The 227,847-nt window shown below is 55.7% G+C and carries 211 protein-coding genes, 12 tRNA genes and 24 pseudogenes (1 of these 247 only partly in view); 118 read left to right on the top strand and 129 right to left on the bottom strand.

Annotated elements, in window-relative coordinates; all coding sequences use genetic code 11:
* Positions 1 to 31: 31 nt before the first annotated feature.
* Positions 32 to 448 carry a transcriptional regulator gene (locus tag ACODNH_RS00890; protein WP_434530232.1) on the bottom strand — a complete coding sequence of 139 codons (417 nt, stop codon included), beginning with the start codon at positions 446 to 448 and terminating at the stop codon, positions 32 to 34.
* Between the two features lie 25 nt (positions 449 to 473).
* Positions 474 to 792, bottom strand: a pseudogene (locus ACODNH_RS00895) (toxin-antitoxin system TumE family protein).
* An 830-nt stretch (positions 793 to 1,622) separates the two neighbouring features.
* Between ACODNH_RS00895 and ACODNH_RS00900 the strand changes: the two are divergent.
* Positions 1,623 to 2,888: pseudogene (locus ACODNH_RS00900) on the top strand (orc1/cdc6 family replication initiation protein).
* A 381-nt stretch (positions 2,889 to 3,269) separates the two neighbouring features.
* On the opposite strand, the gene ACODNH_RS00905 reads toward ACODNH_RS00900, so the two are convergent.
* On the bottom strand, positions 3,270 to 4,544 hold the full coding sequence (locus ACODNH_RS00905) for an RNA-guided endonuclease TnpB family protein (protein ID WP_434530108.1): 1,275 nt from the start codon (positions 4,542 to 4,544) through the stop codon (positions 3,270 to 3,272).
* 225 nt (positions 4,545 to 4,769) lie between these two features.
* On the opposite strand from ACODNH_RS00905, the gene ACODNH_RS00910 reads away from it, so the two are divergent.
* From ACODNH_RS00910 to ACODNH_RS00925, 4 genes and pseudogenes are all read left to right on the top strand, one after another.
* Entirely contained in the window at positions 4,770 to 6,005 is a 1,236-nt protein-coding gene (locus ACODNH_RS00910) for a hypothetical protein (RefSeq protein WP_434530109.1), read from the top strand.
* A gap of 32 nt (positions 6,006 to 6,037) precedes the next feature.
* Positions 6,038 to 6,658: a hypothetical protein gene (locus ACODNH_RS00915; RefSeq protein ID WP_434530233.1), complete on the top strand. Its 621-nt coding sequence runs from the start codon at positions 6,038 to 6,040 to the stop codon at positions 6,656 to 6,658.
* Between the two features lie 658 nt (positions 6,659 to 7,316).
* Complete coding sequence (locus ACODNH_RS00920; RefSeq protein ID WP_434530110.1) at positions 7,317 to 7,562, top strand: DUF7344 domain-containing protein; 246 nt, start codon at positions 7,317 to 7,319, stop codon at positions 7,560 to 7,562.
* Between the two features lie 236 nt (positions 7,563 to 7,798).
* Positions 7,799 to 8,757: pseudogene (locus ACODNH_RS00925) on the top strand (DUF955 domain-containing protein).
* Positions 8,758 to 8,987: 230 nt separating this feature from the next.
* Here ACODNH_RS00925 and ACODNH_RS00930 read toward each other — a convergent pair.
* The 3 genes from ACODNH_RS00930 to ACODNH_RS00940 form a co-directional block, all read right to left on the bottom strand.
* Entirely contained in the window at positions 8,988 to 9,518 is a 531-nt protein-coding gene (locus ACODNH_RS00930) for a DUF4188 domain-containing protein (RefSeq protein ID WP_434530111.1), read from the bottom strand.
* Between the two features lie 175 nt (positions 9,519 to 9,693).
* Complete coding sequence (locus ACODNH_RS00935; RefSeq protein ID WP_434530112.1) at positions 9,694 to 10,062, bottom strand: hypothetical protein; 369 nt, start codon at positions 10,060 to 10,062, stop codon at positions 9,694 to 9,696.
* 170 nt (positions 10,063 to 10,232) lie between these two features.
* The gene (locus ACODNH_RS00940) at positions 10,233 to 11,216 is read right to left on the bottom strand and encodes a formate/nitrite transporter family protein (RefSeq protein ID WP_434530113.1); all 984 of its coding nucleotides are present in this window, start codon (positions 11,214 to 11,216) and stop codon (positions 10,233 to 10,235) included.
* Between the two features lie 431 nt (positions 11,217 to 11,647).
* On the opposite strand from ACODNH_RS00940, the gene ACODNH_RS00945 reads away from it, so the two are divergent.
* Together ACODNH_RS00945 and ACODNH_RS00950 are read left to right on the top strand one after the other, a co-directional pair.
* Positions 11,648 to 12,319 carry a helix-turn-helix domain-containing protein gene (locus ACODNH_RS00945; protein WP_434530114.1) on the top strand — a complete coding sequence of 224 codons (672 nt, stop codon included), beginning with the start codon at positions 11,648 to 11,650 and terminating at the stop codon, positions 12,317 to 12,319.
* Between the two features lie 8 nt (positions 12,320 to 12,327).
* The gene (locus tag ACODNH_RS00950) at positions 12,328 to 12,687 is read left to right on the top strand and encodes a HalOD1 output domain-containing protein (protein ID WP_434530115.1); all 360 of its coding nucleotides are present in this window, start codon (positions 12,328 to 12,330) and stop codon (positions 12,685 to 12,687) included.
* 413 nt (positions 12,688 to 13,100) lie between these two features.
* Here the strand turns inward: ACODNH_RS00950 and ACODNH_RS00955 are convergent, their stop codons facing one another.
* Positions 13,101 to 14,375: an IS4 family transposase gene (locus ACODNH_RS00955; RefSeq protein ID WP_434530116.1), complete on the bottom strand. Its 1,275-nt coding sequence runs from the start codon at positions 14,373 to 14,375 to the stop codon at positions 13,101 to 13,103.
* 729 nt (positions 14,376 to 15,104) lie between these two features.
* Here ACODNH_RS00955 and ACODNH_RS00960 point away from each other — a divergent pair.
* The 5 genes and pseudogenes from ACODNH_RS00960 to ACODNH_RS00980 all read left to right on the top strand — a co-directional run bounded on the left by ACODNH_RS00960 (position 15,105) and on the right by ACODNH_RS00980 (position 18,469).
* Complete coding sequence (locus ACODNH_RS00960) at positions 15,105 to 15,935, top strand: type IV toxin-antitoxin system AbiEi family antitoxin domain-containing protein (RefSeq protein ID WP_434530117.1); 831 nt, start codon at positions 15,105 to 15,107, stop codon at positions 15,933 to 15,935.
* Between the two features lie 150 nt (positions 15,936 to 16,085).
* Entirely contained in the window at positions 16,086 to 16,874 is a 789-nt protein-coding gene (locus ACODNH_RS00965; protein ID WP_434530118.1) for a hypothetical protein, read from the top strand.
* A gap of 338 nt (positions 16,875 to 17,212) precedes the next feature.
* Positions 17,213 to 17,521: a transposase gene (locus ACODNH_RS00970; RefSeq protein ID WP_434530119.1), complete on the top strand. Its 309-nt coding sequence runs from the start codon at positions 17,213 to 17,215 to the stop codon at positions 17,519 to 17,521.
* Positions 17,522 to 17,667: 146 nt separating this feature from the next.
* Positions 17,668 to 18,093 (top strand): annotated as a pseudogene (locus ACODNH_RS00975) (transposase); the annotation flags it as partial.
* A gap of 4 nt (positions 18,094 to 18,097) precedes the next feature.
* The gene (locus tag ACODNH_RS00980; protein ID WP_434530234.1) at positions 18,098 to 18,469 is read left to right on the top strand and encodes a zinc ribbon domain-containing protein; all 372 of its coding nucleotides are present in this window, start codon (positions 18,098 to 18,100) and stop codon (positions 18,467 to 18,469) included.
* Here the strand turns inward: ACODNH_RS00980 and ACODNH_RS00985 are convergent.
* Together ACODNH_RS00985 and ACODNH_RS00990 are read right to left on the bottom strand one after the other, a co-directional pair.
* Positions 18,403 to 19,119 carry a helix-turn-helix domain-containing protein gene (locus tag ACODNH_RS00985; protein ID WP_434530120.1) on the bottom strand — a complete coding sequence of 239 codons (717 nt, stop codon included), beginning with the start codon at positions 19,117 to 19,119 and terminating at the stop codon, positions 18,403 to 18,405. The genes ACODNH_RS00980 and ACODNH_RS00985 overlap by 67 nt on opposite strands.
* 182 nt (positions 19,120 to 19,301) lie before the next feature.
* Complete coding sequence (locus ACODNH_RS00990; RefSeq protein WP_310916908.1) at positions 19,302 to 19,598, bottom strand: hypothetical protein; 297 nt, start codon at positions 19,596 to 19,598, stop codon at positions 19,302 to 19,304.
* A gap of 163 nt (positions 19,599 to 19,761) precedes the next feature.
* On the opposite strand from ACODNH_RS00990, the gene ACODNH_RS00995 reads away from it, so the two are divergent.
* A complete protein-coding gene (locus ACODNH_RS00995) occupies positions 19,762 to 20,337 on the top strand; it encodes a hypothetical protein (protein ID WP_434530121.1) in 576 nt (191 codons plus the stop codon).
* A 75-nt stretch (positions 20,338 to 20,412) separates the two neighbouring features.
* Here the strand turns inward: ACODNH_RS00995 and ACODNH_RS01000 are convergent, their stop codons facing one another.
* On the bottom strand, positions 20,413 to 21,033 hold the full coding sequence (locus tag ACODNH_RS01000) for a DUF7509 family protein (RefSeq protein WP_434530122.1): 621 nt from the start codon (positions 21,031 to 21,033) through the stop codon (positions 20,413 to 20,415).
* 97 nt (positions 21,034 to 21,130) lie between these two features.
* On the opposite strand from ACODNH_RS01000, the gene ACODNH_RS01005 reads away from it, so the two are divergent.
* Positions 21,131 to 21,541 (top strand): ArsR/SmtB family transcription factor, encoded by a 411-nt coding sequence (locus ACODNH_RS01005; protein WP_248898442.1) that lies wholly within the window; start codon positions 21,131 to 21,133, stop codon positions 21,539 to 21,541.
* 822 nt (positions 21,542 to 22,363) lie between these two features.
* Here ACODNH_RS01005 and ACODNH_RS01010 read toward each other — a convergent pair.
* Positions 22,364 to 23,620, bottom strand: coding sequence for a Cdc6/Cdc18 family protein (locus ACODNH_RS01010; protein WP_434530123.1), 1,257 nt, complete (start codon positions 23,618 to 23,620; stop codon positions 22,364 to 22,366).
* A gap of 803 nt (positions 23,621 to 24,423) precedes the next feature.
* Here ACODNH_RS01010 and ACODNH_RS01015 point away from each other — a divergent pair.
* A complete protein-coding gene (locus tag ACODNH_RS01015; protein WP_434530124.1) occupies positions 24,424 to 24,762 on the top strand; it encodes a DUF6788 family protein in 339 nt (112 codons plus the stop codon).
* Between the two features lie 230 nt (positions 24,763 to 24,992).
* Complete coding sequence (locus ACODNH_RS01020) at positions 24,993 to 25,328, top strand: transcriptional regulator (protein ID WP_434530125.1); 336 nt, start codon at positions 24,993 to 24,995, stop codon at positions 25,326 to 25,328.
* Between the two features lie 220 nt (positions 25,329 to 25,548).
* Here the strand turns inward: ACODNH_RS01020 and ACODNH_RS01025 are convergent, their stop codons facing one another.
* Positions 25,549 to 26,022: an ArsR family transcriptional regulator gene (locus ACODNH_RS01025; protein WP_434530126.1), complete on the bottom strand. Its 474-nt coding sequence runs from the start codon at positions 26,020 to 26,022 to the stop codon at positions 25,549 to 25,551.
* A 163-nt stretch (positions 26,023 to 26,185) separates the two neighbouring features.
* Between ACODNH_RS01025 and ACODNH_RS01030 the strand changes: the two genes are divergently transcribed.
* From ACODNH_RS01030 to ACODNH_RS01045, 4 genes and pseudogenes are all read left to right on the top strand, one after another.
* Complete coding sequence (locus ACODNH_RS01030) at positions 26,186 to 27,592, top strand: ATP-binding protein (RefSeq protein WP_434530127.1); 1,407 nt, start codon at positions 26,186 to 26,188, stop codon at positions 27,590 to 27,592.
* A gap of 233 nt (positions 27,593 to 27,825) precedes the next feature.
* Positions 27,826 to 28,170 (top strand): helix-turn-helix domain-containing protein, encoded by a 345-nt coding sequence (locus ACODNH_RS01035; protein WP_434530128.1) that lies wholly within the window; start codon positions 27,826 to 27,828, stop codon positions 28,168 to 28,170.
* A gap of 141 nt (positions 28,171 to 28,311) precedes the next feature.
* Positions 28,312 to 29,179 (top strand): annotated as a pseudogene (locus tag ACODNH_RS01040) (ParA family protein).
* Entirely contained in the window at positions 29,172 to 29,444 is a 273-nt protein-coding gene (locus ACODNH_RS01045; RefSeq protein WP_434530129.1) for a hypothetical protein, read from the top strand. The pseudogene ACODNH_RS01040 and the gene ACODNH_RS01045 overlap by 8 nt, the downstream one beginning before the upstream one ends.
* 186 nt (positions 29,445 to 29,630) lie before the next feature.
* Here the strand turns inward: ACODNH_RS01045 and ACODNH_RS01050 are convergent.
* The 17 genes and pseudogenes from ACODNH_RS01050 to ACODNH_RS01130 all read right to left on the bottom strand — a co-directional run bounded on the left by ACODNH_RS01050 (position 29,631) and on the right by ACODNH_RS01130 (position 35,641).
* A pseudogene (locus ACODNH_RS01050) lies at positions 29,631 to 30,581 on the bottom strand (MarR family transcriptional regulator).
* Positions 30,582 to 30,742: 161 nt separating this feature from the next.
* Positions 30,743 to 31,036, bottom strand: coding sequence for a hypothetical protein (locus ACODNH_RS01055; protein WP_434530130.1), 294 nt, complete (start codon positions 31,034 to 31,036; stop codon positions 30,743 to 30,745).
* Between the two features lie 162 nt (positions 31,037 to 31,198).
* Positions 31,199 to 32,728: a TROVE domain-containing protein gene (locus ACODNH_RS01060; RefSeq protein WP_434530131.1), complete on the bottom strand. Its 1,530-nt coding sequence runs from the start codon at positions 32,726 to 32,728 to the stop codon at positions 31,199 to 31,201.
* 113 nt (positions 32,729 to 32,841) lie between these two features.
* Positions 32,842 to 32,916: transfer RNA gene (locus ACODNH_RS01065), tRNA-Arg, on the bottom strand.
* Between the two features lie 425 nt (positions 32,917 to 33,341).
* A tRNA-Glu gene (locus tag ACODNH_RS01070) sits at positions 33,342 to 33,417 on the bottom strand.
* A gap of 47 nt (positions 33,418 to 33,464) precedes the next feature.
* On the bottom strand, positions 33,465 to 33,869 hold the full coding sequence (locus ACODNH_RS01075; RefSeq protein WP_434530132.1) for a hypothetical protein: 405 nt from the start codon (positions 33,867 to 33,869) through the stop codon (positions 33,465 to 33,467).
* 12 nt (positions 33,870 to 33,881) lie between these two features.
* Positions 33,882 to 33,952, bottom strand: a tRNA-Met gene (locus ACODNH_RS01080).
* A gap of 103 nt (positions 33,953 to 34,055) precedes the next feature.
* A tRNA-Glu gene (locus ACODNH_RS01085) sits at positions 34,056 to 34,128 on the bottom strand.
* Positions 34,129 to 34,161: 33 nt separating this feature from the next.
* Positions 34,162 to 34,286 (bottom strand) — tRNA-Thr (locus ACODNH_RS01090).
* 80 nt (positions 34,287 to 34,366) lie between these two features.
* A tRNA-Leu gene (locus ACODNH_RS01095) sits at positions 34,367 to 34,449 on the bottom strand.
* A gap of 42 nt (positions 34,450 to 34,491) precedes the next feature.
* Positions 34,492 to 34,573 (bottom strand) — tRNA-Leu (locus ACODNH_RS01100).
* 47 nt (positions 34,574 to 34,620) lie between these two features.
* Positions 34,621 to 34,706 (bottom strand) — tRNA-Ser (locus tag ACODNH_RS01105).
* 226 nt (positions 34,707 to 34,932) lie between these two features.
* On the bottom strand, positions 34,933 to 35,073 hold the full coding sequence (locus tag ACODNH_RS01110; RefSeq protein ID WP_434530133.1) for a hypothetical protein: 141 nt from the start codon (positions 35,071 to 35,073) through the stop codon (positions 34,933 to 34,935).
* Positions 35,074 to 35,075: 2 nt separating this feature from the next.
* Positions 35,076 to 35,162 (bottom strand) — tRNA-Ser (locus tag ACODNH_RS01115).
* A 4-nt stretch (positions 35,163 to 35,166) separates the two neighbouring features.
* Positions 35,167 to 35,239: transfer RNA gene (locus tag ACODNH_RS01120), tRNA-Pro, on the bottom strand.
* A gap of 249 nt (positions 35,240 to 35,488) precedes the next feature.
* Positions 35,489 to 35,562, bottom strand: a tRNA-Asp gene (locus ACODNH_RS01125).
* Between the two features lie 3 nt (positions 35,563 to 35,565).
* Positions 35,566 to 35,641: transfer RNA gene (locus tag ACODNH_RS01130), tRNA-Gln, on the bottom strand.
* A 914-nt stretch (positions 35,642 to 36,555) separates the two neighbouring features.
* On the opposite strand from ACODNH_RS01130, the gene ACODNH_RS01135 reads away from it, so the two are divergent.
* The 4 genes from ACODNH_RS01135 to ACODNH_RS01150 all read left to right on the top strand — a co-directional run bounded on the left by ACODNH_RS01135 (position 36,556) and on the right by ACODNH_RS01150 (position 39,863).
* On the top strand, positions 36,556 to 36,987 hold the full coding sequence (locus ACODNH_RS01135) for a hypothetical protein (protein WP_434530134.1): 432 nt from the start codon (positions 36,556 to 36,558) through the stop codon (positions 36,985 to 36,987).
* 597 nt (positions 36,988 to 37,584) lie between these two features.
* Positions 37,585 to 38,166: a DUF7342 family protein gene (locus ACODNH_RS01140; RefSeq protein WP_434530135.1), complete on the top strand. Its 582-nt coding sequence runs from the start codon at positions 37,585 to 37,587 to the stop codon at positions 38,164 to 38,166.
* A 3-nt stretch (positions 38,167 to 38,169) separates the two neighbouring features.
* The gene (locus tag ACODNH_RS01145) at positions 38,170 to 38,628 is read left to right on the top strand and encodes a hypothetical protein (protein ID WP_434530136.1); all 459 of its coding nucleotides are present in this window, start codon (positions 38,170 to 38,172) and stop codon (positions 38,626 to 38,628) included.
* Positions 38,625 to 39,863 carry a phage integrase SAM-like domain-containing protein gene (locus tag ACODNH_RS01150; RefSeq protein WP_434530137.1) on the top strand — a complete coding sequence of 413 codons (1,239 nt, stop codon included), beginning with the start codon at positions 38,625 to 38,627 and terminating at the stop codon, positions 39,861 to 39,863. The genes ACODNH_RS01145 and ACODNH_RS01150 overlap by 4 nt, the downstream gene beginning before the upstream one ends.
* 267 nt (positions 39,864 to 40,130) lie before the next feature.
* On the opposite strand, the gene ACODNH_RS01155 is transcribed toward ACODNH_RS01150, so the two are convergent.
* The 3 genes from ACODNH_RS01155 to ACODNH_RS01165 form a co-directional block, all read right to left on the bottom strand.
* On the bottom strand, positions 40,131 to 40,937 hold the full coding sequence (locus tag ACODNH_RS01155) for a CPBP family intramembrane glutamic endopeptidase (protein WP_434530138.1): 807 nt from the start codon (positions 40,935 to 40,937) through the stop codon (positions 40,131 to 40,133).
* Between the two features lie 72 nt (positions 40,938 to 41,009).
* On the bottom strand, positions 41,010 to 41,822 hold the full coding sequence (locus tag ACODNH_RS01160; RefSeq protein WP_434530139.1) for a hypothetical protein: 813 nt from the start codon (positions 41,820 to 41,822) through the stop codon (positions 41,010 to 41,012).
* Positions 41,823 to 41,972: 150 nt separating this feature from the next.
* The gene (locus tag ACODNH_RS01165) at positions 41,973 to 42,869 is read right to left on the bottom strand and encodes a CPBP family intramembrane glutamic endopeptidase (RefSeq protein WP_434530140.1); all 897 of its coding nucleotides are present in this window, start codon (positions 42,867 to 42,869) and stop codon (positions 41,973 to 41,975) included.
* A gap of 94 nt (positions 42,870 to 42,963) precedes the next feature.
* Here ACODNH_RS01165 and ACODNH_RS01170 point away from each other — a divergent pair, with 94 nt between their 5' ends.
* Positions 42,964 to 43,392: a universal stress protein gene (locus tag ACODNH_RS01170; protein ID WP_336022680.1), complete on the top strand. Its 429-nt coding sequence runs from the start codon at positions 42,964 to 42,966 to the stop codon at positions 43,390 to 43,392.
* Between the two features lie 93 nt (positions 43,393 to 43,485).
* The gene (locus ACODNH_RS01175) at positions 43,486 to 45,666 is read left to right on the top strand and encodes a heavy metal translocating P-type ATPase (RefSeq protein WP_434530224.1); all 2,181 of its coding nucleotides are present in this window, start codon (positions 43,486 to 43,488) and stop codon (positions 45,664 to 45,666) included.
* Positions 45,667 to 45,681: 15 nt separating this feature from the next.
* Here ACODNH_RS01175 and ACODNH_RS01180 read toward each other — a convergent pair.
* The 3 genes and pseudogenes from ACODNH_RS01180 to ACODNH_RS01190 all read right to left on the bottom strand — a co-directional run bounded on the left by ACODNH_RS01180 (position 45,682) and on the right by ACODNH_RS01190 (position 48,506).
* Positions 45,682 to 46,337: pseudogene (locus tag ACODNH_RS01180) on the bottom strand (hypothetical protein).
* A 29-nt stretch (positions 46,338 to 46,366) separates the two neighbouring features.
* Positions 46,367 to 48,286, bottom strand: a complete 1,920-nt coding sequence (locus ACODNH_RS01185) for a heavy metal translocating P-type ATPase (RefSeq protein WP_434530141.1) — start codon at positions 48,284 to 48,286, stop codon at positions 46,367 to 46,369.
* 4 nt (positions 48,287 to 48,290) lie between these two features.
* A complete protein-coding gene (locus ACODNH_RS01190) occupies positions 48,291 to 48,506 on the bottom strand; it encodes a heavy-metal-associated domain-containing protein (RefSeq protein WP_434530142.1) in 216 nt (71 codons plus the stop codon).
* Between the two features lie 182 nt (positions 48,507 to 48,688).
* Between ACODNH_RS01190 and ACODNH_RS01195 the strand changes: the two genes are divergently transcribed.
* Positions 48,689 to 49,213 carry an ArsR/SmtB family transcription factor gene (locus ACODNH_RS01195; protein WP_434530143.1) on the top strand — a complete coding sequence of 175 codons (525 nt, stop codon included), beginning with the start codon at positions 48,689 to 48,691 and terminating at the stop codon, positions 49,211 to 49,213.
* Between the two features lie 20 nt (positions 49,214 to 49,233).
* Here the strand turns inward: ACODNH_RS01195 and ACODNH_RS01200 are convergent, their stop codons facing one another.
* Together ACODNH_RS01200 and ACODNH_RS01205 are read right to left on the bottom strand one after the other, a co-directional pair.
* A complete protein-coding gene (locus ACODNH_RS01200) occupies positions 49,234 to 49,668 on the bottom strand; it encodes a hypothetical protein (RefSeq protein ID WP_434530144.1) in 435 nt (144 codons plus the stop codon).
* Positions 49,669 to 49,916: 248 nt separating this feature from the next.
* Positions 49,917 to 50,288 carry an SHOCT domain-containing protein gene (locus ACODNH_RS01205; RefSeq protein WP_434530145.1) on the bottom strand — a complete coding sequence of 124 codons (372 nt, stop codon included), beginning with the start codon at positions 50,286 to 50,288 and terminating at the stop codon, positions 49,917 to 49,919.
* Between the two features lie 182 nt (positions 50,289 to 50,470).
* On the opposite strand from ACODNH_RS01205, the gene ACODNH_RS01210 reads away from it, so the two are divergent.
* Complete coding sequence (locus ACODNH_RS01210) at positions 50,471 to 51,856, top strand: permease (RefSeq protein WP_434530146.1); 1,386 nt, start codon at positions 50,471 to 50,473, stop codon at positions 51,854 to 51,856.
* 156 nt (positions 51,857 to 52,012) lie between these two features.
* A complete protein-coding gene (locus ACODNH_RS01215) occupies positions 52,013 to 52,462 on the top strand; it encodes a universal stress protein (RefSeq protein ID WP_434530147.1) in 450 nt (149 codons plus the stop codon).
* A gap of 14 nt (positions 52,463 to 52,476) precedes the next feature.
* On the opposite strand, the gene ACODNH_RS01220 is transcribed toward ACODNH_RS01215, so the two are convergent.
* Together ACODNH_RS01220 and ACODNH_RS01225 are read right to left on the bottom strand one after the other, a co-directional pair.
* Positions 52,477 to 52,872, bottom strand: a complete 396-nt coding sequence (locus ACODNH_RS01220; protein WP_434530148.1) for an SHOCT domain-containing protein — start codon at positions 52,870 to 52,872, stop codon at positions 52,477 to 52,479.
* A 28-nt stretch (positions 52,873 to 52,900) separates the two neighbouring features.
* Entirely contained in the window at positions 52,901 to 53,461 is a 561-nt protein-coding gene (locus ACODNH_RS01225; RefSeq protein WP_058365957.1) for a DoxX family protein, read from the bottom strand.
* Positions 53,462 to 53,575: 114 nt separating this feature from the next.
* Here ACODNH_RS01225 and ACODNH_RS01230 point away from each other — a divergent pair, with 114 nt between their 5' ends.
* From ACODNH_RS01230 to ACODNH_RS01250, 5 genes are all read left to right on the top strand, one after another.
* Positions 53,576 to 53,926 (top strand): ArsR/SmtB family transcription factor, encoded by a 351-nt coding sequence (locus ACODNH_RS01230; protein ID WP_434530149.1) that lies wholly within the window; start codon positions 53,576 to 53,578, stop codon positions 53,924 to 53,926.
* Positions 53,927 to 53,929: 3 nt separating this feature from the next.
* Positions 53,930 to 54,205 (top strand): DUF7521 family protein, encoded by a 276-nt coding sequence (locus ACODNH_RS01235; RefSeq protein ID WP_004515576.1) that lies wholly within the window; start codon positions 53,930 to 53,932, stop codon positions 54,203 to 54,205.
* A gap of 137 nt (positions 54,206 to 54,342) precedes the next feature.
* A complete protein-coding gene (locus ACODNH_RS01240; RefSeq protein WP_006183484.1) occupies positions 54,343 to 54,738 on the top strand; it encodes a hypothetical protein in 396 nt (131 codons plus the stop codon).
* Between the two features lie 146 nt (positions 54,739 to 54,884).
* Positions 54,885 to 55,082 (top strand): heavy-metal-associated domain-containing protein, encoded by a 198-nt coding sequence (locus tag ACODNH_RS01245; RefSeq protein WP_006183483.1) that lies wholly within the window; start codon positions 54,885 to 54,887, stop codon positions 55,080 to 55,082.
* Between the two features lie 146 nt (positions 55,083 to 55,228).
* The gene (locus ACODNH_RS01250) at positions 55,229 to 57,502 is read left to right on the top strand and encodes a copper-translocating P-type ATPase (RefSeq protein WP_434530150.1); all 2,274 of its coding nucleotides are present in this window, start codon (positions 55,229 to 55,231) and stop codon (positions 57,500 to 57,502) included.
* Positions 57,503 to 57,601: 99 nt separating this feature from the next.
* On the opposite strand, the gene ACODNH_RS01255 is transcribed toward ACODNH_RS01250, so the two are convergent.
* The 4 genes from ACODNH_RS01255 to ACODNH_RS01270 all read right to left on the bottom strand — a co-directional run bounded on the left by ACODNH_RS01255 (position 57,602) and on the right by ACODNH_RS01270 (position 61,408).
* Entirely contained in the window at positions 57,602 to 59,467 is a 1,866-nt protein-coding gene (locus ACODNH_RS01255) for an MBL fold metallo-hydrolase (protein WP_434530151.1), read from the bottom strand.
* Complete coding sequence (locus ACODNH_RS01260; protein ID WP_434530152.1) at positions 59,464 to 59,970, bottom strand: hypothetical protein; 507 nt, start codon at positions 59,968 to 59,970, stop codon at positions 59,464 to 59,466. Before ACODNH_RS01260 ends, ACODNH_RS01255 begins: the two co-directional genes overlap by 4 nt.
* Positions 59,971 to 60,652: 682 nt before the next feature.
* Complete coding sequence (locus tag ACODNH_RS01265; protein ID WP_434530153.1) at positions 60,653 to 61,048, bottom strand: hypothetical protein; 396 nt, start codon at positions 61,046 to 61,048, stop codon at positions 60,653 to 60,655.
* 84 nt (positions 61,049 to 61,132) lie between these two features.
* A complete protein-coding gene (locus ACODNH_RS01270) occupies positions 61,133 to 61,408 on the bottom strand; it encodes a hypothetical protein (protein WP_434530154.1) in 276 nt (91 codons plus the stop codon).
* Positions 61,409 to 61,790: 382 nt separating this feature from the next.
* Here ACODNH_RS01270 and ACODNH_RS01275 point away from each other — a divergent pair, with 382 nt between their 5' ends.
* The 3 genes from ACODNH_RS01275 (at position 61,791) to ACODNH_RS01285 (ending at position 64,976) form a co-directional block, all read left to right on the top strand.
* Positions 61,791 to 62,123: a winged helix-turn-helix domain-containing protein gene (locus tag ACODNH_RS01275; RefSeq protein WP_434530155.1), complete on the top strand. Its 333-nt coding sequence runs from the start codon at positions 61,791 to 61,793 to the stop codon at positions 62,121 to 62,123.
* Between the two features lie 267 nt (positions 62,124 to 62,390).
* On the top strand, positions 62,391 to 63,635 hold the full coding sequence (locus ACODNH_RS01280) for an RNA-guided endonuclease InsQ/TnpB family protein (protein WP_434530156.1): 1,245 nt from the start codon (positions 62,391 to 62,393) through the stop codon (positions 63,633 to 63,635).
* Positions 63,636 to 64,028: 393 nt separating this feature from the next.
* The gene (locus tag ACODNH_RS01285) at positions 64,029 to 64,976 is read left to right on the top strand and encodes a phage NrS-1 polymerase family protein (RefSeq protein WP_434530157.1); all 948 of its coding nucleotides are present in this window, start codon (positions 64,029 to 64,031) and stop codon (positions 64,974 to 64,976) included.
* A 16-nt stretch (positions 64,977 to 64,992) separates the two neighbouring features.
* Here ACODNH_RS01285 and ACODNH_RS01290 read toward each other — a convergent pair whose 3' ends face one another.
* From ACODNH_RS01290 to ACODNH_RS01300, 3 genes are all read right to left on the bottom strand, one after another.
* The gene (locus ACODNH_RS01290) at positions 64,993 to 65,394 is read right to left on the bottom strand and encodes a hypothetical protein (RefSeq protein ID WP_434530158.1); all 402 of its coding nucleotides are present in this window, start codon (positions 65,392 to 65,394) and stop codon (positions 64,993 to 64,995) included.
* A gap of 414 nt (positions 65,395 to 65,808) precedes the next feature.
* Positions 65,809 to 66,777 (bottom strand): hypothetical protein, encoded by a 969-nt coding sequence (locus tag ACODNH_RS01295; protein WP_434530159.1) that lies wholly within the window; start codon positions 66,775 to 66,777, stop codon positions 65,809 to 65,811.
* Positions 66,778 to 66,925: 148 nt separating this feature from the next.
* Positions 66,926 to 67,240, bottom strand: a complete 315-nt coding sequence (locus ACODNH_RS01300) for a hypothetical protein (protein WP_434530160.1) — start codon at positions 67,238 to 67,240, stop codon at positions 66,926 to 66,928.
* A 775-nt stretch (positions 67,241 to 68,015) separates the two neighbouring features.
* On the opposite strand from ACODNH_RS01300, the gene ACODNH_RS01305 reads away from it, so the two are divergent.
* The 5 genes from ACODNH_RS01305 (at position 68,016) to ACODNH_RS01325 (ending at position 70,229) form a co-directional block, all read left to right on the top strand.
* Positions 68,016 to 68,405 carry a hypothetical protein gene (locus ACODNH_RS01305; protein ID WP_434530161.1) on the top strand — a complete coding sequence of 130 codons (390 nt, stop codon included), beginning with the start codon at positions 68,016 to 68,018 and terminating at the stop codon, positions 68,403 to 68,405.
* Between the two features lie 2 nt (positions 68,406 to 68,407).
* The gene (locus ACODNH_RS01310; RefSeq protein ID WP_434530162.1) at positions 68,408 to 68,740 is read left to right on the top strand and encodes a hypothetical protein; all 333 of its coding nucleotides are present in this window, start codon (positions 68,408 to 68,410) and stop codon (positions 68,738 to 68,740) included.
* 75 nt (positions 68,741 to 68,815) lie between these two features.
* Entirely contained in the window at positions 68,816 to 69,181 is a 366-nt protein-coding gene (locus ACODNH_RS01315) for a hypothetical protein (protein ID WP_275880631.1), read from the top strand.
* Complete coding sequence (locus tag ACODNH_RS01320) at positions 69,178 to 69,750, top strand: hypothetical protein (RefSeq protein ID WP_390278417.1); 573 nt, start codon at positions 69,178 to 69,180, stop codon at positions 69,748 to 69,750. The genes ACODNH_RS01315 and ACODNH_RS01320 overlap by 4 nt, the downstream gene beginning before the upstream one ends.
* Before the next feature lie 110 nt (positions 69,751 to 69,860).
* Positions 69,861 to 70,229: a hypothetical protein gene (locus ACODNH_RS01325; protein WP_159670963.1), complete on the top strand. Its 369-nt coding sequence runs from the start codon at positions 69,861 to 69,863 to the stop codon at positions 70,227 to 70,229.
* A gap of 108 nt (positions 70,230 to 70,337) precedes the next feature.
* On the opposite strand, the gene ACODNH_RS01330 is transcribed toward ACODNH_RS01325, so the two are convergent.
* Positions 70,338 to 70,898 (bottom strand): hypothetical protein, encoded by a 561-nt coding sequence (locus ACODNH_RS01330; RefSeq protein WP_434530163.1) that lies wholly within the window; start codon positions 70,896 to 70,898, stop codon positions 70,338 to 70,340.
* A 119-nt stretch (positions 70,899 to 71,017) separates the two neighbouring features.
* On the opposite strand from ACODNH_RS01330, the gene ACODNH_RS01335 reads away from it, so the two are divergent.
* A complete protein-coding gene (locus ACODNH_RS01335; protein WP_434530164.1) occupies positions 71,018 to 72,529 on the top strand; it encodes a transcription initiation factor IIB in 1,512 nt (503 codons plus the stop codon).
* A gap of 195 nt (positions 72,530 to 72,724) precedes the next feature.
* Positions 72,725 to 73,348: a hypothetical protein gene (locus ACODNH_RS01340; protein WP_434530165.1), complete on the top strand. Its 624-nt coding sequence runs from the start codon at positions 72,725 to 72,727 to the stop codon at positions 73,346 to 73,348.
* A 14-nt stretch (positions 73,349 to 73,362) separates the two neighbouring features.
* Here ACODNH_RS01340 and ACODNH_RS01345 read toward each other — a convergent pair whose 3' ends face one another.
* Positions 73,363 to 73,530 carry a DUF1931 domain-containing protein gene (locus tag ACODNH_RS01345; protein WP_222609064.1) on the bottom strand — a complete coding sequence of 56 codons (168 nt, stop codon included), beginning with the start codon at positions 73,528 to 73,530 and terminating at the stop codon, positions 73,363 to 73,365.
* A gap of 193 nt (positions 73,531 to 73,723) precedes the next feature.
* Positions 73,724 to 73,948, bottom strand: coding sequence for a hypothetical protein (locus ACODNH_RS01350; protein ID WP_225935442.1), 225 nt, complete (start codon positions 73,946 to 73,948; stop codon positions 73,724 to 73,726).
* Between the two features lie 195 nt (positions 73,949 to 74,143).
* Here ACODNH_RS01350 and ACODNH_RS01355 point away from each other — a divergent pair, with 195 nt between their 5' ends.
* From ACODNH_RS01355 to ACODNH_RS01390, 8 genes and pseudogenes are all read left to right on the top strand, one after another.
* On the top strand, positions 74,144 to 74,731 hold the full coding sequence (locus tag ACODNH_RS01355) for a TRAM domain-containing protein (protein WP_434530166.1): 588 nt from the start codon (positions 74,144 to 74,146) through the stop codon (positions 74,729 to 74,731).
* 68 nt (positions 74,732 to 74,799) lie between these two features.
* Positions 74,800 to 75,222, top strand: coding sequence for a MarR family transcriptional regulator (locus tag ACODNH_RS01360; RefSeq protein WP_434530167.1), 423 nt, complete (start codon positions 74,800 to 74,802; stop codon positions 75,220 to 75,222).
* A 22-nt stretch (positions 75,223 to 75,244) separates the two neighbouring features.
* On the top strand, positions 75,245 to 75,493 hold the full coding sequence (locus ACODNH_RS01365; protein WP_434530168.1) for a hypothetical protein: 249 nt from the start codon (positions 75,245 to 75,247) through the stop codon (positions 75,491 to 75,493).
* Positions 75,490 to 77,037 carry a type I restriction-modification system subunit M gene (locus ACODNH_RS01370; protein ID WP_222609061.1) on the top strand — a complete coding sequence of 516 codons (1,548 nt, stop codon included), beginning with the start codon at positions 75,490 to 75,492 and terminating at the stop codon, positions 77,035 to 77,037. The genes ACODNH_RS01365 and ACODNH_RS01370 overlap by 4 nt, the downstream gene beginning before the upstream one ends.
* Positions 77,030 to 78,415, top strand: coding sequence for a restriction endonuclease subunit S (locus tag ACODNH_RS01375; protein WP_434530169.1), 1,386 nt, complete (start codon positions 77,030 to 77,032; stop codon positions 78,413 to 78,415). Before ACODNH_RS01370 ends, ACODNH_RS01375 begins: the two co-directional genes overlap by 8 nt.
* A pseudogene (locus ACODNH_RS01380) lies at positions 78,408 to 80,444 on the top strand (type I restriction endonuclease subunit R); the annotation flags it as partial. The gene ACODNH_RS01375 and the pseudogene ACODNH_RS01380, both read left to right, overlap by 8 nt.
* A 499-nt stretch (positions 80,445 to 80,943) precedes the next feature.
* Complete coding sequence (locus ACODNH_RS01385; protein ID WP_434530225.1) at positions 80,944 to 81,444, top strand: type I restriction enzyme endonuclease domain-containing protein; 501 nt, start codon at positions 80,944 to 80,946, stop codon at positions 81,442 to 81,444.
* A gap of 86 nt (positions 81,445 to 81,530) precedes the next feature.
* Positions 81,531 to 82,103 (top strand): annotated as a pseudogene (locus ACODNH_RS01390) (M48 family metallopeptidase); the annotation flags it as partial.
* Positions 82,104 to 82,151: 48 nt separating this feature from the next.
* Here the strand turns inward: ACODNH_RS01390 and ACODNH_RS01395 are convergent.
* From ACODNH_RS01395 to ACODNH_RS01410, 4 genes are all read right to left on the bottom strand, one after another.
* Entirely contained in the window at positions 82,152 to 82,685 is a 534-nt protein-coding gene (locus ACODNH_RS01395) for a transcription factor (RefSeq protein WP_434530170.1), read from the bottom strand.
* Between the two features lie 188 nt (positions 82,686 to 82,873).
* On the bottom strand, positions 82,874 to 83,422 hold the full coding sequence (locus tag ACODNH_RS01400) for a TATA-box-binding protein (RefSeq protein ID WP_434530171.1): 549 nt from the start codon (positions 83,420 to 83,422) through the stop codon (positions 82,874 to 82,876).
* A 73-nt stretch (positions 83,423 to 83,495) separates the two neighbouring features.
* A complete protein-coding gene (locus ACODNH_RS01405) occupies positions 83,496 to 84,335 on the bottom strand; it encodes a hypothetical protein (protein WP_434530172.1) in 840 nt (279 codons plus the stop codon).
* Positions 84,336 to 84,629: 294 nt separating this feature from the next.
* Entirely contained in the window at positions 84,630 to 85,097 is a 468-nt protein-coding gene (locus tag ACODNH_RS01410) for a hypothetical protein (RefSeq protein ID WP_434530173.1), read from the bottom strand.
* Positions 85,098 to 85,227: 130 nt separating this feature from the next.
* On the opposite strand from ACODNH_RS01410, the gene ACODNH_RS01415 reads away from it, so the two are divergent.
* Positions 85,228 to 85,665: a hypothetical protein gene (locus tag ACODNH_RS01415; protein ID WP_434530174.1), complete on the top strand. Its 438-nt coding sequence runs from the start codon at positions 85,228 to 85,230 to the stop codon at positions 85,663 to 85,665.
* Positions 85,666 to 85,707: 42 nt separating this feature from the next.
* Here ACODNH_RS01415 and ACODNH_RS01420 read toward each other — a convergent pair whose 3' ends face one another.
* Positions 85,708 to 88,164 carry an AAA domain-containing protein gene (locus ACODNH_RS01420; protein ID WP_434530175.1) on the bottom strand — a complete coding sequence of 819 codons (2,457 nt, stop codon included), beginning with the start codon at positions 88,162 to 88,164 and terminating at the stop codon, positions 85,708 to 85,710.
* On the opposite strand from ACODNH_RS01420, the pseudogene ACODNH_RS01425 reads away from it, so the two are divergent.
* A pseudogene (locus ACODNH_RS01425) lies at positions 88,159 to 88,981 on the top strand (IS5 family transposase). The gene ACODNH_RS01420 and the pseudogene ACODNH_RS01425 overlap by 6 nt on opposite strands.
* A 1,472-nt stretch (positions 88,982 to 90,453) precedes the next feature.
* Here ACODNH_RS01425 and ACODNH_RS01430 read toward each other — a convergent pair.
* From ACODNH_RS01430 to ACODNH_RS01460, 7 genes are all read right to left on the bottom strand, one after another.
* A complete protein-coding gene (locus tag ACODNH_RS01430; RefSeq protein WP_434530176.1) occupies positions 90,454 to 92,274 on the bottom strand; it encodes an MBL fold metallo-hydrolase in 1,821 nt (606 codons plus the stop codon).
* A 73-nt stretch (positions 92,275 to 92,347) separates the two neighbouring features.
* Positions 92,348 to 95,245 (bottom strand): DEAD/DEAH box helicase, encoded by a 2,898-nt coding sequence (locus tag ACODNH_RS01435; protein ID WP_434530177.1) that lies wholly within the window; start codon positions 95,243 to 95,245, stop codon positions 92,348 to 92,350.
* A gap of 32 nt (positions 95,246 to 95,277) precedes the next feature.
* Complete coding sequence (locus ACODNH_RS01440) at positions 95,278 to 96,168, bottom strand: hypothetical protein (RefSeq protein WP_434530178.1); 891 nt, start codon at positions 96,166 to 96,168, stop codon at positions 95,278 to 95,280.
* Complete coding sequence (locus ACODNH_RS01445) at positions 96,158 to 97,051, bottom strand: hypothetical protein (protein ID WP_434530179.1); 894 nt, start codon at positions 97,049 to 97,051, stop codon at positions 96,158 to 96,160. Before ACODNH_RS01445 ends, ACODNH_RS01440 begins: the two co-directional genes overlap by 11 nt.
* Positions 97,052 to 97,061: 10 nt before the next feature.
* The gene (locus tag ACODNH_RS01450; RefSeq protein ID WP_434530180.1) at positions 97,062 to 98,207 is read right to left on the bottom strand and encodes a ribbon-helix-helix domain-containing protein; all 1,146 of its coding nucleotides are present in this window, start codon (positions 98,205 to 98,207) and stop codon (positions 97,062 to 97,064) included.
* 250 nt (positions 98,208 to 98,457) lie between these two features.
* Positions 98,458 to 99,987, bottom strand: coding sequence for a hypothetical protein (locus tag ACODNH_RS01455; protein WP_434530181.1), 1,530 nt, complete (start codon positions 99,985 to 99,987; stop codon positions 98,458 to 98,460).
* 461 nt (positions 99,988 to 100,448) lie between these two features.
* Entirely contained in the window at positions 100,449 to 101,723 is a 1,275-nt protein-coding gene (locus ACODNH_RS01460) for an IS4 family transposase (protein WP_434530116.1), read from the bottom strand.
* Between the two features lie 112 nt (positions 101,724 to 101,835).
* Here ACODNH_RS01460 and ACODNH_RS01465 point away from each other — a divergent pair, with 112 nt between their 5' ends.
* Positions 101,836 to 102,510: a potassium channel family protein gene (locus ACODNH_RS01465; protein ID WP_434530182.1), complete on the top strand. Its 675-nt coding sequence runs from the start codon at positions 101,836 to 101,838 to the stop codon at positions 102,508 to 102,510.
* Positions 102,511 to 102,662: 152 nt separating this feature from the next.
* On the opposite strand, the pseudogene ACODNH_RS01470 reads toward ACODNH_RS01465, so the two are convergent.
* Positions 102,663 to 103,295, bottom strand: a pseudogene (locus ACODNH_RS01470) (IS5 family transposase).
* Between the two features lie 152 nt (positions 103,296 to 103,447).
* On the opposite strand from ACODNH_RS01470, the gene ACODNH_RS01475 reads away from it, so the two are divergent.
* A complete protein-coding gene (locus tag ACODNH_RS01475) occupies positions 103,448 to 103,582 on the top strand; it encodes a hypothetical protein (RefSeq protein ID WP_434530183.1) in 135 nt (44 codons plus the stop codon).
* Between the two features lie 897 nt (positions 103,583 to 104,479).
* Positions 104,480 to 105,079 carry a nucleotidyltransferase family protein gene (locus tag ACODNH_RS01480; protein WP_434530184.1) on the top strand — a complete coding sequence of 200 codons (600 nt, stop codon included), beginning with the start codon at positions 104,480 to 104,482 and terminating at the stop codon, positions 105,077 to 105,079.
* 289 nt (positions 105,080 to 105,368) lie between these two features.
* Here ACODNH_RS01480 and ACODNH_RS01485 read toward each other — a convergent pair whose 3' ends face one another.
* The 6 genes from ACODNH_RS01485 to ACODNH_RS01510 all read right to left on the bottom strand — a co-directional run bounded on the left by ACODNH_RS01485 (position 105,369) and on the right by ACODNH_RS01510 (position 111,442).
* On the bottom strand, positions 105,369 to 106,949 hold the full coding sequence (locus ACODNH_RS01485; RefSeq protein ID WP_434530185.1) for a class I adenylate-forming enzyme family protein: 1,581 nt from the start codon (positions 106,947 to 106,949) through the stop codon (positions 105,369 to 105,371).
* Positions 106,950 to 107,080: 131 nt separating this feature from the next.
* Complete coding sequence (locus tag ACODNH_RS01490) at positions 107,081 to 108,667, bottom strand: AMP-binding protein (RefSeq protein WP_434530186.1); 1,587 nt, start codon at positions 108,665 to 108,667, stop codon at positions 107,081 to 107,083.
* A 63-nt stretch (positions 108,668 to 108,730) separates the two neighbouring features.
* Positions 108,731 to 109,144, bottom strand: a complete 414-nt coding sequence (locus ACODNH_RS01495) for a PaaI family thioesterase (protein WP_434530187.1) — start codon at positions 109,142 to 109,144, stop codon at positions 108,731 to 108,733.
* 6 nt (positions 109,145 to 109,150) lie between these two features.
* A complete protein-coding gene (locus ACODNH_RS01500) occupies positions 109,151 to 110,095 on the bottom strand; it encodes a DUF6282 family protein (protein WP_434530188.1) in 945 nt (314 codons plus the stop codon).
* A gap of 56 nt (positions 110,096 to 110,151) precedes the next feature.
* On the bottom strand, positions 110,152 to 110,715 hold the full coding sequence (locus ACODNH_RS01505; protein ID WP_434530189.1) for a benzoate/H(+) symporter BenE family transporter: 564 nt from the start codon (positions 110,713 to 110,715) through the stop codon (positions 110,152 to 110,154).
* On the bottom strand, positions 110,645 to 111,442 hold the full coding sequence (locus ACODNH_RS01510) for a benzoate/H(+) symporter BenE family transporter (protein WP_434530190.1): 798 nt from the start codon (positions 111,440 to 111,442) through the stop codon (positions 110,645 to 110,647). The genes ACODNH_RS01505 and ACODNH_RS01510 overlap by 71 nt, the downstream gene beginning before the upstream one ends.
* Before the next feature lie 215 nt (positions 111,443 to 111,657).
* Here ACODNH_RS01510 and rdfA point away from each other — a divergent pair, with 215 nt between their 5' ends.
* The 18 genes from rdfA (at position 111,658) to ACODNH_RS01600 (ending at position 125,775) form a co-directional block, all read left to right on the top strand.
* Positions 111,658 to 112,272, top strand: a complete 615-nt coding sequence (gene rdfA, locus ACODNH_RS01515; protein ID WP_434530191.1) for a rod-determining factor RdfA — start codon at positions 111,658 to 111,660, stop codon at positions 112,270 to 112,272.
* Positions 112,273 to 112,341: 69 nt separating this feature from the next.
* Positions 112,342 to 114,276 carry an archaea-specific SMC-related protein gene (locus ACODNH_RS01520; protein WP_434530192.1) on the top strand — a complete coding sequence of 645 codons (1,935 nt, stop codon included), beginning with the start codon at positions 112,342 to 112,344 and terminating at the stop codon, positions 114,274 to 114,276.
* Positions 114,277 to 114,424: 148 nt separating this feature from the next.
* Entirely contained in the window at positions 114,425 to 115,321 is an 897-nt protein-coding gene (locus ACODNH_RS01525) for an amidohydrolase family protein (RefSeq protein WP_434530193.1), read from the top strand.
* A 97-nt stretch (positions 115,322 to 115,418) separates the two neighbouring features.
* Positions 115,419 to 116,573, top strand: coding sequence for an XdhC family protein (locus tag ACODNH_RS01530; RefSeq protein ID WP_434530194.1), 1,155 nt, complete (start codon positions 115,419 to 115,421; stop codon positions 116,571 to 116,573).
* A 128-nt stretch (positions 116,574 to 116,701) separates the two neighbouring features.
* The gene (locus ACODNH_RS01535; RefSeq protein WP_434530195.1) at positions 116,702 to 117,589 is read left to right on the top strand and encodes an FAD binding domain-containing protein; all 888 of its coding nucleotides are present in this window, start codon (positions 116,702 to 116,704) and stop codon (positions 117,587 to 117,589) included.
* Positions 117,586 to 118,242 (top strand): (2Fe-2S)-binding protein, encoded by a 657-nt coding sequence (locus ACODNH_RS01540; protein ID WP_434530196.1) that lies wholly within the window; start codon positions 117,586 to 117,588, stop codon positions 118,240 to 118,242. Before ACODNH_RS01535 ends, ACODNH_RS01540 begins: the two co-directional genes overlap by 4 nt.
* The gene (locus ACODNH_RS01545; RefSeq protein WP_434530197.1) at positions 118,235 to 120,181 is read left to right on the top strand and encodes a xanthine dehydrogenase family protein molybdopterin-binding subunit; all 1,947 of its coding nucleotides are present in this window, start codon (positions 118,235 to 118,237) and stop codon (positions 120,179 to 120,181) included. The genes ACODNH_RS01540 and ACODNH_RS01545 overlap by 8 nt, the downstream gene beginning before the upstream one ends.
* Positions 120,112 to 120,684 (top strand): xanthine dehydrogenase family protein molybdopterin-binding subunit, encoded by a 573-nt coding sequence (locus ACODNH_RS01550; protein ID WP_434530226.1) that lies wholly within the window; start codon positions 120,112 to 120,114, stop codon positions 120,682 to 120,684. The genes ACODNH_RS01545 and ACODNH_RS01550 overlap by 70 nt, the downstream gene beginning before the upstream one ends.
* Before the next feature lie 472 nt (positions 120,685 to 121,156).
* Positions 121,157 to 121,465, top strand: a complete 309-nt coding sequence (locus tag ACODNH_RS01555) for a hypothetical protein (protein WP_434530198.1) — start codon at positions 121,157 to 121,159, stop codon at positions 121,463 to 121,465.
* Positions 121,462 to 121,686 (top strand): hypothetical protein, encoded by a 225-nt coding sequence (locus ACODNH_RS01560; RefSeq protein ID WP_434530199.1) that lies wholly within the window; start codon positions 121,462 to 121,464, stop codon positions 121,684 to 121,686. Before ACODNH_RS01555 ends, ACODNH_RS01560 begins: the two co-directional genes overlap by 4 nt.
* On the top strand, positions 121,679 to 121,897 hold the full coding sequence (locus ACODNH_RS01565) for a hypothetical protein (RefSeq protein WP_434530200.1): 219 nt from the start codon (positions 121,679 to 121,681) through the stop codon (positions 121,895 to 121,897). Before ACODNH_RS01560 ends, ACODNH_RS01565 begins: the two co-directional genes overlap by 8 nt.
* A 146-nt stretch (positions 121,898 to 122,043) precedes the next feature.
* Entirely contained in the window at positions 122,044 to 122,685 is a 642-nt protein-coding gene (locus tag ACODNH_RS01570; protein ID WP_434530201.1) for an SWIM zinc finger family protein, read from the top strand.
* Between the two features lie 54 nt (positions 122,686 to 122,739).
* Complete coding sequence (locus tag ACODNH_RS01575) at positions 122,740 to 123,105, top strand: TFIIB-type zinc ribbon-containing protein (protein WP_434530202.1); 366 nt, start codon at positions 122,740 to 122,742, stop codon at positions 123,103 to 123,105.
* Between the two features lies 1 nt (position 123,106).
* Positions 123,107 to 123,643 (top strand): hypothetical protein, encoded by a 537-nt coding sequence (locus tag ACODNH_RS01580; protein WP_434530203.1) that lies wholly within the window; start codon positions 123,107 to 123,109, stop codon positions 123,641 to 123,643.
* 61 nt (positions 123,644 to 123,704) lie between these two features.
* On the top strand, positions 123,705 to 124,133 hold the full coding sequence (locus tag ACODNH_RS01585) for a hypothetical protein (RefSeq protein ID WP_434530204.1): 429 nt from the start codon (positions 123,705 to 123,707) through the stop codon (positions 124,131 to 124,133).
* A 120-nt stretch (positions 124,134 to 124,253) separates the two neighbouring features.
* Positions 124,254 to 124,511, top strand: coding sequence for a winged helix-turn-helix transcriptional regulator (locus ACODNH_RS01590; RefSeq protein WP_434530205.1), 258 nt, complete (start codon positions 124,254 to 124,256; stop codon positions 124,509 to 124,511).
* Positions 124,512 to 124,642: 131 nt separating this feature from the next.
* The gene (locus tag ACODNH_RS01595; protein WP_434530206.1) at positions 124,643 to 124,885 is read left to right on the top strand and encodes a DUF7389 domain-containing protein; all 243 of its coding nucleotides are present in this window, start codon (positions 124,643 to 124,645) and stop codon (positions 124,883 to 124,885) included.
* 65 nt (positions 124,886 to 124,950) lie between these two features.
* Complete coding sequence (locus ACODNH_RS01600) at positions 124,951 to 125,775, top strand: hypothetical protein (RefSeq protein WP_434530207.1); 825 nt, start codon at positions 124,951 to 124,953, stop codon at positions 125,773 to 125,775.
* An 89-nt stretch (positions 125,776 to 125,864) separates the two neighbouring features.
* Here the strand turns inward: ACODNH_RS01600 and ACODNH_RS01605 are convergent, their stop codons facing one another.
* Positions 125,865 to 126,194, bottom strand: a complete 330-nt coding sequence (locus ACODNH_RS01605; protein WP_434530208.1) for a HalOD1 output domain-containing protein — start codon at positions 126,192 to 126,194, stop codon at positions 125,865 to 125,867.
* A 171-nt stretch (positions 126,195 to 126,365) separates the two neighbouring features.
* Here ACODNH_RS01605 and ACODNH_RS01610 point away from each other — a divergent pair, with 171 nt between their 5' ends.
* From ACODNH_RS01610 to ACODNH_RS01635, 6 genes are all read left to right on the top strand, one after another.
* The gene (locus ACODNH_RS01610) at positions 126,366 to 126,917 is read left to right on the top strand and encodes a hypothetical protein (protein WP_434530209.1); all 552 of its coding nucleotides are present in this window, start codon (positions 126,366 to 126,368) and stop codon (positions 126,915 to 126,917) included.
* A gap of 50 nt (positions 126,918 to 126,967) precedes the next feature.
* Complete coding sequence (locus ACODNH_RS01615; RefSeq protein WP_434530210.1) at positions 126,968 to 127,453, top strand: hypothetical protein; 486 nt, start codon at positions 126,968 to 126,970, stop codon at positions 127,451 to 127,453.
* Between the two features lie 68 nt (positions 127,454 to 127,521).
* On the top strand, positions 127,522 to 128,289 hold the full coding sequence (locus ACODNH_RS01620; RefSeq protein WP_434530211.1) for a hypothetical protein: 768 nt from the start codon (positions 127,522 to 127,524) through the stop codon (positions 128,287 to 128,289).
* A gap of 81 nt (positions 128,290 to 128,370) precedes the next feature.
* Positions 128,371 to 129,756: an IS66 family transposase gene (gene tnpC, locus ACODNH_RS01625; RefSeq protein ID WP_434530227.1), complete on the top strand. Its 1,386-nt coding sequence runs from the start codon at positions 128,371 to 128,373 to the stop codon at positions 129,754 to 129,756.
* Between the two features lie 126 nt (positions 129,757 to 129,882).
* Entirely contained in the window at positions 129,883 to 130,962 is a 1,080-nt protein-coding gene (locus ACODNH_RS01630) for a hypothetical protein (protein WP_434530212.1), read from the top strand.
* 72 nt (positions 130,963 to 131,034) lie between these two features.
* A complete protein-coding gene (locus tag ACODNH_RS01635; RefSeq protein WP_434530213.1) occupies positions 131,035 to 131,241 on the top strand; it encodes a hypothetical protein in 207 nt (68 codons plus the stop codon).
* Positions 131,242 to 131,462: 221 nt separating this feature from the next.
* Here ACODNH_RS01635 and ACODNH_RS01640 read toward each other — a convergent pair whose 3' ends face one another.
* The 5 genes from ACODNH_RS01640 to ACODNH_RS01660 all read right to left on the bottom strand — a co-directional run bounded on the left by ACODNH_RS01640 (position 131,463) and on the right by ACODNH_RS01660 (position 134,845).
* Complete coding sequence (locus ACODNH_RS01640) at positions 131,463 to 131,804, bottom strand: recombinase family protein (RefSeq protein WP_434530214.1); 342 nt, start codon at positions 131,802 to 131,804, stop codon at positions 131,463 to 131,465.
* Positions 131,805 to 131,869: 65 nt separating this feature from the next.
* Positions 131,870 to 132,439, bottom strand: coding sequence for a recombinase family protein (locus ACODNH_RS01645; RefSeq protein WP_434530215.1), 570 nt, complete (start codon positions 132,437 to 132,439; stop codon positions 131,870 to 131,872).
* Complete coding sequence (locus ACODNH_RS01650; protein WP_434530216.1) at positions 132,432 to 133,238, bottom strand: hypothetical protein; 807 nt, start codon at positions 133,236 to 133,238, stop codon at positions 132,432 to 132,434. Before ACODNH_RS01650 ends, ACODNH_RS01645 begins: the two co-directional genes overlap by 8 nt.
* A complete protein-coding gene (locus tag ACODNH_RS01655) occupies positions 133,235 to 134,011 on the bottom strand; it encodes a CRISPR-associated protein Cas4 (protein ID WP_434530217.1) in 777 nt (258 codons plus the stop codon). The genes ACODNH_RS01650 and ACODNH_RS01655 overlap by 4 nt, the downstream gene beginning before the upstream one ends.
* Positions 134,012 to 134,455: 444 nt before the next feature.
* On the bottom strand, positions 134,456 to 134,845 hold the full coding sequence (locus tag ACODNH_RS01660) for a DUF7344 domain-containing protein (protein WP_434530218.1): 390 nt from the start codon (positions 134,843 to 134,845) through the stop codon (positions 134,456 to 134,458).
* A 253-nt stretch (positions 134,846 to 135,098) separates the two neighbouring features.
* Between ACODNH_RS01660 and ACODNH_RS01665 the strand changes: the two genes are divergently transcribed.
* Positions 135,099 to 135,368, top strand: a complete 270-nt coding sequence (locus ACODNH_RS01665; protein ID WP_434530219.1) for a MarR family transcriptional regulator — start codon at positions 135,099 to 135,101, stop codon at positions 135,366 to 135,368.
* Positions 135,369 to 135,691: 323 nt separating this feature from the next.
* Positions 135,692 to 136,393 carry a hypothetical protein gene (locus tag ACODNH_RS01670; protein ID WP_434530220.1) on the top strand — a complete coding sequence of 234 codons (702 nt, stop codon included), beginning with the start codon at positions 135,692 to 135,694 and terminating at the stop codon, positions 136,391 to 136,393.
* Here ACODNH_RS01670 and ACODNH_RS01675 read toward each other — a convergent pair.
* The 6 genes and pseudogenes from ACODNH_RS01675 to ACODNH_RS01700 form a co-directional block, all read right to left on the bottom strand.
* Positions 136,368 to 136,916, bottom strand: a complete 549-nt coding sequence (locus ACODNH_RS01675; RefSeq protein ID WP_434530221.1) for a hypothetical protein — start codon at positions 136,914 to 136,916, stop codon at positions 136,368 to 136,370. The two genes, ACODNH_RS01670 and ACODNH_RS01675, sit on opposite strands and share 26 nt — an antisense overlap.
* Positions 136,840 to 137,559: a hypothetical protein gene (locus tag ACODNH_RS01680; RefSeq protein ID WP_434530222.1), complete on the bottom strand. Its 720-nt coding sequence runs from the start codon at positions 137,557 to 137,559 to the stop codon at positions 136,840 to 136,842. The genes ACODNH_RS01675 and ACODNH_RS01680 overlap by 77 nt, the downstream gene beginning before the upstream one ends.
* Positions 137,552 to 139,307: pseudogene (locus ACODNH_RS01685) on the bottom strand (DEAD/DEAH box helicase). Before ACODNH_RS01685 ends, ACODNH_RS01680 begins: the two are co-directional and overlap by 8 nt.
* A 140-nt stretch (positions 139,308 to 139,447) precedes the next feature.
* Positions 139,448 to 140,419, bottom strand: coding sequence for a restriction endonuclease (locus tag ACODNH_RS01690; protein ID WP_434530223.1), 972 nt, complete (start codon positions 140,417 to 140,419; stop codon positions 139,448 to 139,450).
* Between the two features lie 97 nt (positions 140,420 to 140,516).
* Positions 140,517 to 141,551: an AlbA family DNA-binding domain-containing protein gene (locus tag ACODNH_RS01695; protein WP_434530004.1), complete on the bottom strand. Its 1,035-nt coding sequence runs from the start codon at positions 141,549 to 141,551 to the stop codon at positions 140,517 to 140,519.
* Positions 141,552 to 141,614: 63 nt separating this feature from the next.
* Positions 141,615 to 144,270, bottom strand: a pseudogene (locus ACODNH_RS01700) (DUF1156 domain-containing protein).
* Between the two features lie 101 nt (positions 144,271 to 144,371).
* On the opposite strand from ACODNH_RS01700, the gene ACODNH_RS01705 reads away from it, so the two are divergent.
* Positions 144,372 to 144,887 carry a hypothetical protein gene (locus tag ACODNH_RS01705; RefSeq protein ID WP_434530005.1) on the top strand — a complete coding sequence of 172 codons (516 nt, stop codon included), beginning with the start codon at positions 144,372 to 144,374 and terminating at the stop codon, positions 144,885 to 144,887.
* A gap of 49 nt (positions 144,888 to 144,936) precedes the next feature.
* Here the strand turns inward: ACODNH_RS01705 and ACODNH_RS01710 are convergent, their stop codons facing one another.
* The 4 genes from ACODNH_RS01710 to ACODNH_RS01725 all read right to left on the bottom strand — a co-directional run bounded on the left by ACODNH_RS01710 (position 144,937) and on the right by ACODNH_RS01725 (position 147,970).
* A complete protein-coding gene (locus ACODNH_RS01710; protein ID WP_434530006.1) occupies positions 144,937 to 146,259 on the bottom strand; it encodes a hypothetical protein in 1,323 nt (440 codons plus the stop codon).
* 117 nt (positions 146,260 to 146,376) lie between these two features.
* Positions 146,377 to 147,039 carry a hypothetical protein gene (locus ACODNH_RS01715; RefSeq protein WP_434530007.1) on the bottom strand — a complete coding sequence of 221 codons (663 nt, stop codon included), beginning with the start codon at positions 147,037 to 147,039 and terminating at the stop codon, positions 146,377 to 146,379.
* Positions 147,040 to 147,333: a hypothetical protein gene (locus ACODNH_RS01720; protein WP_434530008.1), complete on the bottom strand. Its 294-nt coding sequence runs from the start codon at positions 147,331 to 147,333 to the stop codon at positions 147,040 to 147,042.
* Complete coding sequence (locus ACODNH_RS01725) at positions 147,296 to 147,970, bottom strand: hypothetical protein (RefSeq protein WP_434530009.1); 675 nt, start codon at positions 147,968 to 147,970, stop codon at positions 147,296 to 147,298. The genes ACODNH_RS01720 and ACODNH_RS01725 overlap by 38 nt, the downstream gene beginning before the upstream one ends.
* A 243-nt stretch (positions 147,971 to 148,213) precedes the next feature.
* On the opposite strand from ACODNH_RS01725, the gene ACODNH_RS01730 reads away from it, so the two are divergent.
* Both ACODNH_RS01730 and ACODNH_RS01735 read left to right on the top strand, forming a co-directional pair.
* Positions 148,214 to 151,483 carry a DUF499 domain-containing protein gene (locus ACODNH_RS01730; protein ID WP_434530010.1) on the top strand — a complete coding sequence of 1,090 codons (3,270 nt, stop codon included), beginning with the start codon at positions 148,214 to 148,216 and terminating at the stop codon, positions 151,481 to 151,483.
* Positions 151,484 to 151,485: 2 nt separating this feature from the next.
* Entirely contained in the window at positions 151,486 to 151,872 is a 387-nt protein-coding gene (locus ACODNH_RS01735) for a hypothetical protein (RefSeq protein WP_434530011.1), read from the top strand.
* A gap of 8 nt (positions 151,873 to 151,880) precedes the next feature.
* On the opposite strand, the gene ACODNH_RS01740 is transcribed toward ACODNH_RS01735, so the two are convergent.
* On the bottom strand, positions 151,881 to 154,901 hold the full coding sequence (locus tag ACODNH_RS01740) for a 5-methylcytosine restriction system specificity protein McrC (RefSeq protein ID WP_434530012.1): 3,021 nt from the start codon (positions 154,899 to 154,901) through the stop codon (positions 151,881 to 151,883).
* 370 nt (positions 154,902 to 155,271) lie between these two features.
* Here ACODNH_RS01740 and ACODNH_RS01745 point away from each other — a divergent pair, with 370 nt between their 5' ends.
* Positions 155,272 to 156,111, top strand: a complete 840-nt coding sequence (locus tag ACODNH_RS01745) for a hypothetical protein (RefSeq protein WP_434530013.1) — start codon at positions 155,272 to 155,274, stop codon at positions 156,109 to 156,111.
* An 847-nt stretch (positions 156,112 to 156,958) separates the two neighbouring features.
* On the opposite strand, the gene ACODNH_RS01750 is transcribed toward ACODNH_RS01745, so the two are convergent.
* The 5 genes from ACODNH_RS01750 to ACODNH_RS01770 form a co-directional block, all read right to left on the bottom strand.
* Positions 156,959 to 157,501 (bottom strand): hypothetical protein, encoded by a 543-nt coding sequence (locus tag ACODNH_RS01750; protein WP_434530014.1) that lies wholly within the window; start codon positions 157,499 to 157,501, stop codon positions 156,959 to 156,961.
* A 401-nt stretch (positions 157,502 to 157,902) separates the two neighbouring features.
* A complete protein-coding gene (locus ACODNH_RS01755; protein ID WP_434530015.1) occupies positions 157,903 to 158,451 on the bottom strand; it encodes a hypothetical protein in 549 nt (182 codons plus the stop codon).
* Positions 158,452 to 159,221: 770 nt separating this feature from the next.
* Entirely contained in the window at positions 159,222 to 160,547 is a 1,326-nt protein-coding gene (locus ACODNH_RS01760) for a Cdc6/Cdc18 family protein (RefSeq protein WP_434530016.1), read from the bottom strand.
* Between the two features lie 756 nt (positions 160,548 to 161,303).
* Positions 161,304 to 161,627, bottom strand: a complete 324-nt coding sequence (locus tag ACODNH_RS01765; RefSeq protein WP_434530017.1) for a hypothetical protein — start codon at positions 161,625 to 161,627, stop codon at positions 161,304 to 161,306.
* 122 nt (positions 161,628 to 161,749) lie between these two features.
* Positions 161,750 to 162,163 (bottom strand): PadR family transcriptional regulator, encoded by a 414-nt coding sequence (locus ACODNH_RS01770; protein WP_434530018.1) that lies wholly within the window; start codon positions 162,161 to 162,163, stop codon positions 161,750 to 161,752.
* Positions 162,164 to 162,291: 128 nt separating this feature from the next.
* On the opposite strand from ACODNH_RS01770, the gene ACODNH_RS01775 reads away from it, so the two are divergent.
* A complete protein-coding gene (locus ACODNH_RS01775) occupies positions 162,292 to 162,840 on the top strand; it encodes a hypothetical protein (protein WP_434530019.1) in 549 nt (182 codons plus the stop codon).
* Positions 162,841 to 162,921: 81 nt separating this feature from the next.
* Here ACODNH_RS01775 and ACODNH_RS01780 read toward each other — a convergent pair whose 3' ends face one another.
* From ACODNH_RS01780 to ACODNH_RS01810, 7 genes and pseudogenes are all read right to left on the bottom strand, one after another.
* Positions 162,922 to 163,899, bottom strand: coding sequence for an IS1595 family transposase (locus tag ACODNH_RS01780; protein WP_434530020.1), 978 nt, complete (start codon positions 163,897 to 163,899; stop codon positions 162,922 to 162,924).
* A gap of 451 nt (positions 163,900 to 164,350) precedes the next feature.
* Positions 164,351 to 164,770: a hypothetical protein gene (locus tag ACODNH_RS01785; RefSeq protein WP_434530021.1), complete on the bottom strand. Its 420-nt coding sequence runs from the start codon at positions 164,768 to 164,770 to the stop codon at positions 164,351 to 164,353.
* 488 nt (positions 164,771 to 165,258) lie between these two features.
* Positions 165,259 to 165,543, bottom strand: a complete 285-nt coding sequence (locus tag ACODNH_RS01790) for a type II toxin-antitoxin system RelE family toxin (protein WP_434530022.1) — start codon at positions 165,541 to 165,543, stop codon at positions 165,259 to 165,261.
* Positions 165,536 to 165,808: a ribbon-helix-helix domain-containing protein gene (locus ACODNH_RS01795; protein ID WP_434530023.1), complete on the bottom strand. Its 273-nt coding sequence runs from the start codon at positions 165,806 to 165,808 to the stop codon at positions 165,536 to 165,538. Before ACODNH_RS01795 ends, ACODNH_RS01790 begins: the two co-directional genes overlap by 8 nt.
* A 140-nt stretch (positions 165,809 to 165,948) precedes the next feature.
* Positions 165,949 to 166,092 (bottom strand): annotated as a pseudogene (locus ACODNH_RS01800) (TRAM domain-containing protein); the annotation flags it as partial.
* Positions 166,093 to 166,268: 176 nt separating this feature from the next.
* Positions 166,269 to 167,324, bottom strand: coding sequence for a TrmB family transcriptional regulator (locus ACODNH_RS01805; RefSeq protein WP_434530024.1), 1,056 nt, complete (start codon positions 167,322 to 167,324; stop codon positions 166,269 to 166,271).
* Positions 167,325 to 167,377: 53 nt separating this feature from the next.
* The gene (locus ACODNH_RS01810; RefSeq protein ID WP_434530025.1) at positions 167,378 to 169,363 is read right to left on the bottom strand and encodes a glycoside hydrolase family 15 protein; all 1,986 of its coding nucleotides are present in this window, start codon (positions 169,361 to 169,363) and stop codon (positions 167,378 to 167,380) included.
* Between the two features lie 97 nt (positions 169,364 to 169,460).
* On the opposite strand from ACODNH_RS01810, the pseudogene ACODNH_RS01815 reads away from it, so the two are divergent.
* The 5 genes and pseudogenes from ACODNH_RS01815 to ACODNH_RS01835 all read left to right on the top strand — a co-directional run.
* Positions 169,461 to 170,997 (top strand): annotated as a pseudogene (locus ACODNH_RS01815) (extracellular solute-binding protein).
* Positions 170,998 to 171,050: 53 nt separating this feature from the next.
* On the top strand, positions 171,051 to 172,031 hold the full coding sequence (locus tag ACODNH_RS01820; protein ID WP_434530026.1) for a carbohydrate ABC transporter permease: 981 nt from the start codon (positions 171,051 to 171,053) through the stop codon (positions 172,029 to 172,031).
* A gap of 1 nt (position 172,032) precedes the next feature.
* Positions 172,033 to 173,031: a carbohydrate ABC transporter permease gene (locus ACODNH_RS01825; protein WP_434530027.1), complete on the top strand. Its 999-nt coding sequence runs from the start codon at positions 172,033 to 172,035 to the stop codon at positions 173,029 to 173,031.
* Positions 173,032 to 173,033: 2 nt separating this feature from the next.
* Entirely contained in the window at positions 173,034 to 174,224 is a 1,191-nt protein-coding gene (locus ACODNH_RS01830) for an ABC transporter ATP-binding protein (protein ID WP_434530028.1), read from the top strand.
* A gap of 246 nt (positions 174,225 to 174,470) precedes the next feature.
* Positions 174,471 to 175,136: pseudogene (locus tag ACODNH_RS01835) on the top strand (Cdc6/Cdc18 family protein); the annotation flags it as partial.
* A 462-nt stretch (positions 175,137 to 175,598) separates the two neighbouring features.
* Here ACODNH_RS01835 and ACODNH_RS01840 read toward each other — a convergent pair.
* From ACODNH_RS01840 to ACODNH_RS01870, 7 genes are all read right to left on the bottom strand, one after another.
* Positions 175,599 to 175,808, bottom strand: coding sequence for a hypothetical protein (locus tag ACODNH_RS01840; RefSeq protein ID WP_434530029.1), 210 nt, complete (start codon positions 175,806 to 175,808; stop codon positions 175,599 to 175,601).
* 1,871 nt (positions 175,809 to 177,679) lie between these two features.
* Positions 177,680 to 179,233, bottom strand: a complete 1,554-nt coding sequence (locus tag ACODNH_RS01845; protein ID WP_434530030.1) for a primase-associated protein — start codon at positions 179,231 to 179,233, stop codon at positions 177,680 to 177,682.
* Entirely contained in the window at positions 179,230 to 179,826 is a 597-nt protein-coding gene (locus tag ACODNH_RS01850; protein ID WP_434530031.1) for a hypothetical protein, read from the bottom strand. The genes ACODNH_RS01845 and ACODNH_RS01850 overlap by 4 nt, the downstream gene beginning before the upstream one ends.
* A 547-nt stretch (positions 179,827 to 180,373) precedes the next feature.
* Entirely contained in the window at positions 180,374 to 180,718 is a 345-nt protein-coding gene (locus ACODNH_RS01855) for a hypothetical protein (protein WP_434530032.1), read from the bottom strand.
* Between the two features lie 464 nt (positions 180,719 to 181,182).
* Entirely contained in the window at positions 181,183 to 181,662 is a 480-nt protein-coding gene (locus ACODNH_RS01860; protein WP_434530033.1) for a winged helix-turn-helix domain-containing protein, read from the bottom strand.
* 106 nt (positions 181,663 to 181,768) lie between these two features.
* A complete protein-coding gene (locus tag ACODNH_RS01865) occupies positions 181,769 to 182,371 on the bottom strand; it encodes a DUF7509 family protein (RefSeq protein ID WP_434530034.1) in 603 nt (200 codons plus the stop codon).
* A gap of 323 nt (positions 182,372 to 182,694) precedes the next feature.
* The gene (locus ACODNH_RS01870) at positions 182,695 to 182,847 is read right to left on the bottom strand and encodes a hypothetical protein (protein ID WP_167467406.1); all 153 of its coding nucleotides are present in this window, start codon (positions 182,845 to 182,847) and stop codon (positions 182,695 to 182,697) included.
* A gap of 268 nt (positions 182,848 to 183,115) precedes the next feature.
* Between ACODNH_RS01870 and ACODNH_RS01875 the strand changes: the two genes are divergently transcribed.
* Positions 183,116 to 183,274, top strand: a complete 159-nt coding sequence (locus ACODNH_RS01875; RefSeq protein WP_434530035.1) for a hypothetical protein — start codon at positions 183,116 to 183,118, stop codon at positions 183,272 to 183,274.
* Between the two features lie 30 nt (positions 183,275 to 183,304).
* On the opposite strand, the gene ACODNH_RS01880 is transcribed toward ACODNH_RS01875, so the two are convergent.
* Genes ACODNH_RS01880 through ACODNH_RS01890 form a run of 3 tightly spaced genes read right to left on the bottom strand, consistent with a single transcriptional unit; the run spans position 183,305 to position 184,435 of the window.
* A complete protein-coding gene (locus ACODNH_RS01880) occupies positions 183,305 to 183,514 on the bottom strand; it encodes a hypothetical protein (RefSeq protein WP_434530036.1) in 210 nt (69 codons plus the stop codon).
* Between the two features lie 55 nt (positions 183,515 to 183,569).
* Positions 183,570 to 184,172 carry a hypothetical protein gene (locus tag ACODNH_RS01885; protein WP_434530037.1) on the bottom strand — a complete coding sequence of 201 codons (603 nt, stop codon included), beginning with the start codon at positions 184,170 to 184,172 and terminating at the stop codon, positions 183,570 to 183,572.
* Positions 184,169 to 184,435: a hypothetical protein gene (locus ACODNH_RS01890; RefSeq protein ID WP_434530038.1), complete on the bottom strand. Its 267-nt coding sequence runs from the start codon at positions 184,433 to 184,435 to the stop codon at positions 184,169 to 184,171. The genes ACODNH_RS01885 and ACODNH_RS01890 overlap by 4 nt, the downstream gene beginning before the upstream one ends.
* Before the next feature lie 234 nt (positions 184,436 to 184,669).
* On the opposite strand from ACODNH_RS01890, the pseudogene ACODNH_RS01895 reads away from it, so the two are divergent.
* Positions 184,670 to 185,664 (top strand): annotated as a pseudogene (locus ACODNH_RS01895) (hypothetical protein).
* Between the two features lie 409 nt (positions 185,665 to 186,073).
* On the opposite strand, the gene ACODNH_RS01900 reads toward ACODNH_RS01895, so the two are convergent.
* Both ACODNH_RS01900 and ACODNH_RS01905 read right to left on the bottom strand, forming a co-directional pair.
* On the bottom strand, positions 186,074 to 186,802 hold the full coding sequence (locus tag ACODNH_RS01900) for a rhomboid family intramembrane serine protease (RefSeq protein WP_434530039.1): 729 nt from the start codon (positions 186,800 to 186,802) through the stop codon (positions 186,074 to 186,076).
* Between the two features lie 294 nt (positions 186,803 to 187,096).
* A complete protein-coding gene (locus ACODNH_RS01905; protein WP_434530040.1) occupies positions 187,097 to 187,363 on the bottom strand; it encodes a hypothetical protein in 267 nt (88 codons plus the stop codon).
* Positions 187,364 to 187,511: 148 nt separating this feature from the next.
* On the opposite strand from ACODNH_RS01905, the gene ACODNH_RS01910 reads away from it, so the two are divergent.
* Positions 187,512 to 188,075, top strand: a complete 564-nt coding sequence (locus ACODNH_RS01910; protein WP_434530041.1) for a hypothetical protein — start codon at positions 187,512 to 187,514, stop codon at positions 188,073 to 188,075.
* An 894-nt stretch (positions 188,076 to 188,969) separates the two neighbouring features.
* Here ACODNH_RS01910 and ACODNH_RS01915 read toward each other — a convergent pair.
* Both ACODNH_RS01915 and ACODNH_RS01920 read right to left on the bottom strand, forming a co-directional pair.
* On the bottom strand, positions 188,970 to 191,168 hold the full coding sequence (locus ACODNH_RS01915; RefSeq protein WP_434530042.1) for a pentapeptide repeat-containing protein: 2,199 nt from the start codon (positions 191,166 to 191,168) through the stop codon (positions 188,970 to 188,972).
* A gap of 624 nt (positions 191,169 to 191,792) precedes the next feature.
* Positions 191,793 to 192,686 carry a DUF4352 domain-containing protein gene (locus tag ACODNH_RS01920; RefSeq protein WP_434530043.1) on the bottom strand — a complete coding sequence of 298 codons (894 nt, stop codon included), beginning with the start codon at positions 192,684 to 192,686 and terminating at the stop codon, positions 191,793 to 191,795.
* Between the two features lie 420 nt (positions 192,687 to 193,106).
* Here ACODNH_RS01920 and ACODNH_RS01925 point away from each other — a divergent pair, with 420 nt between their 5' ends.
* Both ACODNH_RS01925 and ACODNH_RS01930 read left to right on the top strand, forming a co-directional pair.
* Entirely contained in the window at positions 193,107 to 193,499 is a 393-nt protein-coding gene (locus ACODNH_RS01925; RefSeq protein WP_434530044.1) for a hypothetical protein, read from the top strand.
* A gap of 2 nt (positions 193,500 to 193,501) precedes the next feature.
* Positions 193,502 to 193,867 (top strand): TRAM domain-containing protein, encoded by a 366-nt coding sequence (locus tag ACODNH_RS01930; protein WP_434530045.1) that lies wholly within the window; start codon positions 193,502 to 193,504, stop codon positions 193,865 to 193,867.
* 453 nt (positions 193,868 to 194,320) lie between these two features.
* Here ACODNH_RS01930 and ACODNH_RS01935 read toward each other — a convergent pair whose 3' ends face one another.
* Positions 194,321 to 196,261, bottom strand: coding sequence for a hypothetical protein (locus tag ACODNH_RS01935; RefSeq protein ID WP_434530046.1), 1,941 nt, complete (start codon positions 196,259 to 196,261; stop codon positions 194,321 to 194,323).
* A 127-nt stretch (positions 196,262 to 196,388) separates the two neighbouring features.
* On the opposite strand from ACODNH_RS01935, the pseudogene ACODNH_RS01940 reads away from it, so the two are divergent.
* Positions 196,389 to 197,647 (top strand): annotated as a pseudogene (locus ACODNH_RS01940) (IS4 family transposase).
* Between the two features lie 1,419 nt (positions 197,648 to 199,066).
* Positions 199,067 to 199,894: an IS5 family transposase gene (locus ACODNH_RS01945; RefSeq protein WP_434530047.1), complete on the top strand. Its 828-nt coding sequence runs from the start codon at positions 199,067 to 199,069 to the stop codon at positions 199,892 to 199,894.
* An 83-nt stretch (positions 199,895 to 199,977) separates the two neighbouring features.
* On the opposite strand, the pseudogene ACODNH_RS01950 reads toward ACODNH_RS01945, so the two are convergent.
* Positions 199,978 to 200,271 (bottom strand): annotated as a pseudogene (locus ACODNH_RS01950) (helix-turn-helix transcriptional regulator); the annotation flags it as partial.
* 400 nt (positions 200,272 to 200,671) lie between these two features.
* Here ACODNH_RS01950 and ACODNH_RS01955 point away from each other — a divergent pair.
* The 3 genes from ACODNH_RS01955 (at position 200,672) to ACODNH_RS01965 (ending at position 201,827) form a co-directional block, all read left to right on the top strand.
* Entirely contained in the window at positions 200,672 to 200,932 is a 261-nt protein-coding gene (locus ACODNH_RS01955; protein ID WP_424330985.1) for an ArsR/SmtB family transcription factor, read from the top strand.
* A 350-nt stretch (positions 200,933 to 201,282) separates the two neighbouring features.
* The gene (locus ACODNH_RS01960; RefSeq protein ID WP_434530048.1) at positions 201,283 to 201,579 is read left to right on the top strand and encodes a hypothetical protein; all 297 of its coding nucleotides are present in this window, start codon (positions 201,283 to 201,285) and stop codon (positions 201,577 to 201,579) included.
* Positions 201,576 to 201,827, top strand: coding sequence for a hypothetical protein (locus tag ACODNH_RS01965; RefSeq protein ID WP_434530049.1), 252 nt, complete (start codon positions 201,576 to 201,578; stop codon positions 201,825 to 201,827). The genes ACODNH_RS01960 and ACODNH_RS01965 overlap by 4 nt, the downstream gene beginning before the upstream one ends.
* Positions 201,828 to 201,980: 153 nt before the next feature.
* Here the strand turns inward: ACODNH_RS01965 and ACODNH_RS01970 are convergent.
* The 4 genes and pseudogenes from ACODNH_RS01970 to ACODNH_RS01985 form a co-directional block, all read right to left on the bottom strand.
* Positions 201,981 to 203,256: pseudogene (locus ACODNH_RS01970) on the bottom strand (IS4 family transposase).
* A 192-nt stretch (positions 203,257 to 203,448) separates the two neighbouring features.
* On the bottom strand, positions 203,449 to 204,567 hold the full coding sequence (locus tag ACODNH_RS01975) for a hypothetical protein (protein WP_434530050.1): 1,119 nt from the start codon (positions 204,565 to 204,567) through the stop codon (positions 203,449 to 203,451).
* Positions 204,568 to 204,895: 328 nt separating this feature from the next.
* Positions 204,896 to 205,888 (bottom strand): transposase, encoded by a 993-nt coding sequence (locus ACODNH_RS01980; protein ID WP_434530051.1) that lies wholly within the window; start codon positions 205,886 to 205,888, stop codon positions 204,896 to 204,898.
* Entirely contained in the window at positions 205,863 to 206,405 is a 543-nt protein-coding gene (locus ACODNH_RS01985; RefSeq protein ID WP_434530052.1) for a hypothetical protein, read from the bottom strand. Before ACODNH_RS01985 ends, ACODNH_RS01980 begins: the two co-directional genes overlap by 26 nt.
* 516 nt (positions 206,406 to 206,921) lie before the next feature.
* Here ACODNH_RS01985 and ACODNH_RS01990 point away from each other — a divergent pair.
* From ACODNH_RS01990 to ACODNH_RS02010, 5 genes and pseudogenes are all read left to right on the top strand, one after another.
* Positions 206,922 to 207,218 (top strand): annotated as a pseudogene (locus tag ACODNH_RS01990) (hypothetical protein).
* Positions 207,215 to 207,467 (top strand): annotated as a pseudogene (locus tag ACODNH_RS01995) (hypothetical protein). Before ACODNH_RS01990 ends, ACODNH_RS01995 begins: the two co-directional pseudogenes overlap by 4 nt.
* Positions 207,468 to 207,787: 320 nt before the next feature.
* Positions 207,788 to 210,226 carry a PAS domain S-box protein gene (locus ACODNH_RS02000; RefSeq protein ID WP_434530053.1) on the top strand — a complete coding sequence of 813 codons (2,439 nt, stop codon included), beginning with the start codon at positions 207,788 to 207,790 and terminating at the stop codon, positions 210,224 to 210,226.
* A 27-nt stretch (positions 210,227 to 210,253) separates the two neighbouring features.
* On the top strand, positions 210,254 to 210,550 hold the full coding sequence (locus ACODNH_RS02005; RefSeq protein WP_434530054.1) for a hypothetical protein: 297 nt from the start codon (positions 210,254 to 210,256) through the stop codon (positions 210,548 to 210,550).
* Between the two features lie 14 nt (positions 210,551 to 210,564).
* A complete protein-coding gene (locus ACODNH_RS02010; RefSeq protein ID WP_434530055.1) occupies positions 210,565 to 210,813 on the top strand; it encodes a hypothetical protein in 249 nt (82 codons plus the stop codon).
* A gap of 128 nt (positions 210,814 to 210,941) precedes the next feature.
* Here the strand turns inward: ACODNH_RS02010 and ACODNH_RS02015 are convergent, their stop codons facing one another.
* The gene (locus ACODNH_RS02015; protein ID WP_434530056.1) at positions 210,942 to 212,981 is read right to left on the bottom strand and encodes a hypothetical protein; all 2,040 of its coding nucleotides are present in this window, start codon (positions 212,979 to 212,981) and stop codon (positions 210,942 to 210,944) included.
* Positions 212,982 to 213,227: 246 nt separating this feature from the next.
* On the opposite strand from ACODNH_RS02015, the gene ACODNH_RS02020 reads away from it, so the two are divergent.
* Both ACODNH_RS02020 and ACODNH_RS02025 read left to right on the top strand, forming a co-directional pair.
* Positions 213,228 to 213,479, top strand: a complete 252-nt coding sequence (locus ACODNH_RS02020; protein ID WP_434530057.1) for a hypothetical protein — start codon at positions 213,228 to 213,230, stop codon at positions 213,477 to 213,479.
* Between the two features lie 265 nt (positions 213,480 to 213,744).
* Entirely contained in the window at positions 213,745 to 214,425 is a 681-nt protein-coding gene (locus ACODNH_RS02025) for a hypothetical protein (RefSeq protein WP_434530058.1), read from the top strand.
* 339 nt (positions 214,426 to 214,764) lie between these two features.
* Here ACODNH_RS02025 and ACODNH_RS02030 read toward each other — a convergent pair whose 3' ends face one another.
* Positions 214,765 to 215,769, bottom strand: a complete 1,005-nt coding sequence (locus tag ACODNH_RS02030; RefSeq protein WP_434530059.1) for a hypothetical protein — start codon at positions 215,767 to 215,769, stop codon at positions 214,765 to 214,767.
* A 276-nt stretch (positions 215,770 to 216,045) separates the two neighbouring features.
* Here ACODNH_RS02030 and ACODNH_RS02035 point away from each other — a divergent pair, with 276 nt between their 5' ends.
* From ACODNH_RS02035 to ACODNH_RS02050, 4 genes and pseudogenes are all read left to right on the top strand, one after another.
* On the top strand, positions 216,046 to 216,687 hold the full coding sequence (locus ACODNH_RS02035) for a hypothetical protein (protein ID WP_434530060.1): 642 nt from the start codon (positions 216,046 to 216,048) through the stop codon (positions 216,685 to 216,687).
* A complete protein-coding gene (locus ACODNH_RS02040) occupies positions 216,684 to 217,049 on the top strand; it encodes a hypothetical protein (RefSeq protein ID WP_434530061.1) in 366 nt (121 codons plus the stop codon). The genes ACODNH_RS02035 and ACODNH_RS02040 overlap by 4 nt, the downstream gene beginning before the upstream one ends.
* Before the next feature lie 19 nt (positions 217,050 to 217,068).
* A complete protein-coding gene (locus ACODNH_RS02045) occupies positions 217,069 to 217,224 on the top strand; it encodes a helix-turn-helix transcriptional regulator (protein WP_434530062.1) in 156 nt (51 codons plus the stop codon).
* A gap of 333 nt (positions 217,225 to 217,557) precedes the next feature.
* A pseudogene (locus tag ACODNH_RS02050) lies at positions 217,558 to 217,842 on the top strand (radical SAM domain-containing protein); the annotation flags it as partial.
* A gap of 265 nt (positions 217,843 to 218,107) precedes the next feature.
* On the opposite strand, the gene ACODNH_RS02055 reads toward ACODNH_RS02050, so the two are convergent.
* From ACODNH_RS02055 to ACODNH_RS02065, 3 genes are all read right to left on the bottom strand, one after another.
* On the bottom strand, positions 218,108 to 218,248 hold the full coding sequence (locus tag ACODNH_RS02055; RefSeq protein ID WP_434530063.1) for a hypothetical protein: 141 nt from the start codon (positions 218,246 to 218,248) through the stop codon (positions 218,108 to 218,110).
* A 197-nt stretch (positions 218,249 to 218,445) separates the two neighbouring features.
* Positions 218,446 to 219,909: a PAS domain S-box protein gene (locus tag ACODNH_RS02060; protein WP_434530064.1), complete on the bottom strand. Its 1,464-nt coding sequence runs from the start codon at positions 219,907 to 219,909 to the stop codon at positions 218,446 to 218,448.
* Entirely contained in the window at positions 219,887 to 221,131 is a 1,245-nt protein-coding gene (locus ACODNH_RS02065; protein ID WP_434530065.1) for a response regulator, read from the bottom strand. Before ACODNH_RS02065 ends, ACODNH_RS02060 begins: the two co-directional genes overlap by 23 nt.
* Before the next feature lie 407 nt (positions 221,132 to 221,538).
* Here ACODNH_RS02065 and ACODNH_RS02070 point away from each other — a divergent pair, with 407 nt between their 5' ends.
* Positions 221,539 to 221,790, top strand: a complete 252-nt coding sequence (locus ACODNH_RS02070) for a hypothetical protein (protein WP_434530066.1) — start codon at positions 221,539 to 221,541, stop codon at positions 221,788 to 221,790.
* A gap of 182 nt (positions 221,791 to 221,972) precedes the next feature.
* Here ACODNH_RS02070 and ACODNH_RS02075 read toward each other — a convergent pair whose 3' ends face one another.
* The 7 genes from ACODNH_RS02075 to ACODNH_RS02105 all read right to left on the bottom strand — a co-directional run bounded on the left by ACODNH_RS02075 (position 221,973) and on the right by ACODNH_RS02105 (position 226,439).
* Positions 221,973 to 222,527, bottom strand: a complete 555-nt coding sequence (locus tag ACODNH_RS02075) for a DoxX family protein (RefSeq protein ID WP_434530067.1) — start codon at positions 222,525 to 222,527, stop codon at positions 221,973 to 221,975.
* A 127-nt stretch (positions 222,528 to 222,654) separates the two neighbouring features.
* Positions 222,655 to 223,065, bottom strand: coding sequence for a hypothetical protein (locus ACODNH_RS02080; protein WP_434530068.1), 411 nt, complete (start codon positions 223,063 to 223,065; stop codon positions 222,655 to 222,657).
* 182 nt (positions 223,066 to 223,247) lie between these two features.
* The gene (locus ACODNH_RS02085; protein ID WP_434530069.1) at positions 223,248 to 223,562 is read right to left on the bottom strand and encodes an ATP-binding protein; all 315 of its coding nucleotides are present in this window, start codon (positions 223,560 to 223,562) and stop codon (positions 223,248 to 223,250) included.
* A 79-nt stretch (positions 223,563 to 223,641) separates the two neighbouring features.
* Entirely contained in the window at positions 223,642 to 224,163 is a 522-nt protein-coding gene (locus ACODNH_RS02090) for a PAS domain-containing protein (RefSeq protein WP_434530070.1), read from the bottom strand.
* Positions 224,045 to 225,220: a GAF domain-containing protein gene (locus tag ACODNH_RS02095; RefSeq protein ID WP_434530071.1), complete on the bottom strand. Its 1,176-nt coding sequence runs from the start codon at positions 225,218 to 225,220 to the stop codon at positions 224,045 to 224,047. The genes ACODNH_RS02090 and ACODNH_RS02095 overlap by 119 nt, the downstream gene beginning before the upstream one ends.
* A 563-nt stretch (positions 225,221 to 225,783) precedes the next feature.
* Positions 225,784 to 225,981, bottom strand: a complete 198-nt coding sequence (locus ACODNH_RS02100; RefSeq protein WP_434530072.1) for a hypothetical protein — start codon at positions 225,979 to 225,981, stop codon at positions 225,784 to 225,786.
* A 278-nt stretch (positions 225,982 to 226,259) separates the two neighbouring features.
* Positions 226,260 to 226,439, bottom strand: a complete 180-nt coding sequence (locus tag ACODNH_RS02105) for a hypothetical protein (protein WP_434530073.1) — start codon at positions 226,437 to 226,439, stop codon at positions 226,260 to 226,262.
* A 350-nt stretch (positions 226,440 to 226,789) separates the two neighbouring features.
* Between ACODNH_RS02105 and ACODNH_RS02110 the strand changes: the two genes are divergently transcribed.
* The 3 genes and pseudogenes from ACODNH_RS02110 to ACODNH_RS02120 all read left to right on the top strand — a co-directional run.
* Entirely contained in the window at positions 226,790 to 226,993 is a 204-nt protein-coding gene (locus tag ACODNH_RS02110; RefSeq protein ID WP_434530074.1) for a hypothetical protein, read from the top strand.
* Positions 226,994 to 227,515: 522 nt separating this feature from the next.
* Complete coding sequence (locus ACODNH_RS02115) at positions 227,516 to 227,668, top strand: hypothetical protein (RefSeq protein WP_434530075.1); 153 nt, start codon at positions 227,516 to 227,518, stop codon at positions 227,666 to 227,668.
* Between the two features lie 102 nt (positions 227,669 to 227,770).
* A pseudogene (locus tag ACODNH_RS02120) lies at positions 227,771 to 227,847 on the top strand (hypothetical protein) (it continues 915 nt past the right edge of the window).

Genomic DNA, 227,847 nt, shown 5'->3' on the forward strand with positions numbered 1-227,847 from the left:
CTGCTGATACTATCAAAACCAGCGGTATGGATCACGCACTGGCTGAGACGTCATCGGTATCAAGGTCCTCAACGAGTGGGTAATCGATATGCATCTCGATACGGTCGAACGGAACAACAGGACGCATTGCCCCGCCAGGGCCACCTTCTTCGAGGTCAAGGATGCCGAGGACCTCCAGATGCTTGAGGTCGGCATGGACATCGGAAACATCGCGATCGACGAGTCGGGCAGCCTCGCGCATGCTCTGGGGGTCATGTTCCGCAATAGTCTGAATTAGATCCAAGCGCAACGGGGTGAGACTCTCGATGAGATCGTCGTAACTGCCGAACTGCAGCGTTACTGCTTCATCAGCGTCATCGAGTGTTCCCTCCTCGGCTGCTTGAACGAAGTCTATCGCGTCGTTTCGGAGCTGTTCACGGTTGCCAACAGTGATGTGGAGCGTGGTCATGGTCAGGTTGGATTTGATTTGGTGGTCAGTAGGGTCGGTTTGGGCCGCCATTGACGGCCTCCCAGTGTTCATCAGCAATCGCCCAGAACTCGACAAGCCGCTCTTCCATCCCGGGAAACTCTATATCGTCGGCGTCACCGACTGCGGTATGATGTTCGTGGCCTTTCGTGTCTTCGTGCGCATTATCGTACCGAACGAGCGTCAAGTCTTCTAGGGTAACCTGAATGGAGCGTGTACTTCCAGCCCGAGGGATAGGTCTCGGTTTCGTCAGTCCGACGAATAACGACGTTCTCGACGAGACCAGCTTCAACGTGTGTATACTGAAAGGTTAACTCGCTGCCCATCTACTAGGTGTTGGTTCTCTTCCCAACGCCGTAAAGGTGTTGGGTAATTAGCCAACACCGTAATTAGCTAAACTGATCTAGATTCTGGCTCGACCATCAGCTCCTCGAGTCGGGTATTTTCACTCAGAGATACGAAGAACTTGGTGCCCAGCGAATCTATGAGGAACTTGAATACTCCAGCAGTGATGTACAGGAGATTGTGAATCGTCTTGTAGGGAAGGGTGCTGTCGAAGAAACCAACGGCTGTATCGAGCGTCTTTCGACAACGATTTGACGATAAGAATACGAGAACCTCTCTTATCGTCAGGTCGGGATGTGGCAGCATCTCTTGACCCGAAGCGTAACAGATCGAGCGGCTTCTTGGAATGGACTGGTTCACTCGAGTGCTCATCGTCCAAAGATGGGTTTCGACTGGAATACGGTAGGAAGCATCGAGAAGAGAAAAGAGGGAGGCCTGCGTTGCCAGTATTGCCAATAATCTCCTTCTTTAAGACCCTCTCTCACTCCACCGTTGCCAGTAATGAAGCGAAAACTCGAGAGGGTAGGCGAGACGGTCCGCGTTTAAGCTAAGTTACTACCATATTCTCTTCTACAGCTAGTTGAATTTCCGCTATTGCGGATATGGTTTTTCACGTATTGTATTAAGAGTATCGGCGGACTAGAGAGGGGATCATTAGCCCCTCCAGTTGTTACGAAGGTTTACTGGCAACAGTGGAGGTGTGTGTTTTATAAGTGAAGGAGATACTGGCATAACTGGTCATCTAGTGGTGGGTTAATGGTGATACTGGAACCCATGGTTTTATAACAATTCTCCCTCAATGCGTCTGCTTATGGGTCGATTCAATCGCGAATCGTTCATCATCCAGGACAAAGATGTTCTCCGGGATGATTACCAGCCGAAGACGCTCGAAGAGCGGGACGAAGAACTCGACGAGTATGCGGCTGCTCTCCGTCCCGTCATTCAGGGCTGGCAACTCGAACAATGTCTTTCTCTATGGCGTTACCGGTGTTGGGAAGACTGCTGCGACTCACGATCTTGCTTGAGGAGCTGCAGAGAGTCTGCAGCGGACTACGACGACGTGGATCTCAACGTCATCGAGCTCAATTGTACCGGCTGTACCACTTCCTACCAAGTGGCGGTCAATCTCGTCAACGAAATACGCTCTCCTACCCACCCTCTCACGACCGTTTCATCTACGCGCGAGCCCATGAGTGAAACTGGGTATCAGCAAAAACGCATCTTCAACGAACTTTACACCGATCTTGAGTCGATTGGTGGGACTATTCTCGTAGTATTAGACGAGATCGATAACATTGGCTCAGACGACGACATTCTGTATGAACTTCCACGAGCACGCTCACAACTAGTATCTTGATGTGAAACTCGGCGTAGTCGGTATCTCTAATGACTTCAAATTCCGAGAGAATCTCTCTCCGAAGGTCAAGGATACTCTTTGTGAGGAGGAGATCCTGTTCCCGCCGTACGACGCGACTGAGTTACAGAATATTCTCCGACAGCGAGCCGATACCGCGCTCTATGATGATGTCCTCGAAACAGATGTCATTCCATTGTGCGCTGCGTTCTCTGCTCAGGACTCAGGATAGCTACCGGTCAGGCACTACGTTTGCTCCGGAAAGCTGCTGATATCGCCGAGAACGAGGCAATGGCTGGCGGCGCAGGCGAAAGATTACCGAAGAGCACGTTCGGGAGGCCGAGCATCAGATTCAGCGCCAGCAGGTCGTCGAAGGGATGCATTCGTTAACTCGACAGGGGCAATATGTATTGCTGACGGTCTGCCAGCTAGCAGCAAGGGGTGAAACCCCCGAACGGACGAAACTAATCTATGAACGGTATCAAGAAGGTGCTCCGTAATCACGGCAGTGAACCATTGAAACGGAGGCGGGTACATGACCATCTGTCGGATTTGAGCCTCCACGGCGTCTTACGAATCGTCGACTCCTCGAGTGGACGCGGGAATTACAATGAATACGAACTCGATGTGTCTCTGTCGTCGGCCCTCGATGCACTCGAAAGTGAGTTGGGAGAGATTGATGATATTCGTGAGACTGCGAAGCAGCATCAGGTTCTGGAGTGAGTTCAGGACCCACATCTCCACTATTGCCAGTACCCTCTCCACTTTTGCCAGTAACCGCCCCACCCCTGGTGCCAGTTTTACCAGTACCCTCTCCGCTATTGCCAGTAATATGGATATAACTGTTGTGTGATTGAATAGACGAACACCCTTGGTGCCAGTTATCCATGACAGGGCGATGTATGCCGTTTTATTGGCAATAGTGGAGTGTCTGACGGAATGTCAAATCCTCATCCTATAGGTGATTTCTTCGCACTGACTTCGATGTATCCACCCAAACGGGAACACTCGAAAGATGGGGTGTGTTCCAATAGGATGGAACAGTGTATACTGAGGTACACCCAGTGAACCGCCTCGGGGTCAAGCCCCGAGGCTTCCCGTGGATTAGTCGGACACTCCCACTCGACCATCAGCCTGATAGCCTCGGGCGGTCGGATGGGTCACGGTCGGGGCGTCCACGGCCCCCGATGCCTGCCGTCGCACCTTCCGCACAACGGGAAGGCTGTTGAGAGCAGGCACATTCCAATCAAGTTTCTTCATGCTTTTCACGGCGATGTTGACGCTTGCACCACGGTCACTGTGGTCTTGATGCCCACAGTCCTTGCACTTGAATCGCTTCTTGTTGCGGTTCGCTCGCTCCGTATGTCCACATACTGGACACCGCTGGCTCGTGTACTCGGGATTAATCCATCCGGTCGGAATGCCCTCGAACGACGCCTTGTATGACGTGTAGTATTGGAGGGCACGGAACGGGAGGTGGTGCAAGCGTCGATTCATCCGCGTGCCGTAGTCGATACTGTCGCGCATCTCTTTGAGGTCTTCAAAGACGATACACGGTTTCTCGAACTGCTGACTCCACTCCACGATGTGACGGCTCACCTTGTGGAGTCGGTCGCGGACGAATCGTTCCTCGCGCCCTTCCAGCACGTCGTGCATACACGACTTCCCCGCGTTCTGCACGCGCTTCCGCATCGTGAAGTAGCAGTGACGCTCGAACTTGATTTCGGGAAAGTCGATAACCAACGAGTCCTCGACGCCATTCTCGGAGAGGGCGGTCAGAGCCACGTTGTCCTCGTTCACGTCCACACCGACGACCGTCCGTGAGTCCTGCTTGTCTCGAACGGTCTGTTCGGTGTTAGTAACGGTGACGTGCAACTCGGCGTTTTCGTTGTGGAACAGGGCTTCCGCTGTCCCAATTTTCCACTCGTCGCTCGTGAGTGCGTTCTTGAGAATGTCGAGGTGAGCGTCGTCGCCCTCAACGACGCCTTTTACGTGCTTGTACGGCTTCGCGCTGATTCGAAACGCCACGTCGCCGTCGTCGGTGAGCGACAGGTTGTACCCCTCCTCGTAGTTCGCACGAAGCGGGTACGTTCCGTCCTTGGTGTGGCTCGGTTGGCCGAAGTCGTCGTATTCGAAGTAGTTCTCTATCGCACCGAGTGCCTTCGCAACGACACGCTGAGTAGTGTTCTTCACGAGGTCAGCGTCGTCGGCTACCCTGTCGGGAATGGCGTCCCAGTCCATGCCTTCTTTGGCGAGTCGGATGGTTTCGTTGTACGCCCACCGCGCTTCAAGTGTGGCGTCGTACAGCAAGCCCTCGTTGTCACTCTGGCTGTCGAGTTGGAAGTCCAGCGTCTTGACGAGAGCCTGTGTGTCGGTCATTCGCTCCAGTACCAGTGTAGTAGTGCGATTATCTTGAATGCCAGCCATCCACAGTGAAAGTGGAACACTCACCTGAGCTTACGGCCTTCACCCTCGGGGTCAAGCCCCGAGGCACTCGGCCTGCTCCGCCTGTAGAATATCTGTAGGAAGGCAGCCGCGGATCTGTCTCATATGCTATTTGGAATCCTCATTTTGTGCCCTCTCAGCGGGTGGAGAGGAATCCTGATGACCGACTCACCCCTCAGTGCGTTCAGTAGCGATAGTACCGACCTCACACCCAACGCCGAAAGCGTTGCTCGCTGTGCAACCATTATGCCCGCACCCGGCCGTCAGGGCGTCGAGTGGAGTGCTCCCGATAGTGACTGGGGTCTTACGACTCGTCGGCCGTACTCGAGTATCCACACGTCTGGTGGTCGAGCACACAAACAACAGACTCGCTGGGTTATCGACGGCGACGTCGGAGCCTATGTTGGGCAGTACGGCACCGACGAAGTACGCTCGATTCCGAACACCTACGGCGAATTCAGCAGTATCGAAACAGACGTAACGTTCGTCGATGGACTCGGGGCTCAATATGGCTCTGGCTTCGATGGCAGCGCAGTCGAGAAAGCACTGCGCGTGCTCACTGGCGGTGGCCGGTACTCTGCCTCGAAGTATTCACTCATTCCCTGTGGGCGACAGCCGTGGGTACTGACCGGGCCCGAAGGGACGCTGCTGTGTAGCTGTGCGCCGGTCGACCGACCTACTGAAGGACGACCCACGACCACGGTGGAGACCGACACCAGCACCGTGGAAATCGAGGAACAGAACCAGACTGTCCTCGACGGCGTCCATCAGTTCATCTGGCTCGTTGAGGACTCGCTAGGCGGCCAGATTACGAGTGTCGAGTACAAGCGGTCCCGCGGCGAGACACAGCACGTCTTCGTCGACGACGAGACCGACGAGCAGTGGGCGATCAGTGCGGAGGACCTCGCACAGCTGGCATCTTTAACGACCGATTCGTCGAGTATCCAGGGCAGCGTCGGGCGGGGCATCCAGCCACCCCGTGGAGATGAGACGATCATCGCCGAGTGGGATGGGCCCGAGCATCCCGTCGGAGATCTAGAGGACGGGGACGTCATCGCTGGCTACGAGTTCCACTGGGAGACACCCGCCGGCGCTCTCGAAGACGTCGCGACGGTGCGGACCTATCGACTCACACAGTCGTACGGGACGTGGAATGTCGAGTATCGTACCGACCGCATCGCGACGGTCGTGCGCCTGAGTAGGGGCGTCGGTTCTTCATTTTGCGTGTGTCGATTTTGTGCTTCCCTGGTGGGTGAGGGAAGTCATAATGAGTACCGATCAGCAGCAGCCAGCCGACGAACAGGAGCCAGCAACCGAGACGCCCGATACACCGGAGGGAAGCACAGATACCGAGGCAGACGACGCGTCTGCGCCCTTCACTGGGACAGCCCCTGACGCAGTTTGACCTTGCGGCCGATGTCACGGTCCTGGAATCCATCTTCGAGGTGGCCGCCAGCCTCGTCGAGCAATGTCGGATAGCTGTCTCGGCGGATGGGCTTGCGATGCGGGCCATCGACGCTGAGTGTGTTTCGTTGCTCGAACTGCGAGTGGATGCAGCGTCGTTCGACAGCTTCGACGTTACAGAGGGCGTCCTCGGCGTAAACGTTCAGCACGTCGCCGACGCGTTGTCAGTCGGTGATGCAGGTGATGTTGGGCGACTCATTCTGGATGCTACTACGAGCGAACTCGAAATCGACGTTGATGGAATCACTCGGACGACCGAACTCGTTCCGGCCGCGTCTATCAGAACGCCGCCGAGTCTCCCCGAGATAGAGTCGCCGGCGACGTGCCATATCTCGCGGTCGGATCTCTCGTTTGCGCTATCTGCCGCTAGTGCACTTTCGGAGCGAGTCGAAATTGACATCGATGCTGATGATGGGGAACTGCGATTCTGTGCCGACGACGATATCGATAGCATGGCGTACCGCCGTAAATCCCAGGAACTGGTCGCGTTCGAGCCTGCTGACGCACTGGCACGGTTCGAGACGAGCCGGCTTCGTACCATTGACCGTGCCCTCCCGGTGAGGCTCCTCGTAAACTGGAGGTAGGCCAGCACAATCCCGTGCGTCTCAGCGTGCCATTCCCCGACGCTGAAGGCGTCTGTCAGTTCATGATCGCACCAAAGCTGCCGACCTGACGGCGTTCTTGATCGAAAAGCTCCGGACATAGTGGTGTGTCTCTAACCAACATTTGGGTAAGAAATTCGCAGACTGTTGGTTAGTCAGGTTTCTGCCCCTCTGGCGGAGTGAGGGGGAGACCTCTCGTGACACCATGGACGAGACCATTCCAGATTACGAGCAATTCGAGCGCCGCCAGCTAGTGCACCGACCGCGACACAGGACCGAATCCACTGTGTATCGACGAGTCGCTCGCACACGATCTTGTCGAAAACCTCCGTGCCGAGGGAGTTGTTGAGGTCGTCCCAGTGGAGCAACTACTCGCTCACTCGCCGTCGGGAGAAGTTTTCGAGTCGAATCAAGCGCTCGCGTACTTCCACGCGGGCTGGGAGGCTGCAAGCGAGTAGCCTCATTGCATTTCTCTCCAGAAGACATGCCGACTCAGTATGTTAGCTAAACGAAATGTTTATATTTGTTGCGATTAATCATAACAGCCTGATGGGTGAGAGTGTCTCATGGGGTGTGCTGGGAGCATCGAATATGGACAAAGTCCTCGATATATTTGCCAAGCGCCAGCGGCGCTTGATTCTTGTTCGCCCTCCAAGAGGGGACGAAGAAGCACGAGTCTGATTTCGTGTTTCGCGGTGCAAACAGCGCGGATGATCCGCAACTCCAGCTCATCCATACCCATCTCCCAAAGCTGGCTGAGGCGGGCTATATCGAGTGGCACCGCGAGACCGGCGAGGTCTCGAAAGGACCTCGGTACGATGAAATCGAGCCACTCCTCGATCTAATCGAAAATCACGCAGACGAACTCCCGCCTAACTGGCCCTGACCCGTTTTCAAGATGAACCGTGCAGCGGTTGGGTCCTGTCCTACAGAGGCTTCTGATTCTTCATGGAACAGCGCGACTTAGATAGTCCCTCAATTAGTGGGCGTCCACACTGAGCGGCCGCCTTTCATCAACAGCGCCGCAGTCTCTCCCCGCTTCAACAGCACTACAGCGTGGATTTTCTGCCCCCCATAGGAGGTGCGGGGGCGCACCCGAGCAGTGCGTCCCGATACAGACTCATGGCAACGATGCAAACTGACCTTTCCGACGCAGAGACGTCTAGTCAGCAAACCACGCACTCCTTCGACGATTCAGACACCCGGGCCGACGACATGCGTGGCCAACTCGATGCGTGGGTCGAGGACCTCGCCGAGCTGACCGATGAGGCACAGACAAGCGAGCAGTTCCAGCAGTGGCTCGAAGTCCAGAGCAAGTTCGACCATTACTCGGCCCGGAACACGCTACTCATCCAGTTACAGTGTCCTAATGCAACCAAGGTCGCCGGCTACAATACCTGGCAAACGGAGTTCGACCGGCATGTCCAGCAGGGCGAGGACGCAATCTGGATCTGGGCACCCATCATTACCAACAAATGTCCCCAGTGTGGGAACTCGCCGTCGTATCACACAAACACAGAGTGTGAGTACGACGAGACAGAGCCCGACGAGTGGTCCCGAGGACTGGTCGGGTTCCGGCCGACCAGCGTGTTCGATATCTCTCAGACCGAGGGGGAGCCGTTGCCTGAGCTCGAAACCGAAGCGTATGGTGATGCAGACGACCTCGTCGAGGACCTGTTGGCTGTGACCGACGCCATTGGTGTAGATGCAACTATCGTCGCTCCCGACGAGTGGGAGCACGGATCGCACGCGGGGTGTGTGAACGGCGGAGTCCGACGACGACGAATCCGGTCGTGGAGGTGATTGACCGCGAGAATAGGGCTGACCTTGCGAGTACGCTCATTCACGAGTTCGCCCATGCAACCATGCACTTCGAGCGCGAGCCTGGTGAGGAGAAATCCCGCTTGGAGGTTGAGGCTGAAGCAGTGGCCTACATCGTCAGTCGACACTTTGGCTTGGATCCGGACAACTCGGCGTTCTACCTAGCCGCGTGGGATGAAGATGCGCCGGCGACGGTTCGAGACCGGTTAGATCGGATTTCGAGTACGGCGGCTGATCTTATCGACACTATTGAGGATTAGGCTACAGGAACTATCTCTCGCTGGTCGCTGCAAATATCTATCGTTGCGACTTTTCTGGTGCCACACCTTGTTTCGAATGAAAGCGCACCTCCACTGTTCCGTGTTTTTCCAGCGGAAGCAGTGGTGTGTTTCTACGGAGGGCGTTAGCTGTTTGTGAAAGTGTCAGACAGAACTCTACACGGCATTGATTCCAGCTTATGAAGTGTGAATTGGATGCTCAGTAGACCTGCTTATTGACCACTGCGACGGTGACTCTCCTCTGTCGTTTCGGTCGCGTCCGGAGGCGTTTCCGTTTTCGAGAGGCCGAGTCGTCGGTGGTGTTCTTCCATCGGTACGAGGGTGCCGTGTTCGCCGAGGCCGGTTGGCGGCACGTTGCGGTAGAATGTCTCGAAACTGCCGTCTTTGACGACGTAGAGTTCGGCCCAGAACCCGAGCTCGCCGTTATTTCCGATCTCCTCATTGTACCACTTCCATGCCGGGATATGAGGCCCATCCGGATCGCGTGCGAACCGTCTGATGTCTTCGAGCGACCGCCAGTACTGAATCGCTGCACCACTCCGTAGTCCCATGTACGCTGGCAGGTAGCCGAGGAATCCGCTATCCGGGTCGGCCTCTAATCGCTTGAACATCCGTCCGGCTTCGAGGCCAGCGTGGAGATATTTCGGTAACGCCCGAAGCTTATTGAGTCGCATCCCGTTGATGTAGATAACGCACTCACCGTCAATCTCCGCTGCCATCCGCTCCGGAATAATCGCGTCCATTTGATTCTATACGCTGCTTCCAGATATCCAGTTGCCGGTGATGGGTGATTCCCGTCCGGTACAGCTGGCTCCTGTAGTGAGTAAATCGAGGGAATGAAGAGCGGGCATGGGAACCATTCTATGATACCCCCAGTACTGAATCCTACTTGTGCCAAGGGAGAGTACCACTTCGTTCTTACAGGCACTCTTGACAGCCGTTGATAAACGATCTAAGCTTTGATCCAACACTCGGTTCAACGCTCAATAAAATACTGTGGCAGTTTTCGTGAGGAAATTGAAAGACGAACGCTTTCTCGTGATAGTGGACAAGCGATCGCCTATCACCGATCGGCAAGCTGTCTGTACTCTGTTCGGTTGGTTCGGGAACGGCTCTGAATGAATCTACGATTGCATGGTACTCTTCGGCAGTATATTCGCCTTTGAGGTCATCCCGGAGATAGATCACTTCACAGTCAGCCTCGTATACGATGGCGATGGTCCGTAGCGCCTCACCCACATTGCTGTAGGCGTATTCCTCTAATCGAGCAGTCGTCTCCTGAGGCATAGGCGTCATCGTGTGAGAGCCTACTTAGACCTGGGGGCTGGGATAGAGAAATCCGGCTCTGTTGAAATTTCCAACAGGTGACAAGTTCTAGCCCGGCTGTGGTCAATACAGAGGGCATATTCAGCACCACCCCACAAAATGGGGAGTTGCAGGTTGTCTACAGTACAACGTCACCTAGTTGTGTCGGATTCCTCTTCGGGTTCACTACCGTTTTCCGGTAACTGGATGCCCGGTCTCGGCGTTTCGAACGGGCGACCGCCTTTCAAACTGAACAGCATCTCCCGGCTCGACAGAACCCGAATCTCCGGATACCGGCGTTTCACGGCTTGCGCGTAGCTCGCGAGCGCGACCAATACGACGCCACCAGTCGTGTTGCCAAGCAAGATCGGAAGCCAGAACTCATAAATCAGGGTGAGTACCCCCGGACTCGGCGTCTTGAGAAACACGACGAAGAGTGCTTCAGCGCCCGAACTCACGACGTGGTACAGGCCGAGGACGGGAATCGTGTAGAAGACGAGATAGGTGATTACGACACGCGAGATCGTGTCTCGCGCAGCCGTATGGAGCCACACCACGCCAGCAACAAGCCACCCCGCGAACAGGGCCTTGAAGAACAGGTCCCACCAGCCCAGTTCGAGGCCGTGCTGGAGGAATTCGGCTCCGACCTCCATCTCTGCCGGCGTAAGTACGTGCGTGTTTGCGAGGATGAACGCGCCGAACGCGGCACCGATGACATTCGCCAGCAGGACAACGCTCCACATGCGTAACAGCAAGGGGAGACTGGCCAACCGGGTCAGCACCAGCTTGACCGGTGGGAGAGTGGTCTCGGTGTACAGTTCGTACCGTCCGAGAATGATGTACATGAACCCGATCGGATACAGCACTGCGGCGAGGAATCTATTGTTTGGGAACGTCGCGGTCCCGACCGTGTAGCCGATGAACGTCAAGACGATCGCGAAGCCAGCGGTGAAGCCGCTGAAAAACAGTTCCGAGAGCGTGCTGGCGATTTCCTCGTCGGCGGACGCGAGCAGCCTTTGATGGATTTCATTCCATGAGAAGCGATCACCGAGTGCCCAGCCCGCTGCCGGGACGCCGGAAGCAGCCCGGTCCTGGGACCGGACAACTGGTGGCGAGTCCTCGGATTCGTCGCTCATGAATACCCTCGTAGACAGCAACTGCTGTGGTTCGACTATATTCGGAGTCGGGCCCGCTCGTTGGACGTGAATAATCCGGGAGCCCGGACCAAGATGAAATGGTGGTACCATAATGTCTCTCCCCGAATATGGGTGATAATGTGTAGCATTATAAATTTATCAGCGGCAAGCGGGGGACGGCTTCCGGCGTTCGGACGTATAGCGTTCCGTTATCTCGCGCATGTGGCACTGTTGAAGCCCTCAGATAGTAACAATTTGGCGAGGCCATGCTGCAGACACAGCGCGTATCGGTCAATAACCAACGAGCGTCATTCGACAAGTAGAATTGGTCACTATGGCAGCATATTCTTCAGACTGTCTCATCTCCTGTTTCATTGATACAGGGAACGAAAGAGATTTCTCCCCAAGATGAATAGTATCCACCTTCACCAGTGCCGGGGAGTTTCATTGCCGATGTCGTGCTAACCCATCCCGATTTACCCCTCGGGCCGACACTCAAAGCAATCCCGACCGCATCGATCACGGAGGAGTCAATTCGCCCAGCGACAACCGCAGACGTGCCGGCCGTCCTCTATCGGGTAAGAGACGTCGACTTCCGGACCTTCGAATCAGCACTCGAGCACGACGACACGGTTAGTGAGTGGACCCAAACGATGGACTTCGGCGACACGCGGTTGTACCGTGTCCAGCACAGTCCGACGACGACATTCGTCACCCCGACGCTCTCCGACCTCAGGATCCACGTCATCAGTATCGAAAGTGCCGGCCGCGACTGGCACTTTCGGTTGGAGACGGCTGAGCGAGACCACCTCAGTTCATTTTGGGACCATTGTCGCGCCGAGGACATTCAGTTCGAACTGGAGACGCTCCGAAGTTCCGGGACCCAGCAGATAGAAGAGAGCGTCGCCATCAAAGCAGCACTGACCGAGCGTCAACTGGAGGTCGCCCGGGTCGCGGCCCAGCTAGGCTACTACGACAAAGGTGGTGTCAGTGCGGAGGACGTTGCCGCCGAACTCGGAATTGCTCCATCGACGTTATCGACCCATCTGCGCCGAATTAACGCAAAGATCCTCGCGACGCTGTTTGACGACGCATCCGGATGAGATCCGCGATGCGGCCTGATTTCGCGCACCCGTTAAAACGGGTGGATTATTCGACGAAACAACTGAGGGGATCAAGAAGAACCGATGTAATGATGGAAACGGAGAACCAAGTGCAGTCGTCCATCACAGTAGACGATGCCGAGAACCCGAGCGCTATGGTCATCGACCTGATCGCCGACTTGGAAAGCGTTGATCCCGTTGAGTTGTCCCCGCCGCTGTATTCTGTGATTGACCCCGACGCGTTGGATGCCTTGTTTCGCTTCCCGAAGAATGACGCACCACAAACATCAGGATACGTGCACTTCGAGTATCACGACTACGAGATTCGGATCCAAAGCGACGGCGAGATCGTGCTCCTAAATCGCTAAGGATTCTCCATCACGCGATGCCGAACCGGGTGTCACACAGTTGGAGGGGTTAGTGAAGCTGGATACAAACGTATCGCCCAATTCAGCCAGAGATCACTAAATCAGGCACTTACTGTCCTGAACTCATCCTCTGTATTTCGCACGCCACTTCTGACAATGGTCGGTGATGTTTCGGTGGCTGTGCTGCATACACAGCGCGAAACGACGTCACTCAGTTTCGAAGTGTGGGAATTGGCAGATACAGAGCGTGAACTGTTCGCATCGGTGGTTACTTCTTACTAATGGGGTAACCTATCTCTTGGTATGGCTGCCACATACTCAATACTGTCACTACTGATCATCTTCGCGCTGTCGTTGTTGATTGTGCGTATCGGCTCGATTGCGCTGGAAATGACGGGCCCATCTGTCTTTAGCTAAGCCTCTCCCCTCGGTTGTGTAGCAGTAACGAGCGTTTCTTGCACCACTGGCCGTTGCTTGTGAATCTTCTGAGCGTCTTCGATTAACCGTTCTAACAACGGTGGCGGTGAGAAGCCGAGATACTCACCGAGTTCGTGAAGGATGAGCTGGGCGTGCGACCGGAAGGTCGCCGCCCAGCGTTCCGGCGGAAACACGATCTCATCGTCGGCCTGCTCGGTGACCAGATCCAATAACTCGCGGCTCACCAACAGCGACAGCAACGCTGCGTACAGCAGAATTTCGACAACATCCGGGTTGCTCGTGTCGAATTCATCCAGTTCGTACTGCGTCTTCAACTCACGAAACAGCAACTCAACTTCCCACCGACACCGATAGATTGTCGCAAGATCCGCCGGGAAGAACTCTTCTCTCGACAGATTCGTGATGTAGAGATGGTAGTCGTCGGCGTCCTCATCGCGGACGCCGACGACGCGGAACGTCTTCGTATCCAGTGACCGCGTTCCGTCGTACGGCCCTCGCTTGAACTCGGCTTCGACCTCAACATCGATGTACGTGCGGTCGAGATCTTCCACGACGTCATGGATCTGCTTGCCCTCCAAGGGAATGGCGCGGCCGCGCCATTCCCGTAATTCCTCGGTAATTACTGGGTTCGCGCTCTCTTTCAACCGACTTACGAAGTATCCGCCGTTCTCATCGATTAACGCGAAGCGGCGGTACTTGAAATACGCTAAGTCGAACAGCACAAGCCGTCCATCGAGCCACGAACCCGTCTTGAATAACGTGCTGTCGTGCGTTTTCTCGTCCGTCACGTCGAGTTGTTCGATTGTCTGCTCGGTGGCATTGTGGAGCAGGTGGAGCTTCGCTCCAGCCTGCTCCTCTTTCCGAGCTTCGTACTCATCGGCAAGGAACTCGTGTAACCGTAGCACGGTTCCATCCGCGATCATCACGTCCCTGAAACGGTCGATATCAGCGTCAACAGCGTCGGGAGCAGCGACCTCGTCGAGGCCACGCTCGACGAGGTCGCGGAGGTACGCCGCGAGTGCTGGCGTCAATCGCTGATAGAAACCGCCGGGAGATATCGTCTCATCAGCTGTGGAGTTGTAGCTGCGTCTGAAGCTAGCAAGTGTTCGGCATTCGCCTGCGGCGAAGCCGAACACGAACGCCCAGACGAGAACAGGTATCTGAAGCTTGCTCTCTCGCTCGACCACGCCGAGTTCCTCGGCGTGGTCTTCGAGAAACTCAGATGGAAAGAGCGTAGTGAGCCGACGCATAATCCGAGATGAGGAGCCGTTGTCGTGCACAGACTCGGCTTCCTCATTCCTCTCGGAAAGAAGCCGTGATAGACTACTACTGTATGGCGGTTCTTCGTTTAGCTAAAGACGAATGCGAATGAATCCTTGGTAGCGGGTGTGATAAGCTCAAAAAAGTAGGTGTCAGCTTTCTGGTCGCCAGCTGGTGGTTGAACATCAATTCGAGTCGTCGGGTTCTCTGTTTCGCTGTCAGGGAGAGACAACGATAGCGAGACTTCAGTTTCAAACGGAGAGCTTGGTTGATACTGGTGCGTACTGAAGCTCCCGTCAAAATGGAATCGTACCTTGTCACCGGTTTCAATATCGCGAGCCACGGCAGCAGGGTCAGTTGAATTCGACATTTTGCTTGTGTAATGGTTCGCTGTGCGTAATTAAATCATCCTCTGTAGAAGCGCCGTGAAGACGAGATCCTTGCTCGAACGAATAGAATGACGTTCCGACTGAAGCCCCATCGGCCTACAGGTCATCTCAGTCCGGCTTCTGTCCGTTGAGCCAGACACCAAAGTAAGACGCGCCAGTCGTCTCCGGGGATGGGGATCTCGCTTATGGGGAGACGAAACAAGTTATCGACGTCGAGCAGTACTGACTGACTCAGATTCTTCTTCTGCGAAAGCCTTCTATCCAGCCAAATTGCGGATGAGCAATGTTGAAGCCCCGCTCGTTTTCATAGTCTATGTCTAAAGTGCAGGGATGAACGACTCACAAGACACGCAAAATATACGACAGGGACTGTCCACCCGTGAGAGCCGACTTCTCTCACGACTCGCTGGCGCGGGCAACCAGATCATCTCCGTCGACGACATCGAGACGACCCTAGAGGTCGCCCCGAACACCGCCCGAGAGATCGCCTCCCGGCTCACTGAGAAAGGATGGCTGGACCGACTGTTCCCCGGTCGATACCTCATCATCCCGCTCGCGGCCGGTGAAGAGGGTCTGTATACGACGCACGAGTATCTCATCGCCTCGCACGTTGCCGAGCCCATGTACGTCGGCTACTACACCGCCCTTGACCACCACGGGCTGACCGAACAAGTGCCCCGGACGGTGTACGTCGTCACCCCCTCCCGGGCACAGAGTCGGGAGATCCACGGCGTCCCCTATCGCGTCGTGACGGTCACCGAGCGCAAATTCTTCGGGTACGAGCCGACGGTCATCGAGGGTACCGCCGTGGACGTCGCAGACATAGAGAAGACGCTCGTTGACTGTGCCGACCATCCCGAGTTTGGTGGTGGCATCCGCGAACTCGCACAGGCGATGGTCGCCGCGGACGATCGGGACTGTTCGTGGACGACGGTCGGTGAGTATCTCCAGCGACTCGACAACGGCGCTGCGACCAAGCGAATCGTCTACCTGGCAGACGAACTGGATATCGACCTCCCGACGCGTGAGACGCTCTTCGAGTCATTCACGAGTGGGTACTCGCTGCTCGACCCAACGCGAAACGAACAGGGACGCTACGACAGTGAGTATCGTCTCCGAATCAACGTCGACTGGGAGAGACTCGATTCGATGGAATCCTGATGCCAGGTCGGTCCGAAAGGTAGCGTGAATTAAGATGCTCCCCAAGTACAGCGAATCAAGTAGATGGGTCACGTCTATTATCATCATCCGGGCAACAATCAGTTCTCTCTTGATTTTGTCCACGAGACTCCATCGGAGATCGTTGCTAGAATGGTCGAGTACGACGATGACGTGGCGGTGAAGGTTCGCAAGTACGATCTTGACAGCGAGTTCTTCGGTATCTATACGTCTCGCGTCGGTGGTGGGGACGTCGGGGATCTCGAATTCGATCTTGGCGAGGCACTCTCAGAGATGGGTGCTGATAACGGTACCATCGTTGCTCGGCTCCTCGAGATCTATCAAGCACTCATAGCCCAGAACGAGGAAGAAGAAGGAGTTCCCGTTGAAGCGTACAAGAACATCGACATCGATGCACTCCCAGACGCGCTCAACCGGGTGTCGTGGGAGGGCAACGCGACTGATGTTGCAGGCCGTCTCGCCTCAAATCTCATTCTCAAACACGCGCTTCCGAATGCGAACCATCGGACTGCTGTTGCCCTGATTCAGTTCTACCTCCGTCGGATTGCTCCGGATTTCTCGATGCCAGAGACCTCCGTGGAAATCGACTCAGAGACATACGACTGGCGGGAGTGGGTAAACGAGTATATTAACGAGTCAAAGCGTCTCTTGACGGTTCGTCGGAAGAATGTGCTCCTCAAGCATCTCTCTGAGTTCGGAGCGACAACGCTTGAGCGGAAACACGAGGTCCAGATCGACCTGACGGCATACGAGCTGGATATGTATCCCGCAGAAGCGAAGACAGTCTACGCAACAGCGCACGAGGAGCTCTGGGTCGGATTCGTCGAAGAGGCGGTTGAGCGCACCGACAACCCCGAGCTGATGGAAACCCCCGGACTATCTAAAGCGGAGTTCGCAGAGAAAATCCGGAATCTCGAGTAAGCAGCGTACGTTAGTCCTGGAGCGTCGCGACCGTGCGGCCGGTTTCTTCGGCCTCTTCGCTCCGCGACATCCCGTATGTTGCGAGAGCTTCTTCAACAGCGTCGTCCAGACTCATTGGTCAAACAAATCTTGGCTCTGCCGAGGTATAAAGTCTCGCACGATTTGCGTATCTGCCTAGGTACGCTCGGTTTTACATAGCGGTAACAGCACGGAAGCACACCGCTTTATCCCTGGGAGGAAGCGCGTAAGCTCTATGAGCTAACCCACTAGCTATGGCAAGGCCGACTCCCCAACGCTGACATAGAATATATAAACAAAGGGTACGCATGTGAAGGTCGATGGAGGTCAAACGCACCGTTCCGGTCAAACTCAACGTACCCAAAGAGCGGCGTGACGACCTCCATCAGACCATCCAGCAGTTCAACACCGCCGCCAACTACACTATCGATCACGGCAGAGACGACGATGGCGACCTGATTCTCAACAAATCAACCATCCACGACGAAGTATACCACGACCTGCGGGACGAAACCGACCTGCCCGCCAACCTCGTGGTACGGGCCTACTCGAAAGCCGTCGAAGCGATGAAAAGCACCGTCGCGGAGTGGGGAGAAAGGCAACAACCGCCCGCTTCCCTCGTTCAATGAACCCTCTGCCGTTTACGACAAACGCACTCTGACAATCAAAGACGAGTACGCCACACTCTCGACGGTAAAACGGGCGTGTCGAGGCCGACTTCGTACTCGGTGAGTACCAGCGGTCGTACCTCGAAGACGACGACTACGAGAAACGGATGGGGACGCTCCACTACCGTCCTGACGAGGATGCGTTCTATCTCCACATCGTCATCCAGAAAGAAGTAGACAAGCGCGACGGCGACCGCGTGCTCGGTGTGGATTTGAACCTGAAGAACGTCGCCGTGACCAGCACAGGACGGTTCTTCGACGGTGGCGAACTACTGTGGGGGCAGAACCACTATTTCCGCGTGCGACGAAGCCTTCAGGACAAAGGCACCCGTTCCGCTCGGCAGGCGTTGCAGCGACTGTCGGGACGGGAAAACCGCTTCGTCCTGAATCGCCTGCACAACATATCGCGCGGAATCGTGGAAGAAGCCCTGCGGCGCGATTGCTCGTACATCGCCGTCGAAGACCTGACCCACATCCGCGAGCGGATGGACACCCACGACAACCAATTGAAGCGACAGATGCACAACTGGGCGTTCCGTGAACTGCAAGCGCAAATTGAATACAAGGCCGCCGAGTACGGGATTCGAGTCGACGTCGGTCAACCCTGCGTTTTCTTCTCAAACCTGCTCGAAGTGCGGCCACCAGTCGAACACGAACCGCGACTCGGACGGTTGGTTCGCGTGCAACGAGTGTGGGTACGAGGTGGACGGCGACTACAACGCGGCGAAGAACGTCGGCCTCCGCCTGTTAGCTTTACCATCGGGCAAACGTCCCGATGGGTTGGGCAACGGTCAGCTTGCCCTGAAGTCGGGGACGTTGAACGTGAGCGACACGTCCAGTGTCTACTCCAGCTTGGAGTTTGAACGGGAGTCCACCGACAAGCCCACCACTTCAGCGGTGGGTAGCTGACGGTAGGCAACGTCAAGATCGAGATCCTCGTACATCCGGTCGAGCATCGCCAGCCCCGACTGGAACTGGGCGTAGTTCTCGCGCATATACTCGATCGTCTCGGCTCTTGGGATCACCGGGTACCCTTCGACGTGCTCGATATCGAGTGACGCGCGTGGCTCGAGGACGATCTGCAGCGGTCCGTCCAACTCGTCTCCGGGCTGTCGTTCGAAAGCAGTGGGGAGGTCGAACGACTCGAAAAACGCCTCCCAGGCATCGACGTCCTGCTCACGAACAGCGAGGAACAGCGGATAATCGTCGGGCTCGCGACCGACCTGGTAGCCGCCCTGCGTCCACACGTAGACGGCGTCGATCCGCGTGAACGCGAACGACCAGTCACTGAACTGTGGGATGACGTACGTTTCCTCGACGGAGGGTGGACTGACGCCGGCACTGGCAGCGGCGAGCTCGAGCGCTGCGTCGCGTACGCGCTCGTCGACGACAGCGAGGCCGTCGTCATAGCGGACATAGCCTGCGTCTTCCAGCCGATTGACGGCCTGTCGCACCGTCTCGTACGGCGTGTGGAGGTGTTGGGCGACACGGCGGATAGAGTCACCACTCTCGACGGCGAGGACGATCTGCGCCGCCGTGTCGTCGAGTACCTCGTACATCTGGCAGTTACCAATACTCCGGTAACAGTTAAAATAGCAGTAGACTCGCTATTGTACCAGGCTTATCTTGACTAACACACCGAAGTGGGTCTGTTTGGTAAGAGACGCCCGTGCTGTAGCGAACAGCACAGTCCGATTTTGAGATGTTCAAACCAATCTCAACCACCCAACACAGGTGTGTTTCACCGGCGAGATCCATCCACGGTGGCTACTATGTCGTTTATAAACGTCGTGAGGAGATCAACAGGGTCGCGATCAGCGTCCTCCACCGGCGGCTCCCAGAGTGCGACATCGAACGCCTGGGCGGCCGATGCGTCCCCTTCAGTAGCCGTGACCATAAGAATGGCACTTTGATAGATGACAATCGTCCGGGTGTCGTCGACGTCGAGATACTCGATCCCAGCTGCCTCGAGCGCATTCGGAATATCCACACCCGTATCCAGTCGACAGTGTTGCACCGGCTCATCGTCGTCCGCCATAGCAGTTGCTACTCCCTGTCTGTACAAGTATACCCGGTCCCGTGGCGGCCAGACGAGCGAAGTACACGGTTCTCAGCAAGGTCAATATTCCACAAAGATGTCCACCCATCCGTTCCCGGTCGTAGTCCGAGGAGTTACACAGGTCGGTAGAGAACACACGATTATGGACCAGACACCCGACGCGTTCGCTGCTGCACTGGCTTCGGGTGACACCGATCGTGTGAATCGTACGATCAACGAGATCGAGGACCTGGATCTCGAGGAGCGAGCAGCTCTCTTCGAGGACTGCTTCGAGCGGTGTCGCGAGCTCTACAAGAGTGGTGATGGGTATCAACGTCAGTCTGTCGTTCGCTTTGCGGCCGCGCTGTATCCACGACTTGCGTTCCGAACAGTCGGCACCGAACTCACTGATGAGGCATTACCGGGTGACTGGACACTCGAGGAAATCGAAACCCACCGCCGCCGGCTTCGCGAGTTTTACCTAGAGACTCTCGTCGACAACGATGGACGAGTCCGACGCGCCGCAGCCAAGGCTCTCAAAGAGCTGGCCGTGACGGCAGAGATGATCGGCGCCGATGACGAACTACAGACGATGCTGACGGAGTTAGAGACGCTGGCCGAGGACCACGACAATGAGGCCGTGCAGAAACACATTGACCAGGCGTACGAAAACGTCGCGTTTCACGCGGAGAAGCCGGGATCGCTACTCCCTGATGCCTTTCGAGACGCACTCGAATAAGTCAGGTCGTACCAAATCAATATCGTGGTTGAGGGACCTCTATTTGGTAAGATAGCTTCAAAGATCCATTCGTTTTCACTCCAGCTGATCGAGTTCCCCTCGCCGTTCGCGATGCATGATTCCGCCGGCGAACCGCCGTAGTTTGGCCACGAGTTCGTCCTCAGTCTCGTAGGTTTCAACGCGCAAATCCCACCGGACGGACGCCGACCGGATCATCGCACTCGTCACGTCATCCTCGTGGACGAAAATCAACCGCTCCCCGTGGGTTGCCGCGAGGTTTTCGAGAATACTGCCGGCCTCTTCGCCGACGCCAAAATTGTGGCCAAGAAACGGCACTACGAACGCGGTCGCGTTGCTACACCGGGCGTACTCAATGCTCTGAGTCACCGCATCGACGTCGTCTGTGTCGATGTCGACGTCAAGCGCGAGAAATGCATTCACTCCCGGGTCGGTCCGAAGTTCCCCTTGTACACGTCGCAAGAGTGCCTGTGCCGCGTTGATGTCGTCCTTATTCCTGAAGAGCCGGCGTAACGGTCCAGGAAGATCGTCGATGTCGATCTCGCGACGGTCCTCCTCGCTGAGGACGTAGTTGAGGTTGAACGACTTGTACGGCCCCATCAGATAGAAGAGAAACCGGTCGTATGTCACACGCCCGAGCCGGTCAGCGATCAGCTCGCGCGTGATTTCGACGGGCATATCGGGCCTATTCAGGGAGAGTATATAAATAAAGGTGTTTTTGGGAATTCTCGGCTTGACAACGACTAAGCGTCTCCGACGCATAGCGTGACGTACGATGGCGACGGATCAAACACGGACGGTTGGTGGCGACGCCCCGGACGATCCGGCAGATCTACTCCCCGAGGAGAGCATTCTCAGCCTTGAGGAGTACCTCGATATGCACGCAGCTGTCGGTCACCGCACCCGCTATGAGATCCTCTATCGACTCGTTCACAGCGGCGAGATGAGTCCGAAAGAACTCGAGGACGCACTCGACATCGACGACAGTACACTTCACTACCATCTCAACAAGCTCGTCGACGTCGGCCTCGTCGAGAAACGCCAGCGTACGGAGCGCGGACAGGACGGCCTGTACACGTATTATCGAGCGACCGTCTTCGGCGAGGTGACGCTCACTGACGGCGTCGACGAGTTGATCCGTGGCGAGCAAGCCTTCGAAGAGATGTACGACAGTTCGACCGCTTAGCCGCGATACCGTCGCTACTGTTCACACGCGTTTGATGGACTACCCTCTCAACACGAGGCGTTCCCGAAGCTTATCGGCGACTCGCAGTCTTATCTAACAGTTCGCATCGTTGTGCACCTTCAAATTTGGTAAGATTCTGGGCAATTGAGGTGAGAGACACCCACCACTGTTTCAAGAATTAATTTTGCTGGAAGAACATCACACCCAAAATCGGAGTGAGCGCGTAACTGGAAACTGGAGAGTGATCAACATTCGATTTGGGGTTGAGAAGAGTAACGAATGGTCCCGGGACCCCTCACCACCGTTTCAGCAATTCACCCAGATTAGAGAGTGGATCAAGTACCCATCGGCTAACCAGCGTGTTCTTGTACTGTATCGTGTGTTTGATCTGGAATCGGCCGTGCCCACTATTTCCCACGGGAATTGCTGAAACGGTGGTGGGGGTGTGATCTGTCTATTTCCTTTGGAGCCTCTCGTTCAGCGTCACGCGAATGATCTCCGACAAGACATCCCGGACATCTTATTCGACAGGATTGTCTCGCGGTCTCCATACGTACTGTTTTGAACTGACCAAAATGAGGATTGTACCCTCCGGTGTTTCCGAAGCTTTGCTACCCCTCCACCATTTCCGAAGCTTCCACTATACAGCTCGACTGGTCTTACCAAACTCTTCAGCACTATTGGTTCAACTTGTTTGGTGAGACACTCCTAGCGGTATACGCTCTCACTCTACTATTTTCGGAGTTTTAGGACAAACCCACCCTCCGTCGTTTCCGGAGCTTTCAGGAACTCAGTACCACGTTAGAAATCACGAAACTTGGTTCAGTAGTCGGAGATATCCGACTGGAGGAGGTTGTTATCGTCGGCCGTCGACTCGATGATGTTCGCGAGTTCTTCGAACCGAGTCGTCGACAGGAGAACCTCCAGCACGGCTTTCAGCGGAACGTCGAGTTCGTACTCGTGATACCGCCCAGCCGAAAGCCCCTCATTCCGTTCATAGACGCTGATGAGCCCGAGCATATTCATATCCGAGAGGTGGTCGCGAACACGGCGCTCGCTCACGCTGTCGGCGTCAAGTCGGTCGCAGATCTTCACGTATCGTTCGTAGAGATCGCGAGAGCGGATGGGGACGTCATCGAGCGCCTGGTGGTACGCGAGCGCACAGAGGACGGCGTGTCCCTGTGTCGTGAGTTCCTGCATCCCCTCGTAGAGTTGGTTCTTTTCGAGCTCGTCCTGGGCGTCCCGGACGTGCTCCTCAGTCACGGTGTCAGAATCGGCGGCTTGCGCGAGCTCGCCGGCCTCACGGAGCAGTCGGATCGCCTGTCGGGCCGATCCCGTGTCTTGGGCGGCAAACGCCGCACAGAGCGGGACGACATCTTCGGCGAGGACATCGTCGTGGAACGCTTTCTCGGCACGTGGGTTGAGAATCGAACGTAGCTGATTCGCGTCGTATGGGGGGAAGAGAATCTCTTTTTCGGCGAGTGTGTCCTTGACCTTCGGCGAAAGGTTATCCCGGAACTGGAAGTCGTTGCTGATGCCAACGATCACCGGGCGGACGTCGTCGACGTAACCGTTCGACCGTGCTCGTGGGAGCCCGTAGAGGATGTCGTCGGAGTGGCCGATGTTGTCGATTTCGTCGAGGACGATTACGACGGTACCGCCGAGCGCGTCGAGTTCCTCGTAGAGGATGTCGAAGACGCGTTGCTGAGAGTAGCCGGTGGTGCTGATGCGGTCCTTGTCCTGGCTTTCGCGAAGTTCGTTGACGAGGGCGACGGCGACCTGGTAGGACGAGGAGAGGTTCTCGCAGCTGACCCAGACGGTCGAGAGATCGACGTCGTCGTACTCGGCCGCGTCGTTCTCGAGATGGGACAGCATAAACTTCGTCGCGACGGTCTTCCCCGTTCCCGTCTTGCCGTACAGAAAGATGTTCGACGTCGGGCGGTTGTCAATGATCGGCTGGAGGGCTCGTTGATATTTTTCGAGTTCCTCGTCCCGTTCCCGGATATCCTCGGGCTCATAGGAGTCGTCAAGTGGTTCGGCATCAGCGAACACCTGACGGTCTCGTTGGAACATCCCCATGATAAACCGCCACACGGGACGATATGATAAAACCACCGCTTCCTTAGTTTCCGGAGCGTCCGAAGCTCAGTGAGTTAAAAGGGATAGCCATACCACCGGTTCCGAAGCTCCGTTTCTTTATAATACCCTCTCACTCCACTGTTTCCGAAGCTATCGAAATGACGTGGGGCTTCCATTCAGCAGAGACACTATACAAGACAAAAGAACTAAGACACTTACCGAAAAACAGTAACCGCAATGCCGCAAAAACAACACTCTAGAAAAAGAATATGTTTAGAGTGGAAGGACAGAACTCGTGGAGCGGATCGTCTTCTCGGCAATCTATGCCGTCTCTGTCGTGGCCCCCTTCCTTCTCACGTGGATAGCTCCGGAAATGGTGGAGTGAGGGTTCGCGTTACTGGCCGTCAGCAAAAGCTTCGGAAACGGTGGAGGGTTCGTGGACTCTATCTTCTCTGATTTGTCCTGCGGCTTCTCCCCTCGAGCGTCTCTCAGCTCCGAGTCAGTTCATACTGCGTGGCAGGGAGTGTGAGTCTCCATCGAGGTCAACGACTCCTTGGACGACAGCCGTTACTGTGTACGTCACATCAGCCTTCGGAACGATTGGATCAGCGTCACAACCATTAGCTCCGGAACCGACGGAGGGGTGGCTCAGCCGATGGATCCATCTCTTCCGCTGCTACTAAACTCGTGATAATCACACGATAGCGTTGACGTCAACGGTGTTTACTTCGGAAACGCTGGAGGGTGTCTCCGAATCTTACCAAACATTTATTCCTTAACGGGGCTTAGCGTTTGGTAAGACAATGCCGACACGGGCACCAGCTCCAGAGGGGTTGCCGCAATATCTCGCTGAGGGCGTCCCGAAGCAGGACGACACGGATTTGCGTGCTCTTCAGGACTGGATCGACGATCTCCTCGAGTACCGCCAGGATGTCGCCGCTGAGGATATCGACGCCGGCGAGGGTGAATCGATCGAAGCTGTCGAAGAATCGAGTAGTGGGACCGTGGTGATCAAGAAGGTCAGCTGTGGCAAGGACAACTGCAAATGCCAATCCGGGGCACTGCATGGCCCCTACCAGTACGTCGTTCGTCGGCAGGGGGACAGTCTCGATTGGGAGTACAAAGGGCCGGTCACGGAGTGACCGTCTCTTTTTGGCTTGGTCTATACCAATTCGGTGCTCGCCAAAGTAGTTAACATTCAGGCAGTCATAGCTCCGCGTGAATCAACGGTCAGCCTATGATTCCGAACGCCTACTATGCCATCTGATCCCTCGAACTCGGATACGCCACGGACGATCTCCGATCTGAGAACAGCACCGTTGAAACTCAGCGCCAGCGTCTCAACACCGTCACTCAGGAGACCCGCTTCGTTTTGATTCAGAATATCCTGTCCCATCCGAAGCAGTTACCGTCGCTCAAGGAACTCACCTACGTGAACCCCAGCAAGAGCCAGAGTACGATCCGGGAGCATCTCGAGATCTTGATCGAGGAAGATATCGTCGAAGAGCGGGTGCTTCCCGACGACCGTCGACAGCGTGATCTTCCCTGGCGCTTCTACGGGCTGACCGAGGAGGGACGAGCGTTGCTGTCGGAGGCGGGCCTCTTGCGAGCCGAAGCGACGTTGCAGGATATGTATACGCGGCTGGACACTACGCCCGAGATCGATAAGTATGCACAAGCGCCACGTCCGGGACACGCAACCGAGTAAGCTGAGAAACGAGTCAGACGCTGAGCTTGGCTACTGGGCTCTCCTTGTTCGTTTCGTCCTACGACGACAATCTGGTAACGAACGCTCTCGACTCTCCTCGTTTGGAAGTCTCCTCCAATTAATCCGCCTGTATAGGCCCTCCTATAGACAATTCTATAGGAAACCTATAGGACACCATTTAGGGATTCTACCTCGGATAGCGCGTTATCTTGTCGGCAAGTTATCGACCCGTACCGACGTCGACGTCGTCGAGATCTGGCTCGTCAATCTCGAGTGCTGCCGCAACAGCCGGCGGCAGGTCCGGACGTGGCGCCGCTTCGTGGCGCTGGATCTTCTCCGTTTTCCGGGTGTTCTCATAGAGGGCTCGAGCAACTGGAACCCCTCGGAGGTATTTGTAGTCGTGAAGGATCTCGACACCACGCTCCGTGAACCCATAGAACTGCGCTGGAAGTCCCCGAGTTTCCTTGTTCGGCTCGAATATGTACTGTGCGAGGATGTCTTCGTCGCGTAGCGTGTCGAGGTGGTTTCTGATTGTCACACGGTTCTTCCCCGTCATGTACTCGAGTTCCGCGAGGGACATGAGGTGGGCAGGGTGGCCGAGGAGTTCTTGGACGATGAGCTGTCGGGTGTCCTGTGAGAGAAGCTCAAATAACCGCTGTTGCTCTGCGAAGGGATCCGCGTCCCCGGTGTCCATAGGTAAATGAACGAGGAATTAGCATAATAATTCTCTGTCTGTAAGAGGATGATCGACGACTGTCTTCGCTCTAACTTAGAGCCCAGAAGATTATTGCCCAGACTATTATAGTTCTACCTCTGAACCTCGAAACACGTATGTATCCCCCGCCACGACGAGGAGTATGGACCAGTTCGTCAATCGTCTCGATGAACTCGATCGGTTGCAGGCCCTCTACGAGAGCGACGTTGCAGAACTCGCCATTATCTACGGGCGCCGGCAGATCGGCAAGAGCGAACTCGTCCGCCAATCGATTGCCGACCGCGACGATGCCGTATACTATCAGGCAGTTCAGGGAACGGCGACGACACAGCTCAGGCGATTTGTCGAGGCAGCAGCAACGACCTATCCAGACATCACGGCCGTCAAAGAGGAATGGGAACCGCTCTTAACGTACCTCACCGACAGAGACGCCATCATCGTCATCGACGAATTTCCGTACCTCATCGAATCGAATGAGGGGCTTCCATCGGTGATTCAACACCTGTGGGATACCGCTGTCGACGAGAGTCAGGCGACGCTCGTACTCACAGGCTCTGCGATCGGTATGATTCATACCCACGTCCTCGATGGCGGTGCGCCACTCTACGGCCGGGTATCTCAGACACCGAATGGCCGTCTCGAACTCGCCCAGCTGCCGTTTCGCTCCATCCAAGAGTTCGTGCCGACGTACGATCCCGAAGAACGGGTGTTCGTTTATGGCGTCTTCGGCGGTACACCCCGATATCTCAGCCCACTCGATCCATCAGAGAACCTCGGAGAGAACATCACGCGGCTGCTGTGCGACCCGGATGGCCCACTCCACGATGAGCCTGAAACCGTCCTCCAGATGGAACTCAACGAGGTGAACACGTACTTTTCGGTACTGGAATCGATGGCCAGCGGGAACCGCAGTCGAAACGAGATCGCCCAGGGAGCCGGCATCGAGAGTACCAACACGTCGTACTACTTTGATCGGCTGGAAACGCTCCAGATCATCGAGAAACACCATCCAGCACTCGCCGACCCGGCACGCAGCAAGCGGACGCGATACCAGATTCGGGATCCAGTATTCCGGTTTTACTTCCGGTATCTCTACGGCCGCGGGGGGCAGTACGAACTCTACGGCGAGAACGCCTACGCGGATCTTATCGAACCGGAATTGCCCGACTTCGTCAGCGAAACGTTCGAATCGCTCTGTCACCAAGCGGTGCCGGCGCTCTATGCAGACTACCAGCTCACACAGGTGCCACGCCAGTGGTGGTACAAGGGCCGGGAGGTGGATGTCGTCGCCCCAACTGATGAGTCAACGCTCATCGCTGGCGAAGCGAAATTCACCAGCACCCCCCTCAGCTATGACGTGCTTTCGAATCTCGAAGACGACGTGGAGCACATCGACTGGACCCCCTCTGGAGGTGATGAGCCGACATATGAATTCGCCTTGTTCAGTCGTTCTGGTTTCAAACGCTCCGTTGAGGAAGCTGCAGACGAGCGTGATGACCTCCGTCTCTTCGATCTCTCCGATATTGTTGCCATTCTCGAGAATGACTGACGCAAATCTGGAATCGACACGGCACGTCATTCCGGCTGCCCTCGAGTTCTAATTTGAAGATATTGGCTGGCCAGGCGGGGTGTTCGTCGAGCCGTCCTTCAAGAGTGTTTGCCACGCACTGTGGTTGTTGCTCCCGTTTCGGTGGACTACTTGACGGCCCGCTCACAAGAGTGTGTTAATGCGCATTAACGTCCGGGACAACAGGTATGTGTTATCACCGGTAAACCAGCAGTATGAGCGAGTCATCTCAGAAACATCCAGCAGCGGAGAAGGACACCAAGGAGGCCCGCCTGGAGAATCCGAGCGGTGTCTTGTATCTCTTTCAGCACGAGAGTGTCCCAATCCTCATCGACGCCATTCTCACGCTCCCCTCGGGCCGAGAGTTCACCAAGACGGAGCTCGCGGATTATGCTGGCGTTACCCGGCAGACAGTGAGTAAGTACATCGACCTTCTGGTAGAAACCGAGATCGTCGAGGAAGTGGCGAACTCGTCACCCTGCCGGTATCAGGTCGCCAAGAGCGATGCCGTTCAGGAACTTTTCGAGCTGAACAGTGCGCTGAACGCAGCCGGTGAGTGAGGAGACGCTACCGTTCCACTGAGCTGCGCAAGAACTGCTTTATATTGTCTATAGGTAATCCTATAGTCTGAATAGGGCCGATGTCTGACGTGGTTTTAAGACTACAGGCTTCTCTATAGGAGACACTATAGGCGTACTACGATGAGCGAGACACTACGCGCCGCCGCGTTCCTCGACAAAGGCGGCACCGGGAAGACGACGACCGTCGCCCACCTCGGCGTCGCCCTCGAGGAGCTCGGGCACGAGGTCCTGCTTATCGACCTCGCCGGGAAGCAGGGCGATCTCGCGAAGCATTTCGGCGTCTGGGGCGATTACCAGGCGCGGATCGAGGCCGACGAGGCATGGCCGAACATCAGCACGGTCTTCGACGACGCGTGGGGGACGATCGCCGAGAAGCTCGGCGACGACACTCTGGCTGATCTCGTTGTCTCCACTGACGAAGGACCCGATCTGATCCCGGCACATCCCGGACTCGACACCCTTGACGCTGAACTCGGGAACATCGACGATGCGCGTGAGCGCTACAGTCGTCTCGAACAGTTCCTCGACGAGTACGTCGACCCACTCGGCTATGACGTCGTCCTGGTCGACCTCCCGGGGATGACGAACAACGTCGCGTACAACGGACTGTGGGCCGCCCGCCACGTCATCACGCCCGTCGAGATGGGGCCTGTTCGAGGCCGAGCAGGCCGATGCCCTCCGTCGCGACCTCGGGAAGATCGCCGACAATTTCGCCGTCGACATCGAGCTCGCGCTCGTACTTCCGAACAAGGTCGATACCCGAACAAATCTCGCCGAGGAGTACTTGGACGCGTTTGAGTCGGAGTATCCGGACGCTATCGCGCCCGACTACGTCCCGTATTCACAAGACATTCGAAACGCTGCGGACCGCGGCCAGACTGCGTTTGCGCTCGAAGAGCCGTCGACGACAGCACGCCGGGCCCGTGAGGCGTATCTCGCTGCCGCTGAAACGCTTGTCGAACGGCTCGGAGGTGAACACCATGGCTGAGGACGACGACGATCTTGCGGCCCTTCGCGAACAGACGTCCCACGGTGACCGAATCGAAGAGGCGGCTGCCGAAGACGCAAAGCGTGATCTCGTCGAGGACATCCTTGATGAGTTGGAGGCCATCGACGCCGGCGACAAACAGAAGACCATCAGCGTGTGGGACGGGCCTCTTGCGGCGTTCATTCGTGCGCTGGAGGAAAATCCTGACCGCTTGGAGGAAGTCGGCCACGCGCTTCAGCGGCAGCTGGTATATCGAGGAGGGTGACGTTGACCGGAGTGAAATCCTCCGCCTTGCCCTCCGCCTTGGATTCCAGGAAGCTGCTCCCAAGGAGTTCGAAGCGGTTCGCGAAGCGGCCCGGAAACAGGCGACAAAGGGCTCGAGAGTTCCCTATAGTTTTAGCAATAGCTACTCCTATAGGACAAACTCTGGATCTACCGCTAAGGTCACTACCTAGGCCACTCCGTACTGCTCTTTGAGTGCTTCGTACTCCGTTCGACTCGGCAAATAAATTCCATCTGCGGCTGGTGGCTCGTTTTCACCAGCTAAGTACCGATACATCTCTGAGATAGTATCCGCTAACCCGTACCACGCTGCGACGTCCATCAGCTCCTGTTGGGCGATTGCTTCTGCTTCGATCAGTAGGAGGGAGTAACTCACTCGTCGCGATCCGATGTCGAGGACAAGGGTATGGCAGACGATTTCGGCCGGCGTCAGCGTCTCTTCTGGGGCATACCAGAACGCGGGCTCTCCAGCGAGGAAGAACTGTAACCCGAACTGCTCGAACCGGGCCAGGCCTGTTACTTCCCACTCTTCGGCCGCGTAGAGCGATTCCGTATCGTGCCGTTCCTGGACACGAATGAGCGCTCGGTGAGGGTCACACCATTCGACCGTGGTGCTGGGGCGAGGTCTCGAGCGCGATTCAGGTGATCATGAACCACGACTGCCTGGATGAATTCCAATAGTGGTTGAATGCTGTCACTGAGTGCGTATTCCGGGCCAGCTGGGGACAACAGCGCTCGGTTCTTCAGCGGCGATAACGCCTTGTGGACGCTTTGTCGAGAGATCTCCAGCCGGTCCGCAATTGATGTGATACGGCGTGGTTCATCGAGATACCAACAGACGCGCATCGTCGCAGGGGTGAGTAGCTCCGGCCAGTCGACGTGACTGAACTCCGCTGTAAGCTTCCGATATTGCTCGATAACGGGGTGCTCTGTGATCTGGACCACTCGCTTGTTGTGATGTCGGCGCGTTTCAACGAAGGAGCCCGGTATCGATCAGCTCGTCGAGGAGGTGGTAGATGTGGTCGCGTGTATACCCTGTGTCTGTTGCGAGCTCTTCAGGAGTCGCTTCACGGCCTGTGATGAGTGCGTCGACGATCGTGAGTTCGCCCTTCGAGAGCACTGTGAAACAATATCCACTGTACACTTATAAGTGATACAGGATATCAGTTTACAAAATTGAGCCATAATTGGCCTTTAGGTATACCTATATGGATTCCTATAGCTTGTCACATTCCCTACTAAACACAGGCTAGAAGTTGAGAAGGGACTCTGCCGACGGACTCATTTGGCCCACTGGATTGACTCCAGGCCGGAGACCTCGGCAAGTCGGTCGCTGATCTCTTCATCCGTCATCGTCGCCGTCCAGTGAAGCGTGATTTTGACCGTGATGATCGTGGCCGAAAGCTTCGGATCGATACTGTGGAGCTCGTCAATCGTGACCGCATTCACGTCTTCCACCCGTGAGAGGCGCTCCTCGGCATCGGTGACGAGATCACCGTCTGCGCCGCAGGGAACGCGGATCGTCACGACAGCAGTTGTCGTCGAAGCTGAGTCGTTGGTATTGGTTACAGCCATTCTGATCATCTCCGTAGAGGAGCACCTCACGGGCTGATTGGTCCACGAGCTGTACTCCGAGTGCGCGAGGGACGATTCGAACGTCCGTCTCGGTCGTGGCACGACCGTGTGTTTCCGAACTCCACCACTCGCGCATCCTCAAAACAAAAAATACGGACAGGGTTAGGTCGGCTCGAACGCCTCGATCTCATCGATGATCTGCTTCGGCTTCTCGGCGTGTTCGATGAACGAGAGGACGTTCTCCGACCATCCCGAGATGTTGTAGACGTTCTCGTAGCCTTCTGGCGTCACCAGGTCGCCGTAGGCCGCGAGATCGACGAGATACAGCGCGGTGTCCGTAGACACTTCGTCCCGATACGCATCGAACGCGTCCTTGACCGTCTGGGAATCGCGGGCCGTGAACGGCGTGTTGTCCCAGATCTGCATATCGGTGAAGACGACGATGCGTTCGACGGGCTCACCTCGCTCGCGGAGGTAATCGATTGTCTTCCAGCCGTTCGTCGAGTTCCCGACGTCCTCGTCGATCGCCAACACCGCCGCTTGGCGCTGCAGGACTGGCGTGTCGACGTGCATCGGAACGGTCTGGAAGTCGTCGCCGAACCCGCCGACGTCAGCACCCTGGTCGGCCAGGATCGCACCGAACAACGCACCGATCTCCTTCAGTCGGAGCGTGCTGTTCGCGGACAGCCGCTGATCCATCGATCCCGACAGGTCGACCGCGACAAAGGTATCGCCGAATCCGCCAGGTACCGTCTCGACCGCGACATCAATTGCGTCTTCGAGCCACTGCTCGACCGCCGGTGCCTGGACATCCGCGTCTTGCAGCGCGGTGTAGGCCTGGTAGTACCGGAACGGGTACAGCGGCGCGTGTCGGACGGCCTCCAGGTCGAGGTGATCCACGACGGTGTCCTCCGGAACGCCGGCTTCGAGCATGTTCCGGAGGTTCCGGATCGACGCGAAGATGGGCAGCGTGTACTCGTCATCCTCGATGAGCAGTTCCCAGGCGGCTTGGGTGTTGCCGCGCTCGGAGATGACCGTCTCCCACGTATTCGGCGCCGGCAACGGGTCGACGTCGGGATAGTCGTCGAGGCCGCCACGCATGAACCGCTCGAAGAGCGCTTCCTGCTCGGCGTCGACGGGCGAGGGGTGGACGCGGTTGAAGACGTCGTGCAGCGTCACCTCGCGCCGCGACAGGTCGTACTTGCCCAGCGTGTAGGCGTCGGCCATCTCCACCAGCGCGTCTTCGATCCCGCGTCGAAGCGGCCACGGCGCAGTCCCGCCGAACAGCTGATCGTGGACCGCGAGCGCGGTGGCCGTCTCGTCCATCCGCTGGATGATCGCCGGCGCCCATTCGCGGATGAGCGACTCGGGGGAGTCGTCCTTGAATCGGTCGTCGTTGGCCGCCAGTACGAGTAGCACTTGTGGGATGTCCCGCAAGTAGAGCTCCTGGCGCGCATAGGCCGCGAGCTTCAGGACGAACTCCGGGTTGTCGTTTGCGGCGGCATCGAACTGGCGAACGACAGCAGCGAGCTGTTCGTCATCGGTCTCGTAGAACGAGCCCTCCAGCAGTTGGTTGATTGTGCGCTTGTACAGTGCGAGTCGGGGGTCGGCAGGCTCGAACGCTTCCCCACCTTCGTAGTTGGTGGTCCGCGTTGCCTCCGCGACCGTTTGCTTTGGCGTGTTGAATTCCATCCTATCACCCGGAGCCGCAACAGGCGACTCCGATCGCAGCTGCCCACACGCTCTGTGAGCAACGAGTCTCGGGAGAGAAACTCCCCGAACCAGCCTCGCATCGCTCGGCTGGACGTTCCCGGCACGATTCGAACGTGCGACACCCGGCTTCGAAGGCCGGTGCTTTGTCCTGACTGAGCTACGGGAACACGAGTGGCCGGACAATTTCTGGAGCGAACGACGGGATTCGAACCCGTAATGTGCCATCGACGTAGCGCTCCAGATCGACGGCCACTGGCGACACGGCGACCGGAAAACTGTCGGAGCGGAACCGGTGTCGAGCGTCCTCTCGTACGCTCTTTGTCCGGGATGTTCTCGATGGACTGCGCCACCGACAGGATTTGAACCTGCGAGTACCTGGCGAAGCAACGCTCCGACTCGACGGTCGCCACGTGCGGTCGGGCAACCGGTGGTGCGACGGGCTATGACTCCCGTTGGTGTGCTTTGCGGGCGAAGAAACGCACCACCTCGACGACCACACGCTTGGGGAAAGCCGACCGTGACAGCGTCACGGATCCGTGGCTGCCCGCTATGTCAGCCACGGAAAAACGCTGTCAGGGCCAGCCTCCCCGAGTGCTCCCGAGGGGAATCGAACCCCCGACCTCCACCTTGAAAGGGTGGCGTCTCTCGCCAACGGAGACTCCGGGAGCGCGGTAGGGAAGAAATCAAGCGCTGAGGTGCGGCGGACACCCACGGATTATCGCAGGCGCTCGAAGCCCTCGAGTTGGCCGTGCGTGAACGTTACTTGATACGTGACGAGTGTATCGAGACCCTCGAAGGAGTGTTTAAGCTTGAAGCGGCCGTGGTAGTCGTCTCGTTCGATCCAGCCGTCGTGGACTCGGTTCCGACTGCCGGCCATGTAGCGAAAATCATCCTCGTCGACGTCGTCACGGCTCGCGTATGGCCGGTCTTCCGGCGGGACCGCTTCGGTGTGCCACTCCTCTTCGAGGAGCCGACCGTCCGCCGTAATCCGAAATGTGGTCATGGTCGGTCGATCGATGCCTTTCGTCTGCCAGTCGACGTCCTCGGCAGGAGTAATCCCGTCGGGGTACTCTGGCAGGTGGACGTCGTCGTAGAGTTCGACTGTATCGAATAGTCCCATTGTTGTCCTCCATTGCGGGACCAGGAGTCGAACCTGGGCCTTGGGGATATGAACCCCGTGGACTGCCATTATCCTATCCCGCAGCACACAATTCGGAACTCACTCATGGACATCTCTCAGTTCTCCACAGCTGTCTGTCCCTCAGTCCCGTCGGCTGGAAGTGAGAGGTCTCGGACTGTTGGAGAATGCTCCAGCCCGGATTCGAACCGGGGGCTCGGCCGTGAGAGGGCCGTGAGTTTGGCCGCTACTCCACTGGAGCGGGTTGGCCTCTCCTTGAAAGGGTCATCGCCAGTGGGACGGGCAGGATTCGAACCTGCGTGTTCTCATTACAGGTGAGACGAAGGAACTCTCACCATCGCACCGGTTCTCCGGTGAAAACTCGGCGAGAGCGTGAATGCCAGGCTCTTCCACCGTCCCGCAGTCTCCCCGGCACGACTCGAACGTGCGTCTCCTCCTCTACAGGGAGGCATCGTAGCCGTTAGACCACAGGGAGAAAATGTCGCCGCGAGGATTCGAACCTCGGAAGGACCTACGCCAGCGGGTCTGAGCCGCTTCTCGTTGACCACTTGAGTACGGCGACGGAACGGTGAAGCGAGAATTGTCTCCCGGCACGGTGGCCGGATGCCGCCACCAGGATTCGAACCTGGGAAGGACTAACCACACGGGTCTCGACCGTGTCCGTTCGACCACTCTGGCATGGCGGCGCAATTCGAGAATCGCCAGCGACTCTGCGAATCACTTCGGTACGCAGCGGCGGGAGAGCGATTTGAACACTCGTGTCCTTGCGGACGCTGCGGTTCCAACGCAGTCCCTTGACCAAGCTAGGGAAACCCCGCCAACAGTGAGATGGAGAGTCGAACTCCGAAGCCTCGCGGCTCTCGGTTTCAAACCGAGCGCGGTCGCCTATCCGCATGTCTCACCATCTCCGTCGGAACTTGCTCCGATGAGCCCGCCTCGCGTTTCTCACCGGGACACCGGAAGACGCGCCTTACTCAGCTTCTGACCCTCGCTACCGAGGCGAATGTGCTCATCAGCACCCAGCCACGGCAGGGATGGATGGCGGTCACCTCGTTCCGTGGAAGTATGCGCCGTCCTCGGTGACACAGATTTCCACGCTTCCAATCGTGTCGATAGACGTTGTTTCACCGAGCAGGACGTGACGGAACGCTTCCTCCTCGCAGGCGGGGCAGACATTCGTTGTCATGACGCCGCGACCCGGATTCGAACCGGGAGACCGATAGCAGACGGCCACGGCGTAGCAGGCCGCTGGGTTCCCCACTACCCAGTCGCGGCACAGTGAGCCGACGAGGATTCGAACCTCGGTCCTGTGCGCCCAAGGCACGGATCGTCGTCCGCTGGACCATCGGCTCACTGGACTGCCGAGCGTTCGGCAGTTGATTATCTATCTGTACGACTTTCCAACTGCGCAACCGCGACCGAGTAGTCGTGGTTGCGCGTCTCATCGCGGGGGCGTACTTCGGGTGTTCCCGGGAATACCACACCGGCTCATGTAGGTTGCAGACCTTGCTGGGCCCAGCATCGTCGGAACGATCCAGCTGATCGCACCAACGGGCTGCCTACCTCGATGGGTATCCCCACGTGGCCACGCCACGCATCCACGCCGACGCCGGGATTTGAACCCGGATCACGGCCGTGACAGGACCGTATGCTCGCCGGATTACACCACGTCGGCATGTCGCCCCGGCCGGAATCGAACCGGCGACCTCCGGATTCAAAGTCCGGCGTCCCTCGCCAGCGGAGACTCCGGGGCTCGACGTAGCCGCAGCTCTCGCTGTGGGGCTGTTGGCTAACGAGTTCCGTACGCTCAGCGCGGACGGAGTCCGCTCGCTCCTGTATCGGGACGAACGGAAACCAAGCAGCCGCGAGCCTGGCATCCCGCACTCGCATCAGGCTGTGTCCTGAGCGAGTACTGGGCACAGGCAGGCGGCAATCCCGTGTTCCCCGACCCGTGACGGGTAGTCCGTATGGGGGCCGAGTTATGCGGGTGAGAGTGTCCGGCCGTCGCCGGATTGCGTCGAACTCTCGTATTCGAAGTCGACGTGGATCCGGCGGTTTGCGCCCGGGCTCTTCGCACGCTGATCTTGTAGGCACTCGCCGAACACGGGACCCGCGGCTAAGCGAGAACGAGCACGCCGCGGGGTGAGGCGAGTGATGATCATCGTGTTGAACTCTCTCGATTTGAGGGGTGTATCGGGCGTCAGCCTGGAATATCGTGGCAATTGTATTAAAATTAGTCAGGGTGTGTTACCCACAGGCACGGCAGTCACACTTCAGCAAGCGGTTGCGCACGACGTTCATTACTCTAGCATCGGCTGTCGTCGATAGCCGGACGCTGGCCGGTGTTCTCGGTTGGACCCACAGAAACTATTTACACCAACCTGCTCTCTGTGGCGATAGATGAGTGGCCGATCGCCGGTCCGGTGCTAGCCGGGAGCCCAGTCACACGGCGTGACTGACGGTTCTCGGTTAGATACCAATGACCGAGAATGCCGACTCAAACGAATCTCAGAAGCCAGGGAGTGCAAACAGCGGGTGTTCCAACCACACCGAACAGCGATCATCCACTGGATGCCAGGGTAGTGGTGCTTCCCCGCCGTGCGATGCGTGTGACACCACCCAATCCGACAAACTCCACGAAATCTCCCTTGGTGAACGGGCGTATGATGTGTGTGGAGATTGCCTCCAGCTCCTCGTTGACGACGTCGAGGAGTACCACTGGTGGGACCGCCTGACTGAAGCGCACTACAATCGCGCTGCGGAGTTTCTCCGCTCCCTTGATGCAGTCTGGTGCGTCAAAGATCAGGCGTACGCTGGCGGGGAACTGTGGGTCCACACGCCCTATTGCGATGCTGCAGTCGTCAGAGATGTGTGTGACCACTTTGGGTTCCAGATTCGCTGGTTTAGCGTTGTATACCCCGTTGACGATGGCTTCGAGTGCGTCTCCGAGCACGGGCCCTGTATCGAGATCAACCTCACGTTCACGGGCCACCGTTCGGATCCACTCCCGCTTGAATACGACATTCAGTATGATGTGACCCACCACGAGATCGAGTGGCTTGACGACCATCATCGCCTGTTCGATTCGATCCTCGATTGACGCGCTAACTGTCGTCTCAGCGCCCCGGGAGATGCAGTAGGTGAGGACGCCCTTCTCAATGCATATGGCCCGCTCTGATCAGGTCCAAAATATAGAGTTGGTCAATCGGCTTGTTGATTATCTCGAAGACTTCGCTCGCCCGATAGCTCTGTAGGAGCACCCGAATTCGCCTCCTGTTCGCTCGATTATCTCGTTCCGGATGGGCAGGAGTTGAGTGCTCTGATAGAGTTAGACACAGAATCGCCGGAGATTCGACCAAAATCGGCCCACCCTCCGAAACTGTGAACTCCGTGAAGCCGCGAAAATATATATCGAAATGTGGTTTACAAATTGGTCAATATCCGCTATTACGGTGTATGAGGTCCCTAAAACCCATATTCTATCAATACTACTGCGATACTCACTGTTTATGATTATACCAGTAATCACGACCACTTTGAAGTGCCCCGACGCTGTCTGGTAAGCACGAATGCTGCAATCGCCTCAGGACGTCGCTTCCCCCAGGGTAGAGTCGCCAAGACAGAGGTTCGGGATTTCGATGAGTTTCCTCAGCTGAGCTCGAGACGATACCGAAGAAAAGAATTCGATATAGGACTAATGGCCTCAATCTATATTAAGACGCAGCTCGAACGATGTTGTATGACCGAAGACGGGTCGAACTCTGAGAGCCTGATGGAACGCCAGACCACGGGTGAAGACCGAGTTCGGATGACCGCCCGGCAGCTGTCGGAGCCGCGGACGGCAAACTGGATCGCCTCCGAAGCGGGCTGGTCACACGAACCAACCAAGCGCGTCCTCGACCGGCTCGTCGACGACGGTATTCTCCATCGTGACGAGAGCGGCACCCACACGACGTACCACCCGGATTATCGTCGTCAGGCGATGCAGGAGGCGATGCGTCTTCGAGACAGCGGGCACACTGTCGAGGAACTCACGGACCGACTCGCCGAGATGAAGACGCAGCTCCGCGACTGGGAGGACGAATTCGGCGTTGAGTCTCCGAACCAACTCCGCGGAACGCTCGCTGACGAGTCCTCAGACGCTGAGGGGGAAGACCGTCGCCGTGAGATTGCCCGTGAGTGGGAGCACCTTCAGCGACGTCTCCAGATCGTTGGTTTCGCCATCCGCGAATGGGACTTCCTCGGTCCGACGACAGAACCTGCTGAGGCTAACAGCTAACGGATGTCTGTCCCGCATCCAGGTGGTGATCCGAACGCGAACCTCTATGCGCAGCTAAAGCGGGATGTCCTCGATCGTGTGCCACAGATCACGGCGGTCGAGTTCGTTCCTGATGATATTGAAGCCAAGCAGCTGCGAGCGATTTTCGACCCAGCCCGTCTTGACCCTCCGACAGGCCCGGATTCACCGGAACTCACCATCAAGTGGTATCGACAGGAACCAGACAATTGGTTCCGTATCAACTACACGGATCCGAACACGGGCTTTCACGCCGGCTGGCACCAAGACGAGGACCATCCCGATCTGGGACAGGCGCATTTTCAATACTCAATCACCAATATGGAGGAACGCTGGGGAATTAGATTCAAGCACGAGACCCCATCCCTGATCCTTTGGGAAATCATCGAAGAGCTTCTCGAGGACGTCCGTCCGACCTACCAGTACGCAAACGAAGAATCGTGACTCCGGGTACACCTCGAAACCGTTCCGATCAGACACTTGCGGGTTCCTTCGAGCGCTACCTCCAGGACAAGGGGAAAGGCCGCGGTGGGGACGGTGGGAACTATCGACGAAACGCTACACGCGAGCTCGAGCGGTTCGCCGAGTGGGCCGCCGGCGACCGCGGCGACGACGACTGGACCGGGATCGTCCCCGACGACGTCGATCGCGACCCCACATTCGAGGACCTCGACGAACGCGTCTTCCGCGAATACGCCCGGCATCTCGCTGGTGACCGTGGCCTCAAACAGAACACCGTCCAAACCTATTACCGCTATATCTCTGCGTGGTGTGGCTGGTGTGTCAACGAAGGGTATCTCGAAGCACACTACGCTCAACGGGCGAGTGCGATGGCCCCACTCCCCGAGGATGACGGCCGCAAGCCCGGCGACCAGCAGGCCTGGACATCTGAACAGCGCCACGCCCTCACCCGCCACGTCGACGAACGGGCACGCGACGCCGTCGAGGCGTACACGACACTCCCAGAGGATACTGACCCACTCGACAAGCAGAGAGCACGCTACGCGGCGCTGAAGGCGGCTCGTGACCGGGCGCTGGTGTTCGTTCTCACGTACACAGCTGTCCGCGTCGGGGAACTCCTCCGGGACCCGAACGACCCGCGTCGGCGCGGAGTCCGCTGGGGGGATCTCTCCCTTGACGATGGGAGTATGGACGTCTACCGGAAGAAACAGAAGTGGGACGCCGCGAGTCTCCCCGATCCAGTGATTTCTCCGCTACGAAGCTATCGCCAGCTGATGGATCCACCCACGGAGCGCTGGCCGGTGTTTCCGACGTTCGACCAACGGACGCTCGCAGAACTCGTCCGGGAAGAGCTAGCCGAACGAGGGGAACGCCCAGAAGCAATTACTGAGCGCCGTGACGAATACGCTCGCGACCTCCTGCTGGCGCTCAATGAGGACATTCGGCCGCCGTCAATCACGACGGACGGCGCACGGTCGATTCTCCAACGGCTCTCGGAGGCCGTAGAAATCGACATCGACCATCCGAAACACGACTATCTGGCGCCCCACGGCGGTCGGCGTGGGATGGGTGAAGTTCTCGTTCGAGCATTCGGATATACCGTCGCCGCCCGGTATCTCGATAACTCCGAAGAGATGGTTCGAGAGCGGTATTCACATATCGAGGCCGGAGAACTTGGCGATGTGGCGACAGAGGCACTCTCTGAGATTGATGGGTAACCTCGTAACGAGTGAACGACAGAGATCATCCAGCGGCCTGTGGTATCGCGACAGCCTCCCGAAAGTACGCGACTGCTAGCAGCAGGTATCCTCCGATTAAAGGCCCCCTCTCGGTGTGCCACGCCCAATCACTGGGTGATTGGACACGCTCGAACTCTTCCTGCCATCGAGGTCCGGACTCCTGATGCCACACATTACGCCTTGCGACCTCGATCGTAAACGTTCAGCAGCAAATATTCGCCACAGAGCCACAGGGAGTGGGGAGTATCAGAGTATTGCGACCTGTATAAGGGAGAGCACTACCAACGGGATGTGGAAGGCGGCGTGGGCTATCATCGCTGCTTCGAGGCTCCGTTGCCAGTACAGCCACCCGAAGAGCACGCCTGCAATCGCGTTCAGAAGAATCGTCCGGGCGACGAGTGCTTGGGTTAGGTCGACGGACTGTGCGAGCGCTGGGAGATGGCCGATCCCAAACAGCACTGCAGAGATTATGATCGCGACCCACATAACTCCCGATCCAGGGCCGCCCGACTGACGGCCGGTGAGCACCCAGCCAATGAATGCGAGCGCCGACATGAGTCCGTAGCGGAGCAGTAGCTCCTCCGTGATACCACCATAGAGGAACCTAACCGGCGCATACACGAGGACGTTCACCACCGTCGCGTCGGTCGCCCCGATCGCGGACTGGGGCAGGTCCTGGGCGATGAACGGCGCCAGCGCGACATCAAGAAGCAGGATCAGGAGTCCTCCGATGACGCCGAGGCTAACAGCAAGTAGAACGTCGGGCCGGAGACGTCGCCAAATGTCGTCGCCTGTTCCTGCCCAGCCCACAAGGTACGATGACAGATCCACTCGCGGAGCGGTATACGTCCCAACCAGACAGGCGACGGTAAGGAGGAGCAGTGAGTTGACACCCGCAGACACAGCGAGGAGTGGAAGCGATAGTCCGGCCGGGACAGCTGACGCCGGCGTCGTAAGATAGATGTACCCGCTGAGAGCGAGGATCCCGGGTGTACCGGCTAATAACGTCACTCCGAACCGCTTTGGGAAGGAGGCGTGCTCGGTTCGAAACATACGACGGATCTCTCAGTGTAACGAGAAAAGTGGTGTCACTGTCGTCGCTTTCGCCGTCGGCGTCGTGAACAGTTACCGTGCCGGACCGTCGTATCGCCCCATCCCGGCGTGGAGATGGCCATCGAGTTGCGTCCATCCCTGGCGGCCGTCCGCGTAGATTGCAGGAGTGGTCCCCGCTTCGAACGTGTTGAAGCTGTTCGAGAGCCAGAATCCCCACTCGTTCCAGGCTTCGAATCGGATTTCGTCGACGGTAACGATCGCTTCGGTTGGCGTATCGTACGTGGCTGCGGCGACTGTCGTGAACTCCCAGCATGCGTCCGAATCGTCCCACGCGTACTCACAATCGGACGAAGAGACGTTTCCGAGCGGTGCCAGGAACGATGCGTTCCCGATCGGATACCGCGTGTCGATGTCGTGATCTACCGACTGTTGCCACGCAATCGAGTACCGAGTCGGGTCGGGGGAGAGCTCTTTGTTGGTCATGTTCGCGGGAATCTCGTCAAGGCCAATCTGTTCTCGGTCAAGTACCGAGCCGTTCGGTGCGTACGTCCAGAGGACGTACCGATCTTGGCCGACGAGACGGTCGACGTGGAGTCGAAGCATCGGACCATAGGCGGTCTGGACGATGGATGCATCCCATGTCGTCAGCTCCGTGCCGTCGTCGTCGTAGATCCACAGGTCCGATGCGGCGTCAGCGTCTACGTCCGTGCCCGCGGGAAACGGGAGATGGAACGTGGCATTCTCGATCGTCGTATTCGTGCTGATAGACGTCGTGTAGGAGTACGCGAAATCCGGTGGGAAGAAGAGAAAGCTGATGGCTGCGACCGGCACAAGAACGACAAGGAGAGCAACCCCGATGACGAGAAGTTGCTTTGAGGAAACCATACAAAGAGTACGCTCATATCAAATATAGTACTATTGTGGGTCTGGATAGCACCCGGCAGCATCTGAATAGTCGTTCTGGCACGACAGGAGCTGATTGGGGGCGTTTTCTTTCTTTCGGCGAAGCAGAACTCCCCGTCGTTACCCGCGTTTTCACACGCGGTAATCACTCTCAGTTACCGGTGGGAGACCGGCATCCTGTGGGGTCGGCGGGTCGCGGTCGGCGAGGCGGTCTCCGCCGTAGACGACGATGAGAAGGATAGCAATCAGCACGAGTGGAACTGCCCCAGTAACTTCGGCGAGCAGGTTCAGCCACGGGTCAGGAACACCATTCGGGATGAGTGCTTCCGGGTCAGCGGGATGGAAGATTCCCATCGCATTAACGCCAGCATGGAACACTGCGACGGCGAGCACGCTGCCGCCGGTGCTGTTGTACATCCACGTCCAGAGGATGGAACCAGCAAGGATGGAGACCATCCAGAGGAGTTGCTGGGAGAGCGGCCAGCCGCCGTGGGTGGTCGTCGCGTTCAGGAACAACGGAAGATGCCAAGCAGCCCACGTGACGCCCACGATGACACTTGAGGTCAGCGCGCTGTAGGAGTCCTGCAGGATAGGGAGCATAAAGCCACGCCAGCCGAGATCTTCCTGGCCGCCACCCCACACGGTTCCCCACACCATCGCGAACAGGTAGATGAAGGGCGATTCGAATTCGGTGAGGTCGATTGGGCCGCCAGCTAAGACGAACAGCCAGACGCCCAATGAGAGAATAATCAAGGGGAGGCCGAACGCGAGCGCCCACCATTTCGCACCGATTCGCCACTTGAACATCTGGCCGATCCACTTACGGAGGCTTCCACCGGAAGCCCAGATGACCACCGCCGCGCCGATCGGCGGACCGAATCCGCCGAAGCCGATCAGGATCGAGTGCGTCCAGGAGGCTTCCATCTCCGAATACGCGAGCGCCCCCTGGATCGTCCATGTGAACACATAGGCGATTACAACGAAGCTTAGGAGGCGATGTTGGTTGACCCACGAGCGGAAACTGGCCATACCTCCGATTGGGGCACGCATCATAATTAACGGTACTCCCAGGTACCGAGTTTTCGGCACTACACTCTTCTCAACACTTCCCGAACTCTATCGTATGCCTGACAACGTTCTCGTCGCCTTGGACGGCTCCCCGCTTGCCGAGCGTGCACTTATGTACGCACTCGAGACCTTCCCGAACGCCACCATCACCACAATTTACGTCATCAACCCGATCGACTCGGTAATCGATGTAGAGGCCGGTGGCTTGCCAGTCGCAGAGGACTGGTACGATACCGCCCAGGAGCGGGCGACCGAGATTCACACGACCGCGACGGATCTTGCGGCGGACCACGATATTGTGCTCGCTACAGTCACTGAAGTCGGGAAACCAGCGCGTGAGATTCTCGACTACGCCGCCGACAACGGCATCGACCAGATCGTTATGGGGAGCCACGGTCGGTCAGGCCTAGACCGAACGTTCCTCGGAAGTGTCGCCGAGACAGTTACTCGCCGAGCACAGATCCCGGTAACCATCATTGGATGAAATCCTCGACTCGTGTGCCGAGATCAGGATCGGATAAATGCTCGTGGGCCCACCTCAAACGTGAAATCAAACCAACCCATAGGTATCGAGAACGTGGCTGTTACTGAAGCACCACCTCTCTCGACGTGTACGATCCACATTGAACGACGAGGTGGTCGTGGCGACGCGGGAGCACGGGCGCTCGAACGACATCTTAGGCGTCTCTCCGGCGTCCACGATGTCGACGTCTCGTTTCGAACAGGGGACGCCCGGATCACCTATGACGGGACCGTCACCTCAGAAGAAACGATTCGAGACGCTGTCCGCGACCGCCACGTGTCGATTCAGGACGAATCTGAGACAGCAACGGATGACGTGAGCACCCGCTCGGAACTCAGGCGGGAGGTCGTGTTCGTCGGCTTGACCCTCCTCGGGATGGCGGTCGGCCTAGTGACGGGATGGCTCGAAGGTCCACAGCTTCTCATGTGGGCCGGATACGGCGTCGCATACGTCTTCGGTGGCTGGTACGGGCTTAAAGGCGCGGTCGAGACGCTCCGCCACCGTGCGGTCGACATCGACCTGTTGATGATCGTCGCTGCCCTCGGTGCCCTCTCGATTGGCGCACCATTCGAGGGCGCGATGCTGCTGTTTCTGTTTTCGCTGTCGAACACGCTCCAGCACTACGCGATTGGCCGTTCGCGACGGGCGATCAAGTCACTCGTCGAGATGCGGCCGGACGAGGCACAGGTCCTCCGCGACGGTGAGGAGGTCACTGTGGCCATCGACGAGGTCGCCGTGGGCGACGTGTTCGTCGTCCGTCCCGGCGACAAGATTCCGCTCGACGGCGTCGTCGCGTCTGGCGAGGGAACGGTCGATCAGGCGTCGCTCACTGGCGAATCAGTGCCCGTGCCGAAAGAGCCCGGCGACGAAGTGTTCGGCGGGACGATCAACGAGAGCGGCAGCCTGGAGATTGAGGTCACACGGCAGGCTCACGAGTCGGCGATCAGCCGGCTCATCCACATGGTCGAGCGTGCTCAGAGCGAGAAGGCGCCGACACAGCGGCTCATCGACCGCCTTGAGCAGCCGTACGTCCTCGGTGTGTTCGGGCTCACAATTGCGGCGATCGCTATCCCGCTCGTGCTCGGAAGCGAGTTCACTAGCACGTTCTACCGCGCGATGACCCTGATGGTCGCCGCCTCGCCGTGTGCCGTCATCATCTCGACGCCGGCGGCGGTGCTGTCGGCTATTGCCTCCGGTGGGAGACAGGGCGTTCTGTTCAAGGGTGGCGAACACGTCGAGGCGGCGGCGAACATCGACGCGGTCGCGTTCGACAAGACGGGCACACTCACCCGGGGCGAGACACAGCTGACGGACGTGTTCGTCCGGGACGGCCTCGCGAACGAGTCGCTGACTGCCGACGAGCTGCTCTCGCTTGCAGCCTCCGTCCAGGCACGCTCGGAGCACCACCTCGCTCGTGCGACCGTCTCGGAAGCCGAAGCCCGCGCCCTCGACGTCCCCGATGCACGTCGGTTTCAGTCGGAGGCCGGGAAGGGAGTGCGCGCCGATGTCGACGACGGAACCATCCACATCGGGAATCGGAGTTACGTCGAGACGGTTCTCGAAGACGCTGCGATCGAGGGGCTCGAACTTGGTCTCGACAGGCTTCGGACCCTGGAGGCGGAGGGGAAGACCAGCGTTCTCGTCGCCCGCGAGCACGCCGGCAACGCCACGGTACTGGGATGGCTTGCGTTCACCGACACGGTCCGCCCCGGGGCTGCAGAAATGATCGAGGACCTCCGGTCGCTCGGCGTGGAGCACATCGTCATGCTGACCGGCGACAACGAACGCGTCGCCCAGCAGATCGCTGACGAAGTCGGTATCGACGAGGTGCAGGCGGAACTACTGCCGGAAGAGAAGGTGGCGACCATCGAAGAGCTGGTGGATCGCTACGAGAACGTCGCGATGGTGGGTGATGGCGTGAACGACGCACCGGCACTGGCGACGGCGACTCTCGGGATCGCGATGGGTGGTGCCGGGACCGACGTTGCCCTAGAGACGGCTGACGTCGTGTTGATGGGCGACGACATCGGGAAGATTCCCTACGTGCTCGGACTCGGTCGCCGGACGCGCCGGACGCTGACAGTCAACCTCGCAATCGCCTTTGGTGCGATTGCGCTGATGGTTGGCACGATTCTGTTACGCGGTATCCCCTTACCGCTGGCCGTGGTCGGCCACGAGGGATCGACGGTCCTCGTGTCCCTGAACGGGCTTCGATTACTCGGCTTTCGAGACTAGGACGTAGTGTCGTAGTCACGCTGTCTCGACGGTGAACAACGAGTCGTCGTCGAGGACGACTTGTATGCGACGGTGCCAGGCCTCTGCGAAGGCCCCCCGTTGCTTCACGCTTGCGGACCCCTACTAGAATTCCCTGGAGATTCCCGATTGCGGGCCCACCGTCAGGAACGTCGCTGACGTGGTAGGTCACTTCGACGGTCTCGTCCGTGTCGGTTCGCCGGAACCGGGAAAGTCGGATCCGCCGTGTCCGGGTCGAACGCGTCGAAGACGAGGAGGTCGCGGCGGCCGCCGTAGCCGCCGGCGAGCCCGCTGAATCCGTCGTCTTCGGTCGCGCCAGTGACGTACGAGATGATGCGGCTCATCACGCCGTATTCAGCATCGTCCTGCGGGCCAGCCGCCTGCATCTCGATTTCGCTCCGGACTGGATAGTCGTCGGGATAGAGGGCATCGAGCCCCAACTGGACGATCCGGTAGGCGCCCGAGGCAGTCGGACAGGAGTGTCCCGCCTCTTTCACCGCGTCTCTATAGGTGATGACGAACGGGACGCCCGGTTCGAGGACGCCGAGGGCCTCCGCGACAGGGTCGCGAATTTCGATCGGATCGACGTCGTAGTCTACCTTCCAATTGGTTATAGTCTGGGTCTCGGCGCTCGCAGTCGAGTTCGATGTCATGAGTGGTGGTGATAATCGCATCTGAGTGGTCAGTGGCGAAGCAGTCGCATCCCGTTGAGGATGACCGCGAGGACGCTGGCCTCGTGGACCAACATTCCCACGGCGAGGGTGACGTAGCTGGTGAGCACGCCCGCGAGCAGGACGGTCACGGTCAGCACTGCGAGCCCGACGTTTTCGAGGACGTTCCAGCGCGTCGCCTTGCTGAGTTTGACCGCGTACGGGATCCGTTCGAGGTCGTCGGCCATCAGCGCCATGTCCGCCGTCTCGATGGCGGTGTCCGTCCCGGCGGCACCCATCGCGATGCCGACGTCAGCGGTCGCCAGCGACGGCGCGTCGTTGATGCCGTCGCCGACCATCGCGACAACGTGTCCGTCGGCTTGGTAGGCTTCGATGACGGTCTGCTTGTCCTCGGGGAGGAGTTCGGCGCGGTACTCGTCGATGCCGACCTCCTCGGCAACGGCGGCGGCCGTCCGCTCGTTGTCGCCGGTGAGCATCACCGTCTCGATGCCAGTGTCTTGGAGCGCCGCGACGACCCCAGGAGCGGCCTTCCGGAGCTCGTCCCGCATCGCAATCGCGCCGATGACGTCCCCGTCCCGAACGACGTGGACGACTGTCTCGCCGCGCCCTTCACGCTCGCGGACGTAGTCGGCGACCCGGCTGGGGACGTCAATGTCGCGGTCGTCCAGCAGTGCGCGGTTGCCGACAACGACTTCGTGGCCATCGGTATGGGCGATAACGCCCTTACCAGCGACCACGTCGAAATCGTCCGGATCGGGAATCGACTGGAGGCTGGCGTCCGTATCGTCCGCCTGGGCGACCGTAGCCCCACCGTCCGTCGCAGCAGTCGGGCGCTCGCGGGCTGCGTCGACGATGGCGTCGGCGAGGTGGTGTTCGCTCTTCTTCTCTGCGGTCGCCGCGAGCGTGAGGACCTCGTCATCGGCGATACCGAAACCCTCGATGTCGGCCACGGTGGTCTCGCCCTTCGTGAGGGTGCCGGTCTTGTCGAAGGCGACAAGGTCGATCTTGCCGGCGCGTTCGAGGTGTTCGCCGCCCTTCATCAGCACGCCAGACCGAGCGGCGTTGCCGATGGCCGAGACGATGCTGACCGGTGGCCCGATGACCAGCGCGCCGGGACAGCCGATGACCAACAGGGTCAGCGACAGGATCGCGTTCTGCGTGACGGCGTACGCACCGATAGCGAGCACGATGACGGCCGGCGTGTAATACTTCGCGAACCGGTCGATGAGACTCTCGGTCGGCGACTGAGCCTCTTGGGCCTCCTCGACACGGCGGATGATCCGTTCGAGCGTCGTATCCGAGCCCGCACCCGTCGTTCGGATCTCCAGTGCGCCTTCTTGATTGACCGTCCCGGCGTAGACCTCGTCGCCGTCGGCCTTGTGGACGGGCGCGCTCTCGCCGGTGACTGGTGCTTGGTTGACGGCGCTCTCGCCGTCGACGACGGTGCCGTCAACCGGAATCTTCCCGCCCGGCTTTACGACGACGACTTCGCCCTCTTCGACCTCGCGGGCGGGGACTTCTTGGAGTTCCCCGTCGCGACGGACGGTCGCCGTGTCGGGCGTCATCTCCAACAGCTCCTGGAGGGCAGTCCGGGTCTTCCGCATCGTCCGTCCCTCGAGGTAGCTGCCGAGGCTGAACAGGAAGACGACGGCGGCGGCCTCCCAGTACTCCCCGATGATGATGGCCCCGATGGCGGCTAGCGTCACCAGCGTCTTGATTCCGAGCGTCCGGTTGGTGACCTCGTGGTAGGCGGTTTTGGCGATGTCGTAGCCACCCACGAGCGTCGCCAGGACGAGGATGGCGGCGCTGGCCGTATTAAAACTCGTGAGGTAGCCCAGACTCCAGCCACCGCCGTAGAGGAGACCGCTCGTCGCCGTGACGATGGCCTTCCGGTGTTTCCGGTAGTACTGCGTGATCGATTGTTTGTTCATGGTGTTAGGCGGGCTGGGGCGTGTACCCCTGGTTTTCAATGGTCTGTGCGAAGGTGTCGGGGTCAGCGACGCTGTCGTCGTACTCGATCTCGACGCGGCCGGTCGCGTAGTGGACTTCGACGTGCTGGACGCCGTCGACGTTCGACAGGGCGCGTTCGACGGTACTCGCGCAGGTCGGGCAGTCGAAATCTATGACGCGGAACTGGGTTGTGTCGCTCATTACAGTTTGAGGTAGTGCCCGTACCCCAATAAGTATTTTTTAGATGATATGTTTGAATACGGATATAGGTGATTGGAACAGTCAAACGGGTCGTCTAGGGCTTTCGGTATCACGAACCCAGTAACCTGAGTTCAAAGCAGCGTCCCGCTAGCTTTTCCCGCCTGCTCATACTCAGTTCTCGTATGAGTAGTTCCGGTACCGACCACCGGCTTGAGGACATCGCGGTGCGAGACACCCGGGTTTCGGACGCCATCGACGAACCGATGCGGGCGATGATTCTCGATATCCTCTCTGAGGAGGCGCTGACCGCAACTGAGGTCCACGACCGTTTAGAGGACCGCGGCGTCGACCGCACGGAGAACACGGTTCGTCATCACATCAACGAGTTACGGGATGCCGGTCTCGTCGACGTCGTCCGCTTTGAGGAAGGGCGCGGTGGGACGACGAAGTACTACCACGCGAATACGATCGTCCTCTCGTACTCACTGCCGGCGTCAGCCAATGACGCTGTCGAGGAGATGATCGGGGCCGTTCAGCCCCAGATTGGGGATGCACTCGATACTCTCACAGAAGACCACGACGACGCGATAGCGGAGATCGTCGCAGATATGCAGCCGTGTGAGCACTGTCAGACCCAGAAGTACGAAACCTACGTACTCCTGACTGTCCTCCGCCGGGCATTCGTTCGTGCGCACCGAGATTCTTGAGCTTGCGCCCTGTACCGCTATCAAGGCCTCACTTCACCGTGTGTTTTAGTTATCCGGCGATATCCCTCATACACAGCTGGCAATCCGAGGGGAAGTGCGAAGACTCCGAACCCGAGTAGGATGTATCCGGCTACGTGCCGGCGTCGCACAGCTAGAACTGTCGCGGCGACGCCGACGAACGCAATCAGATAGGCAAGATTACTCCAGAGCACGTTGTACGAGGAGCAGTATAGCCAGCAGACGACCGTGTAGGAGGGAGCGTTCCAGGTCGGCGGATGAAGCTTCGGCCAGAAAAACCGGCAGTATGTCGTCCAGCTGAGCATCGCGAGCGCCGGAAATCCAGCAAGCCACATCGGTGTTCCGAACGGCATCCAGTCTCCGAATCGTCTATAGCCAGCGAGGAATAGCGCGGGAAAGCCGATAATCCACAGCCAGATGCCGATAGTGTAGGTCATGGGCCAGTGTTCGATCCGGGGCTGTGCAATCGGTAATCGTAGAGACTCGGGCAGCGTCGCCCACGGGAACGAGGGATCGGGAACGGGATTCGTGAGGAACGCGACCAGACAGAGTCCAGTCCCGATGAGGAGCCCGTATAACCCCACCGTCGTGTATCGGTCAAGCCACGCTGGAAGTTGCGGACGGGGAGACTGTTGACGGTGGTCGGGGTAGCCGGTCATCCTTCAGCTTTGATGTCTTGTCTTAATCAGGTATCTCGTTCGAGTGCTTCGCGTCGCTGTTCGTATTCCTCGTCAGTCAGCTCGCCGCGAGCATAGGCAAGCCGAAGCTCTTCGAGTGCTTGGTCCGAGTCACTCGCAGCTCCCGTAACTGCGCGATAGATGAGGTACCCACCACCGACGAGTGCGGCGAGGAACAGCAGCTGCATCACGATGCCGACGATGAACATCCAGCCAGGCATCGTCCCGTCGCCCCACATGTGACCGCCCCACATCCCGCCCATCATCGGACCGAACCCCATCATCCCGAAGCCCATGAAGAACAACGGGAAGATGAATACGGCACCGATGATAACGAGGAGGAGCGTAACAAGTCGCGTACCGTCTGAATTTGTCGGCATAGTGTGATCCCTCCGTGAGTTGGGGTTCTCAGATTATACTACGCACTAACTATTCAATGCGGTTGTGCCTTTGACCTGCGTGTTCCACCCGCCACAATTCTTTTTAATACCTACTCACCACGGCTCTGACCCGAACTATCTGAAGGAAAACTGCAATAGATGATCCCTTCGAACTGATACCTATGGTAGCGACGATGATTGATGGCATCTCCGAAGCTCTACGTATCGGAGTGGGCTTCCTCTGGACGGCTGCGTGGGCGATCATTATGGGCCTCACGATCACGAGTCTCGTCCAGGTCTACGTCTCCAAGGAGCGAATGGCACAGGTGTTGGGCGACGGTGATCTGAGCGGGCTCACCAAGGCGACTGCGTTCGGTGCGGCCAGTAGTGGCTGCAGTTTCGGCGCTGTCGCCATCGGGAAGGGACTGTTCAAGAAGGGAGCGCATGCGGTCAACTTTCTCGCGTTCATGTTCGCGTCGACGAATCTGATCGTCGAACTCGGGCTGATGATTCTGATTCTGCTCGGCTGGGAGTTCCTCTTGGCGGAACTGCTGGGCGGTCTCATCCTCATCGCCGTGATGGCGGTGATCGTCCACCTCACGCTCCCCGAGAATCTCTTTGCCGAAGTTCGAGAAACGCTCAACGAGCGCGACCGTGAGGCGGGCGTCACCGAAGACCCGACCTGCGGGATGGAAGGCAAAGACGAATACACGCTCACGACCGACGGCGGTGAGACGCTCAAATTCTGCTCGGAGGGCTGTATGGAGACCTACCGTCAGGAGACGTCGAGTAGCGGCGGGTGGCGTGACGAGTTGCTGTCGTGGGGTGGCTGGTACAAAGTCGGGAATCAGTACCGCAAGGAGTGGTCGATGATCTGGAAGGACATCGTCGCTGGCTTCCTTATTTCTGGGTTCGTTATCGTCTTCGTCCCCCAGTGGGTCTGGAACACCCTGTTCATCCAGGGCGACGGGCTTCTCGTGACCGCCGAGAACGCGATTATGGGTGTCACCATCGCCGTGCTCAGTTTCGTTGGCAGTATGGGTAACGTCCCGTTCGCAGTCGCCCTGTGGGGCGGTGGCGTCAGCTTCGCCGGGATCATCGCGTTCGTCTACGCCGACCTCATCACGATTCCCGTGTTGAACGTCTACCGGAAGTACTACGGCTGGAAGATTATGCTGTACATCCTCGGCGTTTTCTTCGTGACGATGGCGTTTACTGGCTTCCTTATGGAACTGCTGTTCGACGCGCTGGGAATAGTCCCAGATCTGGCGGGTGGCGAGACGGCGACCGAGCAAACGTACTTCGAGCTCAACTACACGTTCTACCTCAACCTCATTGCGTTCGCGCTCTCCGGGTTTCTCCTGTACGTTTATCGTCGCGGCCTCGGTGCGCCTGGCCAGTACCGTGACCCCGTCTGTGGGATGCGGACTGACGACAGCGAGCCATCGGCGACCCACGCCGGTGAGACGTACTACTTCTGCTCGCAGACCTGCAAGGAGACCTTCGAGAAGGATCCGGACGAATACGCCACCGGGCATCCGATGGTGATGGAGGGACACGACCACTAACGGACAGTTCGTCGAGGGTTCTACAGTATCGATTGAGTCCGTCGGTCGTTCTTGGGCACATCCCCTGACGTGGCCATACTGAACATGCTCCTGTGACTCCTGAGGGGAGAGAATTGGAAGCCGAATTTATGGTACCCGCCTTTGAATTCCGGCTGAATGTACGACCGAATTCTCCTGTCGACCGATGGAACTGTTGCGTCTGAAGAGGCTGAAACACACGCACTCGAGCTCGCAGCCGCCCACGACGCAGTCCTTCATGTGCTCTACGTCGTCGACGAGGATGTCGTGACTGCGTACAGCGGGGACGAGTACGTCGACGAGGCTGAAGGACCCGAACACGGTCTCGAAGAACACGGCGATGAGACGCTTTCGGAACTCCGACACCGAGCCGCAGAGGCCGATGTCGATGTCGAGATGTCGATGCAACATGGCCGCCCCGCTGAGACTATCGTGAATCACGCAGACGACTGTGACGCCGATCTCCTCGTGCTCGGCACCAAACGCCGGCCGGACGAATATCGGGCGTTGCTCGGAAGTGTCACCGACCGCGTTCTCCGATTGACGACGCGTCCGGCAACCGTCGTGAAAACTGAAGTCAGCGAGTAGGGAACGACCGTCCGCTACCGTCCATCATCTGGTGTGAGACGGGCGCGACGGCGGTCGAATTCCTCGTCGTCGATCTCGCCACGGGCGTACCGCTCTTGGAGGACCGCGAGTGCGCTATCCTCGGCGGGGCCGTTCGATTGCGGCCGCGTCCCCAGCCAGTAGATGAGACCGAGGGGGACGGCGACGAGGAGTGCCATCCACAGGAGACCGAACAGTATCATCCCCCAGCCCCAGCCACCCCAGCCGGCCATGTGGCCGTCGTTCCACATGCCGTCATGCCAGCCCCACATCATTGCATCTGGGACGGTCGCGTGCGTTAGCGCCATTCCGGCGACGACGGCCAGTGCCAGCGCTCCAACGACGATGAGTCCCAGAGAACGAATCCCGCGTGCTTGAATTGGATTTTGCATTGTTGTACTCCCAAAGGGCTCGGCGTGGTTAGCCGAGGATGTATTCGAGGGCGGGGTAGCGCTCGACGAGCGTCTCGCCGCCGACGTCGTAGTTCTCGATGTACTGGTCGAGGCCCAGGATGCGGCCCGCGGCGAACGCGGCGACCGCGAGGAACACGAGCATGTACGCGAAGTCCCCGTTGATGAACCCGTGACCCATATCCCAGTTCCCGAAGTAGAACATGAGCATCATGAGCGCGCCGAAGAACGCCGCGAGGCGGACGAACGCGCCGACGAGCAGCCCGAGGCCGATGAACAGCTCGCCCCACGGCACGGCGACGTTCGCGAACTCGACGAACCACGGCGTGCTACCCATCCACGCGAACATCCCTGCGAGCGGGTTGCCGTTCGTCGCGGCGACGTTCGACAGGTAGCCGCCGGCGGCGAACTCGCCGGTGATCTTCGTGAACCCGGAGTACGCGAACGCGTATCCCATCATGAGACGGAGCGCGAGCACGAACCACGCGCTGAGGCTGTGGACTTTCCCGCCGACGGTCAGACCGCCGACTCTGCTCTCGAGCTGGTTCATGCCGGAGTCGAGTGTGGACATAATTATTGCACCTTCAACTATCAGTAGGCGGGTAGAGACGATATAATAGCGAGCCGGCGTTCTGAGTCAGAAAACCGGCGGGCTATATTACCCTCCTGTAGCGAGTACGGACGTGTGACTGAGGAGGCCGACCCATCGGAGGTCTTCGCGACGCTCGACGACGAGTACGCCCGCGACATCCTCGTGGCGACGAAGACCGACCGCCTGTCTGCGAAGGAGCTCAGCGAGGAATGCGACATGTCACGCCCGACCGTCTCGCGGCGTGTCACCCGCCTCGTCGAGCAGGGCCTCCTCGAGGAGTACACGCACGTCGACCCCGGCGGACGGCACTACAGCGAGTACGAGGCGCGCCTCGAACGTGTCGAAGTACTCCTCCAATCAGAGGGCTTCGACGTGCAGATCGATGTTCGGCCGGACCCCGCCGACCGGATTACGTCCATCTTCGAGGAAATGCGGGGAGACTGACTCATGGAACATACCCTATTCGTCATCGGCAAGCTGTTCACGACCGCCCTGGCGCTGGTGATCGCCTACCAGGCCTATCGCGGATACCAACGGCATCACACGCAGTTACTCCTGTACGTCGCCGCTGGCTTTGCGCTGGTCGGCCTTGGTGGCCTCCTTGAAGGCGTTCTCTTCGAACTCCTCCAAGTGTCGATTTTCGAAGCGGGATTCGTCGCAGCACTCGTCACCGCCGCCGGGATGCTGTCGATCCTCTACGCCCTGTATGCCCCGAACCCCTGAGGATTCGGGACGTTCATTCGAGAAGCGGCCTCTGGGCGTTGTTCCTCATTCGAAGTCGCTATTGTACGGATTCCCCTTATTCTCGCCAGTGTAGGGTCGCAGCGGGAATTATGTCCGTACCGGTCGTACAGTATCGTATGATTCGAACACTCGTGGGTGTCCTTGGCGCTCTCTCAGCGCTGTTCCCGGACAAAATCGTCAAACTCTTCGAGAAACTCGCGATTGCGAATCCAAGCGAGGGAACGGTGAGAGGGTGGGTCGGCCCAGCTATCCGGTCTGAGGGCGTTCTGATAGCTGCGATTTCCCTCCTCAATGGGCGAGCATACGCGTGGCTGATGAATCTTACCGGTGTGTTCGGCGCTATCGTCTTCCTGTTTCCCGATCTGTATCGAAGATTTGCCACCGCGTTCCTGTACGAGCGTCCGGAGTCGATCGAATGGAACGAGCGATTCCGCTCAGGTATTCGGGCTATCGGCGCACTATACGTCTTTTTAGCGGCGAAGACGTATCTGGAGCGCCACAACGATACCTGAGTCTTCCCGCCATCATCAGTTGCTGAATCTGAGATTTGGTTCGTTGCGGCTGCACGTATCACTTGGAATCTAAAGTTTGACCCCCAAGAGACCAGTATAATCGAAGGGGAAATCCGCTAAAGAGAGGGAGCCGTATGTACCTCTGTATGACGACGACCATCACCGTGGAAGGAATGTCGTGCGGTCACTGTGAGCAGACGGTCGAAGAGGCCCTTGAAGAGGTCACTGGCGTAACTTCCGTGACCGTCGACAGGGAGAGTGAACAGGCAAGTGTCGACGGCGAGGCAGAGGTCACGGCCCTCGTGGCGGCCGTCGAAGACGCGGGATACACCGCTCACGCCTGAGTATCGTGCGCTGCGGATAGCACAAGTCGCTTCGAGACGACGACTAACTGTTGTCTTCGGAGCTTGTCTACGCTGGTCTTGCTGTACGGTTTCAGGGCCGAAGATTCAGGAAGCCGGCGGAACCACCTCAATAGAGAACATGACTCATGGACGACCACAAAGATACAACTGAGAATTCCCCGGGAGGAGAGGACCAGCCGGACACCACCAGTCACCAGCACGAACACGGTGAGCACGATGAAGCGGTCGCGGAATCTGACGAAGAAGGGGTAGAACAGGAGCTACTGGAGGAGGAGGCTCACCCTGCTGCGGCAGGTGAGATGGCGTCCCACGAACAGCACGAACACGCCGGCCACGAGGGCGACGGGCACGGCCACGATTCCCACGAGGGACACGGCGAGGGCCATGGCGGGATGCACGAAGGCCACGAGCAGATGTTCCGCCGGCGTTTCTTCATTTCGACGCTCCTGTCGATTCCCGTTCTCCTGTACAGCGAAATGCTACAGGAGTGGCTCGGCTTCTCCGTCCCTGTATTCCCGGGCAGCGAGTGGATCAACCCTGTCTTCGCGGTCATCGTCTTCGCGTACGGTGGCGTTCCATTCCTCCAGATGGCACTCCCGGAGCTGAAAGATCGATCACCGGGGATGATGACGCTCATCTCGATGGCCATCTCGGTCGCGTTTGTCTACAGTCTCGCGAGCGTGGTCTTCCCGACGCAGTCTGCGTTTTTCTGGGAACTCGTCACGCTGATCGACATCATGCTGCTGGGGCACTGGATCGAGATGCGGTCGGTCCGGCGGGCCTCCAGCGCAGTCGACGAACTGGCAAAGCTGATGCCCGACACCGCAGAGCGCATCACCGACGGCGGGGAGACCGAGGAGGTTCCCGTCAGTGAACTCTCTGAGGGCGATCTCGTGCTCGTCCGGCCGGGCGCAAGTGTCCCTGCTGACGGCACCGTCGAGGAGGGTGACTCCGACGTCAACGAGTCGATGATCACCGGCGAGTCCAAGCCCGTCTCGAAAGAGCCTGGCGACGAGGTCATCGGCGGCACCATCAACGGCGACGGCAGTCTCCGTGTTCGCGTCGGTGCGACGGGCGAGGAGACGACGCTCGCGGGCATCATGCGCCTGGTCGAGGAAGCTCAACAGAGCAAGTCCAAGACGCAAGTGTTGGCCGACCGCGCGGCCGGCTGGCTGTTCTACGTCGCGCTCGGGGCGGCAGTCGTGACCGCAATCGCGTGGACGGTCGCGGTCTCGTTCGACGCGACCGTCATCGAACGCGTCGTCACGGTGCTCGTCATCGCCTGCCCACACGCCCTCGGGCTCGCTATCCCGCTGGTCGTCGCGATCAACACCTCACTTGCAGCGCGCAACGGGATGCTCGTTCGCGACCGCATCGCGATGGAGGACGCGCGGAACCTGGATGCCATCATCTTCGATAAGACAGGGACGCTCACCGAGGGCGAACACGGCGTCGTGGATATGGCGACCGTCAACGGCGTCGACGAGGACGACGCGCTGGCACTAGCGGCAGCTGTCGAGAGCGACTCCGAACACATGATCGCGCGAGCGATTCGCGAGGCAGTTGACGAACGTGATCTCAATGCCCCTGATGCGTCCAGCTTCGAGGCAATCAAAGGGCGAGGGGTCCGGGCGACCGTCGACGGCAACGAGGTGTACGTCGGCGGTCCGAATCTGCTCTCACAGCTCGATAGCGAGGTTCCGGGCCACCTCCAGCGGTTCGCTGACGATGCGGGAGAGAACGCACAGACGGTGGTGTATCTCGTCCGTGACGGAGAGCTGACCGCCGCCTTCGCGATGGCCGACGTGATCCGCGAGGAGAGTTTCCGCGTCGTCGACGCCCTCCACGATCTGGGGATCGAGGTGGCGATGTTGACTGGGGACTCCCAGGACGTCGCCAACGCTGTCGCCAACGAACTGGGCATCGACACGGTGTTCGCGGAGGTCCTCCCGGAAGACAAAGACGAGAAAGTCCAGGAGCTTCAGGACCAAGGCAAGCTCGTAGGGATGGTCGGGGATGGTGTGAACGACGCACCGGCGCTGACGCGAGCTGACGTCGGCATCGCAATCGGGAGCGGCACGGATGTTGCCGTCCAGTCGGCGGACGTTATCCTCGTGCAGAACAACCCGATGGACGTCGTTCGGCTGGTCAAGCTCAGCAAGGCGAGCTACCGGAAGATGCAGGAGAACATCGTCTGGGCGGCGGGGTACAACGTCTTCGCGATTCCGCTTGCAGCAGGCGTATTGGCACCGGTTGGAATTCTGCTGTCTCCCGCCGTGGGCGCCCTCCTGATGTCGCTGAGTACGGTGATCGTCGCGATCAACGCCCAGCTGCTCCGCCGCGTGGACCTGTCCATTCCCGAGCTTCCGAGCGGGACACCATCGACGGAGGCACAGTAATCGTATAGACCTGAAATTTCCAGCAGCGAGGTAGACACCATAGAGTCTGTCCTCTGATCCGGACTGGTGTCTCCGCCTATGGAGACGCTCTGACTCCGGTCAGTTGGATTGGTTCTCTTCGACTGCTTCACGGACGATCTCGTCCATCTCATCTCGGACAATTTGGCGGATATCCTCTTCCGAAAACCCACTATCATGTCGTTCAACGGCGAGTTGACCACTCAACGTGCGCAGGGCTAATTCAAGCGCTTCGATTTGATCACTAAATTCGGATAACGTCCCATGGACTGCATCTGAACCGAATTGGGCACTATCGCTAACCTCGATGTCAGCACCACGCTCGTCTAGTATTCGTTTCGCAGGCCTGTCACCGACGATCTCTTCCTCAGGAAACTCCGGTGTCACAGATACCGGATGCATCATTCCCGTCAACTGGATCTCGGAAACCGAGTCTAGATTATCTCTCAGGTGCTGCGCCATCTTCTCTTGTTGCTCCTGTTCACCGTGAATAAGGTACACTTGGGACGGTGAGACTTGGCGAGCGAATTGAAGCAACGTATTTCGCGCTGCGTGAGCTGAAAGGCCGTGATATCGACTTATCCAGCTTACGGGCACCTTCACGCGGGTTCCATCGCCCTCATCTGGTATCCCTCCGTTAAGTCCGTTCGAGGGAAGAGTGACACCAACTCTCTCGAGATCTTCCTCAATAGCGTCCTCCAATTGACGACCAGGTGTCCCCTCGGCTTGATACCCACAGAGAATTACGCGTGCATCATCGTACCGCTGGCAGAATTCAAGTAAGTAGGTCGGTGAGAACCCACCCGAGAGCATTCCAGATGGAGCAATAATGATCGGTGTCTCATCAGCTTCGAGCAATTCCTCGCGAGACATCGGCATTCGTCTCGCGGCCGACGCCTGATCGAAGAGGAACGGTTGTTGGTCACCCGAATTCACTATGTAGTTCCGGATCGATTCGGCTGCGAACTCGGCTCTACAGTGCTCGTTATACGTGTCTGTGGCGCTTTGCGCCATCCCATCGTAGACTACGTTGAGCTGCTTTCGGTCCTCTTCCGGAAGCGTGTGAATCCGGTTTTTGAACATATAGAGCAACTCTTGGGATCGCCCGACCCCGAAGCAGGGGATGAGGACTGGCTTCCCATCGGTAGCTGCGTCGACAGCCTCGTTGTAGATGTCCGTTCGGGTGTCAGTGGCACTGGTGTGCGAATGGGTGTCTCCGTATGTCGATTCAAGAAAGAGGGCGTCTGCCTGCGGAGGCTCATCGATTTCGGGAAGATGATTCGACCGGCCGCCAACATCTCCCGAGAAGACTACCCGTGAGCCGTCTACTGTTAGTGCTAACCAGGCACTACCCAGTAGGTGGGCCGCATTTCCAAATTCGAAATGGAGCGTTTCGGTATCCTCGATATGTGCGACGTGATCACTGAGGTCTGCCGCCTGGTATCCGCAGGGACGGAATCGGTCGATGACTTTCCTCAGATCGGTTTCCGAGTACTGTTGTTCTCTCCCTGGTTTTTGTGTCGCTCGCCGGTGAAGTTTCAGCGAATCTCTGAGTAATGTGTCTGCAAGCGCAGCTGTCGGCCTCGTTGTAATTACTGGTGCCTGATCAGAGAGAAAGCCGTAACTCTCCAACAGAGGGAGCGAGCCGACGTGGTCGATATGAGCATGGGTGAGAAAAACTGCGTCTATCTGTCCCTCATCGAGGCCCCTGAGGTCAGGGAATAATCCTCCGTCGCCTTGATTCAGTCCGACGTCGACGAGATACGTTCCATTCCGTGTCTCAACCTGATAGCAACTCCGGCCGATCTCTTTTGCTCCCCCACGAGGGATAACCACGAAGGGGGATTCGCTATCAACCGAAATGTCGAGATCAATCTCCCCACCGACCCGGGGGATGTATTCATTTTGCGACCCCTCGTCGTCAGACTCTCGGACCGTTTCACTCATCGCGACAGTACCTCGTTTGCGTAGAATCGCTCACTCGTCTCAGTGCGTCCCTGTAGCTGAATGAACTCGAGGAGATCAGTCTCTGCGAGCTGTGGGAAAAATCGCTCAATTTCAGAGAGTACCGGATCAAGCGGCCGGTGACTTTCAGTTGCTGCAGCAACCTGGTCCAGCATCCAGACGGCAGGAGTTGCATCAAGATTCTCTACCCGCTCAGCTTCATCCTCTGTGAAGTACTTGTGTCGCCCCGCTGGTTGCTGCGTCTCTCGACTTGACCGAGCTGGTTTAGCCGTTGCTTCAGTGATCTGGATGAGCTGTGGGGGAGACCGCGTTTCACCCGGCATTGCAGTATCGAGGGAATCCCGAACTTCGGTCGCAGAGAGGCTTCCCTCACGACGGAAATACCCGAGTGTGATGTCTCCCTGATCCTCGTACAATTCTGGCGTGGCGACGGTATCTCCTGTTTGTGGGTCGCTGGTTGTGTACCGGGGTGCTATCTCGGCCACACAAAGGTCGGTGAATTGTAACCGATCTGGATCGACATGTGGTGAGTCCTCGATTTCATCTAACAGCTCAGAGAGCGAATCAACGAATTCTCGTGGTCGCCAGGCCGCTGCATTTCGTGGCGGCCGCTCTGCAGGATTATCGAAATAAACTGTCGATTGCGGGATGTATGCTCCCTGTGGAATTCGCACGTCTACAGGGTAATCTGGTGTCCTTAGCGACTCGTGTGTCCGGTCACCACTCGTCGATTTCTGGAGAGCAAATCGAATCATGACCGGGAAGACGGTATTTGGTAAGCGTTCTATCACCGTTCGCGGATCTGATTCATCTAAAATGACTGCCCCCCGGCTGCTTGTTTCTACAGAACTTGTCTCGGCTCCACTGTCGCTCATAAATCGGTCAAGGGTCCGAGATAAACTAAATGTCCGCATAGCAAGGTGAAAGTGGTCACACGATTTAGGGTAGCTCACCGGGCTTCTCCGAGTTCTTGATGGCTCGCTGAGGGTCTTCCCCCTAGAACAGTCCTTGCTTATTCTATATGAATACCTATTTGCTCACATTTAGGAATTCCTATAGTATTTCAATAGTAGCTAAACTGCTTGTACGGATGTCACTATTGTATGGTGAAGATTTTGGTGACGCTCTCCTCGATGCTACTGGGGTCAACGGTGGGCTTCGATGTCGTTAGGAGTGTGACTCGCCATCCGATGCATTAGGCGAACTCGAGTCTGTCCATTCGGAGATCTCTCCATCGTAGAAGGCATCGTCACTCGGGAGATCGCCCTCGGTCTGGGGCATAATTAGTGACTGGTCGATCGACTCTCGAAGGAGTTTCAGCCGCATCGCTTCTTCGCGACCGAGCATTGCTTCGACGGTGTCGCCGTCGACACGACCATCGTAATAGGCCCTGCTCAGGCGCTGGCGGAATTCCTCGTCGTCGGCGAGGGCGGCGAATTTGTCCTCGAGGGCGTCAATCAGAAGGCGAGTCCGGGAGATCCCGAGGATTTCACCGACGCTGTCAGCACGTTCGATGAGGGGTTTCGGGGCGTTGAAATCGACTCGGGTTCTCTCTTCAGTCATCAGGTTAGATGGAGAATCTGTATCTGCATAGTAGCCACGCTGACTAGTCAGTTGCATCGCCGTCAGCTCGACCTCGCCACAACATCAGGTGAACCACGTGAACTCGTCGTCATCGTCGTGCTGGTCGAGGAACTGCTTGGCGTCAGCGACGCTCGTCAGTTGAATCGTCCCCCGCCCCTTCTCCTGAAGCGGCGCCGTCGGATCGGTGACGAGATCATCGATAGCGTCGTCGACGACGTCGCCATCGAAACCCCCACACCATCCCTTGATGGTGTCTTTCTGCTTGTGGTGAGACCCCACCACAGGAACCCGTACCATCTTCGCTACCACGGTCAGATGAACAGTTTTCCAGTCGCTCATACCTGTATCAACTCAGTACTTTATCTAGAAACGCGCACGCACATAAGTGTTTTGCTGAAACAACACTCTTCTATCTTCGGCAAACAGAGGTGGGCATCTGAAATCTATTTCTGATGTTCCAAACAGACGATTTTGTATTTCTATAACCCAATATCTGGCTATTTTGCGAAACACTTATACCATCCAATACACTACAGTACTGTGTAGACAGAGCCCGACTCACGAATACTGTTACACCAGTATTCGTGAGCTCAGATCAAACAACACCCAAGCTCGGATAGATTCACACCGGTAATTCCACCGGCCACCGCTAAACCCACCACCTGTATCAACTCGGTGTCCGGGGGTGACGGTGTGTCTATCCACATCCATATCCACACCCATGGCGACCAATCCAGACGTACAATCCGGGGGCGGATCGTTCGCAGAACAGACCGCGCTAACGGAGCTCCTCGGAAACCATCCGAAAGTGAAGATCCTTGCTGTCCTCCTGAGCGAAGGCCGTGACATCAACGTCAGTCAGATCGCCGAGCAGGCCGGGATGAGTCGTAGCACCGTGTACGATCATATTGAGGATCTCCAGGCGATGGAGGTCGTAGAACAGACTCGAAAGATCAGTGGGAGCCCGCTTTACCAGATCAACAAGGACAGCGATGTCGCTGAACAGCTGCACAAGCTTGAGTGGACGCTGATCGATTCCGTTGCCAGTGAGTGAATGGTCGGACGAGTAGCTCAGCGGAGTGTTTCCCCCTCATAGTGAGAGCTCTTCTCTTCGGTCCTAACGACCCCCCCGTAGAACTGGGAGATTCAGTTCGATAACGGTTCGTTCTCCCGGCGCGCTTTTGCTGTCTTCGTAATAGTAACAGCGCGGAAACCCATCCCTTCAGGGGTTGAAGAAAGCGTACACTCTGTGAACCAAATCACCGACTACGACAGAGCTGATTCCCCAATGATCTTGACCTACCGAGCCTACGTATGATGTATGGAGAAGCGGCGCACTGTCCCAGTGAAGCTCGACGCGGACAGTGCTGACGCTGCGCTTCTTCAAGACACCATAGACGAGTTCCTGTGGGCTGCTAATTACGTGACACGCCACGCTTTCGAAGGCGAATACATCACCACCAGCAAGACCAGGCTCCACGACGAGACATACGAGGACGTGCGCGGCGAAACCAATCTCCACAGCAACCACGTCCAGGCCGCTCGCAACAAGGCTGCTGAAGCCTGCAAAAGCGTTGTCGAGAAATGGAAGCAGGGCAAGAAGGCGTCGATGCCACACTTCACTAGCTCCCACCTCGTCTACGACCACCGCACTGCCACTTTCCACGAGGAGTATGTGACCCTCGCTACCACGGACGATCGCATCGAAGCCGACTACGTGCTTCCCGACGAGGATCGTGACACACCGCACTCGGAATATCTCTTTTCAGACGAGTACGAAACGACGGGTGCGGAACTGCACTACCGAGACGGCAGCTGGATGCTTCACATCCACTGCAAGACGGACGTGGAGTCTGACACGTCGGTACAGGTGACCGCTGAGAACGGAACGGTTCTCGGTGTTGACCTCGGCGTGGACAATCTTGCTGTCACTTCGACGGGGACGTTCTGGGTGGGCGACGAGTTTGACCACTGGCGCAGAGAGTACGAGAAACGGCGTGGTGACTTGCAGGAACATGGGACACGGTGGGCTCACAAAAACATCCAGTCTGTCGGTCGCAAAGAAGAAGGTCGGTTCAAACAGACGCTCCATCGAATCAGCAACGATCTAGTTTCTGAGGCCCGCAAACACGGATGTTCGGTGATCGCGTTCGAGGAGCTGACCGACATTCGTGAACGAACCGGCGCGTCGTGGGGCCACAAGTGGGCATTCGACCGTCTCTACGAATACGTCGAATATAAGGCCGCAGAATACGGTATCGACGTAACTCAGATAGACCCAGAGAACACATCGCGGCGTTGCTCTGAGTGTGGGTTCACTCACCCCGACAACCGGGACAGCGAGGGCTTCGAGTGCCTGAAGTGTAGCTACGAGAACCACGCCGACTACAACGCCGCGAAAAACATTGGCTTGCGGTATCTCCGCCGGAACCAAACCGGAGACGGCGGAGGCGCACCCGTAGGCGTGCGCTTGAACAGCGGGACGCTGAACGTGAACGGAGAATACGAGCCTCCTGCCGAGGATTCGGCCAGAACGGGAGTCCACGCTGAAAACTCACGGCTTTAGCCGTGGGTTAGCTTACTGTGTAGTGTGGTGGATTCTCGATTACTACGAGTGACAGTTCTTCGGCGTGAGTCCGGACACTGTTTATTGCGGTAGTCTCTCCTATATAACCGATTCACTCCGTTCTTGAGCAGTTTTCCTAGTTCCGATTCCCCCCTGGTTCCGGCGATACTGTACAAATAAGACATTGAATCCGGATTTCACAATCGGAATTCGCTCCGCTAGTAGACGGTGTTATCTCGATTATGATCGAGTGTAGGACTTCTCCACCCCCAGAGAGTACAAGTTTTATGCGGTCCTGTCACTCACTAATGTCGCCCTCCAGGTATCGGCGTTCTACAGGACTGTGGCACAGCTCGGACGAGACGAGACATCTTGGTCATAGAGGTCGCGCCGATGCCCAGTGAACGCATCCCCGGCTGGGAGACCGTTCCCGAGGCGCTTCGCAAGCGCGAGCAGTGGATCTGTTGGCGAGCAGCTGATACTGACGACTCGGTAGACGGGATTTCGCTTACACCGATCGACCCGGCGACCGGCGAGCGCGCAACCTTCGATGACGAAGATACGTGGAGTGGTTTTGAGGATGCATACGCCACCGCGACGGCGTCCGAACTCGATGTCGACGGACTCGCCTTCTATCCCACACACGATGACCCATTTACTGCTGTCGAACTCTCTGCCTGTCGTGATCCTGAGACCGGCGACCTCAATGACTGGGCCCGGACGGTGATTGAGACGCTTGATTCCTATACTGAAGCTGCATACGACGGTCAGAGCATTCGGATTATCGTTGCGGGGCAGCCACCGAGTTGGACCTCCGGGCCGATCGACATCTGTGATGCGGAGTTCTACATATCGATTACAGGTGATCGGCTGTCGTCGACGCCGGCGACAGTTACCGAGCGAACGACGGAACTCCGGGGTGTCTACAAGGCGTGGAAAGGAGCTACTGACCCATCCGAGGCCGCGGCCACGCTGTCTGCCGTCGATGTGCAGGAATTCGGTGGACTGCCATCAGAGCCTAGTGTCGACGTTGATTTGAGTGATACTGCAGTCATCGAACGGGCACAGTACGGGCCCGCTGGTGACGTCTTCCGGCGGTTATGGACTGGCAGTAGTGCGGGGTATGCGAATCAAATGGAGGCTGATGTCGCGTTCTGCAGCCAGCTTGCGTATTGGACCGGTGGTGATGGCGAGCAAATAGAACGGCTGGTTCGACAATCGGATCGGAATCGAGCTGAGTGGGTGAGTCTTGTTTCGGAGGGCACGCTGTATGATGAGCGAACTATCGAACAGGCACTCGAGCTGACCGACGATTACTACCACCCTCGAGACGCATTATAAAATACTGTTCCGTCGATTATTCTCCTTCCTGCGTCTCCTTTTGTTGCTCAACACACCACCGGTAGAGTTCCTCTTTCAGCTCTGTGGGCGTGTCGTCGAATATCATTCCTAACCGCCATCCAAGGTTATGCCACGAAAGGCCCTCTAGTGCTCTTGGGCCGAATTCTTCGCCATTTTCTGCTTTTGTCCAACCAGCCTTGAAGGATCCAAGTCGATCATTCCCAGGCTCAGGAAAGACTCGTTGGTCCTTATCCCAGTCGTGTTTTAGTCCATCAAGCCGATCGCCGCTGCTAGTCCCTTCTAACTCTCTAACACCTGCAACGAACAAGCCTGCCCACGTCCTACCTTGTTCATCTTTTATTTCTTTCATTTCTTTGTGCTGGTCATCATCAAGCTCGAAGCGTATCTCTCGCGCCATACCCATACATCTATTTCGAAACTATATATGGATTTTGACTCACCTTCAGTTTTCCAAAATTTCGTCGAATGGGCCTGAAACCTGTGTTAATTGGACTTAATACTCTATCTACTACTGTTGGACTGGATCAAATCGTTCCTACGATCAAGCCCACCCCGAGAGATCTGTGTGTTCGAGCTGAATGTGTTCTAGTATTATGACTATTTCCGATGTAGAGGTCTGTAAATTCGTCATTCTCAGTAGTACGGTGTTTACGCAGGTGTTTCAGGTTGATTCTGTAGATTCAGCGCATTGAGCCGCCCTTGAATAGATGATCCCCACCTGCGTAAATCTCCGCGATTATTAGGGGAAGTGAGAGTGGGTTATACTGCGAGAGAGGTGTCTAGGTGAGGTATGTTTGATTGGTGAGATATATCAGAAGTGGGTGGTGGTCGAAGGTTCCGCAAGGCGGGCGCGCATAGCATCGTCATAGAAGCGTTCGTAGAGGCCGGTGATCGTGTCGATCCGGTCGATGCCGGGACAGTGGTAGTCGGCGTCGGTGTGGCTCTGGTCGAGGTAGCGGTTGCCGACCTGGAGGCTGTAGTTCTCCGGCGTGTCGAACGGTGCGTTTGCGATCTGGCAGTCGATGTCGCCGGCCTCATGGAGGCGGTTCAGCGTCTCGAAAGCCGTTTGTCGGTTCTCAAAGATCCAGAGGTGTTGTCGCTCCGATTGTTCGGCGAAGGTCGCGAACTTCGATCGGGGCATTCCCCGGTCGTGGTGGTCAGTCAGCACTTCGGCTTCCCAGGTGGTACCGTCGAGTGCGGTACTCCGAACATCCGGCTGGGCCTGCCCCTGTTCGCCGGGATATAGCTTGACGGAGCGTCCCTGCTGGCGCCAGACTGCGGAGACGACGGCCACGCCGGTACGGTGGAGGAGTGACTCGTCCCAGTCGCCGACGAGGCCGGTGTCGGGCTCGAGCTGGTGCTGTGGGAGCTCGTCGTCATCAAACAGGCCGGCGAAGAGCGTGTCCATCGCGGTTCGCGCGCTCCGGGCCGGTGTCCACCGAACCTTGCGCCGGAGGATGTACTGCTCCGTGAGCCACGGCTGTGACTCCTCGTTCTGGCCGCTGTGCCGGTCCTCGACGAGCCTCGGCGATGTCGCGGGGGCCTGGAGGTCGGTGAACGCAGGTTCGTATTGTTGCTCCCACTCCGCGTCGGAACAGCCGAGAAGCGTCTGGAGGTCTGGCGGACGATGCCATCCGATGTGATAACGCTGGTTGTCTCGCTCCAGCACGGTGCCGTTGTACCACTGCGCGATCGCCCAGAGAATATCGAGCGCCGGCGGGGACCAGTTCTCGAGGATGTCGTCAGCTCGCCTTCGAGCTTCGGGCGGTGCGTGATCCATTCGTTGTACCCTCGGTTCACTCATCTAATTGTGCTGTCGTCTTGAAACTCATCTTGCGGCATTCACCCAGAGAAACTGAGCCGCTCTCCCGGTCGATAGCTTCTAAGAAAGCCCGCCGTTTGACGCTTTTATGCGTATTTAGAACGGCCTACCAACCGCCGAACAGCTGGTCATCATCGTCGATTTGGACCAAGCGCTCATCTGGACCAATCCCAGACTCAAGATCATCCAGCTGGCGCTGATCGCGTTTGGAGGTCGTCGTACCGCTATCTATCTCGATTACGGGATCACGGCCAAACGGGCTATCAGCTGTTACATCGGGTACTCGTCCGTTTCGTTGCTCGGGGTCAGGGTAGTCCGATGTGTGATCCGCCCGCACATCTGAATAACCGAGTGTGTTGAACAGATCTGCTTGGGCCTCCACACGGTCGTCGTGGCCGTCGTCGCCGAAGAGATCGAACATGTGCTTCGATAGCACGCGCCGCCCCTAAGGATTATTGGTGGGATGAGTGTATCAGGCAGATCGAAGGGCTACTTCACCGCACATCACGCCCGGACAAAGCTCCGGAAACAGTGGAGGGGGTAGATTATTAACCAACAGGCTCTGGTTTTGATTCGGATTATTGGTTAATACTCCGAACGTGTCCACTGTCGAGTACGGGCTGTGAACAGGTCGACCTCTCAGGATATCGAGAGGATAGCTGTCGTACTGTCGAGCTTGTACCGAAACCTCGTCGGGCAATTTTGAGTGGGTTCAACGTCCCGAATTCGCGGGAATCGGGGATATCTTTCGCTATCTCCAGGGGGCGCGTGGCCATCTAGCGACGCGTTCTTGACACAGGGCCAGTCGTGTTTCTCATCGGTACTCCCCGAATTTACCCCGTTTACCCCGTGGTCGAGCAATTTTAGCGAAATCGTGGTGAGCCGGCAGCTCGTCGAGGTATTTTCTACGCGCTCAAATCGGCCCGACGGGGTTCTTCTGCGATTTGAGCGCGTTATTCTATCCTGCATATCGCGGAATTCGTCCAAAGAAAGAGGCGATATGCAATGTGCGAAGGCCGCCGGCTCTCTCCGGCCGAGGGGCCATCTGTGAAGTCCTGACTTTCGGAATGTATCAGTTTGAAAGAATAGTCTCGTCTACTGGGTCACCAGAGCGTTCGTCGGTCCAACGACCAGCCCGGGGTATCAGGATCGGGTCCTCGACAACACCATTTGTGAGTCTGTCTCGTGGGTCCCCGATGTTGATGACCGCGGCGCGCATCCTGTCGGATATGGACTGTCCTGCGTGCGGTGGCTCGGTCACGCTCGAGGTCGGGCCGGACCGACTGCCGTCGACGCCACTGTCCGATGCGGTTCTCGATGCTGCTGAAGACGAGCGTCTCGACGTCGTCCGGACGTGCTGGGACTGTGGGTGGCAAGAGGAGCGCCGGCTCCGCGTTGAGGCAATCGAGACGACTGCCGGCGATGCTGAGGCGATCGAGCGAGCCCGCCTTCTCGAGGAGATCACCGATGAGCTCGAAGCCATCGAGGCGCTCGGGACGCTGGAGGACACGCTCGCGGAGGTTCGTCGACAGCGACGGCTGGAGCCAGCGGCGGAAGACACGAACGAGGACGTGACGGAGGAGTAGTGATGACCGACTCTGAGCCCCTCTATGACGTTCGTGAGCGCACCGGGAATCCCGAGCATCCATCGGTTGATGACGTCATCGACCTCGTCCTCGAGCGAGCAGAGAACCCACGAGCGGATCATCAAGACGGCCACCTGGACGAAGCGATGGCGGCTGTCGTCGACAAGTATGGCTCGGAGACTGTCCGAACCATTATCCAGCGCGTACTTGTCGACGCCTATCCGTTTCGAACTGCGACGGCGGGCCTCGACGTCGACAACATCGACGGCGTTCGAATCGGGACAACGGCTGTCCAGGTTCTTGAAGAGCTGAACGCACGACAGGACGATTCTTGATTTCACCCCTCGATGTGCAAGCTGTGTGCAGATGCCGAAACGGTTATCACTCTATGTGCAAGATATGCACATAGGATGAGTTCGAGTGACGAGCCGCGACGCGTTCACTTCCAGTCCCCGGAGTATCTCGTCGACCGGCTTGACGCAATTGCCGACCTCTTCGATAAGGATCGGACGGACCTGCTTGTCGAGGCCATCCGTGAATATATCGAGGAGACCGCCGACAGCGAGACGTTTCAAGAGCTGGTCGCGACGAAGTACTACGACGACCAGCTCGAGTTCGAGACCGTCAAGCAGCTGGTCGGCGCCGAAACTGCTCAGCGGCTGCGGCTGCTCAAGGCGGACCTCGACGACGAGCCACTCGATCTCGCGGCCCCTGAGGACGTCGACATCTATGGTGGAGACGCGGTGACAGTCGACACTACTGCCGACGAGCGATGAGTGAGCGGCGACTGCGGACGATCGTCGCTGATACGAGCGCACTGGTCAGTCTGGCCGTACCGCGGGCCGACGACACGTACGATACTGCCACCGAGCCCGACCCGCTCCAGTATCTGCTCACCTCCTGTGACGTGTTCGTGCCCCCGGAGGTTGTCGCCGAACTTCAGGATCTTACCCAGTATCAGGATATCCACGGCGCCGCAGCGACGAACGTGCTCGCAGCTCGTGACTTCTACACCGTCGAGGACCCTTACGAGCGTGCGGACACCCCGGACTCGCGGCCGACGTTCGGCCTCGACGACGGCGAAACCGACGGGATCGTTCTCGCGAACGTACGTGACGTCGACGGCTTTCTCACCGACGAGTTCGGCGGGACGAACTTCCCGCTCATCCACGCGGTGCTACAGGGTCCGCGGATTGTGCCGACACCGCGACTCATCAGTGAGTACGCCCGGAACGGCCATCTAACCGACGAAGCGGCGAGGACGCTGCTTTCCGTGATTAGTCCGCATCGAAGCTGGGATACCAGTCCGTACGTTGCCCAAGTTCGAGAACGCCTCGGAGAGTAATTGAGTTCGTATTTGAGCTCAGAATTTTACAGTGTGGTCCGTTTAGCCGCAATTTTCACTTTCACTTCGGTACTAAAAGGTATTTAAATATCAGTGTATAATATGACACTATGGCGGCCGTAGACTCTGAGATCATCGACTTTCTCCAAGCCAGTCCTGATGACTGGTTTGACGCAGAGGCAGTCACCAATAACATCGACTCTGACGTATCCGAAGGCCATGTCAGAAGTAGGCTCGATCACTTTGAGGCAACCCGTGACGATGTCGAGGATAATTACTGGACCGAAGAGATCTTTGGATACTACTTCGGCGACAATTGGGTTCCTGCCAATCGCGAAAACTTGGTGAGAGAGCTACGGATGCGAACTAGCGAACCGGTTGACAGTATGACTCTCTCTGAACTCCAGAGCCTTGCAGAAGAGGTCGGGAACCCCGCTCCCATCGATAACGAACATCGTGACTTCCGGTACGACGGGTAGCCTGTTTCTTGCGACTGTGTCGACGGTAGCGTTGGTTGTTAGCGAATCCTGTAGTGATTCCTATAGCCCTGAATACGGCCGTCTACCGCGATATTCCCTGTCTTCGTTCTACAGCAGGTATGGGACATAGGGACCGAAGGCAATGAGCAGCCCACTCAGTACGTGGGGCCACTCGTTCGACAGTTTCCAATTCTCGATTAGCAGATGCAGGTACCACATACCGACTACGAGCAGGAGGCCGGTAGTCTGGACAACGACGAACGGGAAGGGCTCCACCAGCTGGGGGATGACGACGTCAATCAGGAGGCCGGCGCCAACACCGACGCCGAGAATGATCAGGAGCGCCTGTTCTTTGCTCTGGAGTGTCTGCCGGCTTCGAAACGAGATGTCGCTCGTACTGTAGGCGAAGTGCGTAATCATCCCGGCGGCAACCCCCTTCAGTGCCATCACCAGCAACTGTCGTAGCTGCGTGAATCCGTCAAGCGACGCCAGAAGTTGGTCCAGGGCCCGGACATCGACGAGCGCAACGATGACGACGATGGAGCCAATCCCGAGCGGCCAGACGTGTTCGGGGTCGATGTACTCACTGTCCGCAGCCCACGACATAATCGCATCATAGAGGTCAGACATTCGGGTGCCGATAGCCAGCCCGCAATTGTAAAGCATCATCGTCGAAAGCCCTCGGCCGCTCGACGTCCCGCGACCGCCGCTGCGCGCCTCGTGCCTGCGGTGCTTGCGGGGTCGGGGGACGATCGAGACGGCCTCGCCCTTTCTGAGTCCGCCAGGTAGTGGCCTGCTTCCTCATCGACGACATCGGCTGTCCGGTGTGTCTCCAACGGCTCGCGCCGCTCGCCGCTGCTGCCCTCCGCGTCGCTCGCGACCGACCATTCCGGGCGTGCGGGCGCTCTCCGCACCGCTCGCGCCCGTTCCGGGCTAAAATGGATGTGCCCTCGACGCCAGCGGGAAAGCGCGGGGGGTTGCGCGGCGTGGCTGCTCACCCTCCCACGCTTTCTCCGCTGGTCGCTCGCTCCGGGCGGGTCGGCGCGCGGCGCTGGTTGTGCCCCTCCGTGCGGGCGCGCTCTCGCTCGCGCCCAAGAGGGCGCTCGCGAAGGCGCGAGCGAGAGCGCGCAGACGGCTCTGTCGGTCGTGACGTCGGGGATATCCCCGTCGCTAGAACACGGGGTGTCGGGCGCTGTGGTGAGCGCCTTCAGGTTACCGCAATGTCGAGTAACAACGCGAGCGAAAAGACGGTTTCGGATGTACAGAGTACAAGCACCGAGGAACGCGGTCACGAGCCCACGATCGAACACGAGCCGTCGGGGCGGTCGGCCTGTCCGGAGTGTGAGGGGCGGGTGATCACCGAAGACGAGCAGTCGTTCTGCACGGACTGCGGGCTGATCGTCGCCGACGAGTGGGTGGACCTGAGCCCGACGCTGAACGACTTGGGCCTGGTTGGGGACGCCGACCAGAGCATCGAGACAGTGGACCCACTCCGGACGGACAAGGGCCTGCACACGAAGATCGGGAGGAACACCGACGGTCGCGGCAATCCCCTGAACAACGAGCAGTGGGAAAAGGTCCAGCGCCTCCGGAAGTGGCACAAACGGATGCAGTTCGGCGAGAAGCGCAAGCGGACGAAGCGGCTCAACGAGGGGCTGCGGGACGTCGAGATGATCGGCGGCAACCTGAGCTTGCCGGACCACGTCATCAAGCAGGCAGCGCAACACCTCCGGAGCGCCTCGGAAGCGCGGCTGCCGGGCGGGCGGATGGCCTGGGAGGCACTCGCCGGCGGCGCCGTCCTCCTGGCCGCACGGGCCTCATCAGTCGACCGGGACGAGATCGATATCGCGGTCGCGACGCACACCAAAGCGCCCCACGAGCGGGTGTGCGCTGCGGCGCGGAAGATCCGGTGCGAATGCGGGTTCGACGCGCCACTCATCAGGCCCAACGCCGTGATGGCGGTCGTCGACGCGCTCGATGACGACGCCATCCCCGGGGCGCGAGCGGTGCGGACGTGGCGGCTGGCCCAACACCTGATGAAGCTCGGCGATCAGGTGCCGGTCGGGCCGGGAACGCCACGGTGCACCGTCGCGGCGTCCGCGCTGTACGCGGCGGATCGGCTGCTCTCGCGCAAGCACCTCACGCAAGCGCAGGTTGCCGCGGCGGCGAGCACGATCGTACCGACGTCCCGAAACCGGATCGCGCGGTACAGTCGGGAGCTCGTCGATGCCTACGAAGCCGAACACGGCACCGACGACCCGGGTGTCGGCCTCGAAGAAGAACGGGACACCCTGCGCTGAGCGGGGCGCTCCCCCGTTTTTAGTGGCGACCACCACCCGTGGACGCCCCTCCGCCCCACCCACCGCTCCGTGCTCGCTCCCTCCGGTCGCTGCGCGCGCAGCCACAACCTCGCTAACACCAGTACAGAGCCCCGTCAACGTCGATGGGTGCGGTATGTGGTTTGTCGCATCCAAGAGGGACGGAGTGAGAGACGAATGAACTCTGTTCCATCGTACACCGTCAATAGAGAGACTGCAGCGACGCTCCGAGAATGGTTGTTCGAGAACGCTGTCGAGAAACACGGCGAGTCCGAGATATCCGAGCCACTCGCCGAACTGGCCGCTGCCATCGACGGCGTGCTCTACGAGCAGGCAGAGGCCGTCGAACTCGGTGCATGGGCACAGACGGATCCTCTGGGTCACCGAGACACATCACACGTCGACGGGAGCTCAGTCGAAGAGCCCCGATCAGATGACGCACGCGACCCAGCCGAGTCTGCTGCTCTCGATATTGGCTTCAGTAAGCCAGAGCGCATCTACGACATGCTTCCCGATTCGGCCTGGCAGCTCGATCACGATCAGTCCACGACGAACCGCGAGCGAGCGCGGACAGCAGCGTCTCACGGCAAGGCGACACCGGCATCGAACTCCCATACACCACAGCAACACCACCGTCCGTCAGTCCGGTATCGCACCGCGTACGAGTGCTCCGTGTGTAGCAGCGTTCGCGAGTTAGAAACCACGCTTCGAGTCTGTGCGTTCGTCGACGAGTGTCCCAGCTGCGGAGCGGTCGCTCGATTTACTGCGGGCGGGATTCCCACGCCGCTCAGAAAAGACTGATCGCAACGCGTCGGTTACAGATCGCGCGGCTGGACCGTCTTCCGTTCGTTCGCCTCAGCTCGTCGTGCAGCGTCATCGAGGAGTTCGGCAACTTCGTCGTCCAGCGCCTCGTAGAAGTCTGCGGAGACGTTGGTGTCATCGAGGGCGTCCTTCACGGCCGATTTAACAATCAGGTCTGCCATAGGCCCCAGTTCAGCCATCGCTCACATAAACGTAGATATTCTTCCCCGGATTGTCGTCGCTCTTCGGGAATTACGAAGAATAAGAGGCTGAATGCGGCCCGTATCTTACCAAACATTAGAGGGGATACTGCGCAGTAGTGTTTGGTAAGGTTTTCTCGAAAGTTCGAATAGCTATCCTCGTGAGGACGGTCGTTTACGGCGGACGAAGATCGCGCCATCGGACATCAACTTCCGTGCCATCCTCCAGTTGGACGCGGTACAGCATCGTGTCGCGAACGTCGCCCGTGACCTCGCCGGCGTCGTCTTCCAGGATCGCAGTGATCTCGCCCCGACTGCCGTGGAGACGGTCATGGTCTGGATCCGTCTCGTCAGGGATATCAATACGAACGGCATCACCAATCTCGAATCGTCGGGTCATCCGCTTTGGTATCTATTCTCTGGTGAGCAGTCAGATAGAGATGTGGATTTCTGCTACCGTCTACTCAACGTCGACACGACTAGCGATGAGCCCGGTTGGAAGACAAAACATCAAGTCACATATGATAAACAACTCTATGACCGCCCACTACAGGAGTAACCTTTATGGTATTGCCATTCAACGTGTACAGATGCAATGGCATCCAGCGCATCTAACGGCGGCACGCACACGCACCACATCCGATCGAACCTCGACGGTCTCGAGGACCTCTTCACCTTCCTGGTGGCGGTTCCCGAGGCTCTCGAAGACCAAAACGCCCGCATCGAGGGACTCGACGAACGGATCGAGGAAGGACTCGAAACGGTCGAGGACCTCGAGCGTGCGTACGAGTCGCTCCTCGCGAACCTCCAGGAGGCAGAGGCGGAACTCGACGAGCAGCAGGCAGAGGTCGAAGCACTCCGAGAGGAGGTCGACGGCCTTCGCGACGACCTCGACGCTCTTCGAGGTCTGTTTTCGGGCCGCGTCCTCGACAAGGAGGACGCCCACGTCAACGCCCAGAAACGGGACGCCACCGACATCGTCAACGTCGGTGACACCCGGACGGTTGTCGTCGACGACACCGACTACGGCGACCCGCGCGACCCGAAGGCGGTCGCCCATATCGAAGGGCTCGTGACATTCGTGCCCGCGCCCGAGAAGGACCTAAGCGAGGGCGACGAGGTCGAGGTTCGCATCTCCGACGTCGGCGAGAACCACGCCGAGGCCGTCCGCCTCAAGGGGTAACTGGGCCGCTCAACAGCCGGCACGTGCCGCCGTAGCCGCTGGCTGACCTACGACCACACCAACCATCTATGCCATCACCGGCCACACTCCTCACACCACGTGAGGGACGAACCCAAACCGACATCCTCGGCGAGTTAGCCCGTGCGCAATTCGACGAGGGGGAGCAGCTCCGCCAGCGGGAACTGGTGGACCGACTCCCGCACAGCAAGGGTGCCGTATCGAACAACGTCGGGAAACTCGCCGATACCGGTCTCGTCGTACAAGAGGACCACCGCTACCGCATCGACGAGGTCGCACTGCTGGACCTGTACCGCGAGCACGTCGATATGTACCTTGCCCGCGAGCGCGCAGACGGGCCGTTCGACGACGAACTCGACGCGGTCAACGACCAGCGCACCGAAACCAAGCGACAGCTCCCCGATCTCTTCGCGGAGAACGAGCTGCTGGTTTCGGTGCTCGCCACGGCGTTCATCGACTCGACGGGGAGCTAGCCACCTCCGGACGGTCCCCGACGTGTGCCATCATGCCGATGAACTCGTCCAACACGCGGCCGCCCGCATCGTGACGAGCGAGACGTTCAGCGAGGATGCCATTCACAACGCTGACGTCCGGACACTCCTCCGGCTCGCCGTCGTTCTCGATCGGACCCGCAACGGGCTTGCTCGGCTGGCCGCCCGCGAGGACGTCCTCGCGGAGTACATGCCCGGCAACCCGCCCGCACAGATCATGCTAACCGCCCTCAACGAAGATTCCACACAATGAGTTCCGACACCACCCCGACCCTCGACGATCTGGATCGCTACCTGTTCAAGTGCGCCGACATCATCCGCAACACGGTCGACAAGACCGACTACAAGGATTATATCCTGCCGTTGGTCTTCTACAAGACCATCAGTGACACCTACCAGGACAACTACGAGGAGCTCCTCGAGGAGTACGACGACCCCGAGATCGCGAGCGACGAGGCGTTCCACGACTTCGTCGTCCCCGAGGAGTACCGCTGGGAGGAACTGCGCAAGCAGAACGAGCGCGTCGACGAGTTCATCAACGACGCGTTCAGCGCGCTCGAGCGCGAAAACGAGCCGACCCTCGACGGCGTCTTCCGTGCGGACTTCCGTCGCGCAGACGCGCTCACGGACACCAAGCTCGCGAACCTCGTCGAGCACCTGAGTACCTACAACCTCAGTACTCACCGCGTCCCGCCGGACCTGCTGGGGGAGGCGTACATGGACCTCGTTCGGCACTTCGCCGACGAAGAAGGCCGCGACGGTGGGGAGTTCTTCACGCCGCCACACATCACCGACCTGATGGTGCGGCTGCTCGGGCCGTACACGGACGGCGCCGAGATCCACGACCCCACGGCCGGCTCGGGCGGGATGCTCGTCCGTGCGGCCCGCTACGCCGCGGAGGATCCCGACAGCGGCGACCCCGACGGGTTCCGACTGACGGGGCAGGAGGTGAACCCCGACATCGCCGCCATCGCTCGGATGAACCTGTTTATCAACGGGTTCAGCGAAGACGGCGAAATCCGACGTGAGGACTCCCTCAGCAGTCCGCAGTTCACCGAGGACGGCCGACTGGAGACGTTCGACTACGTCCTTGCGAACTTCCCGTTCTCGGCGGACTGGGACAAGGACGGCCTCCGAGACGACAAGTACGGTCGCTTCAGCTGGGCCGAGGACGGCAAGCTCCCACGGGCCGACCGCGGTGACTACGCATTCATCATGCACAAGATCGCCCAGCTCAACGAGACTGGGCGTGCCGCCATCGTCATCCCCCACGGCGTGCTGTTCCGTCGGCACGAGTCGAAATTCCGCAAGCCGATGCTCTCGCCCGACGGGGACGGGATTCCCGGCGTCGACCACGAGATCGTCGAGGCCGTCATCGGGCTCCCGGCGAATCTCTTCCAGAACAACTCCATCCCGTCGGCCATCCTCGTGTTGAACAAGGACAAGCCCGTCGAGCGGCAGGGGCAGGTGCTGTTCCTCCACGCCGGCGACAACTACGTCGAGCAGTTCTACCGGGAGCTCAGCAACCAAAGCGAGCTCACCGAGCAGGGACTCGATCACATCGTCGAGAACTTCCGATCCTGGGACACCGAGGAGCGAGTGAGCCGCGTCGTCGACGTCGAGGAGATCGCAGCCAACGACTACAACCTCAACATCGCGCTCTACGTCGACACGACCGAGCCACGGGAGGAGATCGACGTCGCCGAGGAGTTGTCGGCACTACACGACCTCAGAGCGGAGCGTGACGACCTCGAGGCGCGGATGGACCAGCACATGGAGGTGCTCGGCTATGAGTGATCAGAGCGACCTCGAGCAGTTCGCGAGCGCCGACAGCAGTGGCGAGCGTCCGTCTGAGGAGCGCGAGTCGGAAGACATCGAGCCGGAGGACCACGGAACCGCTCGCTTCCCGTCGCTCCCGACCGACTGGGAGATCAAGCGTCTCGACGAGGTCGCGACGGTGCAGGGCGGGAGTACCCCGTCGACGGACGAAGACGAGTACTGGGGTGGCGACATCCTGTGGGCAACGCCGACGGATCTGACGGAGCTGCAAGGTAACACCATCAGTGACACCGAAGACAAGATCACGGAGGCTGGGCTGGATTCGTCGTCGACGCACGTACTGCCGCCGTACTCGGTCCTCCTGACGTCGCGTGCGTCCATCGGGAAGTGTGCCGTCAACACCGTTCCGATGGCGACGAATCAGGGCTTCCAGAGCCTCATCCCTGGTGAGAAGCTGAACACCTGGTATCTCTACTACGTGATCTCCGAGATGGCGCCGTATCTGGAGAGTCTCGGCGCGGGGAGCACCTTCTCGGAGATCAGCAAGCGGGAGGTCCAGCGTGTGCAGATTCCCGTGCCGCCGATGGAGGAGCAGCTGCGGATCGCAAGTGTCCTCCAAAACCTTGACTCGACTCTGGAACTAGTCAAAGAAGAGAAACAAAAACTCCATCGAGTACAACGTGGTGTGAAACAAACAGTCTACCATCAAGGTATCAATGAAGATGGAGATATCACTAACACTCCCGTAGGTGAAATCCCTGCTCACTGGGACTTGGTCACCATAGGTGATGTCACCGAGATGGTCCAATACGGAACCTCAGACAGTCTTTCAGAGGAGGGTGAATATCCGGTCTTCCGGATGAATAATATCGAAAATGGGTATATGGTTCCTTCCCCTCTGAAATACGGCGAATTTGACGAGGAGACTGTCGAAAAGTACGAACTCAAAAAGGGAGACATCCTATTCAATCGTACGAATAGCCCCGAGTTAGTCGGGAAAACAGGTATCTTCGAGTTAGAGGGAACCTACCTCTTTGCCTCATATCTGATCAGACTGAGGACAAACGATCTAATCGACCCGTACTATCTCACCTATTACATGAATACAGCAGAGTGCCAGGGTCGATTAAAGGCATTCGTGACTAAGGGTGTGAGCCAGGCAAACATCAATGCGACAAACCTCAAGAAAATCAAGGTCCCACTCCCGCCGAAGGATGAGCAAGAACAGATTGTTCAGTATCTTCGAAATATTGACCAAAATATCGAATCACGTAACGCTCAGAGTAATCGGATTCAACGCCTTCAGACAGGGGTGAGGAGGTCCTTGATCTCCGGGGAGACCAGGCTTCACGAAGACGAAATTGAAATTTCAGAAGGGGTACGCATCAATGGCTGAGTTACCGAGCGAGGCTGGCTATCAGCACGACGTCCTCGGGTGGCTCGAGGAACTCGACTGGGAAGTCTACGGTCTCGACGGCGAGTACGGTGGTTCTCGCTTGGATCGTGAGTACAACCGCACCGACAAGCGGGAAGTCATCTACTGGGACCTCCTGAGCGAGTGGCTCGTCGACAGCGAGATCAACCCCGAGATCACCGAGGACAACGTCGACGAAGTGCTGAACTCCCTGCAGCGGGATCTCAACCACGACACGCTCGTCAGCGGAAATCGGGACTTCCACGAAGTGCTCACGACGGGCAAGAAGTTCACGCTCCGAGCCGAGGGGTTCGTCACCGACCGGGACGAGGACGGCGACGTCGACGTCATCTATGTCGACCTCATCGACTTCGAGCATCTGGAGAACAACCGGTTCGTCGCGGCCGACGAGTTCCAAGTCGACGGTCCGAACGGACGGATTCGTCCCGACGTGAACCTGTTCGTGAACGGCATCCCGCTCGTGACGATGGAGCTGAAGTCCATCGCGGAGGACAACGACTTCTACGACGCGATCCGGGACCTGCGGAACTACGAGCAGAAGCGGTCGCGGCTGTTCGTCCCCGGCCTGTTCAACGTCGCCGCCGACCAGGGCGAGTATCGCTACGCCGGCGTCGGCGCACCGCAGCGGTTCTATATGCCGTGGCGGAACGCTCCTGAGCAGTACGCCGTCGAGGACAATGAACCGAAGCAGGCCATTCGGGCGATGTGCAACCACGAGACGCTCCTCAACCTGCTGAAAAACTACGTCTTCCACGAGCGCCAGCCCGGTGGCGACGCCCGGATCATCCCCCGGTATATGCAGTACTACGCCGTCGAGGAGATCTTCGATCTCATCCGAACGACGAACCACAAGCGGGGACTGGTCTGGCACACGCAGGGGAGCGGCAAGTCGTTCACAATGCTGTTCGCCGCCCGGAATCTGATCCAAGGGGCGACGCTCGGCGATCGTGCCCCGGTCCTCGACAACCCGCAGGTTCTCGTCGTCGTCGACACGGACGACCTCGAGTCCCAGATGGAGAACCAGCTGAACGCGCTGAATTTCGACCGATTCGATGTCGCCCGGTCGGGCGCACATCTCCAGCGCCTCCTCGAGGAGGGCCGGAGTACGCTGGTGCTGACGACGATCCAGAAGTTCGGGAACGTCGACAGCGACGTCCAGGGGAACGACGAGACGGTCATCATGTCCGACGAGGCCCACCGCTACATGGAGAAGGACCTCGGGACGAAGCTCAACGCCGCCCTCCCGGACGCGTATCACTTCGGCTTCACCGGCACGCCGGTCCGCGAAGGCGACCGTGACACCTTCCGCAACTACGAGATTCCCGATAGCGAGGACCCCTACCTCCACCGCTACTCGATCAAGGACGGGATCGACGACGGACTGATCCTTCCCGTCCACTTCGACATCCACGAGATCGAGTGGGACATCGATAGGGAGAGCCTCAATCAGGCGTTCGACGCCGAGTTCGACCATCTGGACCTCGACGAGAAACGCGAACTCATCCAGGAGTACGTCACTCAGACCGAAATCGCCGAACTCCGGTCGCGGGTGTCGGCCGTCGCCCGCTCTATCGACGAGCACTACCGCGGTGTCGAGGAGAACGACTGGAAGGGGATGGTGGTGACGCCGAGCCGGAAAGCGGCAGCGCTGTACGGCGAGGAACTGCTGAAGTACCGCGATCCGGAGGAAGTCGAGGTACTCTACACATCGAATGACCCCGGCGCCGGCGACGAGTCCGGCCCCGGTGACAAGAAGCTCATCAGCCAGTTCCACACCACTCCCGAGGAACGCAGCGACATCATTCGTCGGTTCGAAGACCCCGACGAGAATCCGAAGCTCGTTGTGGTCTGTGATATGCTGCTGACAGGGTTCGATGCGCCGGCTGTGAAGGCGATGTACCTCGATCGGAACCTGAAAAACCACAAGCTGCTCCAGGCCATCGCCCGGACGAACCGGCCGGCCGAGCAGAAGAACAACGGACTCATCGTGGACTATCAGGGCGTCTTCCGGAACCTGGACGAAGCCTTCGAGTACGACGACGAGGAGGTCAAGGAGATGGCCGCGCAGCCGCGCGACGAGCTCTTCGAGAAACTCGAGCAGAAGATCGACGACCTGCTGGGTCTATTCGAGGGGATCGAGCGTAACGACGGCCAGGAAACCCTGCTGGAGTGTCTCTCACGCGTTAGCTCGCATCCCGAGAAGCGGGACTTCAAGCAAGGGTTCCGCGAGGTGCGTGATCTTTACGAGACGCTCGAACCCGACCCTGACCTCGAAAAGAAGGGAATCCGCGACGATTACCGGTGGCTTCTGACGATCTACATCGCCTTCAGGCGGAACAACAACCGAGACGAGTCACCGGAGGACGAGTTCCGTGCCCAGACCCAGAAGATTCTCCGGGAGAACGTCGACGTCACCAACATCAAACACGAGTTCCCGATTTACGAGCTCAACGGCGAGGACCTCGAAGCGATGCCTAGATCTCCCCTCGATGGGCGCGAAAGCCAACGCAATCGAGCACGCGACCCAGGCGCATCTCCAGCCGCGTGTCGACAGCAATCCGCAGTACGAGGAGTTCGGAAAGCGGGTCGAGCGGATCATCACCAAGCGACAGAACGGGTCGATCACGGATCCCGAGGCAGTCGAACGGCTCACCGAAGTGAGCAACGAGATCCTCGAGTTCGAAGAAGAGCTGTCCGAGCAGGGGCTCAGCGACGCCAGCTATGCCATCTATCTGACGCTGGACGAGGAGTACGGCGACGTCATCGCCGACGAAGAGACGGCCAAAAACGTCGCACAGGACCTCTGGGAAGGCTTCGAAGAGGAGATACAGACCGACTTCGAGGGCTGGGAAACGCGCGACAGCACCCGGAAGGCCATCCGGAAGATGGTCATTCAGCGGTTGATCAAGACCCACGGGCTCAGTTCCCTCGCGAAGGACGACGAGTTCCTAGAGGAGACGATCGGATATCTCATCGAGAATGCGGAGTAACGATGCCTGCTATCCACGTCTTCGACGAAACCATTCAGTACAATGTCATCGAGAGCGACGACGCTACAGAACCGCGGATCGACGTCGACATCCACGGCGTGCGGATCATTCTCCCTGCAGGGTCGGAGATCGAAGCCGAGACCGTCGCCGACGAGAATGCTCAGTGGATCTTGGACAAGTGGCGTGAATACGAAACCCATCGACAGCGCGCCCCAGCGCGGTTGTTCGAAGAGGGAGAGGCATTCCCGTATCTCGGAAACGAGCGCCGGCTCTCGATTGAGACAACTGATCGAGCTCGAATAACGCCAACGACCTTCGTGCTCCCGGCGACAGCGGTCGACGAACGAGGCATCAAAGACGTCCTCGAGGAACTGTATCGGCGCGAGGCACGGGAGTACTTCCAAGCCCGTATCGACCACTACGCCGCCGATATGGATGTCGACCCCGGACGTCTTGAACTCCGAAACCAGCGAACGCGATGGGCTAGCTGTTCTGTCCAGCGCACACTGAGTTTCAATTGGCGCTTAGTGATGGCTCCACCCGACGTGATCGACTACGTCGTCATTCACGAACTCGCACATCTTCGCGAGCGGAACCACACCCGTCGCTTCTGGCAGCTGGTTCGACAGTACGACCTGGACTACGAGCAACACGTCGAGTGGCTCAAAGAAGAACAGTGTACGACTGATTTTCACCGAAGAGGACCTCTAACTGAGGGATTCAGTCAGATGGTCGATGGCCTCCTGAGCGGTACGCTTACTCATCGTTCCGCCGATGATGATTTTCCCGCTGGAGAAAATGAGAAGCGTCACCTCGAAGGCGGGAGGTTTGTAGATGAGCGCCGGGAACTGTTCCGGTTCGTATTCGGTGTGTTCGAGCCCGAGTTCGATCATTAGCCGTTCCAAATCAATAGACCGGTCCAGATTCTCCATGAAGACGGCCGTTCGTTGCTCAAACGAGTACTCGGGGACCTCTAGGCCGATCTCCGCAAATACCTCTTGGAGCCGGGCCTCCGCTTTCTCAAGAGCCGCTTCGTTTTCGGCACCGCGAATCTGGAAGCTTCCACTTCGGTAGAACAAATAGGCAACGCCCTCCGGCTCTAAGCGAACCGTGATCATCCCGGAGTCGCTGTAGCCGGGATTTACATCGTACTCAACTGCCTCCTGTAGAGCGTCGACGAACACATCGAGATCCAGCTCGCGACCGAGCGAGCCCGAGCCCATCGTACTAACGATCTCCATCAGCCAGTGCTGTCACCTACTTCTCCCACCGACTGCTTATGTATTGTTGAATCACGACGTGGCACCTGAGGCAGAAACAGCACAGCCGTGACTCTATCTTACCTAACATTAGCCGCTGTCTCGGATACAGCTGTTTGGTAAGACAGTCAGTGAAGAGCCGATCCACATCGCACTTCGAGAGGGGCCATTCAGACGACGGCTTGAATCTGTGCGACGAGATCGTCGACCGCTTCCGAGACAGCCTCCAGATCGGTGAGCCCAGTACACAGGAGTTTCCCGCTCGCGAAGACGAGGATCACGTGGTCCGCTCCACGATACATCAGCGCTGGGAACTGCTCGGGCTCGTACTCGACGGCGTCCATCCCCAGCTCAAGGGTGAGCAGTTCCAGCGGAATCGGCGAGCCGAGGTCGCTTGTCGCCACGATATTACTGATTTCAGCCGCCGGCTCGTACTCGAAGTCCAGCAGCTCACGCATAACCGCATTCACACGATCGACCATCGTTTCGAAGTGCTCGGTAGATCGACAGCCAGCGATCGAACAGCGCCCGGTCCGATAGAAGGCGACGTACGTGTCGTCGGGGGCAAAGCGCGTCTGTAACCAGTGGTTGTCGGCCGGTTCGTAGGTGACATCCGTGATTTCGTCCCGCTCGTCGAACGTCTCAGCAAGCGCCGCGAGGTCGAGTTCCTGCTGATAAGTGATCATCCCGACGACGTTGGCGACCTCGAGCTCCGTCACTACCTCGTCGTAGACAGTGCCAGGGGAAAAGTCCGATTGATGCCGTCGGTAGGAGTCGCTTCAGGCTCAGGCGTCATTCACGACAATCGGGGGTGAGAATATCGGGCATCTCCTCAGGGTCATACTTTCCGCCGAGGTCGTATCCAGTCTCGAGATCGATTCGGTCATCGCTCACATCGATCTCTTTCGCGATGTCACCCGGATTTCGAGCTGGCCAAAAGAGCGGTTTCATTTGACATCCTCCAAGTTGATCGTCGACGACAACATAGATCTGAAACCAGACAGAGTCGATATCAGCCTGATTGAGATGTCTGAAACCGGTTGAGAAATCCGCAAAGCGGTGGGTTTCATCTTCCAGCTGATAGCCCAGCTTGGGAGTTCCACAGAATGTGACCTGCGCTTCTTGCGGTCGAACCGACTGTTCGAGTGTTGTATCGGAATTTTCGGTGACCCGACGAGCTCTTGTATCGACCAAAACCGGCTCGAACTTCTCTGCGTTCGGCGCGTGAACAACAGTGTGAAAGGAGATATTCTTGGCTAAGCCGTGTCCGTAATTCGAGAGCACTACTTCCAAGTCATCCCCATTGAGCGAACGCGATGAAATCTCAATTTCAGGGAGTTTCTCGACGCGTAGTATCTCTTTCTGTTGATAATACAGTACCACGAGAGTCGCGGTCAACCCAAGGGATGCCAGTGCTGCTGCGTTATTCAGAAGCCAGGCGACAGCTGCATCGATCATAACACAAAATTGCAGAGCCGATGTTTCAATCGGTCGGCAATCGCCGTATTTGAAACCAGACCAGCCGACCTGAGATCCGCCGCTAGACTGGTGTTTAGGGATAGCCTTTCCAAAGCCGAGTAGAGCGACGTCGATATCCTGTGGAGACGAAGAATAAACATATCGAATAGCCACTACTCCAGATACTGGTCCAGCTCTACATCGATCTCGATGATCGCAAACGTCGCTGACCGACTTCCCCACCGACTGCTTATGTATTGTTGAAACACGGAATAGTCTCGGGGCCAGTAACGGCACAGTAGCGACCGTATCTTATCTAATAATAGCCGCTATCTCGCATCCAGGTGTTTGGTAAGAGTGCCAATGAAGAGCCGGTCAGCGGCGCATATCGGGAGATCTACCTCAAACGACAGCCAGAGTGTTCGTTTTCAAATTCTTGACGCGTTCTATAAGGAATCCGCCAGTACTTCAGATATCGAACTTCCGAATGACCCGCTCTGTTGGACGACCGTCACTCACCCGCCAGAGTCCCTGTGGCCAGAACGACTCTTCGTAGCCGAGTAACCGATTGACCGTTTCGGGTTCCACATCAATAGAGTCGTCGTACCCCTCTACGACATAGATGTCAAGGGCCGGGCCACCGTCCCAATACTCGTCACGGACGTGTTCCGTGTGAGCCATCGACCCGACACGCCCAGTCGCAGTGTACTGACTCATCACGTTGCGGTAGATCAGGAGCGGGTCACCACGCTCCATACATTCGAGATTCCGTCGGTTGCGCTCCCAAGACCCCTGTTCCTGATCCGTCCGAATTCCCCATACGCGGGCACGTTCCGGAAATGAATCGGGACGGTTGTCCCAATCCGACAGGTCGATTGGTTCAGCGAGTGTCCGCTGAAAAGACGGTTCGTCGACAGGCACGAGCCACAAGTTCATGCGCTACTCATGACGCTGCAGTAACTAAGTCGGTAGGGAGAAGCGTCGCTTTGACACCGGAACGTGCCACACTGCTCTCAACCGTTCAGTTGACCCGAAATTTATTGTCGAGCGGCTTCTGCGGGTGTGTATGGGGCGCGATAACAAGGGTCGTTATGGCTATCGTCACCGGAAGGATCAAGCCCACGATGTGGGGGATGCGAAACCGGGCGAGGTCGGTGATAGTCAGGGTACTTTCCACGATCGAGCGCGACAAGACCAGAACGTTATCGTTGGTGACAAAGTACAGTCAATCGAATCGCACCGCCGATCTACCACAGAAGTCGATACCAAGAATCAGCAGCAAAAACAGTCCAGTACGAGTGGCGAACGCATCTCACAGGACGAAGCGGTGGGGACTACCGTTACTGTACAGATTGAGGACTACGGCGGGACGTTAGACACTATAGCACAGTACAAAAATCACCAAGTTCACGTTGAGGGTGGAACTCCTGGCGAAAAGCGGCGTATCAAACTCAAGAAGGGTAACGGATACCTCATCGGGGAACCAGTTAAAGTCCGAGAATAAGCTCACAGTTACCTCGCCCCAATCTGTACGTCAGTCGAAGAGTTAAGTGTGGTTCTTCAAGCAATCGCGGTCACGTAAGTGGTCATATAATGCCCGATAGATATGGGCACATGATTCGTCTTCTGTCCTGTGTTCACTGATCGCTCCGAGTGTCCCAAAGTCACCAATCACTACGAGCCGCTTTTTCGCCCGCGTCAAGGCAACATTGAGACGACGTTTGCCCTCATCAGGGAAAGCCAAGAACCCGCTGGCGTGGGCTTCATTACTTCGAACGAACGAAACGATGATCGCCTCACGCTCAGCACCTTGGAAGCTGTCGATCGTATCGATCTCGATCTTGTCCGGATCTTCGACATCCTCGTTTCGTAACGCGTCAGCGATTTCACCGATTTGGGCGGAATATGCCGTGATGATCCCAATGTCAGAGGAGTCGACATCGTGCATCTGTAAGAGCCGCGCCTGTTGGGCGACCAGTTCAGCTTCATCGGGATTGTACCGTGATTTTGTCTCATCCCGCATTTGTTCCGTACTCTGGATATGATGCCCCACCATCGGTTTGAGATCGCTGATCTGCCATCTCCGATTGTCGTCCCCGTGCTCCAGTTGACCATCATAGAACTGGGTGCTCGGGAACGCAGCGATGTCCTCATGCATCCGGTACTGCCGGATCAGCCGAGTCGATACCTGCCCACCGTAAACGCGTTGGAAATGTTCGAACAGCGAGATATGCATATCCTCTTCACGAGCGGTTTCATCTGAACAGAACGGTGGCAACTGCTTGTGATCGCCAGCCAACACAAGATTCTCACCCCGCAGTAGCGGAATGAACGTCGCTGGTTGGTCAGCCTGGGTCGCCTCATCAACGATCACAAGATCGAATTCATCGACATCAAGTTCAGCCGCAGCGCTCGTCGTCGCACCGACGATGTCCGCACGAGCGGGCTCGACACCCTGGTAATACTGTTGAACGACCGGATCCTCAGAATGATGCCCGACACGAGCCATCGTTATCTCGCGTTCGTCCATCACGAAGGCATGGAGACTCGATTCCTCTGGCTCATCCACCGTACTGGATCCACTGAGCAGATTATCAATCGCCTGATTTGAATGAGCGCAGGCCAGAACCCGGTCACCACGGGCAACTGCCAGTTCAATAGCCGCTGTCAAGGTCCGCGTCTTCCCGGTCCCGGGCGGGCCATGGATACAACACAGCGTTGGTTCACCCAACGCTCGACCAACCGCTTCTCGCTGCTGCTGATTTAACCTGCCGGCATAGAACGATCCGACGTCACGTGGATGCTCAACTACGGCTGTATCGCCCATCACTAAGCTATCCGCTGTGGTAGTTGACTGTACCTTTGTGATGGCCTCTTGCTTCCGGTCGTAGGGTGTAGGCGTAAGTAAGTCAACGAGATGATAGGCGGTGCTATCGTTGGTTAGTGCTGTTTGGAGTTCTGAGTCACGGTACGACTGGTCGGGATCAGGCGAGATCCCGATTGTCTGGTCATCGACGAATGTCACTTCAGCCTCCATAGGTAGACCTAACATATCGGCATCAGCACCGACGATCACTTTTTGCCGTGGATAGATCCCGAACCGTGTTGCCAAATCATCGGGCTCATGTTCGTATTCGGGGACCGGCCGCTCAAACACAAACTGCAGATCATAGTGTGGGTGGGACTGGCGTCCAAGCGGCATCAGGTCTAGGATCAAGTCTTCTCTGTACTTTAGCTGGGCTAACGGGATCTCCTCGTAGCGATGCCACGCTTCATCTCGGGCCGACTGTCGTTCCCGCTCAACGAAACCCCCCAAACCACGATAGAATGAGGTTCGCTCGTCTTTCGGTAACGGTGTTGAAGCCGTGTACGTGACTTTGTTTGGTTGGTGGGAAAGTACAGGCGGTACCTGAATATCAGCATCCAAAGTATCCGTACCGACTGCTTTCCCGACCAGCGCGTCAAGACAAGAATAATGATCCGCCATTTCTGTTAGGGAGTCACCACAGACACGGCAGTTGTCGGCCACGAACAGATCCAGTTCGTGATCCGTTTCAAGATGAGTGATAAAATCATCCCGAGCATCCGTGACCTCGTTACAGATAGGGCAGCGCCACGTCGGTTGCTGTCGAAAATTGATCTCGGCGTCAGCAGATGCGGCAAGGCATGGATAATGGAGGGAAACTTGGCCATCGTCAATTGTCTCACCGCAGATCTGACATTTTCCGTGAATGTCTTGTATCTGGGATAGATGATTCCCTGAGATGTGCCGCTGGAGGACCTGCGGGTTCAGGACCGAGACATCGCACAGAAAGCAGTCATCAATCCGTAGATCATAGAGTCGTGCCGCATCCGGCCCATGAACATCATCTTGACAGAGCAAGTGTTGCTTGAGGGCACCGAATGAGAGAGTCTGGCCACAACCTGGGCAGTTAGACTGGAACGGCTCTGTTGAAATCCTCAGGAAGTTAACAGGTTCGCCCGGTAGTTTGACCGGATGCAAGCCCTCCCAAAATCGCAGTTACTCCAGTTCGTTGAGGAAGCATTTCATTTGGCTCGTCGAGCTGTGGCTCGCTACTCTTCAAAGTACTCGAAACGACGGTACTCACTTCACCAGCACATCGTCCTCCTCTGTCTCAAGGTTCGGAAGAATACGACGTACCGGACACTTCTTGACGAACTTATCGAGATGCCTCGGATTCGAAGCACCCTCGATCTTGAGGAAATCCCGTCCCCTTCGACGTTGTGTAAGGCGTTCAACCGCCTTGACATGGCTGTTTGGCGAGTTCTTCTCAATCTCTCTGTCACACTCCTCCCGACCAACGGTGTCGTCGGAATCGATGCCTCCGGCTTTGACCGCAGTCACGCCTCGAAGCACTACACGAAGCGAACAAAGCTGACGATTCAGCAGTTGAAAGTTACACTTCTCGTGGACACGAGAGCGAATGCGATCATTGACTTACACGTGACAACGACACGTAAACACGACTCACAAATCGCACCGTCGCTTATCAACCGAAATGCCGATGATGTAGCCATTCTCCTCGGTGATAAGGGATACGACGACCAGAAGGTTCGTGCATTAGCTCACGAGGAGGATGTTCGCCCGGTTATCAAGCATCGGGAGTTCTCGTCACTACACAGGGCGTGGAATGCTCGGCTGGACGCCGACCTCTACGGTCAACGTAGTCAAGAACGAGACGGTGAACTCTCGCCTGAAACGGAAATATGGTGCGTTCGTCCGCTCGCGGCACTGGTGGAAGCAGTTCCGTGAACTCGTTGTCGGCTGTCTCACTCACAACCTCGACAAGGCACTCTGAACGGAGAGAACCTTATTATCAGAGTCTCAGAAGCAAAGAGTACAGTTTGGATTTTCGAGAGTCAATACAAATGCGTATGAAAGTGACTCGCCTGCTTCCTGTTCCTCGGATTTCGAAACGAAAAATTCTTCCTCGAATCGATAGGTTCCAGACTTCAGATAATCTCCGACGCGACCGTCGTGATAAATTTCGTACTCGTTGTGAACCGACTCACCGGAGTCAAATGTTTGGCCAGCACAGCCATAGTCTGGAAACCCCTCGGGAGGGTCAGCCACCCATTTTGGGCCTTGTTCCGTGACGTACTGAGGGTCGTCGGCGAATCCAAGCCACAGCCCTCGTGGATGGCTCGTCTGACTCCACCTATTGAATAGTGAGCACCCACCCGTCGAAACTGAAATCTCACGCGCCGGCCCGTCGTTCGTGATTGTGACCCGGATTCGAGCCGGGTGTGTATCTGTGATCGTCGATTCAAGAATCGCCGTCTCAACTCGAATCTGATACTCGTCAGGTACTGACTCCTCTCTGGCGAGAGATATACGCCGCTGAAGGCCCTCCTGAGGTGTGGTAGTCGAGGTCGCCGATGACTGAGAGTCCGTGGTCGGTGCCCCTACACAACCACCAAGACCCAATAACCCACCCGCTCCGAGTCGGCTGAGAATTGTCCGACGCTTCATATTCTCAGTATTGACCACACAACTAAAACAGCGAGGATAAGACAAACAGCAATTTGAACGATACGCAGTCCTACCCAACAGCTGTTTCAGCGGGAAAGGTGTCGTACCAATAGGATTTCAACAAAGCCACTGGAACCCATTTGCCTCAAAATGATCTAGCCAAATGTGCCATTCCAAGGCCCCTTCGTGAGACGTTTGCTCTTCGCAGTAGGGGCATGTATACCTGTTGTCGCCATCATTCGAAAGAGCAAGGTGCTGGACTAAACAGTCAAGATGACCAGTAAACCGGTTCTCATCGTTGGGGATCTCACCACACACTCTACAAGAAAGATCACCGCCAAGTACCTCTTTCTGAACAGTACCAGCGTGTGACCGGACGTGGTTGGATATGTGGTCTACGGTAAGCGACTCACCGCAGACCGGACACAACGAATTATCGGTTGATATTCCTGTCCAGACTGTCCCGGGTCAACTTCAGTCAAACACGCGAGGTGATAAAGTACATTGTCCTCAGTAAGCGGGTAATCACATGAAGGACACGTCTCTGGCGAACCTTCTGTAATTTCAATATGTTCGGACCAAAAATGATCAGCAAACATTGACCACAACGCAAAGGATGACTCACAGTCCGGACAAGCCACAACTGGCATTAAACAATCAAGCACATCCCCTCCGCATCAAGATGTTGATTTGCGAGAAACTCTCGGACAGATACGCTATGTACCCCAACGTTCAGCCCAGTTCTGAACTATCCAGCACTGTCTGGAGGTTATAAATGCCTTCGCTACTCTGCTCGATCTACTTTTCTTTAGATTGATCATCAGAGACCTCAACAATTTTGAGTTTGACATCTTGTTGGTGACTAAGCGAGAGGTCCTGATCGGCAAGTACATCTGATTTCACCCGGAACAGGACAAGATCTTCCTGCCGAAGAACGGTGCTGGAGATTGTGTTCCCGTCGTCTGAATCAATCTGGTCGGGGAGGCTGCTGATGTCTGCTTCAATATCGTCGATCCGATCCTCTAACGTGTCGATTCCGCTCGTGACCGTCTCCTCCGTCGGGATCGTATCTCTAATATCGTCCAGTGCGGCTTCAAGCGCATCCAGTCGTTCGGTGATGTCCGTCAAGAGTTCCGTATCAATCGACGGTGGTTGATTCGAATCCTCGGCATCGGAATGGACTCCAGGCGATTCTTGTTCTTCCTCTCCACTCGCTGATTCATCGCTTGGTGGCTGTTGGATTGACTGTATCGACTCATAGCGGTCTTTGAATTGGGTAATTTCGACGCCCTCTGCCGACAGTTCTGGGGATTGCCGTGTCATGGAGACCGTTGGGAGCTCATCGATAGGGCGGTCGATCAGGAGGCGAGAGCCACTCTGCTGGTAATTTCGCCGCCGAATTCTGCTTGCAGTCCCGTCATCCACCCAATGTGGGGCCGGCCAGTCACCGTCATCATAGAGGACGTGGGCCTGTGTATCGTCGTTGCTCCAGTGAAACAGATTATCGAAGTTCGCCCCGATTTCCTTGCCGTGCTCCGGTCGGACGTGTTTTAGAATCAGGTGCCGAGGAAGATTTTCTTCAACGGTGTTGATGAATTGTTGCTTGGTCGGGTGGTTTGCGAGTTCGGCGTAGTGCGTGGTACACTCACCATCATCAACAGCCTCTACGCCCGAGGTCGTGAGCTGGACGAAGACGGCGTCTGGATCGTCCTTGATTACCCCGTAAAGACGGGCGATGCTTCCTTGTGTCGGAGCCTCGGGCCCAGCGATAGTGATCGCACCGGAGGCAAGTACCTCGTCGGTGTGTTCGAACTGAGGATGAGCAGAGACGAAGGGGACATCGTAATCGAGCGTAGTGTAGAGCTTCGCCGCTTGGCCAGCGAGATGGATCGGAAGTTGACGGTCAATCTCGTCGAGGACATGTCCAAGGAGGTATGCCATGTGAACTCCGGTCAGGGCACTTGCCGCGACAAGTGTCGTGGCACCACTGAGTCCCCGTTCGAGGAGGACTTCGAGTGCATCGTTGAGCTTATCTTCGAAGTGTGGCGAAGTAGCGGCGTTCGCGATCATAATATCAATATCGATCGATTCGGGGATCGTCAAGCTAGGATACCCCCCGACTGGACGAGTTGTGAAGTCACCCGTCGTGAGTACTGTCACGGTTTCATTGTTCCGTAGATCATCGATTCGGAAGAGAAAGCCGGCTGCGCCTAGCGTGTGCCCTGCAGGCACCGGGAGGACAAACACGCCATCATTGAGGGGCGTCCAAGTATCGATCGGAGTCAGTGCTTCTATGATGTGGGTGACATCTCCGAGGTCTTGGTACCGATCGGCCTCAGTGTAGACATCTTCAAACATAGTCGCCGTTCCAGGTGACGTATAGAGTTGTGTATCGGAAGCTGTCGAGAGAATTTGACTGAGGCTTGCATAGTGGTCAGTATGGGCGTGTGTTAGGAAGACGCCATCCAACTCGGCATCCGTGTCCAAAAACGCTGCAGGAGAGACACTCTTGCCAGCATCAATAAGATAGCTGTAGGTATCGTCATCCCGTGTAGACACATGCAGGAGTGTTGATTCGTGCCCTGCGAGAGGATTCGTGTGTTGAAACGAGATCTCCATTCGTTCCAGAGGTGTTTGCGTCCTCCCTAAAAATAGGTGGTTGAGAAATTTCAGCAGCTACCAATGTAATGTGTCAATCACCCTCATTCATGAATTCGTCGAAGGTTTCGGGAACCTCCTGGTCCTCCGTCTGTTCTTCGTAGTCAAGCGAGTCGGCTTCGAGAATTCCCAGAAAGACCGGCCCCTCATCGGTAACGGTGATCATGTGGTCGGCATCATTGATGATGATGCGACCGCCGCCGCGGAGGCGGTGGACGTACTCAGCCACTTCTTCGACTTCCGGAGTCGTGATATACTGACGGCCATCGGCTGTGTCACGAAACGGGCGCCCCTGCGTATCGACGCTAACAGTCCGTCCACGGCGAGGCCCCTCATATGGATCCCCACGTTCGAGGTCGGACGGATCGGGGATCTCCGGTTGCTGATACACAGAGACGTCCGGTTCGTGTTCTTTTGAAGGCCCCTCCAGTTCGCCTTTGATGATTTCGTCGCTGGTCTCCCACTTGTAATAGTGATGGGTCCCGCCGATTTCGGCTTCCCAGTCGACTTCCTCGAAGATTCGTTCGTCAACTGTATCCTGGGCATAGAGCACGTACAGCGTCGAGGGCTTGTCCGGATCGTGTCCGGTTCGCAGGATGCGCCCGAGGGTCTGGATGCGATCACGGACGTTTCCAGACGAGACGCGAATGATCCCAACGTCTGCCGAGGGGACGTCAACCCCTTCCTTGAGAGCCTGGACGCTCAGCATCACGTTCGCAAACCCTTCGTCCCGGAACCATTCGATCCCCCACTCGTTCCACTCCGAATTGCGGTGCCCGGAGTGGTACATCACGGGTGCGTAATCGCGACGGAAAAACAGGTTTTCGAGGTCGCGATTGATATCGTCGAGTTCGTCCTCGTACTGCTGGTAGAGACTCGCCCGTTCGCTCTCCTTCGAGCCATACTTGCCCGTTTGGGTCTTCTCATCCCGCTGATCATACGGGGCGACCATCTGCTCCAGGTGTTTGATTCGTTCCTGGAACACGATCGTCTTCTTGTCCTCTTCAATTGCGTCCTCGAGGAGACGGTGCGTGATCGCTTGTCGGGAAACCGCCTCGGCGATCAGCTCGCGCCGCCGTTTCGTGTACTCGAAGAAGTCGGCAATCGCCGGCGTCGGCGAGTCCGCCGACTCGCGAATCGTCTGCAGGTTCTGTGAATAGTTTCCCCGCAATTCGGCGAGTCGGTGGCCGTGGCGCGCTTCGATATCCCGAACAGCGGATGACACCTTCTTCGAGAACTGTTCGTAGGTGTGACGTTCGGCCGGCGTTAGCTCGAAACCGACGTAGTTGATGGTGAACTCGGAGATGAGGCCGCGGTCAACCCCCTCGTCGTAACTCAGCCTGTAGAAAAGCGAGCCCAAGTTCTCGAGAAGGAACTCGTCGTCGTCGGTGAGTTCGTCGTTCTCCGGATCGATCGTCGACAGCGGTGTCGCAGACAGCCCCATCGTCGCAGTGTTGGAATATTCGAGGACTTTCGAGTGGACGTCTCCCGTATACCGGTGGCACTCATCGGCGACCAAGAGGTGCTCATCAATATCGGCAGCGTCGAGCGACTGGGCCAAGAAATCGTCCTTGACAGCGGAGTTGACGATGCTCACGATGATGCGACGGTCACTATGATCGTCTTTGTGGCCTCCTCCCGCCCAGCCGATCTCCGACGGAGGGACGTTCAATTTCTCGAGGAACTCGCGGAGCCACTGGTGCATCAACACCTTCGTCGGCACAACAACCGTGACGACGCCGTCGGGATGCTTGTCCAGCCACTCGTCGATGGCACCAAGCGCCATCACCGTTTTACCGGCCCCCGTCACCACCTGCGCGATACCGCGTTCAGATGGGCTGGCCTCGTTGTCGAACCACGTGTTAATCGCTTCAGACTGCCAGTCGTAAAGCGAAAATCCAGCAGGGAACGTGTACGGTTCTCTCTCCTCGTCAAACGCATTTCTGACGTCCCGGCGGGAGATACCGGGGCTCGCCGCTGAGAGGAGGTCCTTGGCTTCCGCCTCGGTCTCGGCAGCGAGGATGTCCTCGAGTGTCTCGGCATAGAGTCCAGCGAGATCGCGGCCGTCGATATCATCGAATTTCGCTTTGATCTGCTTTCTTATGCTCTTCCGATCCCGTTCATCCTCCTGGTATTCTTCGGACAGATGAATCTGGGGATGAGCCACGTCGCTCTCACGCGACGTCTCACGAACATAGTCGTCGAGGAAGCGATTGTACAGGCTGCGGTGCCGTCCCCACCCACCGGACTCCCGATACATGTAGTACTTTACGAGCGCCTGTTTGATGTCAGCAGCTGGGACATCGAACGTCGGGCCCCGATGATGGATCCACCGTTCGAGGTTGTGGAAGATGTCGACATCCCGCCACCGACCCTCGTAGGTGCTCGATCTAGGGCCAGGAACGTAGCCGTCGTCGGTTTCTCGGAGCGCACCGAGCTGGGTCAACAGTTCCGGATAGCCGCGTATCCCAGCATCGTTGTACTCGTATCCAAACTCGTCGGTCAGCCGTTCACGAATCTCTCCCGCTTGTAACGGCCGATCAGCGTGTCGAACGACGTAATGCGCATCCCGGAGCCCTTCAATTCCTTCTGGATAATTGCCTTGGAGAACCCAGCTCTGTTTGATGCCACGCCAGAGGAACTCCGTATACTCGATGTCGCCGTCGTGGAACCGGCGCGCGAACTCCCAGACGGTGATCTTATCGTCGTGTTCTCTGAGGACACCCATCTGGATGAACGTCGACAGCGTTCGTTCGATGTAACTCGGCGAATACCGGCTGCCGTCTGGTTTGCGCAAGCGCTCACGACAGCGCTCCTCGAACTGATCTCGAGTGAGTTCGTCGTCGTTCTCGATAGCGATCTCTACCAGTGTCGGTACCCATTCCGGTCCGCGTTCAATCCCGAAGATCGGTGTTGGAAAACGCCGTCCCATGATGTTAGTCGGCAGTCATTATTTGAGGTGCGCTACTGATCCGGGTCCATCGCACTGTCTCCGAAGTAGCTGTTGTCAGTGACCACTGGTTTCGGAACGATCCCTCCGTCGAACTGTGAAATATGACCGAGATACACGGGGAGGAGACCGTTCGCAGCGGCCTCACTCTCAGTACGGTTCAGTCGACGAGTTACAAGTCGGCGTTCAGCATTCGACGCCGTTCGTTCCCACTCGTCGAAAGCGTCGCGGATCCGTCCCCGTTCGCTTGAGGGGACTGTATCGCGATCGACATTCCCCCAGATGTGACCGTGTTCGTTGATATAGATCCGCCCGCCCTCTGGACGGAGAGATTTGTACGCCGCAACAAGTTCCGGATGATCAAAGGCCGATTCAAAGCGGTAGTCCTGCCAGCTCCATCGGAGCACATCATCTGTACAAACTGCCCAGGTCTCGCCGTGATTGAACGGGAGACCCGTCCAGATTTCCACGGCGTTTGTGTCGCTGGGCGGCGTAGGGTCGTTGGAGATCTCCTCGAAATCAAAGTCGCCATCGAGCTTGCCGACATAAACGGGGATATGACCACGGTTAGCACGGGCCTGCGAAGTCCGTTGGTACTGGTCAGCTGGGACTTTTGTCAGTACTTCCCCGGTAGCGGTCAGCCGAAAGCTCCCACGCCCGTTGGTTTTCCCGAGTTCGGTGAGGGCAGTTTTGAGTCCGCCCGGCCGTTCGGTCATCGCCTGGATGTCGCCCATGTGGCTCCACTGGGCCACATCACCGAACTTCCGGGACGAAACGATACTGTATTTCGAACCGCGATATGCAGAGGGCCACGGATGTCCCGGTTCAACCGTCAGCTGTCGCCGGTTAACGGTCGGGACCTGGGTCGGCTCCTGCCTGAGCGACCCGTTTCCGTCAGCGCTCATCGTGACCCCTCCCCCGATCGTCGCGGCGGTGATCGTCTTCCGAGAGATCGCTCTCTTCGTACGACCCCATCGCGGCGACCCAGGCCTCTAACGAGGCTTCCTCTTGCTCAGAGAGCGGATCGGTCAGCCGGGTCGGCTCTTCGACTTCGATCGGCCGCTCGTCAGCGGAGAGATGGCCAACGTAGACGGGGACCATATCGACGTTGCCGCGGTCGCGCCGAAGCTGGAGGAACCGTTTCACCGGGCGAGACAGCTCCCGGAATTGCGCTCGGATATCGGGAGGCGTTTTCTCGTTGGGGATCTGCGTGACGACGTCACCACAGGGCGTGATCACGAACCGACCGCCGTTCATTCGAAGCCGTTTCAGCTCGTCAGTGATTTCCCGGGGCAACGTATCGGCAAATGAGTGCCGAAGCTTCGTTTCGCCGTCCTGCCACCAGAACCGCTCGCCACTGAACGAGTACGTCGCTCCATCATAGACGCTCTTCCAGAGGTCACCGGGATCGAGTCCGTTCGGACTGATCGGGACGGCGTGCCCCGGCTCATCACGGGGGACGAGCCGGCCGTCGAGGTCGATTTGACCGACGTACACGGTCTTGTACGCGTCTGAACTGCCGTCTCCGGTCTCGATTCGCGTGATAACGGCTCCGCCTTCGGTAACACGGAGAGCGCCACCGCTCCGTTTCAGCTCAAGCAACTCAGTGACGAGGCCGGATGGTACCGGCTCCAAGTCGAAACGGTCGGTTCCGTTATACGCCTGCCACCAGATGTCGCCGTCCTGGTTTATGCTCAGCCCGTAGCCACGATAGTGGAACGGCCACTCATCACCAGGACTCAGCGCGTCGATCGTCGATTCGGGGGTGGATGTCTCGTTATCGGCCATTGGTGTTAGTCTAATGAGGTTGTGTGGATTCCGTGTCGTTGGATCGGAACGTCTCGCCGGCAGCTGTTAGTTCATAGGCAATACCTCGTTGACCGACCTGGCTCCGGTCGACCAGCCCCAGCTCGTACATTCGACTCGTGAGGCCAGAGCGAATCGTCTCAGCCTGCGAGTTCGACCACTCCGGATTCAGATAAGCTACCCGCTCGGTCAGCGACGTTGGCCGGTTATCGCCCTCTTCGATTGCTTGAGCGACCTTTTGCATTGCCGTGTATTCTTCTTCTCGCACGTCCCGTACATGCGAGATGTAGAACTGTCGCTCCTTCTGTGAGAGGGACGTGTCGGCGTCGACGCCGTCGTCGAGAAGTGGGTTCGAGAGGCTTGCAAATTCCTGGCCAGCGTCCGTGAGCCCGATCTGCTGGGGGCTTTCTCGAACGATGTCGACGAAGGACAGGTGCGGTAGTGCCCCGGTTAACTCATCGTCGTGCTCGACGCGTCCGATGAAATGCGTCTCGAATCGATCCATCGATTTGTCGGGATCATCGCCCGTGGGCAACGCGGCAGCAAGCTTCTCACCTCGTTTGCGCCCCGCTCGATCGTCGTGTATCGCGATTTCAGTCCCGATCTTCCGAGCCGTCCTCGCGGCGCGTCGCTGAAACGGCTGGAAATCAAGCCACGGATCGTCGGGGAGCCCCTCCTCGGACGAGTCCAGCAAAGCATTCGCTAATCCCCGAACGACAAGCTTGACGGGGAAAATACGATTGTACTGTCCCCAGAGAGGACCTTTGTCCAACCGCGACTCGTCGGGCGGTGCAACCGTCGGAATGTCGTCGTACTGGCGTCGAGCCAGCGACAGCGTTGTCTCGTTCGTCCGATCAGCCGGCGCAGCATCGTCAGACTGGCGCTCTTGCGCCTGTTCGTGAACCGAATCGTCGGGCTTGGTCTCCTCAGGCGATGCTTCTATTTCGGCCTCTGGCTCTACAGAATTGAGGGCTTCTTCCAGCGATCTGACCTCCTGGGAAGTCTCCTCCTCTTCGAGCTGGATTTGATTCTCGATCGCCGTCCGAACGAACTCCTGCGGGTCATCGTAGTTGCCCGCAGCGACAGCGCGTTTCATCCGGCCGACGAGTGAATCGGGCACGTCTATTACGATATTCACCCTTTGTATCCCCTCGTACCCATTACCAATACTCTATGAGTATTTATATTTTTCGTGGGTCTGTATGGGTTTGTGTGAGTACGTAAGAGAGCCCTTGATACTACCATTCCGGTGTTCCAGATGCTTTGCTACCTCTACCATTTCCGAGGCTTCTCCTGGAAATCCACCCGTTCTTACCAAACATTAGCGGCGAGTACTGAACAGTAGTTTGGTAAGACACACCCAACACCAGATCGTCGAGGCCAAGCAATTAGAATGTGAATTGAAACTCCCCGCTGTCCATTATCGAATCGATAGCGTCTTTTCGAAGGTTGTCTCCAGCCCCTGTGATGCGTCGAGCACCCGGCGGGAACTCCCAGCCGTTGCGCTTGTAGACGGCTAGGTAGTCGATCTCATCAGAACTGAACGTTTTCGAGTTCACGTACTGAGTACCCGGAAGCCGGAGTTGAACCGTCGTTTGACGAGTTCGTTGCCGGACGTAGTGGAGAAGTCGCTCGGGAGACTCAAGGACCTCGGCAAGTACCTGCAGGTCATAGATATCGCAGACGTACGGAACAGGCGTAATATCGAGTATTTTCGCGAAGTCACGAGTCGCGATTGACCCATACGATTCTCCAAGTACAAGCCACCGATGTGCATCCTCAAGAGTGGAGGGTTCCAAGCAGATCGTCGTCCCATCCGACGTTTCGATCTCAGTAATCTGGCCGGATTGAACGCCCGTCACCAGCCGATCAGCCTGGTGGTACGCGTCTCCGATCCCTCGTTCGATGTCTTCCTTGATCGCGTCGATGCCCCCGAAGTTTCCTTTCCGAGTCTCAGCGCGGAGCTTCTTCCCCTTACATTCGATTATGATGGGTTCATCGTCGTGGAGGATCAGTATATCACCCTCTACTTCCTCACCGTCGTACTCATAGGTGTAGTTCCGGATGATATCGTCTTTCGAGAAGACCTTCGAGAGACAGTCCCCAGTCCACTCCTCGAGCCAATCACCGAACCGTAGCTGAAATTCGCCCTGGTACTCCGAATCGATCAAATCGTAGTAGAAGGTGTTGGCGAGAGCATAGAGAACGGTACGGGGAAGCGGAAGCAGGAACTCATCACCAGTTCGAATGAACGGCGCTCGCTCTAGTGGATTCACATCTACCGGCGTGCGAAATCCGGAAGCAGTGCCCGGTTCGACGACCAGCCGTTCGAGGAAGTTCTGGAAACGTGGGCTGTCGTCGCACCAGTCCACAAGAGTCTCTTCGGACACCCAAACCGCCTCGTCCGTGAGTTCAATCGCTTTCTGAGAGAAATCTAGCAGTGACGGCGACCACCTCGCGACCTCCGTATCCTGTCCCTCTAATCTCGGTGTAATCCAATCCGTGAGTTCACGGGTATAGTAGACGGCATCCTCAATGGAAAAGCCGAGAAGTTCCTCCATCTCCTGCTCCCAGGGTTTGTATGCCCGGTACGCTTTTTCGAGCATCTGAAAACCATCTGCGTGACGCAGGGTCGTGAGTTCACGCCACACCATCCCGAAGTACGGATCCGCCATCGGTGAGTCGAGCGGAAGGTGTGAGCTACCCTGCCGAGCGTACCAGTTCTTGAGTTCGAGGAGATATGTCGCAATCTGCTCGAACGACTGTGGATCGGTCGTTTCAGTATCTGTCTCGAGGGTAATTCCGACGCCGAACTGGACGAGTCGTGGTGGGAGACCAGGATCTTGCTCCGGTGAGAGCTCTAGGCCAGTCGGGTTCGATGTTGCGCTACTTTGATCTCCGTGCCGCAATAGACTCATCCGAAGGAGATTGTGGACATAGAACTGTGTTAGCGTCCGGCGAGTCCCATTCGTGCGAATCGTCTGAAGGAGAGAAGAGAGAATTTCATCGTGGTCGGAGTGGGCGGGGGAGTGATTCCCGCGTTGGAGTTTCTCATCTTGGCGATGGACTTCAGAGGGGTCGAGATGTTCAGGAGAATTCACAAAGGGAGGGTCCTCATTCACGTCCATTATCGACTGATTGAGATGGTAATCCGATAAACCAACGCTTCCTGCTCTTACCAAACAATTTGTGCTATTTTGTTCCCAAGATTTGGTAAGATATCGAGAGAACCTCGTCAGCCCAAGGATTGAGTAACAGGATTATGGCTGGGAGAGGTTCTCAAGCCGCTCGATGCCGTTGATTCCCCACTCAGATTTGTGCCCGTCTTCCTTCTTTTCCGCTCGGAGCGGAGTGACGAATGAATCCCATCTGTCTTTAGCTAAGCCTCTCCCCTCGGTTGTGTAGCAGTAACGAGCGTTTCTTGCACCACTGGCCGTTGCTTGTGAATCTTCTGAGCGTCTTCGATTAACCGTTCTAACAACGGTGGCGGTGAGAAGCCGAGATACTCACCGAGTTCGTGAAGGATGAGCTGGGCGTGCGACCGGAAGGTCGCCGCCCAGCGTTCCGGCGGAAACACGATCTCATCGTCGGCCTGCTCGGTGACCAGATCCAATAACTCGCGGCTCACCAACAGCGACAGCAACGCTGCGTACAGCAGAATTTCGACAACATCCGGGTTGCTCGTGTCGAATTCATCCAGTTCGTACTGCGTCTTCAACTCACGAAACAGCAACTCAACTTCCCACCGACACCGATAGATTGTCGCAAGATCCGCCGGGAAGAACTCTTCTCTCGACAGATTCGTGATGTAGAGATGGTAGTCGTCGGCGTCCTCATCGCGGACGCCGACGACGCGGAACGTCTTCGTATCCAGTGACCGCGTTCCGTCGTACGGCCCTCGCTTGAACTCGGCTTCGACCTCAACATCGATGTACGTGCGGTCGAGATCTTCCACGACGTCATGGATCTGCTTGCCCTCCAAGGGAATGGCGCGGCCGCGCCATTCCCGTAATTCCTCGGTAATTACTGGGTTCGCGCTCTCTTTCAACCGACTTACGAAGTATCCGCCGTTCTCATCGATTAACGCGAAGCGGCGGTACTTGAAATACGCTAAGTCGAACAGCACAAGCCGTCCATCGAGCCACGAACCCGTCTTGAATAACGTGCTGTCGTGCGTTTTCTCGTCCGTCACGTCGAGTTGTTCGATTGTCTGCTCGGTGGCATTGTGGAGCAGGTGGAGCTTCGCTCCAGCCTGCTCCTCTTTCCGAGCTTCGTACTCATCGGCAAGGAACTCGTGTAACCGTAGCACGGTTCCATCCGCGATCATCACGTCCCTGAAACGGTCGATATCAGCGTCAACAGCGTCGGGAGCAGCGACCTCGTCGAGGCCACGCTCGACGAGGTCGCGGAGGTACGCCGCGAGTGCTGGCGTCAATCGCTGATAGAAACCGCCGGGAGATATCGTCTCATCAGCTGTGGAGTTGTAGCTGCGTCTGAAGCTAGCAAGTGTTCGGCATTCGCCTGCGGCGAAGCCGAACACGAACGCCCAGACGAGAACAGGTATCTGAAGCTTGCTCTCTCGCTCGACCACGCCGAGTTCCTCGGCGTGGTCTTCGAGAAACTCAGATGGAAAGAGCGTAGTGAGCCGACGCATAATCCGAGATGAGGAGCCGTTGTCGTGCACAGACTCGGCTTCCTCATTCCTCTCGGAAAGAAGCCGTGATAGACTACTACTGTATGGCGGTTCTTCGTTTAGCTAAAGACGAATGATGACGGGCCTTTCACCAGATGTGGCCTCCTTCCAAGCCACGTCTGCGTTCTCTGGAGCTGGATATACGACCGAAGAGGCTGAACAGGCTGTCACCACGTCAGGCCGTCGCAAAACGGTGAAGGCGCTCATCCGCCTCGGTAGTATTGGACTCCTTGGTGCGATCTCATCGCTTATCCTTTCGTTCACGCGTACTGGTGGCGACGACCTGTTGAACTTACTGTATATTCTCGGTGGTGCCGGTGTAATTATTCTGTTCGCACAGAGTCGATGGTTCAACCGCCTCGTTACGCCACTCATCGAATGGGCGCTAAGTGAGACTACAGAGTTGGAGGTCTCGGATTATGCCCAGCTACTCGGATTGCAACGCGAGTATCGTGTGGCGGAGGTGGAAATCAGCGCGGGTGATTGGTTGGCAGGGGAGTCGATTTCTGAGCTGGATTTACCACGCGAAGGGGTGTTGATACTCGGTATCCGTCGAGATGATTCATATATTGGTGCGCCACAACCAGAGACGGAGACGAAACCGGACGACACGCTTGTCCTCTATGGGGAACAAGACCGCCTCAAAGAATTATCAGACCGGCTCAGTGGTGATGCAGAGGCTCGGAAAGATGCTGTTGAAGACCACGAGGAAACGCTCGAAGAGCAAAAACAACTTGTCGACCAATAAGCACGTTTTACCTCCCAGGTGATACAGAGACGAATGGATGAAACGGACCCTTCGACCTTCTGTATCCACCCTCTGTATCGGTCATGACTTTTCTGACGGAAATCAGGGGTGTTACAACTTGGTTCGCTCTATCGTTCATCTATATCCACTGTTCAGAGTGCCCTGTCGATGTTGTGAGTAAGACAGCCGATAACGAGTTCACGGAACTGCTTCCACCAGTGTCGTGAGCGCACGAATGCACCATATTTTCGCTTGAGAAGGGAGCTCACCGTCTCGTTCTGACTCCGTTGGCCCTAAAGGTCAGCGTCCAGCCGAGCATTCCACGCCTTGTGAAGTGCCGAGAACTCTCGGTGTTTGATAAGCGGACGAAGATTCTCTTCACGGGCTAACGCCCGAATCTTCTGGTCGTCATATCCTTTGTCTCCAAGGAGAATCGCCACTTCAGCGGTGTTCCGCTTGATGAGTGACGGTGCGGTTTGCGAGTCGTGTTTTCTGATCGTCGTTACGTGGAGATCAATGATCGCATTCGCTTTCGTGTCTACGATCAGTGTGACTTTCAACTGCTGAATCGTCAGCTTCGTTCGCTTCGTGTAGTGTTTTGAAGTGTGACTGCGGTCGAACCCGGAAGCGTCGATCCCGACGACACCGTTAGTCGGGAGAAGTGTGACGTGAAGTGTGTACCGGCGTTTCGAGAACTTCGATGAATAGCGAGCGACAGCTCGGCGTGCCAAGTGTAATGCCTGCTTGACGAACCGGAGTAACCGCGATTCCGGAAGGGCTTCCATCCGGTCAGACTACCGGACGTACATGTAACTTCTTGAGAGTTTCAACAGAGCCGTCGTATCGAGTACCGGGAAGGGCTAGTCCCCGTCGATCAGACGTAAACGACCGCGACTGCGCGTGATTTTGTGCGCCTCTGGCAGATGAGAGCCTCACCATGAGTATTGACAAGCAGCCAGTTGACGAAGAGGCACAAGACCAAACCGACGACGTCGCTAACATCGCCGCCGAGCACCGCCGGGCACAGGCGTCGGGCGAAGTGTTTGACGGTGAACTCAGAGGAGAGCAGTAGGACCAATGGACTCCCGTTTAGAGTGGCCTCGCCATATCGAGACAGCGGCTGACAGTCAGGTTGGTACTCCACTAGCCCGCGAGCGAATTCGAAATTCTGAAACAGGCTTTCTGGCCATTTGTAGCGAGGACTACTGTTCATGGCAAGGCTTTTCCCGAGTGGGAGCTGGCGACACAGGCCGTCAGAACCACGTTGACCGCGCCCGCCGGTCATCTGGCTACGAGTACCACTACGGGGAACAATACGCATTCATGGTCGAACTTATCGATGACATGACCGTATGGTTCTGTCCGGATCAGAGGCTTGATCCACTCAAACCGCGGCACGCTCAGCGTGATGGTCAGCGACTCATCCGGCATAGGCTGATCGGTTGCCACTTGACGAGAGTCTTCATCGGGGCGACCTCTTGGAGTGTCACGGGCCAAACGACGGAATGGTGCTCTCGGTTTCGACGACGCGTTGTTTTGGCTTCCCAGCGTTTAGCATCGTCTTCGTTGATCCGGACGCTGAACCCCATTAGGGCGGAAGCTATCCAGGCTCAGCGTATCGATTTCTAAATAATCATGTTGACCAAAGTCCCATTCATTATACCCTTGATCCAATCCAATGGGAATAGTCTACGAAACTGGGACGCCTACGCACTGAACGATTCGAACAACTGATCACACTTGCTCAGGAACTTCCTCACCAACTATCTGAGATTGATAATGCCGCCATGACAAAATACTTTTGCAGCTTTACGACTTATTCGAGATGGGCCATGGTGAATCCGCTCTTCGTTTGCTATCCCTCGAAGGGACGACGATCTCGGTCAGCGGTTTGTAGTTTCGACGGGAGACCGAAATGAACTCTAATCAGGTATTGTATGACCGCCAGGATGTCAAAAACGCGTCGCCGATGGCCGACGACAATGGCCCGACCATTGTTGGCGTCGTATTAGCGGGCGGAACGAGCAGTCGATTTGGTCAAGCCAACAAACTGACCGCTGAGGTAGATAGCAAACCAATCGTACTACACGCTCTAAAGACTCTGCTGGACGCGCCACTTGACGATGTTGTAGTTGTAGTAGGGTACAAAGCCGACGACGTCAAACAATCGCTGGCGGACTATCCCGTCCATTTCGCTCGGAATTTGGCGTATACCGATGGACTATCGACGAGCGTTGCACGTGGCGTACGTGCGGCTAGGGATTCTGACGCAATCGTTTTCCTTCCCGGTGATATGCCTGATGTTGACCCAGAGACTGTAGAACTACTCATCGATGCGTATCGTGGAGAACTCGGCTCAGCTGTAGCAGCCGCTTATCAGGGATATCGAGGCAACCCGGTTCTGTTCGATGAGTCTCATTTCGATGCGCTACGAAATATTAACGGAGATACTGGCGGCCGTTCAGTGTTTTTAGAGGCGACTGACGGCGTACTTGTTGAGACGGACGATTCCGGCGTCCGACGAGATATCGACACTCGTATGGAACTCCGACACCGACGGGAATCGTAAATCGGCTCAGGTCAAGAACGAAACTAAGACATTATCTCTAGTAAATAGTGGTGACCGATCCCAATATCTAATATGATGTGGGAAATTTGGGATATAAAAGGATATATGCGCTTTTCAACTCCAAACCCGCAATTATCTCCAATTCGAACTCTAGATGGCGAAAATATATTCGTATGATGTGTATATTGGAGTGATATTGGGAAATATGAACCCATCTATGTGATGGCCGATTTTTAGACGGTCGCCTATCGACCATTCGGCAATGCAGCGTTACTAACGAAGACTGCGCTTACACATCGACGATTTGGTGAATATCAACATCCGTATCATCAGCGTCAAGTTTTCGGCGGAGAACCTTGCCGACGTTACTCTTTACGACTTCATCAACAAAGACGTACTTTCTTGGCCGTTTGAAATCCGCAATGGTGTCCCCGTTTTGAATGTATTTATCGAGTTCGTTCGCTAGGTCGTCGAAGTCTTGGGCTGCTGGGTCTCCCGGTACCGTTAGGAATGCTGTCACAACTTGATTCCATCGCTTGTCGTCTACTCCGACGATGGCTACTTCCTCGATGGCCTCGTGGCCATCGATCGCGTTTTCCACTTCGACTGGATAGATATTCTCGCCACCGCTGATAATCATATCATCGACGCGGCCGACGACAAAGAGGTCACCGTCTTGGTCCCTGTAGCCGAGGTCCCCGGTGTAATACCAACCATCAGTGAATGCATCTTCGGTCGCTTCTGGGCGGTTAAGATAACCCTCGAAGGCCTCCGGAGAGGTAGCATCAACAATTATCTCACCAAGCGCCTCTGCTGGGACTGTGTCGGTCGGTGCAATGTCGCTCTCGCGTTCAGCATCTACGACGCGAACACGTGTATTGATACCTGCACGACCCGCTGAACCTGGCTTCTCGTCGAGCCAGGAACAGACACAGTATGTGTAGACTTCGGTGCTACCGTAGTGGTTTACAAATATATCGGGATCTAATGCCTCGCGGACATTTGTTTGAACTGCTTCGGTCATCGGCGTTCCGGCGTATCCAATGCATCGGACCGATGCGACGTCAGTGGTCTCTAAGACCGAGGCGTTGACCAAGTCGTGGAATACTGTCGGAACGAGATAGAGACTCGATATCGATTCAGCCTCGATAAGGTCCGCAGTTTGCTGGGGTGAAAACGAGCGCTGAGCGACCCACGTGCCGCTCAAAATCGCCATCGTTGTAAGAGTCCGAATACCCATCGTGTGATAGATCGGCATCAGTCCAAGGGTCGTCTCGCTATCCTTCCACTGCGATTGGATAGCGTGTGCCGTCGAAGCAGTATACGTATTTGTGTGCGTTCGCGGGACACCTTTCGGTCGTCCCGTTGTGCCACTAGTGTGTAGAATAAGGCTGGTGTCGTCGCTGCTTACGTTCACCGGCTCGAATTCATCCTCTCCGCTCCTGAGGAGTTCGCTATAGGGCTCGGCGTAGCTCGGAGGGTCCTCGTCAACGTATGCCAATTCGTCCGTGGTAAAGGCCTCGTGAGCCTCGTCAATCGCGTCCCGAGCGATGGAGGAATACACGAGGAGGTCTGGCTCAGTATTGTTAACGAGAAACTGGAGCTCGTCGGCCGAAGCCCGAATATTGTACGGAACGAAAATAGCACCGGACTTCTGTACAGCCCAGTAAACCGTCCCAGCCTGTACGCGAGGCTGCATTACGACGCCTACTCGGTCACCTGAACCGATACCTCTCTCTTCGAAGGCTGAGGCGAGGCGATTCACTCGCTCGTTCCACGTATCATAACTATACTCGACATTCTCATCTCTGTCGACAACTGCTGTACGGTCTGGATGCCTCTCAACAGTCCGCTGGAAGACTTTTCCCATGTGCATGATTAACTAACACACTACGCTACTGTGGGATTGAATAACTGAACATAAAAACATTTCGCTTAGAGTGGAAAGATGTTACAAGAATACTAGTGTAACACCACTGTTCAGAGCACTCGTGTCCAGACTCACTCATCTCCGTTGGACGAGATATCAACGACGTCATGTACCTCAACGTCCAATTCTGGCTTCTGTAGTTCCTTACGAAGGATTTTCCCTACGTTGCTTTTCGTAAACTCACCGATGAAGTAGTACTTCCGAGGCCGTTTGAAATCCGCGAGCGTCTCACTCTCACGTGTATGGGCGTCTAACGCCGCTGTAACAGCGGAGAAATCTACATTTGCCGGTTCGCTCGTAAGTGTGATGAAAGCAGCCACGGTCTGGTTCCATCGTTCGCTTGGACGCCCAACGACTGCGGCTTCAGCGACTTCTTCGTGTGTCTCCAGTACAGACTCTACCTCAACGGGATATATATTTTCACCCCCACTAATTATCATATCATCTATGCGACCAACGTAGAAAAGGTCGCCATCCTCGTCTCGGTAACCCAGGTCACCGGTAAAGAACCATCCGTTAGCTATCGAACGATCGCTTATGGTGTCGTTGAGGTAGCCGTCGAACGCTTCTGGGGAGGTCACGTCGACAATGATCTCGCCCAGAGCGTCGCGGGCGACGATTGCTTCCGGGTCCAGCTGGCCGAATTCGCTGGGCTCGACGACGCGTACAGCGGAGTTGAAACCGGCACGGCCGACACAGTTCGGTTTTTCTCTGACCCAATCACAGACAGCGTGGGTGTACACTTCAGTGCTGCCGTAATGATTGACGAACGTCTGTGGTTCGAACTGAGATTGGATTTCCCGAATCGTGGCCGGTCCCATATTCGCCCCGGCATAGGTCACATGCTGGACACTGGAGAGGTTCGCTCGTTCAGCGACCTCTGAGTGCACGAGGTCGTGGTATACTGTCGGGACCAGATAGAGACTCGATATCGATTCAGTCTCGATAAGTTCGACCGTGTCTGGTGCAGAGAAAGTCCGCTGTGTCACCCACTTCCCTCCGAGCAACAGAGTCGCAGCCAACGCATGGAGTCCCATGGTATGTGACAGTGACATAAGTCCAAGGGTCGACTCGCCCTGTGACAGCGAGTTTTGAAGCGCGTGTGCCGTCCCGGCCGTATAGGTGTTCGTGTGGGTTCGAGGAACTAACTTGGCATCACCCGTCGTTCCACCGGTATGAAGCACTACGCTTTGTTCATCCGGGTCCACGAACGTCGGCGAGAACGTAGCAGGGTCACCCGCTGATTGGAACGTCTCGTATGCGGTGGTATTGTCCAAAGCGATTTGAGACAGCTCTGTCGTCCAATCTGCTGCTTCGACAGCGGCCGAAACCTCCTGGGAATAGAAGAGGATGTCGGGCTCAGTGCTCTCGACCAGGTATGTCAGCTCGTCCGATGAACTACGAAAATTGTAGGGGACGAAGACCGCTCCAAGCAACTGCGTCGCACAGTAGAGCGTCGATAACTCGACGCGATTCCGCATCGCCGCAGCGACGTAGTCTCCTTGGCTAATTCCACACGATTCGAGCGATGCAGCGATCGCGCAACACTTTTCGTACCAAGTTTGATACGTGTATCGGATGTCGGCTTTCGAATCGACGAGGCCGATAGCCTCTGGCGTCCGCTCCACGGTCCGTTTGAGGACTTGTCCCATGTTCATGATGCACGGAAAGTCGAGGGCGGATAAGAAAAGTGTTTGTGCTATCGATCGGTATCGTTCCAGTTACTCCCACTTCTGGAAGTACGTCGCAGTTCCCGAGACAGCGAGATCACCGTCGTTGCGAACCTCCGCTTCGCCGACAGCGATGGTCCCACCCCGCTGAACCAATGATGCACTTGCAACGATGTCTCCCTCTGTAACTGGCGCATGGTAGTTCACATCCATGTTGATCGTAAGCGGTTCCATCTCTTCGAGCGTCGCTTCGGCGTCACTGTGAATCGCGCCAGCGACGGTGGCGTCGACGAGTGTCGCCATGACACCGCCATGTACGACTGTATGGTTAGTTATATCCTCGTCGTAGGGGACGTGAAATTCTGCCATTCCGTCCTCTACAACCGCTTTCTCGATACCGATACGTTCGAGAAACGGCATCGTCTCGAAGTACTCTTCCATCTGCTGGTCAACCTGCTCTGACATATACCATCAACACAATTCCGCGCTTCTTGTAAATAGATATCGGTCCGCAGGGTACAAAGACGGTGGCGGGCTCAATACTAGGTCGAAGATCCGCTTCGGGTTCTCGGTAGTCATAGTCCGAATATCCGACTCGGGAACTCCTTCTGCTAGCATGTCACGAATGAATTGTTTGAACTGCTCCATTGCAGGTGGGTTCGCCGTTGCACCGCCATCAGTTGCCATTACAGCATTTTCTGGTCCCACGGCGTCGACAGCAGAAACGAAGTCTCCGACGGTCGCAGCGTTACCCATCATTTCGGTTGTGCAGATGTAATGAAACTCCAGTGTTGCACCCAGATCAGTGATAGTCTGCATCTGTTCGTGGCTGTAGTTCAGGAAGTTCGCGTGTGGGTGCTGAACGAGGAACTCCTCGACGCCTCTATCCGTGGCCGCGTCTACGAGCGCAATAGCCTCTTCCGGGCTCAGGTGAGAGAGTCCGATGACGAACCCGTGTTCGGCAATACTATCTAGGACATCGAGAGTTGGCTCAGTCAGGTTTCCGTCCTCATTGAGGACAGTAATTCCGCCTTTTGCTTCCTCTTCGGTCTCAAACATTTGAACTGCTGCGTTCTCCAAGTGATGGGCAGACGTAATTGAGGGCATCCAGACGATATCTGCGTCGAAGTTCGCTATGCCGTCGACCGCGTGATGATTTAACCCACCGACCCACTCATTGAGGGTGATTCCTCCCAGTAAATCGAATCCCAGTTCGTCCCTGACATTCTTCGCGCGGGAGGCCGTTTCGAAGTGATGATTCTTCGTGACGATGGCCCGCATATCGTGTTCTTTTGCCTTTCGCGCCGCCGAGAAATCCGTGTCTTGGCGGGGGAATGCTCCTGGAGCGGTATGCATGTGCGTGTCGACAGCACCCGATACAAGATGGTCTATGGGGTCGGGCTGACTCTGTCCCATGCTATCGGGTGTGTCATGGCAATTCTTATAGTTACTGGTCGGTCCCCTTGCGGCCGTCAGTCATCAACAGTTGGCGTTCCCTCCTCCGAGACAGGCTGTTCGTCCCCGGTAAACTCCCAGTCGTCCGCTTCCATGACAAGTGAAACGGCGACGCCGCCAACGAGCGACCAAAAGGGCGCACCGATGTCGAAAATCGAAATTCCGGACATACCGATGATGAGCGCAAAGAAGGCGCCGTATCGGTACTTTTCTGAGGTGGCCCACGACTCTTCGAACGCACTGATTAGGACACTTATCATGGCAACACCCGCGAGCAGAGATATGAGAGTTCCCGGAACAGCGTTGACGATTGACGTTGCCGCCGCGGCGATGAAGCCAAACGCACCAAAGAGGAGGCCTCCAATTACGGATGCAACGTAGCGTCCTTCCTTTTCGGCTCCAGATTCGTCGCTACTCGTAATCGCTGTCATCGGTCCTGCAATGTTCGCGTTGTGACCGCCCATGAGACTCGCTACGATACCGCCGAGCCCACTGAACACTAACATCGAGTTAATCGGTGCGTCGTAATCCTCTGCCTGTAAGACACCGATAGCTTGCATGTTTTCGGCTCCGATGACCATTACTGTCAGCGGAATAGCGATAGTGACGATGGAGTCGAGCGTGATCACTGGCGTAACGTAGCATCGGCTGAGCGAGCGAAAGAGAGATATCGGAAAAAGCCGTCACTCCCTGCCAAATTGCGGCTACAGAACCTAGAACGATAGCACCGACAATACCCGGGACTTTCGGGACAAACCGATAGAACAACAGATACCCGAGGAGACCGATTCCCGCAATAAATGGGGCGTTCGAGACAGCAGTAATAATACCGATAGTGAACTCAATAAGGACGCCCGCGATCATCGCCATGATGATCGGTCGCGGCAGGAAATCGACTATCTGGCGAAACGTCCCCGAAATCCCAATCAGGAATACCAATATCCCCGAGACGAGGTACGCGCCGGCTGCTTGGGCGAGACTGAAATCAGCCAGAACGACTCCTACCATTACCGCGCCGGGAATAGTCCATGCGCCCATAATGGGTTGTTTGTAGTACAAGGCCATCCCCATGGTAATCACACCCCCGAGGACGTAGATTGCGAACAACCACGACACCGCCTGCGCGGTGGTTAAGCCGCCTTCGTTTGCGGCGTTGAGTATGATAAGTGCTGGACCAGTAGTCCCGAATATTGCGGCTGTGAGTCCTGAACCGACCTGACTGATGCCGAAGTGTTTTCCGAGATCGCTGATGCCCTCTCGGAAGCCTGGACCTCTCTCTACAGTGTTTGCTAACGACCACTTTGACATGGCTCGTTTCCTAATGTTAATTCACATATGATAAAGGTTGGCATTGGTCGTGGTCGATCAGTCATCTTTTATTTTAACGTATTCTGGGGATTAAGTCCGTAAAATTCGAGTCTTGAGTGGTGGCTTGGGCTCTCTTGAGTTCGTAGCCGGCTCCCACCTGACAGTACCAACCGATTTACGAAAGAGTTACTAACATACGTTTGTAACATGATTGTATGACCCAGACGGAGTCTCCGACGGAATCAGAGTGTAGCTGTAAAGTAGGAACCCTAAGTCGCGAGTACGACCTTACAGACATCAATGAAAATCTAGTAGCACGCTGGACAGGAAAAGCAGGTGAGAGCGAAAGTGTCCGTACACTAACCGACTATTTCAACCAGCAACTCTTGCGCGCCGAGTTACGCACCGCAGACGTAACATTGGTCGAGGGTCGTGTTGAGAACCTATACGAACTACTCACGGATGGTGACCGACTGAAGGCCGTCAGAATGCAGGCTCGTTCGACGCTCGAAGACGAAGGGATAGATGTCGACAGATTAGAATCACGATTCCTATCACATCAGACCATGTACCGACACCTTCGAAACTGCCTCGATGCAAATAAAAGCAAAAATACGATTTCTATCGAGAAAGAACTGGACCGAATACACGCAGTTCAACATCGAGCTGAAGACATCGTCAATGATTCGGTCGGTCGGCTTCGAGATGGCGGAAAACTGGAACTCGACGAGTACGAGGTCCTGATTAATTTCAGAGTTATCTGTGAGCACTGCGGTACGTTACACGACGTTACGGACATATTAGACAATGGAGGTTGTAACTGCCGATAACGGTGTAGTCAAACGAACATCGTCTATGTGATAGTTAGAGTTTTCCACACCTACCCGCTATACATCGATATGAAAACTGAATCGCCGGTCGAAGTTGGGGCCGAACTTACGGTAAAACGGATAGGCGGTATCGATCAGACGACCGTCGAAACTCTCACCCGGCGTGACGGTTCTGAGGGGCGAAACGCAACAAATCGGACATCTCTCTTGAAAGCTATCATGGCAGCATTGGGCAGCGACCAAGTTCCACTGAAGGGCGACGCTGACGAAGGGTACGTCGAACTGACAATAGGAGAGGAGACGTACACACGACGTATCAAGCGGTCCGGTAGGACGACCACACTCAGCGGCGACCCGTATCTGGCTGACTCGACACCAGCCGATCTCTTCGCGTTCTTACTCGAGTCCAACGATGCCCGGCAAACTGTCGCCCGGGGAGAGAATCTCTACGATGTCATCATGCGCCCCGTTGATACGGCAGAGATCGAACGGAAAATTATCGAAGCCGAGCGACAAAAGGACGAACTCGACGACCAACTCGAGACGCTCCGATCGCGAAGAGAGAAGCTCCCAGACTTACGTTCTAAACACAATGCAATCGCTGAGGACCTTGCAGAAGCCCGCAGCGAACGTGAGGCCGTTCGGAATGATATTGAGGATCTAGATATTGGAATAGAAGAACGGCAAGCCGAGCGTGAGCTCCATTCCGAGAAACTCACTCAATTGAAAGAGGCGAAACAAGACCTCGAAGAAACCAAACGCGAACTCGAATCCGAGAAGGAGCAGCGGGACGCGCTGAAATCAGAGCGGACAGAACTCCGTGAGGAGCGGGCGAACATCCAGACCACTGTTGAGAAGATAAGCGACCTCGGTCGTCGAATTGGTGAGTTACAGGAGCGACGGCGCGCCCTGGGCTCGTTACTGGATCGTCTGCAAAATATCGTCCAGTTCAACGAAGAGATTATGGACGACGCCGAATCAGAGCTTCGGGAAGCGCTACTGCCCGCTGACGAGAATGTGACTGATAAGCTCCTTGGGGACTCGAACCTCGTCTGTTGGACCTGTAGCTCGACGGTCGAACGGACGGAAATCGAGGCGACGCTAGAAGAGTTGCGAGCGCTCCGGAAGGAGAAGTTAGCCGAACGGTCCGAGATCTCGGATGAGCTTGATGACCTTAGAGAGCGCAAACGTGAGATGGAACAGCAACAACAGCGTCGCGAACAGATTGAACAACAATTAGAGCAGATTGATGATAGACTTGACCAGCAGTCAGAGCGAATCGAAACCCTTCATCAGCAGCGAGACAGCGTCAGTGACCGGGTAGCCGAACTCGAACGCGAAGTCGCGGATAGCGAACCCGACAACGATGACCAGTTACTTGAACTAAACAAGCGCGAGAACGAACTGACACTGACGATTGAGCGCCTTGAAGACGAGTGCGAGTCCCTAGCAGCCGAGATTGATAGGATAGAAGCCGATGTCGACTCGATCTCGGAGATCGAAGACGAGCGTGAGTCGGTTCGCGAACGCCTCACTAACCTCCGTAACAGAATCGAAGAGTTGGAAACAGACGCAGTAGCAGCCTTCAACGAGCACATGGATCAACTCATCGACCGGCTCGATTATGGAAATATCGATCGAATATGGATTGAACGACGGGAGACGACAAGCGGGGGCCCACAGTCGGCATCGAATGCCGAGTTCGAACTGCATGTAGTTCGAACTACCGACGACGGGGCGGCCTACGAGGACACTATCGATCATCTCAGCGAGTCGGAGCGTGAGGTAACTGGGCTGGTCTTTGCGCTCGCAGGCTATCTTGCTCACGATATCCACAACGTTGTACCGTTCATATTGCTCGACTCACTGGAAGCAATCGACTCCGACCGTATCGCCACTCTTGTCTCTTATTTCGAGGAATACACCGATTTTCTGGTCGTGGCCTTGCTCCCCGAAGATGCACAAGCACTTGACGAGACTTATCACCGCGTTACCGAAATCTGAGCAGTACCGCAACTACTGTGGTTGGCTTCCAGCAGAAAATATGGAGGTGTTACAACCGTTGGTCTGTAACACCACTTCTTATCGAGTCTGTCCTCTACTGCTACAGCTAAACATTCAAACCGGCCCCCCGCGAATGTGAGTGACACTGATGACCTCGAACAGTAATAGCATGGGCTCGGCTTCGTCCGTCAGTCCTCGTGAAGGCGACGACGTTCCGGATTGTCCCGTTATCGATGCGCACGTCCACATAATGCCGACTAAGATTTTAGACGCTGTCAGTGATTGGTTCGAAAGTGAAGCCGGGTGGGCAATACCGAAGCTCTCTGCGGAAGCTGTTGCCGAGCGAGCGAGTCAACGGACAGATGGATTCGTCTTTTTTCCCTACGCCCATCAGCCGGACATCTCTGCCTCGTTGAATGAATTCGCTGCGGACTGGCAGTTGCGTCTCGACTCAGCAATCGGATTGGGAACCGTTCACGCAGGTGATAGCGACCCCGAGCGAATCGTCACCGACCTCTTCGAGCGTGGGCTACAGGGTGTCAAGCTACACTGTCCGGTACAGGGATTCTCAGCGGATGATGCCCGCCTTGATCCGGTGTACGAAGCGCTCGTCGCACGCGATGCGCCACTCGTGATTCATGCCTCAACGCATCCATTCTACCGTGGCGACTCAACGCTCGGTGCAGCACCTCTAGGCCGGGTCTTGCGGCGATTTCCAGCGCTCCGTGTCTGTGTACCACACCTCGGTTTGTTTGAATCCGACTCGTTCTTTGATTTGGCGGATCGGTACACAATATATTTTGATACGTCGGTTGCACTCGGCGAGGAAACCTGGGAGCGCATCGGACGCCGACCGGACGATATCTCCATGAATCGCCTCGCCAACTACGGTGATAAGGTCATGTTTGGGACGGACTATCCTATTCGTCCCCAGCCGTACAGAGCTGCTTTTCGTGGAATCCACGAAGTATTCGGCGAGCAGACGTCCGCTGTCTACCATCGAAATGCCCGTCGCTTCTTCGGCTTTCAGGACGACGGACAGTAAGACATCAGAAGATCAACGAAGTATCTTTGCCTGCGACAGCACCGAGAAGTGCTACTGTAGCCAAAGCATTTTTATATTCGACTACTGACTCTTTTTTATGGCCGATACTGACTGGGGAGCTCCAGAGACAGATGTAATCGAAAGTGCCCATCAGTACCTTAGGCACGACTCCTCTGCCATGCTGGCGACTATCGTCGGCGTCGAGGGGAGTGCTTATCGCCGACCCGGAGCGAAGATGGTTATCCCACCAGAAGGAGATAGCGTTGGTTCGATTACCGCGGACTGTCTCGAAGACGAGGTCACAGCTCTCGCGCGTGACGTACTCGCTGACGGAACCGCACGCATCGAGACATACGACCTACGCGGGGATGGAGACGTCTGGGGGCTGGGTGTCGGATGTAATGGCGTTATCGACGTATTGCTCGAACCGATCGAGCCTCATTATCAGACAGTCACTGACGCAGTAGCGGCTGGCAACTCTGTGGCAGTCTGTACTGTCGTAGAGAGCGAGAACACAGCCGTACCGTTGGGGACTCGAGCCTATTATCTACACGACGATGGCTGGAATCACTCAGATCAGTGGCCAGATGAGCTATTACCAGAAATTAGTGATACAGCAACCCAATCTGCACGAGACGGTAACGCCAGAACGATAACGGTCAGGACGGGAGCCGGCGAAGTCGAGATATTCCTCGACGGCATCGCACCGCCCCCCGAACTCGTGGTTCTTGGAACTGGGCGAGATATCCGCCCGGTCACTGAACTCGGAAAACGAAATGGATTTCGAGTAATTGTCATCGGATTTCGCGGGGCTACAGCGACCAGCGAACGATTCCCTCATGCAGACGCGATTCGATCCACATCCCCTGATTCACTTCGCGAGGTGCACGACTTCGATACTGACACTTATGTCGTTGTAATGACTCATAACTTCATTGACGACCGCTTGGCACTTAACGAATTACTCAAAACCCAATCGTCTTATATCGGATTAATGGGGCCACGAGAACGGTTCGAGGAGATGCGATCGGCGTTCGCCGAAGAAGGTCGGACATTTCGAAAGGACGAACTTGAGCGGGTATTCACACCAGCAGGTCTCAATCTTGGAAGTGAAACCCCGTATCAGATCGCTCACAGTATCATTGCCGAACTCCTTGCTATCCATAATGACCGATGTCCCCGGCATCTCACGAATCAGAATGGTCCGATACATGATCGGACCGATGCAGGTCAAGCCCAACGTGGCAATTAAACTATTAGGTGTCCGTCTATCGACGAAATCCAGTCCATTAACATACAATCGAGATCGGGAAAGGCAAGAAATAAATATGCAGGTCTATCACACGGTAGTGTGTAACTCAGTTGCACGAACGATCCCTGATGTATCCGAGCAAGTTCAACTACATCGATGCTGAGAGCGTCGACGACGCGGTCGCCGCTCTGAAAACGCATGACCACGCGGAACTAATTGCAGGCGGGCAAAGTCTTGTACAGCTGCAAAAAAAGCGAGCAAGATCACCAGACCAACTCATAGATATCAATGGGATAGAGGAGCTAACGCGTATCTCTGAAACCGACTCGACGGTCGATATCGGTGCACTCGCCCGTCACAGCGAAGTGGCAGAATCGACACTGATCAGCGAGAACACGTACTTGTTTAGTGAGTGTGCAGGCCAGATAGCCGACGCTGTCGTTCGTAACCAAGGGACATTCGGTGGTGCCACCGCCTTGGCGGATCCGAACGCCGATTATTTGCCCGTACTCAAAGCTGTAAACCCCGATCTCGAGTTAGTCGGTCCGGACGGAAAGCGGACTGTGTCGTTTGATGAATTTTACCTCGAGGGGTTCACAGTCGATATTGCTGATGACGAGCTAATCACTAAGGGGTGTGTTCCGAAGCTTACGACTATCACACCAAAGGAGACTGCAGCGGTCGGTAGCACCTACAGGAAACACTCTGAACGTTCCAGCGACTACGCTACCGTAGGTGTCGCTGCAGTCGTCGCTGTCGATACCACAGGAGTCGTCGTTGAGACAAAGCTGAGTATTGGCTCGGTCGGCCCCCTCGAACGACCGACTGACGCTGAAACCGCAATCGAAGGAACGACGCTCACAGCGGACGCGCTCAGCGAAGCTTCGACTATCGCAAAAGAGACTGTAACGCCAAAAGCGGCTGATCCTGAAGGAGCGTACAAGAAAGCTATGGCTGGCGAATTCACCGAGAAAGCCCTACAAACAGCGTACGAACGCGCCACGGAACAACTATGACAAAACTCGAGTCCACTCCAACGACAACGGTGTCTCTGACGGTCAACGGGGAAGAGTACACAAAAGAAACGGAAGACCGACGACTACTGGTCCACTTCCTTCGCGAGGAGCTAGGACTCACCGGCACGCATCAAGGATGCGTAGTCGGGAAATGCGGGGCCTGTACGATTCTGCACGATGGTGTCCCGAAGAAATCATGTTTGCTCTACGCCGTGCAGATGGACGGGGCAGAAATCACTACTGTCGAAGGGTTAGCGGAGATCGCAGCTGAACAGAATAACGCTGTCCAGACTCAAGAAGGGACGACGCTCCATCCGCTGCAAATGGGTTTCAAACAGAATCACGGACTCCAGTGTGGGTTCTGTACACCGGGGTTTCTGATGACAGCGCACGCATTGCTCGAAGAAAATGATGACCCGAGTCGGGCGGAGATCAAGGCTGCTATTTCGGGAAACATCTGTCGATGCACGGGATACAATTCAATAGTGGATAGCATCGAATGGGCATCTGCTGCGCTCGAAACCGGCGAATCACAGCCTGTACCCGACGGCGGGAATTCAGACGCATGTTGCGGTGGGGAGTGCATTGAGCAAATCGACTACCCACAGACCGACATAGCGACGAAATCTGCGGAGGACCTCTGTGATGAGTAGTCCCATCGGACACAAGGAATCTGAAGAAACAGACGAATCGAAAACGGTCGGGACGAGCTTCCCTCGCCGGGAAGACGACCGACTCGTCCGCGGTGAGGGGAAATATATGGATGATTTCGAGCCTACTACGGACCTACATCACGTCGCGTTTCTCCGGTCACCTCATGCCCATGCAGAGATCGAACACGTCGATATCTCGGCTGCACAGCAGTTGGACGGAGTCACACGAGTACTAACCGGTGACGACATCGTCGATGAGATGGACCCGTTCGCTGTTAGCGTGCAGGACCCGCCCGAGTATTATCCACTCGCAGTCGATAAGGTGAGATATGACGGCGAGCCTGTCGCGCTTGTCGTTGCGTCGAGCAAATATATCGCTCGGGATGCTGTGGAGTCGATCACCGTCGATTACAGTCTGCTCGATCCGGTACTGGACGAGTTGGAAGCGAGCGAACCCGACGCACCACAACTCCACGACAGCGGGAATGTCGCAAACGAACGAACACTCGAGTACGGACCGCTTGACGAAGCGTTTGAGGAGGCCGATCACGTCATCGAATCAGAGTTTGACTTCCCCCGCTACACCAGTTCACCAATGGAGACGTACGGGGCCGTCGCGGAATACGATCATTCGGATGCCACAGCGACGGTCTGGTCGAATTTCCAGGGGCCATTCACCATGCACCCGCTCGTCGCCAGAGCTCTAGGGATGTCACAGAGCGACCTCCAGTTCAAGGTGCCAGCAGATAGCGGGGGAAGTTTCGGTGTCAAGGCGCATATTTATCCCTACATTGCGGCGTTAATACTCGCATCGAAGCAAGCTGAGGTTCCGGTCAAATGGATTGAAAGTCGGCAAGAACATCTGAAAGCGAGCGCCTGTCATACCGATAGAACGACGCGGATGCGTGGGGCTGTTTCAGACGACGGCGATATCCTCGGCGTCTGGGTCGACCTCTACGATAACTTTGGGGCATATATCCGCGCTCCCGAGCCAGGAAACACGTACCGGCCGATAGGAAATTTCGTCAATACCTACGACTTTGACGCGTTTGGTGGGAACTTCTATGCCGTACAGACGAACAAATGCCCTACCGGTCTGAATCGAGGTTACGGCTGCCATCAGTACTACTTCGGACTCGAACGACTCGTAGACCAGATGGCTGCTGCCGTCGATATGGACCCGACGCGCTTTCGAGAACGGAATTTCATCGACCCCGACGAATTCCCATACGAAACCCCGACAGGCGGGAAGTACGATAGTGGCCGCTACGCTGACGCATTAGCGAAGGCAAAGGAGTTGTTCGACTACGAAGCGTATCTCGACAAGCGCACAGACGCTCGCGAGGAAGGGCGATATGTGGGAATCGGATGCTCTGCGGTCGTCGATCCATCTGGATCAAATATGGGGTACGTGGATACTGCGATTACGCCGGAGGAACGGGCTGAAAAGCATCCGAAGTCGGGTGCAGTAAGCATGGTGTCGATTCAGGTTCAGCCGGACGCGAGTGTCGTGGTCGAGCTCGACTCTGCACCCAGCGGCCAAGGCCACGAAACCACGACGACACAGATTGTCGCAGACGAACTGGGCATCTCACCGACACAGATTCGCGTCGTAGCTGGGATGGATACCCACGAGAAGGCCTGGGGTGTCTCTTCAGGTAGTTATTCGTCGCGATTCGGCAGTATGTGTCACAGCGCAATACAGAAGGCGAGTGAAGAGATCGCCGAGCAGATGCGTCGCATCGCTGCCGATATCCTTGATGAGTTGCCACAGGCAATCGAAATAGTCGACGACCGCGCCCATGGTCCGAACGGAGAGTCGGTCTTATCCGTCAGATCGCTGGGACGGCCCACTGGAACGTCTCTTCACTGCCAGACAGCGTCGAACCAGGACTACAGACGACACAGTCATTCAGTATGCCGGAGTCAACGCCGATAGATGCGGATGATAAGATGAACTCGTCGGGAGTCTACGGGTACGGCATCCAGTTAGTGGCTGTCGAAGTCGATGCGGCTACTGGTGAAGTCGATATACTCGATTATGTCGCGGTCAGTGATTGTGGGACGGTCATCAACCCACAGATCGTTGACGGTCAAGTTATCGGTGGTATCTTTCACGGGTTCGCAGGAGCGCTCTACGAAGAACTCGAATACGACGATGACGGGACGTTTCTGTCGGATTCGTATTTGAACTACGCAGTACCCACAGCAAAGGAGGCACCCGACGTGACGAGCGAACATATCGAAACGCCATCACCGAAAACTCCACTAGGCTCGAAAGGGACTGGTGAAGTTGGCACGGAAGGCGCGCCTGCAGCCATTGCTAATGCTGTCAATGACGCCCTCGAGCCGGCTGGTATCGAGATCACCTCACTCCCGCTCCGGTCTCGGCAGGTTTGGTCCCTTCTCGACGAGACAGGGGCTGAGCAGACTGGTGACTGATTCAACTCAGAAATAGAGCTCTGATACTCCATAACGACCGCTTCTGGAGAGTATACCGCAGTATAATCCCTAACTGTGACTAGTGATATAAGAAATATGACTTTTTGAGGATAAATAAGTGCTGTTCAGGAAAAAGTACGAATAGATAGGCTCATATAACTCCTCTGGTGTAATGGGGAGCAGATATAGTAACAAAAACCTAGATTTGGATTTCAGACATCTATATTATTGCTCAAAGTTGGTTTCGATGGTGTGTGCCTACGTAATACTGTCGTATATTTGTGGCTATATGGCTGTATTGGCGCGTGGCGATTCACTACTGGTAATGAGTAGTGTCAAACATTCACTGAACAGTTGTTTTGTCGTCTCTTAACAGCTAAGATAGCGCTCTTGAAGTTATATTCCATTTGTCCTTCTGTCTCAGTCGTCAACTCAGCTACCTGAATTTTGTGTCCCTCTGGCGGGTGAGAGGATGTCTCAGAAACAGCCTTGTCATCGTCAACTCCTTGGATCGTATTTCGACCATCGACAGGTATCCATCGAGTCGGTCACAGCGGCCGTTCGAACGCAACGGGCTCCGGAGACCAACCTCGAAGCACAGGTCCTGCGGATTGTCGCTCAGAAGTCGGACTGGCTCACCACGCCGGACATCTTGGCACTCCGGACACAGTTAGACGCCGACGTCTCAGAGCAAGCACGACTTCAACAGCAGGTTCGAAACGTCGTTGAGGCTATCACCGAAACGGTCGCTACGTGGGACCAACAGGAGATGCGGTTATGAGCGGAAATACCGGCGACACGGTTCTGGAGGACCTGCCACCTGAGCGACTCCTGTCGGGCGATCAGCTCCAGCCGATTCTCGCTGGAATTCGCTGTATGGACTCCATCGAGACGATTCAGACATATCTCGCCTACGAGACGAAACACCAAGACCGGACGCACGTCCAGGATAAACTTCGGTTGCGCGCTCGTGAACTCCGGCGGAGTGACGGCGATGAGTGAGCAGCGACTCTTCATCGAAGTCCACGGAATCGGCCCCGACGACATTCCAGCTCATTCGGACGAGCCAGCGATCCGTGATGAGGCGACAGCCATCGCGAACGATATTCACGACCTGCTTCGGGAGGAATACGGACTGACCGATGTCGAAGGTGTTGCGACCGTCGTCAATCTAGACGTCTACGAGCAGTTAGTGGACGACTCCGATTCTTGATTGAATACCTCCAACGGCGATTTTGTGCGCCCCAACGGGGTGAGGGGCGTTCTACTGAGAATGCTCTTCGCCTGTACCAATGTCCACTGCTATCGCCACCCGTGAAGCATCGCTCACGACCACCGTTGTTGTTCTGGAGGCCGCCGATGACCAGTAACCCTGCTGGCATGGATGACCGGACGGTTGCCGCGCTGACGGAGATAATGACCGTGCTGGATTCGGTTGGACGAGTCCGAGACGCGCCGGGTCTATATCTGGTCGTCTCTTCGTCGGGCTCGGAGTATCTGGTCGATATGGCCGAGGGGCGCTGTGAGTGTCCCGATGATTCGCATCGGCCGTCGGTCACGTGTAAGCATCGCCGTCGGGTAGCGTTCGCCATCGGTGAGCGGCCGATTCCCGAGTGGGCGAATCAGGATGCCCTCGACGACCAATTTGGTTTGCACGTCGATGCCGACCCAACACGGGCAGTCCCCGACGGGGGCGTCGCACAGGCCACAACCGACGAGGGCAGTATCACGCAGTCAGCCAGCGGCCCGCTCGCAATCAAACCGGCCGACGACCCACGAACGAAGCGAGCGAAACGCGAGGCCATCGACGTTTCGTTTTTGCAAAAGCCCGGTCGGTATGAGGTGCAGTCGGCCTCAGACAGCGTCTACGAGGTAGATGTACTCGAAGAAACCTGTAGTTGCCCGGACGACGCGTCCCGGTGTAAGCACCTTCGACGGGTCGGCATCGAGATTCGAGCTGAGTTGGTTCCACGGCCCGACGGCCGACTGCCCGATGCGTAGGCGAGCCGCCTTCGGTTCATTTTACGCCTCCCACGGTGGGTGAGGAGTCTTCCAATGTCTTCACAAACTCTCCAGCGATGCGAGTCAGGCGTCTCGATACAACACTGCCCCGAATGTAATGGCAATCTCGTCCAGACCGAGCAGGAAACCCACTGTGAGTCGTGTGGGCTCGTCGTCGAAGACGCACCCATCGATCATGGACCAGAGTGGCGCTCGTTCGACCGCGAGGAGCGCAAACGAACTGGCGCGCCGCGAACGGTGACACGCCACGACCGAGGCCTCTCCACCGAGATGGGGTTTCCAAGCGAAGTGGATGGTTCGTCGAGACGCCGTCGACGGCTGAGACGCCAGCGTCGGCTACACGGACGGTCGAAGTTCGACTCCAAGCGCGAACGGAATTTCAGCGCACGGACTGGGTGAGGTGCGGCGACTCGTCGGCGCGCTGGGCCAGAGCAAGACGGTACAGGAGCAAGCCGCGAAACTACTTGGAGAAGCTCAGGATGCGGACCTCTTCCCAGGCCACTCGCTGGAGAGTGCCGCGGCGGCGATGGTCTACGCAGCCGGCCGGTGCAATACGGTGATCCGGATGGCCGACGTTGCCGCTGTGGCTCAGTGTTCGGAACAGGAAGCATGGCGGACCTATCGGACGTTCCAGACGGAGCTCGAAATTCCGATTCCAGTTCAACTCCCCGTAGACTGGGTGCCGAAGATCGTCTCAGAGCTGCCCTATTCGATTCCATCGGCTATTCAACAACACGCGACACAGTTGGCAGCGACAGCCAGTAAGTCAGCGAAGCTGAATGGAAGCCCGATCGGCATCGCTGCTGCCAGTGTCTATCTGGCGGGCGAGGACGCTGATATACGGTTGACGCAGCAGGTGATTAGCGGAGCCGCAGATATTTCGACGGTGACGCTTCGAACGTGGTACCAACGGCTTGTCGCACTCTTCGATACGTAGCCCCTCAACGTGCTCCTCTCCACGATTTTGTGCACTCTCCAGCGGGTGAGAGAGACCAACTATGGGTAGCACACAGCGATCAGGCACGACACTCGAATGGCGCTGGAAAGACGAGACCGAGAACCGGGCTTTGCCCGAGTCTTGGGCAACAAAGGGCCAAGAAGAACCAATTGGCGACGACGAACAGCCTCTGTATGCAATCCAGTGTCGCGGTGGCCTACTCTTGGAATGGACAGTGAGTCGGCAAACGAACGCGCCCGTCGCTGGACCGAACCGAGAGCGGCCAGCATTGCGCGTGCTGTACGTCACGCGTGACGGGCAGCAGGCCGCCGTTCGTGAGTGGGAAGCGATTCGACAGGCTGAGGGGTGGACTCCTGACTCAGAATTCGCGAGCGTGATTGCGAAATCCACAGATGCCTGTGATGATGTCGATGCCGACGATTATGTGTATTATCGGTCGCTCGTCGAGGAGCGATACGACATCGAGTAACGGCCTTTCAGTCGTTTCATCTGACGCTCGTGTAGACCGAATCAGAGCTAAAGCCGGTTGTGTATATGGTGTGCACACTCGGTCGGCTATTATGACGAGCGAGGGTCCTACTGCGAACCAATGCCTACTGAAAGCTCTTGTTCAGCTTCGGACGCCGCCGAGCTGCAAGAGCTGCCACCAAGTGCAAAACTGGTTGCCAAGACCCTCGAATACGAGGGCAAACTCACACAGTCACAGCTTTCGGAGTCGACGCTTCTTCCTATTCGGACTGTTCGATCTGCGCTGAGAACACTCGAAGAGAACGACATCGTCATAGCACGTATCTCGACGATGGATGCTCGGCAACAGGTCTACTCGCTCAACATCGAATCGAACTAATCGTCTCTGACGGACCCTTTCATGATGCTATTGATACTGCTGACATTCGGCGGCGACTAATAGCCCAGCCGCAGTTTTGTGCACCCCCGATGGATGCGGGGCATACTCGAAGTGCGCTCTCGAATCAAACCATGACCGACGACACAGCTTCAGACGACGGTGAGCGAGTCAAACGAACAGATATCGGAGCCAGCGTTGAAGCCCGACTCAAACGGGGAACAGGCACCCGAGACGAGGACCAAATTACTATCAAGGCGAAAGGCGAGACCGCGGCGGACGCCCTGGAAGAGTTTGAACAACTGCTCGCCGAGTACGAAGCGGAGTACAGCGACCGGATGCGGGCGATCCAGCCGACGCAGCCTGACGAGTCGTAGCCACTCGCTCTTTTTCTCTTGCTCGTCGATTTTTGCAGCCTCCAGCGGGTGGAGGCATTCTACAGATGCACACTGAGCCAGCGGACGGAGTCGAACCGACCTTCCTCGAGGAAGCACCCATCGGCCCTGATATCGACCGCGTTCTCGTCGCGGAACAGGGTTTGCCCTTCTACGTCGACGTCGACCGTCCCGAGGAAGTGCCCGCCGACGGGACCGAACGGATGATTGACCTCGCTGAGCGGGTGCTCGCCGCCGGCGGCCATCGTACTGGCCTCGGCCACCACGAAGAGATTCGCCAATCCATGAATGAGTGGGCACCCGACCGTGGCGAGGATCGAGCGGTCGATCCGGGCTACTGGCGGCGGATGACGTTCGCGCTCTCGCCCCGAGAGCGGAATTTCGGCTGCTTGAATGGGGAACCCGACGAGCGAGTGAAGAAGGCCAAAACTGTGCTGGCATGGGCGAGTGATTGTCTCGAGATGGAGACTCTAGAGAGTATCGAGCAGTCCCAGTTCGACGATATCGAGCAGGCGTGGCGAAGTGCCGTCGAAGCGACGAAAGAACGTCGGGAGATCAAAGCGTTCGCTGCGGACCCGCCGGCGACATTCGAGGGCTGGACGCGGTTCGACGCTGACCACGAAGCGGTCGAGGCCGCTTATCGAGCCAAGAACCATGGCACACCCGTGGTTGCAGCGGTGTTTCGAACCAATGCGGACGAAGACGAACTCGACGCACAGGAATTCACGATGGAGCGTTGGATCGACAACGGTGGCAACCCTCACGCTGCTCGGCCGAACCGGTTCTGTGTGACCTCCGGGAGTGGCGAGGGTGCCTACGCCCGGCTTCGGTCGCATCTGCGCACCTTCGATGTCACGCCGCTTGACGCGTAATACTGCCTACAACGTTCTTGAGCTCTGCTCTCACAGCGATACCGCGATAAAAGATATCTTGAATCAACGGCTGATGGGGCAATCCCGGCTCAATCGTCGCTCATAGCGAGTTCCGAGGCAGTAGTGCCAGTCGGCTGTTCTTCGAGACTGATTGCGCCGTCTTGAGCGACCGTTACCTCGTATCCGGCGTATCTGAATGAGATGGCACCGTCGGACATTCTCTCGACGGTTGTCTCCAGCGCATTCGGATCAATACTGTCATGCAATGGCGGCAACTCGGTCACGTCGCTGTTGGTAGTTGTCGCTACCCGGCAGACGATTCGTTCAGAGAGACCCCACTTGTTTCTCCCATACTCGCGCAGAATAGCAGACAATACATAAACATTTGTCAGACATATGTAGAACAAACAACCTTTCAATCCGTAGCAGTGGCGATGAGTATAGAGACGCCGATTCTTGCGCGGCTGAATTGCCGCTGGTGTGATTCCAGCCTGTGGGTTGGCTCTCTTTGCACCCGCTCCTATCGATGTGTTTTCTGCGGCACCGCAGTGAGCTGGCGTTTATAAATGAAGACGAGAACATCCATGTGTGTGACCGGTCAGAACCCCGATCTCGATCCTGCTGATATCCGCGGAAGCGCTAGCTCAGACCCGCATGCCGATGTCGAGGATACTGAGGACCTCCCTGGAAACTACCGGACTCCCGACGGCGCTAACTCAAACCAGTGTTCGACCTGTTCAAAGCCGCTCCCCGAAGCAGAAGTGCAGTGTCCGTTCTGTGCGGGAGAAAGTCTCGTCGAACCGTCAGTTGAGGACGAGGGGTCCGTCGACGAGTGGTCGTTCGGTCGCGTCGTCCTCGCTGTCGTCGAGGGGCAGACCAAGTACCACGCCCAGGCATTCGGTGCCGCGGCCTTTGCTGTCAGTGACGATCTGACGACCGGCACTGAGGCCACCCATGCAACAGTCAAGTGCCGGGCAGCCTTTGATGCCGAACCAGCCCCGCAACTAACCGATGGGTATAGGCTTCCGGGATATTATATAAGCCTCTGTGCCAGAGCCTTATTGACACGGGGCAGAGAGGTGTTCTGGAATACGACGACCACCCGAAAATCAACCCTTCGTACCGCATTGTTCATCCAATAAGTCGGAGATGCTCCTAATGGATTTTATTTATTACGAGTGGTACATCCACTATGGGCGATCAGCAGACTGGTAGCAGGGGTGATATTGCCGAGATGAGATCTCAGATTCATCGACGGGCAGACAAGCTTGAGCCTTCGATTGAGAAGGCCCAGTCGTTTGAGGAGATCTTCGGTGACATAAATGAGGACGATAGTGGGAAGTTGGAGAATTTTGAGCGGGTGGATACTGCAGTAGCGTTTTTTGCGGTTGCTTCAGAGCTTCTTGATACATATACAGATGAATTGTTCGTCCAGAGAATCATTGACGATGAGTTCCGTGAGAACGACAGTGTCAAGGGCAAAGTCGTTATCAACCAGCTATCGAGGGAGGGCAAATATGATATTCTCAGGCATTTTGAAATCCTCGACAAAAAGACGAACAGCGATATCGAAGAAGTAGTCAATTTCAGAGATAGTCTGGTTCATGATCCTGAGAAGGTCTTTCAGAGAAAGATATCAGTGTGCTTGCCTCAAGGTTTGATACTGCTCTTGAGTTGATCGAGGATTTAGACGAGAGGATATAGCGCAGTCTACCAAAGGTTGAAACAGCGTTCGGGAGACACACCGTGTACAAAGTGATTTCTCCGGGAAATACTGTAGTCTATATCTTCGGGGATAACCATACACATCCTCGGGAAGAGGTGAAAGACCGGCTTCACTCAGTTATTCCAGCAGATGCTGAGGCCTTGGTCATGGAACACTGTGAGAAAGCTGAGAGTGATAAAGATCTGTCTCAATGGGTGGTTCTGAAGAATCCGAGTCTGGTTCTGATTCAGTTACTGGTACTGTGGTGGCAGAAGAGGAAGAGATCGAAGTCAAACAGGGTTACCGGGGGCAATCAAACGACTGTCGCTGAGGAAGTAGCGGAGGAGCACGATCTTGAGATGGAGTATACGGATATCTCTTGGCTTCAGCGTATCAACTATCAACCTCTGTATTTGACCTTGATTTCTTGGTTCACGGTGCTGACCTTGTTCCTGGGATGGGTGATACATCCGTTGCTGAGTATTCTTTCTGTAGTTCTGATTCCGGGGACGGCATTGCTCTCAAGCAAGGTGTATAAGAAGGCCCGTGATCAGAGAATGGCTGAGGATCTAACCCGATTTGGAGAAGAGTACGCTGAATTAGTGTTTTTTGCGGGAGATCGCCATATCGATTCGGTAGCAGAGCTCCTTGACGGCGAGTTCGAGATCATTGAAGAATCGTACGTGTTTAGCCCCGATGAACTTCGCCACTATCTCGTAACAGGCGACCAATCGGGGGCATATGTACCCTCAGCAAGGGCTAATTGGATTTCTCCAGGGATGGTCTCCGCTCGGAGACCATCCCGGTGACCCTGCTGAGGTAACGCTGAGGTGGTCATAGTGGATTGGGATGACCTCAGTAAAGACGAACTTCTCTCACGGTTTCTCCAGATGGAAGAGCGAATTGACGAGCTGGAGGAGAAGCTTGAGCAAAAGGACGAACGGATCGAAGAGCAGCAAGAGCGAATCGAAGAACTCGAAACACGGCTTCGCAAATACGAGAATCCACATACACCGCCTAGTAAGCGACGGTCGGGGACTGACGAGTCCCCGACCTCGCAAGATGACGAAGGCGACGATGTCAGAACTGATGGCGGCACTCCTGGACGGAAGGACGGTCACGACCCAGAGTGGCGCTCTACAGCTGATCCAGACGAAGAAGTTGAGGTCACCTGTGACTGTTGTCCAGAGTGTGGCCAACACTTCGACGAGTCGGTGGGCGTCAGCCCCCGACTCGTCGAGGAGATACCGGACCCGCAGCCACCAGAAGTCACGCAGTACAACCGCCACTGCTACCAGTGCGACTCCTGTGGGACTGAGACAGTCGCTACACACCCCGACTGCCCCGATGAGGGGCAGTTCGGGGTGAACGTTATCGCCCAATCAGCACTGTCGAGGTACGACTACCGCCTCCCCTATCGGAAGATTGCAGACCGTTTCGAGCAGCTGCATGAACTGGAGTTGTCAGGCGCGGCCGCGTGGCACGCGACCGAGCGCGCTGCGCGCGCCGGTCGCTGTGAATACGAGCAGATCCGCCGTCAGATCCAGCAGGCTGACGTTGTCCACATCGACGAAACAGGCGTCAAACGGGATGGTGAGCAAGCATGGATCTGGACGTTCACCACCGAGAACCATACGCTCTACGCGGTTAGAGAAAGTCGTGGAAGCGACGTTCCCGCGGAAGTCCTCGGCGAGGACTTCGCGGGAACAGTTATCTGTGATGGGTGGACGGCCTATCCAGCTTTCAGCGACAATCTCCAACGGTGTTGGGCACATATTCTGCGAGAGGCTGAAGATGCCGCTGAAAAGCAGCCAGAAGGCAAACCGATTTACGACTCTCTCAAGCAGTTGTACGTCGCTCTCCAGACGCGACTGGAGAGCGACTTGACTCTTCGTGAGCGAGCAGAACTCCAGCGTGTTGCACGAAGAGAGCTTGAGTCGCTGATTGAGCGGTCGGTTCCCGACGGACCAGTGGCAACACTTATCAGAAAAATCGAAGGGGGCCTCGACCACTGGCTCACCTTCGTCGGTGAGCCAGCGGTCTCTCCGACGAACAATGCCGCCGAAAACGCGCTCCGTGAACCGGTGGTTCTCCGGAAACTTATCGGAACACTCCGCAATGACCGCGGGATGTTCGTTCATGAGACGGTGCTGTCCCTGCTGGCGACGTGGCGCCAGCAGGGACGCAATCCCTATGACGAACTCAAGCGAGTCTCCCGAAACAACGAGATGATCTCACGAGATCAGGCTGTGCCGGCCGTTGAGTCATCGGGGTAAACACGTACGAAGAATCCAATTCGAGACCTCCGTCGGAAAAATAGAGATCAAGTCCCTGCTGTCTCTGGAAAATAGTGCTTGATTAGGCATGCACATTTTTTGCTTGTCGATAAAAAGGGATAGTGGATGGCAAAGCTACGGAAATACAAAAGAAGCTCCTCTAACAGCGGCTACCATCTCAAGGGCTGGACCAAGGAATCCGGTAACACTACCCTTCAAGTCAGGTATCCCTGTGAGCTATTATTCGATTGGCTGGGATTTGAGGTAGGTGAGCGGATTCCCTCAGATCTGATTATCTCTCTGATCTCCGCAGACCTTCTGTATACTATCGGAGATGGAACTGATGAAGTCCAAGATTCGGATTGGACACCGCCAATGGATTTGATCAGTGAGGAGTTGAGTGGCAGTCAGAGGCAGCGTCTTCTTGGTTTTGTTCGAGACTATGACGGGCCTCGCAGCAAGTTTGTGGAGAGGTTGTGTTCAGATATCGATACGGGAGAGTCGATCCCTGATGAGTCACAGCTCTCTTCGAATACGTCGACGAGTCAGAACTGGCAGGCCTGTGTAGATTCAGACTCTCGGGGTGCAGATCAGACGCTTCATCAGATTGCTGAGGATGTTTTCGGTTCTGAACCTCTGTCGGACAAAGTTGCTTCTGCACTTAGCGGGTGGGATGTTGAGAACTTGGATGAGTTCGGCGATATCCCGCATGTTGAGTCGTCTGTCTTGATGTTCCGTGATTATCCCGGTGAGGTTCACAAGGTCAAGCCAGGGGATGGCAATATACAGTATGTGGTTTCTTTGCCGGATACTGCTTCAACTGAGTCGTGGCCGAAACCTGACATGGTTGATAGTGAGAAGTCATGGCCTCGGTTTATTGTCACTCATTCTTCTCCGACCGAGGAAGATGTTGGTCTGTCGGTCAAGATTGATATACCGGTAGGGAATGACGGGAGTCTGTCAGATAAAACAGACTTTGAAGGCATTCTGCATACGTTCATAATTGTCAACAGAGGTGTGTTGTACTGGCTGTTGAAGCCTGAAGACGAAGCTCACGAAAGGTTTGATAATTGGCGTGCCGAGCTATCTGAACATATGGACGAGATTTTCCATCAGACAAATCTGTTGATGGAGTACTTGACAGGTGATCCAATGGCTGATGATATGGAGGAGTTCGTTATCGACTTTGGCGAGATGTCTTGGTGAAAAAGTCCTGTCTACCGTACCGGTCATCGGTGTCAATAGTGTTTAATTGGCTTCCTCGTTATTAGCTGGTGAATGGATTTCTCTGAGCAGAAAGTGCAGGACTATCTTCGGGAGTTGTGTAGTGATGCAGATGAGATTGAGGAAATAGCAGAGAGATTCTTCTCTTCCCTTGACACAGAGAGGGATCAGGTTTCTGCAGGTTGGATGAGTGATAAAAGAGGCCCAAGACTTTCTGGGTGGATCCTGATGGGGCTCTGCGAGATACTCAAAGAGAACTGAAAAGTCAGTACGAGAACTGGTATGCGAGGGCAGAGAATCTGGTTGTAGAGTATCTTCCAGAGCGTTTAGGAGAGTTTGAAGAGGCTCGTTCAGAGATCAAGAGGTACCTGAGTTTGGATGAGCCCAGTGCAGCTAATGGCTGGGAAACGGTGTTCAATGACTTTGTTGATCTGTTCGATGAACAGCGCCATGTCTTGAACTCGGTACCGGGACGGATTGAATCAGGTGCTCTCAATGCTTGGAGGCAGGTCTCCGGTCGAGTGGAGAAAGTCACGATAGATGGACAATACGTCCTCTGCGTATCGACGTTTTCGGCGCTCATCCATGGGAGGCTCACTCTCACGGTTCCCCTGACGGAAACGGTGTCTGATCTCGGTCACTTCGTCAAACAGTGCCTCGTCCACGATACGATACTCGGCCACTATGTCGTCCACGCCGGCCACCGAGTAACGGCCACAGTAAATCGGATTTCGGAGCATCTTGTTCACTGTCCGTGCCGTCCATTTATTACCACTACTTGTCTCGTAACCACGATCGTTGAGCTCGGAGGCTACCTTCGGCATGGACTTGAGTGTACAGTAACGCTCGAAGATGAGTTGGACGATCTCGGCCTCTTCTTGATCAATCTCTAGATACCGTCCTCTATCCTATTGTATCCGAAAGGGGGAGTTCGGTTCGGCCAAGCATGTTGGAGCGCCAGCGCTTTGAATCCCATCTGGGAGCGCTCTTTGATGTGTTCTCGTTCGAACTCCGCAGCGCTCGCGATGTTGCGGAAATTGAATCGACCAGATGGCGTCGACGTGTCTAATTGTTCAGTTACGCTGTGCAGAGCGATGTCATATTTCCGAAGTTCTCGTTCGAGTTCAACTGCGTGCAAGATGCTCCGAGAGAAGCGATCAAGTTTCCAGAAAACGACAACATCAAAGTGTCCCCCTCTGGCAGTGGCCATCATTCGTTGGAACTGTGGTCTGTCAGTATCGTCACCCGACTCGGCCTCATCTTTGAATATCCGGGTTACCTTCCATCCCAACATCTTACACCGTTCCCAGCACTGCCGGACTTGTTCGTCGAGCGAATATCCAAACTTCTGATTGAGAGACGAAGTACGAGCGTAGATTGCAGCCTTGAACGCTCGGTCGTCGTCCGAGCGAGGGGTGAGTAGCTGCTGGGATAGTATCTGGTTTGCTGGCTCATCCATCTTCGAATTCCTCAAGCAACTCTCTGAACTCATTTAGCCGTTTCCGAAGCGTCTCGGTCGCAACGCCAGCAGACGCTGCGAGTTTACGCTGCGGTGGCGGAGAATCCATTGTCAAATAGACTGCTGCGGCGGCAACACCAGCAGGATGCTTCCCCTGAAGTTCGGAATGCTCGCCAATCTCCTGTAATAACGTTGCTGCATCGGCTGGAGCGTCACTATCAAGACAAAGATCCAGACATAGAAACTCCAAATACTCTTCGGGTGCTGCGATGGTTCTTTTGACCAGATTTCCGTGAGCAAACTCATCATAAAGACGGCGGACAGTCTTTTTCAACGTAGTCTGCTTGACATGTGCTACATTTGCGATTCGTTTCAAGGTTCGTGGCCCACCGGCGTCTTTTGCAGCGATGTGTAGAGACCCCGCTGCAACGGTATCGATACTACGGCCCTCCGAAATCCCAGACACAGCAGCCTCTACGTACAACTCGGCTGCCGTGAGGCGAACTGATGAGGTAACTACGAGTGCGTTCGACACTTTCTCGATGACTTCAATTGCATCGCTGAACCGGTGCTGTGTGCTATTGTGAGCAGGTCGAATATCCGACCAAGATTCTGTCTGAACGCTCTCCGTTCCTGCTTGGGCAGTCATCAGCTCATCAGTTGAGGAGTCCCTCCAATCATAGACGACGAACCCACAAATGTCACAGACGGCTTCGACCTCATCAAACGGGGCCGAAAATTCATTCTCACCACAAACCAGGCACAAAGTGTCCGATTCTCCGTGGATTGGACCACTCATGTTGGTTCGTTACCATCTGGTGACTTCCCAGCTACAGTGCTCCTCTGTCGGTCCTCCAGAGACGGGAAGCGTAGCTCAACAAGATGGTCCTCTTCTGCACAATTTGGGCAGAGGGGTTTCGAATCATCACCCACCGCTGAGGTATCTAAGTTCCTGTTGAAGGATGAAGCGCACTTGGGACATCTCCAAGGGACCACGCCGTACTGATCTACTAAGTCTGGATACTTTTTTGCCAGTGTCGGAGTGAGTCGATCGTCGTCGTGTGCCTCCAGATAGTCAAGGACCTTCAGTCGAGGATAGTCACACCCTGGAAGCAATCCGTATTGAGTGACATCGGAGTAGTCTGACTCGCCTTGACCACATCGTTCCTGAAAGGGACAGAATTTACACTCCCACTCACGCTCGGGTTCAGCAGGAGGGAGTTCGTCTGCTAGCCGATACTGTGTGTGGGCAGTTGCCCATTCAAGAACAACATCCTCCCAGAACTTCGGGTCGAATTCAACATGGAATATCTCGACATCCATCGTTTCCCTGCACCCGTACATGACGATGCCTTCAGTCAGATCGATGTCATACTTCTCTGACAGTCCTACCATGTATGCGTGCAACTGGGCACGGTGTGATCGGTTCGGCGAGGGCGTATGCTCAACTGAAGACTTAGTCTTAATTTCTGTGGGAAGAACTGGGACTGCATCTGCATCAACAATGAGCGGGTCAGTTTCGCCTTTAATCTGCAACTCTTGCCCCCCGTTTCCACTCGAAAATCCACCCAAACAGAGTTCTGAACATAAGTGTCTGAATCGGTGATCGCTCGCTCAAGAAACGGGAACGCAATATCCTCCTCAAACCTTGTCCCAAACCAGAAGATTCCGTCAGGATCAGATGTTTCCTCTGGTGCGTTGCATTGCTGGTAGAACACCTTTCGGTGACACTTGAGGAGCCTACTTGGGCTGTGTCGTTCAGGATCAGGAACGGATGCTGGTCCGTTGAAATATGGCGTCCCGTTCTCAATATTCTGTCTGTACTGGCGTTCACGATACCACTCACGAAAATGCTCCGGTGACAAGGCGTCACGCAACCGCTGTATCTGTATTCTTGAATCCGGTTTTAATTCTTGCTCAGTTTTCATAATTCGTTGCTTGTGACCGTGCCTGCCAGCCACCGCAACCACACCTTAGAAGCGTACACATTTGCTCTATGAGTGATTGCGCCGCCCTCTATTCCTCACTCCTGTCCGTCCCTTCGACAAGCGAGGAAAACACGTGTACGGTGGAAGAATTTGTATCGATGAGCAGTGTTGCGAGATCAAAATTGTCACCTGATGTCACGACTTGTCTCTCTGAATCATAGATGATGATTCCAGCATCTGAAAGCGTGGGTAGATGTGTCTGGGAGAGAGCATTGTACGCATTACGATAGGGTTCACCAGTAGCCTGTTGTTCAGGAACTTTCAGTTCGAGACTGGCAATCTTACGAGCCAATTCCCGCGTCGTGACCACTCTCCGGTTATCTCTCTCAAGAAGCTGAATAACGTACCGTCGGCGAGTCGCTCGAAGAGAATGATAGAGGATAGAGAGCAGTTCATCAATATCTGGATCATCACTCATAGGAGCATTGCTGACCCGCAAGCGCTGTCAATTCGTTCTGTTGCGATAAATTTTGGATGGGGCGTTAGGGATTCACATTTAATCCATATTGATTCGGTGAAGTCGTCTATTTTATCGCTGTGTATCATATCGTTGCTTTGTCCAAATGCAGTAATATCGTCTTTTCAGGAGTTTCTAGATAACTGTAGTTGCTTAAAGATTCTGAAGGTGACTTAGCGAGACTCCGATTATCCAGGTGAATCCATAGACGACTATGCGGTTTGATGATGACTGGATGTCACGGGCTGATGACCGGATCCTTGAACATCTCGCTGAAAGGGGACCTGACACCCCTAAAGAGATGGCGGACAGTGGGCGAGTCCGGTTTTCACGTCAACATATCAACCAACGGTGTAAGAAGCTCGTTTCTTCCGGTTTACTTGTCCACCTTGGAAACGGTGTTTACGATATTACGAGACAGGGAAAACAATATCTCAAGGGCGAACTTGACGCACGGAAACTCGATTTTGACGATGAGTCTTAGTAATTGAGTGTGGGACGGTAACACGATTTCCAGTATCAAAAACAGCCTCAAGATCAAAATAGCGAACTCGGAAAGCGCAGTAAGTGCGCGCAGGTGAGGTCAGTATATGATACTTTTCGTGGCAGCCGATAGGTGAGAACTCATCTGGGTTTTCGTCGGAACGTGCGAATCACTTCCTTTCTGCGAAGATCGGGACAACGAACCGACCAAATTCTAGTCGTGATTATCCTCTCAGCCAGGTCGAAATGAGTAGGCGTAACGACCAATGTGTGCCATCTCATAGTGATGGTGTTTAACAAAGTTGGTACTAAAACGAGAATTAAATGAGCGCCGGCAACGACCAGCTTCGAACTGAGCTGGAGCGAAAATTTGAAGCGCCTATCGACGTGTTGCTAGATCCATCACTTCTCGTAGCCAGTCGTTCTCTCGACCGATTATCTGACTCTAATGTCTTCACTTCACAGACTCAGGCTACACTGGGGGGAACGCCGACTCAACCTCGGCTTGGCGAACTCTACGTTCCTGCAGCGTTCTACAGTTTGCTCACGGACGAAACGGAGCCAACTGTCCAGAGATCGAACTTGTGGGACTTCTACCGTGGACAGGCTGAACCAACTTTTCCTGACGATGTCGGTGACCTCCTCGATCGGAACGGCGTGGAGGGATTCTCTGGTGAAGCACACGTCGACTTGCAGTGGAGGAACGCGGTCAACGACCCTGACCGGCGTAGGGGACTGTTGATGTCTCTCGAAGAAGAGTTCGCTTTCCTCGCGAATGGTGGCGTTCTTCTTTCGAGGACGCCAGCGGCTCTCAGTGCTCTTCGGGATGCTGGTCTACCAACCGTCGATATCGGTAATGCAGAATTAGCGCTTGAACTGCGAGAGACGTTGACTGGCATCGGCTATAGAACCCCGGCTGGCATCTGTTCATTCGCTGTTTCCTCAGCTCAAATGACGGCGGACGCACTCACAGAAGGCATACTCAGGACCACTCCAGATATCATTCTATATCAGCTGGGCGACTGACGTCCTCAGTTCCACAACATGCGTCACCGATAACGCGACTTCCCTCCAGAGCAAGCGGATTCTCTCCTGTCAGTTGCCGCCCACAGCGATCACAACTGGGCTCTTCCATCACCCCCGCTCCAATGGCATACGAGTACGATTTCTCGGCAGTCGCATCACCCGCACTGAGTTCGAGGACGAGATCCCCTCGCTCGTACGAAACCGACGTTGCTGCTACCGGTCGCATTCGGACGGTCAGGTCGTGTCGTTCTCGCACTTCTCGCCGTTTCTTTGGGAAGTTCCTCCCTATCTGTTCCGTGAGATCATCGAGTTCGGCTCGTCGGTCATCGAGTTCCGACTGGAGTTCCTTTCGCTTCCGAAGTGCTTCGACACGTTCCGCCTGTTCCGTGGCGGCGTCGATTGCTTCGGTCTCGTCTTCGATTCGGTCGTTTAGACGACTGATCTCTTCATCTATCTCTTCTCGTCGCTGCTGTACGAACTGCCGATACTCGTCTGAGTTCCACCTCTGCAGCACGCGTCGCACGTTCCCGTGTGTCTCGAACCATCGGTGCAATCTCGCGTTCCAGAACTTCGTTGGCAGTCTCGATCGCGTCACCCAACGTCTGATCATCGAATTGCCTCCCCTCAGAGGGATCTCGCTGGTCGTCTTCAGCCAGATCCAAGTACGTCTCCGCGAGTCGAGGGCGTTCCTCGTGATCGTTGAGGTCGACCGCTACTGCGTGCAGCTCCTCCGTCTGGTACTCGCTGACGGTTTCGATGCCGACGTGGAAGAGCGCACAGAGCGCACGTCTATCGTAGTAGGGAGTGAACGATCGATCCACGACTTCGACTGTTCCACCAGTGATCCACGGGGGCAGTTGCAACTCGAAATGGTCTTGTGTCAGTGAGAGCGACCCGAGGAGTGTTTTATCAGCCGATTCGTCGAGCATTCGCTCTACGAATGGTGCTTCCGGTGAAATGGCGATAACTCCCTCGTCGACCTCGTCCGGATCGCTTACAATCTCCAGTACGTCGCCATCCAATTCGAGCGCGGTGTCAGCGTCAGCGGGAAGCGTAACTGTCCACTGACGTCCTCGCTTTTCGATTTCGGCCCCCAGCGACCGCAAGTACGCCTCAGTAAAACGCTCGACTGCTCGCTCGGTGACCGGGAGGGCCGCGTCAGTCATCACTATCTCCCAAGTCAAATCCTTCGAAGACGCCCTTGTTGAAATCCTCGAGTTTGTCAGCGAGGTCGCGCTGTTCCTGCAGGTCGATTGCCATCGCGTCGAAGTCGTTCTCTAGTTCGACCTCCGAATCTGCTGAGACCAGCCGTTCGAACACCTCGTCCTCGAAGTTGCGCCCCGTCTCTTCCAGTCGAGTCAGAATCTCGCTCAGCTCACCGACCGACTGTTGGAACAGGTCGATCTTGTGGTAGAGTCGCTCAAGGACGTACTCCTCGATGGTATCCTCCAGCGCGATATTGAATACGTAGACCTTCTCGTTCCTGCCCAATGCGATGGATACGACCGATGCGTTGCTCGACCTTCATCGGATTCCAGGGCAGATCGTAGTTGACCATCACGTTACAGAACTGGAGGTTTCGACCCTCGTTCATGGCGTCTGTCGAGACGAGAACCCCGCCCTCCTCCTCGAACCGTTCGACGATTTCTTCCTTATCGTCGCTGCTGTGCCCACCGTGGAAGGGATGAGTTGTGTAGCCCTGATCAGCGAATGTCTCAATCAGCTTCTGTTGGGTCGCCCGGAACTGGGTGAACACGATCACTCGTCCTTTGTCCACGCGTTCCCGTGCCTCACTGGTAATACGCTGGACGCTCTCCAACTTCGTCGGTGTCCCCACCGCGTCGACGCAGTCGAGAATTCGATTGAGCTGGTCGGCGTGAGCGACGACCTTCCTGTCCTCGACGTCGAGTTGCCGCTCCACGGTCTGTTTGAGTGCTTCGGGGCTACTGACGACCTCCTTCTGAAGGGTCATCAGAACGAGCTTCTGGCCTTGATCTTCGCCGTAGGCCGTGCGAACGTAGTCGGTCACGGACTGGTAGAGGTCTTTTTCTGCTGGCGAGGGTTCGAAGGTACGCGTTGTCACATTGCGAGGCGTGAAGTCGATGTCCGTCTCGTCACGGCGGTTGCGGATCATCACCTTCCGGAGACGGGTCTGGAGTTCGTTGCGGTTGACCAGCGTCTCCTGGGATTTGTTGACGAAGTAGTTGTGGAACGCCTCACGCGTCCCGAATAGTCCCGGTCGAAGAAGCGAGATGATGTTGTAGAGATCGGTGACGTCGTTCTGGATTGGTGTTGCGGTGAGGAAGAACGCGTAGTCGTACGAGAGGTTCTCAAGGAGTTCGTAGCGGTCGGTGTCCTCGTTCTTCACGTAGTGAGCCTCGTCAAGCACCAAGACATCCCAGTCACAGGCGAGGACGGTCGAGCGGTGGCGGTCGCTCTTAGCGGTGTCGATGCTGGCGATGACGTGGTCGTGGGCGTCGAAGCCAGCGAAGTCGTCGTCGTAGTTGCAAGTGAAATCGAGGCCGAACTTCTCCAGCATCTCGCCTTGCCACTGTTGTGCGAGTTGGGCCGGCGTGAGGATTAGCACCGCATCGTCGGTGCCACGGTAGTGCATCTCCTTGAGAATCATCCCGACTTCGATGGTTTTCCCGAGACCGACCTCGTCGGCAAGGAGTGCTTTTCCGTCCATCTCGAAAAGAGCTCGATGTGCAGCATCCACCTGGTGTTCGAGTAGCTTGACGTTCTCCTCGTCGAGGTGTGAGAGCGAACGGAGTTCCGAGTCTGGTTGGCCAGCTTGGAGGCGATTTGCCTGAACTGTGAGAAAGTGTGAACCAAGCGACTGTTCTTCATCTTTCCTACTTGTTAATTTTTCCCAATTCTCGTGGCGAAATGTGACGTCCACGAGTTCGTCCATTATTGAGAACTCACCACATCCGGGGTTATAACCTGTGGTATCTCGGACTCAACGAGTGTGCTTATGATATAGAGAGGTTCCAGACACTGGGATACCCTTCTCGTCAAATGTGGTATCTGTGAGATGAATCTCGGTGAGCGTCATAACAGATTGTGCTGGTAGGCTTCTTCCAGTTCTTTGGCAACTCGTAATCGATTGACTGCAACAGAATCTGTCGTGTCGATAATTTCCTCAGATCTCTCACGTGCGGCTTCAGGATATTCAACGACTGCCGGAATCGCCTCCTCATCGAAAGTCTCAACAAACCACTTGGCAAGTTCTGATGCAGACATTTCAGCGGGTGCTGTCCATATCCGCTCATCCAGAATCGCAGAAATGGCTGCTTGGAGAGCGGCCTTCTTAACCGTCATAATTCCTTGCCTGTACTGACCGGAGTATTGGAGTAGAGAATCAGCAATTTCGGCAGCACTGAGCGACGGTTCCGAGGGCCACCTCACGACCGTCGTCTGTTTCCATCCATCCTGCTCGGTAAACGCTGTGAGAGTCGCCTGTGTTTCGATGGATGGCTCTGAGGGATGTGACTCAAAGAAGGATCGAAGCAGATTTCGAACCTCTACAGAATCATCTAATCCAGTGCTTTCTGTGAGTTCATCAGCCATCGATTCCAAAGGCAATCGATGGCCTGCTGTATCCATGACTGGTGAATACTCTGCTAATAACTGGTAGTGATTATCCGTCGATATCGTAGAGACAAGTCCATCGCCATCTAAAATTTCCACTCCAAGATCAGAGGCAATTTCCTTCGCTTCGCTGGTGAATCTACTCGTAGTGACGATGAGCGCGAGGTCAGCATTCTCCTGTGTCCGCAGGGCAGAGTACTGTTGAACGTCCGGACTGCTTATCGGGTTTCCTTGGCCATAGCGCTTGACTTGGATAACCTCCTTTCGTGGATAGGGAAACTCCCGAGTGGCATTTACATCAACACCCCTATCGGGCCCGGGAGGTGTGACCTCAGTCTGATAGCCGTACTGTGCCCAGATATCAGCGACAAACTGCTCAAACTCATCGGGCGAGATTGACTGAAGCTTCGCCTTCAGGAAATCAGATGTCATTTCTCATCAACCCCAGTGTTCTTCAATGTATCCAACTGCATCATCAATAGACAGCGGTCGTTTAGATGACCCGCTCCGAACGTAGAACGTCTTGTCGCTATCCCCCTCGAAATAGACTGGTTCGGGACTCAGCAGTCACCCAAATAAGACATACCTCTTGTTCATCTCGAGTTCTGAACTCCGATTCAACACAGGAGGCGTCGGCTGTATCTCCAAGTCGACTTGCGATCTCGGTGTGCAGTTGAACCTCAAAACCGTCTTTCCCCTTTTTTATGACATCGTAATCACGCTTTAGGCCCATAACCTCTTTTTCCTCGTCTTCAACGCCGATAATTACTACACCTCCATCTGTATTAGCAAATGAACAGACCTCTTTAGCAACCTCTTCTTTCAGGGTTTTGTCTGGTTCCTTCTTATATGTGTGATACAGAAATGTTTCCTTGAACTCAATTTGTTCAGATTCCCCTCGCTCAAGTAGCTCAGCAAGTTCCTTTGTTCTTAGTTCGCTAATATCCGCTCGCCCCCCTTCTGCTGGCTCTCCTTCAGGAGCTGTCTCTTCATCACTCTCAACCGAATTGAACGAGGACTGTACCGACTCAAGCAGGCTTTTCAATTCGTCTAACTGAGTTTCTTCCGACATTTCTCCGTCTCGCATCTCTGGACGATGTGGAACAAACACATGTCCGAGAAACTCACCATCATCGTAGGGGTGTAAATGAAGAGCTCGTTCATCGATCTCATGCTTTATTAAGTCGAAATCCAGTTCAGGTTCGTCTTCAAACCGATCTTCGAATTTACCGGACACGTCTGGTATCACCCCAGTGATCCTTGTGCCGGATGGAGTCGACAAAGCCTGTGAGATGCCATTAATTATCGGTGTAAATCCTTCTGTATTCTGTGTTCCAAAATTGATTACCTTATCAGATTGAGTTTGGAACCCATCATAGAGTGTGTCCTTTCGACTTTCCGCTTCCGCAAGCAGAAACATCTCTGTATCGGTATGACCTACTTCAATTCTGGCCTTGAATTCTTCATCTTTCTTCTCTCCCCATATATTTCCCAAGTGAAATATCGTTCTAGCCTCATCATGAACAGTAGTTGTTACCGCTATACGTTCGTTGCTACGTATCATTTCCGCCTATAGGGTCAGCGGTGGAGAATGTATGAGAGTCAGATGGCGAAAATTATCTGCCCTTCAATAATCGCTCAGCCGAGATTCCAGAATATTCCGGTAGGTATCGTCCCCGGTAGCGTCGGCCAGCCCTTCGCACAGCTCGCGGAGATCATCGGTGATCTCCCACTCGCTGAGGTACTCGGAGACGGATTTGCCGTGTTCCCAGCGATAGCGGAGGAACTGAGCCTTGTCAAGGTTGGTGAGTTCCTCATCGCTATCGACGCGTGACTGGATGTAGGCGATGCGCTTCTCATCGTCCCACGTACCAAGTTTGAAGCCGTCGTCCATCCGGTAGAGACGCATATCTTCCATGCGCTCGGGAGTCGCATTCGTCCCACGGCTGAGTTTGTTGAGGTCGTCGTAGGACGCATCTGGCGTCTCCAGCAGGTCAAGGAAGACATCGATCTCTCCGATGTCGCTCCCGTGTTGGATGACGCCGTAGATTTCGTCGACGACTTCCTTTGCCGTCATCGTCTCGCCGGCGCGTTCGACCTTGCCGTGATGCTTCGAATACTCGTGGAAACACCGCCCCATTTCGACGACACCGATGTCGCCGCGAGAGAGGTCTCGGTTCTCTTCGAGGCGCTGTCGGGTCTTCTGGGCAGTTCGGTAGATGTTGCGCCGGAGGCTGTTCCACGAGATGGGTTCTCTTTCTGTTGCGGGACGCGCGACTATCACAATATCAAACGTAACTGCTTCTCCCCCGATGAATTTGTTCTCGTCAGCGTTGATCGGATACGTCGCCGTTACTTCGAAGTCCTGCTGACAGAGTGCCTGTAGCAGTTCACCCCATGATTCCACACCGGCATGATGATAAGTGAAAACGACGGCGCCATCCTGCTTCAGCATTCGATGGATGTTACCGAACGCTTCTCCGAGCTCTGACTCGAATTCCTCGGCTCCCTTGTTTTGAGCGGGATTTGCTACGATGCTTTCAGCACGTGGCGTTTCAGTTGGCTGGAAGTGCTCGTATTCGTCTGCTAAGAGAATCCGCTGCCAGACATAGAAGAAGTCTGAAATCTCGGAGTAAATGATGTTGTCGTAGTAGGGTGGGTCAGTAAGTACCACGTCGAACTCATCCTCCATTTTCTAGTGTCCGGGCGTCCGAACAATGAACTTCGAAGTCCCCACCAAATGGTCGAGCGAACTCTGGAGTCTCCACGGTTTCACCGTCCTCGATATAACGTTCTGTTGGTGCTTCTGCATACTCAACCCCTCTCTTGACCATATCCCACATCGATTTGAAGGTACCTCTGCCATATTCGGCACCCCACGGATTCCCTTCTGCTGGCTCATGAGGAACGTCGAAGGAATTCGATTTAAATAGGTTGATGATTCCATTCCGACTATAATCGTATCCAACCATCAGGGTATTCGTACGGAGAATGTTACTGAAGATGAGAAGCAAGTACTCTCGGACATCTTCATCGTCGATGTGATCGATTCCTCTGAGGATTTTGCTTAGTGTGAGTAACTGGCGGTCGTTGAATAGATCTGACCACTGGTCGAACCCGTGGTCGAGAAGATTGTGCCCCCCACCGATCCCCCCTTCGAATGCGGAGCTGTCGGTCATAATCCCTAACGGAATGTCTACGTTGGGAACGTACTCGTGTAACTCTGGAGAGTTCTGCCATTCTTCAGATGCCTCCTCAAACCGCTCAAGATCATCATCCGAGGGCGCCTTGTAGTCCTTTACTTCACCCTTGGAGTGACCGTTATCGTCACAGTGTTGACAGTAGTATTCGATGGCGTAGGGACGAAGGTCGAATCCATCCTGCTCTTGGACAGCATCCGCGATTCCGTATTGCTGACCACACTCCGGACAGGAATAATCACCGCTCCCAACGTTCCCCTCTGATGGATCGAATGTCTCGCCCGTGGTCGGTGAAACCTGCTCCGACTGCCAGTCGTTGACACGGATAACTGACCCATCGGTGGGGTCGAGAACTGTGTATTTATCGTCGTGATCGTACCGACCTTTCCCCACCCGATAATCTCGGAAGAGGGGAACAGAATGGCCACAGGAAACACAATCGACTTCCTTCACCCAGAGGACGTACATTATGTCGGCATCGTGATCCCCGTTTGGACACTTCGTCCGATAGTATTGCAGGACATCCTCGGCGATGTCCTCTCGCAGTGTCTCGTACGCATCCTCTAAATCTTCGACATCGACATCGCTGGCCTCCATTTGTTTCTTCGTAACGAACCAAGCTACGGGATTCAGGTCATTACCAACGGTCTTTGCTCCAAATCGTGAAGCCTCTCCGATAGATGTCCCTCCTCCCATGAAGGGATCAAGCACCTTCTTGTCCTTCACACGGACATCCTTAGAATACAGTTTCCAGAGGGAATCCGGATCAGTCAAATCAACCTCGTCTATCAAACTCTGGATGCCGATATCATCTGTCGTATAGTCTGAAAGTGAGCCGTTCTCACCGGGCTCATGAACTTCAATTTGGTCAGAGTCGTCAAGCAACGTGTAGAGAGAGATAGCACGAAAAACACATCCCAGCCGCCTTGCCCACCATTTATGCATCGTGTAAATCGGCCGGTACCACTGCTTAGCTCGCCCTTCCTTCGCCGCAATCTCGTTCACACGCTCTATGGGAAATCCTTTCTCAATGGGCAGCGTCTTCCGCTCCCCTTCTTCAGACTCACCGATTTCCTTAGACATTGATTGTAACCTACGTGTTCTCGGGGGGTTGTATAGCTTTCCGCTCCCGGGTGGTCGGGACGCGTCCCTAATCTGAAGTGCAATCTACAAGAAGACCGCCTATGAGCAAGGCCGAGATCACGGAGGAATGGTTCAGTAGCCTGTCGTCTAACCGGAAGGGAGAGATGGGTGAAGGACTTGCGAAGACGCACCTCCGTTCGGTCGTCGAAGAGCACCCACAGATATTGTTTCCCGTCTTCGAATCGGTCAGCCCGTCGTCGATCTACACGCAGGTTCGCCATCGCCGGCACTTCACGTACGAGGACGTCCAGCAGGACGGGTCAAACGAGCGCATCCAGTGGCAGGCTGACCTGACGATTCGACTTAGCAATCTCTACTCGGATTCCGACCGCGAGGTCTCGCGGACTGTCGCACTCGAAGTGAAGACCGGACAGTACGCTCGGCTGGAACGCGACCAGCAGAAGGTGATGGGGATCGTCAACGAGAACGACGACTACCTCGTCCTCCGGGCGAACGTCCGATTCGATGCGGACTCGGTCGCCGAGATTCAGTATGCCACGCTGGAACCCGCCCCGTCGACGAAAGCAGGCTATCGGTTGAGTTCCTACGGCCTCTGAGTCCGAGACAAGAGCCAGAACCCGCTTCAGCGGGAGACCACCATTACGGCTATACGGAAAAATCGCTATCGCTTTGCCGCCATTCAGGGACGATATTCTCCAACTCTTCGGACTGAATCTCCCCCGGTCGGTTCCCGAAGACCCACTCGAAATCGTCGAGATTCAGGTACGGTTCCTGGAGCCGCATCCGGAGCAGCTCTTGGAGGACGCTGGCTTTGAGCAGAACGATGTTGTCGATGTCGGTGTTCGTTCGCAGGTCGCGGAGGGTTGATTCCTCCGTGTCGCGGAACGAACTCGAAATGATGGCGAAGTCGATGTGGCGCTTCCCCTGGTCGCGAAGTCGACGCGTGTGAGTCTCGATGTACTCTCGAATCGTTCGGTCGTCCCGACCGATGCGATAGCCTTCCTCCCGCTTCTTCGCGTCGTATATGATGGCGTAGTCGTTCCGCACTGCCTCCGCGATCCCGTCAGGATTTCGTCCGGAGCCCTGCCCTAACACCTCGGTATCGAACCCAAGCATCTCGAACAGGACACCCAGCTTTTGCTCGAAGATGACCGGCAAATCGGTATCGGCTGGCGCATATCTGGTCACGGCCTCATTGGTGCCGGCGGCAACCGCGTCCAAATCGGCGACGGCCGGCGGGAGATACGGTGAATCGACATCGACGAACGCTTCAGTCTCGCCAGTTCCTCCTCCTGTCTCCTCTTCGATGTCGGACTCATCCCACTCTTCGTGCCAATAAATTGCGTTTGCGATGTCGCGGTACTCGACCGGGCTTTCTAACCAGACATCAGCCTCTTCTCGCAGCTCGTCAAGCGTCTCGACGAAATTCGCATACCGCAAACCGTACGGGGCATCAGTATCGAGCAAATCCTCATCGCCCAGATACTGCTCCGACGCGGGGTAGAAGATCGGCCACTCCGTTGGCTTCTGGATGTGCCAGAAGTAGCTGAGGAAGAAAATAGTGGACTTCGGGAATGGGTCAGAGTCAATATCGTTGTCCTTCAGCCGTTGCGTGTACTCAGCGAACGAGTCGACCTTCGTTTTAGCCTGCTCTACTAATTCGGGCGGCTGAATCGCCTCCCGCAGCCGGTCGCCGAAGTCTCCCTCGTCCGGCGCAGCGTTCAACAGCTTGTTGAAATGCATCTGGCCGATGAAGCCGTCGAATCCCCAGAGCTGGTTTCGCTTGTTGAGCCCGTCGATCCTGCTCTTAAATTCGACGACATCGACGTCACCCGCTCGGAAGTCTTCGATGAGGGGTTGGAGCTTCTTCTCGGCGACATCGTCCCGCTTCTGGTTGTGTTCTTCGTAGTGCGACTGGGCTTCCTCACTTGCCTCAAAATCTTCAAACACTTCCCCTGGTGCAGCCATCTCTCTCTGTGTAGAGTCATCTAGCTTGGTTGAAATACTAGGCCAGACACATCGTTCAGGACTTACGGAAGAACTGTAGAGGCCTCTGTCAGACCAGAGCTATCCTCTCTACCGGATTTACGACCGATTCGCGAGCGACACCACGTCTTCGAGCGACGTTTGTTCCAGAATCAGCGTCCGATACCCGTTGTCAACCAGATCGGTCGGGTTCGTCGTCGCCAGCTCGGTCACGTAGTCGGTTACTTCGGCGACATCGTGCGCGTCGAGGCAGATGCGGCGGTCGTCCCACGGGATGTCCGAAAGCCCGTCGTCGATGTCGGCATACTCGCTCTCTCGCTCCCAGACGTCTACCTGCCCCATGAACGATTGGCGATTCTCGATCGCTATCTGTTCTATGTCCCGCGCAAGATTGCGGAGCCGCTCGGTCAACTCGTCGAACTGGATGAAGTTGGGCACCTCGTCACTGTAGAACGCGTGCAGCGTCGTCCCGGCTTCGTTGTACCCCGAAATCAAGTTTTGGCGGATTCGGGACGTGTCCATCGAGTCCAACTGTCCCTCGAACTCCGAGTCCTGAAGGCGGCCGATGTGGTCGAAGATTCCGTCTGCAATCTCCTCCGCGAGATTCGGTTCCCGATTCAGGTGCTCCGAAACTACGGTCTCAGAGACAAACAGCTCGCTATCGTGGTCGGTGAGGTACTGTCGACAACGGTGATGGTGCGAATCGTCACGAAAACAGAACCCGAGTACGACGCCTGTGTCGAGGAACGAGGCGTCCGACATCTATTCCTGGCCGAGGAGGCGTTCGATTTTCTCGTCGATGGTCTGAGAGTACGCATCGGAGACGCGGTCGAGTTCCGTACTTCGGGAGCGTCCCTGGAGAAGTTCGGAGCGGACGTCTCTGAGGGTCACCGTGAACTCTTCCCGCTCTTCGGCGGCGTCTTCTTCCCAGTCAAGCAGCCGTTCCTCGGAGATGTTCTGATTGTAGACGAACCGAAGCACTTCCTTGCTGAGTACCAGGATGAAGTCGTCAAGGAACTCAGCGATACGGCTGTACTCCGTTGACTGGTCGACCATGAAGTCGGGCGGTGTCGTCCCACCGGAAGTAGAGCGATTTCATCTCGTCGTAACGCTCCTCGTCACCCGGGTACGCCGCCATCATCTCGTCGAGCTGCCGCTTGAGGTACTCCTCGTTCGACTCCCCACCGCTTCCGTAGTTCTGCAGCCGCTCCTGCCTGCCCAGATCGATCGTACTCAGGAGCCACCGGAGTTCGCTGTACTGGCGGATGAACTCGTTCTCAGCGTACTCCTCGTACTGATGCTGCTTGATATCCTCGACGTTCTTTCGACCGAACTCACGTACTGTCCAGTCGACCGCATCGGGAATCACTTCGAGACCAGCTTCTGAGACTTCGAACGCCTCGACTGGCAATTCCTTGGGAATGTACTGCTGTCCGTCCCAGCCGATGGCCAGCGGTGCGTTGTAGAACCGCCCCGAGAACTCGTGTTCGTTCGCCAACTCCCCGTACATGTACCAGTACCGGGGGAGACCGACCTCGTACTCATGAGATTCGGCGAGATGTCGGTCGGTGATGCAACAGAGTTTCAGGAACTTCGACCGGGAAATCTGGTCATCGCTCTGCTCCTTCAATCGCTTCAGCAGGAGCCACCCCAAGAACTCCGGCTCGCCGAACTCAGAGTCCTCTTGGGGCATTACTTCTCTGAATATCCGACTGATAGGTTGTTAACTTTTGCCTCTCGTCGTTCGTCCCACACCACAGGCTCAGAGGATTATGTACACAAGCCGTGGTCACCGATTCACTGTAAACCAGTTACTGTTAGAGCAGCGAGACCAAATTCGGCAAGATTCCTGGCGCCGTCTCGCAAAACAACTGATTGTTTGACGATTGCTGACCACAGTACTTATGCGAATAACATACGGTGTCTATGACATCAAATGGCCAGCACGGAATCTCTCTCACGAACAATCGCGGACACCGTCACGATAAGCCGGGAACTCCGAGAGGAAGGCGAGATCGACGGCCAAGTCAAGCTCTACAACGTCGAAGACGAGGACGAGTTTGAGGCCGACGCGTCCACGTTCTTCGACCGGACACTGATGACGCAGGGGCTTCGTGAGGGATTCGTCGACATCCGAGACACGCTCCGCGGAGACGAGAACTACGGCACGCACATTCTCTATGGGCCGTACGGGAGCGGGAAGTCCCACCAAATGGTTGCGATGTATCACTGCTTCGCCTCCCCCGACGCCGCCGGCGAATTCGGCGACCGTCACGTCGATGGCTTCGCCGACGCGTTGCCCGACGCGGAGAATTCTGACGCGGTCACCGTCTCGCTCCAGCAGCGCCAGCCGGACTACCTCTGGGAACCGTTCTTTGATGTCCTCGACTACAATCCCACGGAGAGCGACCTCGATCCGTACCCGGATATGGAGACGATTCAGGAAGCAGTCGGGGATCGAACGATTGCGTACCTGATGGACGAACTCGAGGACTGGTTCGAGCCACTCAGCGGTGACCGCAAGAAGCGCAACCGTGGGTTCTTGCAGGCCCTTCTCGAAACTGCCGACCTCGACGACAGCGACGTATTCGCCATCGTCTCCGTCCTCCGAAAGGGATCGCAGGTTCACAACATCCTCGACCGCGAAAGCGCCTCCGAGGTTAATATGAGTAGCAAAGTGAGCAAGCAGGAGGTCATCCGCCACCGCCTCATCGATGATATCGACGAGAGTGCGGTCGAGGAGATCGTCTCGGGATACGTGGACGCGTACGCCGACAACGACCACGTCCCGGATTCAGACATCCCGAGCGATCTCGCGGGGAAGATGCACGATACCTACCCGTTCCATCCCATCCTCCTGAACGCGCTCGAAACTCGCTACTACGCGGACGAGGGCAATCAGAATACGCGAGGGATGATCTACCTCTTCTCGAAGATTCTGACGACGGCTGTTGATCCCGAAGCCGAACCCGACGACGGGGACGCAGCACGGCTCATCGAAGAGACTGACCTTGTCACACACGGCGACATCGATGCCGTCCTGTTCGACGACGAGCTGACGCGGATCAATATCGACCGGCCGAGCGTCTGTATCGACGACATTCGGAATCGGGTCGACCCGAAGAAGCTCCCGTACGGCCGACGTATCCTCAACACGATCCTGCTCTACAGCCTGAAACCCGACGAGAGTGAGGGCGCAAGCGACTCCGACATCGTGATGGGCACGTACCAGACGGGCGACCTCGTCTCGGACATCATCCTCAACCGCGAGCAGCTCTACGGCGTCGCGTGGTACCTCCACAAACTCAACGGCAAGTACGCAATCCGCGATCGACAGAACCCAAACGCTCTCATCCAAAACAAGGCCGAGGACGTCGACGAAAAGATCGCTCTCGGACAGATCGCCGACACCGTCGAGCAGGTATTCGGAAACGACGCCTACCCGGTCGGATTCACTGACGGCGACCTCAAGCAGGTGCCCGACAGCCGGGAGGCCAAGGTCGTTGTCAAAGCGAACGAGTGGACACAAGACGAGGTCAAGACCGTCATCAAGAACGCCGACGGAAGTCCAGGACGCGAATGGCGAAACACTCTCGTGTTCATCCAGCCCAGTGGCGACAAGAAGATCGAATCGGGGACGGGATTCATCGAAAAAGCTCGGTATATCGAAGGGGCCGAGCGCGTCCTTGACGACGAATCCCTCGACGGCGAAATCCGTTCCTCGGTCAAGCGACAGCGCGAGGATGAGCGGCGCGAACTCCGCGACCGTATCGAGCTCGCGTACGGGGAGATTCTCGACGGCGACGATCTCCTCAATGAGTTCGACTTGGCCGCCGAGATGGATCTCGACGTATTCGTCCCAGAGGGTGACCCCCTCAGCGCCGGCGACATAGGAGACAGCGTTTCCGCTGAAGGCATCGACCTCCAGCGCCACGTCTGGGGCATCGTCGAAGACCTCCTCGACCGACGGGGGGAGGCCAGTATCGAGGACATCTACGAGCAGTTCCTCCGCCAGCCAACCTACCCCATCCCGGGTAGCCCGACAGACGTATTGGATGCAGCAGTCGATGCACTCGAAGACAAGCCCGTGGTCACACATGGATCGAACGGGTTCTCTGACTCGCTCGCGGGGAGTTCGCTTGACACGACAATACTCCACGAGCGTGACGTCCAGCGGTGGATTGTCGAGGACGTCGAACAGGAACTCCGCAAACGATTCGGTAGCGGTACCAAGTCAATCGACATCGGGAACTTCGAACTCGAACTCCTCGAAGACACGGAGATCTGGCTTGAGGGCGATGGTCACGACACCGTGATGACAGCCGCGGGCCGCCTCGCCCAGGACGACCAGTACGTCCTCTACAGTGGCACTGACATCGTGACGAAGGCTCAGTCCGACGCAACGATACGCGACATCTCGGAGGCCGAGCGTATCGGTACGTCGGAAGTCCGAAATCGAATCCGCCAGACGTTAGAGGAAAACGGTCGAGCCAACACCCACCGAATACTCGAAGAAATCCGGCGGGACGAAACGGTCTACCTCTCCGAAGACGATACCAATCGATCGTTCCGTGAAGCAGTCACGGACTTCCTAGTCGACGAGTATCTCATCGATGCCGATCGCGAGTATAAGGACGGCCTTGGTGACCGCGACCCGACTGATGTTACGCTCGTGCCAACTGTGCCGTCCGATGTCGGTGACGAGATTCTCGAGTATATCGCTGGACTTGACGGCGACGACAAATTCACGGTCGGGAGTGTCGCGGATAGGTTCGATTCGTCTGTGTCCGAAGACGCTGTCCAGACATTCCTCCTTCAGAACCTTGGTCGTGAAGCCGATCCCGAGTACGTTGTCGGTTCTGGGGCCTCGGATGGTGCGGGCGATCCGTCGCGCTGGTCACCGGGATACGAATTCCGCGTCCCGAGTGGGGGCTGGCGTTTCAAGTTTGACGGCGACGACGTTGCGGAGTTGCGTCGCAAGTGGCGTAAAGACGAACAGACGGGTGAAGTCACCTACGGTGAAGTCAGGTTCATCCTGAGCAACCGAATGGGAATACCGGGCCCGCTGCAAGGCACAGCGAATGTTGAGGAAACCATGACCAAGCTGACGCTCGAATCCGGTGAAGACTACACGAAGATTCGTGACCTGTTCGAGAGAATGCCCGAGGAAGTATCCAACATCTCCGTCGAAATCAACTTCGAGTAACGATGGTCGAACATGGCAAACTCTCTGGCGAGTACAACATCGTCGACGAGGACGAGTACGACCTCTTCGACCACCAAGTCCCAATCGAGGAGTTCCAGAATATGCTCCGTGAAGATGACGTGCCCGACGAGGTATGCGTCGTTGGACTCGACGGCATTTTTGAGGATAACGACACCGTGAACGAGTTGTCGAAGCTGATGGATCGTCAGGCGAATACTCTGGAAAACCGCCGTCCGCTTCCGGCGATCCAATTCGCAGTCGAAGGAACGTTCCAGCGCCGACAACGGGACTTCGAGTTACAGACCGGTGGCGACCTCTACCGGTTGAGCCGTATCTTCGGGCCACAAATCGAGCGTCGAAACAGTGGCTGGCTCACGGCCCCATTCTAAGGGATCGCTTATAACAGTCGGAAATCATCTGCGACCGAAACGTCGAGAGGACTTCCGTCCTCTCCACGCGTTACGAAGTACAGGTCAATACGTTCCCTGTCATCTTCTCGGCGGAAAACCGGCACGCAAGTCGTTTTCTGGGGCAGGTAATCCTCGCATTGCGTCTTGATCTGCCGACGCGTCCACTTGCCCCCCTGTTCGAGATCAGACCGCGACCGATACTGGTTCGACAAGGTGTCTGCCGCAGCGTTGACAACGCGTAGCGAAAATTCGTGGACGTTGCTGAAGTCGAACGGGCCGTCGGAATCGGTCAAACGACTCAGATCGGCCATCTCGTGTTGGTCGAGACACAGTGCGTGTTCCTCGACAGCCTTGAACAGTTCGAGGGCGGGATATACCGTCCCGAGTGCCCCGTACAGGTAGTCCCGGATACTGCCGTGGTACTCCTCAAGAGAGAAATCATCGGTCGCTGGGGAGATAACCTGTAAGTTTGCTCCTGTTTGCGAGACCGTCCGAGTCCGGGGTTCACCGAGTGGCGTCAGGAATCCCATCTGGGCAGTGTCCAGAAGATACGCGTAGCTGAAGAGGCGTGACCGTGATCCGCCGCTCTTTACCGGATCCTTGCCCTCGGCGTAGTACTTCGAGTCGAGAACGGCGAGCGTCTGGTCGCCTTCCTCAACGGCGTGATCAGGCTGATGGTACACCTGTGACTCCCTGTCGAAGGGTTTGAGCGTCGGGGAACGAACGGCGGAGACGTTCTCTGTCTGGTCAATGTAGTCGTTCACTTTGATTGCGTTAAGCTCGTCCTCGATAGCGATCTGTGAGTATTGCTCGAACAGCGATTCCATATTGAGAACGTAGTCGACGACCAGTTCGCGGTCGCCCTCCATTGCTGGCGTTCCGAGTGATGATGCAACCACTGCCTTTGCGACCTCGGTAGCCTGACGATAGTAGTGGCGCTGCTTCGGGAGGTCGGGCAACGAAAATCGCCTGTACTCCGGAATTCGCCGGCGACCACTTGTCACGTCCAACTGCTCTAGGTGCCGTACCTCCTCATGTACCTGTGAGAAGATATGGTAGTACGCCTGGTGGTCGTACTTATCCTCGTACTGTCGGAAGAGTCGCAAAAGGTGCGTACCGGCGTAATGGAGAAGCGAGTTGGCTGGATTGTCGTAGTTGACTTCCTTCAGCAGACAGTGCTGCTTTGCACGGCCTTCGGCCTGATTGAGGAGCGACTGCTCAATGTCGATGACGCCTCTTGGCTGTTCGAGGTCGGCTCGCCGGGTTTCCAGTTGTCGAACGAATCCGTTACGGTGTATGTTCTCTAATCCGTTGAGGTAGTTGATCGCGAGTATCAGGAAGACGTCCTCTAAATCGACGTCTTTAGTTCGAAACTCGTCGAGTGGGATACCATGGTATTCGATCGTGCGTTTACGACCGTGAACTGCCAGCAGCATATCGAAGATTTCGTCCCAGTCAATCTTCGGCTCGATTCGGAGTTTCGATCGGGGAGTGAGGGTGACGATACCCACGTTGTCCCGCGCGGTCACGTGCATCACCGGGCCGTCGACTCGGACTTTGACGACCCGGTACTCCTTGTCTCGGTCGTCGAGCGACTCCTGGGTTTTCACGAAGACGTTGGCGGCCTCCTGTTCGAAGGAGGCCCGACGCAGTTGATCACCAATCGAGGGAGGACACCCTTCAATCCGGATTTTACCTCGTTCCGGGACGCTGAACGTGCCGGGTTGGTAGGTGTACGATTCGTCAGGGTCGGAGATACTCGATTGCTCGTAGGAGCCCATCCGGCGGCGCTCGGCTTCGAGTTCTCGGCTGGCGAGATCGGCCGCCGGCGCGAGGTCAAACATCTCGAAGGACTTGTTGAGTGCCCGATAATGCTCCTCGATCTGCTCGATTTGTGGGAACGCCGCTGAGTTTAGTAGCCGGGGGACAATGAACGTGCGGAACGCCTGTCCGACGGCTTCCTCGGGTGCATCCATGTACAGACTCTCATCTTGCAGAGCTTCGCGGAGGAAGACCGTCACGTCGCGATAGTGCATCGGTCCGAAGCGCATGATCGGGCCGCGCGAGGCCTGTTCGGAGCCGTTGTTGATGCCGTCATAGTCAGCCTCGAAGAGTTCGAGCAGGTCGTCGTTCCCGAGGAGGGGAATTTCTCCGAGGTTGCTCTCAAGCCATCCTTCGAACAAAGATCGCCGGTCGTCGTCCTCGTACTCGTCGAGTTCGACCATCGCGAACCGACGCGTGATAGCGTTGTCCAGCTCGTTGACCGTCCGATCGGACATGTTCATCGTACAGATGATGCTCACGTCCTCGTCGAGTTCGATAGTCTCGCCATCGTCAGTTTCAATCAGCGTCTGGTTGCGGTTTTCGATGGCAGTGTAGAGCGGCCCAAATATCTGCGAGATGTCGGCTCGCGTTATCTCGTCCAAGATGACTGCGTAGGGGATATTGAAATCTCGAGCCCGCTTGACACCTTCCGAGACGGCCCCGAGTTCGGTCTCATAGTTCAGAGACCGATAGCCCGAAGAACCTGTGAGGCTCGGCCCGATTCCGCCGATGATGTCTTTTGCCGTCCATGATGGCGTTGCCGTATGTAGTGAGTAGCCAACGCAGTGACGTAGTGCGAGTTGCTTCGCGAAGGTTGTCTTTCCAGTACCGGTCGGGCCGTAGAGAACGACCGGCTTGCCAGTCCGCAGTGCGGTTTTGGCATTCCGTTCCACCTCGTCAGGAACTAGGATACTCTCAGGGGTGTCGTCGCCACGCGTGATGACGGTTCGCTTCAGATCCTGCGACGCCTTCGGGGACTCGAGAACTGCGCGCCGAATTCGGCCGATACCCTGATCCCCCTCGTGGTGGAGATCCAACTGCTGTTCGCGAACGAGATATTCCAAGACTTCCGCACTTTCGGCTCCCTCAATCGCCTCGACTACCTTGTCCTCAATGGCTCGAAGTACGTCGAGATTACCCTGAACGTCTTCGAGCGAATAGCTGTCCTCCGATGAACTACTCATTTGTTGGCCTACTGTTCTAACTCGCGTGTTAAAAACGTGCCCTCAGCTACCCTGATAAGAACGACGACCTATCTAATAGTGTCTTCCAAGTTTGACCGTAGCTTAATCAGTATGAATTCACCACCACTTCCGGTGTGGAACCTGTCCAGAAAACTTGGTGAAATACGCATATCAGGTTGAGATAAATACTACAACCACTAGTCACAGAGTTCTCCTTCCGCTTCGACCGGCTTACCACAATCTATTATGTCGCGAAATAGTACAAATGCCGAGGTGTGGTCGTGATTATCGCCACAATCGGGGACGACCGCCGACCTGCATCTGTCCACGAAGTCATTAATATGCTCTCTGAGAATTGTCCGATAGCAAGATGGGGCACGTCTACTACCATCACCCTGTAGACAAGCAGTTCTCTCTCGATTTCGTCAATCCAGACGCCGAGAATATCGTGTCACAAATCGTCGACTACGACGAGGATGTAGCTGTGAAAGTCGTGGAATACGAACTTGAAACAGAGTTCTACGGTGTATACACATCTCGGGTTGGCGGCGGTGCAGTGGGCGAGATCGAACTTGACCTCAGTGACGCTCTCGCGGACATGACTGAGGACAATGGGACGATTGTCGCACGTCTCCTAGAGATATATCGTGCGCTCCTCTCACAGAACGAGGAAGAAGAGGGTACGCCTGTGGAGGCTTACAAGAACATCGACATTGAGGAACTCCCCGATGCGTTTGACGAGACGTCGTGGGAAGGGACGGCAACAGATGTCGCTGGTCGCCTCGCGTCGAACCTGATTCTCAAGCACGCTCTTCCTAACGCCAATCATCGGACCGCTGTGGCGCTGATACAGTTCTACCTGCGTCGCATCAACAGCGACTTTTCGATGCCCGAAACAAAAACCGAGATTGAGCCCGATACCTACGACTGGCGAGAGTGGGTCAACGAGTATATTAACGAATCAAAGCGTCTCCTGACTGTTCGGCGGAAGAACGTCCTGTTCAAACATTTGCGTGAGTTCGGAGCCACAACGCTTGAGCGGAAACACGAAGTCATGATCGATTTGTCAGAGTATGAGCTTGATATGTATCCGCATGAAGCGAAGGTATTCGTACGCCGAAAAGCACCAAGACCTCTGGATAGAATTTGTGGAGAAAGCAGTCGAGCGAGCCGGTTTTCCAGAATTGACCGACACTACGGGGATATCTAAAGCAGAGTTCGCAGAGAAAATCCGGCGGCTTGACTAGCGGACTGCGTTAGTCTTGGAGAGTAGCGACTAATCGGCCAGTTTCCTCGGCCTCTTCGCTACGCGACATCCCATATGTCGCAAGCGCCTCGTCCACCGCTTCATCAAGACTCATAGTTCACTTCAATATTAGCTGTGTGATTGTATAAACTCTTGCATCACCCTGCGTGCGCGCCATACAGACGTGAGAGATGTTCCTGATTATCGCGGTATGCTTGACCAAATTCTCTAACATCAGTACTGGGCGCCTATCTCTCACAGAGGCACATCTTCCTTTCAGCCGGACGCAGTGCTCGGTAGAGGTGGCATAGGTGTAAACGAAAAAATATACCACCATCTCGATTCATCGTTCGATTGTCCTGAAAAGGACCTATCCGAGCCCCATTCTCTGGTTGCTCGGTATAGTGCCGGGCTTGCATCCCGATATCACTGCTTTCCCCAGAAGCGCCATGTCGCGTTATTCAGAGACCCAACGGTGTTCGATACAGCTAACCGAGCGCTCAGAGCCCATCGGTATCTCGCAGTAGTCGAAGTAGCAGACCGAGGGTCAACGTCATCGCAACAACGACGGTAAGTGCAATAACGAGCGTCCCTATTCCAACCATATGTGGTGTCAGGGAATCCTTCACAAGAAATCCTCGGTGTGAGACTCTCTTTCCCGGTCCAATCCAGTCCGTCCATTAGCAACTGTACTCACCGGTTGATAGACTTACTCTTCTCCAGAAAGAATCGCTGTGTGACGGACCGTTTTGTAAACAGAAAAGCAGCCACGCCAATTGTAGGCGGATCAGGCACCAAGTGGGTGTCCCACTCAGGACTCACAGTCGTACGAACGATTACCTTTCTCAACGGAAACTGCCCGAGTCGCAGTAGCCACGACGCTATCCGATTCACGTAGACGGATATGGATATTGGCTGTATCGCCAACTGAGAGTGATTCATCGTCACGGACCACCCAGAAGACGTCGGCTCGTTCCCGACCCGTCTGCTGAACGGATTCGGTAGTGGTTCTCGAATCGTTACCGATGCTCACTTCGATGTCGTACGGGGTGCCGTCACCGCCTTCCATCGGGGTTTCGACGAGGATATCGGCACGGACCGTGAGATGGTTACCCGGAGTTCCACTCGCCACACACGTTGCGACGGTCCCGTTATCGATATCCGGCACCGTGATCTCGTCATTCAGGTGGACGGAGACGTTGGAAGCCTCGACGGTAGCCTCATCGGGATTAATCTGGTCTGTGACCGGAGCGAACAGTACCAGAGTCCCAACGCTGAACGCCGTCACAAAGAGAAACGCAACGACAGCGGCGGGGCGGGGTGGCCAGTTGAGCAGCCACGGTAGCAGGTTCACAACCATATTACCGAAAGGGAGGTGGATAAATTGGGGGATATGACTCAGGTGTCTGAATTTTCATGGAGGAGAAGAGCAGTGACGAGGCCCCTGTCGGGAGCATCACCAGACCAATCGTGAAATTCCAGAAGCCGAGAAGGAATTGCCCAAGTGAACCGATCAGCAAGAGACAGAATCGATAGAATACCGAACCAGCTGTTCCAATCCACCCAAGTCAGATAGTGATAATGAACAGTACGAGACGGGATGTTCGATAGCCAGGGGTGGGGAGAAGAGCAAGAAGAATGATCGTAAGGAGCGCAACTGCGACAACAGATGCTCCCCGGAGGACATCGAGTATAGCGTATTCCTTTCGCATGGATTTCGACAGTTAACGCAGTGACCCCTTATAGAGGAGGGAGTCACCAGTTCTGCATACCTGCTTCAAAAACGAACACAACGGTTCTGTTGGCCAGCAGAAGACTCGTATACGCCAGAGCCGGTACGAAGAGCGACTCCGTTTCGTTGTACGTGTAGGCCGCGACACCGAGGACAGCGAGTTGCGTGGCCGCGTACAGCCCGCCTGCTATCGTCTCAATCTCAGCAATCCCCGAGAGGATAATGATTGCAGTCACCAATAGAACGGGAGCGAATCCGAGATATCGGAGCCAGCTACGATCAACTCGTTCGTTCGCATATACTGCCACGCCGAGTGAGAGCGTGAATACGACGACACCGATGAGTTTCCCTAACTCGGGGACGGTCGCTAATCCTCCAGTATTGCTCACCATCACGAATCCCGTCATTGCAGTTGTCAGAACGATCGCTGGGCTGGCACTGACGACCTGTTCAAAACTCCCCTGTATTAGTACCTGACAGATCACCACCAGCGCTGGCACACCAATAATCAATCCGAGTCCGGCGATGAGCAGGACTGGCAACACAGGCGCGTCAGCGGCGACCGATGTCATGGTTAGTGAGTTATACGGGACACCGGTCACAGTACCAACGAGTTTTGTGACCGCCACACAAACAACAGGGACGAGAACTGCTATTCCAGCCAGAGAAACATCGTTTCGTGACGGGATTCGGAGCCCGATATCGATATTTCGGAACGTAGCGTACGCTCCAGTGAATACGATCAGTCCTAGGATGAGGACTCCGCCACTCACGAGCGTGCTGAGAAATATCCCACCAACTACCGGCGGCGTACCAAACACTGTGGTCAGGGATTCGCGGACGAGTTCCTGCCACAGGTACACTCCGATCAACAGTGCGGTAATAATTCCGAGTTCTACTGCGAACGGATAATCGGAAGGGAGGGAGGAACCGGTACCATTCTGGAGGGACATAGGCCGAATACAAGGAAGACGTATTTAGTCGTTCCCCGACGAATGTCGTGGAATTTCGTTACTTCTCGAACGAGAGTCAGATAGCTAATGTGTTTAACGAACGGACGTACACACTCTTGGGCGTGATTAGAGACGAAGAACCCGAAAGCATTCGCGAGACAGCACGACTGGTCGGCCGTGACAAGTGGAAAAGAATATGCCAAGGGATTCTGGTCGTGCTTCTCCCTGTAATCAGTACTCTGTTCCTTTTGTACATCAGACAAATGTAGAACTCCAAGTCAGGGGGATTAGCGAATCCACGCTACATGCAGTGTCAGGTTAAATTGCTGAAACGGTGGGGGTATTGCGTAGATGAATACGGGTCAAAACTAAACTACCTGCCAGCAAGACTATTGCTTCGGTCGATCAGCACTAATTCGCTCGAAATCAATATCTGCGAAGCGAGCTGTATCTTTGAGAACTTCGACCGCGATTTCAGTATCGACCTGTAGTTGATATTCCCAAGCTGGCCCGCCAATTGAGCCTGCGGTCACCTTTTCACCATCAGCGATCCCCTGCATATCGAGTTCACGGAGATGGTCTTTGAATCGCCGCTGGCCAAGCTTGTCGGCATCAATCCGTGAAGCGATACTCTTGTACACGCCGTAGATCGGCTTGGCTCGGACGGGAGCATCACCAGAGAGTTCCAGCGCAGTAAGGGCAGCCAGGGCAAGATGTGCCTGGGTCGTCATGTCACGCATTGCCTCAACGACGGCCTCTCGTTCCACAAGTGCCTGCGCTTCACGAGCGTGATCCGCGCTGACACGATCATCACCGTGTTTATCCGCCAGTTCACCGGCCTTGCGAAGGTATTTGATTGCCTGGCGAGCATCCCCCGTATCCTGTGCTGAAAGCGCAGCGATGAGTGGGATTACATCGTCGGTCAGCACGCCACTCCGAAACCGATACTTTTGCCCAGATTGGTCGATTTCGACGACAGTTCCATCTGCGTCTCCATGGGCCTCAAGTTCATTAATTTGGACGAGTTCGGTATCACGAAACGCCTTCGCTGCACGTCGGCGGAGAATCTGTTGAAGCTGTTCTGCGTCATATGGTGAAAAGAGGACAGAATCATCGTAGAGCGAACTCTTCACTTTCGGACTAAGATTATCTCGCCACTGGAGGTCGTTACTGATTCCGATAATACTGGGAAAGACATGGTCCTCAACGTAATCCTGGGCTCGGGCCCGAGGGAGACTATAGAGAATCCGGTCGTCGTCACCAAGAGTATCGATTTCGTCAAGGACTATGATAATCGTGCCACCGATATCGTTCATCGCCTCAAACATCATATCCATCACGACATCGGTCGCATAGCCCGTCGGACGGCTGTTACCGGTGAGTTCTTGATAGATGCGGGAAGCGGTTTTATATGACGTCGAGAGATCGTGGGACTCACATGAGACATATGCAGTCGTTAGATCAAGATGATCGGATTCTTGCTCAGCATGTGCCTGAAGTTCTGAGAGTTTTGCTTTCGCGGCAGCTGTTTTCCCTTGTCCTGCTTTCCCGTGAAGAAATACGTTGTTAGCGCCAACCCCTCGGGCAGCGGGTGCCAACGACATATGGAGATCGTCCATTTCATCAGTTCGTTCGGGGAGATTATCGGGATGATATTCTTCACGGAGAACCTCTTCACGTTGGAAAATAGGCGAGGTATTCGAGAACTGGGTCATATGCGGAACCCTCTGGCCAAGACATAATAAAACCCCGGTTGCAGGAATGTCTTGAATGTCTTCAACAAATAGTTAGAGGAGGAACGAATGGGGCACACCCACACCACTATTTCAGGAATTCTTATCTGAGAAGGAAGGTCTGTCAGACTCAAGCTAATCCACTATACCTTGCGAAATAACGCTATACAGTTCTCGTAACGTGTTTTTCAAATAGAAAGTGATCGCAGTAGTTTGTATACTATATTATAACGTTTTCGTCTAGGTAGTAGTAAGTATAGTAGTAGAAAACTCTTAAAAGAGATTTAACTGGTATATCTCACAACTATCTAGACCGTTTATATGTGAAACCTCTCTAAGTATTTTCCATAGATTTCGTGTCTGGTTCTAATTCGGCGGAATTGATGAAACAGTGGTGGGGGTCTCAGACTTTTCAAAGCTATCACTGATAAGAACGTGAATTAAATAATATATCTTGGATTGATCCACTCTGTCTTGGAATGTAGCTATCTCCCTAATACCGAATTGATGAAACGGTGGTGGGTGTCTCAGAGTATTGTTTGAGATTGTCCGACTAACGTGAGTGGTTTTCATGAAACGGTGGTGTGTCCCTGCCTTCCTCGACGTTTGAAATGACGTAGTCGACCCTCAAAATTGGTGAAACGGTGGTGGGTGTGGTCCCCTCGATATTGGTCTCACCCTTCCACCGACATCCATTTACGACGGAAACGTGGGATGGGTGTCCCCTCTCTTCGAGTTTTACTCGTCCGAATTGACCGGTCCCTTGTACTGAGAGAGCACTTTGTCCCCTTCTCGCCACTGCCAGTAGTAGTAGCGGTTGTCGTTGATTTCCTTAATCGTGATCGTTGCCTTCGACGGGACGTCGTCTGGAAGATCATCGGGTCGGTCGTCAATCTCGTCGTCCTCCGCCTCCTCCTTGAGGCGTGCCTCGCGAGCTTTGTGCTCTGCCAGCTCCTCGGCGTAGCGTGCGATATGCTGGAGTTGGTCCGGCGAGTAGCCGTTGAGTGTGTTGACGATCTCTGTCGGAAGTTCCGCCGGGGGCGTCGGTGACTCGTAGGACATCAGCGGTCGCCTCGTGTTAACCAACAGAGCGTGTATTGGCATAGACTTGTTGGTTAACCGGATATCGCGTCGTCACTGGCTAAAGAGTACGAATAGCAAACTATTTAGAAATAGACGTACCGTTAGACGCCATCCGGACGAGTGGCGTTCTCGTACTTGACCATCTTCTCGGGCTTGTCGGAGATAGTGTCGTAGATCTGCTGGAGCGTCTCCTCTGCAGCGAGCAGGTTGTGCTCCTCTAGGAACTGCCGCCCCTCTTCGGTCAGGCCGTAGAACTTCCAGGGGTAGCCCTGCCGGCGCTGGTCGTCGTCTAAGGCGACCTCTTTGACGATGCCGGCGTCGATGAGCTTCTGGATGTGCTTGTAGACGGTGGCATCGCTCACGCTGGGGTTGAGCTCCTCGAGCTCGTACATCGAGGGCAGCTGCACGGGATGCTGGAGGATGTTGCTGATCAGGGCGAACCGCGTCTGTTGGGTGACGAAGTGGACGAGTTCGCGGGATTCCATCCCCTCAGCAGTTCCCAGGTCGGTGCTCATACGACACGATACACGGCCTGGCGGCAAGTAGTTTACCCTCGAGTAAATTACCCCTGAGTAAACCACATCTGACTAAGCTGGTGATTTACTCCATAAACCGTATCGCACGGCGCTGAGAGGAAGCGTGTATGTCCGAAGAGGAGCCGCCCGTGCCCGAGGAAGTCCTCACCAGTGCGAAGGACCAACTCGACGACGAGGAGATCTCGTTGGCGGACAACGAGGAGATCCTCCACGCCCTGAGCGAACTGACTCCCGTCTACGAAAACGAGCGCTCGTACTTCGTGTTGGGCAACTACGACCGGGAGCCGATTCGGCGGCTGAACCTCGTGGTCGACCGGCTCAACCGCCGGCAGGACGCCTACGCCTTCCGGATGGTCGACATCCGTGGCGAGTGGGACAACAGCATCCAGAAGTTCTGCCTGATTGCCAACATCGTGACCTACCTCGTTGGCGTTGCCGAGAAGGAACCGAGTGATTTCCTTGTCGAGCAGGGCCTCCTCGTCGGCACGACGGAGTTCTTCGCGAAGAGTCACGTCCTCAAGCGGGTGTACGAGGACGAAGAACACCCCTTCGGCTGGATGCAGGACGGCGTCTTCGAGCTGTTCAAACAGGAGGGTCGGCTGTATCGCTGGCAGACCGAGGAGGAGCTCGTCGACGTGACAGACGACCTTCCGTGACGGCGGATGGCGAAGGCGATCGCCCTATTAACCAACATACAGGAGTATATGAGGCAATTTGTTGGTTAACACGAGGCGTTCTTACGTAGAATTGCGGAAAGCCCCGATAACGAGGCAGTCAACGATTGACTCGGTGGATTCACCAACTGGATTGAGCGACCGAACGATGCCAAAGGTGTGAGCGGCCTGTTCCAAGCCCTGCTTGGACAAGCCGCGAAACTTCCGTAGCCACGGCTGGACAAGCGAAAACGGGCACTCAGCTTGGTTAATATGGACGCCTTCTGGCGATACGTACGTCTCCTTATGTACGACCGTTCGGTGGTCAAAGTCCATTTCTCGGTATGCTTGGAGTCCGTCGGTCCAGACCTCTCCCAGCAGCTGGGAGAGGTCTTCAGCCTCCTGGATTACTGGTTCAAGATCGCCGCTGTAGTCGATACCGAGTTGGCCCTGAATCACGCGAAGCGAGTCGCGGCACGCCGCGACGAGCGTCAGCTGGTCACCGTGACGTCCTCGCCAGCGTGATCGGCCTGTCTGAGACGATCCGCCGCGAGAACGGCTGTTCCGCGGCGGCTCTTGGCCTTTGTAGCCCGAACAGACTCTGCCAGATTCGTCAACTTGTGTCGGTCCATCGATAGTCTGGTCGAGGAGTCTCCAGACGACGGGGAAGCCACGATGGATCGCGGCTTCCACCTCCCGAATCGCCGTGTGAACGGTTTTGTAGGCCCGACCGAGCAACGGTGCGATCTGGTTGATACTGAGCAACGTATCGGCGTAGAGCGTGAATGCGAGAAGTCCCTCGCCGCAGGTGAGGTGCTTCTCGTGAAACGGCGTTCCGTAGGTGTAGACCGGCTTGAAATTGCAGTCACGGCACCAAACGCGGTCGAGATGCGGCCACGTTTGAACGGAGTTGTGCCCGCACCGTGGACAGGACGTATTCTCCCAAAATTCCTTGAGTCGCCGCTCGATGCCCTCATCGAGCGGCTCGGTGTCGATATCGACGACGCCCAGCTCGATCAGCCCCCGAAACATTGTGCCGAACGCCGGCTGAGCAGAAGACATACTCCCAGATTATGGCCGGCTCAGTGTAACTATAGGGTCTTTCCGTAGCTCTACACAAGACCGATTTTCGTACACCTCGTAGCGGAGGAGATACGACCCCATCTCTACGATGTCGTCGACGCGTGTCTGGCCAGCAGACTCCACATCGATTGAACGACTGTACTGTCGAGCTTCCGGACGGGATTTGTCGCGTCCCTCGAACATTCCGAGTTCGATCGTGTAGCTCGACTCAGCGTGATTGAAAACACTGACAGAGAGTGTGCCAGCCTGAGACGAAAGCACCGAACACCCAGCTAAGCCAGTAATACCCGCCGTCGCGCTAAGTATCGCTTCACGGCGTTTCATAGAGGAATCTCACATCGAATCGGTAAGTGCCTTGCCTGAAATGACCGTCAGCGCCGTGAAAACAAATACGAGGTAGCCAGTGCTCTGAGGTCGACGTATCGGGTGGTCAATCGTCGGCTACGGGAGTCGAAGTCGGGCCGTCTCGGGGTGCTGTTGGGTCTTCAGTGAGCGTTTTGTACAGCATGATTAGCATGGCGGCGATCAGGGCGAGCCCCCAGAGGAATGCAGTTGGCATCAGGAAGCTCACTCCAGCGCCTTCGCCGATCCAGACCACACCCGGGATCCCCCACTGCCCTGCAATGAAGAGGGCTGTGACAGCGGTACGGAGACGACCCGTGACACCAAGCGCGGGCACGGCAAAGCCCATCACGAGTGCAAGGATGGAGATCACCCCCAAGTGGGCGTGCCCGCCAACCATCCAGCCGGGGACACCAGTGCCACCGGAGAGCCGGACAAATTGGTACAGTCCAACCACCATCATTGTTGCCAGTCCCAAGAAACCGCTTGCTTTGAGCGCTTTTGTCATACCCGAGTGGGTTGACATCTCCGGTGCTGTTAAAAGTTGATGAATAAATGTTAGTACTCTACATTCGACACATGATAAACTGATGGCTGTTGGAGAGTACTTATACTCTGGATCGATCGAACAGTCACCGCAGTTCCATGGGAAAAGCAGTGGACCAGCGCCCTGCAGTCACCGGTCTGAAGTCAGAGTATTGTCCGGAATCAGGCCAGATATCGTAAGCAATCACCGTCGACAGTCCCGGGTGTTTTCAGGTACATCAGGACACGAACTGCCCCCCTCCGATTAACCGTTATTACCCGCGCGCGTATGCATCAGCGTGAGAATGAGTCACACAGGACCGCTACCGGCGGATCCTGAGACCGGCATATTCGGATACTGAAAATAACCCAGTCATCGTTCATGCGTTTGCTTCCTGGCAGACCGGATAAACCCGTCGGAAGTACCCCTCACATTCGAGGAATTCTGGTGAGGTCCTACTCAACCGAGAATCAATCGTCGTCAGCTTTGTACGCACCGCCTCGCCGCTCGATTGTGTAGACATCGAGGAGTTTGGCGGAACGGTCACACTCAGCCCCGAGACGGAACTGTCCGATACGGAGTTTTGAATGAGGAGCACCGGTCAGGGGCTCCAAGTAGTCGTCAGGGGTGCGCCATTGATCGTTCACGATTTCATCGAGCTTGTCTGTGATGCGGTCCTGGGCGTGAGGATCGAGGTCGTCATACGTTCGCTTCGCAGGCTTGCGAAACTGCCAGGCCCACTCGTCGTCACTCATCGTCGCCGAGAATCTCGTCGCGGGAGAACGTCTCACTCTCGCCTGTGCGTCGCGCGTGTTCAACGGCAGCTATTTCCTTCCACGATTCGCGGGACAGATCCGGATGCTTGACAGCATCCCGCAGCGCGTCCCTGATGAATTCACTGCGGCTGTTGTAGCCTTCATCCTTCCACGTGGCGTCAATGTCTTCGAGGAACGCCTCGGTCAACCGGATATTGATATTAGTCTTGTCGCCGCCACCATTTGCTGTATCTGCATCCGACATACGAACGTATTACACTCAACAACTGAAGAGTGTTCCGCAACGTTGCGACTTGTCAAATAAGTCGTTATTACTAACGTCGCGATTTAGCAGGCTGCGAGCCTTGCCTAGACGACGTGGTACATCTGAAAGAACCCATCGGGTCACCCGTTCGATGGCAGCCGCGTAACCACATCTGCAAAGGCGACGTTCCTGGTCACATCAGTGATCTCGACAGTAACGGGCTCTCCAATGTCGGTATCCGGAACAATCACGACAAATCAGCGCTCGACACGAGTAATCCCATCAGAGGGTGAACTTAATAGTCACCATCGTTGATTTCATACCGATCCTGATGATCATCTCCCCAGTGTGCCTGCATATCGTTACTGAGACCGCTAGGTTTAATCAGCACCACTCTGTGACCACTTCTGACCGTAATCCAGCACCGATTCAACGCGGCAAATTAGGGTAAGGTTGGTTCCTATGGAGACCGTGATCGCTCTAGAGTCACGTCTTTGGCTTGGAAATCCTCTATAAAGGCCTTGGCGCCACCAACAGTGAATTTTTGATCATTGTGCTCAACAACAAGTGACTCCTGTGTCGGGAATTCATTTGAAAATGGCCGGACAAGGCTCTGTTTTACGTCTACAATGGTTCCCTCAATGGTTTCGTATGGTCCCGGGGCCTGTGTCTGTCTGATATCCAATTTCGATTCGATGACAGAACCATCCCTCAGATGCAACGTCGCGTCAAACACTGCGTGCCGGAAACTTGTATACGATTGGGGGAGTAATGGCGCTTTCGCAACATGTTTCTGGGTACCCATGATCCAGTAGTTCGCAATGAAGGAGTCAAACAGCGCAGAAACGATATGATCCTCGGCGTGATAGATCGCATATTCGTTTGAATTCGAGTTTAGCACTGGCTCGGCTGACGTGACAATCCCGTCTGATCGGTCAACGGTGAGAATGACCGGTGCAGGCGCCGTCCACGTCTGGACGACATTTGCTACCGATTCGTCGATTGTACTCCTATCATCGTATTGCGTAACCAGGAGCATACAAAATACGCCTCGCTCCTGGGCAGCCCGTAGCGAGTCCTCGACCTGAGATAATACCGATAACGGGAGTGATAGGATGATCTCTGTCTCTGCAGCGGCGATCAAATCGCTCAGTCGAGCGAGTATCGTACGGCGTGACTTGATGATGCTGAATGATTCCTGTTCGTAGCTCTCTGTATCAAACAGATCCTCTAGTCGCGTCTCGATGGTGTGTAGTTCGGACACGAGATTCCCGATTCCTTCGGATGGTGGAATCGCCCGTAACTGCGCCGGATTGACGTGATCATCTATCTCGATGAGATTGCGCTCTGCTAGTTTCTCCACGATATCGTACGCGTAGCTGGTTGAGATACCTGTCTCGTCGGATACGACACTAATGCGCGTGGTGCCGTTCCGCAGGATAGTCACGTATGCAAGAGCTTCCTTCTCGGAGAGCCCGAACGAAGTGAGCCTGTTGACGATTTCGTCGTTGTTCATTATTATGAATAACTTTTGTCCTTGGTTCTAAGAGTATCGGCGGCGGTGCTTCGTTAGCGATCCTGCCGAGCAGCGTATGTCGCGAGTCGGATCGCATGCGACCAACCCAGCGGTGTCGCGCTGTCGGGTGTCCCCGAGTCGAAAAACTGTTCTGGAAGATAGCCGGAAGGGAGACACAGCGATCCACCAAACGTAATTTCGTCGAATAAGCGATCTGACCACGCTGCGGCATCGAACGAACCGTTCGTATCGCGAAACAGTCCTACCGCTTTCTCAGCGGCGTGGGCGCCCCATCCGGTCGATACAGTCCAGACTTTCTCGCTGTCTTGCGTACGCTGCCGCCATGCATCTGCCTCGAATCGCTGCAGTCCACGAATGTTGTCTGTCTCCGTCCAGAGCCGATCGAACCCCGTTTCCAGATGTTTCGCCAATCGCTGCCGCCGATTGGCGTCGATATCGTCAATTGCATCGTACGCCAGGTGTGCATCGATCAACGCGAACGTACTGCTGTCGACACGCGCATCGATGTTCCCGTTCTGCAGCCGAAGGGCATAGATACGGTCTTCGGGCACCCACATTGTCTCCAGCGCTTCGTAGAGCATATCCGCTTGCTCGGCTGCGTGTTCGCGGATGCCCGGGTCGAACGGCGCGTCCGCAATAGCGCTGTATGCGTGGAGGAACTTGGCAGTAGTGTGAGTGAACCGGCCGTTCATGTTCTCCCACGCGTTCTCACAGACCGCCGGTAGTCCGTCTGCTTCAATTGATCCGTCTAGCCCATCAACGCCACGGGCGAGTGCATCTCTGAGCTCTGGTTCGAATCGTTCAGGGATCGATTCCTCGTATGAGAGATATTCGGCGAGGAAGATGAGCGCACTGGCCGTCTGGTCGGCTTGGTAGTGACGCTCGTCGCCTTCAATGTGCCCATTAGCCCAGCCAGGAGCCAACCGCCCGTTGCGGGGCCACACGCGGTGTGGCCACCGGCCATCATCCAGCTGTGTCTGCAGGTAGAACTGTGCGCTACGCCGGTGAACATCGTCAAGATTGAGATTGAGAATCTTGTCAGCATGCAGGAGGAACGTCGATATTTCTCCATCATCCCGGAACCACATGTACCCATAGCCTCCGGAGTACTGGTAGTGCGGGTCGAAGTCGGGGCCAGCGATCCGAGCGCCAGTCGGCGCCGATAGCATGTCGAGTACCCGAAGGTCGACTGAGACGAGTTCATCGTCAACAATCCAACGCGATGCATGGCTGACCGCCTCACTCGTGTCCAGTGACCCGGCGTGCCGTTGTGTCCATTCGTTAATCGCAGCTAGACTATCTGAGCGCGACTGATAGTTGATGTCGGTGAGCCTGTTTACAATCGTCGTCTGGCCGTCGTTGAGTTGGGTGCAAAAACTCACGCCACCTGTAAGTCGGCTTCCCTCGTACTCGTCGGACTCGTCGAACCGTGGAAATGAGGTCGATTTGTCGGCGAGAATCTCGTCGAATCCCTCCAATACCTCGGGTGTGATTGCCGATAGGTCGGTAGAGGCACTTAGATAGTCGTGTTCTTTGTCATGGTACACTTCAATGATCTCGTCATCGTGGATCAGTTGCCCGACCTGCCCCTCTTGACCGTCAGGGACAAATTCGACGAATCCGATGATTTCGGGATTACTTGACAAGCCACCTGCCACCTCAAACGACGTAACGTGCGATAACCCGTTAGTGATGTCCTGTTGCCGGATTTCGAACCCATTGAGATTGTGTATCGTCTCGACTGCCGTTTTCTCCGCTTGATACGTCTGGTCCCCCTCCTCAAATTCATCGAACCAGTGGACTCCCTCATTGTTCCGGATGCCGAATCGAGATGACGCAATTCCATGGAGCCCACACAGTGGATGAGAAAAATCCCGGATTGTACCGTCCGGGCTGATGTGTACAAGCCGTTGGTTGGTGCCTGTGAACCGTCCCTGCTGTGTACGCCGCTCGCCTGGAAAAGCGTGCGTTGCGTCGGTATTCCGCTTGTAGTCATCAAGTGACCGTCTCAAGACCATATCTCGAACTGTGACTATTCACAGATAAAGTTATTGTACTATCTCAAAGACACTCCCAAATCTTTAAGTTAGCATACTTTAATGATGGAAACGAGCGATGTCAGAAGGTAATTCCTCAGATGATAGACGGCGTTCAAGTGTCTCCCGACGGCGTTTCGTGACAGCAACTGGCGCAGCTGGCGTGGTAGCCGGATTAGCAGGATGTGCTAACTTTGTCGGCGGCGACAGTGGTAACGGCGCGGACGGCACACAGACTGGCTCGTCGGGACAAGACTCGACGACGGTTCAGTGGGCATTCGATCCAACGGCTGTTCAGGAGAATGGTGAGGATATTCGACGGGCTCTCCACGAACTGGGTGGCCTGTCGGACGACATCACTGTCGACCTGATTCAGCCCGCAGAGGAGACCCAAGCTCGGCAGGAGAACATCACCCGGTTGCTGCGCGCCGGTGAGAACTCTCCCGACATGTTCTTGATGGACAATGGCTGGACGAATACCTTCATCCAAGCGGGGCTAATCGAGAACCTGAACGAGATGGTTGACGATGAAATTCTCTCGACAGTCGATGAAGAATTCTTCGATGGGTTTACTTCGACGGCTCGAAATCCCGGGAGCGGCGACCTATACGGGATTCCAATGTTTGCGTCCTTCCCGGCGATGTTGTACCGGAAAGATCTCGTCGAAAAGGCGGGTTACAGTCCTGAGGAGAACAACTGGGCTACTGAGCCAATGACCTGGGAGAAGTGGTCTCATATAACAGCCGACACGCTTGATAACACCGATGTGGATCATGGCTGGACAACCCAGTGGGACGTGTACGAGGGAACCGCTTGCTGCACGTTCAACGAAGTCCTATCCTCGTGGGGCGGGGCGTACTTCGGCGGCCGTGAGAACCTGTTCGGGCCGGTAGGTGACCGACCGGTCACCGTCGATTCCGAACCGGTGATCCAGTCGCTAAACATGATGCACCGGTTCGTCCACGGTGAGGAGGTCGGGACTGAGTACAACGGCATCAAGATCAACGAGATGGCCGGCGATATCGCCTCGACCGATATCCTCGGCTGGAATGAGAACCCATCGTTCGCACCCTTCCGCGAGGGTAATGCGGTTATGCATCGCAACTGGCCTTATGCCATTGCGCTGTCCGGTCGAGATCCTGAAGAGGCGGCAGAGCCTGCGCTAGGCGAGAACCTCGGTACGATGCCTATCCCCTACGCCGTCTCGGAGGAGGATGCCGAGTTCCAAGGCACCGGTGGTACTACTTCTGCACTGGGCGGCTGGCACGCCACTGTCAACCCCAACAGCGACAAGCAGGACGCTACAGTTGAGGTCATCCGCGCAATGCTGGACCCCGAGTTCCAGCTCGAACTGCTCTCCCTGCAAGGCTGGCTGCCGCCGCGGTCCGAACTGTTCGGATCCGACGAGGCCCAGAACGTCCCCGTGATGGGGCAGTTCATGGATACCCTCCAAGTTGTCGGGGAGAATGTGATGCCACGACCGGTCACAGCTGTCTGGCCTGACCAGTCTGAGTGCTATCGCCGAACAGGCCAACAGTGCCGTCGCCGGAGATATGAGTTCCACCAACGCGATGGCTTCCCTGCAGACCACTCTCGAGAAGATCGAGCAGTCCTGAACACTACACCTGTATATTATTGTCATGGACAAACTACGACGGAGGCGGTTTTCATGAGTGCGGAAACGAGTCGTGAACCCCGCAGCTCTGGCCCGTTAACAGCTGTAATGCGATGGATGGAGAATCTCAGCGACACCCAGTTCGCGTACCTGTTGCTGACGCCAGTATTTGTGTTGCTGGGGGCGGTTGCACTGTATCCACTGTTGCGGACGTTTGAGCTGTCGCTATATTTGACGCAGTTGGGCCAGACTGAGTGGACGTTCATCGGATTCCGACACTACATCGAGCTATTCACTGGACAGAAAGACCCAATCCTGCCAGGATCGACGACGTTCCTGCCGCGATCACTCGCGCTCAGCGACATTCTCAGTAGTGCGCTACCAGTAACAATCATCTTCTCGGTTGTGGGCGTTCTCTTTGAGACGGTGATTGGCCTCGGGCAGGCGCTGGTGCTGGATCAAGACTTCCATGGGCGTCGGTGGGCCCGCGCGGCGATCATTATCCCGTGGGCGGTGCCGATTGTCATCCAGGGAATGATGTTCTTCCTGATGTTCAACTCCTCAATCGGCTTCTTGACGCCACCGCTAGCTGAGTTGGGTATCCTGGCACCGACAAACACTCTCAATGACACCGCCAGTTCGCTGTTCATCGTCATTGTCGCCGATATCTGGAAAACCTCGGCATTCATGGCGCTGCTGATTCTGGCGGGCCTGCAAAGTATCAACCGCGACCTCTACGACGTTGCGAAAGTTGCGGGCGCATCGAAGTGGCAGCAGTTCAAGTACATTACATTCCCACTTATCCTGCCCACGATCGGCGTGGCGGTGCTGTTCCGAACGATTCAAGCGATGCGGGTCTACGGCCTGATAGATGCCGTGGCCGGCTGTGAGACGGTACCGTCGCTGTCGTGTATGGTAGTCACGACGTTCCTGCATCGCCAGGGGACATCCGCAGCTATTGCGTTCACGACTGCGGCGATCATCGGCGCTATCGTCATGGGACTGATTGCCTGGCAAGGGGAGGACGCTATCTGAGATGACAATGACAACGGATAAGGACAATCCAGACAGTGGACTGCTCAGGCGGTGGGTCCAGTACGCTATTGAGAACCCAAGACGGGTCTATCGAGTGTTGTTCTACGTCGCGATTGTCTTCTTCATGGTGACAACACTGTTCCCGTTTTACTGGCTATTCGTGCTGGCGCTCACACCTGAAGGACAACTACTGGGCGGTGGCTACTTGCCCGATATCGAACTCTTCGGCCTCTCGACGACGTTTCCATTACCCGTGCCCCAGGGGTTCAATCCGGAGGCGTTTATTGCCGTCTTCGAGCAGTTGCCGTTCCACCTGTACATGCTGAACAGCTTCGTACTGGCGATCTCGACGACGGTTATCGTGCTGGTCATCGCGAGCCTAGCGGGCTACGTCTTCGGCCGTCTAGAGTTCGCGGGACGGGTGCCGCTGATGTTAGCTATCCTAGCGATCAGCTACTTCCCGCCGGCAGCCTTTGTCGTGCCACTGTTTGAGGCCTTCACTGGAAACACTCCGATCGTGATCCCGTTCACGGAAATTCCGCTATTCACACCACCGCGGTTGCTGAACACCCCGGGTGCGATGGTAATGCCGTTCAGCGCAATCTTCATGCCACTGTCTATTTTCATTCTGACGACGTTCTACGCACAGATTCCCGACGGGCTTGAGGATGCCGCTCGCGTTGAGGGGACAACACGCTTCGGTGCACTATTCCGTGTAATCATGCCACTGTCTGCGCCCGGCGTGGCAACTGCTGCCGTGCTGACGTTCATCTCGGTCTACAACGAGTACTTCTTCAGTTCGATCATGGCCACTTCGCCGGACGCAGCCAACTGGTCTCCGATCGTCGGCGGGATTTTGAGTTTCCAGACACAGTACACGACCCAGTACAACCTGATGGCGGCGGCAAGCATCGTTGCGGTACTGCCGGTCGTAATCTTAGTTCTGATCGCTCAGGAGCGTATCGTTAGTGGACTAACTGCGGGAGCACTCAAGGAATAACAATGGCACGAGTCAAACTCGAACACGTCACGAAGCGCTATGACGACGGTGAAAGCGGTGTTGTCGCCGTCGATGATATGAACATGGACATCAATCACGGGGAGTTTATTTGTCTCGTCGGCCCCTCTGGCTGTGGCAAATCGACCACGATGGAGACGATTGCTGGCCTCACCCAGCCCAGCGAGGGTGAGATATATATCGGTGAGCGAGACGTGACGGATCTCCCACCGAAAGACCGCGGGGTGGCAATGGTATTCCAAAATATTGCTCTGTTCCCGCATATGGATGTCTACGACAACATCTCGTTCGGACTGCGACTGCGCGATTACCCACAAGACGAGATCGACCGACGCGTCGAACGGGCGGCCGATATCGTCCAACTGGAGGGGATGCTCGACCGGATGCCTGACGAAATGTCCGGGGGCCAGCGCCAACGGGTCGCTATCGCACGCGCAATCGTCCGGGAACCAGATGTGTTCTTGATGGACGAGCCGCTGGCAAATCTCGACGCCAAGCTACGAGTCCACATGCGGACGGAACTCCAGCGTCTACATAAGAAATTGGATACGACAATCATCTACGTCACCCACGATCAGGCCGAGGCGATGACAATGTCTGATCGCATCGCAGTATTGGATACCGGTGAACTCCAGCAGATCGACCCGCCGCTGGTCTGCTACAACGAGCCCGCGAATCTCTTTGTCGCGGGATTCATCGGTTCGCCGTCGATGAACTTCCTCAACGGAACCGTCGACGATGGCGGCGTCGAGACTGAGCACTTCTACGTCAAGTTTGACCCAGCAGCCGTTGATGACCTCGCTATCGGTGACCAAGTAACAATAGGTGTACGCCCCGAGAACGTCCATCCGGCGACTAAGACCAACGAGATTGCATACCCGTCGGCGCCGATCAACGCTAGGACGGACGTACTGGAGCCGATGGGAGATGAAATCTTCGCGTACCTGCTGATGGGTGAGGGGAATACATCCATGGCCCAAGAGACAGCTTCCAGCGATCAGTTGCTAATGTCGATTGATCCCGACTCACCAATCCAAGCGGACGACAATATCCAGGTTGTCCTTGATCGCGAGAGGATGCACCTCTTCCACGGAGAATCCGGCGACGCACTGACCCACAACCTCGTCGCATCGACTGATATCGAAGCTACGGATACGCGTGTCGGATCCGACTAGTTCTCGCCCTTAGCAGTCGTTTCATATTTAGAATATTTTTCATAGCTGTTGTCGATATCTTTGCAGAACTGAAGTCTGTATGCAAAGTATATCTGCGAACAAAGAGAGAAGTCCTACGCTAAGCGAATCGTATTCCTTTTTTGTTGTGGGTTTTATCCCCGTCGTGTTTACCTATGGAAAGAGGGTGACTCCATGACATACTTCACGCTCCAGGGGCTTTAGCGGGATTCTCATGGAGTCACCCTCATCCTCGCGATCAGCAACAAAATCTCGTTTAAAGATTCTCTCGATGAGCGAGTCCTCAGTAGTCTGCAAGAGCGTGAGTTTATTTTCCCTCCCTACGACGCAAACCAGCTCCGCGAAATTATGCGTCATCGCCAGGATGCATTTCGTGAAGGTGTCCTCACCGATGATGTGATTCCTCTGGCGTCTGCGTTCGCTGCACAAGAGCACGGTGACGCTCGAAAAGCACTAGATATTCTTCGAAATGCAGGCGAACTTGCAAAAGACGATAACAGTGATGTCGTGCAAGAAAACCATGTCCGAGATGCACGTGAGAAAGCGGATATCGATCGATTCTCTAAGCTTCTCCAAGATCAGCCTACACAATCGAAAGCAGCAGTGTATGCCCTTTCATTGATTGCAGAGGGGAGCAATCAGGAAGAGTTCTCAACTCGTAAAATCTATGAACGGTACGAGCAACTCACGGAGTCACTAGATATTAATCCTCTCTCACAAAGACGGATGTCTGATCGGCTGAATGAACAGGCGTTTCTAGATATTCTCGGCGTCACAGATCGGGTTGGACGTGGCCGTGGGAAAGGCATGACTAATTTTTACTACCTACTGGAGGAGCCTAAGGTCGTACAAAGTGCTATTGAATCTGATCAACGGTTTTCCCCCGAGCAGTAATTCACGATTTTACACTCGACAGTCGGGGTGTCTCACTCGAACTTTCGGACTGATAGATCCCAAGAATATCTATATAAGGGTCTGAATGGTGTGATACGCGATTTAATGCCCATTTACACTCGACGCCCGGGGTGGTCCTCTATTCGGGTACGAGCGAATGAGTGTGATATCCTCTGCACTGGAACGGGGTGGTTTCCTGCGTAGGAATACTGGCTAATCACTGGAAGTGGGTTTCGACTTGAACCCTCCGAGCGTCATTTGCTGTGGTAGACTCTGTTCATTCTCTGGCTGGCCAATCCGCCGAGTCAACCATTGATTGTCTCGTTATCGGGTCCTTCCACAGTTCTACATAAGAGCGGGTCAACTTAACCAACAAATTAAATAGTAACTACAGGATGTTGGTTAATACATCACAGCAGTGCAGTTAACACTCACCTCGGCCGAAAAAGAGCGGTGTAGAGATTAGATCCGGCGCATTGTCGTCACGATCTCTCGACCAGTCACGCGCCAGCGACAGCCGTTCCAGACGGCCTCAACGCGCTCGAAGCGGCCGTCAGATCGCGGGTTGAATTGGATTTTGCGCTTCGGACCACGAACCGGTTCGTAGACGAACCCCTTCGCGTCGGTCAGCGTTACGGTACGACTGTCTGTCGAGTTGTCTGGATCAGTCATTGGTGGGTTACAGATGTAGAGAGAAACCGCGCTAAGCTCCGTTTAGAAGAGAGATGAACCGCGAAGATTCCATCTCACAGGAATATGACTTGGGACCGTCTGCTTGCAGTTAACATTGCTATGTTGGACGTAGACGGTCCAGTACTGCTTCAGCGCTGAATACTATCCATAGAGGTATCTTGCTATACCGAAACTATGCAACCACAGCCTCTCAGCCGTTGTAAGTATAGGTTCTTTGCTCATCAAAAAGAGTGAAACGGCTGCTCAGTAGCGCTGTGTAATGGCCATCCAGCCAGCGCGGTCAACTGTCCGCGACTCGCTATCATCATTTGTGACGACGCTTCGGAAGCCCGAGCTGTCTTGATTATCTGCTGATGTACGGAGGGAGGACCCTGCCCCCCAGTCGCTCCGGCCACATGGATTACATACGGGGCAGTACTGTATGATTGGCTGTACGAAACTGAGACCAGACTGGCCGAACCTGCACTAATACTCCCGTGGTCAACAGCTCCAGAGTCAGCGACCGATGATATGTCGCGCAGGGACCGCGAGCGACCGCGGGCTTTCGAGGGGTGCATCTCCGGCCTGTCCCCTGCGGTCGTAGTAGGGGTGTCGAGGCGAGTTGCCATGCCTGTCCCGAGGGCGTCCTTCCAGGGCCGACCTGCCTTCCAGCCAGCCGTCGACGTCGTCGCTCCAGAGTGCAGTCACATCCAGTGTTAGAATCCAGATACATTCGCGTCCCTGAGTTGCCTCCCTGCTGTGCTGTCTCCACTGTCTGTCCCCCCACTGTGCGCCCCCCTACTGTCCCCCCACTGTCGCTGCGCGTCCCTCCACCGCTTCCGGAGCTGTCCCAACTCACCATCCACTGTGTTGCCCACTCACTTCGATGCGGCCTGTCCCCCCATTGTCGCCCAGGCGGATCTCCCCACTGGTTGTCCTTGTATCGAGGTCCCTTCCACTGTGGCATCCTCGCTGGTCCACCCCTTGCTACACTCGCCGTTGCACTCCCGTGTCACTGCGACCCGCTCTGCCGACACAGGCGTCTCGTCTATCTAGCCATTCTGATAGTAGCCCGTCTGGGTGGTCCACGGCTGGCTGCCGTCTGAAGCCCGCTGCCAAGCGCTTCTTGGCTTCACCCCTCCTACACCCCCTACACCCCCCTCTCTCTTTGGATAAAATCGGGGGGTGTAGCACGTCCGAACACCCACCAAAAGAGACTAAACCATCTCTAATATAATCTAAGGCTCTAATCCACGTCTGAACGCTATTCGGAGCTCCGTATAGAACACACTGAACGTCTGAACACCCCGCAGACGTCTGCACACAGCCGAATTCTGGATATTAGCGTTATTTCAAGATTCTTATCCTGAATCAAATGTCTGAACACCCCGCAGACGTCTGCACACAGCCGAATTCTGGACATTAGCGTTATTTCAAAAATCTTAGCCCGAATTTCACGTCTGAACACCCCTCAGACGTCTGCAAACAGCCGAATTCTGGACATTAGCGTTATTTCAAGATGCTACACCCGGATATCACGTCTGAACACCCCGCAGACGTCTGCACACAGCCGAATTCTGAACATTAGCGTTATTTCAAAAATCTTAGCCCGAACCCAATGTCTGAACACCCCTCAGACGTCTGCACACGTCTGAATTCGGGCTATACAGAACCAGAACCCCAACCACGCAATGAAAATATGGGGAACCTGATAGGATTTCGATTGATACCTGCACCTTCATCAGACACTGGAGCTGTTCACAGGACTTTTCGGATAGCCCCACCGCCTCGGGCCACAATGAGAAGTGGCGATATAGAAAGTTTCTGTGCAGACGCAATCCATGGGAAAAGAACGGAAAGTCAGAACTGAGTTAGCTATATTTCGGTTCCGCCCTGGAGGTCATCAAGTAGATCGTACATCTCTTGGGGAACGGAAGACTCTGGTAGATCGAATAGGGGCAATTTTCCTTGCCGATACAATGCCGTTTCATGTCGTCGTTGTCGCACCCCATCGGGAGGGCATCTTCACCGTCGATAGTCCCGTGGTCAATTTCATAACCAACCTGATAGTTGGTCTCGGCTGGGTCGTACCGATCCCACTTCTTTTCGAAGAGATTTGCGACGTCATCAATCACTGCTTGTTTCATATTTTCATGAGACATTTGGTGGTAATCTTGTAGCCACATCACCATCGCGACGAAGTTGTAGAGGTCCTTCCTGACCGGCCCACCATTTTCGACTCGAAGGTCCTCGACCATGTTCTCGAAGCAGGGGAGTTCAAAGATATCCTCCAGCGTGTTGACGGTGATCTCTTTCGCACCGGACCCCCCACCTCCCAGTTTGAATAGTACTGGTTCGTGGTCTGCTCGGGCTCTTCTTTCGACTCCTCGAATGTCGTCCCGGTCTGTGTAACTTGTCAGTTTCGCAGAAAGGGATTTCACTCCATTCAGTTTCGTCTTTGCACTGTCCTCACCGAACCCATCGGCGTCGTATTTTGTAATCGCAGCATAATATTCACTCGCTTCGTTGAACTCGGCAGGGTCTAGGCCATCAACTTCTTGGGCCGCATTCCGGACCAATCGAAGGAGATTCTGGTCGGGGTCCCAGTTCGACCATATTTCGTCTTTTTGTCCGTGATCTAGTAGTTCATTCACCTCTTGTTCGAGGATTTTGCATTCACTGTATATTCCCTCGAAATCTTCATCAGCGGTTTTCTCCCAGTTGGTGTCCAGAAGGGCCTTGTAGCTCTTCTTCTGTTGCTCCCAGAGTTTGGTTGACCCGTGTTGAACCGGGACGTACACATTGTTATCACGAATGTGGTAATTCGTTTCTCCAACGGCCTCGTTTTCCTCCGGATCGTAACCGCCTTGCCACTCTCCGTTAGTGAATCTGGCTTTACAAGAATCGGATGCTGCGACTAGTGGGATCTCGAAAAATTTCTCGAATTCAGGATGGGCATCTGGGTGGCGAACGATGGCGGTTGCACCCCCAGATAGGTGGGGGCGATCTGCATTGTATTCCTTCTCGTACATCCGCGAAGCGAGGTCAAGAATGAACTCTGAACCCTGCTGCATCACCATGGGGACCATGAGTGAGCCGTAGAGTTCTCTCATGTTGCTGATGAGCTGGATAGCTTCTGGGGGAGCAGTCTCCAGATACGGATGCTTTCGGAGAGCGCACGCTGTAGTTGTCGCTATAATAGCCAGCGCTTCTGGCTCCTTGAATTGCGGTTCGTCGAACGTACTGGTTCGAATCGTGGGGTCGAATGACCACTCTGCAAACTTTCTGATGTGGTCGATGATATCTGCATCGCTGTTCTTGTAGCACTCAGTCCCCCGCTGTAAGACTTGGAGACGGTCGTGGTGGTTGTAGTCCTCTGCGAAAATCATCACCTTTAGTGCTTCTTTTGAATTAGTGACTCTCATTGGTTTTCTCCTCCTTCCGCACCGGGCCTTTCAAAGAAGCCCTGATCGGCTTCAGATTCGCTTTCGAACACCTCTATGCTATCCGGGAGTGGTTCTGTCTTGAAGTCGAAATCAGGGCTCTCAATCGGTGTCACAATGCGACTGACGCCAGCATGGAGCGAGTAGGGGAGTCGCATCACCCGCTCGGAATCCGTCGTGACTTGCCGGTCGATGGGGATGTTTAACTTGTTCTCAAGATGATCGGCCAGAAACCGCCGATTGCGGGTGTCATACCGATACTCGGGAGTGTCTTCGTGTAGGTAGACGTGGCACCCTTGCCCTGAGTAGACGACTGTTGTTTCCTCACTTCCGAGAGTGTCTCTAAGGAATTCGTCCACCTCGAACCCGTATTCGAGAGTCTGTTCTATATCCTCAAATCGGTACTTACGCCCGGCTGGAGGGGCTTGAATTATCCCTGCTTTCTCTCGGATTTCTTGGTTTGTGAGTCCCGTTGAATCTATGTGGGCTTTCGCACTGCTCAGGGCTGTGTCTTTGGCGTCAATGTCGATAGCCAATGCCCAGTTCCTGTCGTGGAAGTCAACGGAGTAGTACACTGCTTCGGGGACAGCGGGTTTCCCTGCAAGTTCTGGTTCGACTGAGTTGTTTGTCTCCTTCCAGTGGGTCCTCTACAGCAGGCGATTGAATGAACGAAACGAGACTATTGCCACCAGACCATCCAGTGAATCGCCCCCGCAACTGCCCAGATCCTGATTTAGTGAATGTATTCCGCCGGATGAAGTCACGGTCAGGGATACCTTCTCCCCGGACTGGGTGGGGTTCTTCAAATGCCAACCCAATCTGCTTTGGCTTTGATTCTCTGATGAATCGGGGAATCTCCCCTATCTTTTCGGGGAAGACGGTTTTGTAGTACTCAACTATTTGCTCTCGATCAGTTTCTTTCCAAGACGTATTTGCTTCACTCATAGCGTTGACTCCAGTTGTGAGAATGTTCGAACCATCGTGACCCCGTCTTCTGGGTTTTCGTCGAGGTGGTCCTGAAGATTGCTAGCCCTGTGAGCCACTCTAGATGGAATCTCTTCGACCAGCCCAGCATCTTCCAGCGGGTCCCACACTTCCTTTCAATCCGAGAATGAGTAGGAACTACCCAAATCTCTCTCCACCCAACTCTGCCAGTTTATTATAATCGTCTACTACTGCACTCGAATTATTACTGCTAGTTTCGACTTCACCAGCATAACCGATATCTCCCTCGTTAGTATAGGCTACAACGTCTATGGTCTCACCGCCCACAGACTCGTATACGCTGACAGCATCTACGTCCTTCTTGTTTTTCAGAGCTTCTGCAAGCAGATGTGTCCCCACGCGATGCTCGATCTTTTCGAAGTAATCCCCGAATCCATTACCGGGAGCCTGCTCATTGAGGACCCCCACCCTTTCCTGGTAAGCGAGTAGTAGCGCCGACGGATACCTTATCTTCCTCGACATAGCCTTCCTCTATCAACTGGGCAATATCGGGATCACCAGCTCGGGTTTTGAGGCCAGTCATCGAGTCGGTCAGTGAGTAGTCATCGAGTTCATCCCGGAAAGCAGCCGCAATGAGGCTCATGAATGTCACGTCGTCTTTTGAGAGCCCCAATCGCTCGCGCTCTGCTTCGCTCATCCGGGACGGCGTAGTGGTAATGTCGAACTCGAGGTCTCCGCTGATTCATCACAGGTTAAAATCTCCGTCCAAGGACAGAGGCTGAAGACACAAGCAAAGCAGTTCGCGCCTGCAGGTGAGGTGCCGCTACCACCACAGGTTCCGTCCAATCCATTTGAGAACGATAACGACTGAAGCAGACCGAGAAGAGCGACACACCCTCTACCTCATCGGTTGATACCAACCGTATGAATACCGCGAAGAGGGGCTACCTCTGACAACAAATGTGCTCTCGCTTGAGGCTGATACACTAATCGGTCGGAAGAGTAGGTTCACTTGCTGTACTTGTCTTCCAATGCCGCTTCTTCGCGTGCCAGTATCCTGACCCCCTCTCGGATACCTTCAGTGAGCACCACCCGCCCCATGTCCGTAAGCTCGTAGTACGAGTATGTCTCTTTGTCCCCGTGTTGGGGTTTCGTCTGTTCTTAATCAGTCCAACTTCTTTCAGCGTTCGAAGCGGATAGTGGAGGTCATTGTCCTCTTCACCCAGAACCATCGATAGTTCGCTGGTGCTGAGTTCGTTGTCCTCGGCGAGTGCTTCGATGATCCGGAATTGCTTCGGTTTAGAGGCGACCTCGTACATCTTGAGGTAGTCCTCAAGGTCGAAGATACTGTCTTCGGGGAGGTCAACGTCCAACTCGAATTCGTCATCATCTCCCCCATCATCCTCTTCCCTGTCAGGTTCTAATACGCCACCATCTGGTATTCCAGTGCGCTCAGGATTGCTCATGTATCTTATTGTTGTATCCGAACTACATTAAATATTTTTACTCCGGTACTCAGCCAAGCCTGACAGCTCCTAATACCGAAAAACGCTACAGGTGCCAGAGAGACTATTACGCGACAGTCCGAATGTGGGCCTTGACTGCTTGGTAGAGTCCGTCGAAATTGTCGAACTCGTCAGCAGTCACATGCCATCTATCCGAGACGGCGTCGACCATGGAACTTTCAACGTTTTCTTCGCCTAGGAAAAGCACCTTTTCCATTAGTTCCTGGTCGGGCAAGTGCTCACAGACAGACCCGATCTCAATACCTACACCAAGGTTGTCACCCATTGCAGGGGCAATGAACATCGTAACGACTGACGCTTTTGTGTATTCGATACTTTGAGTAGCAGCGTCCATCTCGTGCAGTGGGATTTCCGGGTCTGTCGCAAGAAATGCGTTGACACCGCGTTCTGTCCGGAGTTTGCGCTTGAGTTCGATGAGTAACCAAAGTGCTTCGTCAATATCGAACTCATCATTGTTTGCTTGGAGACTCCCAAGTGCTTCATCAAGCGTCTCTCGCGAAGTGGCAGCGTCACGTTCCGGATGGGCCGACTCATATGGGGGGTGAGACTTGTAGGGTCCCATCAGGTAGACCAGTAGCCGTGGTTTAGAAACTTGGTCTTCCTCAATGTATGAACTACTCTCCAGGGCTTCGATTAGGCGTTCTTGCATTGTTTTATTTGTATCGTTAGCTCGGGTTCTAGGCAGAGTGGATAGTCTGTTGATGAGTCCTCCTACAAATCGTCCATCGTTTGTTGGCCTCCACGGAACCGAACTACTTCATCGGGATGGTAGCTCATCGTGAGTTTTTCTGTGACCTGTTCGTCCCTTCCCGGTCCAGCGAGTTGTAGAATTGCTTCGAACTGTTTTTACGTCCGGAGGCGACAGAGCGAAATCTCGTTTGATCGCCGCCGAAAGATGCTCTCTGAAGAAAATAGAACTGCCCAGCCTGTTCGACTGCATCATCTGGTCGGTATCAGTACTGTGGTGACCCCCTACTCCGGTGCGACGACATCCGCACATGTCGGACACTCCGCCCAGACGCCTGCTGTCCCATCGGCCTTCTCGTATTCGACCAGCGTCCATGCGGCTGTGAGAGGGTCACCACAGTTCGGGCACTGACCAATGGTCTCTGTGTTGTCAGGCATAATCGTATACCAGGGAACTCAGCGATAGTGTGTGAAAAAATCACACCGCTTTGGACATAACCGTTTGCGTCGTCGAAAACGCAAGTCCAGCTTGCCCGATGGTAGCCGGTATGACTGCCGGGACTCCAGTCAGTGGCCGGAGGGAGTCCGTCTGTTTCAGTTTCACTCCGGTGGCGATACATTCTAGGTTCCGCTGGGCAAAAGAAACGATATGGGAGAAGCGATCCCTCTCGGACGCGTATGTCGGCGGTGTGGTGAACAAGTTGTGTTGGCCGTCGACACCGAGCGGGGCGTCTATACGGATGATCTGGAAGCACTCCTCCAGACAGACCCTGGGCACAGAGCACTCATCAGAACAGAGTGTGACTGTCCAACACCGCGAACAGTCACGGTGGAGGGGACGACGGCACCGACAAATGGCGAGTAGTCACAGACGGAGAGTCCAAGCCAGTTCTTCTCAGCAGTTCGCTTCGATACCAGCCACTAGCCGCTCATCAAGGAACCGTTCTCGAAGCGATTCATTCTCACTGATGCTTTCGAGAAGTTGCTGAACGCGCTCGGGAGAGTGCAGGAGATTATACCGATCGACGAGGGCAGTTGCAGATCGGGGGCCAACTGGCCGACCAGTGACTGCAGCATCACGAAGCCCAAGGCGAATGACCTGCAAATCGTGACGCGAGTCAAAGCCCCACGCTGCAGCTCGCTCTTCGAGTTCGGTATCATCAGGTGTCGAAGCCGATGATATTGTGACACTCCCGACAGAGACAGACCCCTTGGTCAGGGTCGTGCGACCAGTGGTGATAGTACAGATTCCCGCCGACGAGTGCTGAGGCACGTTCAAGATCAGTCCGTGTACGCCGACACAGCGGACAAGTAACCTCCCAGCTCCACCCGAAGGCTGCAGTTTTCGTCGCGAACCGTTCGGTATACTCGTCGGTGCGTGGTTCGTCCTTGCTGTTGGTGATTCCACTCCAGAGCCAGTCATCCCAGAATCGCTGGACCATCGTCGTGAGTGTCGCGGGTTCGACGATCTGGAGATAGGCTGCATCAACGGCAACAGCACACCAGGTCCGTAAGTTGACGTCACACTGTGTGCATGCCGCATCGAAGTACGGGACGACACCTGGGAGGCCTCGTTCATACAGCGTGACTGCCTCACTACAGTTCGGACAACAGATTGCGACGGGCACATCCAGCAGTGGGGACTGTTCATCGGCTTGTGACAACACCTGGGCACGGTCGCCATACGGTTGCTCAGTCGAACGCGTAAGGGTCGTCCCGTCGACGAGGTCGTCCAGAGCAGCTGTCGGTGCGGTCTGAGTCATACGCCTACGTCCGTATGCCGCTCTGCCTTCGGAGGCTGATCGGAGAGACTGGATTGGAGTTCCGTGATGGGTTCCGTATCGATGATTTGCCAGTCAGCACCGCAACGACGCTCTTCGATCCGCCACATCGTTTCCTCGCCACGACAGGCAAGGTAGCGGACACGCCGGACCTGGCTATCAGTGGTGCTCTCAAAAGAGAGAACGAGGACGGTCTCCAGTTTCGTATCGGTACGACTTAACGGTGATACGCTATCTCGTGTCATGGTTTTACTCGAGAAGAGCCGCTACCAGCAAGCGTAGTACCCAGTACGGACGCTGTACCAACTGCTACTGACTCTCCTCACTCTGCCTGGAACACAAAATACACTGCGACACAACTCGGGAAAGAAGGTAGCTACGCGGCCAGAATTGGTCTTCGTTCTATGTAGCCAAGCGAGAGACATCTGAACCAACCGTTCTGCCCTATCGTTTTGCCCGTTCATCACGTACCCTTGGTCATGACCTTCGGGCCTACGTGGAACAATCTACTCGAGAATATTGAAGCACTCCAGTCTGGAGCAACCCTCGTTACCCCGCTGTCACGCAAAGTCTTCAGCATCGAGGATGTGCAGGAACATCGCGTCCTAATTCAGTACCGGGACGACGACGAGACAATTCCACTCCAGAAAGACCAATTTGAGACGCTCTACGAGCGCGTGAGTGATGCTCGTGGCGAATTCGATGTTGACCGCCTGCCGCCGGACGCGGAACCCGTACGCGACTGTCTTGTCGCTTCACCCACGCTTCGAGGTCGATGACCGGGCTGGGACATTGACTGAAAGCGATCAGTCAACGGGGTCGCCGTTGGTGGAAGCCCAAAGTGGGAGTGAGGAACTCGATGAGACCGAGCGCGAAGAGCCGGATCTGGACGTGTATGCAGACGCATTACTGCTGATTGACGCCCTCGAACGTCACGACCTGACGACGCTCGAAGCCGTCGACACGCCCGCACTCGTGAACATCTACACCCTGCTCTCGGACGTCCAGCGCAATGCAAACGACCTCCGGAAAGAAGTTCGGAGCGTCTTGCTTGACCGACTGCATCACGACCAGCCGGTTTCTGGACAGTTTGGCTCCGTCCAGCGGACGACGCGTCGGAACCGGTCGCTCAAAGACGACGAACTGGTGTTAAACGCGTTCGAGTCCGCTGGCACTCGAACGCGAACGGTTGACGACGGTTGATTCCAGCAAAGTCGACGACGCACTCGCGGTGACCGACCTTTCTGAGTCCGATGTCTACGATATCGAACCGAGCGAGTACGTTCGCAAGGCCGATGTGGACGAGCAAGAGAAAGAAACGCGCCTGCAAGGACTGAAAGACCAACTTGAGGCGACCGAAGGCGATGAAGCTGACGAACTCCGTACCGAAATCGAAGAGCTCGAAGATCGGATCGCTGAACTGACCGAATTTCGATCGGGTCGGTCATTCCACGAATCATCAGCCGGCGGGTAGAGTCGACCACCGCCTACAACGGTTATATCAATCGTCGTCTGCGAGTGTCTCCGACGCGTCCTCTCTAGCGCTTCTATCGCGTCCTCCAACTCCTCGGAAACGTCGGCGTCGTCCACTTCCTGCTTGGCAAGTCGGGTCTGTTTAATCGCTTCTTTTACTCTGTCTGTCACTTCCACGCATTATAAATCAACCACGATCACAAAAATCTCTGGGGTCCCTTTCGGTTGAAATTTGCTTTGCGAGACGTGCCCGGACACGAGAGCCAGCCCATCCAGTGACACAGAGCGCGAGCGGTTCGGGACTGAGAGGACCCAGCCTGTCGGCTGTCGAAGCTGAGAGCTAATGTCCGCGCCCCTACTGCCAGACAGAGTGCAGACCAGTGCAATACACTGGAGTTTCGTGAGTGTCCTTACCGCACGCACTTTCGGCCTACCGCATACCCAGCACCCAACGCGAGACCAACGAGGTGTCCGATGACATCTGCGTTTCCAGTGGGAAAAAATCCAACAGACTGACCGAGCAGGTACATACCAAAGCCGAGCGGGAACAGGAGTACCGCACCCTGCCAATACGCACGCAGTGCCTCGTACTGAACAGGCCCATAGTCGTTCGTATCCAGTTTCAGCCCTTCTCGGTGTGCGAGAGACAGGTGTGCCCCGTAGAAGCCCACGAACGCGAGTGCGCCACCACTAGCGCCCAACGTACTCTGTCCGGTCACGCTTGAACTGACCGTCACTGCCACCAGCGCCGCCGCGACGAAGAACCACAGCACCTCAATGCCACTCATATGCTGCTCACTCTCGCCGGCGAACAGCCAGAGAAAGGCAATGTTTCCGAGAATATGCGCCACGTTGGGCGGGAGGCCATGTGAAATGATTGCGAAGACGAGCCCCGGCGATAGCGCTGGGAACGACGCCGTCGTGAACAGCCACTGCCACTGCTTGACTGTCCAGCCGAAATAGAGTGTCCCGATTTGGAGGACATACCACAGCAGGATAGTCAGAATCAGTGACTGCGTGGCACGTCGCTTCCTGAACGTGAGCAGGCGGTAGAGATCATCAGCGAGCGGCAGCTTCGGTAGCGCCTCAATATGCTTCATCGAGACGTTACACCCAGCCATCCGGCAGTCGCTTTCCATGGCTCTGGACTAATTTGAGGAACGGTTCAATCTCAGCGAACCGAGGTCCCTGACTCAATTTCATAAGTCTGATCATCCAACACGATGTAGCCAGCGTCGGCCAATTTTGGGAGGTGGAGATGGACATATTCGGCGTGGATCGGCCCCCCCAGTGTTTGACTCATCGGTTCGGACTTCTGTGAAGTGGACTGTCTCCGTCGGTTCCTTGGCAGCTAAGCCCGTCAAGACTCGGCGACGAGGTTTTGCTTTGAGACACTCACAGTAGTGTGTCCCACGGATTGTGTCCCGTCATGGTTACATCTCCTCCAGCGCCGCGGCCACCATCACAGCAACAATCAGTCCTGCGAGAAGCGTAGCTGACAGCCACGAGAAACCGGTTACTGCGGACAGATGATACTGTATATCAACTGCTGCTGTCGCCAGTGGACTGGCAAGGATGACTGCAATGAACGCCCCGAGTACGGATTGCCTATCAATCTGCCCGCGCTGCCGGTTCTGGTCAGTATACGATACCCTCGCCATCGGTGTGCAGCGGTCTGCACTATCTTCGGTAGCTTCCATCGACACCTTCGCCGACAATGGCAGGGAATAAAAACCGGTACGACAGTTTTAGGGCTTCTACCGAGGGTTTAGCGCCATCAAGAGGTCCCTGTATCAGCGTCAACCCATAGTTCTGGCCTTTATTACCCAGGTTATCTAACCGAATCGTATGGCTCGAGTCCCGTCGGAGTTCACTGATGAATTCGATGCCAAAGGAGACCGGTTTTTCGCGATTGCCGAGCTGTTGTACGCCAACCCCGATCGGCAATACACCCAGCAGGAACTCGCCGAGCGATTCGACTGCTCAACGACGACGATCAGTAATCACACCGGCGAGATGAGTGAGTGGCTCGACCGTCGCGACAGCCAGACCACCTACGCCTGGGACGTCGACGTCCACGATCCAGGCCACACGGAGACCACTATGGCTGTCCGACGATTCTATGCCGACCTCTGGAATCTCCTGAAAAAGCACTCTCGGACTGGCCCAGGGGCGTTCGCCCTTTTTGGGTTCAGTATGCTTCTCACTGGCACCATCGTGTTCTCGTTCTACGTGGGGTTCACACTCAATCTGTTTTCCGAGTCAGCACTCCCGGTCAGTGTCTATCTGGGTATTGCCATTGGGTGTGTACTCACCGGCATCATTGTGACACTCTGCTCACCGTACATGGCCTGGGTAAGCAGACTTCTATGGCCACGGCTGCCTGAGGGCCCGTTTGGGAAGGACAAATGACGGTGAGATTCCACACTCTCTGCTTGCCAAGAGTTACTGACACTCTTTGTTCCCATTTCATTTCGAAAAGGGTTGTTAGTATGAGTGAACGGTATCATACGGCCGCGCGCTTCAAAAAACCCATTTCGGAAGGAAAGATGGTCGGAGAGCAACTCAATTTCTCCAGCAGCTTTGCAGGCCCTAAACTGCAATAATTACAATTCTGAACTCGTTCCGGATAAGATAGTACAGAACTCCCAATCCAATAAGCCCCAGCAGGAGACAGGAAGCGCTCAAGAAAACTAGCCAGTCCTGAATAATCGCGACGACGGCGAGCGTCAGGTACTCGACGCTATCGACGTGCGTAAGCGGTGGACCACTGTCTCGACAGTCTCCGCTACGCGATTATGGGAGCGTCGGGCGGCTCGTCGCAATCGGGAAGCGGAACGTTCGCCAGCACGTTTTGACACCGAACGGTTCCACACGCCCAAATCATCGTTTTTATCACTGAATCTGGCACTGCGACGAATCGCAAGAAGACGATACGACGGCGTCGTGACAGCATTATTTCCGAAGAAAAACAGCCGGTTCCTAATGAAATTTCTGACAAGTGGGTCGAAGCTACCCGGTCACTCGGGGCTCTCCCGGGCGCGGGTGACAGCGGCAGCCAGCGCGGCTAGCTGCTCACCGTCGAAATCCAGCACCACGCGCACATCGTCGCCCGTGACACACGCCGTCGCCGAGCAGTTGTTTATCGTTCGGTGTCGAGTTCAAGCAGGCAAGCCTCCAGGTCGCGGCTTCGGGTGGTGTCCTTGGGTGAGCAGTACTGACTACATCCTCCAGTCAATCCGGACTCACCGGCGGCCTCAAAAACTCGAACACACGATAGCGAAACCCGATATTTAGTCAAGACGGTTACCGCTCGGTCCGACGGCCAAGTACGAAAATAAATAGCGCGACTAAGACAGCTCCCAGCAACGACTCAACGCCGACCAGTATCTGCGAACCGAACCCGCGTGGCGCGAGATCTCCGTAGCCGATCGTCGAGAACGTAATCACACTGAAATAGAGGCTCTGTCCCATCGTGGTCAGCACCTCGCCCGGACAACACGGTTCGGCAAGCACAAACCGGAACAGGCGGTCCCGTGACCCGGAATAAATCCCTCCAACCCACGGATAGAGCAGCGCCGAACCAACGATGACGCCCACAGACCACGCGACAACGCGCCGGAGACTCTCACCGTGGCGGGTCAACCCGCCTGAAAGAGTGAGGGCCCCCCATCGTCCCCAATGTCCGAGTGCTGTTGTGAGTGCATCTCGGTCCGTCAGAGGGGGCGGCCAGTCAGCCAACCGGCGGTGGTGGGTCCGCTCGGCCTCCTGTTTGCGAACGTGCGACTCACGGGATTCTGTGGAGAGTGCATTCTCTTTCTGGAGCCGTTCGAGTCGGCGGTGAACCCACGCCCCGGCCTCGGCGTTCGTGTCTGTCGTCTCGGTAAACCATCCGTCAAGCGTCTGGTCCCGCTCGTAGATAGTGGTGCCAGTCTGGTTGTCAAAGGTCGTCTCGGCATTAATACGAGCGTTCGTGAGATTTGTCTGGTACAGGCGGGCGTTCGTGAACGTCGCGCCTCTGAGATCAGCATTCTCATAGACGGCGTCCTCAAAATCCGGGTAGGAGTAATATCGTGTCACGTCGTGGCGTGTAACGAGACCACGCTCGATGGCGTCTCTGGAGACACCATACTTGGGAGTTGGGGTGTCATCATCCGTTGATCCACCCGAGGACTGCGAGCTCCCGAGAGGAACTGATGACGTTGTCCCGACTGTCGCGTTTCTGGCATCGACGCCCGTCATATTGGCTTGGTACCCGTAGATACCCGAGAGGTCGGCATTGTTGAGGGACGCCTCCGAGAGGTCGGCATTGTTGAGGGACGCCTCCGAGAGGTCGGCATCGAAGAGGTCCGCGTCGGTGAGGTCGGCACGCCAGAGGTCCGCGTCCGAGAGGTCGGCATCGTGGAGGGACGCCTCCGAGAGGTCGGCACGCCAGAAGTCCGCGTCCGAGAGGTCGGCACGTTTGAGGTACGCGTCCGAGAGGTCGGCACGCCAGAAGTCCGCGCCGGGGAGGTCGGCAGATTGGAGGGACGCGTCCGAGAGGTCGGCACGTTTGAGGTCCGCGTCGGTGAGGTCGGCATCGCTGAGGGACGCCTCCGAGAGGTTGGCATCGCTGAGGTTCGCGTCCGAGAGGTTGGCATCGCTGAGGTTCGCGTCCGAGAGGTTGGCATCGCTGAGGTTCGCGTCCGAGAGGTCGGCATCGCTGAGGTTCGCGTCCGAGAGGTCGGCACGTTTGAGGTTCGCGTCCGAGAGGTCGGCATCGTGGAGGGACGCGTCCGAGAGGTAGGCATCGCTGAGGTTCGCGTCCGAGAGGTCGGCATTGTTGAGGGACGCCTCCGAGAGGTCGGCATTGTTGAGGGACGCCTCCGAGAGGTCGGCACGCCAGAAGTCCGCGTCCGAGAGGTCGGCACGTTTGAGGGACGCCTCCGAGAGGTCGGCACGCCAGAAGTCCGCGTCCGAGAGGTCGGCATCGTGGAGGGACGCCTCCGAGAGGTCGGCAGATCGGAGGTACGCGTCCGAGAGGTTGGCACGTTTGAGGGACGCGCCGGGAAGGTCCGCGTCCGAGAGGTCGGCATCGTGGAGGGACGCGTCCGAGAGGTCGGCATCGTGGAGGGACGCGTCCGAGAGGTTGGCACGTCCGAGAAACGCGCCCGAGTGGTCGGCACGTTTGAGGTTCGCGTCCGAGAGGTCGGCACCCCGGAGTACTTTTCTCGTGAGAGAGATCTTGTCTTTGATTTCAAGCCCGGATAGAATCGCACCGTCGGGTAGCTTATCGAAAACTGATGTCTGCGCAGCGAGTTCGTCCGAGACACGGGCAGCCAGTGCGGAGACTGTCTTGTGCTCTGTTTCCCCTGGCTGGACGTGCCACACACAGCGCTGTGCATCCTTGACAGACTTCCGCAGACAGCAGGACTGGTGTATCGGGTCCTCAGTTTGGATATCCACCCGCTCGCAGTCTGTCGGCCACTCGTACCCACAGTAATCCGCTGGCTCGGTTTCGCTCATATTCTACGCGGGGTAGCACTGGGATATAGAACTATTCGAGCCTGGTCCCGGAGCCGCTGGTCTCAATTGGGACACCATCGAGTTCGGTTTTCGTGAGTTGCTGGATTCAATTCAGCGTCTGAATCTCGCCGACTTCGGAACCCACGAGCAGAGAGATGGCGTCTGGGCCCGGTCATTATGCAGACACGGTGAGGGGCCCCGACCATTCGATACGCTGCGTGCATACCGGCCCGACCAATCCAATATGGGACATGCATACCACGTTCGTAGCGGCGATTGGTGAAAAAAGTCGAGTTCTAAAAGTCGATTGGCCGACCCCGGTAAAGAAATGGAAAGCATTGGTCGGCGGTACCGCCTAGTCGACTGGCTGGTAGTTCGTTCTCTTAGCAGTGCTCCCACTGCTATAGCCAGCCGGCAGTGCTGGTGCTTGCAGCAGCGCTTGCTCCTTGCAGGTGCTACTAGTGGTGTTCGCTGGTGCTATTCCCGGAGGGACCCCTCAACTCTTATTCGAAAAGCGCGCGCGTTAGGCGGAGTGGCGAGGGACGATGCAAGTTCACCCGCGAGCGCCATCGGCCAGTCAGAAAACACCCCCCACATGAGCGACCGGCGGCGGCGAGGAGTAGGCTATTCTGCGGTCCAGAGGGCGGTAATTTCGCCGCCGTTGGGCAGTCCATTCCAGACTACTTCTATGTCTTCGCTAGACACATCCTCCGGCAGTTCGTACGCAATCCAGCCCTCGCGGACGATCCCGGGCTGGACCTCGCCGCCGTCGTACTGGTTCTCGTCCTTGTCGATGTAGGTTTCCTCGTATTGTGATTGGCCGGCGACGAGATTCACGTCGTAGGTGCTGGGCAGCCGGGCTGATTCCTCGGCCGTGTTCTCGGCCCGCACCGTAATCAGCGCCCACTGGCTGCCGTCAGGCGCTTCTTTGGCCGCGGTCTCGTCGTCGTAGTCCTGGTACTCATAGCGAGCGGTCAGCCGGACCTGGGTCACCGTGACGTTGACGCCATTCGGCGCGGGATAGGTCTCGCCGACACTGGTGCGAAACGGTGTGGTGTCGACGCTGACCGTCTGGTCGAAATCACCCAATGAGTACTCGTACTCGTAGAGGTAGTTGTGATGCCACTCGTCGTTGCCCTGCGCGCGTTCGGTCATGCCCGGCCCGACATCGGTAAAGTCCCAGGTCCCTGTTTCGCGCCAGTCCGAATCCGCAACGCGGGAGTACATCGGCACTTCGAGCGTGCCGGTCGTATCACCGACGTTCTGGACTGCGATTTCCGGAACGTAGTTCTCCTCGAGGGCGACCTCGTCGGGGAAGTCCATCGAGACCAGCTCGAACTCTGCACCTGTTGGCTCGGGCGTCGGCTGCGGCGAGGGTTGGTCGTTGGCTGTCAAGGACGTCGTCTGCTCCTCGGTCGGCGTGTCCGGCGGCGTGGTCGCCCCGCCGCCATCGGTGCTGGACCCACAACCAGCTAGTATTGCGGTACTATAGACGGCGAGGTATGTTCGCCGGCGCATGATATGTCACTTTCATAGACATCTAAGTAAAAGGTTCGCCCAGAGCCGTGAACCGCCGGGAAGGGCGCGAAGCCCGCGGGTCACTCCCTGGCTGGACGGCGGCCGATAGCCACCGGCGCTATTTCGGGTGGTTATTCAGACACGACGTTTCGAGTGTTCTCCCGAACGCGGGTGACAGCGTCGGCCAGCGTGTCAAGTCACTGTTCAAATGTGAGACGCGCCCACGTCTACAAGTTGTTGATGGATATTACAATAGAGAGCTGTAATCCGTTTTGCTACGATAATAATAGCTGGCAAATGTCTGAGTGAGTCTAGAAGGCTGAGAATGTACAGAGAGTTTGAAAGGCTGAGAGTGTCTGCACGTCTTAACCTCCGAAATGGACTTTCCATACACCGCCCGTAGAGTGTGGTGTGGTTTCGATGACAAAAAATGAAAACTCCACGGAACCGCCGGACCCGCCCCTCGACCTTTCATTTCCGAGCCGGAGCCGGTACGTCGACACGTACGGCGAAGACTTCGTTGACGTCATCAATGACACGCTGGACAGAACAGCTCCCGTTCGGGATCATCGTTTCTACAACGTGGTCCAGGCGTATTGCAGAATTGACGACGATCAGGTCAAGATGAAGGACGGCAGGAGTCGGCCAAAAAAGAAGCACGAGAAAGCTACTGAAAAAGTCGCTGACGAGCACGATCTGTCCACTGCGACGATAAGAGAGATTTGCCGGGACCACTACGAGTGCTTGAGCCCGACGGAGCAGTTAGTTAATGACCTCGAACGCATCGCTTCAGAAATTAACAGCGAGGAATAGCCATGACTCACCACAACCCGACTGACGACCGCCTTAGCACGCTCGAATCGCGCGTTGAAAATCTCGAATCCCGCTTCGAGACGATTGAACGGGTCTTCTCCTCTGAGATTATAGAGAAGGCTGATGCCCATGCTGCAGCGTGTCAAGAAGATCCAAGACAGCAGTTCGAAATCGGCGACACCCACGACGTGGTTATTAGCGATATGGAGCAGGATTATAATGGCAAAACGGGCGTCGGTAAGATTGACGGAGTCGTGACGTTCATCGACCCCACTGAAACAGAGATCGAGACAGGGGACGTCGCCACTGTCCGGATCACAGACGTCAAAGAAAATGCTCTAGAGGCGATGGCTCTGAGTCGCTCGTAGTATCGGCCTACCTGTCCTCGCAAATATTTCACAATACATCGACAACAGACTCGAAGAGCGACTATACGTCGACGACATCGACTTGAGCGGTGAAGAGTTGCTCCATGCCGCTCGCGAAGTCCATCCCGATGGAGTGCCCGATTGGGGGGATGCGTACGACCCAGACGAAGCCCAAGAGTGGGTCAATATACGCCAGTCATGACATCGTAGCCCTAACGAATTGCGTGCAAAACCCGGTAAATTCCGAAACAACTGCTACACTGACGAGATTGAATGGAGTGGCGAAGAACTACTGCATGCGACGCGGGAAGTACGCCCGAGGGGAGTACCAGACTGGGGCGACGCGTTTAACCCTGCCGAAGCGAATGACTGGGTGGGTCTTCGGTAAGCGAATTCGCGGCACCTCGGTCGCGGAAGCTGTGCAACAAATTCCCCCGAATTTTGAAACAACTGTTACGACGAGTCTGGAGGGATATATTCGCCGAGCGTAATGGTTCCCCCTCCGCTTCCGTCTGGATCATCCTCAAGGGAGATTGCGCCACGCAAACGTGAGGCGTCAGGTGGCTGCTCAATATCAAGTGACACACGAGGGTCACTAGCCCCGTCAATATATAACTCAGCAATAGACCCGTCATATGTGATCCGGAAATCGTGTGAATCTGACCAGTCAAGCGGATTAATTGGTTGGCTTGCCTTCTTACCCCGGAATCTTTGTGGTTCTCCCTCACCTTTACCTTCAATAATATAAGAGATTGAATTCACTCCACGGAAGGTAGGAGGTTCTATCCCGGTAGTGAACCCTATTCTAACATTGTTTTCTTTGAATTCCCGCTCCAACCTGACCTGTCGCCACGTCGCTTCCAGCGGAAGATCCTGCTGAGGATGGTCATAGAGCGCCGTTGGGAACGCACGAAAGCTGCTTCCATCCACCGATATCCGGACCTCTGCATTATCGGGATTAAGTTCCACACCCGGGGTCGCAGAGTCGTCAAATGCACGCCAACCGGATTGTTGGTTGGCTTTTATCGGCGTAAATGCTGTCGCCCACGCCCCGATCTCGGTCGTCACCGTCAGCGTCGCGAGATAGAATTCGTCGGCTGCCGGTTCCTCGTCGATTTCGATTGTTTCCCCCGTGTCTCGTTGGATGAGGCTCTCCCAGATTGAGTCTCGATCCGAATTTTCCATCTCTTCTGCCAGCTTTCCCAGCAACTGAAATAGTAATTCGAAGTCCAAGTCACTCAGGTCCACATCAAGCAGTGATTTCGGGAGTGGGCCGAGGACGAGCCAGCCGTAATTCGTGATCTGGTCGGCTGGCGAGGACTGGAATCCAGTTAGGGTGAACCCTTCGGTATCGCCAGGGGGTTCAATTGGTCGTGCGATTCCCTGCCTGGTGATTGCGTCCAGATTGTCTTCCGGTTGGTCGGTGTCGCTTGGTGTATCAGTTGGGGTAGCTGTACTGGTCGGGGTTTCAGTAGGAGTCTCTGAGTCGTCGGCTCCGACGACGGTGATTTGTGGATTCGGGGTTTCACCGCCAACCGTGATGAGTTCAGCAGTCTTCGCCATGCCAAAGATGTCACTGTCCTGTTCTGCGTCTCTTCTATTCTGATCCGTTACGATCAGTTCGAGTAGATATCGGCCAGTATCGTTGTAATCTACCTGTGGGAACTTACTCGTATAAACCGGATCCTCACGCTGCGTCTCTTTATCTAGAAAACCGGCTAAAGATGGTATCCCTTCACCAAATATCAAATTGAAAAACAATTCTAGAAGATAATCAGTCCAGGTCCCATCTACGATTCTGTATTTGCTCCATTCGAACTCTGCGATATGCGAACTGGATAGTATCGTTTTATCAGCACTATATGTATTATTTGATAAAGAATCTGTTTCAAGCGGCCCTGCGATGGCCGGTTTGGGCGTAGGTTCAAGAATTCCCAAGATGGGCTTCTTTTGAGTTTGGAAGCGGTCTGGAGGCTGATTTTCAACCCTCCTCTTACCCCTATGTGTAGCCTCAAAAATATATGCAGGATAATTCTCACCGGATTCTATTTTCTTGTTATCAGCGAGTGGTAGTTCTTCCTCAGATAGTTCGTCTCTATGTGGATAACTATTCAAACGGATCTTCCACAGCGCCAGACCGTTCTTACCATATGGTAGATTTACGTCTAAATTCTCCGTGAGACCGGAGTCAGTTTGCGACCAAACGGTGAATGCCCCTCCCATCTCGGGCGTCACATACACATCGAACATAACGTGATGCCCAAGTGCGTGACCGGTTTCGGGATACGATTTTGCGTATTCCGTATTAAATCGGTGCGGCGGATCGGTGGTATTCGGACCGATTATACCTGTATTTGTTATTATCAACCCAGCTGCAGTAAGACCAAGACCCATTCGTCTTTAGCTAATCTGAGAATCAGATGACAGCAGCGGCTTATCGAGGCTATTTTTCGAGAGGAATGAGGAGGTGACGCCTGTGCACAACGACCCCTCCTCATCCCGAATTGTGAGTCGTCTCACTATGCTCTTTCCATCGACGATGCTCGAAGAGCACGCCGAGGAACTCGGCGTGGTCGAACGGGACAGCAAGCTCCAAGTCCCGGCTCTCGTCTGGGCATTCGTGTTCGGCTTCGCCGCAGGCGAGAGCCGAACACTCGCTGCCTTCCGACGCAGCTACAACAGCACTGCCGACAAGACCCTCACGGCAGGTGGCTTCTATCAGCGGTTGACACCGCTATTGGCAGAGTTCCTCTGCGACCTCGTCGAGCGACGCATCGACGAGGTCGCTGTCCCCCATACGGTCAGTGACGAATTCGACCGATTCAGGGACATTGTGGTTGCTGATGGGACGATTCTACGGCTTCATGAGTTCCTTTCCGACGAGTTTCAACCCCGCAAAGGGGAGCAGGGTGGAGCGCGGCTCCACCTGCTCCACAACGTCACCGACCAGACAATCGATCAGTTCAGCATTACCGACGAGAAAGCGCACGACAGCACCGGGTTCGACACAGGACCGTGGCTGGAAGGACGGTTGGCGATACTCGATCGACGTACTTCAAGTACCGCCGCTTTGCGCTGATTGACGAGAACGGCGGCTACTTCGTGAGCCGGCTGAAAGACCGTGCAAACCCGGTGATAACGGATGAATTACGGGAATGGCGCGGTCGCGCCATTCCGCTGGAGGGTAAGCAGATCCAGAACGTAGCGGATGAACTGCACCGCCAATACATCGATGTTGAGGTGGAAGTTGAGTTTCAGCGTGGCCCGTACGAAGGCACGCGGTCGTGGGACACCAAGCGGTTCCGCGTCGTCGGCGTCCGCGACGAGGACGCCGACGACTATCATCTGTACATCACGAATCTGCCGCGAAGCAAGTTTCTCCCGTGTGATCTTGCAACGATCTACCGCTGTCGCTGGGAAGTTGAGTTGCTCTTTCGTGAGCTGAAGACACGGTACGAACTCGATGAGTTCGATACGACGAAGAAGCACATCGTCAATATTCTGGTGTATGCGGCACTGTTGACGTTGATCGCCAGCCGGACGCTGCTTGACCTGGTCACCGAATACGCCGAAGATGACGCCGTCTTCCCGCCAGAACGCTGGGCGGCGACCTTCCGGTCGCACGCCCAGCTCATCCTCCACGATCTCAGCCAGCATCTCGGCTACTCGCCACCGCCACTGTTAGAACGAATGACTGAAGACGCACAGAAAATCCATCAAGAACGACCGATTCTCCAAGAGAGGCTCGCTACTGCCACGCAACAGGAGAGTGCGTGTTAGCTAAAGACGAATGGACCAAGACCTACCAGAGGATTAGCTCCAATAGCCCCGAGATACGCCAGTTCCGTCATACCGGCTATAGTCAATCCAACACTAAGGCCGGTTGTTCCGAGAGAGGCTATCTTTTCATCGTTTTCAAGCCTTCTCCGCAATCGATTCACATTCTCTTTAGATATCCCGGATATATCATCTGTATTCGTTGGACGCCTACCGACAATTCCATTCAGAGTGGACTGACTGGCTCCCTTCAGCGTGTTCCGGAACTGATTATGGTCATAGAACCAGAATTGACTCGGAGTCCTTCTGATTGAAATAGCGGTCGCCTCAGTAGGTGGATCTAACGAATTCGGATACCACCAGACAGATCGGTTTGGAACGTTCGGATTTTCGGTCGTTCTGTACTGTCTCGAGGTTATATAAAATCTATCAGCCAGTTTCGGCATTTCCAGATTCGGACTTGGTACTCTCCAATTGAATTTTGAGTTGAGTCTGGTTTGTTTGGGTCCTATAAGTTGGGTGCCGACAGATGATAGTGCAAACGTATGTTTCCATGCCCCCTCATACCGAGTCTTGCTCAGAAAGTCATCTGATGGCTCATCGTAATTCTGCTCTATCAGTCTCTCAGTAAGAGGATTTCCATTAGGTGCCCAACTTGTCCCGATATATTTTAATGTCTTACTTATTTGTACTGAATAGGGCGCAGTAGGACCCGTATCACCTACCGAGAGATGATTCACTAATCCCCTTGTAGCGATATCCCTGCGAGCCGTCCACGTTGATGTTGGATCTCTCGGAATGCCGGCGGTTCGGTTCGAGTCATGGTTACATCCCGCGACTGCTGTGGCACCGCCAGCGGCTACAAGTGAAAGTAGCTCCCGTCGAGATAGCTCCACATTATCTGATGAAGCCATATAGTTAGAACATAAACACTAATACCTCATATTTATTTCCCGTACATCATTATATGGCAATAAATAAACATCTCTAGCTGACGACAAAATGAGGGTGACGGGGATTCGGGAGTAGTCAAGATTGATATTTCGATCATCACATCTGAACAGTCATGGTCTGAGCATCTCTGGGGATTTCCTCCCGAATCGGGGCGAGGCAGACTAGCTCAGTTCCCCATTCATCGAAAGCCGCGGTTCGCCTTCGATCAACATATCCATGCCAACCCAGCCAGATACAGCCACCGCTGACGACGCACCATAATCGATGCTGGTGACCGTTCCGATCACAGGCCTGTCGCCCGTGAAACATCCCTCTTCTTTGCTGGTCTCGCTCCTGTCGACTATTGCGACTATCCTGATGCTGTTACATCGGGCGCTCGGTGTCTTGATCCGGCTCTGGTGAATCGCGGGACAGCGTCGGTTTCGACCGTCAGAACTAGGAAGATGAAGCGGGAAACCGTCGATGTCCATGTCGAAAATTTCCCGCTTCACAAGCAAAGTCGTTCAGTTAGCTAAAAATGCTGTTGGTGAGCGAGGCGAAGTCGCCGCCCCCGAAGGGGGTGGCGGCTTCGCCGAGTATGCGGTGGTGTCGCTACACTGTCTACGGGTTTACCTGGAAAAATCCTACCGAGAAGCACTTGATTTGCTGAGCGAGATGCCACAAATACTCGGGGAGATTGGCCTCGACGCGGCCGATCTCCCCGACCACTCGACACTGGTCAAGTGGTTTGACAGAATCAAGACAGCACTCTGGCGAGTGCTGCTGCGCCTCTCGGCGCAGCTGCACGACCCAAGCGGCCATGCCGCTATCGACGCGACGTTTTTCGACCGAGAAAACGCTAGCAAGCACTACTGTCGCCGGACGAATTACCGTGTTCAAACGCTCAAAGCAACTGCTCTCGTCGACACAGAAAGCCGGGCTATTCTGGATGTTCACTGTACGACCGAGAAACGCCACGACACACAGCTCGGCTGGCAGGTCGCCCGCCGCAACGCGGGCGACCTCGCCAGCCTCGCTGCCGACAAAGGCTACGATTGGATGGATTTACGCGAGAAACTCCGCGAAGAAGGCGTGAGACCACTAATTAAACATCGTGAGTTCCGGCCCATCGATCACGCGCATAACGCGCGGATCGATGGGCCTCGATACCGTCAACGAGCAATGTGTGAGACCGTTTTCTCGACGATCAAGCGCACGCTCGGCGACGCCGTGCGTGCGCGAACTTGGTACGGTGAATTTCGTGAACTCGTCCTGATGTGTGCGGTTCACAACATCAAGCAGTCTCTGAAACCGTGAAATCAAGCTACGTCTGGCGATTCACCACGGCCAACTTGTTTGATATTCGAGCGGCTACTGTGCGTTGTCATTACTGTCCACCCCCCATCGGCGACGGGTCGGGGCAGATCACACAGGCCTGCGAGTGTTTCCGCGTGGTGCTGGAGCTTGTGTCTGCCAGTGTCAGTCAACGTATACACGTTGGTGCGGGCGTCGAGTTCGTCCCGGTTGATGAGGTCCTGGTCGAGATTCTGGTAGAGGCGGCTGTGGTTGATCGGATCGGCGTAGCGCTCGTCGAGATAGTCCTTGAGCGCGAGGCCATACGGATCATCGTCGACGGCGGCGATGGCCTCCAGGATGTCGCGCTGGAAGCCCGTCAGTTCGTCGTAGGTCGTCATCGGTCGCCTCCGGTGGTATGCATCTGGACGAGACTGGGACGTGACTTGGTAAGAGTCTGGGGCGCGCGTGACCGGAAGTGGCTTTTTGGCGTCCGATTTTCGTCTCTGGCCCGCTGTGGCGTGTTCGTGGCACGTTCAGGCGATGACCGGAAGATGACCGGAAGTGAGCGGATGTCCCGCCGTCTGGTGGTTTCCGAATGACCGGAAGTGCTGGTCGGTGGCGAGCGATGCGACTCTTCGTGGGTGGGCTTGCCGGTGGTCATGGGTTCAGTGCGACGCTGTGTGCGAGAGTAGGCGTCGCTTATTTCGTGATGTTACACCCGACACCCATAATACTTGCTCTGGAAGAACACTTGTAGAGAGACATTACTATGTCCGAACCGACCAAAATGCTCTCAAAGTGTCTAAGCCCGGACCAGACCCAACGGTCACCAAAATCGACGTTTTGAAAGAAATTAGGCTAGCTTATCCACCGGTTCAGGCACCTAAAGATCTCGCTGAACGGCTGGAGATTAGTAATACGGCAGTCAGCAATAAGCTAAAAGATATGGAGGAAAACGGGTGGGTCGAATCAGAACGTGTGGGGCGTGCCCGGGTATATTGGATAACGGATGACGGGCGAGCTCAGTTAGATCCAGAGTTCTCGTCAGGCAACCAGTAGACAACTGCATTTCCTACTTTATGACGTTCTATTCGAACTTCAGGGCCCATTGATTGCAAACGCTGTCGGATTCGAGTTTTAGATAGTCCAACCCGCGTGGCAATGTCTGAAGTAGTTACAAACGGTTTCTCTACATCTTCAAAGCATTCTAGTAGTTCTTTATCACTGACTTTCCGCTCTGGGCCTCGGGCAGACATCTTGTCTCATTCGATAGTTGTTTTTCTAGGGCAATAGTTTTTTGTTTGTCTAGCCCAACAGTACAAGTAGGAACATACGCGCCGCTGGTCGATTTCTCACGAAATCGCCCCGGTGGTAGGAACACCGAGGCGCGTGGTTCCAGGAGAGAACCAATGGCAACTACGCAATCCAATCCACAAGAACGTACCGCACGCGAACTACTCACCCAGGGCCGACCGCTTTTCCTTGGCGTCGACGGCGAGGGTGCCGCTCACTACTGGGACAGCTACGAGTTCGCCGTGGCTGTTGTGGCGGCTGATGGGGATGCCGAGCACGTTGTATTAGCCGAGACGCCCTTGGAGACGCTTTCCGACTGGTGTGAATACACGCGCTCGGGGCGCGGCTGGGACGTTGGGCCGCACGTCGGTGGGTCGCTTGTTGGTGATCTCGTGCGAGGTGTTGAGGCGTGAGCTGCACCGTCGAAGAGCGGAAGCGTGTTCGGCGTGCTGCACGGGCGATTCGTGAGGAAGTGGCTACTGAGTCCGTGGACGTGCTCGCGCCGAGCGCGAGTCAGTACGGTGAATGGACGCTTGATGCCGTGCTTCGGGATGCTGAGGGTGTGCCGCCGGAAGTGCTCAGGGAGTTAGCGTTGGCCGGGTTGACGTTACAGCCGACGCCGTCACAAGCCGAGTATCAGCACGTGGCAGCGACAGTGTAGGTTGAATAGAGCGCTAACAAAGGGTGTATAGGACTCATAATTGTGGTTATCTATCCTAACTCCACTTCCTGACAGCCATCTATTGCTCGGGTATTTTTCTGTAACAGTTGCTCAATAAGCGTGAGAACAAACCCGTGGCACATTCGTCTTTAGCTAAGACTCACACCTCGGTTGCGTAGCGGTAGCGAGTGTCTCTTGGAGTATCGGTCGTTGCTGGTGGATTTTCTGAGCGTCTTCAATCAGCCGCTCCAGCAACGGCGGTGGCGAGTAGCCGAGGTACTCACCGAGTTCGTGGAGGATGAGCTGGGCGTGCGACCGGAAGGTCGCCGCCCAGCGTTCCGGCGGAAACACGATCTCGTCGTCGGCCTGCTCGGTGACCAGATCCAACAGATCACGACTCACCAGTAGTGACAGCAACGCCGCATACAGCAGAATTTTTACGACATCCGGGTCGCTTGTGTCGAACTCGTCCAATTCGTACTGCGTCTTCAGTTCACGAAACAGTGTTTCTATCTCCCATCGACACCGATACAGCGTTGCTAAATCGGCCGGGAGAAACTCGTCTCGCGGCAGATTCGTAATGTAGAGATGGTAGTCGTCGGCGTCCTCGTCGCGGACGCCGACGACGCGGAACCGCTTCGTGTCCAGCGACCGAGTTCCCTCGTACTGACCTCGCTTGAACTCCGCTTCGACCTCTACGTCGATGTACGTCCGCGAGAGATCATCGACTACATCGTGGATCTGCTTGCCCTCCAAGGGAATGGCGCGGCCGCGCCATTCCCGTAATTCTCCCGTTATCACCGGGTTCGCGTTCTCTTTCAGCCGACTCACGAAATAGCCGTCGTTCTCGTCGATTAACGCGAAGCGGCGGTACTTGAAGTACGCCAGATCGAGCAAAACCAGCCGTCCGTGCAGCCACGAACCCGTCTTGAACAACGTGCTGTCGTGCGTTTTCTCGTCCGTCACGTCGATCCGTTCAATCGTCTCATCGGTGGCATTGTGGAGCAGGTGGAGCTTCGCTCCAGCCTGCTCCTCATGACGAGCCTGGAACTCCTCAGAGAGGAACTCGTGCAACCGCAACACCGTTCCATCAGCGATCATCACGTCCCTGAATCGGTCGATATCAGCGTCAACAGCGTCGGGAACAGCGACCTCGTCGAGCGCGGTCTCGACGAGGTCGCGGAGGTACTCCGCCAGCGTCGGCGTCAACCGGTGATAGAAGCCACCGGGAGAGATCGGCTCGTCAGCCGTGGAGTTGTAGCTGCGTCTGAAGCCGGCGAGCGTTCGGCTCTCGCCTGCGGCGAAGCCGAACACGAGCGCCCACACGAGGACGGGAATCTGAAGCTTGCCCCTCTCGTTCGACCACGCCGAGTTCCTCGGCGTGCTCTTCGAGGAACTCGGAGGGAAACAGTGTAGTGAGCCGACGCATAATTCGAGGTGAGGAGGCATCGTTGTACACAGACGCCGCCTCCTCATTCCTCTCGCAAAGAAGCCTCGATAAGCCGCTGCTGTCATGCGGTTCTTCTCTTAGCTAAAGACGAATGACCCGTGGCATTATATATCATAGACTTGATTCAGGTTTTAAATGGCATATGATCCAATGATCGGATAAATTAGGCTATTACTCAGAAATAGAGATGTCCGTTGTTGCTTCAGCAACGGGGTAGGGCGTCATCGATAGGATAGAAATTTGTTCTGTCTCTACGGGGAGACCAAGTGACCGATCTGTGCTTGCTGTAAGGCTAATACTATTCGTCGTGCCCGGTTGAACTGATGTCTCTTCGAATCCACCAGGAACTCCGTCAACAGCCGTTTTTAGGGTGAATTCATCGACAAGTGCATCACCGATTGTTAGATCATACGATAGATCTTCCCATACTAATTGTTCCGAGTCAACTTCTCCGTTAGCAGTGAAGTTCGATATCGAGAATTCAGGAACTGGGAGGGTGACGAGTCGGAAAAGTTCTTGGGTTACTCCAGTAAGTTCCATACGGTATGGATTCCCACCGTGATATGCTGACGGGAGTATTTCACTAGGTATTCGAATTCCGGCGTCAGAGTCAACAGCGAGGTCCGAGTCGCTCCCGATCTCAAATCGTATCTTTTCAGTTGGCGTAGGAATTGACTGAATAAATCCATGGCTCACTGACGAGGCATCAATCGTATCCGGAAGAGGGATATGGATCTCATCAGATACTATTTCTCCGTGGAGAATTTGTTTCTGCTCGTTAATGAGATCGCTGGGCACCTCCCTCGGATCATACGGTGTTGTATCAGGGAGTGTTTCTGGCCACAACTGTGGGTAAATTGTGAATTTTTCAATTGGGGACCGTCCTCCGGGTTCAAGGGGTTCCCCTACATCTAAGAAGACATTCGTATGTTCTCCTGGTCCATACTGGGTTCGCCATGTCTCTTTATCTCGGAACTCGATATGAACTGCCGGATAAGTTCGACCGGATTTATTCGTGAGGTCCATCTGTAAAAATTCGGGATTTCCCTCTTCAACATATACATCTCCTGTAATCCCGTATTCTGCAAACCCGTATCCAGCTAATTTTGGCTTTGAACGGGAGGGGGTACTAGTTGCCTGTGAGCTAGTGGTACTTTGGGGAGTGTTTTGATTAGAATTTGTTTTGGTTGGATTATCAGGCTCTGAGTTCGTACTGGAGCAACCGCTCAGTCCTGAAAAAAGACCAATCCCTAATCCTTTAATAATCCGACGGCGCCTCTTATTCGTCATGTGTAGTAATTATTGTGAGTGGTAATTAATGCTTTATGCTAATTTCATCACTATTTAATCTGTTTTTGATCATGTTAACTTAGTAATGACACGATATCAAAGAAATGAGAATTTTTGCACACCTCAGATTTTGAGAAACCTACCTGCTTAGACACGCATTGTAGCTATGCACCCACGAATCATCAAGGATAACCTATGGTATTTTTTCATAAATCTGTTTTAGACTGCCCCACTTGATCTCATACGTGTTATCAATATCAGGGGAGTACCCTAGTTTACCTTCTGTATAGTGGTGCTTTCGTGGGATGAGGGTGTCATAGAAGAGTTCTCACACTGTGATCACAGTACTTCCCGGATTGTCTCCTCGTTCATAGTTGGTGATAGCGACGACGAGGCGAAGGCACAGAGCGAGGAAAACCTGCGCTCGTGCGTGGACGCGGCCTCGGGCGTGCGTTCGCCCGAGGCCGCAGTCCTTCACTGATTCATTGGTTCGCTCAACTCCTGTGCGGCGGTTGTACGTCTCGTCCAAGATGGATTGCTTGAGCTGAACGTCCTCACTGTGTTCGTCGATGCGGTCTTCGACCCTGTACTTGATGTCTTTCGGGTCGTCAGTGTTTCGTGGGTTGTACGGAACGACTGGCACGACCCCTGCGACCAGCAGGTGGTCGTGCCAGTCGAGCGTGTCGTAGGCGCTGTCTCCAAGCATCCACACCGGCTTGGCGACGGCGAGCGCGTCACGCGTGACGCGCATCGCCGTCTCTTCTGGCGCTTGTTTGCTTTCGGTAAACTCCGCTGCGATCGGTATCTTTTGTCCGGTCGAAACGATCGTACAGCCGTAGCCGTAGTAGTACTCTTCAGCTGTGGGATCGTAGCATTTCGACGCGTCTGAATCGGCGGGCATCGCTCTCACGTCCGTTGAATCAATTGAGTACGTCAAGTCGAGCAGGCCGCGGCGGGCGGCCTGCTCGACGAGTCTATCGAACACTTCGTCAACGACGTGTTCGAGGTCGGTAAGGAAGCGATCGACCGCGTCTCTCGACGGCGGTCGATCGAAACCACAGCCAAGCCAGACGAACGTGTTCTGTAGCTCTCGTTCAATTGGACGAATGCCGTAGGTGTCGTGGTAGTAGCAATGGAGGAACCCACGCATCAGCTCTGGTGGCTCGTGCTCTCGTGTTCGCCCCGTCTCCGCCGGGGCGAACACGTCGAACTCTGCGAGAAACTCGAAGGAGAAATGCTCAAACAACGCTAACGTCTCGGTTTCCGCGACATTGAAGAACGACTCTACCGAAGGATCATCTTGCAGGGTCGCTGAGCTCATACCACCTCAGCATAGACCCTGCTCTTTGGTGTGGTAGTCGTTTTATGACACCCTCTTCTGTATAGTGGTGCTTTCGTGGGATGGGTATAATCCCGAAACGTTTCTCTGTATTTGCGGGATGGTGGAGTGATTCTTCAGTTGAACGAAATGACTCAATCGATTCTCCAGGCTCTGTATTCCAAGGGTGAAAATTCTCTTCCTCTATATCTTCCTGAATAGTAAGCTTAGCAGGATACGAATTCCCACCTACTATGAAACCAAACTTAGTCCGCCGCGGAATTTGAACCTCTGATTCTTTTTCTCCTAAGTGCTTAAAACGAATTGTAAATAGAATCCATTGTGTATCCTGCGGGGCCTTGTAGACATGATCAGATACCTCAGGATCAACGATCTCTCTAACCGGATACACTCGTTGAGGCCATATCTCAAGATTTCCAATTTCAACGAGTGAGCCTCCAGAAACTGTTTTAGGCGTAACTGTCTCCGTAGCTGAAGAGGTATTATCATCACTTGACATACATCCAGTGAGCAGCCCGAAACCGCTGAGAGTGCCCGTTGAAAGCACTTGCCGGCGGGTATATTTGTGCATGACTTAGCAAGGATTACGATGAGATATTGTATAAATATGGCTACTGGAGTTATTTGATAATAGCAATAACTAGTTGATTGAGATTGCTATTGAGGAGGCCCGAGCACACTGATGTAACATGGCATAGTAACGATGAACAGTCACAGAATTTGGGGGGGAATATGTGGATTTCGAGGGGCACCTCGTTAATCAGACCAGAAACTCTGCGCAGGGGATATCCTAGATGACGATCGGTTGCTCTACCAACGGACGGAGGACAAGCAAGTGAGGCACATGCTTGATTATGGGAGTGGTCCCGACAACATCATGAACCTCAATGAAGACGTACGGCCTCCGCCCCCATCGTCCGAGACCGGCGGTCGATCCGCCACGCCGAGACCTGTGCTGACTTTACCCTCTGTATCGGTCATATCTTTCTTGACAGATATCGATTTGATCAACGTGTTGAATAATGTGTGGTTACCCTGTACTGACCGTACCGCACGCGAATTACTCACCCAAGGCCGACCACTCTTTCTGGGCGTCGACGGCGAGGGTGCTGCCCACTACTGGGACAGCTACAAGTTCACCGTGGCTGCTATCGCGGCCGATGGTGACGCCGAGAAGGATGTGCTGGCCGAGACGCCCTTCGAGACGCTTGGAGAGTGGTGTGAGTACACGCGCTCGGAGCGCGGCTGAGACGTTGGGCCACATGTCGGCGGCTCGCTCGTCGGCGATCTCGTGCGAGGTGTTGAGGCGTGAGCTGTACCGTGGAGGAACGGCGGCGGTGTTCGTCGAGCCGCTCGGGCCATTCGAGACGAAGTAGCGACGGAATCGGTTAATGTGCTTGCGCCGAGTGCGAGCCAGTACGGTGCATGGACGTTGGATGCTGTGTTGCGGGATGCTGAGGGTGTGCCGCCGGAGGTGCTACGTGAGTTAGCGCTGGCCGGGTTGACGTTGCAGCCGACGCCGTCGCAAGCCGAGTATCAGCACGTGGCGGCAACGGTGTAGAGTAGCAGAGCGCTAACCAACAATAGCTGACCGATACCCACACTGTTGGTTAGCCAACTACCAATCTACATTTTGAACGTCGTTTGTTGCTCGGGTACTCTCCTGAAAAACTACTCAGTAAGTGTGCTTACCGAGTCGGTGATTCAGTCGAATATAGATGGAAAATCCCGTAAGAATATCTCTATGACACGCTCAGAGATACCAAAGGGGGAATAGCCAACTTGATTGATGGACAGAGGTTTGGTAGTATATAGAATCGTGGAACTAATTTATGTTCTGACAGTTACGGCTGACGCGAATTTGCCGCCGCCTGTGAACGTGTGCTTCCAGACCAAGGTGATATCCGGGTCATCTCCGCAATGTCGGTCGGAGAGGCTATTGATATCTTGGGGAGGGAGACACGGGTTGATTGCATCGTCAGTGATTACGACCTGCCAGATACGGATAGCATCGCGTTTCTTGAAGCAGTCCGTGCACAGGCTCCGACACTGCCGTTTATGCTATTTACAAACGAGGGGAGCGAAGCGGTCGCCGGTCGTGCCATTTCTGCCGGCGTCACCGACTATATGGTCAAAGAACGCCATGAAAATCAGTGGGAGCGTATCGCGACGCTCATTACCGATGCAGTCAGATACCACCGCAACCAGCGTGATATCGTCGATACGGAGGCCCGAGCTAAAACACTCCTCAACGCTGCACACGACATTATTGGAATCGTTCGGGATGGTGAAATAGCGTATCTCAACGATAGTGGAGTAACTGACATCTACGGCGGCGACCGCGGTCAGATATCAAACGACTCCATAGCGGACATTCTCCTCCCAGACGACGGCACTTCTCTCAGTTATTTCCTTGATGCAGTACAGTCTGGTTCTCGGACTCTCGACCACTGTAACGGGAAACTCATCGCTGCCGATGGGGTACATACCCCAGTTGCGATTACCGCAGCCAGAGTGATGTGGGCTGAAGCACCGGCGGTCATCCTCATTCTTCGGGATGTTGGTCAACAGAAAGAACTGCACCTCACGAACCGGGCCATCGACGAAGCGCCCATCGGTATCACGATAGCTGACGCCAACCAACCGGACAATCCGCTCGTCTACGCGAACAACAAGTTCTCAGAATTGACCGGCTATCAGGAAGAGAATGTAGTCGGTCAAAATATTCGATTTCTCCAAGGTGAGAACACCGATCCTAGCCCAGTCGCCGAGATGCGTGCGGCCATCGACGCTGAAGAACCCGTGACTGTGGAACTGCAGAACTACCGCAAAAATGGAACAGAGTTCTGGAACCGCGTGACAATTGCGCCGGTTACCGACGCTACGGGCGAGGTCACAAACTACATCGGGTTCCAAGAGGACATGACTGAACGCGTCGAGTACCAGCAGATGCTTCGTCGGTTCCAGCGAGCGGTCGAATCAGCGGGCCACTCAATCTATATGACCGATCCGGACGGTACCATCACGTACGTAAATCCAGCCTTTGAGCGGGCCACCGGCTACGAAAGCGATGAGGTCGTTGGCCAGACCCCGCGTATACTCAAATCTGACGAGATGTCCAACGAGTACTACGAGCGATTGTGGTCGACAATCTCCAGTGGAGACGTCTGGGAAGAAGAGATTCAAGACCAACGAAAATCAGGTGAGGTGTACTATGCGCACCAGACGATTGCACCATTAACTGACGACAATGGTGAAGTCGAGGCGTATGTCGCCGTCCAGCAGGATATCTCTGACCGCAAGGAGCGAGAGTTCAAGCTTCGTCAGTACGAATCTGCGATTGAAGATGCCGAGGAGTTGATCGCCGCAATCGATGAAGACAATCAGTATCTATTTGCCAACGAGGCATACCGCGACTTCCACGGTCTCGATACCGAGTCGCTGACCGAGATGACGCTCGGCGACGGCATCGGCTCGGATATCTACGAGACAGTCGAACCATACTTGCAGCAAGCGTTCGACGGCGAGAGAGTCCAATACCGGATGACACGAACACGGCCGACACGAGCAGACCGCACGTTTGAGATCCGATATTTTCCGCTCAAAGACAACGCTGGTCATGTTGAGGGGATCGTTGCGACGATGTATGATCTCACCGAACAGATCGAACGGGAACAACATATTGCGTCCCTTGATCGGATGCTACGGCATACACTTTATAACGAGTTGACCGTGGTTCTGGGGCACGCGGAGATGCTTCAAGATCAGGACTCAGATCAAGTAGTAGAATTAGCCATGACGATTGAAAAAGTAGCTGATCGCATCCTTGAGCAAACTGATAAGCAGCGCGAAATTGTTGAACTTCTTTTAGACCCATCGGATCCAACCCACCTCAACCTCGCCGATGTTGTGGATACCGCTGTCAAACGAGTGATGACGGAATATCCAGACGTTGAGATTACAGTCGAAGTTCCGGCGGACATACAGCTACTATTGATCCCTGAGTTACAACGGGGCATCGAAGAACTCGTCGAGAACGCGATTGTACATACTGGCGACACGCCAGCACAGGTGAGGATAACGGCAACGAAACACGCGACAATGGTTGAACTCAAAGTTATAGATAACGGGCCTGGACTCCCACCGGAAGAACGAAGCGTGATTTCAGGGGAAGACAGCATCGATTCGTTGACACACAGCAGTGGGATGGGGCTGTGGTTAGTCAAACGAATCATGTCTCGATTGGATGGCGATATCCAATTTAACGATGCTGAACCCACCGGTAGTATCATTTCACTTCATATACCAGCCTATACATAGAAACGTCCTGCCTCATACCGGTCACCTGTGAGTAGTCGATGCTTGGTCTGTACTGAGCGCCCCGCTCGCGAACTACTCACCCAAGGCCGACCGCTGTTTCTCGGCGTCGACGGCGAGGGGGCAGCGCATTACTGGGATAGCTACGAGTTTGCCGTGGCTGTTGTGGCGGCTGACGGTGAGGCAGAGAAAGTTGAGCTGGCAGAGACATCATTCGAGACGCTCTCGGAGTGGTGTGAATACACGCGTGGGGAGCGTGGCTGGGATGTTGGCCCGCACGTCGGTAGGTTGCTCGTCGGCGATCTTGTCCAAGGTGTTGAGGCGTGAGCTCAGTCCGCTGCATGGTCGAGAACCGGAAGCGCGTCCAGCATGCTGTCCGCACCCTCCGTGAAACCGTGCCGACCGTTCTGGTGGAGACGACGCCACCCGTCCGCTCGGAATACGACGCCTGGACGCTCGACGCTGTGCTGCGGACCAGCGGTGTCCCGCCTGAGGTCCTCCGAGAGCTGGCGCTGGCCGGGTTGACGTTGCAGCCGACGCCCGCCCAGAACGGGCATCAACACGTCGTGGCGACGGCTCGAGCCGGGTAGCGATATCTCTACTTCTTCCCAATTGTGTGTGTTTCGCATGGGTCGCGATGACCGAGATGAACTCCTGAGAGAGCATGACCCCGCGCTGGGTCTTGTCTGATGCAGGTCCCACGACGGTGCGAGTAAGTTCAAAACGGGCTAGTATGCATCTCCGGTGTGACCCGTTCAGATAGCCAGTCAGGCACGGGATAGTCGTCGGTTGTAACCCATGGCCCGCCAAAATCGAATCCAGACATATTCTCTGTGGCGGCTTCTCCAGTCATCTCGTCTGCGGAAAGCCCGTTTGACGTGGGGCTGCCGGCCGACGCTGACTGACCAGCGGCGTCAGCGTTCCAGTAGACATCCTCAACCGGGCCATTCTCGTAGTTTCGACCGACAGCGCCACCCACACGCTCTTCGCCGCTAACAGTCGCGGCACTAAACGAGGAAGCGACCCGACCGGGTGCATAGTTCGTTCCGACCAGTCCGCCGACTTCCGATTCGCCACGGACGCTACCAAAGACTGCTGAGTTTGTCAGATTTCCAATACTGTTGCCGGCGAGACCGCCAACGTTGTATTCACCAACAACTGTGGCATTCACTTCGACGGCGGATATCTCGCCAACCCGGTAGTTGGCATTCGGCTCGGCAACAACGCCAGCGACACCGCCAACACGCCGCTCTCCGCGAACACTCCCTGTAACAGTGACCTGCGTGATCGTGCCACTTGAGGTGCTGGCTACGCCCCCGACATTGTCCTGTCCACGGACGGAGACATTGCGGAGGTGGAGTCGCTTGATCGTTCCGCCATTGAGTGTCTTGACGACCCCACCGGCGCTGCCCGACCGATGGACAGTAAGTCCACGAACTGTGTGGCCGTTTCCATCGAGAGTTCCGGAGAACCGTAGTGTCGGGTCGAACCCAGTTCGCCACGTTGCGTCAATATCCGAGACGAGTTCATAATTAGCATCAGAGTCGACGCCGATGCACTCAAGCTGGCGGAGTGTCTCGATCTGGTACGGATCGCTAGCGGACCCATCTCCGCCTGCGAACGAAACGGCAACGCATTGATCCAGCGCATTAGGGCCCGGCATGAGCCGAGTTGGTGGAGTGTACATTTTCTTCTCGATATACTCCCAGTCGTCGAAGCCAGCGTCGGAGGCGGCTTCTGAGGAGTAGCTATAGTGATCCGAGGGAGAGTTGTAGTTCAATACACTCGGGTATTCGTCGAACGGAACGTCGGTACTGTCAATGCCATTGTATACATCAGGTACCAGACCTAACGAGTGCCCAAGTTCGTGTATGAACGTGGTCCCCATGCGTGTGTCGTCGACGGTCCCCGAAACGTGCATTATACCCACAGCGCCGCCACCATCGACAGACCCTGAGAGTGAACTCCGGTCAACCAAAATCGCGTAATGGTATGCTTGCCCGTTGTGGTCAAAATACTTTTCTTCGTATTCGTCTGTCTGCATACCTCCAAGCGTACGAGTGTAGGGAACCTGCTCACTCCTAATGAGATGGAGGTCGATTCCGTTCGTTCCATTCGGATTCGACACCGGTGCGTCGGCAAACTTGGACTTGATTAGCGCCCGCTCCTCGTCAGGAAGCGAGTAGCTCTTCATGTAGTCAATCTCGACGTAGACATCCTTGTGCAGTGGATTCGCGTCTGGATAGACGTCGCTGTGGACCTCCCAGCCATCAAGGAGATTGTCGCCATCGGTATCCCGAACGGATGGGTCAGTACCGTACTCGATCTCAGCACCATCAGCGAGTCCATCGTTGTCTGTATCGCGGTTACGTGGGTCGGTGTCGCGCTTCAGTTCGGCGGCATCAGCAAGCCCATCATTATCGGTATCAGCCGAGGTTGGATCTGTTTTGAGTTCAGTCACCTCACGATGATCATTGAGACCGTCACCGTCTGTATCAGCCTTGTTTGGGTCCGTTCCGAGTTCGGCTTCACGCCGGTCATTCAGCCCGTCATCATCGGAGTCTACCGATGTTGGTGTTACTGTCGATGTGGCAGCATTGATTTCGGTATCGGGTGCCGGTTCTTCGGACGGATTCTCGTATACCTCAGTCGACTCTGGCTGGGTTGGCTCGTTTTGCCCTATTCCGCCAAGTCCCGAGCACCCAGAAAGCAACATAAGGATTGCCAACACAATTGCGATCACTTGGCCCGAATCCATGCTACGTTGTCACTTTACGAAGAAAATAAGCCTACCGACATCCACCACTACAGCCGCTTAAAAGAATCCTCAACATGTATAGGGTGAAGAAGTGTCAACTTTATATGTAGTTATATTGATTGTATTCTCTCATTGGCACCGCCAACTGCTGATCCCACACCATGACCTCATACCCCTAGTCAAGTAGGGGCCACTCATACGCCCCCCTCTTGCTGTCGTCGGCGATCTGGTGCGAGGTGTTGAGGCGTGAGCTGCACTGTCGAAGAGCGCAAGCGGGTTCGGCGGGCAGCGCGGGCGATTCGTGAGGAAGTGGCTACTGAGTCGGTTGATGTGCTCGCACCGAGTGCGAGTCAGTATGGTGCATGGACGCTCGACGCCGGGCTTCGGAACGCGGAGGGTGTGCCGCCGGAAGTGCTCAGGGAGTTAGCGTTGGCCGGGTTGACGTTACAGCCGACGCCGTCGCAGGCGAGGTATGAGCACGTGGCGGCGACAGTGTAGAACAGCGGAGCACTAACCAACAAGTGAGGAATACTGGCCATGGCTGTTGGTTAGCCAACTCTGCAATCCGCATTCTGACCATCGTTTGTTTCTCGGGAACTCTCCTGAAATTACAGTTCAGTAAGCATGCAGATCTATAGTTTCGGATGACTGAATTCAGGTTGTATTTTTGAGTTCTGCGATCCCATACACGACTCCTTTCTGAATACTGGATAGATCCGCTTCATCCGTAGGCTTTTCAGTTAAGTGATGAACAGGATTTCTTATGGATTGGTCCTCTGTCACGCGATACCGCGGTGAGGTCACAATCGTCGTCGGCTTCATCTTGCTTCTGAACCCGCTAGTCGTGGGCGCGTTTGACATCGGTGACCCAGACAGGTATCGATACGAGGCCAGTGAAGTCTCGTTCTCCGCGAACGGCACCTACACGTTCTCAACCCATCCCGTTCCCCTCGACTCCGATGTGGCGTGTTTTGGTGATGAACCGAGTCGTTCCTGTGTTCTTGAGCGAGCTATCCATACCAACGGGGGTATCACGTACGATGGACCAACGAAACATTTCATTAACAACGAATACAGTTATGTCCATATCAGGGAAGAAGGGTTCTTCCAGCCCGTTAGCGAGGAGCGTCCAAACGGGACTGTCTGGTACGGACTTGAGGCCGTCTCACAAGAGGAAGCACTCAGATATATCGCAATCCCTCTGGAAAGTACTAACAAAGGCGTCCGAACCGCGATCGAAACAGGCTCCTACGAAACATCCGACGAACTCTCAGGTGCTCACGAACTCGTTCAGGCCGACAACAGCTACTACGTCGTCTATCCGACCGTGGTTCAAGAACATCGGGGGACAGAGCGAAGCCTCACAGTCGTCGTACTCCAGTGGCTGCTGGGAATTACTGGTGCAATACTGATTCTCCGCGGACAACATCACCGCATCAAATGACAAACCGTCGGATAACTCACTATCCATCGACTGGAATCCCGATAGACTACTACATACCTGTGCTATACTGACCGTCCCGCTCGTGAACTACTCACCCAGGGCCGCACACTCTTTCTCGGCTTCTCGACGGTCTCGACGATGGCGTGGATGTCGTGGTGATATGACGGGTGTCAGTTGGGTAGCTAACCAAAACACCCCGGCGTCACCGAGACCGCTATACGACGACTCAGCCATCAGCAGTGTGGGTTATTTATAGCCGTCCCCAAAAACCGCTACAAGCCACGTGACCCCAGTCGCTACCAGAGAGTCGAACGTCCGTGCGATAGTGTAGAGAGGCCGTTATCCGCTCGTGTTGTTCACCACTGTTACGGTCGACTCGTCGAGGTCGATAGCGACGCTATCAGTCTGTTCGGATGTGTTTTCGGCTTCGGCCTGACCGTCTCCGTCGGCCATTTCGATGTTCTCTTCAGCTATCTGGAGTTCGACCCAGGTGTGGGTAACGGTCTCCGCGTCGAGATCGACCGTCAGCATGACCGAACTCCCGTTTCCGTCGGGCCGCTGGAGTTCGATATCGACGGCGCCATCGGCGGTCGCTTCCGTGACTGTCGCTTCCAGCGTCGTTGCGTCCAGATGTGTCCGAACGTTGTAGCTCGTCTGTCCGTCGGCCACGACAAGATGCTCTATCAGTTCTCGGTCATCTTGTTCGAGCACGCCGACCTCGTCGACGAAGTTCAGATTTACCTCGTCGACGTCTGGCCGGACAGTTCGCACGTCGACCGTCTCGTTGGTTCGGTTGACCGTCCCCCGAACCGACGGGAGGCAGTCGTCGACAGGTCGGACGTGAATCCCGGCAACGTCCAGCGGTTCCACTCGCTCTGTGGACTCGTAGTACTGATTGACCTGTACTTCGAGGTGGCTGTATTCACCGAGCCCTGCGCGGTCGCTCGTCTCGTCGACGGCGAGTTCGGCAAGCCGCTGGCGACCGATTGCGTCGACTGTCGCACCATCGTGGTGGGTGACAAGTGTGACGGTCACGTCTCTGACCTGATGGCGGGTGCTGTTGCGCTCGGGACTGTCGAGGCGAAGGGCACCGCTGCATGTGCGTTGCGCTTGCTGGAAGGTGTACTCACTGTCGTTGGTCCGGGTCGCCGTTACGTTGATCTGCTGGTCCGTGTCCAGTCGCATGTCGACCGTCTCATTGGCCGGGGCGTCGGCCGTCTCGTTGATCGGGCCGTCGATCCCATCAGATTGGCTCGCGCCTGCGATGACGGTCGCGCCACTGGCGATTAACAACACGGTCGAGATGCCGAGGGCGTACATCGCGAGTCTGTAGTCACGTTGCATGATTTTCGCTCCATGTGGATTGATTCGGGTGCATTGGTTACTCTGACACCAGTCGGGCGGGGACCCGCAGGGCGACCCCGGCCAGCGTCGAGCTAGAGCCGCGGTCGACTGCATACGGTCGTCCGACTGCTGTGGTCGTGGCTTACAAGAAAGTCCTTGTAAAGTACCGTTGGAAACAGCTGTGGAACACGAATGAAACGCGTTTCACCGGCGTTTCACACGCTGAAACTGATGAAAACCATCAGGTTCATATCACCGATGTTTCGAGAATCAACCATGTCCCCAGTCCCTCCCTCCAGACTGGTGCTGGTCCTCTCGCTGATCGTCCTCGGGAGCAGCCTCGCAGTATTTGGCAGTGTCAGTGGCATCGTCCCCGACGACACCCACGAGTTCGCCGTCGAGGACGACACACTCATCGCCACGATTGATAGCGGACAGCGGCACGAACTGGTCGAAGACGTGCACACGGTGTCCCGAATCGAGATCAGCCACAGTGACAGTCAGTACGTCGTCCGAACGGTCGACCGTGAGCCGCCAGCAGTCGGTACGCAAATGCGTGTCCGAGCACAGCAAATCGTCACATCCGTCGAGACAGTCGGCGGCGACATCCCGGCGGCAGACAGCGCTGCATACACCGTTCGTCGGATTCCGACACAGCTCTCCAGCGACCGCGCAGCAGTGCTCGGAGCCACTCCGAACGCGTCCCTGCAGGCGGTGGTCGCCCCCAACGCGTCTGCGTTCACCGTCCGACAGCACGACGACACCGTGATCTTCGAGCGACGCGAGCCGCAATGGAGCAGCGACCGCGTGCTCGTCGTCGTGACACCACCTGACTCCGGGACCGAGTACAGTGTCGTGGTCAACCTTCGTACCGAGACCGTCGACTCGCTCGTTCGACTCGACAGGGGTGCCCGATGAGACAGCTCCGCTCCCGCCCACGATCCGAGGTACTCGCAGCTGGGCTTCTCGTCATCGCTACCGCTATCCTCGTCACACAGTTCCTGCAGGCGACCCCGACCGTCGTGGCTGGTGGTGAGCGTATTGGAATCAGTAGCTGGCAGTTCTCCCTCGGTGACGCGGTCGTCATCGCGGTCGGGGCGTGTGCTGCGGGAGCGAGCGCGACAGTGCTGCTCAGCGGCGCTGGTTCGTCAGCGGTGGCCACAGCGGACACCAAACGCTCAGATCCACCGGCCCAGCAGCCCGACGACGCTAGCGAACGAGTTGCTGCAGGCTCGTCGACGGGAATGGGAGACCACCTCGGAACGACTCGCGAGCAATGAAAGACTAGTTTATCAGACGGTGCTTGACGCCGATGGCGTCCTGCCTCAGAGTGAGATTGGCGACCGAACGGACCTCTCGAAAGCGACGGTCAGCCGCACGCTCGACAGTCTGGAGGCCCGTGATCTCGTCGAACGCAAACGCCGCGGAATGGGGAATATAGTGTTACTCACGTAGGTAGTCTGGTGCATGTGGCAGTGGTGGAAACGCTCACACTAGGAAGTAAATCCGAGCGACAGGACATGAGAGCCATCGCTGTCGCTCGTGAGCGTCGATCCAGTGTACGCCACTACCGGACCACGGACGACGGTCCACACCGATTGCACCGCCCGCTCAATCCGTCGTCGACGCCATGGAGGGAGCATGAACAGCGACCAGTACGAACTCCTCGCGAAGATCACGCTCGTCGTCGCGACAATGGGCTTCTCAATAGTTTCGACGATGGCGTGGATGTCGCGGTGATCGTTTCGTTCGAATTGCGATATTCTGTTGATGACCCGCTGGCAAGCGATAGACGAACTCCAGCAGATGCAAGACAGCCATCAGTACTGGGTCGAGTACGCCCTCGAACAGTTGAATACAGTCCAGCAAGTCGCAACGCGCTTCGACGGGCCCGAAGTCCATTCCTGGCCAGACGATGAGTTGGTGCGCTCGACAAGTGGCCAACTGCGGTCGAAGCTCACGGCAATGCAACAGGCCGTCTCACCGGAGTCGTTTTCTGGAAAGCACTCAGGCACGTCACCGGAGCAGTCAAAATTGGCTCACGAAGCTGACTCTCTCGGACATCTCATCTAACGTGCTGAGCAAGGTACTGCGATAGGGTTCACCAGATCTAGTACGGATAATGCCGCCACAGACGGGTGTCAGCACGTAGCAGCGACAGTGTAGAACAGCGGAGTACTAACCAACAAGCGGCGACTTACGCCCACAATTGTTGGTTAGCCAACTCTCAATCCGCATTCTGACCATCGTTTGTTGCTCAAGTACCCCTGAAACCACCGCTCAGTAAGCGTGCGAATTGAACATGGCCGATCCAGTCAGAATCCCCTGATGATACGAATCACTCGTTGTCTTCAAGTGACTCTACCGCGTTTTTAAGCGCTTCCAGTGCCTGCTCCAACTCCGCAGAAACTTCGGGGTCGTCTACTTCTTCCTTGACAATTTGAATCTGTTTTATCGCTTCTTTCAGTCTGTTTGGCATTTATGTGCTTGAGTTGTCAAGTTCCAACATCATAATATCTGGGTTCCCTGTACTGATCATTTCAGTACACGGACGGTCGACCAAGGTGTGAGCCGCTGAGGTGGCTGGTCCGATATTTGACTGACCTCGAACTCGGCGACAGGCTGTCCGGGTACCGACAGTGTAGGGAACCACCGCCGTTTGCCGCATGGGGAATATTACTTATCGCTGAATTTGACACCAGTAATCTCGAAGCGAGCCCCACCCGCCGAACCAGTGATTGCGCGTATATTCCAGTCATGGGCCTCAACAACCTGTTGTATGATACTCAGCCCGAAGCCGGTTCCCTCTGTGTTCGTTGAATGGCCGGCTTTGAACACCTCTTCGTTGTCTCCTTCGGGGATTCCAGGTCCGTCATCCTCAATATAAAAGCCACCGTCGAGATGGCCGACAGTTATCGTTACCGCCTCACCACCATGCTCGACGGCATTTCGATAACAGTTCTCGAAAAGCTGCCGGAGGCGGCTTCTGTCCGCACGGACCTGATGATCGAGTTCGATTTCAAGTGTTGCATCTGCTGTCTCGACTGTCTTCCAACAGGTGCGTGCAACTTCGCCGAGATTGAGTATATCCTGTCCACCAGCTTCTTCTCCTTCCCGTGCCAGTGTCAGAAGATCGGTAACTAACGTATCGATACGGGCAAGCGCCGTCTCTACGTCATCGAGATGCTCACTATCGCAGTCCACCTGGGCCAGCCGCAAGCGGCCTTCCGCCACACTCAACGGATTCCGAAGGTCATGTGAGACAACACTGGTAAACTCTTCTAACCTGTCGTTCTGCCGCTGGAGTTCGCGTTCGCGTTTCCGTCGCTCGGTCACATCCGTCGCAAGACCGACCAGTCTGTCCGGTTCCTGCGTCTCGTCATTCCGGATGTATCCTATGGAGAGGACCCATCTCGTCTCATCAGGAGACGGAACCGTTCGAAATTCTACATTGAATTCTTCGGTTTTGCGCTCCCTGATTTCTGCGAATACCTTCGATACCGTTTCCCGGTCATCAGGGTGGACGACGTTCGCGATGAAGTCGTCGATTCCCTCCGGCTCCGCCCCAAACACGCGTTCAGTCGGACCATAATCGGTCGATTTCTCTGTTTCAAGATCAATTGCCCAGAGTATTGAATCCGTAATATCCAACGCAAACGCCATTTGTTCACGGATGCGTTTGAGTTTCTGCTCACGTTCGAGACGTGCGCTGATATCTCGGCCAATGCCGACAATACGGGTCGTGCCGTCGGGATGATTGACACGGTTTGCGACGAACTCGTATGGAATCGTGGTTCCGTCTTTAGTTACAACCGATGCTTCAAGTTGAGCATGCCCCTCGTCAATCACTTGCTCTATTGCTGCAACTGTTTCATCCCGATCAGCCTCGGTCATGAAGTCAACCGGGTCCATTGATTCGATTTCCGAATCTGTGTATCCGGTTACCTTGGTGAAGGTGTCATTCCACCGGATCAAACTACCGTCCTCGGTTAGGACAAAGAACACATCATCAATTGTATCGAAAACACGGTCAATGTAGCTACGATACTGTTTCAGCTCTTCTTCACGCTCCCTTCGTTCACGGTTTCGAAGCGCTCGGTGGACGAGATCGGCGATATCACTCAGGAAAATCGATCTCATCGTCCGTCCATTCTCGGGTTTCGCCGACGTGCTCGTGACAGACAACGCCGATAACATCACCCTCCGAACGCAGGGTTCCGTCCAACAGTGCGCCGATGTCGTTGTCGGTGAGATAGTCGTGTAACTCCGCCGTTCGAGGGTCTGCAAGAGCATCAACAGCATCAATTGCCTGATGCGATTCTAAAGCCCGGAGATACGCTGGATAGTCTTCACAGACCAGGACCGGGCCCTGTTCGTGGCTGTCGGTTTGGGTCTCGTAGTGATCGGTACATTTCAACACCTCTGTGTCTCCAGCATCATCGACGAGCCAGACATTTACCCGAGGGACCTCCAAGACGTGTGCCGCAGCTTCAGTGATCCGCTGGACCGCAGTCTGGAAGTCGCCACTCGTCACCGCGTCATCCGTTGCCAACTTGAGAAGGGTTTCACGCTGCCGTTTGTGGCGGTTTTGACGCCGACGATGCTCGGTGATATCAGCCGCGAAGCCACCAATTCGATTCTCAGTCTCTGTCCCGGTACCGATTGGTTCCATGTGTGCCCGGACCCATCGTCCATAGTCCTCGTCTGGATTGACACGAAATTCGATATCCAACTGCGTTCCCTCGGAAACGCTGTCCATCGCCTTTCGTACCTTCTCACGGTCATCGGGGTGGATACCTTGCAGGAAATCTGTCGGTGCCGACTTGAGGGTAGCGATTGTGCGTCCCCAGACTTCCTCGTAGGAGCTACTCATGAACAGCACGTCGTCCCAGTCGGCGGTAAAACTGAAAATGACCCGATCAGTGTTTTCTACGAGGTCAACGAGCCATTGCTGAGCGCGGGTAGTTTGATACTGCTTGACCGTGTTCTGGATTCGATTGGCGAGTAGCTCATACTGACCTGTCCCGCCTTTCTTTTGGAGATAATCGGTCGCACCCGCGCTGAAAGCCTGACTGGCGATTTCCTCCGACCCTTTGCCTGTAAAGAGAATAAATGGGAGTTCTGGATACTCAGTGCGGACCTCCTTGAGTAATTCAATACCTGTCCGGTCGCCCAAATCGTAGTCAGAGACAATGCAATCGAACCTGCCATCAGCAATGCGAGTTAGCCCATCACTGACACTGTTGACTGTTTCGATATCAAATCGACTATCTTCGGACTCGAGGAGCGCGGCCGTTGTCTCCGCAAAATCTGGTTCATCATCAATGTGAAGTACACGGATCCGCTCCCCCATCTCAATCATAGACATTTAGACTTGACAAGGGTGGCATATAAGTGTGGTATGAATTAACAACACAGTGGAGATGGCAAACGGTGTAAGCCGTGGCGTGTTCCTTCCGGATTGCAGTGAATAGATGCACAGGACACCCGTAGCGGTATGTACTGTCCACCTCACCCATGAACGACTGACCTAGGGCCGACCCCTCTTTCGCCGCGTCGACAGTGCGGGTGCAGCCCACTACTGAAATAGCAATGCGTTTGCTGTGGCTGTTGTCGCAGGTGACGGCAGCTCAGAGACAATCGAGCTAGCAGCAACAACGCCTTAGACGCTCTCGCAATGGTGCAACTACACGCGCTCGGAGCGCGGCTGGGACGTTGGGCCCATGTCGGCGGGTCGTTGGTCGGCGATCTTGTGCGAGGGGTTGAGGCGTGAGCTGCACCGTGGAAGAACGGCGACGTGTCCGACGGGGCGCGAGGGTTATTCGTGACGAGGTGGCTACTGAATCCGTCGGCGTGCTTGCGCCGAGTGCGAGTCAGTTCGGTAAATGGGCGCTTGATGCCGTACTTCGAGGTGCTGATTTGGTTCCGCCAGAAGTACTGCGGGAGCTGGCATTGGCTGGATCGACGTTACAGCTGACACCGTCGCAAGCCGAGTATCAGCATGTAGCGGCGACAGTGTAGGCCAGCGGAATCTTAACCAACAATAGCTGACCAATACCTGTCACTGTTGGTTAGCCAACTCCCACTCCAATTTCTGGATACAGTTATTGCTCAGGTACGCTTCTGAAACCACCGCTCAGTAAGCATGCGGATTCAGCACTGCCAATTAATTCATCGTTGGCACGGAAGTGGACGAGAAAATGTTAGCCAAGGAAGTATCGGGCCCATGGATACCGTTCAACAAGCGGTTGCCCACCGATTTCGTATTGTTCGATGTACTGGTCGAGACCGAGAATACGGCCAGCACCGAAGGCGGCGACTGAGAGGAAGACAAGCATATACGCAAAATCCCCGTTGATGTAGCCGTGGGCAATGTCCCAGTTCCCCAGATAGAACATCAGCATCATAAATGCGCCCCAGAACGCAGCGAGGCGTGTCAGAACACCGAATATGAGGCCCAGGCCGATAAGCACCTCTCCCCATGGAACGGCAACGTTAACGAAATCTACGAACCATGGCGTGCTTCCCATTGAAACGAAGAGGTCAGCCACGGGACTTCCATTTGACGGGGGTGCATTCTGGAGATATCCTGCTGCGCTAAAACTCCCTGACAACACTTTATCGAACCCACTCTGGAAGAACGCTATCCCCATCATCAGCCGTAACGCAACAATGAACCAAACGCTCAGTGTGTGGAGTTTCCCTTCCGCTGTGAATCCTGCGACTGTGCTTCGAAGTTGGACTTCCTGAGATGCCATGGTCTCATAGACCCACAGACCAGCAATAACCGTTAGTGGCTTTTCTCAAGTAGTCGGAATAAAATGATACTATATCTGTAATAAGTCTATGATCCGAACTCAGGATTCGCTATTGAATGGTCAGTCGTCAGCCAGAGAGGCCGGAGAGGCACCACCACCTGGCGCGGTTGGGTCCTGAGTGAGTGTCTTGTACAGCATGATTAGCATGGAGGCGATCAGCGCGAGGCCCCAGAAATGCGGTTGGCATCAGGAAGGTCAGCCCCGCACCCTCACCGATCCAGACGACACCCGGAATCCCCCACTGTCCGGCGATGAACAGGACTGTCACAGCGGTACGGAGTTGCCCTGTGACGCCAATAGCGGGCACAGCAAACCCCATGACAATTGCAAGAATGGAAATCACTCCGAGGTGGGCGTGCCCGCCGATCATCCAACTTGGAACACCGGTGCCACCTGAGAGCAGAATGAACTGGTACAGTCCAACTACCATCATCGTTGCAAGTCCGAGGAAGCCGCTTGCTTTGAGCGCTTTTGTCATATCCGACTGAAGCGATATTTCCCTGCCTGTTAAAAGTTGGTGAATAAACATTCGTATACGACATGTACTCGTAAGCCAATGCAACAGGCCATCTCGCCAGTGCGATCCTCAAAAGAGATGTGTTGGGGATCCGCTGAGCAGCCAGTGGTAGCAGAAGCGACCGAGCAGATTCAACGATTCAGTTAGTCAAGCGCTGATGAAGACGCCTCTACCCGTGGTAATTTAATACAAATAACAGTCCCTTGGCCTTCCGCGTCCTCGACGTTGATCATCCCGCCGGACAAAAAGACGATTAAATAGACAAGCCACAATCCTAACCCTTTCCCGTGTTTCAACGGCTCTACGTCTTGCGTTCCGAGGAGAATTGCGATCTCCTCGGCTGGTAGTCCAGGTCCGTTATCCGCGAGACTAATCTCGACAAATCCATTGTGTACCTCACTTGTGATTTGTACTCTCGCTGGCTGGGTATCAGTATGGACTATCGCATTCAGAAGCAACTCCTCGATTGCGATATCGATTACTGGGATGGCTTCGACCTGTTCCTCACATGTGTCAATCCGGATATCTGCGTCAGGGTCAGTCGTTTCTAACAGTGCTAACAGCAGGTGTGACTATCTCATCAACTGTATACGTCCGGGGCTCTGGTGCTTCATCCAGCAAACCGACGATCTTCCGGTGTTTCTTGATTACCGCCTCCAGTTGGTCGATCTCGTTCTGAATGCCCTCGACAGCGTCTGGGACATCATCGGCCAGCGACTCCACTAACGAATCGACATAGCCTCGAATCACTGTCAGCCGATTCAAGAGATTATGCCGTAACACACGATGCAACACGCGAAGCTGCCGTGTCGCTTCTTTCCGGTCAGTGACGTCCTGCTGAAAACCAACGTAATTCGACAACGCTCCATCGTCGTCATACACTGGTGCAATCGTGACGCGGTTCCAGAACGGTGTCCCATCCTTGCGATAGTTTTGTAACTCAGCCGTTACTGGTCGCTCCGCGTCGAATGGCTGCTCGTATTTCTGCAACTGGTTCCGGCGCTGTCTGCTCCCCTTGTAGAAACCGACAGTTCCGTCCCAGTACGTCTGTTTCAGCATACCCAGTGAGGTCTGTGAACCGCTTGTTAACGTAGGTAACTGGATTGTCCGGTTGTGCTGGGTCGGAGAGTGTGATCCCAATCGGGGCCGTTTCGATAGCCCGGTTTTTTCGTTCGAGTTCCCGTTGGCGTTCTTTTCGCTCTGTGATGTCGCGAGTCATCCAGAGGCGGCCAAAGTACTCATCATCGTCAGCAACAACCGGCGCAGAATACCACTCTACAACCCGCCCATCAGACAAAGTGAGTTCCCCATCGTCAACCTCGTGTGGATGGGTCTGGAACTGGTCAATACGGTCAGCTAACGTCTCTGGTGACGCCAGCTGAGGCAGTATCTGCTCGAAAAGAGATTCGGTGATTTCTCGCTCAAGTGCGTTGTCAGACAACCCCCAGAAGTTTCGAAACCGGTCGTTGTACGACAGGACTTCGCCATTGTTGCTAATTACTATAACGCCATACGGGACGGTCTCGTGTTGGGAATTAAGCAGTGATTGTCTGAATTGGAGCTGCTGACGTTGGTGACGGCTCTCCCAGTTTCGGAAGGCCCGATGAATCACGTCGGCGATATCGCCAGCGAACTGGATTTCTTGGTCAGTCCATTTTCGAGGTCCGCCAATGTGCTCGTGACAGATGACGCCAATAACCTCTCCTTCTGATCGAATCGTGGCGTCAAGGAGGGCGCCGATATCATGTGACTCGAAATACTGTTCGTAGAGTTCTGCAGTACGAGAATCAGAAGACACATCGGTAGCGTCAATGATTCGGGATGATTGAAGCGCGTTGATGTACGCTGGACATACGGAGACGGATAACTCCTGGCCATTTGAATGGGTCTCTGTCTGAGTATCAAGCTGGTCAATACAGCGGAGGTGGGTCCTATCCTCGTTGAAGAGCCAAATATTAACCCGGGGAACATTCAGGACGGCGGCGGCGATCTCAGTGATAGTCTGAATACTAGGGCCTATATTTCCAGAAATGATATCTTCGTCTGTCGTCAGTTTGAGAAGGGCCTCGCGATACTGATGGTGATTTCCTGTTGTGGCCCCACTAAATCCACACATGCTTGTATCTCGTAATATCGAATACCAACCTATATGGACGTTTGGGCCGCTTTTGGGTGTCTATTTTGTTCAGCCTCTGACTAAGTGAAATGCCTGGAGCGGTCCTTGTAGTACCGAATTAGAGAGAACTAACAGACACCCAGCTACCGGAAACAACAAAATCAGCATTGAGAATGAGGGGAGAATTTTATACAGATCGTACGCAACCTCGAGAAGAGTTGCCGACGCTGAAATCTGGGCCAGTTGGTGAGTCTTCTGTACCAACCGCTTCAGTATACGGGTGGTCAGTTGTTCGTGTGGGCAGCTGAGTGCTGTGGCTGGTCCAAGTGCACACTGATTCTCTTCTCATCATTTGAATGGCGTCACTGTTATTATCTGGGTGACAGTAGGGATTCATTCAGTAGCGCGAGTAGCGGTACATGGGTAAGGTAGCCTCTGACAACCCAATAGAAGTGTAGTCCCCCCAATTGGGCCGGTTCCTTGCCCTTCACAGACTGTATTGTCCAGTCATCGAGAACCGCACCGGAAGTATGAGTCTTTTATTACACGCCAGAATCACCCAATCAATCCAGTGATTCGAGGATCGTTTTGAGTGCATCATGGGAATGACCAGAATCGTGTAGCTTCTTCGCTTTGTCTGTTACCTCAGCAGGGATTCCATCCGAAATAATAAGATCCTCAACGAGAGTGGCAATTTCTTGCTCATCGGAGGCCCATCCCTGCTCTGGTGGATTGTCGTCTGAAACCTGACTTCCAATCATACTATCGACTCATGAAGGGTTGTCACTCACACCATCATAAATCCCTTCCCTGATATGAGTTCTATCCGGTTCAACAGGCTGTATGGCTTCAATCGGTCCCACATTCGTTGCTACTCGAGTGCGAATATAGCCAGAGACACAGCGGCGCAGCTCCGGTCGCCCCAGAGACCAAAGTCACGAGCCATATGACAGAATTATTCGGTTGCTCTACTGGGCAGGACAGTTAGTAATTTTTGTAGTCATCAATGGACCGCCCGATGTGAGTGTCCCCGCAAAGCCTACTCAAGCAATGTCTCATTGACGTTACCAGTTGCCTCAATTTCACTTTTGGATATTTGAAGCGCTTCCCGGATGTGATACAGTGTCTCATCGTCCTCGGCATGGTCATAGGCAGCGGTCAAGTGATTGAGGACTGAATCGGGAATCGCATGCTTTCGTTCAGTATCGATGTCTGGCATGCCGGAAACAGAGGATTCTCTGAAGTAAAAAGTTATGAAAAGCAGCATTACAATTCATGATGCTCGATTGGAATTAGTACGCAGATTTTAGATAACCGATTGATGCGCTGCAGTGGGTCAAATAACGATGCGGCATCCAAATGACGATCGGTAATCGACGGAGGGCCATTACCGGAACAGTTCATACGCAGAATCTCGACGACTACCGCGAGTAGACTCCAACCACCTTCGACCTGGTCGTTGAGTCAGATCGCCAGCCTAGTTCACCGACAGACTGGGATGCACTGGACGGCACAGAAACCCAGACCTTCGGAACAACGCCTGATCCCGAGTTCGAGTCCAGCCCCGACGTGGCCGTCGATAGCTCGGTCAAGGCCAGACAGCATGATACACTACCAGCCCACACCGAGGAGAGTCAATACGGATTCACGGCGACGGCTCGACGTGTCTATCATACATTTCGGGCAACGGTCCTCGCGCCGGTTGCCCTGGTCCGCCAGTACCTGCTTCCGATTCTCGCTTTCGGGACCGTCGTGCTCTGGCTACTGAGCTGACCCTGCCAGAATGACCCACCGGTTCTGCCAGATGCAACCATCGCGAGAGCTACTACAGAGACACACAGACCGATCGGCTAACCGACTATCCCACACCCCGATCTCACAGGAGCAGTCATGATACATAGTACTCCATAGCACTATCGACAAGCTCCTCGAATAGTGGGTTTATACGCCTTGAGAACAGTATTATAGGTATGATTCAACGGGTGTGGAAAACGGTCAAACAGTACCTTGAGTCGGGTTCAGAGAGCCACGCCGCAGTTGATGCGTGCATAGAGTGTGGAGAACCATCGTTTCCAAGCGCTGGCCGGTGTGCTGATTGTTTAGACAACTAACGATACCGGTCCTGAGAGGCGCTGTTCCTCACTGGTGACAGCAGCGCCAGCACCCGAGAGATGCAGTGTGACGTAGAGTTCCAGTATATACGTTCATTCTGAAATCTGGCAAACACTTTTCCTCGGCGCCAGTTGAGTCTTAGATGGAAGAAACACTGTCACACGCTCCTTCCATCCCCGTTCCATGCCTGATGACACGCAAAGTCTCGGTCGCTGTCCAAACTGCGATGAGCGCATCACGACTGCGTGGGTGCTGGTTGAATACGAACGAGACGATGGGACAGAAGGCATTTGGGCGGAGTGTCCGACGTGTGAGGATGTCGTTGCGCCAGAGTAGTCCCGTTTTGAATACCTCCGCTGGAAGTCGTTCTGTAGTTCGGTGAGCATGTACTGAGCCACGTTCCCTATCGTTTTCTCCGGTCATCACATACTCTTAGACATGACATTCGGACCAACGTGGAACAATCTCCGTGACAACATTGACGCACTCCAGTCTAATGCAACCCTTGTTACCCC

Source organism: Haloarcula sp. NS06 (genome assembly GCF_051122755.1).
Classification (GTDB): Archaea; Halobacteriota; Halobacteria; order Halobacteriales; family Haloarculaceae; genus Haloarcula.

What these genes read in the sequence shown, in the direction of transcription:
- ACODNH_RS00890 (WP_434530232.1), bottom strand. Translation starts at nt 448, where the DNA reads ATGACCACGCTCCACATCACTGTTGGCAACCGTGAACAGCTCCGAAAC.
- ACODNH_RS00905 (WP_434530108.1), bottom strand. Translation starts at nt 4,544, where the DNA reads ATGACCGACACACAGGCTCTCGTCAAGACGCTGGACTTCCAACTCGAC.
- ACODNH_RS00910 (WP_434530109.1), top strand. Translation starts at nt 4,770, where the DNA reads ATGACCGACTCACCCCTCAGTGCGTTCAGTAGCGATAGTACCGACCTC.
- ACODNH_RS00930 (WP_434530111.1), bottom strand. Translation starts at nt 9,518, where the DNA reads ATGGACGCGATTATTCCGGAGCGGATGGCAGCGGAGATTGACGGTGAG.
- ACODNH_RS00935 (WP_434530112.1), bottom strand. Translation starts at nt 10,062, where the DNA reads ATGCCTCAGGAGACGACTGCTCGATTAGAGGAATACGCCTACAGCAAT.
- ACODNH_RS00940 (WP_434530113.1), bottom strand. Translation starts at nt 11,216, where the DNA reads ATGAGCGACGAATCCGAGGACTCGCCACCAGTTGTCCGGTCCCAGGAC.
- ACODNH_RS00950 (WP_434530115.1), top strand. Translation starts at nt 12,328, where the DNA reads ATGCGGCCTGATTTCGCGCACCCGTTAAAACGGGTGGATTATTCGACG.
- ACODNH_RS00955 (WP_434530116.1), bottom strand. Translation starts at nt 14,375, where the DNA reads ATGCGTCGGCTCACTACGCTCTTTCCATCTGAGTTTCTCGAAGACCAC.
- ACODNH_RS00960 (WP_434530117.1), top strand. Translation starts at nt 15,105, where the DNA reads ATGAACGACTCACAAGACACGCAAAATATACGACAGGGACTGTCCACC.
- ACODNH_RS00965 (WP_434530118.1), top strand. Translation starts at nt 16,086, where the DNA reads ATGGTCGAGTACGACGATGACGTGGCGGTGAAGGTTCGCAAGTACGAT.
- ACODNH_RS00970 (WP_434530119.1), top strand. Translation starts at nt 17,213, where the DNA reads ATGGAGGTCAAACGCACCGTTCCGGTCAAACTCAACGTACCCAAAGAG.
- ACODNH_RS00985 (WP_434530120.1), bottom strand. Translation starts at nt 19,119, where the DNA reads ATGTACGAGGTACTCGACGACACGGCGGCGCAGATCGTCCTCGCCGTC.
- ACODNH_RS00990 (WP_310916908.1), bottom strand. Translation starts at nt 19,598, where the DNA reads ATGGCGGACGACGATGAGCCGGTGCAACACTGTCGACTGGATACGGGT.
- ACODNH_RS00995 (WP_434530121.1), top strand. Translation starts at nt 19,762, where the DNA reads ATGGACCAGACACCCGACGCGTTCGCTGCTGCACTGGCTTCGGGTGAC.
- ACODNH_RS01000 (WP_434530122.1), bottom strand. Translation starts at nt 21,033, where the DNA reads ATGCCCGTCGAAATCACGCGCGAGCTGATCGCTGACCGGCTCGGGCGT.
- ACODNH_RS01005 (WP_248898442.1), top strand. Translation starts at nt 21,131, where the DNA reads ATGGCGACGGATCAAACACGGACGGTTGGTGGCGACGCCCCGGACGAT.
- ACODNH_RS01010 (WP_434530123.1), bottom strand. Translation starts at nt 23,620, where the DNA reads ATGGGGATGTTCCAACGAGACCGTCAGGTGTTCGCTGATGCCGAACCA.
- ACODNH_RS01015 (WP_434530124.1), top strand. Translation starts at nt 24,424, where the DNA reads ATGCCGACACGGGCACCAGCTCCAGAGGGGTTGCCGCAATATCTCGCT.
- ACODNH_RS01025 (WP_434530126.1), bottom strand. Translation starts at nt 26,022, where the DNA reads ATGGACACCGGGGACGCGGATCCCTTCGCAGAGCAACAGCGGTTATTT.
- ACODNH_RS01030 (WP_434530127.1), top strand. Translation starts at nt 26,186, where the DNA reads ATGGACCAGTTCGTCAATCGTCTCGATGAACTCGATCGGTTGCAGGCC.
- ACODNH_RS01035 (WP_434530128.1), top strand. Translation starts at nt 27,826, where the DNA reads ATGAGCGAGTCATCTCAGAAACATCCAGCAGCGGAGAAGGACACCAAG.
- ACODNH_RS01045 (WP_434530129.1), top strand. Translation starts at nt 29,172, where the DNA reads ATGGCTGAGGACGACGACGATCTTGCGGCCCTTCGCGAACAGACGTCC.
- ACODNH_RS01055 (WP_434530130.1), bottom strand. Translation starts at nt 31,036, where the DNA reads ATGGCTGTAACCAATACCAACGACTCAGCTTCGACGACAACTGCTGTC.
- ACODNH_RS01060 (WP_434530131.1), bottom strand. Translation starts at nt 32,728, where the DNA reads ATGGAATTCAACACGCCAAAGCAAACGGTCGCGGAGGCAACGCGGACC.
- ACODNH_RS01075 (WP_434530132.1), bottom strand. Translation starts at nt 33,869, where the DNA reads ATGGGACTATTCGATACAGTCGAACTCTACGACGACGTCCACCTGCCA.
- ACODNH_RS01110 (WP_434530133.1), bottom strand. Translation starts at nt 35,073, where the DNA reads ATGACAACGAATGTCTGCCCCGCCTGCGAGGAGGAAGCGTTCCGTCAC.
- ACODNH_RS01140 (WP_434530135.1), top strand. Translation starts at nt 37,585, where the DNA reads ATGGCCTCAATCTATATTAAGACGCAGCTCGAACGATGTTGTATGACC.
- ACODNH_RS01145 (WP_434530136.1), top strand. Translation starts at nt 38,170, where the DNA reads ATGTCTGTCCCGCATCCAGGTGGTGATCCGAACGCGAACCTCTATGCG.
- ACODNH_RS01155 (WP_434530138.1), bottom strand. Translation starts at nt 40,937, where the DNA reads ATGTTTCGAACCGAGCACGCCTCCTTCCCAAAGCGGTTCGGAGTGACG.
- ACODNH_RS01160 (WP_434530139.1), bottom strand. Translation starts at nt 41,822, where the DNA reads ATGGTTTCCTCAAAGCAACTTCTCGTCATCGGGGTTGCTCTCCTTGTC.
- ACODNH_RS01165 (WP_434530140.1), bottom strand. Translation starts at nt 42,869, where the DNA reads ATGGCCAGTTTCCGCTCGTGGGTCAACCAACATCGCCTCCTAAGCTTC.
- ACODNH_RS01170 (WP_336022680.1), top strand. Translation starts at nt 42,964, where the DNA reads ATGCCTGACAACGTTCTCGTCGCCTTGGACGGCTCCCCGCTTGCCGAG.
- ACODNH_RS01185 (WP_434530141.1), bottom strand. Translation starts at nt 48,286, where the DNA reads ATGAACAAACAATCGATCACGCAGTACTACCGGAAACACCGGAAGGCC.
- ACODNH_RS01190 (WP_434530142.1), bottom strand. Translation starts at nt 48,506, where the DNA reads ATGAGCGACACAACCCAGTTCCGCGTCATAGATTTCGACTGCCCGACC.
- ACODNH_RS01195 (WP_434530143.1), top strand. Translation starts at nt 48,689, where the DNA reads ATGAGTAGTTCCGGTACCGACCACCGGCTTGAGGACATCGCGGTGCGA.
- ACODNH_RS01200 (WP_434530144.1), bottom strand. Translation starts at nt 49,668, where the DNA reads ATGACCTACACTATCGGCATCTGGCTGTGGATTATCGGCTTTCCCGCG.
- ACODNH_RS01205 (WP_434530145.1), bottom strand. Translation starts at nt 50,288, where the DNA reads ATGCCGACAAATTCAGACGGTACGCGACTTGTTACGCTCCTCCTCGTT.
- ACODNH_RS01210 (WP_434530146.1), top strand. Translation starts at nt 50,471, where the DNA reads ATGGTAGCGACGATGATTGATGGCATCTCCGAAGCTCTACGTATCGGA.
- ACODNH_RS01215 (WP_434530147.1), top strand. Translation starts at nt 52,013, where the DNA reads ATGTACGACCGAATTCTCCTGTCGACCGATGGAACTGTTGCGTCTGAA.
- ACODNH_RS01220 (WP_434530148.1), bottom strand. Translation starts at nt 52,872, where the DNA reads ATGCAAAATCCAATTCAAGCACGCGGGATTCGTTCTCTGGGACTCATC.
- ACODNH_RS01225 (WP_058365957.1), bottom strand. Translation starts at nt 53,461, where the DNA reads ATGTCCACACTCGACTCCGGCATGAACCAGCTCGAGAGCAGAGTCGGC.
- ACODNH_RS01235 (WP_004515576.1), top strand. Translation starts at nt 53,930, where the DNA reads ATGGAACATACCCTATTCGTCATCGGCAAGCTGTTCACGACCGCCCTG.
- ACODNH_RS01240 (WP_006183484.1), top strand. Translation starts at nt 54,343, where the DNA reads ATGATTCGAACACTCGTGGGTGTCCTTGGCGCTCTCTCAGCGCTGTTC.
- ACODNH_RS01245 (WP_006183483.1), top strand. Translation starts at nt 54,885, where the DNA reads ATGACGACGACCATCACCGTGGAAGGAATGTCGTGCGGTCACTGTGAG.
- ACODNH_RS01250 (WP_434530150.1), top strand. Translation starts at nt 55,229, where the DNA reads ATGGACGACCACAAAGATACAACTGAGAATTCCCCGGGAGGAGAGGAC.
- ACODNH_RS01255 (WP_434530151.1), bottom strand. Translation starts at nt 59,467, where the DNA reads ATGAGTGAAACGGTCCGAGAGTCTGACGACGAGGGGTCGCAAAATGAA.
- ACODNH_RS01265 (WP_434530153.1), bottom strand. Translation starts at nt 61,048, where the DNA reads ATGACTGAAGAGAGAACCCGAGTCGATTTCAACGCCCCGAAACCCCTC.
- ACODNH_RS01270 (WP_434530154.1), bottom strand. Translation starts at nt 61,408, where the DNA reads ATGAGCGACTGGAAAACTGTTCATCTGACCGTGGTAGCGAAGATGGTA.
- ACODNH_RS01275 (WP_434530155.1), top strand. Translation starts at nt 61,791, where the DNA reads ATGGCGACCAATCCAGACGTACAATCCGGGGGCGGATCGTTCGCAGAA.
- ACODNH_RS01280 (WP_434530156.1), top strand. Translation starts at nt 62,391, where the DNA reads ATGGAGAAGCGGCGCACTGTCCCAGTGAAGCTCGACGCGGACAGTGCT.
- ACODNH_RS01285 (WP_434530157.1), top strand. Translation starts at nt 64,029, where the DNA reads ATGCCCAGTGAACGCATCCCCGGCTGGGAGACCGTTCCCGAGGCGCTT.
- ACODNH_RS01290 (WP_434530158.1), bottom strand. Translation starts at nt 65,394, where the DNA reads ATGGCGCGAGAGATACGCTTCGAGCTTGATGATGACCAGCACAAAGAA.
- ACODNH_RS01295 (WP_434530159.1), bottom strand. Translation starts at nt 66,777, where the DNA reads ATGGATCACGCACCGCCCGAAGCTCGAAGGCGAGCTGACGACATCCTC.
- ACODNH_RS01300 (WP_434530160.1), bottom strand. Translation starts at nt 67,240, where the DNA reads ATGTTCGATCTCTTCGGCGACGACGGCCACGACGACCGTGTGGAGGCC.
- ACODNH_RS01305 (WP_434530161.1), top strand. Translation starts at nt 68,016, where the DNA reads ATGTTGATGACCGCGGCGCGCATCCTGTCGGATATGGACTGTCCTGCG.
- ACODNH_RS01310 (WP_434530162.1), top strand. Translation starts at nt 68,408, where the DNA reads ATGACCGACTCTGAGCCCCTCTATGACGTTCGTGAGCGCACCGGGAAT.
- ACODNH_RS01315 (WP_275880631.1), top strand. Translation starts at nt 68,816, where the DNA reads ATGAGTTCGAGTGACGAGCCGCGACGCGTTCACTTCCAGTCCCCGGAG.
- ACODNH_RS01320 (WP_390278417.1), top strand. Translation starts at nt 69,178, where the DNA reads ATGAGTGAGCGGCGACTGCGGACGATCGTCGCTGATACGAGCGCACTG.
- ACODNH_RS01325 (WP_159670963.1), top strand. Translation starts at nt 69,861, where the DNA reads ATGGCGGCCGTAGACTCTGAGATCATCGACTTTCTCCAAGCCAGTCCT.
- ACODNH_RS01330 (WP_434530163.1), bottom strand. Translation starts at nt 70,898, where the DNA reads ATGATGCTTTACAATTGCGGGCTGGCTATCGGCACCCGAATGTCTGAC.
- ACODNH_RS01340 (WP_434530165.1), top strand. Translation starts at nt 72,725, where the DNA reads ATGAACTCTGTTCCATCGTACACCGTCAATAGAGAGACTGCAGCGACG.
- ACODNH_RS01345 (WP_222609064.1), bottom strand. Translation starts at nt 73,530, where the DNA reads ATGGCAGACCTGATTGTTAAATCGGCCGTGAAGGACGCCCTCGATGAC.
- ACODNH_RS01350 (WP_225935442.1), bottom strand. Translation starts at nt 73,948, where the DNA reads ATGACCCGACGATTCGAGATTGGTGATGCCGTTCGTATTGATATCCCT.
- ACODNH_RS01355 (WP_434530166.1), top strand. Translation starts at nt 74,144, where the DNA reads ATGGCATCCAGCGCATCTAACGGCGGCACGCACACGCACCACATCCGA.
- ACODNH_RS01360 (WP_434530167.1), top strand. Translation starts at nt 74,800, where the DNA reads ATGCCATCACCGGCCACACTCCTCACACCACGTGAGGGACGAACCCAA.
- ACODNH_RS01370 (WP_222609061.1), top strand. Translation starts at nt 75,490, where the DNA reads ATGAGTTCCGACACCACCCCGACCCTCGACGATCTGGATCGCTACCTG.
- ACODNH_RS01375 (WP_434530169.1), top strand. Translation starts at nt 77,030, where the DNA reads ATGAGTGATCAGAGCGACCTCGAGCAGTTCGCGAGCGCCGACAGCAGT.
- ACODNH_RS01385 (WP_434530225.1), top strand. Translation starts at nt 80,944, where the DNA reads ATGGGCGCGAAAGCCAACGCAATCGAGCACGCGACCCAGGCGCATCTC.
- ACODNH_RS01395 (WP_434530170.1), bottom strand. Translation starts at nt 82,685, where the DNA reads ATGGAGATCGTTAGTACGATGGGCTCGGGCTCGCTCGGTCGCGAGCTG.
- ACODNH_RS01410 (WP_434530173.1), bottom strand. Translation starts at nt 85,097, where the DNA reads ATGAACTTGTGGCTCGTGCCTGTCGACGAACCGTCTTTTCAGCGGACA.
- ACODNH_RS01415 (WP_434530174.1), top strand. Translation starts at nt 85,228, where the DNA reads ATGGGGCGCGATAACAAGGGTCGTTATGGCTATCGTCACCGGAAGGAT.
- ACODNH_RS01430 (WP_434530176.1), bottom strand. Translation starts at nt 92,274, where the DNA reads ATGGAGATCTCGTTTCAACACACGAATCCTCTCGCAGGGCACGAATCA.
- ACODNH_RS01435 (WP_434530177.1), bottom strand. Translation starts at nt 95,245, where the DNA reads ATGGGACGGCGTTTTCCAACACCGATCTTCGGGATTGAACGCGGACCG.
- ACODNH_RS01440 (WP_434530178.1), bottom strand. Translation starts at nt 96,168, where the DNA reads ATGAGCGCTGACGGAAACGGGTCGCTCAGGCAGGAGCCGACCCAGGTC.
- ACODNH_RS01445 (WP_434530179.1), bottom strand. Translation starts at nt 97,051, where the DNA reads ATGGCCGATAACGAGACATCCACCCCCGAATCGACGATCGACGCGCTG.
- ACODNH_RS01455 (WP_434530181.1), bottom strand. Translation starts at nt 99,987, where the DNA reads ATGAGTCTATTGCGGCACGGAGATCAAAGTAGCGCAACATCGAACCCG.
- ACODNH_RS01460 (WP_434530116.1), bottom strand. Translation starts at nt 101,723, where the DNA reads ATGCGTCGGCTCACTACGCTCTTTCCATCTGAGTTTCTCGAAGACCAC.
- ACODNH_RS01465 (WP_434530182.1), top strand. Translation starts at nt 101,836, where the DNA reads ATGATGACGGGCCTTTCACCAGATGTGGCCTCCTTCCAAGCCACGTCT.
- ACODNH_RS01475 (WP_434530183.1), top strand. Translation starts at nt 103,448, where the DNA reads ATGAGTATTGACAAGCAGCCAGTTGACGAAGAGGCACAAGACCAAACC.
- ACODNH_RS01480 (WP_434530184.1), top strand. Translation starts at nt 104,480, where the DNA reads ATGGCCGACGACAATGGCCCGACCATTGTTGGCGTCGTATTAGCGGGC.
- ACODNH_RS01485 (WP_434530185.1), bottom strand. Translation starts at nt 106,949, where the DNA reads ATGGGAAAAGTCTTCCAGCGGACTGTTGAGAGGCATCCAGACCGTACA.
- ACODNH_RS01490 (WP_434530186.1), bottom strand. Translation starts at nt 108,667, where the DNA reads ATGAACATGGGACAAGTCCTCAAACGGACCGTGGAGCGGACGCCAGAG.
- ACODNH_RS01495 (WP_434530187.1), bottom strand. Translation starts at nt 109,144, where the DNA reads ATGTCAGAGCAGGTTGACCAGCAGATGGAAGAGTACTTCGAGACGATG.
- ACODNH_RS01500 (WP_434530188.1), bottom strand. Translation starts at nt 110,095, where the DNA reads ATGGGACAGAGTCAGCCCGACCCCATAGACCATCTTGTATCGGGTGCT.
- ACODNH_RS01505 (WP_434530189.1), bottom strand. Translation starts at nt 110,715, where the DNA reads ATGGTCATCGGAGCCGAAAACATGCAAGCTATCGGTGTCTTACAGGCA.
- ACODNH_RS01510 (WP_434530190.1), bottom strand. Translation starts at nt 111,442, where the DNA reads ATGTCAAAGTGGTCGTTAGCAAACACTGTAGAGAGAGGTCCAGGCTTC.
- rdfA (WP_434530191.1), top strand. Translation starts at nt 111,658, where the DNA reads ATGACCCAGACGGAGTCTCCGACGGAATCAGAGTGTAGCTGTAAAGTA.
- ACODNH_RS01520 (WP_434530192.1), top strand. Translation starts at nt 112,342, where the DNA reads ATGAAAACTGAATCGCCGGTCGAAGTTGGGGCCGAACTTACGGTAAAA.
- ACODNH_RS01525 (WP_434530193.1), top strand. Translation starts at nt 114,425, where the DNA reads ATGACCTCGAACAGTAATAGCATGGGCTCGGCTTCGTCCGTCAGTCCT.
- ACODNH_RS01530 (WP_434530194.1), top strand. Translation starts at nt 115,419, where the DNA reads ATGGCCGATACTGACTGGGGAGCTCCAGAGACAGATGTAATCGAAAGT.
- ACODNH_RS01535 (WP_434530195.1), top strand. Translation starts at nt 116,702, where the DNA reads ATGTATCCGAGCAAGTTCAACTACATCGATGCTGAGAGCGTCGACGAC.
- ACODNH_RS01540 (WP_434530196.1), top strand. Translation starts at nt 117,586, where the DNA reads ATGACAAAACTCGAGTCCACTCCAACGACAACGGTGTCTCTGACGGTC.
- ACODNH_RS01545 (WP_434530197.1), top strand. Translation starts at nt 118,235, where the DNA reads ATGAGTAGTCCCATCGGACACAAGGAATCTGAAGAAACAGACGAATCG.
- ACODNH_RS01555 (WP_434530198.1), top strand. Translation starts at nt 121,157, where the DNA reads ATGTCTCAGAAACAGCCTTGTCATCGTCAACTCCTTGGATCGTATTTC.
- ACODNH_RS01560 (WP_434530199.1), top strand. Translation starts at nt 121,462, where the DNA reads ATGAGCGGAAATACCGGCGACACGGTTCTGGAGGACCTGCCACCTGAG.
- ACODNH_RS01565 (WP_434530200.1), top strand. Translation starts at nt 121,679, where the DNA reads ATGAGTGAGCAGCGACTCTTCATCGAAGTCCACGGAATCGGCCCCGAC.
- ACODNH_RS01570 (WP_434530201.1), top strand. Translation starts at nt 122,044, where the DNA reads ATGACCAGTAACCCTGCTGGCATGGATGACCGGACGGTTGCCGCGCTG.
- ACODNH_RS01575 (WP_434530202.1), top strand. Translation starts at nt 122,740, where the DNA reads ATGTCTTCACAAACTCTCCAGCGATGCGAGTCAGGCGTCTCGATACAA.
- ACODNH_RS01585 (WP_434530204.1), top strand. Translation starts at nt 123,705, where the DNA reads ATGGGTAGCACACAGCGATCAGGCACGACACTCGAATGGCGCTGGAAA.
- ACODNH_RS01590 (WP_434530205.1), top strand. Translation starts at nt 124,254, where the DNA reads ATGCCTACTGAAAGCTCTTGTTCAGCTTCGGACGCCGCCGAGCTGCAA.
- ACODNH_RS01595 (WP_434530206.1), top strand. Translation starts at nt 124,643, where the DNA reads ATGACCGACGACACAGCTTCAGACGACGGTGAGCGAGTCAAACGAACA.
- ACODNH_RS01600 (WP_434530207.1), top strand. Translation starts at nt 124,951, where the DNA reads ATGCACACTGAGCCAGCGGACGGAGTCGAACCGACCTTCCTCGAGGAA.
- ACODNH_RS01615 (WP_434530210.1), top strand. Translation starts at nt 126,968, where the DNA reads ATGGGCGATCAGCAGACTGGTAGCAGGGGTGATATTGCCGAGATGAGA.
- tnpC (WP_434530227.1), top strand. Translation starts at nt 128,371, where the DNA reads ATGGAAGAGCGAATTGACGAGCTGGAGGAGAAGCTTGAGCAAAAGGAC.
- ACODNH_RS01630 (WP_434530212.1), top strand. Translation starts at nt 129,883, where the DNA reads ATGGCAAAGCTACGGAAATACAAAAGAAGCTCCTCTAACAGCGGCTAC.
- ACODNH_RS01635 (WP_434530213.1), top strand. Translation starts at nt 131,035, where the DNA reads ATGGATTTCTCTGAGCAGAAAGTGCAGGACTATCTTCGGGAGTTGTGT.
- ACODNH_RS01640 (WP_434530214.1), bottom strand. Translation starts at nt 131,804, where the DNA reads ATGCCGAAGGTAGCCTCCGAGCTCAACGATCGTGGTTACGAGACAAGT.
- ACODNH_RS01645 (WP_434530215.1), bottom strand. Translation starts at nt 132,439, where the DNA reads ATGGATGAGCCAGCAAACCAGATACTATCCCAGCAGCTACTCACCCCT.
- ACODNH_RS01650 (WP_434530216.1), bottom strand. Translation starts at nt 133,238, where the DNA reads ATGAGTGGTCCAATCCACGGAGAATCGGACACTTTGTGCCTGGTTTGT.
- ACODNH_RS01660 (WP_434530218.1), bottom strand. Translation starts at nt 134,845, where the DNA reads ATGAGTGATGATCCAGATATTGATGAACTGCTCTCTATCCTCTATCAT.
- ACODNH_RS01665 (WP_434530219.1), top strand. Translation starts at nt 135,099, where the DNA reads ATGCGGTTTGATGATGACTGGATGTCACGGGCTGATGACCGGATCCTT.
- ACODNH_RS01670 (WP_434530220.1), top strand. Translation starts at nt 135,692, where the DNA reads ATGAGCGCCGGCAACGACCAGCTTCGAACTGAGCTGGAGCGAAAATTT.
- ACODNH_RS01680 (WP_434530222.1), bottom strand. Translation starts at nt 137,559, where the DNA reads ATGACTGACGCGGCCCTCCCGGTCACCGAGCGAGCAGTCGAGCGTTTT.
- ACODNH_RS01690 (WP_434530223.1), bottom strand. Translation starts at nt 140,419, where the DNA reads ATGACATCTGATTTCCTGAAGGCGAAGCTTCAGTCAATCTCGCCCGAT.
- ACODNH_RS01695 (WP_434530004.1), bottom strand. Translation starts at nt 141,551, where the DNA reads ATGATACGTAGCAACGAACGTATAGCGGTAACAACTACTGTTCATGAT.
- ACODNH_RS01705 (WP_434530005.1), top strand. Translation starts at nt 144,372, where the DNA reads ATGAGCAAGGCCGAGATCACGGAGGAATGGTTCAGTAGCCTGTCGTCT.
- ACODNH_RS01710 (WP_434530006.1), bottom strand. Translation starts at nt 146,259, where the DNA reads ATGGCTGCACCAGGGGAAGTGTTTGAAGATTTTGAGGCAAGTGAGGAA.
- ACODNH_RS01715 (WP_434530007.1), bottom strand. Translation starts at nt 147,039, where the DNA reads ATGTCGGACGCCTCGTTCCTCGACACAGGCGTCGTACTCGGGTTCTGT.
- ACODNH_RS01720 (WP_434530008.1), bottom strand. Translation starts at nt 147,333, where the DNA reads ATGGTCGACCAGTCAACGGAGTACAGCCGTATCGCTGAGTTCCTTGAC.
- ACODNH_RS01725 (WP_434530009.1), bottom strand. Translation starts at nt 147,970, where the DNA reads ATGCCCCAAGAGGACTCTGAGTTCGGCGAGCCGGAGTTCTTGGGGTGG.
- ACODNH_RS01730 (WP_434530010.1), top strand. Translation starts at nt 148,214, where the DNA reads ATGGCCAGCACGGAATCTCTCTCACGAACAATCGCGGACACCGTCACG.
- ACODNH_RS01735 (WP_434530011.1), top strand. Translation starts at nt 151,486, where the DNA reads ATGGTCGAACATGGCAAACTCTCTGGCGAGTACAACATCGTCGACGAG.
- ACODNH_RS01740 (WP_434530012.1), bottom strand. Translation starts at nt 154,901, where the DNA reads ATGAGTAGTTCATCGGAGGACAGCTATTCGCTCGAAGACGTTCAGGGT.
- ACODNH_RS01745 (WP_434530013.1), top strand. Translation starts at nt 155,272, where the DNA reads ATGGGGCACGTCTACTACCATCACCCTGTAGACAAGCAGTTCTCTCTC.
- ACODNH_RS01755 (WP_434530015.1), bottom strand. Translation starts at nt 158,451, where the DNA reads ATGACATCGGTCGCCGCTGACGCGCCTGTGTTGCCAGTCCTGCTCATC.
- ACODNH_RS01760 (WP_434530016.1), bottom strand. Translation starts at nt 160,547, where the DNA reads ATGACCCAGTTCTCGAATACCTCGCCTATTTTCCAACGTGAAGAGGTT.
- ACODNH_RS01765 (WP_434530017.1), bottom strand. Translation starts at nt 161,627, where the DNA reads ATGTCCTACGAGTCACCGACGCCCCCGGCGGAACTTCCGACAGAGATC.
- ACODNH_RS01770 (WP_434530018.1), bottom strand. Translation starts at nt 162,163, where the DNA reads ATGAGCACCGACCTGGGAACTGCTGAGGGGATGGAATCCCGCGAACTC.
- ACODNH_RS01775 (WP_434530019.1), top strand. Translation starts at nt 162,292, where the DNA reads ATGTCCGAAGAGGAGCCGCCCGTGCCCGAGGAAGTCCTCACCAGTGCG.
- ACODNH_RS01780 (WP_434530020.1), bottom strand. Translation starts at nt 163,899, where the DNA reads ATGTCTTCTGCTCAGCCGGCGTTCGGCACAATGTTTCGGGGGCTGATC.
- ACODNH_RS01785 (WP_434530021.1), bottom strand. Translation starts at nt 164,770, where the DNA reads ATGACAAAAGCGCTCAAAGCAAGCGGTTTCTTGGGACTGGCAACAATG.
- ACODNH_RS01790 (WP_434530022.1), bottom strand. Translation starts at nt 165,543, where the DNA reads ATGAGTGACGACGAGTGGGCCTGGCAGTTTCGCAAGCCTGCGAAGCGA.
- ACODNH_RS01795 (WP_434530023.1), bottom strand. Translation starts at nt 165,808, where the DNA reads ATGTCGGATGCAGATACAGCAAATGGTGGCGGCGACAAGACTAATATC.
- ACODNH_RS01805 (WP_434530024.1), bottom strand. Translation starts at nt 167,324, where the DNA reads ATGAACAACGACGAAATCGTCAACAGGCTCACTTCGTTCGGGCTCTCC.
- ACODNH_RS01810 (WP_434530025.1), bottom strand. Translation starts at nt 169,363, where the DNA reads ATGGTCTTGAGACGGTCACTTGATGACTACAAGCGGAATACCGACGCA.
- ACODNH_RS01820 (WP_434530026.1), top strand. Translation starts at nt 171,051, where the DNA reads ATGAGTGCGGAAACGAGTCGTGAACCCCGCAGCTCTGGCCCGTTAACA.
- ACODNH_RS01825 (WP_434530027.1), top strand. Translation starts at nt 172,033, where the DNA reads ATGACAATGACAACGGATAAGGACAATCCAGACAGTGGACTGCTCAGG.
- ACODNH_RS01830 (WP_434530028.1), top strand. Translation starts at nt 173,034, where the DNA reads ATGGCACGAGTCAAACTCGAACACGTCACGAAGCGCTATGACGACGGT.
- ACODNH_RS01840 (WP_434530029.1), bottom strand. Translation starts at nt 175,808, where the DNA reads ATGACTGATCCAGACAACTCGACAGACAGTCGTACCGTAACGCTGACC.
- ACODNH_RS01845 (WP_434530030.1), bottom strand. Translation starts at nt 179,233, where the DNA reads ATGAGAGTCACTAATTCAAAAGAAGCACTAAAGGTGATGATTTTCGCA.
- ACODNH_RS01855 (WP_434530032.1), bottom strand. Translation starts at nt 180,718, where the DNA reads ATGTCGAGGAAGATAAGGTATCCGTCGGCGCTACTACTCGCTTACCAG.
- ACODNH_RS01860 (WP_434530033.1), bottom strand. Translation starts at nt 181,662, where the DNA reads ATGAGCAATCCTGAGCGCACTGGAATACCAGATGGTGGCGTATTAGAA.
- ACODNH_RS01865 (WP_434530034.1), bottom strand. Translation starts at nt 182,371, where the DNA reads ATGCAAGAACGCCTAATCGAAGCCCTGGAGAGTAGTTCATACATTGAG.
- ACODNH_RS01870 (WP_167467406.1), bottom strand. Translation starts at nt 182,847, where the DNA reads ATGCCTGACAACACAGAGACCATTGGTCAGTGCCCGAACTGTGGTGAC.
- ACODNH_RS01885 (WP_434530037.1), bottom strand. Translation starts at nt 184,172, where the DNA reads ATGACTCAGACCGCACCGACAGCTGCTCTGGACGACCTCGTCGACGGG.
- ACODNH_RS01890 (WP_434530038.1), bottom strand. Translation starts at nt 184,435, where the DNA reads ATGACACGAGATAGCGTATCACCGTTAAGTCGTACCGATACGAAACTG.
- ACODNH_RS01900 (WP_434530039.1), bottom strand. Translation starts at nt 186,802, where the DNA reads ATGGAAAGCGACTGCCGGATGGCTGGGTGTAACGTCTCGATGAAGCAT.
- ACODNH_RS01905 (WP_434530040.1), bottom strand. Translation starts at nt 187,363, where the DNA reads ATGGAAGCTACCGAAGATAGTGCAGACCGCTGCACACCGATGGCGAGG.
- ACODNH_RS01910 (WP_434530041.1), top strand. Translation starts at nt 187,512, where the DNA reads ATGGCTCGAGTCCCGTCGGAGTTCACTGATGAATTCGATGCCAAAGGA.
- ACODNH_RS01915 (WP_434530042.1), bottom strand. Translation starts at nt 191,168, where the DNA reads ATGAGCGAAACCGAGCCAGCGGATTACTGTGGGTACGAGTGGCCGACA.
- ACODNH_RS01920 (WP_434530043.1), bottom strand. Translation starts at nt 192,686, where the DNA reads ATGCGCCGGCGAACATACCTCGCCGTCTATAGTACCGCAATACTAGCT.
- ACODNH_RS01925 (WP_434530044.1), top strand. Translation starts at nt 193,107, where the DNA reads ATGACAAAAAATGAAAACTCCACGGAACCGCCGGACCCGCCCCTCGAC.
- ACODNH_RS01930 (WP_434530045.1), top strand. Translation starts at nt 193,502, where the DNA reads ATGACTCACCACAACCCGACTGACGACCGCCTTAGCACGCTCGAATCG.
- ACODNH_RS01935 (WP_434530046.1), bottom strand. Translation starts at nt 196,261, where the DNA reads ATGGGTCTTGGTCTTACTGCAGCTGGGTTGATAATAACAAATACAGGT.
- ACODNH_RS01945 (WP_434530047.1), top strand. Translation starts at nt 199,067, where the DNA reads ATGTCGAAAATTTCCCGCTTCACAAGCAAAGTCGTTCAGTTAGCTAAA.
- ACODNH_RS01960 (WP_434530048.1), top strand. Translation starts at nt 201,283, where the DNA reads ATGGCAACTACGCAATCCAATCCACAAGAACGTACCGCACGCGAACTA.
- ACODNH_RS01975 (WP_434530050.1), bottom strand. Translation starts at nt 204,567, where the DNA reads ATGACGAATAAGAGGCGCCGTCGGATTATTAAAGGATTAGGGATTGGT.
- ACODNH_RS01980 (WP_434530051.1), bottom strand. Translation starts at nt 205,888, where the DNA reads ATGAGCTCAGCGACCCTGCAAGATGATCCTTCGGTAGAGTCGTTCTTC.
- ACODNH_RS01985 (WP_434530052.1), bottom strand. Translation starts at nt 206,405, where the DNA reads ATGTCAAGTGATGATAATACCTCTTCAGCTACGGAGACAGTTACGCCT.
- ACODNH_RS02010 (WP_434530055.1), top strand. Translation starts at nt 210,565, where the DNA reads ATGGTCGAGAACCGGAAGCGCGTCCAGCATGCTGTCCGCACCCTCCGT.
- ACODNH_RS02015 (WP_434530056.1), bottom strand. Translation starts at nt 212,981, where the DNA reads ATGGATTCGGGCCAAGTGATCGCAATTGTGTTGGCAATCCTTATGTTG.
- ACODNH_RS02025 (WP_434530058.1), top strand. Translation starts at nt 213,745, where the DNA reads ATGGATTGGTCCTCTGTCACGCGATACCGCGGTGAGGTCACAATCGTC.
- ACODNH_RS02030 (WP_434530059.1), bottom strand. Translation starts at nt 215,769, where the DNA reads ATGCAACGTGACTACAGACTCGCGATGTACGCCCTCGGCATCTCGACC.
- ACODNH_RS02035 (WP_434530060.1), top strand. Translation starts at nt 216,046, where the DNA reads ATGTCCCCAGTCCCTCCCTCCAGACTGGTGCTGGTCCTCTCGCTGATC.
- ACODNH_RS02040 (WP_434530061.1), top strand. Translation starts at nt 216,684, where the DNA reads ATGAGACAGCTCCGCTCCCGCCCACGATCCGAGGTACTCGCAGCTGGG.
- ACODNH_RS02055 (WP_434530063.1), bottom strand. Translation starts at nt 218,248, where the DNA reads ATGCCAAACAGACTGAAAGAAGCGATAAAACAGATTCAAATTGTCAAG.
- ACODNH_RS02060 (WP_434530064.1), bottom strand. Translation starts at nt 219,909, where the DNA reads ATGAGATCGATTTTCCTGAGTGATATCGCCGATCTCGTCCACCGAGCG.
- ACODNH_RS02065 (WP_434530065.1), bottom strand. Translation starts at nt 221,131, where the DNA reads ATGATTGAGATGGGGGAGCGGATCCGTGTACTTCACATTGATGATGAA.
- ACODNH_RS02075 (WP_434530067.1), bottom strand. Translation starts at nt 222,527, where the DNA reads ATGGCATCTCAGGAAGTCCAACTTCGAAGCACAGTCGCAGGATTCACA.
- ACODNH_RS02080 (WP_434530068.1), bottom strand. Translation starts at nt 223,065, where the DNA reads ATGACAAAAGCGCTCAAAGCAAGCGGCTTCCTCGGACTTGCAACGATG.
- ACODNH_RS02090 (WP_434530070.1), bottom strand. Translation starts at nt 224,163, where the DNA reads ATGCTGAAACAGACGTACTGGGACGGAACTGTCGGTTTCTACAAGGGG.
- ACODNH_RS02095 (WP_434530071.1), bottom strand. Translation starts at nt 225,220, where the DNA reads ATGTGTGGATTTAGTGGGGCCACAACAGGAAATCACCATCAGTATCGC.
- ACODNH_RS02100 (WP_434530072.1), bottom strand. Translation starts at nt 225,981, where the DNA reads ATGATTGGAAGTCAGGTTTCAGACGACAATCCACCAGAGCAGGGATGG.
- ACODNH_RS02105 (WP_434530073.1), bottom strand. Translation starts at nt 226,439, where the DNA reads ATGCCAGACATCGATACTGAACGAAAGCATGCGATTCCCGATTCAGTC.
- ACODNH_RS02115 (WP_434530075.1), top strand. Translation starts at nt 227,516, where the DNA reads ATGCCTGATGACACGCAAAGTCTCGGTCGCTGTCCAAACTGCGATGAG.